197 protein-coding genes and 9 pseudogenes (2 of these 206 running past the window's edge) are annotated in these 230686 nt (G+C 63.9%); 111 read left to right on the forward strand and 95 right to left on the reverse strand.

What is annotated here, in order from left to right; genetic code table 11:
- From ACVIIW_RS20195 to ACVIIW_RS20220, 6 genes are all read right to left on the reverse strand, one after another.
- Positions 1-450 carry the 5' end (the start) of an amidohydrolase gene (locus ACVIIW_RS20195; RefSeq protein WP_456702326.1) on the reverse strand. Its footprint begins 699 nt before the window's first position, so the window shows 450 of its 1149 coding nt (coding positions 1-450); it begins with the start codon at positions 448-450; the stop codon falls past the left edge of the window.
- A 186-nt stretch (positions 451-636) separates the two neighbouring features.
- Positions 637-1725 carry a mandelate racemase/muconate lactonizing enzyme family protein gene (locus tag ACVIIW_RS20200; RefSeq protein WP_456702327.1) on the reverse strand — a complete coding sequence of 363 codons (1089 nt, stop codon included), beginning with the start codon at positions 1723-1725 and terminating at the stop codon, positions 637-639.
- A gap of 121 nt (positions 1726-1846) precedes the next feature.
- The gene (locus ACVIIW_RS20205) at positions 1847-2023 is read right to left on the reverse strand and encodes a hypothetical protein (RefSeq protein WP_456702328.1); all 177 of its coding nucleotides are present in this window, start codon (positions 2021-2023) and stop codon (positions 1847-1849) included.
- Between the two features lie 393 nt (positions 2024-2416).
- Entirely contained in the window at positions 2417-3445 is a 1029-nt protein-coding gene (locus tag ACVIIW_RS20210) for an AraC family transcriptional regulator ligand-binding domain-containing protein (RefSeq protein ID WP_456702329.1), read from the reverse strand.
- Positions 3446-3463: 18 nt separating this feature from the next.
- A complete protein-coding gene (locus ACVIIW_RS20215; protein WP_456702330.1) occupies positions 3464-4657 on the reverse strand; it encodes a M20/M25/M40 family metallo-hydrolase in 1194 nt (397 codons plus the stop codon).
- A 65-nt stretch (positions 4658-4722) separates the two neighbouring features.
- Positions 4723-5967 carry an MFS transporter gene (locus tag ACVIIW_RS20220; RefSeq protein WP_456702331.1) on the reverse strand — a complete coding sequence of 415 codons (1245 nt, stop codon included), beginning with the start codon at positions 5965-5967 and terminating at the stop codon, positions 4723-4725.
- A 257-nt stretch (positions 5968-6224) separates the two neighbouring features.
- Between ACVIIW_RS20220 and ACVIIW_RS20225 the strand changes: the two genes are divergently transcribed.
- Positions 6225-7655: a TAXI family TRAP transporter solute-binding subunit gene (locus ACVIIW_RS20225; protein WP_456705206.1), complete on the forward strand. Its 1431-nt coding sequence runs from the start codon at positions 6225-6227 to the stop codon at positions 7653-7655.
- A gap of 109 nt (positions 7656-7764) precedes the next feature.
- Here ACVIIW_RS20225 and ACVIIW_RS20230 read toward each other — a convergent pair whose 3' ends face one another.
- The 7 genes from ACVIIW_RS20230 to ACVIIW_RS20260 all read right to left on the reverse strand — a co-directional run bounded on the left by ACVIIW_RS20230 (position 7765) and on the right by ACVIIW_RS20260 (position 13288).
- Positions 7765-8418: a hypothetical protein gene (locus tag ACVIIW_RS20230; protein WP_456702332.1), complete on the reverse strand. Its 654-nt coding sequence runs from the start codon at positions 8416-8418 to the stop codon at positions 7765-7767.
- A gap of 299 nt (positions 8419-8717) precedes the next feature.
- Positions 8718-9104, reverse strand: coding sequence for a hypothetical protein (locus tag ACVIIW_RS20235; protein ID WP_456702333.1), 387 nt, complete (start codon positions 9102-9104; stop codon positions 8718-8720).
- 45 nt (positions 9105-9149) lie between these two features.
- Complete coding sequence (locus tag ACVIIW_RS20240) at positions 9150-9971, reverse strand: FAD:protein FMN transferase (RefSeq protein WP_456702334.1); 822 nt, start codon at positions 9969-9971, stop codon at positions 9150-9152.
- A gap of 18 nt (positions 9972-9989) precedes the next feature.
- Positions 9990-10436 (reverse strand): FMN-binding protein, encoded by a 447-nt coding sequence (locus ACVIIW_RS20245; protein ID WP_456702335.1) that lies wholly within the window; start codon positions 10434-10436, stop codon positions 9990-9992.
- Between the two features lie 11 nt (positions 10437-10447).
- The gene (locus ACVIIW_RS20250; RefSeq protein ID WP_456702336.1) at positions 10448-11317 is read right to left on the reverse strand and encodes a hypothetical protein; all 870 of its coding nucleotides are present in this window, start codon (positions 11315-11317) and stop codon (positions 10448-10450) included.
- A gap of 287 nt (positions 11318-11604) precedes the next feature.
- Positions 11605-11784 carry a hemin uptake protein HemP gene (hemP, locus tag ACVIIW_RS20255; RefSeq protein ID WP_456702337.1) on the reverse strand — a complete coding sequence of 60 codons (180 nt, stop codon included), beginning with the start codon at positions 11782-11784 and terminating at the stop codon, positions 11605-11607.
- A gap of 799 nt (positions 11785-12583) precedes the next feature.
- On the reverse strand, positions 12584-13288 hold the full coding sequence (locus ACVIIW_RS20260; RefSeq protein WP_456702338.1) for a hypothetical protein: 705 nt from the start codon (positions 13286-13288) through the stop codon (positions 12584-12586).
- A 487-nt stretch (positions 13289-13775) separates the two neighbouring features.
- Here ACVIIW_RS20260 and ACVIIW_RS20265 point away from each other — a divergent pair, with 487 nt between their 5' ends.
- A complete protein-coding gene (locus ACVIIW_RS20265; protein ID WP_456702339.1) occupies positions 13776-14195 on the forward strand; it encodes a cupin domain-containing protein in 420 nt (139 codons plus the stop codon).
- Between the two features lie 128 nt (positions 14196-14323).
- On the opposite strand, the gene ACVIIW_RS20270 is transcribed toward ACVIIW_RS20265, so the two are convergent.
- Complete coding sequence (locus tag ACVIIW_RS20270; protein ID WP_456702340.1) at positions 14324-15841, reverse strand: CYTH and CHAD domain-containing protein; 1518 nt, start codon at positions 15839-15841, stop codon at positions 14324-14326.
- 74 nt (positions 15842-15915) lie between these two features.
- On the opposite strand from ACVIIW_RS20270, the pseudogene ACVIIW_RS20275 reads away from it, so the two are divergent.
- Positions 15916-16020: pseudogene (locus tag ACVIIW_RS20275) on the forward strand (metallophosphoesterase family protein); the annotation flags it as partial.
- A 173-nt stretch (positions 16021-16193) separates the two neighbouring features.
- On the opposite strand, the gene ACVIIW_RS20280 reads toward ACVIIW_RS20275, so the two are convergent.
- Positions 16194-16550 carry a response regulator gene (locus ACVIIW_RS20280; RefSeq protein ID WP_456702341.1) on the reverse strand — a complete coding sequence of 119 codons (357 nt, stop codon included), beginning with the start codon at positions 16548-16550 and terminating at the stop codon, positions 16194-16196.
- A 199-nt stretch (positions 16551-16749) separates the two neighbouring features.
- Here ACVIIW_RS20280 and cax point away from each other — a divergent pair, with 199 nt between their 5' ends.
- Positions 16750-17853 carry a calcium/proton exchanger gene (gene cax, locus ACVIIW_RS20285; protein ID WP_456702342.1) on the forward strand — a complete coding sequence of 368 codons (1104 nt, stop codon included), beginning with the start codon at positions 16750-16752 and terminating at the stop codon, positions 17851-17853.
- 15 nt (positions 17854-17868) lie between these two features.
- Here cax and ACVIIW_RS20290 read toward each other — a convergent pair whose 3' ends face one another.
- From ACVIIW_RS20290 to ACVIIW_RS20300, 3 genes are all read right to left on the reverse strand, one after another.
- Entirely contained in the window at positions 17869-18132 is a 264-nt protein-coding gene (locus tag ACVIIW_RS20290) for an HGGxSTG domain-containing protein (RefSeq protein ID WP_456702343.1), read from the reverse strand.
- On the reverse strand, positions 18129-18623 hold the full coding sequence (locus tag ACVIIW_RS20295) for a hypothetical protein (RefSeq protein WP_456702344.1): 495 nt from the start codon (positions 18621-18623) through the stop codon (positions 18129-18131). The genes ACVIIW_RS20290 and ACVIIW_RS20295 overlap by 4 nt, the downstream gene beginning before the upstream one ends.
- A gap of 415 nt (positions 18624-19038) precedes the next feature.
- On the reverse strand, positions 19039-19491 hold the full coding sequence (locus tag ACVIIW_RS20300; protein ID WP_456702345.1) for an NUDIX domain-containing protein: 453 nt from the start codon (positions 19489-19491) through the stop codon (positions 19039-19041).
- Positions 19492-19597: 106 nt separating this feature from the next.
- On the opposite strand from ACVIIW_RS20300, the gene ACVIIW_RS20305 reads away from it, so the two are divergent.
- Entirely contained in the window at positions 19598-20704 is a 1107-nt protein-coding gene (locus ACVIIW_RS20305; protein ID WP_456702346.1) for a DUF1236 domain-containing protein, read from the forward strand.
- 45 nt (positions 20705-20749) lie between these two features.
- On the opposite strand, the gene ACVIIW_RS20310 is transcribed toward ACVIIW_RS20305, so the two are convergent.
- The 4 genes from ACVIIW_RS20310 to ACVIIW_RS20325 form a co-directional block, all read right to left on the reverse strand.
- A complete protein-coding gene (locus tag ACVIIW_RS20310; protein ID WP_456702347.1) occupies positions 20750-21706 on the reverse strand; it encodes a lytic transglycosylase domain-containing protein in 957 nt (318 codons plus the stop codon).
- Positions 21707-21906: 200 nt separating this feature from the next.
- Positions 21907-22182 (reverse strand): hypothetical protein, encoded by a 276-nt coding sequence (locus ACVIIW_RS20315; protein ID WP_456702348.1) that lies wholly within the window; start codon positions 22180-22182, stop codon positions 21907-21909.
- An 81-nt stretch (positions 22183-22263) separates the two neighbouring features.
- Complete coding sequence (locus tag ACVIIW_RS20320) at positions 22264-23118, reverse strand: VOC family protein (protein ID WP_456702349.1); 855 nt, start codon at positions 23116-23118, stop codon at positions 22264-22266.
- Positions 23119-23263: 145 nt separating this feature from the next.
- The gene (locus tag ACVIIW_RS20325) at positions 23264-24457 is read right to left on the reverse strand and encodes a urate hydroxylase PuuD (protein ID WP_456702350.1); all 1194 of its coding nucleotides are present in this window, start codon (positions 24455-24457) and stop codon (positions 23264-23266) included.
- Between the two features lie 204 nt (positions 24458-24661).
- Here ACVIIW_RS20325 and ACVIIW_RS20330 point away from each other — a divergent pair, with 204 nt between their 5' ends.
- Positions 24662-25963, forward strand: a complete 1302-nt coding sequence (locus tag ACVIIW_RS20330) for a PQQ-dependent sugar dehydrogenase (protein ID WP_456705207.1) — start codon at positions 24662-24664, stop codon at positions 25961-25963.
- A gap of 24 nt (positions 25964-25987) precedes the next feature.
- Here ACVIIW_RS20330 and ACVIIW_RS20335 read toward each other — a convergent pair whose 3' ends face one another.
- Entirely contained in the window at positions 25988-26788 is an 801-nt protein-coding gene (locus ACVIIW_RS20335) for an SDR family NAD(P)-dependent oxidoreductase (RefSeq protein WP_456702351.1), read from the reverse strand.
- A gap of 252 nt (positions 26789-27040) precedes the next feature.
- Here ACVIIW_RS20335 and ACVIIW_RS20340 point away from each other — a divergent pair, with 252 nt between their 5' ends.
- The 6 genes from ACVIIW_RS20340 (at position 27041) to ACVIIW_RS20365 (ending at position 32297) form a co-directional block, all read left to right on the forward strand.
- On the forward strand, positions 27041-27874 hold the full coding sequence (locus ACVIIW_RS20340; protein ID WP_456702352.1) for a cytochrome ubiquinol oxidase subunit II: 834 nt from the start codon (positions 27041-27043) through the stop codon (positions 27872-27874).
- Positions 27864-29867, forward strand: coding sequence for a cytochrome o ubiquinol oxidase subunit I (gene cyoB / locus ACVIIW_RS20345; RefSeq protein WP_456702353.1), 2004 nt, complete (start codon positions 27864-27866; stop codon positions 29865-29867). Before ACVIIW_RS20340 ends, cyoB begins: the two co-directional genes overlap by 11 nt.
- Entirely contained in the window at positions 29867-30508 is a 642-nt protein-coding gene (locus tag ACVIIW_RS20350; RefSeq protein WP_456702354.1) for a cytochrome (ubi)quinol oxidase subunit III, read from the forward strand. The genes cyoB and ACVIIW_RS20350 overlap by 1 nt, the downstream gene beginning before the upstream one ends.
- Entirely contained in the window at positions 30505-30894 is a 390-nt protein-coding gene (gene cyoD, locus ACVIIW_RS20355; protein WP_456702355.1) for a cytochrome o ubiquinol oxidase subunit IV, read from the forward strand. The genes ACVIIW_RS20350 and cyoD overlap by 4 nt, the downstream gene beginning before the upstream one ends.
- A 204-nt stretch (positions 30895-31098) precedes the next feature.
- Complete coding sequence (locus ACVIIW_RS20360; protein WP_456705208.1) at positions 31099-31689, forward strand: class I SAM-dependent methyltransferase; 591 nt, start codon at positions 31099-31101, stop codon at positions 31687-31689.
- A complete protein-coding gene (locus ACVIIW_RS20365; protein ID WP_456702356.1) occupies positions 31686-32297 on the forward strand; it encodes a DedA family protein in 612 nt (203 codons plus the stop codon). Before ACVIIW_RS20360 ends, ACVIIW_RS20365 begins: the two co-directional genes overlap by 4 nt.
- A 255-nt stretch (positions 32298-32552) precedes the next feature.
- On the opposite strand, the gene ACVIIW_RS20370 is transcribed toward ACVIIW_RS20365, so the two are convergent.
- The gene (locus tag ACVIIW_RS20370; protein ID WP_456702357.1) at positions 32553-33341 is read right to left on the reverse strand and encodes a thermonuclease family protein; all 789 of its coding nucleotides are present in this window, start codon (positions 33339-33341) and stop codon (positions 32553-32555) included.
- A 200-nt stretch (positions 33342-33541) separates the two neighbouring features.
- On the opposite strand from ACVIIW_RS20370, the gene ACVIIW_RS20375 reads away from it, so the two are divergent.
- The 4 genes from ACVIIW_RS20375 (at position 33542) to ACVIIW_RS20390 (ending at position 38525) form a co-directional block, all read left to right on the forward strand.
- Positions 33542-35140 carry a GMC family oxidoreductase gene (locus ACVIIW_RS20375; protein ID WP_456702358.1) on the forward strand — a complete coding sequence of 533 codons (1599 nt, stop codon included), beginning with the start codon at positions 33542-33544 and terminating at the stop codon, positions 35138-35140.
- A 7-nt stretch (positions 35141-35147) separates the two neighbouring features.
- The gene (locus tag ACVIIW_RS20380) at positions 35148-35597 is read left to right on the forward strand and encodes a hypothetical protein (protein WP_456702359.1); all 450 of its coding nucleotides are present in this window, start codon (positions 35148-35150) and stop codon (positions 35595-35597) included.
- Between the two features lie 91 nt (positions 35598-35688).
- A complete protein-coding gene (locus ACVIIW_RS20385) occupies positions 35689-36708 on the forward strand; it encodes a S1C family serine protease (protein WP_456702360.1) in 1020 nt (339 codons plus the stop codon).
- A gap of 59 nt (positions 36709-36767) precedes the next feature.
- A complete protein-coding gene (locus ACVIIW_RS20390) occupies positions 36768-38525 on the forward strand; it encodes an FAD-dependent oxidoreductase (RefSeq protein WP_456702361.1) in 1758 nt (585 codons plus the stop codon).
- 3 nt (positions 38526-38528) lie between these two features.
- On the opposite strand, the gene ACVIIW_RS20395 is transcribed toward ACVIIW_RS20390, so the two are convergent.
- Complete coding sequence (locus tag ACVIIW_RS20395; RefSeq protein WP_456702362.1) at positions 38529-42005, reverse strand: indolepyruvate ferredoxin oxidoreductase family protein; 3477 nt, start codon at positions 42003-42005, stop codon at positions 38529-38531.
- A gap of 164 nt (positions 42006-42169) precedes the next feature.
- Here ACVIIW_RS20395 and ACVIIW_RS20400 point away from each other — a divergent pair, with 164 nt between their 5' ends.
- The 3 genes and pseudogenes from ACVIIW_RS20400 to ACVIIW_RS20410 all read left to right on the forward strand — a co-directional run bounded on the left by ACVIIW_RS20400 (position 42170) and on the right by ACVIIW_RS20410 (position 45707).
- Positions 42170-43126: a hypothetical protein gene (locus tag ACVIIW_RS20400; protein WP_456702363.1), complete on the forward strand. Its 957-nt coding sequence runs from the start codon at positions 42170-42172 to the stop codon at positions 43124-43126.
- 203 nt (positions 43127-43329) lie between these two features.
- Positions 43330-44029, forward strand: a pseudogene (locus ACVIIW_RS20405) (cysteine hydrolase family protein).
- Positions 44030-44039: 10 nt separating this feature from the next.
- Complete coding sequence (locus ACVIIW_RS20410; RefSeq protein ID WP_456702364.1) at positions 44040-45707, forward strand: regulator; 1668 nt, start codon at positions 44040-44042, stop codon at positions 45705-45707.
- 58 nt (positions 45708-45765) lie between these two features.
- Here the strand turns inward: ACVIIW_RS20410 and ACVIIW_RS20415 are convergent, their stop codons facing one another.
- From ACVIIW_RS20415 to ACVIIW_RS20465, 11 genes and pseudogenes are all read right to left on the reverse strand, one after another.
- Positions 45766-46590: a carbohydrate ABC transporter permease gene (locus ACVIIW_RS20415; RefSeq protein ID WP_177243057.1), complete on the reverse strand. Its 825-nt coding sequence runs from the start codon at positions 46588-46590 to the stop codon at positions 45766-45768.
- On the reverse strand, positions 46587-47525 hold the full coding sequence (locus ACVIIW_RS20420) for a carbohydrate ABC transporter permease (protein WP_456702365.1): 939 nt from the start codon (positions 47523-47525) through the stop codon (positions 46587-46589). Before ACVIIW_RS20420 ends, ACVIIW_RS20415 begins: the two co-directional genes overlap by 4 nt.
- Positions 47522-48847: an ABC transporter substrate-binding protein gene (locus tag ACVIIW_RS20425; RefSeq protein WP_456702366.1), complete on the reverse strand. Its 1326-nt coding sequence runs from the start codon at positions 48845-48847 to the stop codon at positions 47522-47524. Before ACVIIW_RS20425 ends, ACVIIW_RS20420 begins: the two co-directional genes overlap by 4 nt.
- A gap of 75 nt (positions 48848-48922) precedes the next feature.
- Positions 48923-49012, reverse strand: a pseudogene (locus tag ACVIIW_RS20430) (sulfur oxidation c-type cytochrome SoxA); the annotation flags it as partial.
- A gap of 16 nt (positions 49013-49028) precedes the next feature.
- Positions 49029-49289 (reverse strand): annotated as a pseudogene (gene soxX, locus ACVIIW_RS20435) (sulfur oxidation c-type cytochrome SoxX); the annotation flags it as partial.
- Between the two features lie 126 nt (positions 49290-49415).
- A pseudogene (locus tag ACVIIW_RS20440) lies at positions 49416-49721 on the reverse strand (molybdopterin cofactor-binding domain-containing protein); the annotation flags it as partial.
- 126 nt (positions 49722-49847) lie between these two features.
- Entirely contained in the window at positions 49848-51236 is a 1389-nt protein-coding gene (locus ACVIIW_RS20445; RefSeq protein ID WP_456702367.1) for an MFS transporter, read from the reverse strand.
- Between the two features lie 319 nt (positions 51237-51555).
- A complete protein-coding gene (arr, locus tag ACVIIW_RS20450; RefSeq protein ID WP_456702368.1) occupies positions 51556-51972 on the reverse strand; it encodes an NAD(+)--rifampin ADP-ribosyltransferase in 417 nt (138 codons plus the stop codon).
- A 110-nt stretch (positions 51973-52082) separates the two neighbouring features.
- Positions 52083-54221 (reverse strand): glucans biosynthesis glucosyltransferase MdoH, encoded by a 2139-nt coding sequence (gene mdoH / locus ACVIIW_RS20455; RefSeq protein ID WP_456702369.1) that lies wholly within the window; start codon positions 54219-54221, stop codon positions 52083-52085.
- Entirely contained in the window at positions 54209-55654 is a 1446-nt protein-coding gene (locus ACVIIW_RS20460) for a glucan biosynthesis protein G (protein WP_456705209.1), read from the reverse strand. Before ACVIIW_RS20460 ends, mdoH begins: the two co-directional genes overlap by 13 nt.
- A gap of 296 nt (positions 55655-55950) precedes the next feature.
- The gene (locus ACVIIW_RS20465) at positions 55951-56694 is read right to left on the reverse strand and encodes an SDR family NAD(P)-dependent oxidoreductase (RefSeq protein ID WP_456705210.1); all 744 of its coding nucleotides are present in this window, start codon (positions 56692-56694) and stop codon (positions 55951-55953) included.
- A 144-nt stretch (positions 56695-56838) separates the two neighbouring features.
- On the opposite strand from ACVIIW_RS20465, the gene ACVIIW_RS20470 reads away from it, so the two are divergent.
- From ACVIIW_RS20470 to ACVIIW_RS20490, 5 genes and pseudogenes are all read left to right on the forward strand, one after another.
- Positions 56839-57609, forward strand: a complete 771-nt coding sequence (locus ACVIIW_RS20470) for a methyltransferase domain-containing protein (RefSeq protein WP_456702370.1) — start codon at positions 56839-56841, stop codon at positions 57607-57609.
- Between the two features lie 215 nt (positions 57610-57824).
- Positions 57825-58826 carry a DctP family TRAP transporter solute-binding subunit gene (locus ACVIIW_RS20475; RefSeq protein ID WP_456702371.1) on the forward strand — a complete coding sequence of 334 codons (1002 nt, stop codon included), beginning with the start codon at positions 57825-57827 and terminating at the stop codon, positions 58824-58826.
- 276 nt (positions 58827-59102) lie between these two features.
- Positions 59103-59444: pseudogene (locus ACVIIW_RS20480) on the forward strand (TRAP transporter small permease); the annotation flags it as partial.
- Positions 59445-59669: 225 nt separating this feature from the next.
- Positions 59670-60953, forward strand: a complete 1284-nt coding sequence (locus tag ACVIIW_RS20485; RefSeq protein ID WP_456705211.1) for a TRAP transporter large permease — start codon at positions 59670-59672, stop codon at positions 60951-60953.
- A gap of 96 nt (positions 60954-61049) precedes the next feature.
- Positions 61050-62981, forward strand: a complete 1932-nt coding sequence (locus tag ACVIIW_RS20490; RefSeq protein ID WP_456702372.1) for an alkyl/aryl-sulfatase — start codon at positions 61050-61052, stop codon at positions 62979-62981.
- A gap of 160 nt (positions 62982-63141) precedes the next feature.
- Here ACVIIW_RS20490 and ACVIIW_RS20495 read toward each other — a convergent pair whose 3' ends face one another.
- Positions 63142-64212, reverse strand: coding sequence for a glycosyltransferase family 4 protein (locus ACVIIW_RS20495; RefSeq protein ID WP_456702373.1), 1071 nt, complete (start codon positions 64210-64212; stop codon positions 63142-63144).
- A gap of 268 nt (positions 64213-64480) precedes the next feature.
- Between ACVIIW_RS20495 and ACVIIW_RS20500 the strand changes: the two genes are divergently transcribed.
- The 6 genes from ACVIIW_RS20500 (at position 64481) to ACVIIW_RS20525 (ending at position 72742) form a co-directional block, all read left to right on the forward strand.
- Positions 64481-66244, forward strand: a complete 1764-nt coding sequence (locus ACVIIW_RS20500) for an ABC transporter ATP-binding protein (protein WP_456702374.1) — start codon at positions 64481-64483, stop codon at positions 66242-66244.
- A gap of 59 nt (positions 66245-66303) precedes the next feature.
- Positions 66304-68508, forward strand: a complete 2205-nt coding sequence (locus ACVIIW_RS20505) for an amylo-alpha-1,6-glucosidase (protein WP_456702375.1) — start codon at positions 66304-66306, stop codon at positions 68506-68508.
- Between the two features lie 23 nt (positions 68509-68531).
- Positions 68532-69053 carry a PRC-barrel domain-containing protein gene (locus tag ACVIIW_RS20510; RefSeq protein WP_456702376.1) on the forward strand — a complete coding sequence of 174 codons (522 nt, stop codon included), beginning with the start codon at positions 68532-68534 and terminating at the stop codon, positions 69051-69053.
- A 23-nt stretch (positions 69054-69076) separates the two neighbouring features.
- Positions 69077-70387 carry an MFS transporter gene (locus tag ACVIIW_RS20515; RefSeq protein WP_456702377.1) on the forward strand — a complete coding sequence of 437 codons (1311 nt, stop codon included), beginning with the start codon at positions 69077-69079 and terminating at the stop codon, positions 70385-70387.
- Positions 70388-70577: 190 nt separating this feature from the next.
- Complete coding sequence (locus ACVIIW_RS20520; RefSeq protein WP_456702378.1) at positions 70578-71720, forward strand: patatin-like phospholipase family protein; 1143 nt, start codon at positions 70578-70580, stop codon at positions 71718-71720.
- A gap of 71 nt (positions 71721-71791) precedes the next feature.
- On the forward strand, positions 71792-72742 hold the full coding sequence (locus ACVIIW_RS20525; protein ID WP_456702379.1) for an oxygenase MpaB family protein: 951 nt from the start codon (positions 71792-71794) through the stop codon (positions 72740-72742).
- Positions 72743-72937: 195 nt separating this feature from the next.
- Here the strand turns inward: ACVIIW_RS20525 and glgA are convergent, their stop codons facing one another.
- Entirely contained in the window at positions 72938-74353 is a 1416-nt protein-coding gene (glgA, locus tag ACVIIW_RS20530) for a glycogen synthase GlgA (protein WP_456702380.1), read from the reverse strand.
- A gap of 186 nt (positions 74354-74539) precedes the next feature.
- On the opposite strand from glgA, the gene ACVIIW_RS20535 reads away from it, so the two are divergent.
- The 3 genes from ACVIIW_RS20535 (at position 74540) to ACVIIW_RS20545 (ending at position 78105) form a co-directional block, all read left to right on the forward strand.
- Positions 74540-75709, forward strand: coding sequence for a CaiB/BaiF CoA transferase family protein (locus ACVIIW_RS20535; protein ID WP_456702381.1), 1170 nt, complete (start codon positions 74540-74542; stop codon positions 75707-75709).
- A gap of 83 nt (positions 75710-75792) precedes the next feature.
- Positions 75793-76860: an alcohol dehydrogenase gene (locus ACVIIW_RS20540; protein WP_456702382.1), complete on the forward strand. Its 1068-nt coding sequence runs from the start codon at positions 75793-75795 to the stop codon at positions 76858-76860.
- Positions 76861-77025: 165 nt separating this feature from the next.
- Positions 77026-78105 carry an isocitrate/isopropylmalate dehydrogenase family protein gene (locus ACVIIW_RS20545; RefSeq protein WP_456702383.1) on the forward strand — a complete coding sequence of 360 codons (1080 nt, stop codon included), beginning with the start codon at positions 77026-77028 and terminating at the stop codon, positions 78103-78105.
- Positions 78106-78146: 41 nt separating this feature from the next.
- On the opposite strand, the gene ACVIIW_RS20550 is transcribed toward ACVIIW_RS20545, so the two are convergent.
- The 5 genes and pseudogenes from ACVIIW_RS20550 to ACVIIW_RS20570 all read right to left on the reverse strand — a co-directional run bounded on the left by ACVIIW_RS20550 (position 78147) and on the right by ACVIIW_RS20570 (position 82738).
- On the reverse strand, positions 78147-78425 hold the full coding sequence (locus ACVIIW_RS20550) for a hypothetical protein (protein WP_456702384.1): 279 nt from the start codon (positions 78423-78425) through the stop codon (positions 78147-78149).
- Positions 78426-78538: 113 nt separating this feature from the next.
- A pseudogene (locus tag ACVIIW_RS20555) lies at positions 78539-79355 on the reverse strand (enoyl-CoA hydratase).
- Positions 79356-79476: 121 nt separating this feature from the next.
- On the reverse strand, positions 79477-80844 hold the full coding sequence (locus ACVIIW_RS20560) for a L,D-transpeptidase family protein (RefSeq protein ID WP_456702385.1): 1368 nt from the start codon (positions 80842-80844) through the stop codon (positions 79477-79479).
- Positions 80845-81287: 443 nt separating this feature from the next.
- The gene (locus ACVIIW_RS20565; protein WP_020608151.1) at positions 81288-81659 is read right to left on the reverse strand and encodes a helix-turn-helix domain-containing protein; all 372 of its coding nucleotides are present in this window, start codon (positions 81657-81659) and stop codon (positions 81288-81290) included.
- 29 nt (positions 81660-81688) lie between these two features.
- Positions 81689-82738 carry a LysR family transcriptional regulator gene (locus ACVIIW_RS20570; RefSeq protein WP_456702386.1) on the reverse strand — a complete coding sequence of 350 codons (1050 nt, stop codon included), beginning with the start codon at positions 82736-82738 and terminating at the stop codon, positions 81689-81691.
- A gap of 479 nt (positions 82739-83217) precedes the next feature.
- Between ACVIIW_RS20570 and ACVIIW_RS20575 the strand changes: the two genes are divergently transcribed.
- Both ACVIIW_RS20575 and ACVIIW_RS20580 read left to right on the forward strand, forming a co-directional pair.
- The gene (locus ACVIIW_RS20575) at positions 83218-83484 is read left to right on the forward strand and encodes a hypothetical protein (RefSeq protein WP_456702387.1); all 267 of its coding nucleotides are present in this window, start codon (positions 83218-83220) and stop codon (positions 83482-83484) included.
- A gap of 208 nt (positions 83485-83692) precedes the next feature.
- Entirely contained in the window at positions 83693-84424 is a 732-nt protein-coding gene (locus ACVIIW_RS20580; RefSeq protein ID WP_456702388.1) for a cytochrome c biogenesis CcdA family protein, read from the forward strand.
- Positions 84425-84787: 363 nt separating this feature from the next.
- On the opposite strand, the pseudogene ACVIIW_RS20585 reads toward ACVIIW_RS20580, so the two are convergent.
- The 3 genes and pseudogenes from ACVIIW_RS20585 to ACVIIW_RS20595 form a co-directional block, all read right to left on the reverse strand.
- Positions 84788-85932, reverse strand: a pseudogene (locus ACVIIW_RS20585) (mandelate racemase/muconate lactonizing enzyme family protein).
- A gap of 16 nt (positions 85933-85948) precedes the next feature.
- On the reverse strand, positions 85949-87406 hold the full coding sequence (locus tag ACVIIW_RS20590) for a sensor histidine kinase (protein WP_456705212.1): 1458 nt from the start codon (positions 87404-87406) through the stop codon (positions 85949-85951).
- A 338-nt stretch (positions 87407-87744) separates the two neighbouring features.
- Entirely contained in the window at positions 87745-88089 is a 345-nt protein-coding gene (locus ACVIIW_RS20595; RefSeq protein ID WP_456702389.1) for a DUF1236 domain-containing protein, read from the reverse strand.
- Positions 88090-88226: 137 nt separating this feature from the next.
- On the opposite strand from ACVIIW_RS20595, the gene ACVIIW_RS20600 reads away from it, so the two are divergent.
- Entirely contained in the window at positions 88227-88460 is a 234-nt protein-coding gene (locus tag ACVIIW_RS20600) for a hypothetical protein (protein WP_456702390.1), read from the forward strand.
- Between the two features lie 256 nt (positions 88461-88716).
- On the opposite strand, the gene ACVIIW_RS20605 is transcribed toward ACVIIW_RS20600, so the two are convergent.
- Entirely contained in the window at positions 88717-89991 is a 1275-nt protein-coding gene (locus ACVIIW_RS20605; RefSeq protein ID WP_456702391.1) for a serine hydrolase domain-containing protein, read from the reverse strand.
- A 157-nt stretch (positions 89992-90148) separates the two neighbouring features.
- Here ACVIIW_RS20605 and ACVIIW_RS20610 point away from each other — a divergent pair, with 157 nt between their 5' ends.
- From ACVIIW_RS20610 to ACVIIW_RS20645, 8 genes are all read left to right on the forward strand, one after another.
- Positions 90149-91066 carry an intradiol ring-cleavage dioxygenase gene (locus tag ACVIIW_RS20610; protein WP_456702392.1) on the forward strand — a complete coding sequence of 306 codons (918 nt, stop codon included), beginning with the start codon at positions 90149-90151 and terminating at the stop codon, positions 91064-91066.
- 334 nt (positions 91067-91400) lie between these two features.
- Positions 91401-92792: an MFS transporter gene (locus ACVIIW_RS20615; protein WP_456702393.1), complete on the forward strand. Its 1392-nt coding sequence runs from the start codon at positions 91401-91403 to the stop codon at positions 92790-92792.
- A gap of 122 nt (positions 92793-92914) precedes the next feature.
- Positions 92915-93343 (forward strand): globin family protein, encoded by a 429-nt coding sequence (locus ACVIIW_RS20620; RefSeq protein WP_456702394.1) that lies wholly within the window; start codon positions 92915-92917, stop codon positions 93341-93343.
- Positions 93344-93353: 10 nt separating this feature from the next.
- Positions 93354-94571, forward strand: coding sequence for an NAD(P)/FAD-dependent oxidoreductase (locus ACVIIW_RS20625; RefSeq protein ID WP_456702395.1), 1218 nt, complete (start codon positions 93354-93356; stop codon positions 94569-94571).
- Position 94572: 1 nt separating this feature from the next.
- Positions 94573-97278, forward strand: coding sequence for a nitrate reductase (locus ACVIIW_RS20630; RefSeq protein WP_456702396.1), 2706 nt, complete (start codon positions 94573-94575; stop codon positions 97276-97278).
- Positions 97279-97511: 233 nt separating this feature from the next.
- A complete protein-coding gene (locus ACVIIW_RS20635; protein WP_456702397.1) occupies positions 97512-98351 on the forward strand; it encodes an aldo/keto reductase in 840 nt (279 codons plus the stop codon).
- 185 nt (positions 98352-98536) lie between these two features.
- Positions 98537-99481, forward strand: a complete 945-nt coding sequence (locus tag ACVIIW_RS20640; RefSeq protein ID WP_456705213.1) for a DMT family transporter — start codon at positions 98537-98539, stop codon at positions 99479-99481.
- Positions 99482-99586: 105 nt separating this feature from the next.
- Positions 99587-100621, forward strand: a complete 1035-nt coding sequence (locus ACVIIW_RS20645) for a zinc-binding dehydrogenase (RefSeq protein WP_456702398.1) — start codon at positions 99587-99589, stop codon at positions 100619-100621.
- A gap of 136 nt (positions 100622-100757) precedes the next feature.
- Here ACVIIW_RS20645 and ACVIIW_RS20650 read toward each other — a convergent pair whose 3' ends face one another.
- Complete coding sequence (locus tag ACVIIW_RS20650) at positions 100758-101219, reverse strand: Lrp/AsnC family transcriptional regulator (RefSeq protein WP_456702399.1); 462 nt, start codon at positions 101217-101219, stop codon at positions 100758-100760.
- Between the two features lie 135 nt (positions 101220-101354).
- Here ACVIIW_RS20650 and ACVIIW_RS20655 point away from each other — a divergent pair, with 135 nt between their 5' ends.
- Together ACVIIW_RS20655 and ACVIIW_RS20660 are read left to right on the forward strand one after the other, a co-directional pair.
- Positions 101355-103718 carry a transketolase gene (locus ACVIIW_RS20655; RefSeq protein ID WP_456702400.1) on the forward strand — a complete coding sequence of 788 codons (2364 nt, stop codon included), beginning with the start codon at positions 101355-101357 and terminating at the stop codon, positions 103716-103718.
- A gap of 189 nt (positions 103719-103907) precedes the next feature.
- Complete coding sequence (locus ACVIIW_RS20660; protein ID WP_456702401.1) at positions 103908-105338, forward strand: aldehyde dehydrogenase family protein; 1431 nt, start codon at positions 103908-103910, stop codon at positions 105336-105338.
- Between the two features lie 187 nt (positions 105339-105525).
- Here the strand turns inward: ACVIIW_RS20660 and ACVIIW_RS20665 are convergent, their stop codons facing one another.
- Positions 105526-106503 (reverse strand): SMP-30/gluconolactonase/LRE family protein, encoded by a 978-nt coding sequence (locus tag ACVIIW_RS20665; RefSeq protein WP_456702402.1) that lies wholly within the window; start codon positions 106501-106503, stop codon positions 105526-105528.
- An 89-nt stretch (positions 106504-106592) separates the two neighbouring features.
- Here ACVIIW_RS20665 and ACVIIW_RS20670 point away from each other — a divergent pair, with 89 nt between their 5' ends.
- The gene (locus tag ACVIIW_RS20670) at positions 106593-107417 is read left to right on the forward strand and encodes an NAD-dependent epimerase/dehydratase family protein (RefSeq protein ID WP_456702403.1); all 825 of its coding nucleotides are present in this window, start codon (positions 106593-106595) and stop codon (positions 107415-107417) included.
- Between the two features lie 93 nt (positions 107418-107510).
- On the opposite strand, the gene ACVIIW_RS20675 is transcribed toward ACVIIW_RS20670, so the two are convergent.
- A complete protein-coding gene (locus tag ACVIIW_RS20675) occupies positions 107511-108455 on the reverse strand; it encodes a hypothetical protein (protein ID WP_456702404.1) in 945 nt (314 codons plus the stop codon).
- A 259-nt stretch (positions 108456-108714) separates the two neighbouring features.
- Here ACVIIW_RS20675 and ACVIIW_RS20680 point away from each other — a divergent pair, with 259 nt between their 5' ends.
- The gene (locus ACVIIW_RS20680) at positions 108715-109128 is read left to right on the forward strand and encodes a hypothetical protein (protein WP_456702405.1); all 414 of its coding nucleotides are present in this window, start codon (positions 108715-108717) and stop codon (positions 109126-109128) included.
- A gap of 60 nt (positions 109129-109188) precedes the next feature.
- Here ACVIIW_RS20680 and ACVIIW_RS20685 read toward each other — a convergent pair whose 3' ends face one another.
- From ACVIIW_RS20685 to ACVIIW_RS20695, 3 genes are all read right to left on the reverse strand, one after another.
- Positions 109189-109752, reverse strand: coding sequence for a hypothetical protein (locus tag ACVIIW_RS20685; protein WP_456702406.1), 564 nt, complete (start codon positions 109750-109752; stop codon positions 109189-109191).
- Positions 109753-109799: 47 nt separating this feature from the next.
- A complete protein-coding gene (locus ACVIIW_RS20690; protein ID WP_456702407.1) occupies positions 109800-110759 on the reverse strand; it encodes a TAXI family TRAP transporter solute-binding subunit in 960 nt (319 codons plus the stop codon).
- Between the two features lie 476 nt (positions 110760-111235).
- Positions 111236-111916 carry a GntR family transcriptional regulator gene (locus ACVIIW_RS20695; RefSeq protein ID WP_456702408.1) on the reverse strand — a complete coding sequence of 227 codons (681 nt, stop codon included), beginning with the start codon at positions 111914-111916 and terminating at the stop codon, positions 111236-111238.
- A 174-nt stretch (positions 111917-112090) separates the two neighbouring features.
- On the opposite strand from ACVIIW_RS20695, the gene ACVIIW_RS20700 reads away from it, so the two are divergent.
- The 4 genes from ACVIIW_RS20700 to ACVIIW_RS20715 all read left to right on the forward strand — a co-directional run bounded on the left by ACVIIW_RS20700 (position 112091) and on the right by ACVIIW_RS20715 (position 116972).
- Positions 112091-113821 (forward strand): IlvD/Edd family dehydratase, encoded by a 1731-nt coding sequence (locus tag ACVIIW_RS20700; protein WP_456702409.1) that lies wholly within the window; start codon positions 112091-112093, stop codon positions 113819-113821.
- Positions 113822-113882: 61 nt separating this feature from the next.
- Positions 113883-114878, forward strand: coding sequence for a TRAP transporter substrate-binding protein (locus ACVIIW_RS20705; RefSeq protein WP_456702410.1), 996 nt, complete (start codon positions 113883-113885; stop codon positions 114876-114878).
- 178 nt (positions 114879-115056) lie between these two features.
- On the forward strand, positions 115057-115635 hold the full coding sequence (locus ACVIIW_RS20710; RefSeq protein WP_456702411.1) for a TRAP transporter small permease: 579 nt from the start codon (positions 115057-115059) through the stop codon (positions 115633-115635).
- On the forward strand, positions 115632-116972 hold the full coding sequence (locus ACVIIW_RS20715) for a TRAP transporter large permease (protein WP_456702412.1): 1341 nt from the start codon (positions 115632-115634) through the stop codon (positions 116970-116972). The genes ACVIIW_RS20710 and ACVIIW_RS20715 overlap by 4 nt, the downstream gene beginning before the upstream one ends.
- A 3-nt stretch (positions 116973-116975) precedes the next feature.
- On the opposite strand, the gene ACVIIW_RS20720 is transcribed toward ACVIIW_RS20715, so the two are convergent.
- Positions 116976-117770 carry an enoyl-CoA hydratase/isomerase family protein gene (locus ACVIIW_RS20720; protein ID WP_456702413.1) on the reverse strand — a complete coding sequence of 265 codons (795 nt, stop codon included), beginning with the start codon at positions 117768-117770 and terminating at the stop codon, positions 116976-116978.
- Between the two features lie 218 nt (positions 117771-117988).
- Here ACVIIW_RS20720 and ACVIIW_RS20725 point away from each other — a divergent pair, with 218 nt between their 5' ends.
- Complete coding sequence (locus ACVIIW_RS20725; RefSeq protein WP_456702414.1) at positions 117989-119209, forward strand: NAD(P)/FAD-dependent oxidoreductase; 1221 nt, start codon at positions 117989-117991, stop codon at positions 119207-119209.
- Between the two features lie 102 nt (positions 119210-119311).
- Here ACVIIW_RS20725 and rbsK read toward each other — a convergent pair whose 3' ends face one another.
- Positions 119312-120217, reverse strand: a complete 906-nt coding sequence (gene rbsK / locus ACVIIW_RS20730; protein ID WP_456702415.1) for a ribokinase — start codon at positions 120215-120217, stop codon at positions 119312-119314.
- Between the two features lie 20 nt (positions 120218-120237).
- On the reverse strand, positions 120238-121131 hold the full coding sequence (locus tag ACVIIW_RS20735) for a sugar kinase (protein ID WP_092227688.1): 894 nt from the start codon (positions 121129-121131) through the stop codon (positions 120238-120240).
- Between the two features lie 208 nt (positions 121132-121339).
- Between ACVIIW_RS20735 and ACVIIW_RS20740 the strand changes: the two genes are divergently transcribed.
- The 10 genes from ACVIIW_RS20740 (at position 121340) to ACVIIW_RS20785 (ending at position 131703) form a co-directional block, all read left to right on the forward strand.
- On the forward strand, positions 121340-122188 hold the full coding sequence (locus tag ACVIIW_RS20740) for a VOC family protein (protein WP_456702416.1): 849 nt from the start codon (positions 121340-121342) through the stop codon (positions 122186-122188).
- A 206-nt stretch (positions 122189-122394) separates the two neighbouring features.
- Positions 122395-123054, forward strand: coding sequence for a TetR/AcrR family transcriptional regulator (locus ACVIIW_RS20745; RefSeq protein ID WP_456705214.1), 660 nt, complete (start codon positions 122395-122397; stop codon positions 123052-123054).
- Between the two features lie 205 nt (positions 123055-123259).
- Positions 123260-124069: an ABC transporter permease gene (locus ACVIIW_RS20750; RefSeq protein WP_456702417.1), complete on the forward strand. Its 810-nt coding sequence runs from the start codon at positions 123260-123262 to the stop codon at positions 124067-124069.
- 45 nt (positions 124070-124114) lie between these two features.
- Positions 124115-125107, forward strand: coding sequence for an ABC transporter substrate-binding protein (locus ACVIIW_RS20755; RefSeq protein WP_456702418.1), 993 nt, complete (start codon positions 124115-124117; stop codon positions 125105-125107).
- Positions 125104-125949, forward strand: coding sequence for an ABC transporter ATP-binding protein (locus ACVIIW_RS20760; protein ID WP_456702419.1), 846 nt, complete (start codon positions 125104-125106; stop codon positions 125947-125949). Before ACVIIW_RS20755 ends, ACVIIW_RS20760 begins: the two co-directional genes overlap by 4 nt.
- A 217-nt stretch (positions 125950-126166) precedes the next feature.
- The gene (locus ACVIIW_RS20765) at positions 126167-127564 is read left to right on the forward strand and encodes a hypothetical protein (protein ID WP_456702420.1); all 1398 of its coding nucleotides are present in this window, start codon (positions 126167-126169) and stop codon (positions 127562-127564) included.
- Positions 127561-128712, forward strand: a complete 1152-nt coding sequence (locus tag ACVIIW_RS20770; protein ID WP_456702421.1) for a Gfo/Idh/MocA family protein — start codon at positions 127561-127563, stop codon at positions 128710-128712. Before ACVIIW_RS20765 ends, ACVIIW_RS20770 begins: the two co-directional genes overlap by 4 nt.
- Before the next feature lie 119 nt (positions 128713-128831).
- Positions 128832-130022 (forward strand): dihydrodipicolinate synthase family protein, encoded by a 1191-nt coding sequence (locus ACVIIW_RS20775; protein WP_456702422.1) that lies wholly within the window; start codon positions 128832-128834, stop codon positions 130020-130022.
- Positions 130022-130885, forward strand: a complete 864-nt coding sequence (locus tag ACVIIW_RS20780; RefSeq protein ID WP_456702423.1) for a sugar phosphate isomerase/epimerase family protein — start codon at positions 130022-130024, stop codon at positions 130883-130885. Before ACVIIW_RS20775 ends, ACVIIW_RS20780 begins: the two co-directional genes overlap by 1 nt.
- Positions 130886-131466: 581 nt before the next feature.
- A complete protein-coding gene (locus ACVIIW_RS20785; RefSeq protein ID WP_456702424.1) occupies positions 131467-131703 on the forward strand; it encodes a hypothetical protein in 237 nt (78 codons plus the stop codon).
- Positions 131704-131740: 37 nt separating this feature from the next.
- Here ACVIIW_RS20785 and ACVIIW_RS20790 read toward each other — a convergent pair whose 3' ends face one another.
- Together ACVIIW_RS20790 and ACVIIW_RS20795 are read right to left on the reverse strand one after the other, a co-directional pair.
- Positions 131741-133186 carry a Spy/CpxP family protein refolding chaperone gene (locus tag ACVIIW_RS20790; RefSeq protein ID WP_456702425.1) on the reverse strand — a complete coding sequence of 482 codons (1446 nt, stop codon included), beginning with the start codon at positions 133184-133186 and terminating at the stop codon, positions 131741-131743.
- Between the two features lie 644 nt (positions 133187-133830).
- Positions 133831-135240: a GGDEF domain-containing protein gene (locus ACVIIW_RS20795; protein ID WP_456702426.1), complete on the reverse strand. Its 1410-nt coding sequence runs from the start codon at positions 135238-135240 to the stop codon at positions 133831-133833.
- Between the two features lie 493 nt (positions 135241-135733).
- Here ACVIIW_RS20795 and ACVIIW_RS20800 point away from each other — a divergent pair, with 493 nt between their 5' ends.
- Positions 135734-137287: a putative bifunctional diguanylate cyclase/phosphodiesterase gene (locus ACVIIW_RS20800; protein WP_456702427.1), complete on the forward strand. Its 1554-nt coding sequence runs from the start codon at positions 135734-135736 to the stop codon at positions 137285-137287.
- 135 nt (positions 137288-137422) lie between these two features.
- Here the strand turns inward: ACVIIW_RS20800 and rocD are convergent, their stop codons facing one another.
- A complete protein-coding gene (rocD, locus tag ACVIIW_RS20805) occupies positions 137423-138637 on the reverse strand; it encodes an ornithine--oxo-acid transaminase (RefSeq protein WP_456702428.1) in 1215 nt (404 codons plus the stop codon).
- Between rocD and ACVIIW_RS20810 the strand changes: the two genes are divergently transcribed.
- On the forward strand, positions 138621-138803 hold the full coding sequence (locus ACVIIW_RS20810) for a hypothetical protein (protein WP_456702429.1): 183 nt from the start codon (positions 138621-138623) through the stop codon (positions 138801-138803). The genes rocD and ACVIIW_RS20810 overlap by 17 nt on opposite strands.
- Before the next feature lie 4 nt (positions 138804-138807).
- Here ACVIIW_RS20810 and ACVIIW_RS20815 read toward each other — a convergent pair whose 3' ends face one another.
- Positions 138808-140028 (reverse strand): cytochrome P450, encoded by a 1221-nt coding sequence (locus ACVIIW_RS20815; RefSeq protein WP_456702430.1) that lies wholly within the window; start codon positions 140026-140028, stop codon positions 138808-138810.
- A 326-nt stretch (positions 140029-140354) separates the two neighbouring features.
- Between ACVIIW_RS20815 and ACVIIW_RS20820 the strand changes: the two genes are divergently transcribed.
- From ACVIIW_RS20820 to cnbZ, 7 genes and pseudogenes are all read left to right on the forward strand, one after another.
- Positions 140355-141041, forward strand: a complete 687-nt coding sequence (locus tag ACVIIW_RS20820) for a TetR/AcrR family transcriptional regulator (RefSeq protein WP_456702431.1) — start codon at positions 140355-140357, stop codon at positions 141039-141041.
- Between the two features lie 2 nt (positions 141042-141043).
- Complete coding sequence (locus ACVIIW_RS20825) at positions 141044-142237, forward strand: efflux RND transporter periplasmic adaptor subunit (RefSeq protein ID WP_456705215.1); 1194 nt, start codon at positions 141044-141046, stop codon at positions 142235-142237.
- A 68-nt stretch (positions 142238-142305) separates the two neighbouring features.
- Positions 142306-145402: pseudogene (locus ACVIIW_RS20830) on the forward strand (MexW/MexI family multidrug efflux RND transporter permease subunit).
- Between the two features lie 323 nt (positions 145403-145725).
- Positions 145726-148332: an ATP-binding protein gene (locus tag ACVIIW_RS20835; RefSeq protein ID WP_456702432.1), complete on the forward strand. Its 2607-nt coding sequence runs from the start codon at positions 145726-145728 to the stop codon at positions 148330-148332.
- Positions 148329-148718: a response regulator gene (locus ACVIIW_RS20840; protein ID WP_092227706.1), complete on the forward strand. Its 390-nt coding sequence runs from the start codon at positions 148329-148331 to the stop codon at positions 148716-148718. Before ACVIIW_RS20835 ends, ACVIIW_RS20840 begins: the two co-directional genes overlap by 4 nt.
- Positions 148715-149965, forward strand: coding sequence for an adenylate/guanylate cyclase domain-containing protein (locus ACVIIW_RS20845; protein ID WP_456702433.1), 1251 nt, complete (start codon positions 148715-148717; stop codon positions 149963-149965). The genes ACVIIW_RS20840 and ACVIIW_RS20845 overlap by 4 nt, the downstream gene beginning before the upstream one ends.
- Positions 149966-149972: 7 nt before the next feature.
- Positions 149973-150719, forward strand: coding sequence for a 2-amino-5-chloromuconate deaminase CnbZ (cnbZ, locus tag ACVIIW_RS20850; protein WP_456702434.1), 747 nt, complete (start codon positions 149973-149975; stop codon positions 150717-150719).
- On the opposite strand, the gene ACVIIW_RS20855 is transcribed toward cnbZ, so the two are convergent.
- From ACVIIW_RS20855 to ACVIIW_RS20910, 12 genes are all read right to left on the reverse strand, one after another.
- Positions 150716-151603: an ABC transporter permease gene (locus ACVIIW_RS20855; protein WP_456702435.1), complete on the reverse strand. Its 888-nt coding sequence runs from the start codon at positions 151601-151603 to the stop codon at positions 150716-150718. The two genes, cnbZ and ACVIIW_RS20855, sit on opposite strands and share 4 nt — an antisense overlap.
- Before the next feature lie 3 nt (positions 151604-151606).
- Positions 151607-152548, reverse strand: coding sequence for an ABC transporter permease (locus tag ACVIIW_RS20860; protein ID WP_456702436.1), 942 nt, complete (start codon positions 152546-152548; stop codon positions 151607-151609).
- A 10-nt stretch (positions 152549-152558) separates the two neighbouring features.
- On the reverse strand, positions 152559-154067 hold the full coding sequence (locus tag ACVIIW_RS20865) for an ABC transporter substrate-binding protein (protein WP_456702437.1): 1509 nt from the start codon (positions 154065-154067) through the stop codon (positions 152559-152561).
- Positions 154068-154089: 22 nt separating this feature from the next.
- The gene (locus ACVIIW_RS20870) at positions 154090-155196 is read right to left on the reverse strand and encodes an ABC transporter ATP-binding protein (RefSeq protein ID WP_456702438.1); all 1107 of its coding nucleotides are present in this window, start codon (positions 155194-155196) and stop codon (positions 154090-154092) included.
- Positions 155196-156185, reverse strand: coding sequence for an ABC transporter ATP-binding protein (locus ACVIIW_RS20875; protein ID WP_456702439.1), 990 nt, complete (start codon positions 156183-156185; stop codon positions 155196-155198). Before ACVIIW_RS20875 ends, ACVIIW_RS20870 begins: the two co-directional genes overlap by 1 nt.
- Positions 156182-156892 carry a DUF1028 domain-containing protein gene (locus ACVIIW_RS20880; RefSeq protein ID WP_456702440.1) on the reverse strand — a complete coding sequence of 237 codons (711 nt, stop codon included), beginning with the start codon at positions 156890-156892 and terminating at the stop codon, positions 156182-156184. Before ACVIIW_RS20880 ends, ACVIIW_RS20875 begins: the two co-directional genes overlap by 4 nt.
- A gap of 9 nt (positions 156893-156901) precedes the next feature.
- Complete coding sequence (locus tag ACVIIW_RS20885) at positions 156902-158707, reverse strand: gamma-glutamyltransferase family protein (RefSeq protein ID WP_456702441.1); 1806 nt, start codon at positions 158705-158707, stop codon at positions 156902-156904.
- A gap of 79 nt (positions 158708-158786) precedes the next feature.
- A complete protein-coding gene (locus ACVIIW_RS20890; protein ID WP_456702442.1) occupies positions 158787-159776 on the reverse strand; it encodes an ABC transporter ATP-binding protein in 990 nt (329 codons plus the stop codon).
- Positions 159773-160759: an ABC transporter ATP-binding protein gene (locus ACVIIW_RS20895; protein ID WP_456702443.1), complete on the reverse strand. Its 987-nt coding sequence runs from the start codon at positions 160757-160759 to the stop codon at positions 159773-159775. Before ACVIIW_RS20895 ends, ACVIIW_RS20890 begins: the two co-directional genes overlap by 4 nt.
- Before the next feature lie 13 nt (positions 160760-160772).
- Entirely contained in the window at positions 160773-161732 is a 960-nt protein-coding gene (locus ACVIIW_RS20900; protein WP_456702444.1) for an ABC transporter permease, read from the reverse strand.
- Between the two features lies 1 nt (position 161733).
- The gene (locus tag ACVIIW_RS20905; RefSeq protein WP_456702445.1) at positions 161734-162714 is read right to left on the reverse strand and encodes an ABC transporter permease; all 981 of its coding nucleotides are present in this window, start codon (positions 162712-162714) and stop codon (positions 161734-161736) included.
- 114 nt (positions 162715-162828) lie between these two features.
- Positions 162829-164430: an ABC transporter substrate-binding protein gene (locus tag ACVIIW_RS20910; protein ID WP_456702446.1), complete on the reverse strand. Its 1602-nt coding sequence runs from the start codon at positions 164428-164430 to the stop codon at positions 162829-162831.
- A gap of 386 nt (positions 164431-164816) precedes the next feature.
- On the opposite strand from ACVIIW_RS20910, the gene ACVIIW_RS20915 reads away from it, so the two are divergent.
- From ACVIIW_RS20915 to ACVIIW_RS20940, 6 genes are all read left to right on the forward strand, one after another.
- Positions 164817-165077 carry a DUF6489 family protein gene (locus ACVIIW_RS20915; protein WP_456702447.1) on the forward strand — a complete coding sequence of 87 codons (261 nt, stop codon included), beginning with the start codon at positions 164817-164819 and terminating at the stop codon, positions 165075-165077.
- Entirely contained in the window at positions 165074-165874 is an 801-nt protein-coding gene (locus ACVIIW_RS20920) for a lipase family alpha/beta hydrolase (RefSeq protein WP_456705216.1), read from the forward strand. The genes ACVIIW_RS20915 and ACVIIW_RS20920 overlap by 4 nt, the downstream gene beginning before the upstream one ends.
- Positions 165875-165921: 47 nt before the next feature.
- Positions 165922-167472 carry a WS/DGAT/MGAT family O-acyltransferase gene (locus ACVIIW_RS20925; protein ID WP_456702448.1) on the forward strand — a complete coding sequence of 517 codons (1551 nt, stop codon included), beginning with the start codon at positions 165922-165924 and terminating at the stop codon, positions 167470-167472.
- Positions 167473-167494: 22 nt separating this feature from the next.
- A complete protein-coding gene (locus tag ACVIIW_RS20930) occupies positions 167495-168490 on the forward strand; it encodes an alpha/beta fold hydrolase (protein WP_456702449.1) in 996 nt (331 codons plus the stop codon).
- A 112-nt stretch (positions 168491-168602) separates the two neighbouring features.
- Positions 168603-171839: a bifunctional cytochrome P450/NADPH--P450 reductase gene (locus ACVIIW_RS20935; protein ID WP_456702450.1), complete on the forward strand. Its 3237-nt coding sequence runs from the start codon at positions 168603-168605 to the stop codon at positions 171837-171839.
- Positions 171840-171869: 30 nt separating this feature from the next.
- The gene (locus tag ACVIIW_RS20940; RefSeq protein WP_456702451.1) at positions 171870-172544 is read left to right on the forward strand and encodes a spermidine synthase; all 675 of its coding nucleotides are present in this window, start codon (positions 171870-171872) and stop codon (positions 172542-172544) included.
- Here ACVIIW_RS20940 and ACVIIW_RS20945 read toward each other — a convergent pair.
- The gene (locus tag ACVIIW_RS20945) at positions 172541-173005 is read right to left on the reverse strand and encodes a nuclear transport factor 2 family protein (RefSeq protein WP_456702452.1); all 465 of its coding nucleotides are present in this window, start codon (positions 173003-173005) and stop codon (positions 172541-172543) included. The genes ACVIIW_RS20940 and ACVIIW_RS20945 overlap by 4 nt on opposite strands.
- A 116-nt stretch (positions 173006-173121) precedes the next feature.
- Positions 173122-174042, reverse strand: coding sequence for an alpha/beta fold hydrolase (locus tag ACVIIW_RS20950; RefSeq protein ID WP_456702453.1), 921 nt, complete (start codon positions 174040-174042; stop codon positions 173122-173124).
- A 171-nt stretch (positions 174043-174213) separates the two neighbouring features.
- Here ACVIIW_RS20950 and ACVIIW_RS20955 point away from each other — a divergent pair, with 171 nt between their 5' ends.
- The 16 genes from ACVIIW_RS20955 to ACVIIW_RS21030 all read left to right on the forward strand — a co-directional run bounded on the left by ACVIIW_RS20955 (position 174214) and on the right by ACVIIW_RS21030 (position 188283).
- On the forward strand, positions 174214-174594 hold the full coding sequence (locus ACVIIW_RS20955; protein WP_456702454.1) for a hypothetical protein: 381 nt from the start codon (positions 174214-174216) through the stop codon (positions 174592-174594).
- Positions 174591-175673 (forward strand): PHA/PHB synthase family protein, encoded by a 1083-nt coding sequence (locus ACVIIW_RS20960; protein WP_456702455.1) that lies wholly within the window; start codon positions 174591-174593, stop codon positions 175671-175673. The genes ACVIIW_RS20955 and ACVIIW_RS20960 overlap by 4 nt, the downstream gene beginning before the upstream one ends.
- Positions 175670-176263 (forward strand): N-acetyltransferase family protein, encoded by a 594-nt coding sequence (locus ACVIIW_RS20965; protein ID WP_456702456.1) that lies wholly within the window; start codon positions 175670-175672, stop codon positions 176261-176263. Before ACVIIW_RS20960 ends, ACVIIW_RS20965 begins: the two co-directional genes overlap by 4 nt.
- Before the next feature lie 214 nt (positions 176264-176477).
- Entirely contained in the window at positions 176478-176930 is a 453-nt protein-coding gene (locus ACVIIW_RS20970; RefSeq protein WP_456702457.1) for a phasin, read from the forward strand.
- 165 nt (positions 176931-177095) lie between these two features.
- A complete protein-coding gene (locus ACVIIW_RS20975; RefSeq protein ID WP_456702458.1) occupies positions 177096-178382 on the forward strand; it encodes a DUF445 domain-containing protein in 1287 nt (428 codons plus the stop codon).
- A gap of 187 nt (positions 178383-178569) precedes the next feature.
- Entirely contained in the window at positions 178570-179340 is a 771-nt protein-coding gene (locus ACVIIW_RS20980) for an esterase/lipase family protein (protein WP_456702459.1), read from the forward strand.
- Positions 179341-179560: 220 nt separating this feature from the next.
- Positions 179561-180427 (forward strand): phenylacetic acid degradation operon negative regulatory protein PaaX, encoded by an 867-nt coding sequence (paaX, locus tag ACVIIW_RS20985; protein WP_456702460.1) that lies wholly within the window; start codon positions 179561-179563, stop codon positions 180425-180427.
- Between the two features lie 77 nt (positions 180428-180504).
- A complete protein-coding gene (gene paaA, locus ACVIIW_RS20990) occupies positions 180505-181497 on the forward strand; it encodes a 1,2-phenylacetyl-CoA epoxidase subunit PaaA (RefSeq protein ID WP_456705217.1) in 993 nt (330 codons plus the stop codon).
- A gap of 10 nt (positions 181498-181507) precedes the next feature.
- Positions 181508-181795 carry a 1,2-phenylacetyl-CoA epoxidase subunit PaaB gene (gene paaB, locus ACVIIW_RS20995; RefSeq protein WP_008136594.1) on the forward strand — a complete coding sequence of 96 codons (288 nt, stop codon included), beginning with the start codon at positions 181508-181510 and terminating at the stop codon, positions 181793-181795.
- Positions 181795-182571, forward strand: coding sequence for a 1,2-phenylacetyl-CoA epoxidase subunit PaaC (paaC, locus tag ACVIIW_RS21000; protein ID WP_456702461.1), 777 nt, complete (start codon positions 181795-181797; stop codon positions 182569-182571). Before paaB ends, paaC begins: the two co-directional genes overlap by 1 nt.
- Positions 182565-183068 carry a 1,2-phenylacetyl-CoA epoxidase subunit PaaD gene (gene paaD, locus ACVIIW_RS21005; RefSeq protein WP_456702462.1) on the forward strand — a complete coding sequence of 168 codons (504 nt, stop codon included), beginning with the start codon at positions 182565-182567 and terminating at the stop codon, positions 183066-183068. The genes paaC and paaD overlap by 7 nt, the downstream gene beginning before the upstream one ends.
- 59 nt (positions 183069-183127) lie before the next feature.
- Positions 183128-184210 carry a 1,2-phenylacetyl-CoA epoxidase subunit PaaE gene (paaE, locus tag ACVIIW_RS21010; RefSeq protein WP_456702463.1) on the forward strand — a complete coding sequence of 361 codons (1083 nt, stop codon included), beginning with the start codon at positions 183128-183130 and terminating at the stop codon, positions 184208-184210.
- Positions 184211-184265: 55 nt separating this feature from the next.
- A complete protein-coding gene (gene paaI / locus ACVIIW_RS21015) occupies positions 184266-184715 on the forward strand; it encodes a hydroxyphenylacetyl-CoA thioesterase PaaI (protein ID WP_456702464.1) in 450 nt (149 codons plus the stop codon).
- A gap of 28 nt (positions 184716-184743) precedes the next feature.
- Positions 184744-186075, forward strand: a complete 1332-nt coding sequence (gene paaK / locus ACVIIW_RS21020) for a phenylacetate--CoA ligase PaaK (RefSeq protein WP_456702465.1) — start codon at positions 184744-184746, stop codon at positions 186073-186075.
- A 91-nt stretch (positions 186076-186166) separates the two neighbouring features.
- On the forward strand, positions 186167-187171 hold the full coding sequence (locus ACVIIW_RS21025; protein ID WP_456702466.1) for a quinone oxidoreductase family protein: 1005 nt from the start codon (positions 186167-186169) through the stop codon (positions 187169-187171).
- A 56-nt stretch (positions 187172-187227) separates the two neighbouring features.
- Complete coding sequence (locus ACVIIW_RS21030; protein ID WP_456702467.1) at positions 187228-188283, forward strand: YeeE/YedE family protein; 1056 nt, start codon at positions 187228-187230, stop codon at positions 188281-188283.
- Here the strand turns inward: ACVIIW_RS21030 and ACVIIW_RS21035 are convergent.
- A complete protein-coding gene (locus ACVIIW_RS21035) occupies positions 188262-189218 on the reverse strand; it encodes a DMT family transporter (RefSeq protein ID WP_456705218.1) in 957 nt (318 codons plus the stop codon). The two genes, ACVIIW_RS21030 and ACVIIW_RS21035, sit on opposite strands and share 22 nt — an antisense overlap.
- Before the next feature lie 37 nt (positions 189219-189255).
- Between ACVIIW_RS21035 and pdxR the strand changes: the two genes are divergently transcribed.
- Positions 189256-190710 (forward strand): MocR-like pyridoxine biosynthesis transcription factor PdxR, encoded by a 1455-nt coding sequence (gene pdxR / locus ACVIIW_RS21040; RefSeq protein WP_456702468.1) that lies wholly within the window; start codon positions 189256-189258, stop codon positions 190708-190710.
- 4 nt (positions 190711-190714) lie between these two features.
- Here pdxR and ACVIIW_RS21045 read toward each other — a convergent pair whose 3' ends face one another.
- The 5 genes from ACVIIW_RS21045 to ACVIIW_RS21065 all read right to left on the reverse strand — a co-directional run bounded on the left by ACVIIW_RS21045 (position 190715) and on the right by ACVIIW_RS21065 (position 195512).
- On the reverse strand, positions 190715-191938 hold the full coding sequence (locus ACVIIW_RS21045; RefSeq protein WP_456702469.1) for a bifunctional alpha/beta hydrolase/OsmC family protein: 1224 nt from the start codon (positions 191936-191938) through the stop codon (positions 190715-190717).
- Positions 191939-191963: 25 nt separating this feature from the next.
- Positions 191964-192623: a sulfite oxidase-like oxidoreductase gene (locus tag ACVIIW_RS21050; RefSeq protein WP_456702470.1), complete on the reverse strand. Its 660-nt coding sequence runs from the start codon at positions 192621-192623 to the stop codon at positions 191964-191966.
- A 33-nt stretch (positions 192624-192656) separates the two neighbouring features.
- The gene (locus tag ACVIIW_RS21055; RefSeq protein ID WP_456702471.1) at positions 192657-193979 is read right to left on the reverse strand and encodes an MFS transporter; all 1323 of its coding nucleotides are present in this window, start codon (positions 193977-193979) and stop codon (positions 192657-192659) included.
- Positions 193980-194012: 33 nt separating this feature from the next.
- Entirely contained in the window at positions 194013-195233 is a 1221-nt protein-coding gene (locus ACVIIW_RS21060; protein ID WP_456702472.1) for a cytochrome P450, read from the reverse strand.
- A 69-nt stretch (positions 195234-195302) separates the two neighbouring features.
- Positions 195303-195512 (reverse strand): ferredoxin, encoded by a 210-nt coding sequence (locus ACVIIW_RS21065; protein ID WP_260375419.1) that lies wholly within the window; start codon positions 195510-195512, stop codon positions 195303-195305.
- 146 nt (positions 195513-195658) lie between these two features.
- Between ACVIIW_RS21065 and ACVIIW_RS21070 the strand changes: the two genes are divergently transcribed.
- Positions 195659-196306 (forward strand): TetR/AcrR family transcriptional regulator, encoded by a 648-nt coding sequence (locus ACVIIW_RS21070; protein WP_456702473.1) that lies wholly within the window; start codon positions 195659-195661, stop codon positions 196304-196306.
- Here ACVIIW_RS21070 and ACVIIW_RS21075 read toward each other — a convergent pair.
- The 4 genes from ACVIIW_RS21075 to ACVIIW_RS21090 form a co-directional block, all read right to left on the reverse strand.
- Positions 196303-196953, reverse strand: a complete 651-nt coding sequence (locus tag ACVIIW_RS21075) for an aspartate/glutamate racemase family protein (protein WP_456702474.1) — start codon at positions 196951-196953, stop codon at positions 196303-196305. The genes ACVIIW_RS21070 and ACVIIW_RS21075 overlap by 4 nt on opposite strands.
- Positions 196954-197079: 126 nt before the next feature.
- Positions 197080-198093 (reverse strand): amino acid ABC transporter substrate-binding protein, encoded by a 1014-nt coding sequence (locus ACVIIW_RS21080; RefSeq protein WP_456702475.1) that lies wholly within the window; start codon positions 198091-198093, stop codon positions 197080-197082.
- Positions 198094-198105: 12 nt separating this feature from the next.
- A complete protein-coding gene (locus ACVIIW_RS21085) occupies positions 198106-199455 on the reverse strand; it encodes an aspartate aminotransferase family protein (protein ID WP_456702476.1) in 1350 nt (449 codons plus the stop codon).
- Between the two features lie 3 nt (positions 199456-199458).
- Positions 199459-200331, reverse strand: coding sequence for a MurR/RpiR family transcriptional regulator (locus ACVIIW_RS21090; protein WP_456702477.1), 873 nt, complete (start codon positions 200329-200331; stop codon positions 199459-199461).
- 85 nt (positions 200332-200416) lie between these two features.
- Between ACVIIW_RS21090 and ACVIIW_RS21095 the strand changes: the two genes are divergently transcribed.
- Both ACVIIW_RS21095 and ACVIIW_RS21100 read left to right on the forward strand, forming a co-directional pair.
- Positions 200417-201604, forward strand: a complete 1188-nt coding sequence (locus ACVIIW_RS21095) for an amino acid ABC transporter permease (RefSeq protein WP_456702478.1) — start codon at positions 200417-200419, stop codon at positions 201602-201604.
- A 2-nt stretch (positions 201605-201606) separates the two neighbouring features.
- Positions 201607-202713: an amino acid ABC transporter permease gene (locus tag ACVIIW_RS21100; protein ID WP_456702479.1), complete on the forward strand. Its 1107-nt coding sequence runs from the start codon at positions 201607-201609 to the stop codon at positions 202711-202713.
- A gap of 26 nt (positions 202714-202739) precedes the next feature.
- Here the strand turns inward: ACVIIW_RS21100 and ACVIIW_RS21105 are convergent, their stop codons facing one another.
- Both ACVIIW_RS21105 and ACVIIW_RS21110 read right to left on the reverse strand, forming a co-directional pair.
- Positions 202740-204158 carry an amidase gene (locus tag ACVIIW_RS21105; protein ID WP_456702480.1) on the reverse strand — a complete coding sequence of 473 codons (1419 nt, stop codon included), beginning with the start codon at positions 204156-204158 and terminating at the stop codon, positions 202740-202742.
- A gap of 42 nt (positions 204159-204200) precedes the next feature.
- The gene (locus ACVIIW_RS21110) at positions 204201-204977 is read right to left on the reverse strand and encodes an SDR family oxidoreductase (RefSeq protein WP_456702481.1); all 777 of its coding nucleotides are present in this window, start codon (positions 204975-204977) and stop codon (positions 204201-204203) included.
- A 152-nt stretch (positions 204978-205129) separates the two neighbouring features.
- On the opposite strand from ACVIIW_RS21110, the gene ACVIIW_RS21115 reads away from it, so the two are divergent.
- The gene (locus ACVIIW_RS21115; RefSeq protein WP_456702482.1) at positions 205130-206203 is read left to right on the forward strand and encodes a tartrate dehydrogenase; all 1074 of its coding nucleotides are present in this window, start codon (positions 205130-205132) and stop codon (positions 206201-206203) included.
- Positions 206204-206401: 198 nt separating this feature from the next.
- Here ACVIIW_RS21115 and ACVIIW_RS21120 read toward each other — a convergent pair whose 3' ends face one another.
- The 4 genes from ACVIIW_RS21120 to ACVIIW_RS21135 form a co-directional block, all read right to left on the reverse strand.
- Complete coding sequence (locus ACVIIW_RS21120) at positions 206402-207475, reverse strand: malate/lactate/ureidoglycolate dehydrogenase (RefSeq protein WP_456702483.1); 1074 nt, start codon at positions 207473-207475, stop codon at positions 206402-206404.
- Positions 207476-207586: 111 nt separating this feature from the next.
- Complete coding sequence (locus ACVIIW_RS21125) at positions 207587-208498, reverse strand: NAD(P)-dependent oxidoreductase (RefSeq protein WP_456702484.1); 912 nt, start codon at positions 208496-208498, stop codon at positions 207587-207589.
- A 12-nt stretch (positions 208499-208510) separates the two neighbouring features.
- Positions 208511-209761 carry an allantoate amidohydrolase gene (locus tag ACVIIW_RS21130; protein ID WP_456702485.1) on the reverse strand — a complete coding sequence of 417 codons (1251 nt, stop codon included), beginning with the start codon at positions 209759-209761 and terminating at the stop codon, positions 208511-208513.
- A gap of 32 nt (positions 209762-209793) precedes the next feature.
- Positions 209794-210711, reverse strand: coding sequence for a LysR family transcriptional regulator (locus ACVIIW_RS21135; RefSeq protein WP_456702486.1), 918 nt, complete (start codon positions 210709-210711; stop codon positions 209794-209796).
- A 119-nt stretch (positions 210712-210830) separates the two neighbouring features.
- Here ACVIIW_RS21135 and ACVIIW_RS21140 point away from each other — a divergent pair, with 119 nt between their 5' ends.
- From ACVIIW_RS21140 to ACVIIW_RS21165, 6 genes are all read left to right on the forward strand, one after another.
- A complete protein-coding gene (locus tag ACVIIW_RS21140) occupies positions 210831-211646 on the forward strand; it encodes a putative hydro-lyase (protein WP_456702487.1) in 816 nt (271 codons plus the stop codon).
- Between the two features lie 89 nt (positions 211647-211735).
- Positions 211736-212980 carry an ABC transporter substrate-binding protein gene (locus tag ACVIIW_RS21145; protein ID WP_456702488.1) on the forward strand — a complete coding sequence of 415 codons (1245 nt, stop codon included), beginning with the start codon at positions 211736-211738 and terminating at the stop codon, positions 212978-212980.
- Positions 212981-213164: 184 nt separating this feature from the next.
- Complete coding sequence (locus ACVIIW_RS21150; protein ID WP_456702489.1) at positions 213165-214043, forward strand: branched-chain amino acid ABC transporter permease; 879 nt, start codon at positions 213165-213167, stop codon at positions 214041-214043.
- Positions 214043-215026 (forward strand): branched-chain amino acid ABC transporter permease, encoded by a 984-nt coding sequence (locus ACVIIW_RS21155; protein WP_456702490.1) that lies wholly within the window; start codon positions 214043-214045, stop codon positions 215024-215026. The genes ACVIIW_RS21150 and ACVIIW_RS21155 overlap by 1 nt, the downstream gene beginning before the upstream one ends.
- Positions 215023-215754, forward strand: a complete 732-nt coding sequence (locus tag ACVIIW_RS21160) for an ABC transporter ATP-binding protein (RefSeq protein ID WP_092229688.1) — start codon at positions 215023-215025, stop codon at positions 215752-215754. The genes ACVIIW_RS21155 and ACVIIW_RS21160 overlap by 4 nt, the downstream gene beginning before the upstream one ends.
- The gene (locus tag ACVIIW_RS21165) at positions 215738-216442 is read left to right on the forward strand and encodes an ABC transporter ATP-binding protein (RefSeq protein ID WP_456702491.1); all 705 of its coding nucleotides are present in this window, start codon (positions 215738-215740) and stop codon (positions 216440-216442) included. The genes ACVIIW_RS21160 and ACVIIW_RS21165 overlap by 17 nt, the downstream gene beginning before the upstream one ends.
- A 59-nt stretch (positions 216443-216501) precedes the next feature.
- On the opposite strand, the gene otnC is transcribed toward ACVIIW_RS21165, so the two are convergent.
- Entirely contained in the window at positions 216502-217188 is a 687-nt protein-coding gene (gene otnC, locus ACVIIW_RS21170) for a 3-oxo-tetronate 4-phosphate decarboxylase (RefSeq protein ID WP_456702492.1), read from the reverse strand.
- Positions 217189-217293: 105 nt separating this feature from the next.
- Between otnC and ltnD the strand changes: the two genes are divergently transcribed.
- From ltnD to ACVIIW_RS21195, 5 genes are all read left to right on the forward strand, one after another.
- Positions 217294-218211, forward strand: coding sequence for an L-threonate dehydrogenase (ltnD, locus tag ACVIIW_RS21175; protein ID WP_456702493.1), 918 nt, complete (start codon positions 217294-217296; stop codon positions 218209-218211).
- 12 nt (positions 218212-218223) lie between these two features.
- Complete coding sequence (gene otnI / locus ACVIIW_RS21180; RefSeq protein ID WP_456702494.1) at positions 218224-219006, forward strand: 2-oxo-tetronate isomerase; 783 nt, start codon at positions 218224-218226, stop codon at positions 219004-219006.
- Positions 219003-220280: a 3-oxo-tetronate kinase gene (gene otnK / locus ACVIIW_RS21185; protein ID WP_456702495.1), complete on the forward strand. Its 1278-nt coding sequence runs from the start codon at positions 219003-219005 to the stop codon at positions 220278-220280. Before otnI ends, otnK begins: the two co-directional genes overlap by 4 nt.
- Before the next feature lie 223 nt (positions 220281-220503).
- Positions 220504-223683: an efflux RND transporter permease subunit gene (locus ACVIIW_RS21190; RefSeq protein ID WP_456702496.1), complete on the forward strand. Its 3180-nt coding sequence runs from the start codon at positions 220504-220506 to the stop codon at positions 223681-223683.
- Complete coding sequence (locus ACVIIW_RS21195) at positions 223670-224866, forward strand: efflux RND transporter periplasmic adaptor subunit (protein ID WP_456702497.1); 1197 nt, start codon at positions 223670-223672, stop codon at positions 224864-224866. Before ACVIIW_RS21190 ends, ACVIIW_RS21195 begins: the two co-directional genes overlap by 14 nt.
- Before the next feature lie 146 nt (positions 224867-225012).
- Here the strand turns inward: ACVIIW_RS21195 and ACVIIW_RS21200 are convergent, their stop codons facing one another.
- Complete coding sequence (locus tag ACVIIW_RS21200; RefSeq protein WP_456702498.1) at positions 225013-226530, reverse strand: acetyl-CoA acetyltransferase; 1518 nt, start codon at positions 226528-226530, stop codon at positions 225013-225015.
- Between the two features lie 107 nt (positions 226531-226637).
- A complete protein-coding gene (locus tag ACVIIW_RS21205) occupies positions 226638-227771 on the reverse strand; it encodes a nitronate monooxygenase (RefSeq protein ID WP_456702499.1) in 1134 nt (377 codons plus the stop codon).
- 292 nt (positions 227772-228063) lie between these two features.
- On the opposite strand from ACVIIW_RS21205, the gene yghU reads away from it, so the two are divergent.
- Entirely contained in the window at positions 228064-228936 is an 873-nt protein-coding gene (gene yghU / locus ACVIIW_RS21210; protein WP_456702500.1) for a glutathione-dependent disulfide-bond oxidoreductase, read from the forward strand.
- Positions 228937-229001: 65 nt separating this feature from the next.
- Here yghU and ACVIIW_RS21215 read toward each other — a convergent pair whose 3' ends face one another.
- Positions 229002-230279 carry an acyl-CoA dehydrogenase family protein gene (locus ACVIIW_RS21215; RefSeq protein ID WP_456702501.1) on the reverse strand — a complete coding sequence of 426 codons (1278 nt, stop codon included), beginning with the start codon at positions 230277-230279 and terminating at the stop codon, positions 229002-229004.
- 293 nt (positions 230280-230572) lie between these two features.
- Positions 230573-230686 carry the final stretch of a VOC family protein gene (locus ACVIIW_RS21220; RefSeq protein WP_456702502.1) on the reverse strand. The gene runs 267 nt beyond the window's last position, so the window shows 114 of its 381 coding nt (coding positions 268-381); its start codon lies off the right edge, out of view; it ends in the stop codon at positions 230573-230575.

Consider the following 230686-nt stretch of genomic DNA (forward strand, 5'->3'; position numbering starts at 1 on the left):
CATCGGGAAGCGCTCGAACAGCCCGGCAGCGACCAGCGCGCGCGAGCCGCCAAAACCTTCCTCGGCCGGCTGGAAGATGAAATCGACGGTTCCGCTCCAGTCCGTGTCCGCCGCCAGCAGCGCGGCCGCACCCAGCAGCGAGGCGGTGTGCCCGTCATGTCCGCAGGCATGCATCACGCCCGGATTTTTCGAGGCGTAGGCCAGCCCAGTATGCTCCGTGATGGGCAGTGCATCCATGTCGGCACGCAAGCCGACGCGCCCTTGCGCCGATCCGCGCGTCAGCGTCGCGACCACGCCGTGGCCGCCGATATTGGCCTCGAAGGGAATGCCGAACTCGGTGAGCCGCTCCTGCACGAAGGCGGCGGTCGCTTTTTCCTGCAAGGACAGTTCGGGGCAGGCATGCAGATGCCGGCGCCACGTGGTCAGTGTCTGGTGCAGCTCTGGGGTCAAGGCAGGAATCTCTCGCATGATGACGGCCGTCACCACTCTAGCCGATTATCCGCGTGCCGCATCAAGTGCCTCGGAATGCCTCGCGTGCATCGGCAGGTTCGATGATTGCTGGGCAGACGACCGCGCCGCGTCCTCCACTTCACCTCTCCCGCAAGCGGGGGGCGCACCTCCGGCCGCGGAGCCGCCCTACGCCGCCAACTTAGCTAGCCCCTTCCAGTCAAAGCTGATGCCGTGTCCCGCGCGGTCCGGCGCCAGCGCCTTGCCGTCTTCGAGCAGCAGCGGATGCTCGATGTACCTGTCGAGCCCAAACCCGTGCGCCTCGAGATAAGAGCGGTTCGGGCAGGCGGCGAGCAGATGCACGGTGATGTCGTGCGCGCCGTGGCTGGTGACCGGCAGGTTGAAGGCCTCCGCCAGCCGCGCGATCTTCATGAAGGCGCTGACCCCGCCGCAATTGGTGACGTCGGGCTCGGGATAGGACACCGCGCCTGATGCGATGTAGTTCTTGAACTCCCACAGCGAGCGCAGATTCTCACCCGCCGCGATCGGCACACCGCCGGCCTGCACGATGCGCGCGTGGCCGGCGACATCATCAGGGATGATGGGTTCTTCCAGCCAGGTCAAATCGTGGGCTGCGAAGGCGCGGGCGGCGCGGATCGCTTCCTCCACCGTCCATTTCATGTTCGCGTCCGCCATCAGCGGAAAGCCGTCGCCGAGATGTTGGCGCATCGCCGCGACGCGTGCGAGGTCGGATTTGAGGTCGGGCCGGCCCACCTTCATCTTGATGGCGCGAAAGCCCTTTGCGAGATTGCCGTCGGTCTGCTTCAACAGCGCCTCGACCGGCAGATCGAGGTCGATGCCGCCGGCGTAGCACGGCACGCGCGCATCGAAACCGCCGAGCAGCCGGAACAGCGGCAGCTTCGCCCGCCGCGCCTTCAAATCCCACAGCGCGATGTCGAGCGCGGACAGCGCGAGCACGGAGGGCCCGCCGCGCCCGCCATAATGCAGGCCCCACCAGACGTGATGCCAGAGGGCTTCCGTGTCCTCAGCCTCGCGCCCCTCGAGTAGCGGCGGAATCTCGCGCTTGAGAATGTCTGCGACGGCGCCGCCGTTGCGCCCGACCGTGTAGGTGTAGCCAGTGCCTTCCGCGCCATCGGCATCGCGCACGCGGCAGGTGATCAGCTCGAAAGCCGACATGTCGCCATGGGTGGAATCCGACAGCGTAACGGGGAGGGGGATCCGGTAGAGCCCGGATTCGATATCAGCGATGCGCGGCATGTTTGCTCCCTGCATTTTCGTTGCAGGCTAGGCTGACGTGGAGCCTCGGGCAACTGCGTTCGCGGCAATGCTGCTGCGTCCTCATGCGCGCGGGAACCGCGCGGCCGCCCGGATCGATCCGTTACGGCCGGCGCGCCTGCTTCATCGCCCGCTCGACCTCGTCGGCCAGCCGGCTGAAGTGCCGATGCAACCGGTCGAACAGGTCTCGCTTGGAGGTCTGGGTGGCGAGGTCGCGGATCAAGGCCGCCTCAGCCGCGTCCTTGCGCAGCTTCTCCAGCGAACTGACAAAATCCTTCATGACCGGTCTCGATGCGAACGTTCCGTTCGTCAGACTGCCGCTGCGATCCAGATGACCATGGCGAGCAGAAGCAAGACCCACACGAGCGAGGCCGTGAACCAGGCGTCCCAGGACCTCATGTCGAAGCCCCTTCGTCTCGAACTTCGTTGCCGCACCGGCACTTGAACAGGCGCACGATGTGGTCCGTCCGCGGATCGCTGTACCGTACGATCAGGCGGAGCGTTTCGGAGCCGCAGCGCGAACATCGCGGCGGCGTTCTTTCGAGAGATTGGTGCATGAACCCGCGCCGCCGCCGTTGACCTCAGAACACGGCCAACTCAATAGAGCCTTCACCCCGGGCTTTCTTGTCGGTTTCTGCCCATATTTTGGGATTTCGCGCCAAGCGGCGCGACATCAGGAGCCCGCAGTCCGGAATTGCCGCGGCGTCACTCCCGTCCAGCCGGTGAAGGCGTGGCTGAAGGAGCTGACTTCCCGATAGCCCAGCAGCCAGGCGATTTCCGAGATCGGCAGGTCTTGATCGCGCAGATAGCGCTTGGCGAGGGCTTGTCTCAACTCGGAAAGCACGGCGGAAAACGTCGTGCCCTCGTCCGAGAGAGCGCGGGCAAGCGTGCGACCACTCATTCCTGTGCGGCGCGCCACCTCCAACACGTTGGCCTTGCCATTGGGGAGCAGCTGGATCAGCTCGTCCTCGACGCGCGAGCGCAAGCTGCTGCGCTGCGCCTTGCGTCGGCCCAAGGCCTCATCGGCATACTCAAGCAGTATCCGGTTCAGATGGGTATCAGCGCCCGCGACCCGCAGTGCGGCACTCTGTTCGGGAAACGCGATCTCGTCCCGATTGGCGCCATAGTCGATGGCGCAGCCAAGGTCGATGCCGGGGCGGAGCTGTGGCCTGCCGTATCTCAATGTGATCTGTTTTGGTGAGACCCTGCCGCCGGTCAACGCACGCGCGATGCGCACCAGGGTCACCACCCAGAATTCAGCATGATGACGACCGAAGCGACGATCGAGGTTGAGGTATTCCAGCCCGATCGAAAGCGTGCGGCCGGCGGACACCTCCAATCGCACGCCCTCATTGTTGATCGCGCAATACCGCGCAGCGTTCGCAAGCGCGTCCGCCAGATGTTCGGACGACGCCATGACGTAATAAACCAGACCGATCTCGCCGAGCTCGAAGTCGCGCGCGAGGTGCAAGCCGAAATGCGTGTCTTCCAGCTCCGCGGCTGCCAGCTCGAGCAACCTGACCTGCGCTGCGGCGGCGACGCGGCACTTGGGATCCGCGATGTCCTGGAGCGTGAGGCCCGCTTGCTCGAGCACCGGCGCCGGATCCCTGCCTTTGCGGCGCAGATAGGCGCAGGCGAGGCGGGCGATACCGCCGGTCGCGCTGAGGATTGAGCTCAAGCCGTTCGCCGATCGGCTGCGCATGACGGCCTCTCAGCCAGCTCACCGCATCGTCGCGAGCTGCACGGCCAGCGCGCACGCCCGGTCATATTCGTCGAGATTGATCCACTCGTCGATGGTGTGCGCCTCGTTCTGCCCCGCGCCGAAGGTCACGGTCGGAATGCCGTGACGAACCATCCAGTTGGCATCGAGGCCACCATTGGCGGTGCGGACGTTCGGCGTACCGCCGACGGCAGATACCGCCTCGACCGCCCGCTTGATGACGGGCTGACTGTCCTTCATGCGGAACGGATAATAATCGGTCTCGGCCTTGAACTTGACCCTGCCGGACTTGCCCTGGGCGTTCGTCACCTTCTTCGCCGCCTTCTCGAAGGCGGCCTTGTAGGCCTTGGTGATCTCCTTGAAGAATTTTCCGTCATGGCTGCGGCTTTCGCCGCGCACATGCACGTAGTCGGTGACGACGTTGGTGGCATCGCCCGCGGGACGGCCTGCGCCGCCGGTGACGGGGCCGACATTGCTGGTGCCTTGTCTTTTGCCCTTCACCACCTTGCCGAACCAGCCGCCGGCCTTCACGTCGGCAAGCGCGAGCGCCATGATCATGGTGGCGGAAATGCCGCGCTCCGGCGCGACGCCGGCATGCGAGGCGCGGCCCATGATCTCGACCGTCCAGCGGTCCGCGCCCACGGCGCCGATCACGACGTTGGAGGCCGAGCCGCCATCATAGTTGAACGCCATCACCGGTGACCCCAGCTCGTCCAGCTTGACGTGGCGCGCGCCATAGAGCCCGCTTTCCTCGCGCACGCAGAACAACAGCGTGATCGGTGGATGATCGAGCTTCTGCTTTTCCAGCTCCGCCGCTAACGTCACCAGCACGCCACAGCCGCAGCGGTTGTCGCCGCCGAGCGCGGTCTTGGCGGAGTTGACGATTCTGCGGCCGGATTTCTTCGGCTTGGCGCCGGCGCAGAGCGGCACGGTGTCCATGTGGGTCATGAACATGATGCGCGGCTGGTTGTGCAGCGCGCCGCGGCCGGGCAGGTCGACGATCAGATTGCCTGTTTCGGTCGGCACGGGAATGCGGGTGTTGGCGTCGTCGAGCCGGATCGCCTTTGCCGGCACGCCGCTGTCCTTCAGTGCGGCCGTGAGCTCCCGCCCGATCGCCGCCTCCTGTCCGGTGATGCCTTCCACGGAGAGGAAGCGCATGAGGCGGTCGGTCGCGGCTTTGGTGTCGACAGGCATGAAAATCATTCCCTTGCTGGACGGTTGCGCCAGCATCTCCCGCGTCGATGCGTTGTGCAAGGGCCTCAGACGCTGCGCGTAGAGGCGAGGAAGATCGTTGCACCCAGCAGCAGCGCCGCGGCCATGAACAGCAGCACCGCCGGCAGCCCCGCGAATGCCGCCACCGCACCGGTGACCGATTGCATCAAGGCGGCACCGAGGAAGAAGGCGAGATTGATCGCCGCGAGCGCCTTCCCCGCGGTCTGCGCGTCGACCAGCTGCCGCGACATGCCGAACAGCAATGGCTGCGCCGAGGTCGCGATGCCAATGAGCACGAACAGTACGAGATCATAGAGCGGCGGCATTACAGCCACGCCGAACAGCATCGAGACCGCATCATGCGGCGCGCCGAGCGCCATCAGGGCCAGCAGCAAACCTCCGATCATATGCGTGCTTGCCACCAGCTCGCGGCGACGACTGAGCTTGCGGTCGATCATGCCGACGAGAAGCGGACCGGCGATCATCGCCAGCGTGAACGCGCCCAGCTGATTGCCGGCCTCGACCCGCGACAATCCCTTGATGTCCATCAGCCACGGGCCGCCCCACAGGCCGCGCAGCACCAGCGAGCTCGACAGCGACACCAGCGCCAGCGCGATCAGGCCGCGCAAGGGCCGCGACAAGCCGAGCCTGAGCACCGCGATCATCTGCGACAGGGCTGAGGAATCGTCCTTGTGCTCGGCCGGCTGGCTCGGCACCAGCGTGAAGACGGCGAGCGCGACGAGGACGCCGCCGAGGCCTGCGATCCAGAACCCGGCGCGCCAGCCGTAATGATCGACCACGAAGGCCAGCGGGCTCGACGACAACAGCATGCCGATATTGCCGATCGAGAGGATCGCGCCCGACCACAGCCCGAACCGCGCCGCCGACAATTGCTTGGCTGCCAGCGTCATCGGGCACGTCAGCATGCCTGAGGTGGCGATGCCGAGCAGCACTTGCCCCATCGCGAAGCTCGAAGGCCCCGTGGCAAAGCCCGAGGCGATCGCACCGATCACGGTTCCCGCAAGCAGGCTCAGCGACACCGGCCGCACGCCGAAGCGGTCCATCGCAGCGCCAACCGGAATCTGCGCGGCGGCAAAGGCGAAGGGATAGACCGAGGTCAGGCTCGCCAGTGCCTGCGGCTCCATCCGGAAATCCGCGGCCATCAGGTCGAGGCTGACCGCCGGAATGGTGCGCAGCAAGGTCGAGAGCATGTGCCCGCAGGCCAGCGCCAGCAGCGCAAGGATCAGTGCGCGGGTGCCGTTTCCCACTTCTTCAGTCGCAACCGCACTCATCAGCGTCCCGTCCCAACGCGCTTTTTCGTGCCGTTACACGATCGGACGGCCCATGCCAACAGCTGGGGGCGAGGCGCTGGCGCAGGGCCGACCAGACCTGGGGACAGATCACGAGGGGCTTGAGAGCCGTCCACCACGTGCCGCCATCCCGGGTGGCGGCCATTCCAGGCCTCGGGCCGATGAACCGCGGCGGCCGTCAGGACGTTGTACTCGGGAGAAGGTGGCGTGACGGGAAGCATCTGCGATTGGCAGCGGTGATGTCTGTGTCCGAGAGTGCAAGCCAGACAACCAGTGACGCGGCCCGCCGAGTGCGGAGAAGACGCAATTCCTTATTGTTGGTTCTCGGGGTTGGATTTCTTGTTTTTGCCGTGGCATCGGGTGCACTTTATTTCGTGTTGCGGCCGGACACGCTCCGGATCGCCGTTGGACCGGCTGGCAGCGACGACGACAAGGTCATTCAGGCGATGGCCGATGCCTTCAGCACCGAGAGCCGGACCGTCAGGCTGTCGCCGATCAAAACCGCGGGAGCGGTGGAGTCCCTTGCCCTGCTTGGAGCTGGCAAGGCCGATCTGGCCGTTGGCCGCGGCGACCTGGACATGCCCGCCGAAGCACAGACCGTCGCGGTCTTGCGCAAGAACTTCGCCGTTCTGTGGACACCGTCCGGACGTGGAACCAGGACCTCGAAAAGAAAGCAGACGCCGAAAATCAAGGAGGTTGCCGATCTCGCGGGGCGTCATATCGGTATCATCGGGAAAACCGCGGCGAATGCCGCGTTGCTGCGAGTCATCCTGAGCGCCTCCGGGATCGAGGCGGACAAGGTCACCGTGACGCATTTTGGCACGGACCACCTCGACGAACTGGCGCGCGACCTCCAGCTCGATGCATTCATGGCGGTCGGGCCGCTCGACAGCAAAATCACTTCTGATGCCATCGCCGCAACGGCGCGGATACGAGGCGAGCCGAAGTTTCTCGCCATCGAGACATCGGAAGCGATCGCCTTGAAGCATCCCCGGTATGAATCCGAGGAAATTCCGCCGAGCGTCTTCAATGCGGACCCGGCTTGGCCGGATGACAAGGTCGAGACGGTCAGCGTGAGCCACCTCATCGTGGCGAGAAAGACCCTGTCCGAAACGACGGTCGCCGCTTTCTTCCGGCAGCTCTTTGCCGTTCGTCAGGCGATCGCGAAGCAGGTTCCTGGCGCCTCTCACATCACCAAGCCCGACCTCGAGAAGGACACCGAGTTGCCGGTGCATCGGGGAGCGGCGGCCGTGATCGACGGCAATGAACGCAGCTTTCTCGACCGCTACGGCGATTACTTCTGGTTCGGGCTCCTGCTTCTCTCCGGCATCGGCTCGGCGGCCGCCTGGCTGCGCCGCTATTTGAACCGCGACGAAAGGGAGGAAAACACCAGCCATCGCAAGAAAATCCTGGCGATGGTTTCCACTGCGCGGACCGCGGAGTCCAACCAGCAGCTCCTGACTCTGCAGCATGAGGCCGACGAGATCATCCGTGAAACACTCGCGTGCTACGACGACGGCGCAATCGAGGAAGAGGAACTCGCGGCATTCGGGCTGGTTCTCGATCTGTTGCGCAACGCCATCGCCGAGAGGCGGGCGACGTTGCCACGTGCCAATGTCGAGACGGTGCGAGCGGCAACGACAATGGCGCGAGGATCAGGCGGCACGTAATCTGCTTTTCCGATCCTCTCGGTCGGCTCGACAAGCCGGACCGGCCGGATGCCCGGGTGCTCAGCCTCAGGCGTTGGCACGAGTGATGTGCGGATCGCGATCCAGCCGCTCAGTTGGTGGCGAAGCAGTAAAACAATCCCGCGCCGCCGACGCGCTGCAAGTTCGCCTGGGAACAACCCGGCGTCTTGTGCGAATAGTTCCACAAATTGGGACCCTGAGTGTTGCCGATCAGGTCATGGTGTCCGACGATCGCGCTGCCCTGTCCGTCAGTGCTGCTGGTCCAGTTACTGCAAGTCGCGTCGGCACCCGGAATGGCCGTGCCATCCTGTTGTGTGCCGGTGAGCATGTCATGTTGATTGGGATTGTCGACGCGTCCCTTGACCACCATGCCCTTCTCGTCGAGTCCGGTCTCTTTGTTGATCTTGTTGTTGTCGCTGTGCAGGTCGGCCACGTTTGCCGCGATCTGGATGCCCTTGGCGTTGGACCAAGGACCGCTACCTATCCGGTCCTTGGCGTTGATCGCGCCCGGCCCCTGCGTCGAAAGATAGGCATGCCATGTCTTGCCGCCCGCGCCCGCGGCCTGGGCGAGGGTCTGGCAATGTCGATCCGCCCCGTCGAGCCCACCGAGGTCGCCGCCCTTTCCAAGACCGACACTGGTTATGAAGAAACCCATGCTGCTTTGCTGGGCTTCCGCCGGTCCCCGCATGCTCGACGTCAACAATACCATGGACGAGAGTAGAGCCAAATTCACTATCTTGGTCATGCAGTTGGTCCTTACCAGTGAGGACTCTCGTCCCACATCACGCGCCGATGCAACCCTGCTCCAACCGGGTGTCCGGCATTCGCTTGAATCAACTATACGATCAGATGATCCATATTACACTTCCTCCTTCATCCTAAACTGAAGGCGGGGGTCCCGGCGGCACTGGTTGGGTCAGATCACGGCGTCGTTGTCGACATTTCTAACCAACGCTTGCTCAGGGAGCCTTTGTCTCTGCCGCCTGATGCTGTACGACTGTTCGTCCACACATCGCCCTTCGCGACCGAGTCCGGCGATCGCCCTCAGGTCGGCTCAGTCCGCAACTCGGCTTCCCTTGCTTTTGCTTTCAGAAAGGCATGCGCAGGAAAAAGGACCAAACAACCAAAGCCGAACACCAGGTGGACCCATTTCGCCACTCCTTGCGTCTCTTCCTCACCATAGTACAGCATCAGCGCGGTCACGCACAAAACCGTCATGGTTGCGGTCACCAAGGTGCCGGTGACAATGTTGCGCCGGCTCCGCCATCCCGCCCGGACGTGCAGCGGCAGCAGCGAGCCGACGCCGACCAGCACGGCGTAGGACGAAATGCCGTGCAACGTCAGCAGGAGGTGCGCGGCACCGCTGAAATCACCGGTAGCGATATCATGCAGGAAGAACCAGGCCAGGCCGGACAGGCTGACAGCTGTCATGCTCGCGAACACCGCCGTTCTCTGCCAGAATCCAAGACGCATCCGTCAAGCCGCCGTTTCGACGACCGCACCGCCCGACGTGATGAAGGCCAGTGCGCCGAACCTGGCGAAGTAATTCGCATCCGTGCGTCCGATCTGGACTAGAACCTTCGTGAGCGCGTCGGCCAGCAGGCATGTTCGCGCTACCACCGAATAGGCTGCGTCCGGGGGCGACAGCTCCGAAGTTGGCAGGGGGCCTTTGCGCACGGTCCCGTCGGCCGCGGATGTCGCGATCGCGGCGTTGCGCAGCAAGCCTGCCTGCATGACATGACCATCATCGCGTCCGCAGCGGATGTAGACGGGCTGCGCCGTTTCGCCGATGACGCGCATGTCGCCGCCGGCATTGACCAACGCGCCGCGCACGCCGTGGGCACGCAACATCCCGATGGCGCGATCGACCGCGAATCCCTTCGCGATGCCTCCGAGATCGAGGCCGACCCTCGTCGAGAATCTGATCCTGTTGTCGGACAGGAATGAGACCGCCGAGAACGTTCCACCCTCGATGTCATCGAGGCCTTGCGACGGTAGCAGCCCGCGTCGCATCGCCTCGTAGCCGACAGCGCAGTCGAACAAGCCTTCCGTCGCATCGAACAGAATGCGCGCCCGATGCAGGACTTTCATCGTCCAGGGATCGACAGCCACCGGCCCCGATACGCCATGGCGGTTGAGACGCGACAGGTCGCTGTCCGGATCGTGGAAGCTCATCAGGCGATGAACCCGCTCGATCGCCGCGAATGCGGCGTCGACCGCACGCTCCAGAACCGGCTCGGCCAGGCCAGTGGCCTCGATCTCGACGAACGTTCCCAGCAGCGGACGCGCGCGTCTCATCGGATGCTCATTCCCTGCTCATCCTTTGGCCTTCAAATTCTGCAGGACTCGCTTGACGCTATCGGTGATGTGCTTGGATGACAGCGTCGCGCCGCTGATGTTCTTGATGTCGGCGCCGAGTTGCAGCGGTGAGCTTGCGCTCTTGCCGACGAATTGCGCGCGCCATGAGGCGTCGCGCACCTCGTAGCCGTAGGACTCCCGGTAGTCCATGATCTCGATCTGCTTGACCGTTCCGTTCGGATTGATGCCGATTGCGACGGTGATGTATTCGTGCTTGCCCACCACGCGCTCGACGACGAAATAGCCGCCGCCGGACGTGCGCCACGTGTTCGGCTGCCCGGTGGTAGAGAACGTCGCCCCCGGGAAAATCGCATGCTGCGCCTGCTCGACGGAGAAATAGGTCGCCGCATAGGCAGGCGTGGAGATCGCTGCGACCGGAAGCCAAACCCAATGACTCGCTTTCATAACTCAGCCCCTCAGAACGTATAGCCGGCCTTCATCCGGAAGCGGAATCTTTCGAAATCGTTGTCCCCGATGTAACCGTTTACCAGAGCGCCCGGAACTGTGTCCGTATGATTGGTTGCCCAGGGCATCTGCCAGAGCGCGGTTGCCGTCAGGAAGAAGCGTTCGCCGCCATAGTGCAAGGTGGGGCCGAGATAGTAGCCGTTGTTCGACTCGTGATTGAACCAAAAGCTATTGACCTCGTGTTCGTTCATGAATTCGAAGCCCGCCGACCAGTTCGGCATAAATCGGTAGGAGGCCGCGAAACCGAAATTGATGTCGGTCTCCATGCCCCAGCTTCTGGCAGAAGTAGGGTCAGTTGGATCAGCCAACGTGTTGCGGAACTCTGGCGCCCAGGTGAAGTTGAACGCCACGGTCAGGAGATCGTCCATGAAGTTCTTCTGGACGATGATCTTGTTTTCCACCTCGAAGAAATTCGGACCCACCGTCGGCTCGGTGTACAGCGCAAGCCCGATGCCGTCGGTGTAGGGACTGAGGATCCGGTAAATCAACTCGCCCGAGACGCCGGTGAAGCGCTTTGCATTGAAGAAATCGTCCGGCCCGGCCGCGTAATCCGAGAACTGTTCCGGTGGTGTCGTCGCGCCGAACGGACCGTTGTGATAGGCCTGCGTCCAGGCATAGTTGAGATAGATCGCGGCTTGCAAGTTACTGGCGAGACCATATTCGAATTCAGTTCGCCCCTCGATCTGGTCATAGGTGCCACTGTTCTTCTGATGCCGCCACGTCACCCATTGCTCGACCTCCTTGCCACCCTGCGGCAGGAGATCGGTGGTGTAGACGAAGGCGAAAGCGGATTCTTCGGCGAACGCGGCTGAACCGGCCAACCACAGTGTCGTCGCGAGCAATGCGCAGCGTACGTAGCGGCGAGCCGGAACGCTCCTGCGTCTCGCCGGCTTCGACCGACACCCACGTCGCGCCTCCCTGCCGGATTGCGCCGTCGACTTTCGAAATGAATCCAGGTGCAGTCTTCCAATCATCGCCACCCCCTTTTGGGCTCTTGCCAAGATTTGTTCTGTGGCTGGCTTCCTCTGCGCGCAGAGGTGGCTGGCTGGGAACGTGAATTGCCTTATCCGCGGCGGCTCGGAATCTCCCGATTCACGGCCGGCGGCCTCTACTTCGTCAGAATGAGCTTGCCCGCCGCCGTCAACTGCAGGCGATAGTTCTCCTCGTCATGCCTAATGATCAGTAGCCTCTCGCCTTGCAGGAGGTCGCGGCTACTGATCGTGCGCGGCGCGGGTGGTGAAAATTGCACAGCGAGCAATCCCCCGCCGTGAGGTGACTTGTCGGTCATTGGCGTCCCGCGCACATTCGTCACCCAACAGACATCTCGGCCACCGACGCGATCGCGAAAACCCGTCGGCCGGACGTGTCCGTCCAATCTCAGATTCTTCAGTCTCGCCACTGGTTGCCCGGTGGAGTTCGCAACTCGACTCCGCGAGCAATCAGTTCGACTTCTGATGGAGATAAACTGTAGAGGCTGCCTGAGACAATATAGCTCACCTGGAATCAATCTAATTGTCGAGACTTCCGCTGAAGCGCGTTTCCAAATATCGCGCTCGCTAAAGCCAGCGCGATCAACGATCTAGGGAAGCTCAGCACAACGCAGCTGCGCTCTGCACTCGCATTCAGGATTTGGAAGAACTCTAGATCTGCCTGCGAGCCTCGAGGAGGCGAGATCAACTGCCAAGCGTGCCGTGCCTCGATCCGACTGCCAGTTTCGTCAGTCACTGTACGGAAAAATCCCGCCGTTTTCGATACGACGGCGTAGGCTTGGGCCCAACTCGCCGCTCGGCGCTCTCTGCGCCTGTCCGTTCTGCGACTTCCGTCGGCCCGTCGCTCAATCAGTACACACCCAGTTCGCTGACCACGCTTCAAGCTTTGGCTCGAGTTCTGAAATGCGGCCATCGCCAAGGGCTAGTCGCACACGTCTGTAGCGGCGTTAACGGATGTGCTGGAATGCTCCCGCTGCTCGACATGACACCCAGGCTTGACAGGCCGGCAACCGGCATTCGAGCAGATCATCTGGCCGCTTGATCTCGCCTGCGGTTTTGAAGGCGCTGACTCGACCTGCTTTGCTCGTCGCAATGTCATCAAGATTGTGCCGGGTCCCGCGTCACGGCTCCGACCGTCGCTCGAGCGGAGCGTAGCTGGACGCCCCAAGCCGCCAGCTGCAGCAAGGCGGCAGCGGTGGCCATCACGTCGAAGGGCAAATACAGGATGATTCCTCGATTCAACGGATCTTGGAAGTCGACGAGGAACACGTAGAGAATGTAATTCATTCCGATGATTCGCAGTAATTTCCAGCTCTTTGGGGCGAGCAGCGCGTGCAGGTTTCCAAAGGAGAGAACTGCAAGAAGAATGGTCAAAGCCGCGGCGGCTCCGAAACGGATGAACACGGCCAGGGTCGGGACTGCGCCAATCCAGCAACGCCAGCTGACAAGGGCGAGATGAACAATGAGTGCGGCTGCGAAGGCAAGGCCAAGCTCGCGCCCACGCTGCTTCAGCGGCAGAAACGTCGCGCCAAACAGCGTCGTCAATGGCCCTCCAGCATATGCCGCCAAGAACCAGAGGAACTGGAGGCGTCCTGTCGCGAAAAGTGCGGCATTGGTGCCGTGAACGTCGGCGCCGCGGACCACGAGTATGATAGCCGCCAAAAGCAGGTTGGCTGCAAAGGCCAAGCCGATCCACGATTTTGCCGGTCTGGATCGCATGTTCTGCACCTGGGCACCCGATGTCGCTTCAGTTCGCGCGCAGCCAGAACGCCCGCCACGACGGGCCGCCGCACTCAGGTCCACCTCCAGTCCTCAAAGAGTCTACTGCAAAGTCGCGAGGGAATGACCAGTCAGAAGGAGTACCCCCCATCGAGAGGTCCACGACAGACGACCGACTTCGCCGTTCTTCGAGTTCCGCACGGGACTAAATCCACGGTTGTGATCCACTCGGACATATCCAAAGCGGACATGAAGGAGCAGGGAACTCTGGCAGACGCGCGTTCCAAGGTGATGATCCGCCAGAGCAGGCAGCGGCTCCTCTTCTGCCTCGGCTTTGCGAAACGGATTTGTAGTTTGGTTCCTATTTTTTTGAGCGGAGAATGACTACCCCTTCAGAGCGACGATGAAAGGCTCTCTTGCGACAACTTGGCTCTTCACGCCTTTCGCCTAAAATCCAATGATGCAGGCGCCCGGGAAAAGTCGGCAGCCAGCGCTACGGGCATGTTTGAAGTCATGTGAATTCGGAGGTGTTGGACCAATGCCTGTGCCAATTGAAATTTGGAATTGGAGAATGGATGATCTGGCGCCGTCGCCGATCGAGCCATCCTGGATCATTGAAGGCAATCCGGAAGCCCGCTTGCGCCTGCTGTCGGCGAACGCATGCAACACTGCCAAAACCGTGATCTGGTCGTGCACCGAGGGCAAATTCAACTGGTACTACGATCGTGACGAGACGAGCGTGATCCTCGAAGGATGGATAATGCTTGAGAGCGAGGGGATGCCGCCGAAGCGCTATGGGGTTGGCGATGTGCTCATTTTTCGCAGAGGCGCGCACGCCAAATGGCACGTTCAGGGCTATGTGAGGAAGATCGCCTTCCTGCGCCATTCCCCGATCGGTATCGCCATCCATGTGTTCAACAAGATCAAGTCCGTAATCGCGCGGAACGCGCCGAAGATCGCTGCGGCGTCATCCGTCGCCATTTCGGAGTAAGATTGCACTTCGGCTGCTGGCCCGAGGCTGGCGCCGCCGGATGTCCTTTCTTGCGACGGTGGGGAGTGGCAAGCGGGATCAAACTTGCCACGGAGAGGACCCCACGGTTGCCATCCGGTTCTCCAAGATCATCCGGCCGGCGCGATGCGCAGCCGGTGCAACCGATGCAGCTCCTTTGCGGCATCTTTCATCAGGCCACGTGCTGCCTCACGTTCCTCGCCGGCGATGAAGCCTGACACGAAAGCCTGCGCGCGCCGGTTCGCCGGCGGCGCGGTCAAGGCGGCCTGCGTCGCCAGCTCGCGGTGTGCCATGAAGTCGTTGAGCGATCCCAGCGCGGATTGGATCCGCTTCAACACACCCGAGAGGGACGCGAGCTCGTTCTGGTCGCGACCGCGATAGAGGCTCTCGAAGAAATCGACGGCATAGCGGATTTTCTTGATCCGGATGCGCAGCTTGTGGCGTTGTCGCGGGTCAAGCTCGGCCAATTGCCTGCCCTGCTTCCGCGCCTTCCGGATCCGCCGGTCAAGCACGTCGGCGGCATAGGCGGCGATCGATCGATCGTCGCCGGTGTGAGGACGTCCGGCCTCGATCCATTGCAGCACGTCGATCAGCATGCGGCGGTACCGGGCGGATGCGACCGCGTTGCGGGCGCGGTCGAAGGCTTCCGCTCTCCGCCCGGCGAACCTCCGCTGGATCGCTTGAAGGCCGCGCTTCGGGACGCCCTGCTCGGCGACCGGCTGGATGCTCTCCTTCAGGAATACGTCGATCTCGCGCGCCGGCGCCAGCTCGTTCGTGAGCCATTTCAGCTCGGCCTTGATGCGCGCGGTGCTCGCGCGCGGCAGCACGTCCTTGAACAGGGAGATGGCGGCTCGCAGCCGCCGCAAGCCGACACGCATCTGGTGGACCCCTTCGGACTGCATCGTGCGCACCGGATCGGCGTTCGCCGTGATCTGCCGCATCGTCGAATGTGCGATCACGGAAAACGCCTCGCGAGGGGACAGCGCCCCCTTCAACGTGATCGGCTCGGCGCGCTGCGCACCCAAACCGGTTCCGGTCGCGAGCTGGAAGCCGCGATCAGCCTTCGAGCGCAGATCGAGCTCGGCACCCGTTCTGCGTTCGAGAGTCCGCGCCAGACGGAACAAATCGGCGAGCTGTCCGGACTTCAATTCCAGCTCCAGCTCGGAAACGGGACGCGAGCGGCGCCCAACCTCGATGCGGCCGCGATCGATTGCAAGCTCGATCCGGCTGCTTCGGACCCGCCTTGCCTGGGTCGTACGATGAACATCGGTCCGAAACACCGGCTTCAGCTTGCGAGCAAGTTGCTTGCTGCGGGCGAGGTCACCGAGCGGTGAATTCTTCGTCTTGGCGAGGTCCGGCTTCATGCCGGCAATTGCGTCCTCCCATTCGCCGCGCGTCATGCCGCCGGAGCCCCCCGCTTTCACGGTCTGGACAAACTGGCCGTCGACCTCGCGGACCCGCAGCGTCAGGCCATGTCGTCTGAGCTTGCGCTTGGGGGTGTCGAAATAGGTCGACACGAGCGTGTGCCGCGACGTGTCGCGGCGCCGCTGACGCGAAGCGTCGTCGGGCAGCACGGACGACAATTTCCCCGGTGAAAGCTGGAATTTCAGTTCCGTTTCTGCGTTCATCGGACGACTTCCCGTTGCCGAGGAGAAGTGGCGCAGTCGCGGGAAGTTCCGCCCGGGGCCGTCATTTCCATGGGCGCCGCTCGCGCATGATCGTCAATCCCGGCAGCGTCGGACTGCCTGGTTACGATGGGCGGGCGCCCGTTCCTTATGTGGTCGAGGTCGCCACGCCGCACGCGCGTTAGGCGATTCTTTCCTCCGAGGTTCGGTTGATTGCTCCTCATCGCGCGCCTCACATGATCATCAGCGTTGCCGTCACCGCCGGGTCCTCGCGGCGGAGTGACGGCTCAGCAGCGGCGCGATGTTGCGCGCGCCGCGGACCACAACGCGGGAAGGGTTTCGGCGGATGCCTCTTCTACGGCGCCGCTTCCGTCAGAAGGGCTGCCGGATAGACCGGCTTGGTGAGGAATTTCGCACCGGGCGGCAAGGGGCGGGGCAGCGGACGGCCGGAGATCACGATGATCCGCACGTCGGCATGATGCTGCTTGGCGAAGTGCGCCAGATCCACCCCGTCCATCTTTCCGACCAGATTGATATCCGTGACCATCAGGCTGGGATGCCGCACTTTCAACGCCAGAGCGGCGGTCTCTGCGTCCTCGCACTGGAGCACGTCGAAGTTGTTGTCCTCGAGCAGCATCGCCAGCATTTCGCGCTGGATGTCGTCATCCTCGACGACGATTGCGGTCGGGCGGATCGGCTTCGATTGGCCCATGGTTGCACCTCGCTTCGTAACAAATGTTAAGTGCAAGGCGGCGAATATGTTCCGCAGCACCCGGCTCGAGTTGCTCGAACCGCGATCCTGCAAATGTTTCGGGTCTCGAGAGTCCGGTCCGAACCTCCCGGAACGGCCGGTTGAGATAGATCAACGTCCGGCAGGTCACAGTCGCCAGGATAGGGCAGGAGGGCGGTCCATGAACCTGCTGCTCAAGGAAATCCGGCACAGTCCGCTGCTGTGGCTGCTGGTCTTCGTTCCCGTGGTCATCGTGTTGGCCCACCTCATGCCGAACGCGCACACGCTGCTGTTCGTCCTGGCGGTGATCGCCGTCGTTCCGCTCGCAAGCCTGTTGAGCCACGCGACCGAGGCCGTTGCCGAGAAGACCGGTGACGCCATCGGCGGGCTGTTGAACGCGACGCTTGGGAACTTGACGGAGCTCATCATTGCGGTGACTGCCTTGCGTGCCGGTGAGTACATGCTGGTCAAGGCGTCCATCGCCGGCGCCATCGTCACCAATTCGCTGTTCATGCTGGGAGCATCATTGCTTCTGGGCGGACTGAGGCATCACGTGCAGGACTATAACCGCGCAGGGGGACGGCTGCACTCCGCGCTGCTCCTGATGGCCACGATTGCCCTGCTTTCGCCCTCCGCGGTCGCTGACCTCAACTTTCAAGGAAGCGAGGCCGCCGTTCATCGTCTGAGCGCAGCGCTGGCTGTTCTCCTGATTGTTGCCTACGGTCTCAGCCTGTTGTTCTCGCTGCGCACGCACAAGGAGCTGTTTGCGAGCGGCGAGCACGCCGAAGCGGCTGGCCTCGTGCTGCCGATCTCGATAGCTGTTCCGACGCTTTTGGTCGTGACCGTTCTGGTCGCGCTCGTGAGCGAGATATTCGTCGAGTCGGTCCAGAAGGCGGCCGAGACACTGGGTATGACACCGGCGTTCGTCGGCTTCATCGTCGTCGCCCTTGTCGGCGCGGCAGCCGAGATGGCCGTGGCATTCTCGGCCGCTCGGCGGAACCGGCTCGACATGAGCGTGAGCATTGCGTTGGGGAGTGCCTCCCAGATCGCCTTGTTCGTTGCGCCCCTCCTTGTGCTCCTCAGCTATCTCGTCGGACCGAAGCCGATGGATCTGCAATTCTGGCCGGGCGCCGTGACCATGGTGATGATCGCCAGCGTCGTCGCATGCTTCGTCACCAACGGTGGACGGTCGGCCTGGTTTGTCGGTGCGCTGCTATTGTGTATCTATGCCATCTTCGCGATGACACTTTACATGGTTCCACCGGGCTCCCATGGTCCTGTCTGAAACATCGGACGCCGCTCACTTCAGCTCCCGAAGAAGTTTTTGCGTTTCGCGCAACAAGTCGCGGATTTGCCTGCGCTCGTTCATGGCCTCACCGGTATAGTAGCCGTGCTTGACCGCATTGCCGTTTCCATCAGGCGCTCCCGATCCCCATGCCCCGCCATGCATGCGGCAGCGCGCCTTGCCGCGCAATGCCGGCGCGCGACAGGTCTGACCGTCGCGTGTTTGCGCGCCGCAGCGCCGGCTCGCTTGCATCGCGGCGGTGTTGCGGGCGTGGCTCATGCGCCGACGGCGTCCACAAGGCCCGGCTGCGCGGCGATCAGGTTCGCGTGTTGTGCGAAATGACCGACGACGGCCTTGCCGCCATCCTGCACCGACAGATTCTGCACCGTGATCGCGCACGCGCCGCTGCTGCGATGGCGGTTCAGGGCCTCCATCTGGTTCGCGAAGGTGCGCGACAGCCGGGTCAGGGCGCGCGTCAGACTTTCCTGTTGCGTCACCTCGGTGGTGCAGGCGAGGCGGCAGGCGCAGCGCATTGTCGCGACCTGAATGCTCACCATCTGCGCCGCCAGCATCGCCTCGAGCGAATCCTTTGGCGCGATGCTCTTCAGCATCGAAACCATGAAGGAGAGATTGCCCTGGTCGGGCTTGAGCGCGACGGCGCTGGCTTTCACGAGCTGGCTCAGCAGGCCGTGCAGCGCGTCGCGGTCGGGGGCGCCGAGCGCCTCGGCCAGCAGCTTCTCGCCGGTGTGCGGATCGGCGTGGTCGATCACGACGCGCCTGCGACGGAGCTTGACCTGTGGGACTGCGGTGATCGGGGCGCGATCGTTGGCCCCGATGGGCATGGCTTCGGTGGTCGTCAGGGATGTCGTCATGCGATGGGTCCTTTGCCGGCGCAAAGCGCGAAGGCTCGCCGGGAGCGAAGCCGATCGCGCGCTTGCTGACGCGGCGGTTTTGATTTTCAGATCTCGGCGAGGAATTTTCGTGCAAGCCAGGGCGAGGGACGCCCGGGAGGCGTGCGGTGACCACAGGCTGATCGCGCGATGATGCCACCATGCACCTGTTTTGCCCGACGGGTCAAACGAAATTTCTGATATTCAGCATCTTCACCCGTGCGAAGCCTCGGTTCCCCTGGCGCCGGCTACTGTGCATGGGGTTGTTTTCGTCGTTTGGCCCGATCGGCCGCGCTCACTTGCTCCGGGGCAGGCGCGCGAGCAGCGGGCGCTGGCCTTCGTTGATCTTCGCGTACGCCTCTTCGAGGGTGAACCATTCGGCGCGATCCACCTCGGGAAAGCGTTGCCGCTTGCCACTGCGCGGCGGCCATTCGATTTCGAAACTGTTGCTGCGGATTTCGGCCGCCTCGACGTCGAGCTCGGCCGCGAAGGCGGTGACGATCTTGCCGCCGCGCTGCTTGACCTCGCCGAGCGCGATCAGCGGCACGGACACCTCAACTCCGAGCTCTTCGGCAAACTCCCGTCGGGCCGCAAGCTCTGCGTCCTCGTCGTCGGCATATTCGCCCTTGGGAATCGACCACGCCCCGAGATCCTTGTTGCGCCAGAAGGGGCCGCCGGGATGGACGAGGAGCACCTCGCATATGCGACGTTTTCGATAGGCAAGGATTCCGGCGCTTCTCGAAGGCATCACAAGGTTCCGTGCAGGCGAGGCGTCAAGCGATCGCGAAAAATGGAACCGCGCCTCTTAGCGCAGGTTAGTAGCCAACGCTTGATCGGACAAAAGGGAGTGAACCATGATCCGCCTGCTGGCAACCACCGCATTGGGACTTGTGCTGGCGAGCGCCGCCTTCGCGCAATCGTCGCCGAGCGCGAACACGACGTCTCAGCAATCCTCGCCATCCCAGGACAAATCGGCAACGCCGTCGACCACCGCGCCATCGGGTGCGGCGCAGTCGCAGCAGACCCCGTCGCAGCCGCAGCAATCCTCGACGTCGGGGTCATCGGCGCAGAATACGCAGAGCACCGCACCATCGTCGGGAGCCGGCGGTTCCAGCACCAATGCTGCCAACAGTGCGGACAATCAGTCACGGCCGCAGAACGGTACGGCAAGCTCGAGCACGACCAATCCGCCCGCGACCCAGCAGAGCGCCAATCCGCCGGCGACCGGCACGAACCAGGCGCAGGATCGCTCCAGTCAATCCCCCGCCACCAGCAATCAGGCGCAGCAGGCGCCGAGCGCGACCGGAGCCAATCAGGCGCAGCAGGCGCCGGCCGGCAACCAGGCGCAGGGCGAGCGGACAGGGACCAATTCGCAAATGGCTGCCCGACCCGACGCCAAGCTCGATCGGCAGCAGGAGACCAAGATCAGTGCGTCGATCTCGCACCTGAACGTACGGCCGCTGACAAACGTGAATTTCTCGCTGAGCGTCGGCACGGTGGTGCCGCGCGACGTGCAGCTGTCGACGCTGCCGCCCGATGTCGTCGAGATCGCGCCGCAATATCGCGGCTACAGCTTTGCGCTGGTCAAGGACGAGATCGTCGTGGTCGATCCCTCGACCTACAAGATCGTAACGGTGCTTCCATATTCGGGGCAGTCCACCGCGACGACGACGACTCGCGAGCGCAGCGCCAGCAAGTTCTCCGATCGCGATCGCGAGGTGATCCGCAAGCATGCCAAGGCCCGCATAGAGGAGCGGCGCGAACCGCGGACCACCGGCAGCTCCGCGCGCACCGAGATCCATGTCGGTGATCGCGTTCCTGAGAGCGTCGAAGTCGAGGAACTGCCGAGCACCGTCTACCGGGATGCGCCGGACCTGCGGGAGTACCGCTACATCCATCGCGACACCAGGACTTATGTCATCGAGCCGCACGAGCGTCGCGTGATCGAGGAAATCGATTAGCCGCCGCAGGAAGCCGCTCCATCGAGCGGCTTCCTGGTCTCTCCATTAGCCCGAAGAGCGCTCGCGCGCCGCGACGCGGATCGCGTGGGCCTTCGCACCCTTTGCGCGCGCGGCGATCATGCTGCGCGCCTTGCCGTGGGCTGTGCCGTTCTTGTGGAGCAGGGCAACGAGGCGCTTGCGGGCGCGGTTGGCCGACAGCCGCGCCGCCAGCTGTTCGGCCTTCCGGATGGTGGTCGCAGTCGACGGCGTGAGGTTCACCGGGACCCAAGCGACGTCCTTGGTCTTGGACAGGCTGCCGACACCCTCGCACGGCGCTTCGCGCGGCAGGTCGATCCGGATCGCCAGCGCCTGCGAGCGCTCGGTCCAGTCTTCGGCCTTGGTGCCGGTGATGATGCGGACATAGTCGCGCGTCTCGCGCGGCAGCTCACTCTCCTTGGCGAGCCATTTCTGGATGCGCCCGGGACCCGCGTTGTAGGCGGCTGCGGCGAGGCCGAGATTGCCGAAATCGTCGCGGAGCTTGCGCAGGAATTTTGCCGACGCCGGCAGCGCCTTCATGGGATCGAAGGGATCGTCGAGCCCGACCTCGGCGGCGGTCTCCGGCATGAATTGCGCGACGCCTTGCGCGCCGGCCTGGCTGACCTCGTTGGACTTGAACCGGCTCTCTTGCCAGAGCAGGCGGGCAAAGAACGGCACCGGAATGCCGCTCTCCTCGGCCGCCTGCTTCAGCGCGAGGCAGAATTGCTCCGAAGGCGACACCGGCGCCTGCTCGGCGGTTTCAGTTGCGAGCGGCGGCTCGATCGTCTCCTCGTACGAGGCGCGCGCATTGGCAAGCTCGATGGCCTGCACGCTTGCGAGGAACAGTTCGACGAGGGGAACCAGCGAGGGCGCGCGATCGGACTTTGCTGTCGCATTGTCGAAATAGGAGGTTTGCGGGGACGGAGGTGCGCTGACGTCGCACATCAGAATCAGGAACGCAGCGCAAGCCGCGACGAGAAATCGCATCTCGGTGAAAGTCCTCGAACTGTGGGGAACGACCGGCGGAGTGCCGGGGACAAGGACTTCTTAACCGTAATTGCGGCGAAGCTGCGATTGCTGGCGGCCGCCGGTGTTAGTACGGTGTTCCCGGCGCTGCCATGCGGTGTCGGTCCCGCGCTTCTGCGGGAACCGAAGGGAAGCTCGGGATCGCCGGAGGCCGACGGCGCTTACGCCTTGGGAAAATCCTTGCGCATCGCGATCTCGGCGGCGTCGCCCGGCGAGAGCACGGTCTGGTCGAAGGCTGCTTGCGGCGTCGTCATGATGTCGTAGAGCGAGATGCCTTTGATGGGCTTGCCCATGAGCTCGCGGACGCAGTCGGCAAGCGTGCCGTTGTAGACGAGATAGGGCGGACCGCGATCCTTCTGCCGCTCGCCTTTCAGCGACGGCCACTTCTTCAGCTCCGCCGGCGCGTCGTAAGCGATCGGCGATCCCTCTTTGAACATGCGCGTGCCCCAGGCGGCGTGGACTTCAGGGCCATCCTAGGGTCGCCGGGTAAACGCGCGTTGAAGAATTGGTTCAAATCGTCAGGTAATGAAAGCGAGCAGGGTGCCGTTGGCCCTGGCCGGGGGCACGACGATCGCGGCTCCGCTGCGGACACCCGCCGGACCCAGCGCTTTCTCGGTTGCGGCGAGATCGCCGCTGACGAGCACCAGCGCCGCGCCGCCGCGTTCGGACAGGCCTGCGAGCGGCACGCCGGGATAGCGTTTGCCGAGCTGGTCCAGCGTCAGATAGACGAAGGCGGCGCGGTCGCTGCCCGACGGCACCGTCACCGCGCCGTCGGCCTCTGCCTTCGGCTCCCGATCGATCAGCCGCGCCAGATGCGCTGCGTCCTTCGCGGGCTCGGGTGTTGCGATCAGCACCTCGCTGATCCGCTTCGCCGCATTGGCGTGCCTCATCAGCTCGGGGATCCACACCGTCTCGCGCGTCTTGTGCTGGCAGGCGAAGATGCGCACGCCGCCGGGCGCCTCCGCGGTCGGCCACATGAAGGTGCGGAATTTCGCGGCCGAGACCGTGCCATCGGGCAGCGTTACCGGCCGCTCGAAATCCGTCGGACCGATCGGGGGGAAGCCGCGCGCGCGGATCTCTTCGGCGCCGGCGGCGCTATCGATCGCGGTGAAAGCGATGCGCTCGATGCCTTCGCCGTGCCGCTCGACAAAGGCGCGTGCAGGTGCGTTGTGTTCGGTTGGCACCAGCACGCCGAGCAGCTCCATGTAGTCAGGGTCGAACATGATGGTGTAGTTGCCGGTGCCCATATGTGCACTGTGGGTGCCGCGCGGCGACAGGGTGAAACCGAGCTGCCTGTAGTTTTCGGCGGCCTTGTCGAGGTCCCGCACCATGACCACGGCGTGGTCGATACCGATGACGTTCTTGAGCGCCACTGTGATTTCCCCGAATGCAAATGACGTTGGACGGCCTGAGCGACCGCTGGCCCTGTCTACGCCGGATAGGCGATCAAGTCATTTTCAATTCGGCGGGAGATCAGGGAATTTCATTCCGCGAAACGCCGCGTGACGCGTTGTGGCGTCAGCGATCCTGCTCGCCGATATAGGCGCCGAGGACGGCGCGCTCCTCGCCGGTCATCTCGGTGACGTTCCCCGGCGGCATCGCGTTGGACCATGCGGCGACACGGCCGATCAGGCGGATGTTGCGATGGATGTGCTCGGGCGCGTCGAGCAAGATGCCTTTCGGCGCGGTCACGATGCCCGCCCATACCGGTTCGGCCGCGTGACACATGCTGCAACGGGACATCACGATCTCCTCGACGTTGGCCGCCGTCGGCTGTCCCGACAGCGCGCCTGTCGTGACCTCGCGCGGCCCGGCCGCGGACAGAAAGAGGATCGCGATCGCGCCCGCTGCTGCCACGCCCCACACCCACCATGGCGATTTGCGGCCGGCATGGCCCTCGTTGAAGAAATGGCGGATCACGGGACCCAATGCCAGCACGATCGCAACGATGACCCAGTTGAAGCGGGTGGCGTAGAGCAGGGGATAATGGTTGCTGATCATCAGCACGACGACCGGCAAGGTCAGATAGTTGTTGTGGACCGAGCGCTCCTTGCTGGCTTTTCCGAGTTTGGGATCAGGCGCCTGTCCCGCGATCAGGCTGGCGGCGATCTTCTTCTGGTTCGGGATGATCAGCGCAAAGACATTGGCGACCATGATGGTGCCGATGATCGCCGCGATCTGGTTAAAGGCGCCGCGCCCGCTCAGCACATGGGTGAAGGCGTAGGTCAGCGCTACCAGGAACAGATAGCCGCCGATGGCGAAGGGAAGCTCGCGCTGCGCCAAGCCGGTGCGGCACGCGGCCTCATAGAGCAGCCAGGCCAGCGCGAGGCTCGAAAAGCTGAACAGACCGGCCTGGAATGGCGTGAGGTCGAGGGTCGACTTGTCGATCAGGAACAGATCGGCGTCGAGATAATAAACCACCACCATCAGAGCGAAGCCGGACAGCCAGGTGGTGTAGGCCTCCCATTTGAACCAGGTCAGTTCGTCCGGCATCTGGCTTGGTGCCACCAGATATTTCATGATCCGGTAGAAGCCGCCGCCGTGGACCTGCCAGGCCTCGCCCTGTACGCCATCAGGCAGGTCGCTCTTTTGCTTGAGGCTGAGGTCGAGCGCGATGAAATAGAACGAGCTGCCGATCCAGGCGATCGCAGCGATCACGTGCAGCCAGCGCAGCAGCAGGCTCGCCCATTCGGATACGATCGATCCCCACATGATCACCCCATCAAATCGTGGTATCGATGCGCCAGCTTGATGATGCAGCCGGCGACCGTGCCCTCACAATGTGTTGCACCGATCCGCGCCATTTTCCAGTACGATGGGCCATCCCCAATGCACATCGTGCGGGCACGAGCTGACGTGGGATTTGGCAGGGAAGTCGGGGGGGAAGGCGACGTGATATCTCGTGTTTCGCAGATGATGGTGCCGGCATGGCTCTTGGTCGCCAGCGCCGGCGCGCAAGCCGAACCCGTTCTGCTGGGCAGGGACGCCTATGGCAGCTGGCAGGCCGACAAGCCCGGCACGGTCAGGCTGATCCGCCCGCAGGATCTGGCCAAACCCGGCGCCTCGCGGTCGGTCTCAAACCCCGCGCGCGTGACCGCACGCGGACGTATGACGCCGCTCGTGCCGGAGGGATTCAAGATCGGGCTGTTGGCTGAGGGCCTCTCCGACGCACGCGTGCTGCGCGTCGCGCCGAATGGCGATATCTTCGTTGCCGAGACCGGACCCGGGCGCATTCGCGTGCTGCGTCTCGGGGAGGGCGGCGAGGTTGCGACCAACGATGTCTTTGCCAGCGGGCTCACCCGTCCTTTCGGCATCGCCTTCTTCCCGAACGGCGACAATCCGCAATGGATCTATGTCGCCAATGCCAGCAATGTCGTTCGCTTTCCGTATCGCACCGGTGACTTGAAGGCGTCGGCCAAGCCTGACCTCGTCGTCGCGAACCTTGCGCCGGGATCGGGCCATTCGACCCGCGACATCGTGTTCACGCCTGAAAGTAAACGCATGCTGGTGTCGGTTGGCTCCGCCAGCAATGTTGGCGAAGGCATGGGCAGCCCGCCAGGCGGCTTAGAGGCTTGGTCGCGCACGCAGGCGCTCGGTGCGTCCTGGGGATACGAGGGCGGGCGCGCGGCGGTGCTATCGTTCGACCCCAACGGCAAGGATCGCAAGCTTTACGCCACCGGCATCCGCAACTGCGTCGGCCTTGCGATCCAGCCGCAGACGGGATTGCCCTGGTGCTCGACCAACGAGCGCGATGGTCTCGGCGACGATCTCGTGCCCGACTATGTCACCAGCGTGAAGGAGGGCGCCTTCTACGGCTGGCCCTGGTTCTACATCGGCAACAACGAAGACCCGCGCCTTTCAGGCGCGCGGCCGGACCTCAAGGACAAGGTGACCATACCTGATGTGCTGGTGCAGCCGCATTCGGCCTCGCTCGGCTTGACCTTCTACCAGGGCACGCAGTTTCCATCGGAATATCAGGGCGACGCCTTCGCCGCCGAGCACGGCTCCTGGAACCGCTCGAAGCGCACCGGCTACAAGGTGATCCGTATCAGGATGAAGGATGGTAAGCCGACCGGCGAGTATGAGGACTTTGTGACGGGCTTCGTCGTGAACGAGATCCAGGTCTGGGGACGCCCGGTCGGCATCGCGGTCGCGAAGGATGGCGCCCTGCTGATCTCGGAAGATACCAGCGGCACGATCTGGCGCGTGACTCATTAGCGAGGGCGAGGGAATAGATGAGCCTTACCCCCGCCTGACGCTCGCTCCGCCATCGACGGGCAGCGTCACGCCGGTGATGAAATTGGCCTCATCCGACGCCAGGAACAGCGCCGCATTCGCCACGTCCCACGCGGTGCCCATCTTCTTGCGCAGCGGCACCTTGCTGTCGCGCTCGGCTTCGACTTCGGCGCGGGTTTTGGACCATTCGCGGGCGCGGGTGTCCACGGCCATCGGCGTGTTCATCAGTCCGGGCAGGATGACGTTGGCGCGGATGCCGTATTCGGCGTTCTGATAGGCGAGCTGTTCAGTGAAGGCGATCATCGCTGATTTCGTCGCCTTGTAGGCGACGTAAGGATAGGTCGTGATCGCAGCCATCGAGGAAATGTTGATGATGGCCCCGCTCTTCTGCGCGCGCATGATCGGAATGACTTCCTTCGCCGCGAAGATGCAGCTCTTCAGATTGATGGCGACGACGCGATCGAACGCCTCCTCGGTGATTTGAAGCAGCTCGGCATCACCGCCCGACAGGCTGACGCCGACATTGTTGTGCAGCACGTCGATGCGGCGCCAACGCGATGTGGCATCGGCGACCATCGCCTTGATGTCGGCCGAGCTCGTCACGTCGGCCTTGAAGGCCGCGGCGGTGCCTCGATTTGCAGCGATCAGATCGACGGTTTCCCGGGCCGACTCCAGATGATGGTCGACACACAGCACCTTGGCGCCCTCGCGCGCGAAGGTGAGCGCGGTGGCGCGGCCATTGCCCATGCCTTCGCCCGGACTCTGGCCGGCACCGACGACGATCGCAACCTTGTCTTTCAGACGCATTACGTTTTCTCCCTGCTTTTTCATCACGATAGCACGGGCCGATCGCAGCGGAAGACGGATCATGCGGCGGGATGGCCGGCAGGCGCACGCCGTCCCACTGACCATGCATGGCTGTGTCACGGCGTTGAAAGCACATGCGGGCCAACGACTTGCTGCCGCGCAGGAACCGACTTCACGCGACCGCGTTTGCTGCCGGAGCCTGTCCTGGGCTAGGCTCCATCCCGGGGATCCCCAACCACCAGTGGCTTGCCGATGAATCTGCTTGATCCACAAGGCCCCGTGGCTGCGGCCAACAGCACCATATTGGTTGATTCCGTCTTCATCATGCTCGCGATCGTGGTGCCGACCATCTTCGCGATCCTGGCTTTTGCGTTCTGGTTTCGGGCGTCGAACACGAAAGCGCGCTACCGGCCTGATTTCGTCTATTCCGGCCGCGTCGAGATGGTGGTGTGGGCGATCCCCGCGCTTACCGTAATCCTGCTCGGTGGCGTGGCCTGGATCGGCTCGCACCAGCTCGATCCCGCAGCGCCCGTTCCCGGCACAGGCAGCCCCGTGCGCATCCAGGCCGTCTCGCTCGACTGGAAATGGCTCTTCATCTATCCGGACCAGCGCATCGCCACGGTCAACTCGCTGACGGTGCCGGCCGGCGCCGAACTGAACATCCAGCTGACGTCGTCGAGCGTAATGAACGTGTTCTTCATCCCGCAGCTCGGCAGCATGATCTACACCATGAACGGCATGGTGACGAAGCTGAACCTGCGCGCCGACAATCAGGGCAAGCTGCAGGGCCTGTCGGCGCATTTCTCCGGCGACGGCTTTCCGGACATGATGTTCGACGTCAACGTCGTCTCGCCGCTGGCCTTTCCAGACTGGGTCACGACCACGGCCAGGACCGACGCCGTGCTGAACGAAGATAGCTACAAGAAGCTGATGCAGCAGGGAATCGAGAAGGGCAGACCGACCTATCGCCTGGAAGACCCGCGCCTGTTCGACCTGATCGCCACCCAGCACATTCCGCCAGGACCGGGACCGGAGCTCGTCTCCGATGCCGGCCGTCCCCACACCGGAGGCCACGATGCTCGGTAAGCTCGATTGGTCGGCCATCCCATTCGATCAACCCATTCCGCTTGCGGCGGGCGGCGTGGTGCTCCTTGTGATCCTGGGCGTGTTGGCCTGGGTCGTGGTGAAGGGGCATCTGCCCTATCTCTGGCACGAATGGATCACGAGCGTCGACCACAAGCGCATCGGCGTCATGTACATCCTGTTGGCCTCGGTGATGCTGCTGCGCGGCGGCAGCGACGCCATCATGATGCGGATCCAGCAGGCGATCGCCTACCAGTCACAGGGGTATCTCCCGCCGGAGCACTACAACCAGATCTTCTCGGCGCACGGCACCATCATGATCTTCTTCGTGGCGATGCCGTTCGTGATCGGGCTGATGAACCTGGTGGTGCCGCTCCAGCTCGGCGTACGCGACGTCGCGTTCCCGACATTGAATTCCGTCGGCTTCTGGCTGACTGCGACCGGTGCGCTGCTGGTCAATCTGTCGCTCGTGATCGGTGAGTTTGCCCGGACCGGCTGGCTCGCCTTTCCGCCGCTTTCGGAGCTGTCCTACTCGCCGGGCGTCGGCGTCGACTATTACGCCTGGTCGCTGCAGATTTCCGGCGTGGGCACGCTGGTCGCCGGCATCAATCTCGTCACCACCGTGCTGAAGCTGCGCACCAAGGGCATGAACTATCTGCGCATGCCGATGTTCTGCTGGACTACGCTGGCTTCGAACCTCCTGATCGTTGCGGCCTTCCCGATCCTCACCGCGACGCTGGCGATGCTGCTGCTCGATCGCTATCTCGGCTTCCACTTCTTCACCAACGAAGCTGGCGGTAACGTCATGATGTTCATGAACCTGATCTGGGCCTGGGGGCATCCCGAGGTCTATATTCTGGTGCTGCCGGCGTTCGGGGTCTATTCGGAGGTGGTATCGACCTTCTCCAGCAAGCCACTGTTCGGCTATCGCTCGATGGTGCTCGCCACCATGGCGATCTGCATCATCTCCTTCATGGTCTGGCTGCATCACTTCTTCACGATGGGGGCTGGGCCTGACGTCAACGCCATATTCGGCATCGCCAGCATGATCATCGCGGTGCCCACGGGCGTGAAAATCTACAATTGGCTGTTCACCATGTATGGCGGTCGAATCCGCTTCGCGACGCCGATGCTGTGGTCTGTCGGCTTCATGGTGACCTTCATCATCGGCGGACTCACGGGTGTTCTGGTCGCGGTACCCCCAGCCGATTTCATGCTTCACAACAGCATGTTTCTGGTTGCTCATTTCCACAACGTTATCATCGGCGGCGTCCTCTTCGCCGCTTTCGCGGGATTCGAATACTGGTTCCCGAAGGCGTTTGGATTCCGGCTCGACGAGCGCTGGGGCAAGGTGGGATTCTGGTTCACCTTTATCGGCTTCTGGGTCACGTTCATGCCGCTTTATATCGCCGGCATGTTGGGCATGACCCGGCGCATGCAGCATTACGACGTGGCGGAGTGGCGGCCCTGGATGCTGGTGGCCGCGTTCGGCATGTTGTTGCTGACGATCGGCGTGCTGGCGCAGGTCACTCAGATCGTCGTCAGTATCCGGAACCGGGAAGCGTTGCGGGATCGCACCGGGGATCCCTGGGATGGCCGTTCACTCGAATGGGCGACGTCGTCCCCGCCGCCGGTCTTTAACTTCGCCTTCTATCCCGATGTTCGTGGCGAGGATGCCTATTGGGCGTTGAAGCACCACGCCAAGGAGCAGCAGCTCGAGGATCATTCCGGGCCGGAATACCAGGACATCGAGATGCCCAAGAATTCGCCGACCGGCTTTGTCTGCGCATTCTTTGCCACCGTGATGGGCTTTGCGTTGATCTGGCACATCTGGTGGATGGTCGTTCTTGGCGGTGTTGGTGCGTTCGCGACCTTTGTCGTGTTCGCGTGGCGCGATCACGACGAATACGTCATACCGGCAGCCGAGGTCGAACGAATTGATCGCGTCAACATCGAGGAGCGTCGCAACCTCGTAAGCCTGGCGGGGACGCTCTGATGACGATGACCGCGACTCTCGGGCACGCTCACGCCGACCCGCATCATATTGGCCGCGCCACCGAGCATCCGGGGCCGGCGCCGAAGCGCATCGTCACCGCCTACGGTTTCTGGGTGTTCCTGCTCTCGGACATCGTGATGTTCTCCTGCTTCTTTGCGGCCTATGCCGTGCTGGTCAACCAGACCGCCGGCGGCCCCAAGGGCTCGGAGATCTTCGAGCAGCGCAACGTCGCGATCGAGACCGTCTGCCTGCTACTGTCGAGCTTCACCTGCGGCATGGCCAGCATCGCGGCCGACGTTCGCAACCGGCTCTGGTTCTATCTCGGTATGGCTGTCACCTGTGTGCTTGGCCTCATCTTCCTGGCCATCGAGTTCAAGGAATTCGCCGATCTCGTCGCCCGCGGCTATGGCCCCTCGCGTAGCGCCTTCTTGACTGCATTCTTCTCGCTGGTCGGGTGCCACGGATTGCACGTGTCCGCTGGCGTGCTCTGGCTGCTCACCATGATGGCCCAGGTATTCGCAAAGGGCTTTCGCGCCGACGTCCTGCGCCGGATGATGTGCTTTGCGCTGTTCTGGCATGCGCTCGACATCATCTGGGTCGGGGTATTTTCCGTCGTCTACCTGCTTGGAGGTGGGGCATGAGCGATCAGGCGCACATGCACGTCGAACGCGACATCGCGCCTGGCGATGAAGAGCAACACAGTGTCCGCGAGCGCATTCTCGGCTATGTCGTCGGTCTCGGCCTGGCGCTGCTGCTCACCGCGACCTCGTTCTTCATTGCCGGCACCGATCTGGTCTGGCAGCCTTCGATTCCCGTCGCGTTGATCGTGCTGGCCATCGCGCAAATGGGCGTGCACCTCGTCTTCTTCCTGCACATCACCACGGGGCCCGACAACACCAACAACGTGTTGGCGCTGGCCTTCGGCCTTCTGGTCGTCTTCCTGGTGGTCGGGGGGACTGTCTGGATCATGGCGCATCTCAACCAGAACATGCCGCCGATGGACCAGATCATGCAGATGCCGCGCTGAAGTTTAAGCCATGGCGATCCGGAATGTCGTCTCTCCCGACCACGACAAGAGGCGAGAGCGCGGACCGGCTCAACAGTTCAGACCCGGGCGCTGGGGACGCCGGCTGGCGAAGTGGCGCAGAAGCGCAATGTTCTCACAATCCGCTCACCTTAACCCTCATTGGCTGAGGCTGCCGAATCGATCGGCGTGCGCGGATGGAGTTCCATGTCCAATACGTTTCTTTTCTTCAAGGCGCTCGCGTCCAATCCGTTGATGGTCGGTGCCATCGCTCCCTCGGGGCCGGTGCTTGCAGATCTCATCACGAGGGAGGTCGATCCGTCGGATGGACCAGTCCTCGAACTCGGGCCCGGCACCGGAATCTTTACCGAGGCCCTGCTCGCGCGCGGCGTCCGTCAGACCGATTTGACACTGATCGAATCCGGCTCCGATTTTGCCCGTGTCCTCCGATTGCGCTTCCCCGAAGCCCGCGTGCTCCGGATGGATGCAGCGCGGCTAGGCGTCAGCCGCCTGCTCGGCAACGCGCCTTTGGGTTGCGCCATCAGCGGGCTGCCGTTGCTGAACATGTCGGCCAGAAAGGTCACTGCCATCCTGATCGGCGTGTTTTCTCTGCTGCGCAACGGCGGCGCACTTTACCAGTTCACCTATGGGGTTCGTTGCCCGGTGCCGCGGCGTTTGCTCGACCGTCTCGGCCTCAAGGCGAGTCTCCATGGCCGGGTGCTGCGGAATTTTCCGCCCGCCCAGGTCTACAAGATCGTCCGGCGCAAACGGCTGCCATCGCGCGAGGGCCGAATATGACCGGCCTGTCCGATTTGCCGGTCTTCGTCTCCGATCTGGCCGGTTGGGGGCTGACTGGCTTGACGTTGTGTGCGGCCATGGAAAAGCTTGTCCCGATCGTACCGTCCTATGGCGTGCTGATCGTGCTCGGCATGTTCGTCGTTCCGGATTTGGCCGGTTTGCCCTGGGCCCTTGCGGCAACGACAGCCGGCTCTACGCTCGGCTCGCTGATCTGGTACGCGGCGGGGCGGTGGCTCGGCCCTCGGCGCGGTGAGGCATTCGTGCAAAGCGCCGGACGCTATCTGAGCCTTCGGGTTGAAAAATATCGCCAGCTGACGGGCTCATACCACCGCAACCAGTTCCGGATCACCGCGAGCTCCCAGGTCATTCCCCTGGTCCGTGTCTACATGGCTTTCCCTGCCGGGGTGGTGGCCATTCCACTGACGTGCTTCACGACGGCGACCTTCGTCGGGGCTCTTGCCTGGAACGCGCCTTTTCTGATGTTGGGCTATGGTTTGCGCGAAAGTCATGTCGATCCGTCGGCGGCGGCCTCCACCGCCATCATCGGCATTGTCGTCGTCGAGGTCATGCTTGCTCTCGCATTCCGCTTCATCCGCGGTCGGGCTTGAGCCGCTAGAGCCGAATGGCTGGGATCGATCGCGATGCGCCGGGCCATAAAGAAAGGCCGCTTGTTTCTGACAAGCGGCCCAAGTCTAGGGAGGAAACGCCTGAGCAAAACAATCGGACCGAAGCCCGGATCGTCGCCAAGGAAACGCTCGCGCAAAGCGCTTGCGTACACATATAGGTGCAGCAACTCCCGTTTGGGTTCAATTCCGGATCAATACGGTCTCGGACTACCACTCAAGAGTGCGTGAGCCAAATGTTCACTTTGGCCGACGGCAATTGTAGGCCTTGCGGAAGCCCGAGGCCTGCGCGTCATCCTCCGAGCAGAACCAGCGGTCCGGCTTGGTGGTCGCGGCATAGCTCGGACAACCCCGCAAATGATAGATGCCGATATTGCCGGTGACCCGCGCCCGCACTGCGAGCTTGCCCTTGATGGCGCAGCTCGGCGGGGCCGTCAGGTCCTCCGGAAACAGGACTGCGCGGATTTCCTTGTCGCGATCGGAGCGGCAGGCGCTGCCGAGCAGCTGGCCGTCCTTCTTGCCAGTGCGGAATTCTTGCGGTGCAATAAAGCAGCCTTTCCAGATGCCGGCTGACGCGGCTTTCGCCTCAGCGGCCGCCGGCTTGACGTTGGCCTTGATCGGCTCGCGCGCGATGGCAAAGCCGAGTTTGAGCAGCTGCTCGTTCAACGAGACCTTGTCACCCTCCACCGTGCAGATCGCGCGATGGCGTTTGCCAAAGTTCTTCTCGGGCCCGACATCGTCGCAGTGCACGGGCTTGCCACCGATCAGCTTGGTGAGCTGCTCGCGGGCCTCGATGCCGCATGTCCAGGGATCGGCGTGGTCGTCGATGCAGACCTGGTCCAGCTCGGGCGCGTCGACGCCGTCGAGCCGGTAGGTGACATCGCCGAGCTGGATCGAATTGGCATCCCGAACCGTCGCAGCCGCAGTCAGCGCGGCGGCGGGGCTGGAAGTCTCCAGGAATCCGGACAGAGCAAGAAACGAGACAAGGGCGAACGCGCGGGCGGTGGCAAATGAATTCCTCGAGGACATAATTTCTCGCTATGATTGCTCTTACCCCCTTGTTCCTAGCATCCGGTCGTCGCGAGACCAATGGTCTGCGCTGTGCGAAGTGCGACATTCGCGCGCCAGCCTTTACTCGCCGCCCGATCTGCACCTATCGTTTGGCCAGCTTGTGAGCCGTGATGGCCGAATCGCCCGGGAAGCGGCGAGGGCGGGAGGAAAGCGTTTCGATGAAAGACCCCGTGGACGTCCTCATCATTGGCGCCGGCGCTTCGGGCGCTGCGGCGGCGTGGTCGCTGGCCGATACCAAGATGCACATCCTCTGCCTGGAGCAGGGCGGCTGGATGAACCCGGCGGAATACCCCAGCACGGGCCGGGACTGGGAGGCCAAGTTCTACGGCGAATGGTCGTCGAGCCCCAACGTCCGCGGCCGGCCCGAGGACTATCCTGTTAACGACGACAATTCGCCGATCAAGGTCGTCAATTACAACGCGGTCGGCGGCTCGACGGTGATGTACACCGCGCACTGGCCGCGGCTGCATCCCTCTGACTTCAAGGTGAAGACGCTCGACGGCGTCGCCGACGACTGGCCGATCGACTATGACACGCTGACGCCGTTCTTCGAAGAGAACGACCGCATGATGGGCACATCAGGCCTGTCAGGCGATCCTCGATCGCCCCTGACGCATCCGCCGATGCCGCAGCAGCCGCTGGGACTGTCCGGCGCCATCATCGCCAAGGCCATGAACAAGCTCGGCTGGCACTGGTGGCCGTCGGACACGACGGTGGCGACGATGGACTATGAGGGCCGCGCGCGCTGCATCAATCTCGGTCATTGCACACCAGCCTGCGCGCAAGGCGCAAAGTCCTCGACCGACATCACGTATTGGCCGCATGCGATCCGGGCCGGCGTCGAGCTGCGCACGCATTGCCGGGTGCGCGAGATCACCACCGACGAGAACGGCATGGCCACCGGCGTGGTCTATTACGACAAGGACGGCGTCGAGCAGTTCCAGCCGGCGCATGTCGTGATCATCGCCTGCAACGGCGTCGGCACGCCGCGGCTGCTGCTCAACTCGAAGTCCGACCGCTTTCCGAACGGTCTTGCCAATTCGTCGGGCCTCGTCGGCAAGAATCTGATGTTCCATCCCTACGCGCAGATCTACGGCTACGTGAAGGAGCCGACCGACTCCAACCGTGCACCGCCGACCTGCCTGTGGAGCAAGGAGTGGTACGACACGGACCTGTCGCGCGGCTTCGTGCGCGGCTATGGCGTCCAGTTCGTGCGCGGGGCTGGGCCGGTGTTCGAGGCTGTCGTCAGCGAGCAGAAGGGTATTCTGCCGTGGGGCGAGGACCATCACCGCGTTTTCCGCAAGCTCAACGGCCATCGGCTGGGCTTCTCCGCGATCTGCGAGGATCTGCCGGAGGAGCACAACCAGGTCACGCTCGATCCCGTGCTGAAGGACAGCCACGGCATCCCTGCGCCGAAGATCAACTACACCATCAGCGAGAACAGCCGGAGGATGATGGACCATGCGCTCGCCCGCGGACGCGAGATCCTCGAGACGGCGGGGGCAACCGACATCTGCGTCAACTCGCCGATCCCCTGGGGTGGCTGGCATCTGCTCGGTACCGCGCGGATGGGCACCGATCCCAAGCGCTCAGTGGTCAACGAGTGGGGCCGCACGCACGACGTCAAAAACCTGTTCATCGTCGACGGCAGCATCTTCGTCACCTCGGGCGGCGTGAACCCGACGTCCACCATCCAGGCCCTCGCGCTCTACATCGCCGACCAGATGAAGCAGCGTCTCGCCAATTTGTTCGACTGAGGCCGTCATGTCTGAAAGTCTTCAGCTCACGCGCGCGCAGCGCGACGACCTCCGCACCGTCGCCGGGATGATCGTTCCCGCCAGCGACGAGTACAAGGTGCCCGGCGCCGACGACGCCGCGATCCAGGCCGATATCCTTGCGACGCTCGGCCGCGACACCAAATTGGTCGCGACGGCGCTGGACCATCTGGCGCGGCTCGCAGGTCAGCCGCTCGCGGATCTCGATAGCGCGGGGCGCGATGCAGTGGCGCAGGAGTTTCGCAACCACGGCGGCGCGGCCGCGGCAACGCTCGTTCGCGTCGTTCTGCAATGCTACTATCGCGACGACCGCGTGCTGCGCTCGCTCGGCCTCGAGCTGCGTGCACCGTTCCCGAGGGGCCATGTGCTCCCGGACGGCGACTGGTCGCTGCTCGATCCCGTCAAGGCGAGGGGCGGCACGCTGCGGCGACCGCCCTAGCCATCTGGGCAGTCCAGCCCGGCGTCCGGGGCAGGCACCTTGCGCAGGCGGGAACAGGCCACCATCTGTGTGAGCCTCAAGGGCTTCTACCATGCTGGATTTCACTTCAGATATCGTCGATGACGCGCCGTCATCGCGAACGACAGCGTCTGCTCCGGTCGATGACCGGACCCTGCTGGACGCCTATTCCAATGCCGTGATCGACGTGACCGACCGCGTCGGCCCCGCCGTCGTGCGTGTCGAGACCGGGCCAAAGACGCCGAACGGCCGCGGGCGCGGCGGGCTCGGCTCCGGCATCGTGATCTCGCCGGACGGGTTGGTGCTCACCAACAGCCATGTGGTTGGCGCCTCCAAGGAGATCAGGCTGCGCGACGTCGAGGGTAACGTGGGCGACGCCCGGGTGCTCGGCGTCGATCCTGATACGGACCTCGCGTTGTTGCGCGCCAACGGCGTACGCGACCTGCCTTATGCCGCGCTTGGCAATTCCAAGACGCTGCGGCGCGGCCAGCTCGTGATCGCAATCGGTAATCCGCTCGGTTTTGAATCGACCGTCACCGCCGGCGTGGTGTCGGCGCTCGGGCGCTCGATCCGCTCGGTCAGCGGCCGCACCATCGAGGACGTGATCCAGACCGACGCCGCGCTCAATCCCGGCAATTCCGGCGGACCGCTGGTGTCGTCAAATGCCGAGGTGATCGGCATCAACACGGCCATCATCAATGGTGCGCAAGGCATCTGCTTCGCCGTCGCCAGCAACACCGCGCAATTCGTGCTGTCGGAAATCATCCGCCACGGCTACGTCCGCCGCGCCTTTATCGGCGTCGCCGGACAGACCGCGCCGGTCCCGCGCCGGCACGCGGTGCTGGCCGGCGTCGAGAACAAGATGGGCGCACTCTTGATGCAGATCGAGCCGGATGGACCTGCGGCGAAAGCGGGTCTGCTGCCCGGTGACGTCGTGATCAAGCTCGATGGCGTCGACATCAACGGCGTCGACGATCTGATCCGCGTGCTCGACCGCGACCGCATCGGCTGCCGCCTCGCCATGGACGTGCTGCGGCTCGGCCGCCTCCGGGCGATCGATATCGATCCGATCGAGCGCAAGCCGGCCCGCTAGCGTGGGTGCCCTCGGGCGAGGTATGACGGTGCCATGCCTTGTCCTCGGAAACCCGCCGCATGATGCCGGCGCATGAGACCTACGACGTCATTGTCATCGGCGCTGGCGCCGGTGGCATGACGGCTGCGGCGGTCGCCGCCACCGAAGGTCTGCGCGTGCTCATGATCGAGAAGACCGCCTTTGTCGGCGGCACCACGGCGTGGTCCGACGGCATGGTGTGGATTCCCGCCAATCCAAAGATGAAAGAGGCAGGGCTGTCTGACAGCATTACGGATGCCGTTCGCTATCTGTCGAGCACGGTGCCGGAGCCGGCCAATGCCGGCTTGCGCGCTGCCTTCCTCGCCCGCGGGCCGGAGGCGGTCGCCTGGCTCGAGGCCAACACCGAAGTGCGCCTTCAACCGTTAAAGGCCTGTCCGGATCATTATCCGGAGCGGCTGGGCGCGACGTCGGCCGGGCGTGTGCTCGAGCCGGTCGTCTTCGACGGCACGCGGCTGGGCGCGCATTTCGCGCGACTGCGCGCGCCGATGCCGGAGTCGACGATATTCGGCGGGATGATGGTCGATCGACGTGACATCCTGCATCTGCGCCGGGCCGGAAAATCGCTGCGCTCGACCTTGCGCGCGGCGCGGCTCGTTTCCGGATACGCGCTGCAGCGGCTGCGCAACCCGCGGGGAACGACGCTGCATCTCGGCAATGCGCTCGCGGCGCGGCTCTATGCCTCGCTGCTGACGCGGCGGGTCGAGATCCTCTTCAGCGCCGACGTCGAGGATCTGTCGGTGCAGGGCGATGGCGTCAGCGGTGTGGTGATCCGCCATGGCTCACGTGACCGGTGGATTGCGGCGCGCCGCGGCGTGGTGGTCGCAACTGGCGGCTTCTCGCACGATGCAACCCTGCGCAAGCGCTGCTTCCCGCCTGCTGCTGGATTTGTCTCGGCAACGAACACGTCAGCCACGGGGGATGGTCTTCGCCTCGCGACGGCAGTGGGCGCTGCGCTGAACGTCGACGCGACGAGCCCGGCCTACTGGGTGCCCGTCTCGCTGTTCCGTCGCGCCGACGGTAGCCGCGGCGTGTTTCCGCACACGGTCACCGATCGCGCCAAGCCCGGCGTGATCGCTGTCAACGCTGCCGGCCGCCGCTTCGTCAACGAGGCGCTGACCTACCATGAGTTCGTGCTCGCGATGCTACGCGATGGCGGTGACGAACCGGACCGTCCGTTCTATCTGGTCTGCGATCGCCAGTTCCTGTGGACCTACGGCCTTGGTCGCATCGAGCCGTTCATGCGCAATTTCCGGCGCCATGTGGCGAACGGCGAGTTGATCGAGGCGCCCGACATCGCACAGCTCGCGGCGAAGACCGGCATCAAGCCGACCGTGCTCGCAGCGACGATTGCGAGCTACAATTCCGATGCGAAGGAGGGGCGCGATCCCGAGTTCGGTCGCGGCAGCACCATCTATCAGCGGCATCTCGGTGATACCAGCCACAAGCCCAATCCATGCGTCGCGCCGATCCTTGAGGCACCCTTCTTCGCGCTGCGAATTTACCCCGCCGATCTCGGCACGGCGATCGGCATGAAGGTCGATGCGCAGGCGCGCGTGCTGCGCCAGGACGGCACGCCGATTGCGGGGCTTTACGCCTGCGGCAATGACATGGGCTCGATCATGAACGGGAACTGTCCGGCGCCGGGGATCATGCTCGGGCCGGCGTTGACGTTCGGGTATATCGCGGGACGGCATTTGGCCGAGGGGGTGGCGACCGTGCCAAGTGCCGCGAAGGCAAGGGGTTCTCGCAATGATGCGCGGAGGGCGGGCGAGCCCTAACTATTACTCCGCGGCCGCCGCAAACCGGCTGTTCTCCAGCTCTGCTTCCAGCCGCGCCTTCTCCGCCGCAGCCAGCTTGATGTTGGCTTCCTTGACGTGGCCGAAGCCGCGGATCGTCTCTGGCACGCGGGCGAGCCGCGCCAGCAGCGGAATCTGCTCGGGCTTCAGCCCAACGATCCGCCGATCGATCATCTCAAGGTAATCCGCGACCAATTTCCGCTCGCTGCGGCGCTCCTCGGTGCGGCCGAACGGGTCGAACGCCCCGCCGCGCAAGAACTTCAGCTTTGCTAGAATGCGGAAGGCGTGGATCATCCAGCCGCCGAACTCCTGCTTCTGAAGCCGGCCATTCGTCTTGTCGCGCCTCGCAAAAATCGGCGGAGCGAGATGGTACTTCAACGTGAAATCGCCGTCGAATTTCTCCGACACCTTTTTGGCGAAGCTGCCGTCGGTATAGAGCCGCGCGACCTCGTATTCATCCTTGTAAGACATCAGCTTGAACAGGTTCTTCGCCACCGCCTCGGTCAGCTCCGTGGACGCAGGCGAGGCCGCGCTCTCCGCCTTCCGGACCTTGGCAACGGCCGCGAGATAGCGGTCCGCGTAGGCCTTGTCCTGATAGCCGGTCAGAAATTCCGCGCGCGTCGCGATGATGTCGTCGAGCGACGGGGTCGAAACGGAGGCGCGGCTCTTGAACTGGAGCACGCTGCGCACGCGCGACATGTCGTGGGCGGCGAGGCGGCCCCAGGTGAAGGCGAGCTTGTTCATCTCGATCGCGGCGCCGTTGACCTCGATGGCGCGGAGCAGGGCCTCCAGCGAGAGCGGGATCGCGCCCTTCTGGAAGGCGAAGCCGAGCATGAATGGATTGGTCGCGATGCTGTCGCCCATCAGCGCCGCGGCAATGCCTGTCGCGTCGATGATGTCGAGGTTCTTGTCGCCGACGGCGTCGCGCAGCACGGCCTGCATCGCGCCCATCTCGAAATCGATGTCTGGATTTTGCACGAAGCTCGCCGTCGGCTGGAGGTCGGCGTTGACATAGGCCCTGGTCACGCCACGCTCGGCGCGGCTCAGCGCCGTCGGGCCGGCCGAGACGATCATGTCGCAGCCGAGGATGACGTCGGCGCCGCCGGTGGTGATGCGGACCGCCGAAATATCCTCCGGCTTCGGCGCGATGCGGACATGGCTCATCACCGCGCCGTTCTTCTGCGACAGACCAGTGAAGTCCAGCGCCGAACAGCCGAGGCCGTCGACATGGGCGGCCATGCCGAGCAGGGCGCCGATGGTGATGACGCCGGTGCCGCCGATACCGGTGACCAGGATGTTGTAGGGTTCGTCAAGCTCACGCGCCGGCGGCAGCGGCAGGTCCGCGAAGAGCTGCCCGGAATCGACCGCCGAACTCTTCATGCGCTTGAGCGAGCCGCCATGCACGGTGACAAAGCTCGGGCAAAAGCCTTCGACACAGGAAAAGTCCTTGTTGCAGTTCGACTGGTCGATCTGCCGCTTGCGGCCGAACTGAGTCTCCAGCGGTTGCACAGAGACGCAGTTGGACGCCTGCGAGCAATCGCCGCAGCCCTCGCAAACGAGCTCGTTGATGAAGGCGCGCTTGGCGGGATCGGGATAGAGCCCGCGCTTGCGGCGCCGGCGCTTTTCGGCGGCGCAGGTCTGGTCGTAGATCACGACCGTCAGGCCCTTGATATCGCGCAGCTCGCGCTGCAGGGCATCGAGCTCGCGGCGATGATGGATGGTCGCGCCTTGCGGGAAGTAGTTGCCCTCAGGGTATTTGGTCGGGTCGTCCGAGACGATCGCGAGCCGCTTGACGCCCTCCGCCCAGACCTGATGCGCGATCTGCGCAACGTTGAAGGCGCCCTCGGCCGGCTGGCCCCCGGTCATCGCGACCGCGTCGTTGTACAGAATCTTGTAGGTGATGTTGATGCCGGCGGCCGATGCCGCGCGCAGCGCCAGCAGGCCGGAATGAGTGTAGGTGCCGTCGCCGAGGTTTTGAAAGATATGCTTCTCGGTCGTGAAGGGCGACTGGCCGATCCAGTTCACGCCCTCGGCGCCCATATGCGAGATCAGATCGGTGCGGCGGGTCGGCATGCTCAGGGCCATGGCGTGGCAGCCGATGCCGGCCATGGCGCGACTTCCCTCGGGCACGCGGGTCGAGGAATTGTGCGGGCAGCCGGAGCAGAAGAAGGGCGTACGCGCGAGCTTGATCTGCGTGCCGGTGGTGACGGGATTGTCGAACGCTTCGAGCCGGGCGAGGCGCTGCTCCAGCACCGGGCTGTGATGCCCGAGCTTGCGCAGACGCGCGACCAGCGCACCGGCGACAATCGTCGGCGTCAGTTCGCCTTCGCCCGGGAGCAGCGGCGCACCACTTTCGTCGCGCTTGCCTGTGACCGTCGGACGCTTTGAGGCATCGATATTGTAGAGGATGCGCATCAGCTGGTCTTCGATGAAGCCGCGCTTCTCCTCGACCACGAGCACGTCCTGGAGCCCTTCGGCAAAACGCTTGGCACCGCTTTCCTCCAGCGGCCAGGTCAGCGCGACCTTGTAGATGCGCAAGCCCAGATCCCGCGCATCCTTGTCGGTAATGCCTAACTCAGCGAGTGCCTGGCGCAGATCGAGATAGGCCTTGCCGGTCGCGATAATGCCGAGCCGCGCCGGCTTGGAATCGAGCACGATGCGGTCGAGCTGGTTGGCGCGGGCAAAGGCCTGCACCGCCGCCATCTTCGGGCCGAACAGGCGCTTCTCCGCCTCCAGCGGCGGATCGGGCCAGCGGATGTTGAGGCCGCCCGGCGGCATCTCGAAATCGTCCGGGAGCACGATCTTGATACGTTCAGGGTCGCTGTCAATCGATGCGGAGCTCTCGACGGTCTCGCTGATCGCCTTGAAGCCGACCCAGCAACCGGAGAAGCGCGATAGCGCAAAGCCGTAGAGGCCGAGATCGAGGTAATCCTGCAGCGTGGCCGGATTGATCACGGGGATCATTGCCGCCGCGAACACCTGCTCGCTCTGATGCGCCAGCGTCGAGGACTGGCAGCCATGGTCGTCCCCGGCGAGCGCCAGTACGCCGCCATTGAGCGAGGTTCCGGCTGCGTTGGCATGCTTGAGCGCATCGACGGACCGGTCCACGCCGGGGCCCTTGCCGTACCAGATGCCGAACACGCCATCGACCTTGGCGCCCGGAAACAGCCCGACCTGCTGGCTGCCCCAGACGGCGGTCGCAGCCAGGTCCTCGTTCAGGCCGGGGACGAAAGCGATGTCGTGCTGCTCGAGGTGCGACTTGGCGCGCCACAGCGCGTGGTCGTACATGCCGAGCGGGGAACCGCGATAACCCGAGATGAAGCCGCCGGTGTTGAGCCCCTGGAGCCGGTCCCGTTCGCGCTGCAACATGGGCAAGCGGACCAAGGCCTGGGTGCCGGACAGGAAGATCCGTTTCGATTCGAGCCGGTATTTGTCGTCCAGCTCGACCTGCAACAGCGTCATTTCAGGCGTCCTTGTCGTCGTGTCCGGGAGGAATTTTGCGCCGCGGAAAGAGGGGGCGACTTGCGAAGCGGGTGCTGGCACTCAAAAGCATGGCGCACCGAAGTCAATATCGCTGGCCGCATCGGTGGCGGGCCTGCTAGTCATGGCTGCCCGTGGAGGAGCCCATGACTGCAAGTGCGTTCAAGACTGAGATCACGGAGACCGCCGAGGCCCTGATCGGGCCGTGGCGCCAGCCGCGCCAGATGCTGCACGAGCAAGTCTACGATGCGCATGCCTCCATCCACGACGATGCCACCGCGCAGAAGCTCGGCTTCAAGGGTGGCACCATCGAAGGGCCGACGCATTTCAGCCAGTTTGCGCCGCTCGGTGCGCGTCTCTGGGGCCAGGCGTGGTTTGAGAGCGGCTGTCTCTCCGCGCATTATCGCAGCGTCTGCTATGAGGGCGAGGAGGTGCAGGCGATCCTGTCAAAGCCTTTGTCCGGAACGAGCCAGTGCCAGATCCAGATGGTGAAGCGCGACGGCACCGAGGTGCTGCGGGGCACGGCGTCGGTCGGCGATCCCGGCATTGCCACAGCGCTCGAGGCGCGCCTGACCGAACTCAAGCCGCTCGTCGATCCCGTGATCCTGCGCGACGTCAAGGTGGCGCAGACCAGCACGCGACAGACGGTGCGGATGGCGTTCGATCAGAACATGGGCGACCTCTATCCGTTTTCGCTGCGGCAGAAGCTCGCTGTCATCACCGAGAGCTCGGCCTATTATTCGGGCGCCGAAAATCCGTGGGGGCAGGCCATCATTCCGATGGAGATGCTGAGCGTGCTGTTCCAGTACCGCTCCAAGGACGATCCGTTGCCGGCGAAGGGGCCGGCCGTCGGCTTGTTCGCCGACCAGGAGATCCGGCTCCTGGGGGGACCGCTTTTCGTCGGCGAGGAGTACGAGGTGGAGCGCGAGGTGGTCGCGCTGTCCGGCAGCCGCCGCACCGAGAGCGCGTGGGTCAAGACACGCGTGTTCGACAAGGCAGGCACAATGGTCGCGACGATGCTGCTCAACATGGCGACACTGAAGGACTCCTATGCGCGGTATGAGGAGGAGTATCGACAGCTGTATGGAGATACTGGCCGCTAAGAAGTGCGCCTCACGGCCGCTCATCGTTTGAGCAAATGCACGTCGCAAAAGCCGACGCACAGGGAATAAGCAGACGTCGATCTCTGGCGTAACCTTCTGAGTGCGCAGCGATTTCCCTTGTCTCCCTGACGCTCCCGCGATTGTACACAATGGCACGGCGCTTGCAGAACTCCTGAGACAGAGAGTTCTCGCGGGGCCTCGTCATGTTGAACTCAACCAAGCCGACACTGGGCGTCATCAGCGCCGAGCCCGAGCCGATCAAGCTCGATTGGTTGTCGACGGCGCTTGTGATCATCGACATGCAGCGCGACTTCATGGAGCCCGGGGGCTTTGGCGAGACGCTTGGCAACGACGTCAGCCAGCTTGCGCGCGCGGTAAAGCCGATCGGTGCGGTGCTGAAGGCCGCGCGCGACACCGGCATGCTGGTGATCCACACGCGCGAGGGCCATTTGCCTGACCTCTCCGACGCGCCTCCTGCAAAGGTCGAGCGCGGCGCGCCGTCGTTGCGCATCGGCGATCCCGGTCCGATGGGCCGCATTCTCATTCGCGGTGAAGCCGGTCACGACATCATCCCCGAGCTTTATCCGCTCGACAGTGAGGGTCGTGATCGACAAGCCCGGCAAGGGCGCGTTCTACGCCACCGAGCTGACAGACGTGCTCGAGAAATACGGCATCGAGAACTTGCTGGTGTGCGGTGTCACCACAGAGGTATGCGTCAACACCACCGTGCGCGAGGCCAATGATCGCGGCTATCGCTGCGTCGTCATTTCGGACGGCTGCGCGTCCTACTTCCCCGAATTCCACGAGATGGGCCTGAAGATGATCAAGGCCCAGGGCGGCATCTTCGGCTGGGTCGCAGACTCGGCCGCAGTTCTGGAGGCGATGAAGACTTCGACCACATAGGGGTATGACCATGAGCACGTTTACGGGGACGGCCGCCAAATCTGAGATCAACAAGTCCGAGTTCAAGCCGGCACTTTGGACATCGGGTGACTGGAACGCGTTTTTCGGCTTCGGCACCAACATCCTCGTCAACATGCTGGTGCTCACGGGCCTGCTCCGCTTCGTCCTGAAAATGCCTGATAGTCTCGTGTTCGGCCGTATCCTGCCCGCGCTGGGGCTGATGATGTGCCTCTCCACCTTCTACTACGCATACCTCGCCTACCGGCTCGCGCAGAAGACCGGCCGCAGCGATGTCTGCGCGCTGCCGTCCGGCGTCAGCGTGCCGCACATGTTCATTGTCACCTTCGTGATCATGCTGCCTGTTACCCTGAAGACCGGCGACCCGCTCAAGGGCTGGTCGGCGGGTCTGGTCTGGGTGTTCTTCCAGAGCTTCATCCTGATGATCGGCGGCTTTATCGCACCGTTCATACGCAAGATCACGCCACGCGCGGCGCTGCTCGGCACGCTTGCAGGCGTCTCGCTCACCTTCATTGCGATGCGCCCGGCGCTCGAGATGTACATGACTCCGCAGATCGGTCTGGTCTGCTTCGCCATCATTCTGGTGAGCTGGTTCGGCGGCGTGAAATATCTGAAGAGCGTTCCGGCCGGTCTGATCGCGATCGTGGTCGGCATGATCATCGCATGGGGCTCGAACCTGTTCGGTCTCGGCCTCGGGGGATTGAGCGTCAAGGGCGTCGGTGATGCCTTCGCCAATTTCGGCTTCTCGGTGCCGATCCCTGCGGTGAACCATGTCTTCTCCGGCTTCGAATATCTCGGCGTCATCTTGGTGACCGCGATTCCCTTCGGCATCTATGATCTCGTCGAGGCCATGGACAACGTCGAGAGCGCGGAAGCCGCGGGGGACGAATATCCGACCACGCGTGTGCTGACCGCCGACGGCGTCGTCAGCCTGATCGGCTGCCTGATGGGCAATCCCTTCATCAACGCGGTCTATATCGGCCATCCCGGCTGGAAGGCGATGGGCGGCCGGATCGGCTATTCGGCCGCAACCGGCATCATGGTTGTGGTGCTGTCCTGGTTCGGTGTCATCTCGGTGCTGCTGGCCCTGGTGCCTGTCGTCGCGATCTCGCCGATCCTGCTCTATATCGGCATGTTGATGACCGCCCAGGCTTTCCAGACCACGCCGTCGAAGCACGCGCCCGCCGTGGCGCTGGCCTTCACGCCGCATCTCGCCGCATGGGCCAAGCTCCAGCTCGACACCATGCTCGGCTCGACCGTGAATGCTGCGGCTACCGTCGGCGGCATGGCCGCCGACAAGGCCGCCGCAGTGAAGAGTGCAGCGATTGCCGCCCTGCCGCAGCAGGGCGTGTTCTATCACGGGCTCGAGGTCATGGGCGGCGGCTCCATCCTCGGCGGGCTCATTCTGGGTGCGATCGGCGTCTTCATCATCGAGCGTGACTTCGAAAAGGCGTCAGCCTTCGCGCTCGTCGGCGCGGTGCTGACCTATTTCGGCTTCATGCATGGTGAAGCTGTTGGCGTCGGTGGCGGCTTCGGCGTGACGCCCGCGGTGGCGTTCGCCTATGCCGTCATGGCAGCGGGCCTGTTCGCAGCCAGCAAGCTCGGCGCCACCGAACGCTATGCCGCGCCCCCGGAGATGCAGGCCGCACCGGCGGAGTAGGGTAGGCAAAACATAAAAAGCGGCCGGGCCATGTTTGATGGCCCGGCTGGTTTCATTTCTAACCGCCCTTGACGGCGCCGGCCGTAAGCCCGGCCACGATCTGCCGCTGGGCGAACACCGTGAGCAACAGCACCGGGAGGGTGACGATCAGCGCGGCGGCGGCAAGCGGGCCCCAGCTCAGCTGGTCGAACGAGATCATGTTGTAGACGGCGACGGGCAGGGTGCGGGTCTCACGTCCGGCCAGCACGATGCCGAACACAAAATTGTTCCAGGAGAAGATCACCGCGAGAATGAAAGCGACCGCGATGCCGGGCTTGGCGATCGGCAGAGCGACATGCCGGAACACCTGCCAGCGCGTGGCGCCGTCGATCAGCGCGGCTTCTTCCAGCTCCAATGGGGTCGTCTCGAAATAGCCGATCATGATCCAGATCACGATCGGCACCGTCACCACGAGATGGATGATGATCTGCGGCACCAGCGTGCCGAGCAGTCCCAGCCATTGAAACAGCAGGAATAGCGGGATCAAATAGGACAGCCCGGGCGTGATGCGGGCGATCAGGATCACGATCGCGGATTTGTGGGCGGCCATGCGCGCGATACCATAGCCGGCGGGGACGCCGACCATCAGCGCGAGCGCGGTCGCGCTGCCGGTAACGATCAGGCTGTTGAAGAAATAGGTGACGAAGCGGTTGGAGGCGAGCACGTCGGCATAGTTCTTCCAGGCGAAATGCTCGGGGATGAACACCGGTGGGTAGGCCGCATTGTCGACCTCGAATTTCAGCGAGAGCGACACCATCCAGAGAAAGAACAGGATCGCCGGCGACACGATGACGAGTACCGCGAACCACAGGCTGATCTTGCCGATGATTTGACGTGGCGTCATGCGTCGCTCGCGATTTCGGTCCACAACATGCGTTGCCGGGCGTAGAGCATTACCGCAGCAAGCAGGACAATCAGCAGGAAGAATATGACCGCGATCGCCGAGCCATACCCGAGATCGTAGTAGGTGAAGGCGACGCTATAGAGATAAATGTTGATCGTCTCCGACGCCGTGCCCGGTCCGCCCTGCGTGATCGCGAAGATGACGTCGAAACTTTTCACCGCGTCGATCATGCGGATCATGCCGGCGATGAACAGGAACGGCATGATCAGCGGCAACGTGATGAAGCGGAACACCTGCCAGAGATTGGCGCCATCGATCTGGGCGCTCTCATAGGGTTCGGTCGGGATCGCGGCCAGACCGCCGAGCACGATCAGCATTACGAGCGGCGTCCATTGCCAGGTTTCGACCAGCACCAGCGACGGAATGACGGTTGCCGGATGAAATACCCACAGCTGCGGGGGGAGTCCGACCAGCGACAGCAGGTAATTCAGTATGCCGAGCTGCGGGTGGAACATCATGGTCCAGACCAGGGCGATCGCCACCGGCGTCGCCATCATCGGCATGATGAAGATACCGCGCAGAAAACCGCGTCCGGCGAATTTCTGGTGAAACACCACGGCTGCGAATGTGCCGAACACGAGCGGCAACAGTACGGACAGCAGCGTGTAGACCAGCGTGTGTCCGATCGCCTCGATGAAGCGGGGATCGCTGGTCAATCGCAGATAGTTGGAGAATCCGACGAAGGTCGTCGGCGAGCCGACCTTCCATTCGTTCAGGCTCATCCAGATGGTGAACACCCACGGGAAGATGATGATCGCGAGCACGACGAGCAACGCCGGCACCACGAACGGCCAATAGGACGGCGGCCGCAGCTCCTTCTCCGGCCCGGCATCAGACCGTGCCGCGGCCGGAGTCGATTGTGTCAACGCACTCACGCCTTTTCGCTACGCTCCAGGATCGGACGAAATTGATCGTTCGCTTTCTTCAGCTCGGCGGCGGGATCGGCACCGGACAAGGTTGCGGTGAGCGCTGCGCCGACGATGTCGCGGAATTCGGCGACCGGGATCACGACGGGAAGACCAAGCTTGCTGATCTTGCTGGAATCGATCACCGACTGCAGCCAATCCTTGGGCATCTTCACACCCTGCTGCACCTCGGAATCACCGAGGATCGAGTTGCGGAACGGCACGCCGCCGCCGGCCTGCAACAACCGCGCACCCTGTTTCTTCGAGACGATCCATTGGCAGAGCAGATAGGCCGCTTCCTTGTTCTTGCTCCCAGCGGCAATGCCGACGCCGTCACCATAGGTGGCCGAATAGTGCCCCTTCGGGCCTGCAGGCACGACGGTGTAGCCGACTTTGCCGACCACGCGCGACGCAGCGGGATCCTCAAGCGGTGGGGCCCAGCCGACACCGTCGATCCACATCGCCGAACGCCCCTGCGTGAAAGAGGCCATCGACTCCATCCAGTTGAAGCCGGCGACACCGGGTGGAGCAAATTTGGTTAGCAGGGTCTGGTACAGTTTCGTCGCCTCGACGGCTTCCGGCCCGTCGGTGAGGATGTTGCCCTTGCTGTCCAGGAATTCCCCACCGTAGTCCAGGAAGAAATTGCCCCACAACGCCATGTTGGCGTTGCGCAAGCCTCGCCCGACGAATCCGTAGATTCCCTCCTTGGGGTCGGTGAGTTTTTCGGCGGCCGCGACCATCTCGTCGAGGGTCTTGGGGACGGCCACACCCTTCTTCTGGAAGAGCTCCTTGTTGTAGTAGAGGATGAAATAATCGACCGACCAGGGCAGCGACAGCATCTGGCCCTTGTCATTCTTGGCGTATTGCAGGCCGGCGGCCGAGAAATCGCTCTCGACGAGGTCGGGCGCCGTCAGCGTGGGGTCCTTCATCAAGGGCGTCATGTCGGCGAGCCAGCCGGCCTTCTCGAACTGCCGCTTCTGCACGTGATAGCTGAGATGGACGACGTCGAAGCTTGGTCGGCCGGAGGTGAGCTCGATGACGCATTTCTGGCGCTGCTGCTGCTCCGGGATCTGCTCGGATTCGACCTCGATACCGGTGAGCTCGGTGAATTCCTTGACGTATTTTTGCAGATTATCGCCGCGTGGGCCCTTGGCGAGGATCACCTCGAGCTTGGTCCCGGCATATTTCTTCCAGTTGACCTCGGCGCGTGCCGGCCATCCCGTCAGGCTGAGCGCGCCAGCTGCCGCGGTGCCGGTCAAAAGCGTACGGCGCGAGATTTTGTGGTCAGTCACCTTAATTCCTCCCTGTGACTCAATTTGGGGGGATACTAGCGACCGTTCGACGCCTGCCTAGCCCTAATTTGGGCGTTACGGTCGCACCGCCGGCGTTTCCATCGGCATTCCGCGGGCCCGCGACATCAGATGGAGTTCGAGCGCGACCAGCTCGGGCGCGCCGTAACGCCTCCGGCAAAGCTCAGTCTCGGAGCGTTGCAAGAAAGGCCACGATGTCCTCGACCTCTGCGGCCGACAATATCGGTTTGCCCATGAAACCGCGTCCGACGCGGACGAGGCCGTCCGCACGGCAATAGGACGGCATGATGGTGTCCGGCTTGAAGCGCGAGGCGTCAACCATTCGAAGCCGCAACTGGCTGACCGTCCAGCGGTTCCCGGCGCCACTGAGATCCGGCGCGAGGTCGCCCTGGAAACGCGTTTCCGGGAACGGGCCGGAATGGCAGCTGCGCAGCTGTGGTTCGATGGCGGACACCGCCTGGCCGATCACGGTGACGCCCTCGGCGGCGAGCCTGTCATATTCAAATTGCTGCGCTTCGATGTCACGCAGGCCCGCGATTACCTCGTTGCGCGCTTCCACTTTCGGCATCTCGTTGATGCGCATCGACTTGAAGGTGTCGAAGTTGGTTTGCTCGATGCGGCCGTCCTTCACGGTGCAGCCACCATGGAACAGCGCCGAGAGGCCATAGACGAAGGAGCCTGCGATCTGCCGCTCCACCTGGGCCGGATTGACGACGTAGCCGGGGTCGGTGGAGGCGACGATGCGAAGCACCTTGATCTTGTTGCCGTCCGCCACCGAGATTTCGGCGGCGCCGGCAACGTAGCTGCCATAACTCATGACCTGCGCGATGCCGCGATAGACGCCTTGCGGCGCCGGCACAGCGGCGCAATGTGTCCGCCAAACCGGAACCGTTCAGATCAAGAGTCTGAGGGGCAGCTAGCGAAGATTCTCGCATCTCCAGGAACGTTATGAAGCGGGCGGTGTCGTGTGCGCCCCGCCGTCCTACTTCACCGCCAGCCGCAGGAAGCTCATGACACTGCCGAGTGCGGCAAAGCCTGCGCCCAACGTCAGCGCCACGGTGGCGCCGTTGTGGCCCGCCATGGCAAAGCAGGCCGCGGCCAGCGCAGCACCGGTCGTCTGCCCCGTCAGTCGCGCAGTTGCGACGATGCCCGAGGCGCTGCCTCCGCGATGCGGTGGCGCGCTCGACATGATCGCCTTCATGTTCGGTGCCTGGAAGAAACCGAACCCCATGCCGCAGATCATGATCCGCCAGACGATGTCAGGGATGCTCGGGCTCGCGGGAAGCCATGCGAGCAGCGCCATGCCGAGGCCTAGCAGAATGAGACCGATGCCACCCAGCAGGCCAACCGGATGGCGATCAGAGAGGCGGCCCGCGATTGGCGCCATGATGCCAACCACCAGCGGCCACGGAGTCATGAAGAAGCCGGTCTCGACCTGCGAGCGTCCGAGCACGTCCTCGAAATAGAACGGCAGCGAGACGAAAGCGAGACCCTGCACCGCGAAGGAGCAGACCGCGGTCGCCGCCGACAGAGCAAACATCGGCCTGGCGAACAAGTCGATCGGCAGCATCGGCGCGGGATGATCGGCCTGACGCCGCGTCAGGATGAAGGCGAGTGCGAATGCCGTGACGAGCTCGACGGCCACGATGACCGGCGACATATCGTGCGCGGCGCTGCCGATGCCTGTAATGAACAGGCCGAGGCAGGCAGAAGCGAGCAGCGCGCCGAGGAAATCGAAGCCGTGATCGGCGCGCGGCGTGTTCGGCAGCATCGTGAAGCCGATGCCTGTTGCGACGAGGCCGAACGGGATATTGACCGCGAACAACCACGGCCATGGGCCGACCGCAAGGATCGCAGACGCAATCGAGGGACCGAAGGTGAAGGCGGTTGCGACCACCAGCGCATTGTGGCCGAAGCCGCGGCCCTGCATCCGGCCGGGATAGACGAAACGCACCAGCGCCGTGTTGACGCTCATGATGCCGCTGGCACCCAGGCCTTGCAGCGTCCGTGCGACCAGCAAACTGTCCAGCGACCAGGCCACTGCGCAGAACAGCGAGGCGATGGTGAACAGCATGAGACCGCCGAGATAGATGCGCTGGTGCCCGACGATCTCGCCGAGCGCCCCGAGCGGCAGCAGCGTGGCCACCAGCGCGATCTGGTAGACGTTGACCACCCAGACCGACTGCTCCGGGCTGACATGCAGATTCGCGGCAATGGCGGGCAGCGCGATGTTGGCGATCGCGGTATCGAGCGAGGCCATCGCCAACGCCGTGAAGATCGCCGCGATCGCCCAGCGGCGCTGTTCGGCCGGCAGGCCATCGGCTTTGGGATGATCGGGCTCGCGCGCAGCGGCAGGTAACGTGATGGTCATGCCTTGCGCTTTGCTCCGGCGATCGGCGTCGATGATCTCTGGCGTGTACTACGCTTGCGGCGCCTTCCACAGGCATATGCTTGCATGCATTGTATGCGCAAAGGGCGCTGCGATCGCCGGGATATTGCAGGCCGCGTGAGCCGCGCGCTCGAAAACAACCCCATGCACCGTAGAAGGCCCCTTGATGGAGAAGGGGTTTTTCAGCCGGCTCGGTTGCGACCTCAGCGGCGCCGGACAAGTTGACACGTCGGGCAAAACACCGGCACGATGTCATCATGGCGGCAAAGCCAGCTCGTGCTGAGCGGCCACCCTCGCGACGCTAGTCGACGATGTTGTCGATATCCTCCGCCTTCAGGCGGGCGAGATTGTCCGTCATCTGCTGCAGCCGCTCGGGCGCGTGGCCTTGCCACTGCGTCACCTCGGCAATCACCCGCAGCGGATCGCGGGAGCGATAGGACTGCGTGGGATTGCCGGGAAACTTCTTGTCCGTCACGTTCGGATCGTCGACGATCGGCCCGGTCGGCTCCACGACGTAGATCCGCCCCGGTCCGCTGCCTGCGGCGAGCTCCGCGCCCCAGATCGCCGCGTCCAGCGTGGCCGTGAAATAAACCCAGGACAGCGGCTTGATGTCGGTGAAGTTGGAGGGATGGCCGACGACGATGAGGTCGCCGGGCTTCAAATCGGCGCGTGTGCCGTGGAAGAACGATTGCGCGAACATGGTTGGTGCGGATGACATGAATCGATCCTGAGCGGCTGTTGTTAGTTGCGGCGGATCTGCGCGCTCACGATGCGGCCGGGCGGGATGCAGTTGATGGTGATGCCGTGCTCGCCGATCTCGCCATCGCCCTATCCCTGCCTGCCACGAGGCATCTCCAGGACTCTCCGGAGCAGCGTGGGATGGCTGAGAACCGCGTGCAATTCAGATTTGTCGAGCCACGCGGCCGCATCCTCGAAGCTTTCGCATTCTTCGACCTTGGCGCGCGCCGTCGCCAGAGGCACATGGACAGGGCCGAACTTGCGGGGGCTCGCAAGCGAGAGCGAACCCAGATGCTCGCCCAGCAACTCCGGATCCCGGCTGAGCTGGTGCAGGGCTTTGGTCGTTTCGATGGGCTCCGATGCGGCCAATTCATTCGCGCGGAGCACCACAGCGGGCGGATTGTTGGTTTCCGGCGTTGCAAAGACTCCGGGCGCCTTCAACCGCGACGACGTTATTATTCCCAGCGGAATTGCAAGCAGGAGACCCAGCACCACAGGCGACATCCAAAGCAGCAGCGGCAAGGAGACCGCATAGGCGCTGAGCGCAAGGACCAGGCCGCACACGGTGGGCCCGGCGAACTTGCGATAGATCTCGCCGAGCGCAAGCTCTCCATCGCTTCGGCGCTGCACCTGCCATCCCGCGTCCCGCCCGACGAGAATTTCCATGACCGCCTTGCTCTGGAAGATCATCATGCACGGCGCGATCAGTGCCGCGAGAACAGTTTCGCAAAACACCCCCAGCAGCAGGCGAACGCTTCCGGCGAAACCCATGCGTCCCTCGCGATGGCCAATCACCAAGACATAGGCCAGCAGCTTGGGCAAGATCAGAAGTCCCATCGTCGCGGCAAAGAGCCGGGCCGCGAGCACCGGGTCCTGTTGCGGCCAGGTGGGAAACAGACTGAATCCCTTCGGAAAGTATTCGGGGCGGATGAAGTGCGCCTGCAATGAGATGAGCAGGCCGAGCACCAGGAACAGAAGCCACAGCGGCGCGGTGAGATAAGAGCCGATGCCCGTCAGCAGATGCAGCCGCGACACCCAGTATAGCCCGCGCGCCGGCAGGACCGCGAGGTGCTGCAGGTTACCCTGGCACCAGCGACGGTCTCTCCCCGCGAAGTCCAGCACCGACGGAGGGACCTCTTCGAAGCTGCCCCCAATGTTCGGTGCCATATAGATCCTCCAGCCGGCGCGGCGCATCAACGCAGCCTCGACAAAATCATGGCTGAGGATGTGGCCTCCGAAAGGCTTGCGGCCGCGCAACTCCGGCAAGCCGGCCTCCGCAGCGAAGGCCCGCACGCGGATGATGGCGTTGTGGCCCCAGTAGTTGCTGTCGCCACCGTGCCACCAGGCGTTACCGGCTGCGACGATCGGGCCGTATACGCGCCCGGAGAACTGCTGCAGCCTGCTGAACAGCGTCCGCGCGTTGACGATGACCGGCTGCGTCTGGATCAGCGCGGCAACGGGATCGGTTTCCATCGCGTGGACCAGGCGCACGATGGTATTGCCTTCCATCAGGCTGTCTGCGTCGAGAACGATCATGTGATCGTAGGCTGCGCCGAACCTGCTGACCCAGTCGGCGATGTTGCCGGATTTTCGTGCGGTATTGTCGGAGCGATGGCGGTAGTACAACCGATCCAGGCCGCAGGCGCGGCGCAGCTGGATGAAGGTCATCTCCTCGCAGATCCAGATGTCCGGGTCAGTCGTGTCGCTCAGCACGAACCAGTCGAACTTTTCTCCATATCCCGTCTCGTCGACCGATTCATACATCGCGCGCAGTCGCGCCATCACATGATGCGGATCCTCATTATAGGTCGGGATCAGCATGGCCGTGCGCGACGTCACCGCTGACAGGGAGCCGGTGGTGTCGAGCGGCAATCCGGCAGGCCGACGCGTCAGCAGCGCGAAAAATCCGGCAAGCGCGGACATGAAGGAGAACGCGACCCAGGCGAGCAGCACGAGAAAAAGGCCGAGCAGCACCGCTTCGAGAAAGGTCACGCCACCCACTTCGACCACGTCGTACATGCCGTAGCCGCCGGCAGCCGTCAGCAAGGCCGTGCCGACGAAGATGAAGAGGCGTCGAACGATCAGGGCGGCCCCGGGACGAACCGGATCCCGGCCGGAGTCTGCCGCGCGGCCCAGCCGGCACGGCAACATCGGGAGCGGACTTTCGGGCGGCAGGAACGGGCTGCCGAGGGCGCTCCGCGGTGGCGGGAACTGCTTCACGGCGTCCATCGATAGATCCACACCTCGGAGACCGGCGCATCGCCCTGCGCCAGGAAGGCTCGCAGTTCGATCGCCGTCTGCCCCTTGACCGCACATTGAAAGCTCAGACGCCATCCGCCTGTCATGGGATTCGGTTGGGTGACGATGTTGCTGATCTCGGCCTTTTCAGCGGTCACCACGCCCTTGATGGTCTTGGGATCCACGCCTTTGAGTTGTTCGCCCATGAGTTCAAGGACGAACAGTTTGCTGTCGTCGCCCCGGCTGCCGATCCCGGTTCGCGTGAACCGCGCCAGCGCTTCGGGTTTCGGCGCGTCGGGCCCCCAGTGGAGCCGGTAGGTGAAGATGTGCTCGCTCTTGGCCATCAACGGCTGCTTGGGTTGCCAAAGCGCGGCGATGTTGTCGTGAACCTCCTCCTTGGTCGGAATTTCGAACAGTTTCACGGCACCTTCGCCCCAATCGCCGATCGGCTCGAACCAGAGGCTTGGGCGCTTTTCGAAGCTGGATTCCAGATCCTGATAGGCGGCGAAATTCCTCTCCCGCTGCATCAGGCCGAAGCCACTTGGATTGCGATCGGCAAAGGTGCTGACCTGCAGATCGTGCGGATTGTTGAGCGGGCGCCAGAGCTGCTCACCCCTGCCGTTGAAGATCGCAAGTCCATCCGAATCGTGAACCGCCGGGCGGAAATCGTCAAAATCCTTGCGCTCGTTTGGCCCGAAGAAGAACATGCTGGTCATCGGCGCGAGTCCGGGATGCTCGACGTCGACCCGCGGATAGAGGGCCATCTCGACGTCAAAGACCGTGGTCTGGCCGGGTCGAATGGTGAACCGGTAGCCTGCCGCCGCGCTCTTGCTGTCCAACAGCGCATGCACCACGAGGGAAGAGGCATTGGGCGCGGGCTTTTCCAGCCAGAACGCCTTGAACACCGGAAACTCTTCGCCCTTGCTTTCGCCGGTATTGATCGCCAGCCCGCGCGCCGACAGGCCGTATGTCTGGCCCTTCGCGACGGCCCGAAAGTAGCTTGCGCCCAGGAATACGCAAACTTCGTCGTAATAATCCGGCCGGTTGATGGGAGCGTGGACACGGAATCCGGAAAAGCCGATGTCGAGATCCGGCCATTGCCCCAGGCCGTCCCCGAAAGAAAAGTCATCGCGCCGATAGGGAATCGGCATGACGCTTTTGTCCGCGACCTGGAAGATCTCGACCCTGTTCTTGTAGAAGAAGCCGCGAGGAAAAAACTGCACCTCGAACGGCAGTTTCTCATCACGCCATAGCGCCTTCTCCGGCGCGAAACGAATGGACCGGTATTGGTCATAGTTGAGATTCGTCAGCGCATCCGGCAGCTTCTCGTCGGCAGGGGCGAACGGCTTGGCCGCAAGCGCGCGGGCAAGCTCGCGTACGTAGGAAGGACTGAAGGACGGGGCGGAGCCCGTCTCGGCCGCCATTGCACGCGGCAGTATAGTGACAGCTGAAACAGCAGCCGACGCGCGAAGAAGTTGACGGCGGTTCACGCTTGGATCTCCCCGGTTCGAACCAGGGGAGGAAACGACCCATGTTCCCCGGAGTTCCGCTTGGGCAACGTGGCGTGACAGCGATAATTTCGGCGGATGTTTGGGCGAATTCAGGGGCCGTCTTTGGATCCGATGCAGCCGCCCGTCTGCTCCATCAACAGATCAGGTTGAGCCAGCGATGTCGGGTGATGGCATGTCGAGCCGCAGGGCTGCATCGGAATCAGCAGCTCCTAGAACTGATACCGTCTCAACCCGCCATCCACCGGGATCACCGTTCCCGTGATGTAGCGCGCCACCGGTGACGCCAGAAACACGGCGAGCGCGGCGAGGTCTTCCGGCTCGCCCCAATAGCCGACCGGAATCTCTTCCTCGGCAAAACGCTCGCGATAATCAGGCGCGTAGTTGCGGCGGATCTGCTCGCTCATGATTCGGCCGGGCGGGATGCAGTTGATGGTGATGCCGTGCTCGCCGATCTCGCGCGACAGGCCCTTGGCCCAGGCGTGCACCGCGGCCTTCGCGGCGAACGCGGCGTTGAGGCCTTCCGGCTCGGACTTGCCGGTGATGTTGACGATGCGGCCCCATTTGCGTTCGATCATCTGCGGCAGCAGCGCATGCGCGATCCGGCGGTAGCTGGTGAAATTCAGCGCGATCGCCTCGTCCCATTTGCTGTCGGGCGCATCGATGGGGAGGGGACGGCTGCCGCCGGCATTGTTGATGAGGATGTCGACATGGCCGAGCTCCTTCAGCGCGAAAGCGGAAATCTTCTCCGCCGCGTCTGTCGCCATCACATCCTGCTCGAACGGCGTGATCAGCCCACCGCCGACCTCCTTCACCAGCTCGGCGAGCAGGTCGGTGCGGCGCGCCACGCCCACCACGCGGACGCCTTCGGCAGCGAGGCCCTTGGCGATGGCGCGGCCGATGCCGATGCTGGCGCCGGTGACAACAGCGGTTTTCGATTTCAGCCCGAGATCCATGGTCACACGCTCTCTTGATTGGTTCTTGCTTGTTGCTTTCGCTTCCCGCCCGTCCTGCAGCTCTAGCGAATTGCCTGAGCGGGACGAGCAGTGGTAACCAAGTCGCCTCGCGAAGGAAACACCAAAAAGAAAAAGGCTCGACCAATGGTCTGGGATCCGCAGCAATATCTGAAATTCTCCGGTCACCGGCTCCGGCCCGCGGTCGACCTGCTGATGCGCATTCCCGACATCGGCCCGCGCACGGTCGCCGATCTCGGCGCCGGCGCCGGCAACGTCACAAAACTGATCAAGGAGCGCTGGCCGTCCGCTGCGGTCACGGCTGTCGAGGGCTCGGCCGAGATGGTCGCTGCCGGGCGCAAAGCCGCGCCTGATGTGGAATGGTCACATAAAGACCTCGGCCATTGGCATCCCGCGAAGCGATATGACGTCGTCTATTCCAATGCCGCACTGCACTGGCTGCCCCATCACGCGGCGCTCTTCCCTACGGTGATGGAGAAGGTCGCGCCCGGCGGCATGCTGGCAGTGCAGATGCCACGCAACTTCCTGGCGCCATCGCACGTGCTGATCGGCGAGACGGCCCTGAACGGGCCATGGCGGTCCAAGGTCGAGCACCTCGTCACGCCGCCGCCGGTGGAGGGGCCTGCCTTCTATCACGATGTACTCGCACCGCTGTCTGCGAATATCGACATCTGGGAGACCGAATATCTCCAGGTGCTCGAAGGCGACAATCCCGTGAAGGAATGGACCAAGGGCACCTGGCTGACGCGTTATCTCGACGTGCTCGAGGGCGCCGAGAAGATCGAGTTTGAAGCGGCCTACGGGATGCGGGTCGCGAAGGCCTATCCGAAGAACGAGGCGGGGCAGACGCTATTTCCGTTCCGGCGCCTGTTCATGGTCGCCCAGCGCAAGGGTTAACGCGCTTCGGCGATGCGACATAAGCGCTCGCTTCACCAACCGGAAGCCGGCCCCGGGTTGCGCATGCGATTGCCGCCGAGATAGCCTCGGTGCGGCATGGCACCGCCGCGGCAAATTGGGCTTAGGTCTAGTTGTTCGGGGTGCCGATTGCTGCCACTACTGACCTGCAAAACAAAAAAAGAACCTGGTTTCCAGGGTTGTTGGGGAGGTCCTTCATGCGCAAATTGCTCTTTGCGGTCGCTGCGGCCGCGTTCGCTTTGGCTCCGGCTGTTGCCCAGGCCCAGAGCCCGATCATCATCAAGTTCAGCCACGTCGTCGCCAATGATACGCCGAAAGGCAAGGGCGCACTGAAGTTCAAGGAGCTCGCCGAGAAGTATACGGACGGCAAGGTCAAGGTCGAAGTTTATCCGAACTCCTCGCTCTACAAGGACAAGGAGGAGATCGAGGCGCTCCAGCTCGGCTCGGTGCAGATGCTCGCGCCTTCGACTGCGAAATTCGCCCCGCTCGGCATCAAGGAGTTCGAGGCACTCGACCTGCCCTGGCTGTTCAAGGACGAAGCGACCTACTCCGCCGCGATGAAGGGCACGGTCGGCAAGTGGTTGTTCCAGAAGCTGGAGACCAAGGGCATCACCGGGCTCGCCTATTGGGACAATGGCTTCCACATGGTGTCGTCGAACCGACCGCTGATCAAGCCGGAGGATTTCAAGGGCCTGAAATTCCGGATATCCGGATCCAAGATCGCGGACCAGTATTTCCGCATCCTCGGCGCGATCCCGCAGATCATGGCATTCTCCGAAGTCTACCAGGCGCTGCAGACCGGCGTGGTCGACGGCTGCGAGAACACCGCGTCGAACTATCTGACGCAGAAATTCTACGAGGTGCAGAAGGACATCACCGTGTCCTATCACGCGCATCTGCAATACGCTGTCATCGTCAATTCGAAATTCTGGTCCGGATTGCCGCCTGATATCCGCACCCAGCTCGAGAAGGCCATGGCGGACGCCACCGACTACACCAACCAGATCGCGCACCAGGAGAACGATGATGCGCTGGCCGAGATCAAGAAAACCGGCAAGACGCAGCTGCATTATCTGAGCGACGCGGACCGCAAGGCATGGCAGGAAGCGATGCAGCCGACTTATAAATGGGCAAAAGGCCGCGTCGGGCAGGAAGTGCTCGATGTCATTGCCAAGGAACTCGACGTCAAGATGAACTGACGCGCCTTCGTGGAGAACAGTACCAACGGTCGGGAGTGAAGGCTCCCGACCGTTTCGTATCGATAGGGGGATTCTGATTTGCTGCGCGTGCTCAACCAGCTGCTCAACCATCTCGAAGAATGGTTGATCGCGACGCTCATTGCGGCTGCAACCGGACTGATCTTCATTGCGGTCGTGCACCGTTACGGTGCGGGCGAATCGATCAATCTGTCGCGATGGGCCGCCGCTCACGGGCTGACCTGGCTGGCATCGGCGTCGATGGCCGTGTTCACCTTCATGTCCGAGCTGGATCTGTCCTGGGCGCAGGAACTCTGCATCTACATGTTCATCTGGATGGCGAAGTTCGGCGCGGCCTATGGCGTGCGAACCGGCATCCACGTCGGCGTCGATCTGCTCGTCAACCGATTGCCCGAACATTCGCGCAAGCATGTCATCCTGTTCTCGCTGCTGTGCGGCGCGCTCTTCACCGGCATGATCGCCGCCTTCGGCGCCTCCTTCGTGCGAGAGATGTTCCATACCGGGCAGCAGTCCAACGATCTGGAAGCACCGATGTGGTTCGTCTATCTGGCGATCCCGCTCGGCTCCGGATTGATGTGCTTCCGTTTCCTCCAGGTCTCATGGTCCTACTTCCGGACCGGCGAGCTGCCGCATCACGACGAGACCCACGTCGAGGGCGTGGAGGCCGATGTCTCTCCGGCGCTGCATCCGCAGCCCGCCGGCGCCGCAACCAGAGCGGCTTCGCGAAAAGTCTCGCCGCTCGGCGTGATCCTGATCCTGGCGCCGGTCCTGATTTTCGCGATGTGCTTGGCCGAGAAGTTCGGCGTGTTCGCACTGCCGCAATGGATGCGCGCTGCAACGGTGTTCGGGCTCCTGATCTCGCTGATGCTGACCGGCATCCCGGTCTCGATCGCGCTCGGTCTCACCGTCATGACGTTCCTGTTCACGCTGACCGCGGTTCCGATCGAAGCCGTCTCGATGAAGCTGTTCACGGGCATCGAAGGCTTCGAGATCATGGCCATCCCGTTCTTCATCCTCGCCGGCAACTTCCTCACCCATGGCGGCGTGGCCCGGCGCATGATCAATTTCGCGACCTCGCTGATCGGTCATTGGCACGGCGGCCTTGGGCTCGCCGGCATCGTCGCCTGCGCGATGTTCGCCCTGGTCTGCGGCTCGAGCGTGGCCACCGTCGCTGCGATCGGCGCCATCGTGCTGCCCGAGATGGTCCGCCACGGCTATCCCATGCGCTTCGGCGCCGGCATCATCACCGTCGCCGGCTCGCTCGGCATCCTGATGCTGCCGTCGATCCCGAAGATCGTCTACGCGGTGTCCACCAACACCTCGATCGGCGCGCTGTTCGTCGCAGGCCTGTTGCCCGGCATTCTGCTGACGGCGATGCTGTGCATCGTCACCTGGTGGCTCGCGCGAACGCGCGACTATCCGCGATTGAAGAAGGCGACCTGGGGCGAGACCATCCGTGCCTTCCGCGAGAGCGTCTGGGGATTGATGCTGGTCGTCATCATCATCGGCGGCATCTACAGCGGCCTGTTCACCGCAACCGAGGCCGCCGCGATGGCCGCGGTCTATTCCTTCATCATCGCGGTGTTCGTCTACAAGGCGATCGGCATGAAGGACGTGCCGCGGGTGCTGCTGCGCGCCGCCAACACCAGCGCGATGCTGCTCTACATCGTCACCAACGCGGTGCTGTTCTCCTTCGTGCTCGCCAACGAGAACCTCCCGACGATCCTTGCGGACTGGATCGCGGCGCAAAATCTCGGCTGGGTCGGCTTCCTGCTGGTCGTCAACGTGCTGCTGCTGCTCGCCGGCAACTTCATGGAGCCGAACTCGATCATCCTGATCATGGCGCCGATCCTGGCGCCGGCGGCCAAGAAGCTCGGCATCGACCTCGTCCATTTCGGCATCGTCATGGACGTCAACATGGAGGTCGGCCTCTGCCATCCGCCTGTCGGCCTGAACCTCTACGTCGCCTCGATGATCGCACGCATGCGCATCACGGATCTCGCAGGCGCGGTGATGCCGTGGCTGCTCACCATGCTCGGCTTCCTCGTCATCGTGACCTACTGGCCCGATCTGACGCTGTGGCTGCCGCGGGTGCTGGGGATGCATTGAGGCTTCAAGCGACCGGCGGAGCCGGCCGTTGGCTGTTGGAACCGATGCACGAATGGGTTTAGATGGCTGCAACCTGAGCAGGGGAGGAGCCAGCCGATGACCGAGATCTCCAGCAGCGAGCCGAAGGGCGCAACGCCGTCCGTCATTGCGCAGCATCAGGCGGTGCTGAATGCGCTGCCGTTTTCCGATACGCGGGATTTCGACGACGCTGCGCGCGGCTTTCTCGGCACGATCGAGCATGCGAAGATCGTGAACAGGCAGGGACGGACGGTCTGGAGCCTCGAGCCTTATGGCTTTTTGTCTACGGATCAGGCGCCGCCGACCGTCAATCCCAGCCTGTGGCGGCAGTCACGGCTCAACATGCAGCACGGGTTGTTCGAGGTGGTACCGGGCGTCTACCAGGTGCGCGGGCTCGACATTGCCAACATGACGCTGATCGAGGGCGACAGCGGCGTCATCGTCGTGGACACCCTGACCTCGATCGAAGGCGCGCGCGCCGCGCTCGATCTCTATTACAAGCACCGCGGCATGAGGCCGGTCGCAGCCGTGATCTTCACCCACACCCACACCGATCACTGGGGCGGCGCGCGCGGCGTGCTGGAAGCGGATGCGCTCGCCAGTGCCAGCGTGCCCATCATCGCCCCTGATCTGTTCATGGAGCACGCCGTCTCCGAGAACATCATCGCGGGTCCCGCGATGCTGCGCCGGGCGCAATACCAGTTCGGACCGTTCCTCGCCAAAGGCGTGCGCGGCCATGTCGATTGCGGCCTCGGCAAGACCATGGCCGCGGGCACGGTCGCGCTGCTGCGCCCGACCGATCTGATCATGGCGACCGGCGACAAGCGCGTGATCGACGGTGTCGCGTTCGAATTCCAGATGGCGCCCAACAGCGAAGCGCCTGCGGAGATGCACTTCTTCCTGCCGCGATACAAGCTGTTGAACCTCGCCGAGAACTGCACGCATAATTTCCACAATCTGCTGCCGTTCCGCGGCGCCGATGTGCGCGATGCGCTGGCGTGGTCGAAGTACCTCAACGAAGCCCTGCATCTCTGGGGCGGCAAGGCCGAGGCGATGTGCGGCCAGCATCACTGGCCGGTGTGGGGGCGCGAGCGCATCGACACCATGATCCGCGAGCAGCGCGACCTCTACAAATTCACGCATGACCAGACCATTCGCCTGATGAATCACGGCCTGAATGCCGCCGAGATCGCCGAGGCGATCCGGTTGCCTGGCAGCCTCGACGGTGCCTGGCACGGCCGCGGCTATTACGGTCACGTCAGGCACAATGTGAAAGCGATCTACCAGAAATATCTCGGCTGGTACGACGCCAATCCGGTCAACCTCGATCCGCTGCCGCCGGTCGAGTCCGGCAAGAAATATGTCGAGTATATGGGCGGCGCGGATGCGATCCTCTCGCGTGCGCGCGCGGATTTCGACAAGGGCGAATTCCGCTTCGTGGCGCAGGCGCTCGGCCATCTCGTCTTCGCTGAGCCGGACAATGCGGCGGCGCGCGCACTGCTCGCCGATACGCTGGAGCAGCTCGGCTATGCCGCCGAGAGCTCGACCTGGCGCAACGCCTATCTGTTCGGCGCCCAGGAGCTCCGCCAAGGCATGCCCCGGACGCCGCCCCGCGCACCGATGCCGCGGGAGACGCTGGCCGCTCTTCGCACCTCACAGCTCTGGGACGTGCTCGGCATCCGCCTCAACGGACCGAAGGCGGAAGGCAAGCACATCGTGCTGAACTGGCGCTTTTCGGATACCGGCGAGACGTTCGTGCTCAACCTCGAAAACAGCGCGCTGACTTACACCGAAGGTGTGCAGGCCGGAAACGCCGATGCCAGCTTCACGCTCGCGCGGGCGACGCTGGACGAGGTGATCGCAAAGCTGACGAGCTTTCCGGAAGCGGTCGCCGACGGCAAGGTCAAGCTGTCGGGCAATCCGATGAAGCTCGCCGAGCTCATGGGACTGATGGACGAATTTCCGCGGATGTTCGAGATCGTGGAGCCGAAGCGGTCGGTGGTGGTGTAGGTCGACGCGACTCGCCGCATCCTCCGTCGTTGCGAGGATCCCGCGACAAAATTGCGGAGCAATTTGCGCCGGTGCGATGAAGCCGGTCGCTGGAGCAGGCCCAAAATGTCGATGACCGGGACGAGCCCGGCCACGACGCAAATCGCCTTCGAAAGGCCTGCTACTCCGCGCTGCTCACCAGCTTGATCCGCGGCGCCTGGGCCTCGGTCAGGCTACGATAGGCCGCGAGATAGTCCAGCGCCATGCGCCGCGCCGTGAAGCGCCGCTCGAACTGCTTGCGGATGGCAGAGCGGTCCAATTGCGCGAGACGGCCGACGACGCCGGCGGCGCTGAGGATGTCCTCGACGACGAAACCGGTGAGGCCTTCGTCGATGATCTCGGGCACCGAACCGCGGTTGAAGGCGACCACCGGCGTGCCGCAGGCCATGGCTTCGATCATCACGAGACCAAACGGCTCCGGCCAGTCGATCGGCAGCAGCAGGCCGAGCGCACCGCTCAAGAAGTCCGACTTCTCATGGTCGCCGATCTCGCCGATGAAATCCACCAGCGGATTGCCTGCGATCATCGGCTTGATCAGCTCGTCATAATAGTCCTGGTCGGCGCGGTCGACCTTGGCCGCGATCTTGAGCGGAATGCCGCAATGCATCGCGATCTTGATGGCGCGGTCGACGCCCTTCTCCGGCGCGATGCGGCCGAGCACGGCGAGATATTCCTGTTTCGCCGGCTTCGGCGTCAGCAAACGCTCCGGCAGCCCATGATGAATCGTCGACACCCAATTGGCCTGTGGCACCGGCCGCCGCTGTGCGTTCGAGATCGAGATCACCGGCATCTTGGAGAAGGTGTTGAAAACAGGCTGATGCTCCGGCAGATCGAGCCTTCCGTGCAGCGTGGTCAGGAACGGTGTCGGCTGCCGGTAGAACAGCGACCACGGATAATAATCGAGATGGAAATGGACGAAGTCGAACTCCTCGTCGTCACATTTCTGCCGCACGTGCTCCAGCAGCACCATGTGCAGCGCATTGGGATCGCGCACGGAACCGTCGAGGCGTAACGCCCGCGGCCATAATGCATCGAGTTTTGCCGAGGTCTGCGAGTCGCCGCTGGCGAACAGGGTGACGTCGTGTCCGAGGGCAACCAACTCTTCCGTCAACCAATGCACCACCCGCTCGGTGCCGCCATACAGCTTGGGTGGAACAGCCTCCGTCAACGGAGCTACCTGCGCGATGCGCATCTCACCATCTCCTCTGCGATCATGAACGTTGAAACCCCCGCCGTGTCTCGGCACCGGCATGCCGACAAGGGAACGTTCCCGCAGTTGCGAAGTTCCTTTTCTCAAACGTTACTTATTCGATCGCGCGTGTCTCGATGCTGCCATCTGATCTTCTCAGATCGTCCGCATCCGCATGTCGTGATGAGCTTGCCCGGGAACCGAGGCGAACTGGTCGATGTTTCAGTCGATCAGCAGAACAGTTGAATCATCACGACGGGGTCGGTGTCACATGGATCATCTTTCTGGATATGCGCGCAGGCCGTTTGCCTTTGTGTTGCGCTACCTGCGACGTCGATGGGCGTCGCATCTGGTGATCCTCGGCGCCGTCGTCGCGGCCGTTGCCTGTTCCGTGGGCACGCAGTACGGCGTCAAATCTCTCGTCGACAGCTTGTCTGCGGGCACTTCGCATGGCGGCAGCGTATGGCTGGCATTCATTTTGCTCATGTCGCTGATCGCCGCCGACAATTTTCTGTGGCGGATCGCGAGCTGGACCGCGAGCTTCACGTTCGTCCGTGTCACGGGCGATTTACGCCGTGACATATTCCGTCATCTGACCGGTCACGCACCGAGTTATTTCTCTGACCGCATGCCGGGGATGCTGACGAGCCGCATTACGGCCACTTCCAACGCCGTGTTCACCGTCGAGAACATGTTCGTCTGGAATGTGTTGCCGCCTTGCATCGCAACGGTGGCGGCCATTGCGCTGATTGGAACCGTGAGTCCCTATATGGCGCTTGGCCTGATCGTGATCGCCGGTGGCATGGTATTCGCGATGTTCCGTCTGGCCGCAGCCGGCAAACCGCTCCATGACGATTTCGCCGACAAGGCCGCCGTCGTCGACGGCGAGATGATCGACGTCATCAGCAACATGCCCCTGGTCCGCGCATTCTGCGGCATCGGCCACGAGCATGAGCGGTTCGACGCTACCGTCAACCGGGAACTCACCGCACGCAGCCGCAGTCTGCGCTATCTCGAGAAGCTGCGATTGACGCATGCAGCCATCACCGTCGTGCTGACGGTGGCGCTGATGGCCTGGGCCATCGTGCTCTGGCAGGACGGCGAGGCGACGACCGGCGACGTCGTGCTGGTCTGCACGCTCGGCCTCTCGATTCTGAATGCCACGCGCGACCTCGCCGTGGCGCTGGTCGACGTCACCCAGCATGTCGCCCGACTGACCGAGGCGATCGCGACGTTGCTCGTTCCGCACGAGTTGCGCGATCATCCCGCGGCCGGCCCCCTCGTCAAGACCGGCGCGGCGATCGCGTTCAACAATGTCACGTTCGGTTACCCCGGGGCGGAGAAGATCTTCGAGCGGTTCAGCCTGCGGCTGCAGCCCGGCCAGCGCGTCGGACTGGTCGGCCAGTCCGGCGGCGGCAAGTCGACCCTGTTCACGCTGCTGCAGCGGTTCTACGACGTGGACGAGGGCAGCGTGACGATCGACGGCCAGGACATCTCCATGGTGACGCAGCAGAGCCTGCGCGAAGCGATCTCCGTGGTGCCGCAGGATATTTCCCTGTTCCATCGCTCCATCAGAGAGAACATCCGCTACGGCCGGCCCAATGCGACCGACGACGAGGTGCTGCGGGCGGCAATTGCAGCGCGCTGCGATTTCATCGACAGCCTGCCGGAAGGTCTCGACACCATGGTCGGCGACCGCGGTGTCAAGATGTCCGGCGGCCAGCGCCAGCGCATCGCGATCGCGCGCGCCTTCGTGAAGGACGCCCCGATCCTGCTGCTTGACGAGGCGACGGCTGCGCTCGACAGTGAGTCCGAGGAAGCCATCCGCGAGGCGCTGACGCGGCTGATGCGGGGGCGCACCGTGATCGCGATTGCGCACCGCCTGGCGACCTTGCGCAATTTCGACCGGGTGATCGTGCTCAAGCACGGCAAGATCATCGAGGACGGGGCGCCTGACCGTCTGATGCAGGCTCATGGTCCGTACCGTGAACTGGTGACGCAGGAAATGAGCCGGCTCGCGAAGTTCGCCGCATAAACCCAACAGTCGCGTTTGCGTTGGTCGCGTTCGAAAAACAAGCCGCAGGGGAGCAGCTCATGGCAGCCGAAGCCGCAACCAAGATCAAATCCGTGCCGCAGGCGATGGAGCCCGTCGCGGAACAGCCGTTCTACATTCCGATGACCGGTCCCGCCGCGCGACCGCGGCGGTCGCTCAAGCACGACGACACCTTCATCGTGCTGGACAGCCACGGAGACATCGGCGCTTCCGCCGGCGGCCCGGATGGCCTGTTCAACCACGACACGCGCTATCTGGCGCGGCTGGAGCTCGTGCTCGACGATCTCCAGCCGTTGCTGCTCGGGTCGAACCTGCGCGACGACAATTCGGGATTGACCGTCGATCTCACCAACCCCGATATCTATCGCGAGGGCCGGATCGTCCTGCAAAAAGATCTGCTGCACATCGTGCGCACGATCTTTCTGTGGCGCGGCACGGCCTATCAACGCATCGGGCTGCAGAACCACGGCGAGCAGGCGGCAGCCTTCGAGCTCACGCTGCTGTTCGACAACGACTTTGCCGATCTGTTCGAAGTGCGCGGCGAGCGGCGGCCGCGGCGCGGCACCGGCACCAGCAAGCTGCTCGGGCCGACCGACGTGCTGTTCGAGTATCGTGGTCTCGACGATGCCGAGCGCACCACCGGCTTGCATTTCGATCCGCGTCCGACGCGGCTTTCGGTCAATGCCGCGACCTGGCAGCTCGAGCTGGAGCCGCATGAGTCGAAATCGCTGTTCGTGGCGGCGTCCTGCAACCGTCCCGTCGGGGAGAAGCCGGCGCGCTTCTTCAGGGGACTGCTGGCGCATCGCCGCGAGATGCGGCAGTCCACGATCGGGACGGCCAGCATCGAGACCTCCAACAACATCTTCAACGAGGTGCTGTGCCAGGCCATGGCCGACCTCAACATGCTGATGACCGCGACGCCGCAGGGGCGTTATCCCTATGCCGGCATTCCCTGGTACTCGACGACCTTCGGCCGCGATGGCCTGATCACCGCGCTGCAGATGCTGTGGGTCGATCCCCGCGTCGCCAAGGGTGTGCTGCGGCGGCTCGCGCATTTCCAGGCCAAGGCCGTCGATCCGTCAGCGGATGCTGCGCCAGGAAAGATCCTGCACGAGATGCGCGGCGGCGAAATGGCCGCGCTGGGCGAAGTGCCGTTCTCGCAATATTACGGCAGCGTGGATTCGACCGCCTTGTTCGTCATGCTTGCCGGACGTTACTTCGAGCGCACCGGCGACGAGAAGACATTGGTCGAGCTATGGCCCGCGATCGAGGCGGGGCTCGCCTGGATCGATGGACCAGGCGACCCCGATCATGACGGCTTCGTCGAATACCAGCGCGCCACCGAAAAGGGCCTCGCCAACCAGGGCTGGAAGGATTCCTACGACGCGATCTTCCATGCCGACGGCAAGCTGGCCGAAGGCAATATCGCGCTCGCCGAAGTCCAGGGCTACGTCTACGCGGCCAAGCAACTCGCCGCGCGATGCGCACTGCGGCTCGGCAAGCCTGACGTCGCCAGGAAGCTCGAGACGGAGGCCAAGGCGCTGGCAGAGCGGTTCGAGAAGGCGTTCTGGTGCGAGGAACTCGGCACCTATGCGCTCGCGCTCGACGGCCAGAAGCAGCGGTGCGAGGTCCGGACCTCGAATGCCGGTCAGGTGCTGTTCAGCGGGATGATCCGCGAGGACCGCGCCCGTCGCGTTGCCGCCGATCTGATGCAGCCGCACTTCTTCTCGGGCTGGGGCATTCGCACGGTCGCGCGCGGCGAGGTGCGCTACAACCCGATGTCGTACCATGACGGATCGGTCTGGCCGCACGACAACGCGCTGATCGCGCTCGGGCTTGCCCATTACGGTCTCAAGCACTCGGTCGCGCACGTCTTCAAGGGCCTGTTCGACGCCGCGACCTACATGGATCTGCGCCGCCTGCCCGAATTGTTCTGCGGCTTCCGCCGCGAGAAACGGCGCGGGCCGACACTCTACCCGGTGGCCTGCGCGCCGCAGGCCTGGGCCAGTGCGACGCCGTTCACGCTTCTGGAGGCCGCGCTCGGCATCGAGTTCGACGTCGCACGCTGCGAGATACGCCTCCGCAATCCGCATCTGCCGGCATTCTTGAACGAGGTCATCTTGCGCGATCTGCGGCTGGGCGAGTCCAGCGTCGATTTGCGCGTCAGCCGCCATGGCCATGACGTGGCGCTGGAGGTGCTGCGTACGCGCGGCCAGATCCAGGTGTCGATCGTGCTGGCGCGCTAGCGGCGCGTCGCAAGGAGGAGTTCATGCGCACCGCCGGGTGGTTGGCTTTGAGCGCGGCGCTGGTCGCGGGATTGACGGTTACGGTATCGCGGGCCGCCGAGGAGCCGCCTGCGGCCACAAGCGAGGCGAAGGCGCCGACGCCGGTGCAGCCGCCGGCCTCGGTCGTGCCGGTGACGCCGAAGGATGCCGCGCCGCCGCCGTCTGTGACCATTATCGGCGCCAGCGATGCCCACGGCGTGCTTGGCCGCGACGTGCGCAGCGCCGCGGACGAGGATATGGGACGCATCGTCGACGTCATCGTCGATCGCGAGGGTCATGTCCGCGCCGCCGTGATCGATTTCGGCGGCTTCCTCGGCGTCGGCAGTCGCAAGATCGTGGTCGACTGGAATGCGCTTCGTTTCGGCAAGATAGCCAACAAGAAGGACAGCATCACGCTGGAATTGACCAAGGCCCAGGTCGCGGCCGCGCCGGAGTACAAGGAAGACACGCCGATGGTCGTGCTGGGAGCGTCCGGCAGTCTTCAACCGCTGCAAGCCATCCAGTGAGGAGGGGGGAGGGCTGACCGCCTGTGCTCGTGTCGAGAAAGCCTGATCATGAAAAGCACCGGGGACGCGTTGAACAGGACAACGTCGCCGCGGCCGTGCTTGCGGGCATTCCGGCGCCGTCCCGCCGGAGTCTCCGGGGCCTTGACTGGTTCATCTTCTTTCTCGCCGATGTGCAGACCGGCTTCGGCCCCTTCATTGCGGTCTATCTGACCACGCAGAAATGGACCCAGGTCGAGATCGGACTCGTGCTCTCGATCGGCGGCATCGTCGGGCTGATCGGGCAGATGCCAGGCGGGGCCATCATCGATGCTGCGAAATCCGAGCGGCTGGTCGCAGGCCTTGCGATCGCGACCATCGGCTGCTGCGCGCTCGCTTATGCGGCGATGCCGATCTTCCCCGTCGTGGTGACCGCAGCCGCGCTGCATGCGGCGGCGAGTTGCGTGCTGGGGCCGGCGATTGCGGCCATCAGCCTGGGCCTGGTCGGCCCGCTCGCGATCGGTGAGCGGCTCGGCCGCAATGCGCGCTTCGCCTCGCTCGGAAACGGCGTCGCGGCCGCGGTCATGGGCACCGCCGGCTATCTGCTCTCGAGCCGTTCGGTGTTCCTGGTCACCTTCGTGCTCGCGATTCCGACCTTGATCGCGCTGTCGCGCATCCGCGAGGAGGAGGTCGACATCGCCCGGTGTCACGGCGAGATGCCGCGCGAGGCGCCTGTTCCCGGCGACACCAATGTCTGGCATCTGGTCCGACAGCGGCCGCTCATCGTGTTTGCGCTCAGCGTCCTGCTGCTGCAGCTTGCCAACGCCTCGATGATGCCACTGATGGCAAGCGCGGTGACGGCGCGTTCGAGCCAGTGGGCGACGGTGCTGGTTGCTTTCTGCATCGTCGTGCCCCAGGCGATCGTGGCGCTGCTGTCACCTTCGGTCGGGCGCAAGGCGCAGCTCTGGGGTCGGCGGCCGCTGCTGTTGATCGGGCTCGGCGCGCTGACGATTCGCGGCCTGCTGTTCGCGACGGTGCGCGATCCGTATCTGCTGGTGCTGGTGCAGGTGTTCGACGGGTTCACGGCCGCGGTGTTCGCGGTGATGATACCGCTTGTTGTGGCTGATATCGCCTTTGGCAGCGGGCACTTCAATCTGGCGCAGGGCATCGTGGGCACGGCGACCGGCATCGGTGCGTCATTGAGCACCGCGCTCGGCGGCTATGTCAGCGACAAGTTCGGCAATGCCACCGCCTTCTTGGGGCTCGCGGGCATCGCGGCGGCCGGGCTTTTGCTGATCCTTTTCGTCATGCCGGAGACGCGGCGCATGGGGATCGCGACAAAAGAAATGGCCGGCTGAGCCAGGTCAGCCGGCGCTGGTCTCGCGGGTTCGGTGAAATATCAGGTCTCCAAGACCGGTCACGTCGCCGGAAGCGCTCACATTTCCGCACCCCCTCCCGGACCATGTTTGCTGGACGGCCGATGGTCCTCGGGCGTAACAATGCCTGAGGATCTTGCGTAAGGCTCTCAGGAGCGGGAGTGCGACAGGCATGCAGGCAAATGCCGGGGTGTGCAGGCCCAACAACCTGCCGGGCCAGATCGTCCTGGTGCTGCAAGGGGGCGGCGCACTCGGCGCCTATCAGGCGGGCGTCTACCAGGCCCTGCACGAGGCGGGGATCGAGCCCGACTGGGTGATCGGCACCTCGATCGGCGCCATCAATGCGAGCCTGATCGCAGGCAATACGCCTGGAAATCGGCTCGCGCGCCTGAGAGAATTCTGGAAACGGATGGAGCAGAGGCCGGCCTGGCCTCTACCGACGGGCATTCCCGGCCTCGACGACATGCTTGCATGTTGGTCGACCATCGCCCGCGGCATTGCCGGCTTCTTCCAGCCGAATCCGCTGGCGCATGCCGGCTGGTCCTTCCCGCTCGGGGCCGATCGCGCAGGCTATTATTCGACGGCGCCGCTGGAGAGCACGCTGCGCGAACTCGTCGATTTCGGCCTCGCCAATCGCGGCGCGCCGCGCCTGACGGTTGGTGCTGCGCATGTCGGCTCCAGCCGGATGCGTTATTTCGACAGCCGAGATGACGAGCTGACGGTGAAGCACGTGATGGCCTCGGGCGCGCTGCCGCCGGCGTTTCCGGCGGTGCGTATCGATGGCGAGCTCTATTGGGATGGTGGCATCCTGTCGAACTCACCGACGGAAGCCGTGTTCGACGACAATCCGCGCAGGGATTCGCTGATCTTCTCGGTGCATTTGTGGAATCCCGCCGGCGCCGAGCCGACCACGATGGGAGAGGTGCTGACCCGCCACAAGGACGTGCAATATTCCAGCCGGATTGCGAGCCAGATCGAGCGCCAGCAGCAGGCTCATCGGCTGCGCCACGTCATCAACCAGCTTGCGGCGCGATTGCCCGAGGGCGAGCGCAATGATCCCGCGGTGAGGGAGTTGATCGGCTATGGCTGTTCGACGCGCATGCATGTGGTCCGAATGCTGGCCCCGCAGCTCGACCGCGAGACCCACACCAAGGACATCGACTTCAGCCCGTCCGGCATCATGCAGCGCTGGGACGCCGGCTATGCGCATACGAGGTCGGTGCTGGCGCGCGCGCCGTGGATCGGCGAATTCGATCCGCTGTCGGGCGTGGTGCTGCACGAGTACATCGACGAGATGAAGCTGGCCGCGGAATAGCGTCCGCTTCATCGAATTGCCACAGGCCGTGCGGATTGTCGTGGCCGATCCGCCGTCGCGAGGCTCTGCAAGTGGTATCCGCGAACGATCTGGAAGCGGCTCTCGATCGGGTCTGCGCTCACGCGGCAGGGCCGGTGCCGGGCGTGTTCGGTCCTGACACGATGACCTGGCGGATCGATCGGGAGGCCGTGATCTTCCTCGGCGCCGGTCGTGCGCTGCTGCTGCAACTCTCGCATCCCTGGGTCGCCGCTGCCATCGCCGAGCATTCCAACACCTTTGCCGATCCGATCGGCCGCTTCCATCGCACCTTCGACATCGTCTTCGCCATGGTGTTCGGGTCGCTCGATCGGGCCATGCTGTCGTCGCGGCAGTTGCACCGGCGCCACGCCATGATAGTCGGCGAGATTCCGGAGACCGTTGGCCCATTCGCGGCCGGCTCGCGTTACTGCGCCAACGACATCCCGTCGCTGCGCTGGGTTTACGCGACGCTGGTCGAGACCGCGCTGATGGCGCACGATCTGGTCCTGCCGCCGTTCTCGGCCGAGGAGCGCGAGCGCTATTGGGTCGAGAGCCGGACGTTTGGCGCCTTGTTCGGATTGACGCCGAATGATCTACCCGCCGACTGGTCCGGCTTCGCAGCGTACACCGCAGCGATGACGCAGTCGGACACGCTGACCGTCAGCCCGGCCGCGCGGGAGATCGCCGCGCAGATTTTTCGCGGCGCGCGACCGTGGCTGCGGCCGCCGCGATGGTACGGCGCGCTGACGGCAAGCCTCTTGCCGGAACGCCTGCGAGCAGGTTTTGGACTTGAGCTCGACCCGCGCGACAAGAGGGCAGCCGACAACGCGCTGCGGTGGATCAAGGGTGTCTATCCGAAATTGCCGGATCGGCTGCGTTACGTCGGCCCGTATCAGGAAGCGCAGGCGCGCCTGCGAGGCGAGGCTCAGCCCGACTGGATGACACGTTGCCTGAACCGTGCCTGGATCGGCCGGCCGCAAATGGATGTGCGCGGGAAGGAGTGAGGGTTTTCGCGCTCAGCTCCGTCATCCCGAGGTGCGAGTGCAAAGCATCGCGCCGGGAGCCTCGAAGGATGTACGGCGCCGCTGTTGTAGCCGGGCCGTCGCCCTTCGAGGGTCGCCGAAGAGGCGAGCACCTTCAGGGTGACGGTGAGAGATAAGCGCTCGCAACGGAGCGTGCGGAGGCGCCTCGGGCCGGCCTCACACCGTCGCCAGTTTCCGATACAGTTTGCTATAGCTTCCTGCCGAGATGCTCCACGAGAACGAGCGGCCCATGGCGCTGCGGCGCATGGTGTCGAGCTGATCTTGCGTCATGAAAGCCTCGAAGGCGCGACGGACGCCGCCCAGGAAGGATTCGTGTGAGGGTTTTTTGAACAGGAAGCCGGTCTCGCCGTCGGTGATGGTTTCGGCCAGGCCACCGGTCTGGTGGCCGATCGGCAGCGAGCCGAAGCGTTGCGCATACATCTGGCTGAGGCCGCATGGCTCGAAGCGCGACGGCATCAGCGTAAAATCGCTGCCGGCAAAAATGCGGCGCGCGTGGGCGTCGTTGAAGCCGATAGTGACGCCGATCGCGTCGGGGCGGCGGCGATGGGCCTCAACCAGCGCCTGCTCGAGAGCGGGCTCGCCGGAGCCGGTGACGACGATCTGCCCGCCGGCATCGACAATCTCGTCTGCGGCCGACAGCACGAGGTCGATCCCCTTCTGGTGGACGAGACGCGCGACGATCGCGAACATCGGCCCGCGCGAGACCGCGAGCCCGAACTGCTTGCGCACATAATCCGCATTGGCTTGCTTGCCGACCCAGTCGCCGGCGCCGAATTGCTGTGCGAGTTGGGCGCAGGAGCGCGGGTCCCAGCTCTCGTCGATGCCGTTGAGGATGCCGGTCAGTTCGGCCGCATCGGAACGGACGCGCAGCAGGCCTTCGAGGCCGCAGCCGAATTCCGCCGTGGTGATCTCACGGGCGTAGGTGCCGCTGACGGTAGTGAGGTGGGAGGCATAGACCAGCCCTGCCTTGAGGAAGGAGAGCTGGTCGTAGAACTCGACGCCGTCGATGTGGAATGAGCTTTCGGGGACACCGATCCGGCGCAGCGACTCCTTCGGGAAGAGACCCTGATAGGCGAGATTATGGATGGTCAGGACCGACGGCAGATTGCTGCCGCGCCAGGCGAGATAGGCCGGCACGAGCGAAGCCTGCCAGTCATTGGCATGGATCAGGTCTGCTGCCCAATTCTTGTCCAGTTTGCCCATGGCAAGCTCGGCGGCAGCCGAGGCAAAACGCGCGAAACGGATATCGTTATCAGGCCAGTCGCGTCCGGACTCGTCGCCGTAGGGGTTGCCGGGCCGGTCGTAGAGCTGTGAGCACAACAGCACATAGACCGGCATTCCGTCCTTGGTCGCGGCCCGGCCGAGCGAGCAGGCCGGCATCTCCGCAAACGCCGGACAGCGGCCAACGACCTGAATATGCGTGAGTTGTTCGATGATGTCGCGATAGCCGGGCAGCATGATCCGGATATCGGCGAAGGGGCGTAGCGCTCGGGGAAGGGCAGCAGAGACGGCACCGAGTCCGCCGACGCGGACGAAGTCGTCCATCTCTGTCGTGACGAATAAGACCCTCAAGAACGAATGCCCCCTGCTGATCCCGATTGCTGCTATGCAAGATCGGGTCCAGTTGTCCCAAGCCCCCCACGAGACGCATCGGTTCGGTAAAGACTTTCCTACTCAGCCGCCGCCCTTTAGGGTCGGGCGACAACGACGGGGAACATCGATGGTTCCTACGGGGACACAAGGGGAGACGTGGCCGGCATGCAGCCAGCAGATAGGCATGAGGGGACGACGACAAAGCCCTTTGCGGGCCTCAGGGTCCTGGATTTTTCGACCACCATCGCCGGCCCCCACTGCGCCCGGATGCTGGCAGACATGGGCGCCGAGGTCATCAAGATCGAGACCGATGGCGGAGAGACGATGCGGACCCGGCCCCCGCTGCGCAACGGCTGCAGCACCGTGTTCGGCCAGCTGAATGTCGGCAAGAAGAGCGTGGTGCTCGATCTCAAGTCCGAGGACGGACGAGAGGCGGCGCGCCGGCTGGCGGCGACTTCAGACATCCTGGTCGAGAATTTTCGCCCGGGCGTGATGCGCCGCCTGCGGCTCGATTACGACAGCCTGCGTTCGGCCAACGAGAGGCTGATCTACTGCTCGATCTCCGGCTACGGCCAGAGCGGTCCGTCCGCCGAGCTGCCGGCCTATGCGCCGGTGATTCATGCCGCCTCGGGCTACGACATGGCGCATCTCGCCTACCAGCCCGGCCGTAACAGGCCGGACTATTGCGGCATCTACCATGCCGACGTCGTCACCGGCACCTACGGCTTTGGCGCGATCGCCTCCGCGCTCTACCAGCGCACGGCGACCGGGCTCGGCCAGCACATCGACGTCTCCATGCTGGAATCGATGCTGACGCTGACGGTGATCGAATTGCAGAGCTCGCAATTCGCGGTGAAGCCGCCGCCGCGCCCGATGTTCGGCCCGACCGAGACCGCCAGCGGTTTTGTCATGATCACGGTCGCCAGCGAGAAGACGTTCCGGGCCCTGATGGGCGTAATCGGCCGGCCCGAATGGATCTCCGATCCACGCTTCTCTTGCTATGCCTCGCGGCGCGAGAACTGGGCCGACATGATGGACGGCGTCGAAGCGTGGTCGCGACAACTGTCGACCGACGCATGTCTTGTCGCGCTGAGCGCAGCCGGCGTGCCGGCCTCGGCCTATCGCACCATCAAGGAAGCCCTTGATGATCCGCAGCTCGCGCACCGGCAGGCACTCTCATCGGTGGAGGATGGAGGCGGCGCGTTCAGGGTGATCAATCTGCCATTCCGAATGACCGGAGCCGACACCACGCCAGGCAAGACCATGGCCGAGCTCGGTGAGCATACGCGCGCACTGCGCGAGGAGATCGGCCTCGGCGAGGCCCCGTCAGTTTAAGCGGCGCGGCTAACGGGTTTGTCTCGTTCCACCAGCCATGGCATGGTGGTAGCGATAACGAGAAGCATGCCGGGAGGATTCCGATGAAGAGTTTCAAGGTCGCCGATTTCAAGGCGCCGCTGCAGGAGTTCGACGAGGCGACGCCGCAACCTTCGGGCACGCAGGTCCTGATCAAGGTGAAGGCCGCCGGCGTCTGCCACAGCGATCTCCACATCTGGGAAGGCGGCTACGATCTCGGCCATGGCCGCAAGCCGCTGTCGCTGAAGGAACGCGGCATCAATTTGCCGCTGACCATGGGGCATGAAACCGTCGGCGAGGTGCTGGCGTTCGGTCCGGACGTGAAGCCGACCGATCAAGGCGAGCTCAGGCTCGGCGATACCGGCCTGGTCTATCCCTGGATCGGCTGCGGCAAATGCACGACGTGCCTGGCCGGTGACGAGAACATGTGCCTGACACCGCGCTCGCTCGGCGTCTATTGCGACGGCGGCTATTCCGATCACATGCTGGTGCCGCATCCGCGCTATCTGCTCAATCTCAAAGGGCTCGATCCGGCGTCGGCCGCGCCCTACGCCTGCTCGGGCGTCACCACCTACAGCGCGCTGAAGAAGGTCGAGCAGTACTTTGACACGCCCATCGTGATGTTCGGCGCCGGCGGCCTCGGCCTGATGGCGCTGTCGCTGCTGAAGGCAATGGGCAGCAAGGGCGCGATCGTGGTCGACATCGACGCCAAAAAGCGAGAAGCCGCCGAGAAGGCCGGCGCGCTTGCGACCGTCGATCCCAAGGCGGGCGATGCGCTGGAGCAACTGGCCAAGAAAGCGGGCGGGCCCATCCGCGCGGTGATCGACCTCGTCGGCAATGCCGCAACGACGCAGCTCGGCTTCGACTGCCTGACCAAAGGCGGCAAGCTCGTCATCGTCGGCCTGTTCGGCGGCGGCGCGACCTGGGCGCTGCCGCTGATCCCGATCAAGGCCGTGACGATCCAGGGCAGCTATGTCGGCAACCTGCGCGAGACCCAGGAGCTGCTCGACCTCGTCCGCGCCAAGAACGTCGCGCCGATCCCGGTGACGACGGCGCCGCTGAGCAAAGCCAACGATGCGCTATTGCAGCTGCAGCAGGGCGCAGTGGTCGGGCGCACCGTGCTGACGCCGTAATTGCGCACTCTCTCCTCCGTCATTGCGAGGAGCGAAGCGAAGAAGCAATCCAGAAATCCCTCCGCGGAGACAGTCTGGATTGCTTCGTCGCCAGCGCAAAATTGCTTCGCAATCTTGTCGCGGGCTCCTCGCAATGATGCTCGCTCCTTCCTCGAGGCCTCTTAAATGTCCGCAAACAACGCCTTCCACATTGCCGTGCTCGCCGGTGACGGCATCGGTCCCGAAGTCATGGCGCCCGCGCTCGAAGTCCTGCGCAAGATCGGGGCGAAGTCGGATTTGCGCTTCCGCTTCACCGAGGCGCCCGCCGGCGCCAACAATTATCTGGCGACCGGCAAGTCGATGCCTGACTCGACCATCAAGCTCTGCGAGGAGGCGGATGCTATCCTGCTCGGAGCCTGCGGCCTGCCGTCGGTGCGTTACCCCGACAATACCGAGATCGCGCCGCAGATCGAGCTGCGCTTCATCTTCGATCTCTATGCCGGCGTGCGGCCGGCGCGGCTGATACCCGGCGTGCCGAGCCCGATCGTCGGTGCCGACAAGCGCGGTATCGATCTCGTCGTGATCCGCGAATCCACCGAGGGCCTGTTCGCCTCGATGGGCAAAGGCGTCGTCACTCATGACGATGCGCGCGAGACCATGGTGATCACGCGCAAGACCTCGGAGCGCCTGTTCGACTTCTCGTTCCGCCTGGCCGAGCGGCGCAAGGCGCGCGGCAAGCAGGGCTCGCTTGCCTGCGTCGACAAGGCGAACGTGTTCAAGGCGTTCGCGTTCTTCCGCGGCATCTTCGACGAGATCGCGAAGAAACATCCTGGTGTGAAGACCGATCGGCTCTATGTCGACGCGTGCTCGGCGATGCTGGTCAAGCGCCCCTGGGATTTCGACGTAATGGTGATGGAGAACATGTTCGGCGACATCGTGTCCGACATCACCGCGAGCCTGATCGGTGGCCTCGGCATGGCACCCTCAGCCGACATCGGTGACACCTACGCCGTGTTCCAGCCGTGCCACGGCACCGCGCCCGACATCATGGGACAGGGCAAGGCCAATCCCACGGGGATGATCCTGTCGGCGGCGATGATGCTGGACTGGCTTGCCGACAAGCACGGCGTCGAGAGCGCGATGGAGGCGGGCGAAAGAATCGAGCGCGCGGTGGATCAGGTCTATGCCGACGGGCTCAAGCCGATGGAGTTTGGTGGCAGCAACGGCACGGCCGACATCACGAAGGCAGTGCTCGCGGCCCTGTAGCCGCCCCCGCGAGAGAAAGGGGCCTCGCGGCCCCTTCGTCGTTACCAGCGGCGCCAGTGGCGATGGCCCCAGCCCCACGGACGCGGGCCGTAGAAACGCCGAGGGGCGTAGAAGCCGTAGGCGCCGTAATAGTTCGGGCGCCACCAGCAGCGGCCCCATGGATTACAAACCCAGCGCACCTGATCGACATGGGCGGCCGGACCGCTTGCGACCTTGTCGGCCTGCGGGATGCCGTTCGGCATCGCCGCGAGCGCTTGTCCCGACGCCAGCGCCACGCTGCCGAGGGCAGCCAGACCAAGAACAGCCAATTTGAGTTTCATCGCGATCTCCCTCGTTGGTGCCGGGAGAACTTGCGGCAAATCAGTTGGTTGCAATCGCGGCGCTGTGCGGCGAGGAATTTAATCTTCGTGAATGAAGGTTCAGCTTCTCGGCGTCACTTCCCCGAAAACTGCGGCTTCCGCTTCTCCATGAAGGCCTGCCGGCCCTCGCGGAAATCGGTGCTGTCCATACATGCCGTGCCGATCGCCTTGATGGCGTCCATGTCGCGCGCGCTCTCGTCCTTCAGCACCTCGGCGATGGTGATCTTGGCCGCCTTGATCGCGAGCGGCGCGTTCTGCGAGATCGTGATAGCGATCGCCATGGTCTCGCCCCAGAGCTGGTCGTCCGGGATCACGCGTTCCACGAGACCGATGCGCAGCGCTTCCGTGGAATCGATGCGCATGCCCGTGTACATCAGGAGCCGTGCCCAGGACGGACCGACCAGCGACACCAGGTGCTTCAAGCCGTCATAGCCATAGGCGATGCCGAGCTTCGCCGCGGGAATGCCGAATTGGCTGTCGTGCGCCGATATCCTGATGTCGGCGAGCATCGCGAGCTGCATGCCGCCGCCGAGGCAAAAGCCCTGGATGCATGCGATCGTCGGCTTCGGGTAATCGGCGAGCAGCGCGCGCTGGGCGGCGCTGCGCTTGCCATACTCTTCGGAGGCCGCCGCGTTGTGCCTGACCTTCTCGAACTGGCTGATGTCGGCGCCAGACACGAACGCCTTCCCGCCGGCGCCACGCAGGATCACGACGCGCACCGCGTCGTCGTCGCGCAAGGCCGTCAGCGCTTCGCCAAATCCCCTCCCACATCTCCAGCGACATCGCGTTGCGCTTGTCGGGATTGTTGAAGGTGATGATGCCGACGCCGTCGGTCACCTGCTTGAGGATCTTGCCGTCGGCGTAGGGAGTTTCTTGGGACAGATCAGGCATCGCGCGCTCGCTCGTCGGTTGGCGAGGCGTAATGTGCTGTCAGGCCGAGGCCCGGGTCAATCGTGGCGGGGATGCGGGCTTGCATCCGGCCGTGCCGCCATTGCATGCCTATTGCGGCATCCTATTGGGCCATGTGCGCGGTCAGCGGATGGTTGCCGGCATTGCTGAAGAACGCCGCTTCTTCGGCCGTCGCCTCCAGCAACTGCTCGTCCTGGTTATAGACGTCGTTGCGGAACTGGATGGTCTGGTCCTTGGTCATCCAGGCCGTCAGATAAATCCAGGCCACCGGCACCCTCCTGGCCATGGCGACCTCCTGATGCTGACCGGTCGCGATCTCGGCGTCGATCGCTGCGCGCGTCCATTTCGGCTGGTCCTTGAGCAGCCAGGCGGCGAGATCGCGCACATTGTCGACACGGGAGCAGCCGTGGGAATCGAAGCGGTAATCGTCGCTGAACAGGCTGCGCTGGTTGGTGTCGTGCATATAGACCGAGTACGAGTTCGGCATGTCGATCTTCACGGCGCCTAGCGCGTTGAAGCTGCCGTTCTGTTGGCGCACGGTGAAATTAGGCGTGTGCGTGCCCGACCAGTCGACCGAATGCGGATCGATCGGATTGTCGTGGCCGTCGAGCACCTCCATGTGCATGCGCGACAGATAGGTGGGGTCCTTGCGCATGTGCGCGGAGATCTCGGTCTGGGCGATCGAGGACGGCACCGTCCAGGTCGGGTTGAGGACGACGCCGGTGATCTCCGCCGTCAGCGTGGGGGAGGGCTTTTCGGTCTTGCCGACGATGACACGATAGCGCCGCACCACGACGTCGTTCTCGACCGCCTCGGCAAAGGCCGCGGGGATGTTGACCACGACATAGCGCCGGCCGAAGCTGAAATTGGTGTTCTCGAGCCGCTCCAGCGAAGCCTCGAGCTGGCGAATGCGCTTCTGCACCGGGACATTCATCGCGGCGAAGGTGCGCGGCGTCATCAGGCCGGTCGGCGCAAGACCGTGGCGGGCCTGGAAGCGCTTCACGCCGTCGGCGAGATCCTGGTCGAAAGCACCGCTCGCCTTCTCGGCCGCGAGATCGCCGGTGAGGATCAGGCGCTTGCGCAGCAGATCGTCATTGGCGCCCTGGACGCCGAGTGCGAACTTGGCGTCCGCGGGGATCGTCGGCCAGCCGCCGCGCACCGCGAGATCGGAATAGCTCAGCGCCGCGTCCTTGATCCGCTGGGCGGTGCCCTCGTCGAAGGTCGGCTCATGGGTCAGCGCCAGCGCTGCGGCCGAGCGACTCTCGGGCGTCGACGCCGATGCCGCAGCCGCGGTCTTCGGGACGGCAGCGTGGGCCGGGTTGGCGGCGGCCGGGACAGTGCCGGACGGGGCGGCCGTCTTGGGCCCGGCCTGACCGGTGGTCTCGGACTGCGCGAATGCGGACGCGCCGGCGAGGAGGCCCACGGCAATGATCAAGGCATGGCATTTCGGCATCTGTCTGGTCTTTCCCATGAGGTCGAGGCCCCGACGGGCGCTCGCATCGGCAATGTTCGGCAGCCCATGCCGCCAACGCCGATTCGCTGAAATCGGCGGGACGCTAGGGCATCGAGGTTACGGTCCCACTAAGCAAGTCGTCTCGAAGCGCCCGGGCGTGCTCGCCGGGGCTCTCTCGACTGGGTCGCAGCAAGGCTGGGGCGGGTTCGCGAAATCAGCGATCGATGGCCGTCAAAAGCGAATGAAGGCAATAAAAAAAAGGCGGCCACGCCGCCCCAACAACCAAAGCTCGCGCACACGTGGCGCGGACCAAATCTGATCTCCTCATGTTCCGGACATCATGCTCCCAGACATCATGCTCCCAGACATCATGTCTCAGGCATCAGGTCTCGCCAATCCAGCCGCGCCCCCGCGACGCGGCGGATTGAACATCGGCCATGAAGGCCGGACCTTCGACCGGCTCAGCTCTCGTTGGCCGCGATCGATTCCATCAGCGAGACGAGCTGACGCTGCACCGTCTGATCCTTGATCTTGCTGTAGGCGCGCAGCAGGCGGAGGCTGAAAGCCGAGTCCAGGAACAGGAGGCTTTCGACTTCGCGGGCCTTGTTGTCGCCGTCATAGAAGAAGGTCACCGGCACGTCGAGGGCGGAGGCGATCTGCTGAAGCCGAGCCGCGCCGACGCGATTGACGCCCTTCTCGTACTTCTGCACCTGCTGGAAGCTCACGCCGAGCTTTTCGCCGAGCTCGGCCTGCGAGATCTTCATCTCGACGCGCCGCAGACGGATGCGCTTGCCAAGCTCGATGTCCGGCTTGCCGGCGCTGCGCTGCTTCATTCTCTTCGCCGCTGCTTTCATTTTCGTTTTCACCTTTGTTCTTCGGTTGAAAATCCCCCGAAGAGCTGGGTCAGGGGTTCGCCCATATAAGAGTCCTTGAATTCATGCGGATGCACGAATTCTTCCTTAAACCACGGGAAGCGAGCCGGATTGAAAGCTTCGATCAGCCAGTCAATCATGTGCCGCACACGGGGAATCCGGCCGCTACCAGGATGGTACGACAACCAGATATCCAGCGGTCGGTTCAACTCGACCTCCAGTGGAATCAACTTCCCGCCAAGCGCAATGGCGTAACTCGGGAATACGCCGATTCCGGCGCCATTGGCGACAGCCCAATAGTTGGCGCTCGAGACGTTGGTCTTCATGACCAGAAGGTCACGTTCCGGAACGCCCGGGAAGAAGCTCTCAAAGGTTTCCTTGGCGGCGATCTGATCGGCGAATTGCAGCACCAGGCGATGCTTGATCAATTCCAGAGCCGAGCGCGGCGCGCCATATTTCTCGACGTAACCCTTGGAGGCCCAGAACATCAAATGCATGCGGCCGAGCCGCACCAGCTTGACGTCGAGCGCCGAGGGACGCGACAGATGGATAGCGACGTCGGCCTCGTGGCGGGAAACGTCGGCCGAGCGCATCGCGCAGTGCAGGTCGACCAGGACATTCGGATAGGCCTGCTGGAATTCGACCAGCCGCGGGGCGAGCCAGAACGTGCCCAACCCTTCCGTGACGGCGACGCGGACCTCGCCGGTGAGCGCGTTGGCCGTCGAATCGCTGGTGCGCAGCACGTCGAAGGCCGCCGCCTCCATGCGCTCGACGGCGGAGACGACCAGTGCGCCTTCATCGGTGAGGTGAGTGCCGTGGACGTCGCGGGTGAAAAGGGTTGTGCCGGTCTGGCGTTCGAAATCATCGATTCGCCGGCGTACAGCATTGATCGACAGGGACAGGCGTTCGGCCGCCGAGCGAAAACTTCCGCGTCGAACGACTTCCAGGAAAATGCGGGCCGCGTCCCAATCGGAGAGGCCGCTGATGTTTGTCTTTAGGCGTTCTTCCTGTGGAACGCCCCTTTCCGCTAAGGAGTGCATACAAGTCCCTTCGGGTTGCTAAACTGGCAGAATCCAGCGCAAACCACAACCACGGCGGGTTGCGGGGTGGCGAGTTTTGAACGCCATACTTACCGCGCCCGAGACGGTATTGGGGTGTGTCTGGCGCTGGGAATCGGGCTAATTCTTGCCCGGAAGAGGGGTAGACGTGCATTCCGTTGCGAGCCCAGGAATGGCTGCGGGAATTGCGTGGTCCATGCGGACCGCAGGGCGGCGTGCGGGATTTGGGCGTGTCCCGGGAATCGATCAATCGCATCCGGCCGAATGTTTTGTCATTGACCGTTGCGACGTTCGCCGCGTCAACCGCAGAGCGATGCTGTCTGGAACCGCAGTTTCCACGCGAACACGCATTGAAATCGTCTTCGAGAGCACGGACTCTCCGTGCTATCCTCGGTTCGCTTTGGGGCCGAGGGGATCGCTTCAAGCACGTCTCGTAGCTCGAATTAACTGAAAGAACTCCGGTGTCGCATTCAGACCAACAATTGCAGTCAGTGCTCGAGACGCTCGAGGAGTGCCGCAAGGTTCTCAAGGAGAGCAACAGCCGTGAATCGGCTGAGTTGCTTTCGATCGTCATCCTCGACGTGAGGATGAAGCTCAAAGGAATTGACAGTGCCGACCTCAAGGCGCTGTGCGACGAAATGCTGCGGAGCGCTGCCAGCGAGCCGCTATCCCCCTCCAAGCAGACGCAGGACCAGCCCCGGCGTCCGCTGCTCCGCGTGGTGAAATAGCCGCGCCGCCTGATCTCGCTTTTTGGCGAGATTTGTGCGCGTCCCGATGCCGTATCTGTGATCGCAGACGGCATCGGGAGGAGCCCTGGTTTGATTGCGCCTCTGTTGCGCATTCCCCGGCATCGGCTACACCAGAGCCGGTTCGGCTCCGGTCCCGCGCGCATTCCCCGCGCCCGGCCCGAGGGCCCGGGATGGCTCCGACTGCATCATGCAACATGTTTCGATTACGGCCGCGCTGATTGCCGGTCTCGTCAGCTTCCTCTCACCCTGCGTCTTGCCCCTGGTTCCGCCCTATCTGATCTATCTCACCGGCGCCACGATCGAGCATGTCGAGAGCAATGAGCCGGAGACGGCCTCGAAGCGCGCGATCATGATGGCGGCGCTGCTGTTCGTGCTCGGCTTCTCCACGGTGTTCGTGGCGCTCGGCGCCAGCGCCTCTCTGATCGGCTCGATGATCCGCGCCTGGTCGGCGGAACTGTCGATCCTCGCCGGCATCGTCATCATCATCATGGGCCTGCACTTCCTCGGGCTGACGCGGATCGGCCTGTTGATGCGCGAGGGCCGCTTGAGCGCGCCAAAACCCGTCGGCCTCTGGGGCGCCTATGTGATGGGACTCGCCTTCGCATTCGGGTGGACGCCCTGCATCGGCCCGATCCTCGCCGCGATCCTCTCGATCGCCGCGGCTGAAGCGACGGTGACGAAGGGCGCAGGGCTGCTCGCGGTCTATTCCGCAGGTCTCGGCGTTCCCTTCCTGATCGCAGCGCTGATGATCGAGCAGTTCTCGAAACTATTCGCCCGCATGAAGGGCCAACTCGTCAATGTGGAGCGCGCCATGGGCGTGCTGATGGTGATCACCGGCATCGGCTTCCTCACCGGCGCGGTCTCCAATGTGAGCATCTGGCTGCTGGAGACGTTTCCGGCGCTGCAGACGATCGGGTAGGCGCGCGGCTCTCCCCGTGGCGGCTTCCGGAAGTTGCTTCGGGCGATTGTCCTTCTGGTCCAAGGGAAACGCCTCGATCGCGCCTGATCAGCCGAGCTGCGCGGTGAGCAGAAATGCGTGTGCAATGACGGCATCGTGGGAGGCGAGGAGCAGGCTCAAGCACCATGGCAGGAGTGAGGCCAGCGCTATCAGTTCGAACTCGGACGCCAGCGGGGATCGGGTTCTGCCTCTGGCTCAGTGGGCAAGGGGACGCCTCCCAGGACGTGGCAGGTTTCACTGACGGTTGATTGGCGAGAGGTCCGGAAAGTTCCAAAAAGGTTCCAGTCCCTTCGTTGTGGCGCACCCGTCGAATCGCAATGAGCGTTAACTGCAGTCCCAGCTCACCCCAAATCGCGCCAGCGCCTTGCGGTCGATCTCGACGCCGAGCCCGGGAGCGTCGGGCACACGAACGAGGCCCTTCACATGCTCGATCGGCTGTTTCAGAATTTCCTGCCGGATCGGATGTTCGGTACGGTCGAATTCGAGCAGCGGCTCGAGCGGCGCCAACGAGGTCGGGGTGTGCGAGGGCAGCACGGCGAGGAGCTGAAGCGAGGCCGCGATCGCGATGCCGGTGCCCCAGACATGCGGATTGTAGCGGATGCCGAAGGCCTCGCTCATGTCGGCGATCTTCTTGCATTCCGTGAGGCCGCCGGCCGCGCAGGTGTCGGGCTGGGCGATATCGAGCGCGTGCGAGGCGAACAGATCGCGGAAGCCGAAGCGCGTGAACTCGCACTCGCCGCCGGCGATCGGGATCGTCAGCGCGGATTTCACCGTGCGATAGCCCGCAACGTCCTCCGGCGGCACCGGCTCCTCGAACCATCCGATGTCGTGGGCCTCGATCAGCCGTCCGAGCCGGATCGCGGCGACGGCGTCATAGGCGTGGTTGGCATCGACCATCAGCGCGACATCAGGACCGATCGCCTCGCGCACGGCGCGCGTAACCGCGGCGTCCTCAGCGATGCCAAAGCCGACCTTCAGCTTCACGGCGCGAAAGCCTTCCCCGGCATAGGAGGCCGCTTCATCCGGCAGGTATTCGAGCGGATCGCCCGATTTGCGCCGGTAAAGTCCGGTGGCATAGGCCTGCACCTCGTTACGCGCCGCGCCGCCGAGCAGCTGATGCGCGGGCACGCCAAAATGCTTGCCCTTGATGTCCCACAGCGCGAGTCGATGCCGCTGAGGCCCTGGATCACGACGCCCTTCTGGCCGTGGTCGCGTAAACGCGCGTAGATCGTCTGCCACAACACATCCGTGCGTAGCGGATCTTTGCCGATCAGCCAGGATGCGACGTTGTTCACCACGGCCGCCGTCATCCGCGCCGGGCCGTAGCATTCGCCCCAGCCGGTCAGGCCCGTATCGGTCTCGATCTCGACCAGCATCGCGGTGCGGCTGTCGTACCAGGCCCGCGAATAGGCAAAAGCTTGCGAGAGCTTTGCCTCGAGGAAGTGGCCGCGAATCCCCGTGATCTTCATCGCCGACATCCTCCGTTCACCGCTCCCCATCGAGCGCGCAAATGACCGTGCAGATCACGCCGCGCGGCAAGAAGTCCACCGTTGCCTCGCCGCCGAGCTGATCGCGTGCGCTGCGCTCGATCAGGCGCGAGCCGAAGCCGCGCTGCACGGGCGCCGTCACCAACGGGCCGCCGAGCTCGGTCCAGATCAGCCGCAACCGCGGCTTCGGCGCGTCGGCGATGACCTCCCATTGCAGCGTCACTCGGCCGGTCTGGTTGGACAGCGCGCCGTATTTCGCGGCATTGGTGGCGATCTCGTGCACGATCATCGACAGCACCACGGCAAGCCGTGGAGACAGTGGCACCGCGGGGCCGGCGATCCGGATTCGATCGGGATTTGCGAGCAGGAACGGCTGGAGCGCGCGCGCGATCACGTCCCGCAGCTCCGAGCCGGCCCACTTCTCCTGGCTGAGGAGATTGTGCGCTTCGGCAAGCGCGCCAAGGCGGCCCTCGAACTTTGTTCGCTCGTCGCGGCTTGCGCTGCGAAACGTCTGCACCGCGATGGCCTGCATCAAGGCGAGCGTATTCTTGACGCGGTGGTTGAGCTCCTCGATCAAGAGACTGTGCAGCATCTCCCCGCGCGCGATCGTTGTCGCCATCCGGACCGCAAAGGTCAGACCGACAAGCAGCAGCACGCCGCCGATCAGGCTGGTGATTGCGATGTTGCGCCACAATGGCGCGATCAGCGAACTCTCGGTGACGCCGGCAACGACCGTCCAGCCCGTCAGCCGCGACCGCGTATAGGCGGAGGACAGTGCGACACCATCCAGCGAAACAGTCGAGAGGGTGGCTTCCGGGGTGCGAAACATGGTGTCGTAGAGCGCGCCCGACGCCCTCTTGCCGAACGTCTCGGCCGGGTTGGGAGCCCGAGCAAATACCAGACCTTTTGCGTCCAGAAGCGACACGGTCCATCGATCATTCGGCCGCTGCCGCTCGACAAGCTTCTGGAATATCGCAATGGGTGGACTGAAGGACAGCGCATAGGCGACTTCGCCATCGCGCAGCACGGGGACTTCGACCGTCACAATGGGCCGTTTCTTCGTCGCCCCGACGAACAGGTCGGAATATTGCGGCGCCTTGCTCGCGAACACCCGCTCGACGATCTCGTGGTTGTTGCGTGGCGGCAGGTTCATCGTTTCGGTCGTCGCCGTCGAGAACAGCTGGTGCCCGGACCGGTCGGCCAGCAGCAGGACGCTGTCCTCGCCATACTGACTGATGAAGCCGACGGCCAATCGGCGGAAGCCCTCGAAGTCTCCGTTGCGCAAGGACTCGCTGAGCGCGAGCACCTGCAGTCCGCCCGTCATCCGCTGGACCTCGGAATCGAGCACGAGGCGCATGCTTCGCACCGTCTCGAGCACCCGGCGTGTCGCATCGCTGCGGTCCTGACGGTAGTTGGAATAAGCGAGGCCGACGGCGAAGGCGATCAGCGGCAACATCGTTCCCGTGACCAGGAGAGCGAGCCGGACCGGCAGGGAGAGCTTTGACAAAAGCGGGCGTCCCGGTTCCGGCGCTGTGGCGCCGGATTATGATCTTGTCAAACCATACGGTCAGTGTGTGAGCTGCGCCACGAATTTTCGTCTCCGGGTAGCGGATCGGGGACATTTTGCAGCGCAGTCGCCCGCGCTTCAGCTCATACTTACGGCGGTGAGCAGCAGGCACACGGCATACACCGCTGCCAGGCTCAGCCCGGCGATGCGGGCTTCTCGATGCGATGTCATGTGATGAACTCCGCAGGAGCGACCGCCCTCGCGGGCGGCCGCCCCTGCATCAGGCCTTAATCAATTTCCTGCACGACGGCTCGCGTGCCGGGATCCACCAGCATCACGCGATCGCCGGAATAGACGTAGCGATACCTTGTCAGAGCCGGACCCCAATCCTCCGGAACCGCCTCGAGCGTGACGTCGCTCGGAACCGTGGCGCCGACGACGATCTTCTCCTTGGTCGTCACCGGCCGCAGATGATGTTCGGTGACGTAGGATTTGATCCGCGTCCGGTATTGCGGCTCGATTTGAACCGCCGCGGCATGACTGGTTCCAGTCGTCGTCACCACGGTCGATTGCGCGAACGCGCCGGTCGAGATCATCATCACTGCTGCGGATAGCAGGAACAGCTTCTTCATTTTGTCCTCCTCACGAATAAGCCCCGCACCAACAGCTCACAGCAGATGACGTTCCCGGCCGATAGGAACAAATTGCTAGTTTTTCCCGTTTGTAGATCGACCGGGCGCAGAATGTCCGGCAATTGGAGGAGGAGAGAATGAAGTTGAGGATCGCAACCGCAGCCGTGATGATTGCTGCATTCACCGTGCCGGCGTTCGCGGCCGACGAATTCTACGTCGTGCAGGACGTCAAGACCAAGAAGTGCACGGTCGTCGACAAGAAGCCGACCGACACCAGCATGACCGTCGTCAGCCCCTCGGGCACGGTCTACAAGTCGCGCTCGGAGGCTGAGAGCAGCATGAAGACCGTCAAGGTCTGCACGTCAAACTGAGGAGGACGACAAAAATGCCGGTTTTGATTTTGTGGGCCGTCCCCGCCGTGCTGGTGATCGGCGGCGGCATCTATTTGATTGGCCATTTCCACTAGAGCATGATCCGGAAAAGTGTGAAGCGGTTTTCCGAAAAGATCGTGCTCAAACAAGGAGCTGAAGCGCGATGACGATTCGACCCGATCTCATCGCGCTTTAGGAAAATAGCAACAGGCTTCGCGATCGCTCGCAAAGCCTGTTGCAACAAATGTCGGGATTCTCAGAGATTGCTGTCGGTGATGGCGGCGTAGACCATGCTGCGCAGCTCGCGGCGGAGCGGGTAGGCGCTCGACGGCAGCACCTGCGTCATGAAAATGGTGATCAGCTCCTCGGCCGGATCGATCCAGAACGAGGTCGTCGCCGCGCCGCCCCAATTGTATTCGCCGGGGCTGCCGGCGATCAGGGTCTCGGCGGGACGCATCGTCACCGCAAAACCGAGGCCGAAGCCGATGCCGTTGTAGGTCGCCTCCGAGAACAGTGAGCGCGACACATCAGGCAGAGCCTGTCCGCCGGGAATGTGATTGCTGGTCATCAGCGCCAGGGTCTTCGGTCCGATCAAGCGAACGCCGCCAAGCTCGCCGCCGTTGAGCAGTGCGCGGCAGAAGGTGAGATAGTCAGCCATCGTGGAGCACAGCCCGCCGCCACCGGAGATGAAGGATGGCGGGGACAGGAACGAGCTCTTGGTCGGGTCGTCCTGGAGCGTCAGCCCTTCCCGGCGCTGGCCGGCATGCATGGTGAAGCCACCGCCGGGATCGGCGTTGTAGCAGGCGGCGAAGCGATGCGCCTTCGAGGCCGGCACATGAAAATCGGTATCGGTCATGCCGAGCGGATCGAGGATGCGTGTTTTCAGGAATTGCTCGAACGGCATTCCCGAGATCTTGCCGACGAGATAGCCGATCACGTCGGTCGAGACCGAGTAGTTCCAGGACTCGCCCGGCGAGAACTCCAGCGGAATTTTTGCGAGGCTCTCGATCATGCCATCGAGCGTGCCCGATTTCTCGACCTCGCCGATCTTCTCGGCGCGATAGGCGGCATCGACATTGGAGCGCTGCTGGAAGCCGTATGTCAGCCCGGAGGTGTGGCGCAGCAGGTCGACGATCAGCATCGGCCGGGACGGCGGCCGGGTCAGGAAGTTGGGGTGGGTGCCAGCGACGAACACGCCCAGATTCTTCCATTCCGGAATGTACTTGGCGACGGGCTCGTCGATCGCGACCAGGCCTTCCTCGACCAGCATCATGAAAGCGACGCTGGTGAGCGGCTTGGTCATGGAATAGATGCGATAGATGGTGTCGTCCTTGACGGGTACCTTGCGCTCGACATCGGCAAGGCCCTGCACCGAGTTGTGGGCGATCTTGCCGCGGCGGTAGACCAGGAGATGCGTGCCCGGGAAGCGGCCGGCATCGATGTACCTGAGCTTCAGATGCGCATCGATACGGTCGAACGCGGCCTTGGACATGCCCACGGATTCGGGCGAGGCAGGGGTCGGGGCGAGCATTGGTTCCTCCAGGCTGTTTTTCTCGCACGTTGATAGCCGAAATGATGGCCCTATTCCAAGCGGTCGCGCTTAACGCTGGGCTGCCCGAGGTGTAGATTTCAGCCGGGAACGCCAAGGAGCCCGACCGGGCCAACGAGAAAATCAGGGCAAACGCACCATGACCCAGTTCAACGAGACAGAACTCACCGAAGCGGTCGTCAAGAGCTTCGACAACACGCCAGATCCGCGTGCGAAATTCCTTCTCCAGGAATTGGTGAAGTCGCTGCACGATTACGTCAGCAAGACCGGTCTCACCTTCGCGGAATGGGAATACGCCATCGATTTCCTGACCCGCACCGGCCAGAAATGCACCGACACCCGCCAGGAGTTCATCCTGCTCTCCGACGTGCTCGGCGTCTCCATGCTGGTCGACGCGGTCAACCATCGCGACCGCGATGGCGCCACCCAGACCACCGTGCTCGGCCCGTTCTATGTCGGCGAGCACAAGGTGACCGCGCACGGCACCGACATCTCGCCGAACAATCTCACGGGCGAGCGGATGTTCGTGCAGAGCCGCGTTACCGATCTCCAGGGCAAGCCGCTTGCGAACGTTCCGGTCGATGTCTGGCATGCCGACGATGACGGCTTCTACGATTCGCAGAAGGCGAACTATGCCGAGGTCGGTGCCTCGGCACGGGCGCGCTTCATCACCGACGGCGACGGCCGCTTCTTCTTCCGCACCATCCTGCCGTGCAGCTACCCGATCCCGACCGACGGGCCGGTCGGCGAGATGATCGTGCAGACCAGGCGCCACCCGATGCGCCCGGCGCATGTGCACTTCCTGGTCAATGCAAACGGTTATGAGCCGCTGATCACGCACGTCTTCATGGACGGCGACAAATATCTCGATTCCGACGTCGTGTTCGGGGTCAAGGACGATCTCATCGCCAAGGTCGAGCCGCGCAATGACCCTGAGATGCCCGACGGTGCCAAGGCGAACGGGCAATGGCATCTGATGACCTACGAGTTCCATCTCAAGCCGGGCGGCGGCATCGCGCCCAAGCCGCTCGGAACCAGGGCCGCCGAGCCCGCCTGACGACACTTTTTAGGCAATCGCTCATTTGTTGTGCGCCGCACAGGGAGTGAGCGAATCGTCATTCAAGAATTGGGCGCGTCGCGACTTTTTGATGCAATTATAGGCGCGCCTAGGATTTCATCAGGCGATCCAAGTGATTGTATTTCTTGTGTTTCTTAAGAGTGAGAGAGCTGGCACAGAGCTTGAATAGCAGGCTCTGACGCCACCGACGCCGTCACTCGACATCATCAATCAGCATCGTGAACTCGCCGCCGGGGTGAAGCCTCGGAGCATGCTTCCGCGCGTGTAGGCCAAGACTGCAACGACGCAGCGGTGCGACCAAAAGGGATTATCAATGACGAAGGATCCGTCTCTGAGTCAGACGTGGATTTCCGACTGGCGCCCCGAAGATGAGGCGTTCTGGAACGCGGGCGGCAAAGCCGTGGCCCGGCGTAACCTGATCTGGTCAATCGTTGCCGAGCATATCGGCTTCTCGGTGTGGCTGATCTGGAGCATCGTCGCGACCAAGCTGCCGCAGGCAGGCTTCCACTACTCGACCGACGAACTGTTCCAGCTTGTCGCCGTCCCCGGCCTGATCGGGGCGCTGATGCGCTTTCCCTATACCTTCGCGGTCACGACCTTCGGCGGTCGCAACTGGACCATCTTCAGCGCGGCGATCCTGTTCATTCCGACCTTGTCGCTTGCTTACTTCGTGAGCCAGCCCGACACGCCGTTCTGGCTGATGTTGCTCATTGCTTCGACTGCCGGTCTCGGCGGCGGCAATTTCGCTTCCAGCATGACCAACATCTCCTTCTTCTTCCCGGATCGCATGAAGGGCTGGGCGCTCGGCCTCAACGCGGCCGGCGGCAATATCGGCGTCTCCAGCGTGCAGCTTCTGACGCCGATCCTGATGACGCTCGCCGTCATCAACCTGTTCCAGGCAACGCCGGTCGGCGGCGTCTATCTCCAGAACGCAGGCCTGATGTGGGTGCTGCCGATCGCGATCGCGGTGTTCGGCGCCGTGTTCTTCATGAACAACCTGACCTCGGCCAAGTCGTCGATCAAGAACCAGCTTGCCATCGTCAAGCGCAAGCACACCTGGATCATGGCCTTCATCTACATCGGAACATTCGGCTCCTTCATCGGCTACTCCGCCGCGTTTCCGCTGCTGATCAAGACCCAGTTTCCCACGGTCACGATCTCGATCGCGTTCCTCGGTCCGCTGGTTGGCTCGCTGTCGCGTCCGTTCGGCGGCTGGCTCGCCGACAAGGTTGGCGGCTCCATCATCACCTTCTGGAATTTCATCGCGATGGCGGCCGCTACGATCGGGGTGCTCTACTTCGTCGGGCAGAAGGACTTCACCGGATTCATCGCGATGTTCCTGATCCTGTTCCTGACGACGGGAATCGGCAACGGTTCGACCTACCGCATGATCCCCTCGATCTTCCGCGAACAAAACCTGTTCAAGGTACGCGGCAAGGGCGATGCAGCGCGCGCGATGGCGCTGAAGACCGCGAGCATCGAGAGCGGTGCCGCTGTCGGCTTCATCGGCGCGGTCGGTGCTGTCGGCGGCTATCTGATCCCGAGCAGCTTCGGCAAGTCGATCGCGATGACGGGCGGACCGCAGGTCGCGCTCGCCGTCTTCCTCGCCTTCTACGCCGTCTGCCTTGGATTGACCTGGTGGTTCTATCTGCGTCGCAGCGCACAGGCTGCAGGCGCGCCAAGCCTCGCCGAGGCTCGGGTCTGACACTCGGCACGAAAATCGCTTCTCTCCGTACGCGGGGAGAAGCCGCTCTGATGACGTTTGAACAACGAACTTTTTCCGCAGCGGCGCGGACGAAGGCAGACCGAAACAGACAGGACAACATCATGACTCCTCAGCAGATCGCCCTCGTGCAGCAAAGCTTTTCCAAAGTCGCGCCGATTTCAGAAACTGCCTCGCAGCTGTTCTACGATCGGTTGTTCGAAGTTGCCCCTTCGGTGCGAGCGATGTTTCCAGAGGACATGACCGAGCAGCGCAAGAAGCTGATGGGCATGCTCGCCGCCGTCGTCGGCGGCCTGTCGAATCTCGAAACGATTCTTCCGGCGGCGTCGGCGCTCGCCAAGCGTCACGTCGCCTACGGCGCCAAGGCCGAGCACTATCCCGTGGTCGGCGCGACCTTGCTGTGGACCCTGGAGAAGGGCCTTGGCGAGGCCTGGACGCCCGAGCTCGCCACCGCCTGGACCGACGCTTACGGCGTGCTGTCCGGCTTCATGATATCCGAGGCCTACGGCTCACAGGCGCAGGCCGCCGAATAGGAGATGCCTCGTGAGTGAACCGCTGGTCATCGTCGGTAACGGTATGGCGGCAGCGCGTCTGGTCGACGAACTCGCCAAGACCGCGCTCGGCCGCTACGCGGTTGCCGTTATCGGCGATGAGCCGCGGCTCGCCTACAACCGCGTGCTGCTCTCATCCGTGCTGGCCGGCGAGACCGGCTCGCACGAGATCGAGCTGAGACCTGCGGACTGGTGGCGCCATCGCGGCGTCACCGTGCGCTATGGCTATCGCGTCACCGAGATCGACACCGGCCGCCGCGAGCTCAAGATCGCTGGCGAAGAGAGCATGGAATACTCCAAGCTCGTTCTCGCCACGGGATCGACGCCGCTGCGGCTGAACGTGCCCGGAGCCGATCTCGCCGGCGTACACACCTTTCGCGACACCCGCGATGTCGATCTGCTGTTGACGCTTGCAGCGGCCAAGAAGCGCGTCGTCGTGGTCGGCGGCGGCCTGCTTGGCCTTGAAGCGGCTTATGGTCTCGCCAAGGCCGGCGCGCCCGTGACGCTGCTGCATCTGATGGACCGGCTGATGGAGCGCCAGCTCGATGCGGCGGCTGCCGGCCTGCTCAAGACGCTGGTCGAGCGCAAGGGCATCCGCATCATGCTCAATGCCCCGACTGCCCGCATTCACGGCGAGCGCCATGTCGAGGCCGTCGAGCTTGCCGACGGCAGCCGGATCGAGGCGGACGCCGTGATCTTCGCTGCCGGCATCAGGCCCAACATCGCGCTCGCCAGGGAAGCCGGCATCGCGGTCAACCGGGGCATCGTCGTCAACGACGAGATGCAGACCGCGTCACCGGGCATCTACGCGCTCGGCGAATGCGCCGAACATCGCGGCACCTGCTATGGCCTGGTCGAACCGGCCTACGAGCAGGCGCGCGTACTGGCCCGGCATCTCGGTGGCCGACCCGCCGCCTATCCGGGCAGCGTGGTCTCGACCAATCTGAAAGTGTCCGGTGTCAGCGTGTTCTCCGCCGGCGACTTCATGGGCGCCGACGGCAGCGAGAGCCTCGTGCTGTCGGACCGCAGGCGCGGGACCTACAAGAAGCTCGTGATCGCCGACGGATGCCTGACCGGCGCCGTGCTGATCGGCGATACTGCGGAAGCGCTCTGGTATCTCGAGTTGATCCGCACCCGCGAGAAGATCGCGACGTTCCGCGCCGACATGATGTTCGGCCGCGCGCTCGCGCTTCCTTCGAAAGCTGCCTGATATGACGGCGATCGATCCGGCGCTCCGCACCGCCAAGACGACGTGTCCCTATTGCGGCGTCGGCTGCGGCGTGCTCGCAACGCCCGACGGCGCCGGCGGTGCGGCGATCGCCGGCGATCCTGACCATCCCGCCAATTTCGGCCGGCTGTGCTCGAAGGGCTCCGCGCTCGGCGAGACCGTCGGACTCGAGAGCCGGCTGCTCTATCCGATGATCCGTTGCAAGGGTGTGCTGGAACGCGTTGCCTGGAGCGATGCGCTCGATCACGTCGCCCATCGCATGCAGCACATCGTCGCGCGCGACGGCGCCGATGCGGTCGCGTTCTATCTCTCCGGCCAGCTCCTCACGGAGGATTATTACGTCGCCAACAAGCTGATGAAGGGCTTTGTCGGCACCGCGAATGTCGACACCAATTCGCGGCTCTGCATGTCGTCCTCGGTCGCCGGCCACCGCCGAGCCTTCGGGGCAGACACCGTGCCGGGCTGCTATGAGGATCTCGACCAGGCCGATCTGCTGGTCTTGGTCGGCTCGAATGCGGCCTGGTGCCATCCCGTGTTGTTCCAGCGCATGTTGAAGAACCGACAGGAGCGCGGCGCGCGGATGATCGTGGTCGATCCGCGGCGCACCGATACTGCGAGCGACGTCGATCTGTTCCTCGGGCTCAAGCCCGGAACCGATGCCGCGCTGTTCTCGGGCCTGTTCGTCCACCTCGCCGACAGCGGCGCGCTGGATCAGCGTTATATCGCGCAGAACACGTCGGGCTTCGACGACGCACTCGCATGCGCGCGCAACATCGCGGGCAGCGTTGCGGCGACTGCGCTGGCGACAGGCCTCTCCGAGCAGGACGTCGCGACCTTCTTCAGGATGTTCCGCGACACCGAGCGCGTCGTCACGCTCTACTCGCAGGGCGTCAACCAGTCGGCGCAGGGCACCGACAAGGTCAACGCGATCCTGAACTGCCATCTCGCGACGGGACGCATCGGCAAGCCGGGCGCTTCGCCGTTCTCGCTCACGGGTCAGCCCAATGCGATGGGTGGGCGCGAGGTCGGCGGCCTCGCCAATATGCTGGCCGCGCATATGGGCTTCACGCCGCCGGATATCGACCGCGTCAGGCGGTTCTGGAAGGCGCCCCGCATTGCCACCCATGAGGGGTTGAAGGCGGTGCAGCTGTTCGAGGCGATCAACCGCGGCGAGGTCAAGGCACTATGGGTGATGGGCACGAACCCGGCGGTGTCACTGCCCGACGCGGACTTCGTGCGCGAGGCGCTGAAGAAGCTCGAGCTGTTCGTCGTCTCCGAGAACGTGCTCTCCAACGACACGGTCGAAGCCGGCCCGCATGTGCTGCTGCCGGCGCTCGCCTGGGGCGAGAAGTCGGGCACGGTGACCAATTCCGAACGCCGCATCTCGCGCCAGCGCTCGTTCCTGCCTGCACCGGGTGAGGCGCGCCCCGATTGGTGGATCCTCAGTGAGACCGCCAAGCGGCTCGGCTTCGGCGACAGTTTCGATTACAAATCCGCCGCCGAGATTTTCCGCGAGCACGCCGCGCTCTCGGCGTTCGAGAACAATGGCAGCCGCGATTTCGACATTGGCGCGCTGACGTCGCTGTCCGATGAAGCCTTCGATGCCCTGACGCCGGTGCAGTGGCCCGCGCGCGAGGGCGAGGCTCCGGGCGAACGCTTCTTTGCGACCGGGGGCTTTTTCACGAACGACGGCAAGGGCCGCTTCGTCGCGCCTGAAGTGCCGGCGCTGCGCAGCGAGACCGGGCCGTCGCGTCCCCTCAGGCTCAACACCGGGCGCATCCGCGACCAGTGGCACACCATGACGCGCACGGGGCTGAGCCAGCGGCTTGGCGCGCACCTGCCCGAGCCGTTCGTCGAGATTCATCCTAACGATGCCGCAAAATACGGCATTGCCCATGACGGCTATGCCCGCATCACCACCGATTGCGGCCAGTGCATCTTGAAAGCCGTCGTCAGTGAGGGGCAGCAGCGCGGCGCGTTGTTCGTGCCGATCCACTGGAGCGCGATGAACGCCTCGCACGGCCGCGTCGGTGCGCTGGTCGCATCGTTCACGGATCCATTTTCCGGTCAGCCGGAATCGAAGGCGACACCTGCGGCGATCGCGCCGTATGAATTCGTGTTCCGCGGCTTTGCGCTCTCGCGGAAGCAGCTCGAACTGCCGCCGAACCTGCTGTGGACCCGCGCAACCGTCGCGGGCGGGTTCGGCTATCTCTTCGCGGACAACGCCGACCTGTCGCGCTGGCCGGCCTGGCTCGACGGCCTCGCTGGCGAGGACGTGGCCGACTATCGCGATTTCGGTGGCGGCGTTTATCGTGCGGCGTCATTCGCGGGAGATCGCATCGAGACCTGCCTGTTCGTCGGCCCGGCGCACGATGCCGGCGACTGGGAGGTGGTCAAGAGCCTGTTCGCGGCCGATCGCGTCACCGATGATCAGCGCCGCATGCTGCTGTCAGGCAAGTCCGGCGAGGGCGCCGCGGCGACCGGCCCGATCGTCTGCGCCTGCTTCGGCGTCGGCCGCGGCACCATCTGCGATACCATCGCATCAGGCGCGCGCACCGCCGCCGAGATCGGAGCCAAGCTCAAGGCCGGCACCAATTGCGGCTCCTGCATTCCCGAATTGAAGCGCCTGATCGCGGCCACGGAGGCAATGCCGGTGAAAGAGGCCAAGCTCGCTGGCGCGGCAGGGTAGGCCCGGCCCACCTCGGAAAGATTCCGGATCGCTTCGCTGCGCTCGCAATGACGGTGCCGAGGCAGTCGAATGCGGTATCTGCCGATCGTCGTCCTGGCGTAAGTTGGGACCCATGACCTCGATCCGCGTTGTCGAAGCGCAGTGTGGCCACTATCTACTGCAACAACATTTTCCTGTGTTGTGGATCCTGGCTTATGCCAGGAGGACGTGGGCAGCTGGGATCGGAGACAAACATGAACACGCACCCGTTCGGCAAAACCGGCGCCAACGTCTCCGTCATCGGGCAGGGGACCTGGTATCTCGATCACGGTGACCGCAAGCGCGCGATCGCGGCGCTTCGGCGCGGGCTCGATCTCGGCATGACCCATATCGACACTGCCGAGATGTATGGCGATGCTGAGCTTGTCATTGCCGATGCGATTGCCGGCCGCCGCGACGAGGTGTTCCTGGTTTCGAAGGTGCTGCCGAGCAACGCCTCGCGCCGCGGCACCATCACGGCCTGCGAGCGCTCGCTGAAGCGGCTGAACACCGATCGGCTCGACTGCTATCTGCTGCACTGGCGCGGTTCGTATGATTTTGAAGATACCGTCGCCGCATTCGAGGAACTGGTGACATCAGGCAAGATCAAATCCTGGGGTGTCTCCAATTTCGACGCCGAAGACCTCGACGAAATCTTGGAGGTTTCGGGCGAAGGCAAGATCGCCTGCAATCAGGTGCTCTATCATCTGAGGGAGCGCGCGATCGAGCATGCGGTGATCCCGTGGTGCGAGCGGAACGGTGTCGCTGTCGTCGCCTATTCACCGTTCGGGCATGATGATTTTCCCGATGAGCGCAGCAAGGGCGGTGCCGTGCTGGCGCACATTGCGGAGGCGCGTCGCGCTACCCCGCGTCAGGTCGCGCTGAGTTTCCTCACCCGTAGCAGTACGGTGTTTGCGATCCCGAAGGCGTCGTCGGCGGAACATGCCGGCGAAAATGCGGCCGCCGGCGATCTCGTGCTGACGAAAGAAGAGATTTCGGCGCTGGAGGCGGCGTTTCCGCGCGGTCCGAAGCCGCGCAGCCTGCCCATGCTGTAGTGCACAATCCTGCATTATTAATGGAGTATTGACGCGCGCGGACGTGAGCGCATATCGGCATCCTGTTTTCGGAAGTTGTGAAGGCGGCCTATTTGTCGTTTTTTACAGTCGTTCCCGAATCGAAGTTCCCAGGTTTAGCCGTGACACCGCCGCCCGCCGCAGCCGCAAGGCTCGACAGTATTGCCATGCCTGCCGTGCAGGAGAAGAAGCAGAAGGCTCGCCGTGCGCCTGCGCGCGTCGATCATCCCTTCAAAGGTATCGCGCTGGTGCTGCTGTCGACCGTGTTCCTCGGTTGCTCCGACGTCACAGCCAAATATCTTTCGTCGAGCCTGCCGTCGATCGAGATCACCTGGATCCGCTTCCTGACTTTCGCGCTGATGTTCGCGCCGGTGATGGTGCCGGGCTCGCCGCTGCATGCGATGCGCACCGAACGCCCAGGGCTGCAATTGATGCGCGGCGTCGCATTGCTCGGCTCCTCGCTGTTCTTCATCACTGGTCTGCGTTTCCTTCCCATCGCGGAAGCGTCTGCCACCGGCTTCGTCTCGCCGCTGTTCGTCACCGCGCTGTCGATCATCTTCCTCAGCGAGAAGGTCGGCATGCGGCGTTGGATCGCAACAGCGATCGGCCTCGTGGGCGTTATGATCATCCTGCGGCCGGGCTCGAGCGCGTTCCACGTCGCCGCCTTCTTTCCGATCGTCTCTGCCTTCTGCTGGGCTGCCGCGTTGATCATGACGCGCATGATGAGCGGGCGCGAAGCGGTTCTCACTACGATGGCATACTCGGCGCTCACGGGCGTTGCGATCCTCAGCGTGATGGTGCCGTTCGTCTGGGTGACGCCGACCTGGACCGGCATTGGCCTGGGCATCGTGATCGGTGTTGCCTCCACGGTCGGCCAGTGGATCATCGTGCTGGCCTATCGCTACGGCGATGCCTCGGTGCTGGCGCCGTTCTCCTATACGCAATTGCTCTGGGTCAGCATTCTGGGCTTCTTCCTGTTCGGTGAAGTGCCTGATGTCTGGACCGTCACGGGCGCCGCCTTCATCGTCGCCAGCGGTCTCTACATCGCCCATCGCGAGCGCATCCGCCGTGCCCAGCTGCTGGTGCAGGCCGCGCGTTCTCCAAATCCCTGACGCAAGATTGCGCGTCCCGACACGTGGTATCAACGGTACCAACGTAACGGGAGGAGCCGGATGCGGGCTGCGATTTTCAGGAACGGTGAGATTGTGGTTGGCCAAATGGCCGAGCCGAAGCCCGGCCCCGGCCAGGTGCTGGTCAAGACGCTCGCTTGCGGCATTTGCGGCTCCGACCTGCACGCGCGCCGGCATGCGCCGCGGATGGTGGAGATGGCCAGGAAGACCGGACGTACGCCGATGGATCTGTCGCGCGACGTCGTGTTCGGCCACGAGTTCTGCTGCGAGATCGTCGACTACGGCCCGGGTACAGCGCGAAAACTCAAGCCGGGCACGCATGTGTGCTCGCTCCCGGCGCTGCTGACGCCGGATGGCATCAAAGGCATCGGCTATTCCAACGACTTTGTTGGCGGCTATGCGGAAGCGATGCTGCTCAGCGAGCCGTTGCTGCTGGAAGTGCCCAACGGCCTCGCGCCGGAACATGCTGCATTGACCGAACCGCTCGCGGTCGGCGTTCACGCGGTGGCGAAGGCAAATATCCAAGGCGGTGAGGTGCCGCTGGTCATCGGCTGCGGCCCGGTCGGGCTCGCGGTGATTGCGGCGCTGAAGATCAAGGGTCTGCACCCGATCGTCGCCGCCGATTATTCGCCGACGCGGCGTGCGCTTGCCGCAAAGCTCGGTGCCGACATCGTCGTCGATCCCCTGCTATCGCAGCCCTATGCGACCTGGGCCGAGCACGCGCAGATGTCGGAGGCGGAGAAAGCGGCGCGGCCGCCGTTCCAGGCCATGCTGCCGGCGCTGAAGCCTGCGCTGATCTTCGAATGTGTCGGCATACCCGGCCTGCTGCAACAAGTGTTCGAGGGCGCGCCCCGCGATGCCAAAATCGTCGTGGTCGGCGTCTGCATGGAGAACGACAGAAACGAGCCCATGCTCGGCATCATGAAGGAGCTCAACGTCCAGTACGTGCTCGGCTACACGCCGGAGGAGTTTGCGGCATCGCTGCGCCTGATCGCGGAAGGGCAGGTCGACGCTGCCGCCATGGTGACTGCGGAAGTGGGCATCGACGGCGTCGCAAAGGCCTTCGCCGATCTCGCCAATCCCGAGGCGCACACCAAGATCATCGTGCAGCCGTGGCGATAGTGCACCGCCATTGCGAGGAGCCCGCGACAAAATTGCGTAGCAATTTTGCGCTGGTGCGTCGAAGCAATCCGGAATTGTTCCACCGACAGTCTGGATTGCTTCGCTGCGCTCGCAATGACGAGGAAGGAGCGTCGCCTCATACCGGAAGCGCGATCGAATATTTGACCTGGCTGAGCGCAAAGCTCGATTCGATCGAGGCGATGCCGTCGAGCCGGGTCAGTTTTGTCTTCAGGAAGGTCTCGTAGGAGGCGAGGTCGGCCGCGACGACGCGCAGGAGATAGTCGCGGTTGCCGGTCATCAGATAGCACTCCAGCACCTCGTCCCATTTCGAGATGGCGCGCGCGAAGCGATTGAGATCCTCCTCCTTCTGCCGCGCCAGCTTGATCGAGATGAAGACGCTGACATGCAGACCCAGCGCCTTCTGATCCACCGTCGCGATGTACCGCGAGATCACGCCGTGCTCCTCCAGCAGCTTGACCCGGCGATGGCAGGGCGAGACCGAGAGCCCGACCTTGTCTGCGAGTTCCTGCATGGTCAGCCGGCTGTCGGTCTGCAGCAAAGCGAGGATCTTGCGGTCGATGGCGTCGAGCTCGGTCATTAGAACAAAACCCATAGTTTGGCGAAGTTCTTGGTAAGGTATCCCAATATCGGGGCGTACGGCGCGAAAAATTGAAAAAACTGGTGCCGCCCACAGGGGTATCATCGCCGGACCTGTTTTCCGGGAGCATTTGCCATGCCCGTTGATTCCGCCCGTCTCGATACCTTGACCGCGCTGGCCCGCAAGGCGCTGTGGCTGTCGTCCTGGACCATCCACCACGCCAACCACATCAGGCCCAACACGGACGGGCTGAAGGTCGGCGGCCATCAGGCCTCCTCAGCCTCGCTCGCGACGATCATGTCGGCCCTGTATTTCCATGTGCTGCGCCCGGAAGATCGCGTCGCGGTGAAGCCGCATGCGAGCCCGGTGTTCCACGCCATTCAATATCTGTTCGGCCGGCAGAGCCGCGAGAAGCTGGAGAATTTCCGCGGCTTCAAGGGCGCGCAGTCCTATCCGTCGCGCACCAAGGACGTCGACGACGTCGATTTCTCCACTGGCTCGGTCGGTCTCGGCGTCGCGCAGACGCTGTTTGCTTCGCTGGTGCAGGACTACGTCAAGGCCCATGGCTGGATGAGGGATCGCGGCGAGGGGCGGATGATCGCGCTCGTCGGCGACGCCGAGATGGACGAGGGCAACATCTTCGAGGCGCTTGCGGAGGGGTGGAAGCACGGCCTGCGCAACACCTGGTGGGTGGTCGACTACAACAGGCAGTCGCTGGACGCGGTCGTGCGCGAAGGTCTCTGGGAAAAGTTCGAGACCATGTTCCGAAATTTCGGCTGGGACGTCGTCATCGTGAAATACGGCCGGCTGATGCGCGAGGCGTTTGCCGAACCCGGGGGCGAGGCGCTGAAGGGCTGGATCGACAATTGCCCGAACGCGCTCTACGCCGCGCTGTGCTTCCAGGGCGGCGCCGCTTTCCGCAAGCATCTGCACGACGAGATCGGCGACCAGGGCCCGATCACCGCGCTGATCGACAAGCGCAGCGACGAGGAACTGCTGGCGCTGATGTCGAATCTCGGCGGCCATGACATGGCGAGCATGGTCGAGGCGTTCGAGTCCATCGACCACGATCGCCCGGTCTGCTTCATCGCCTACACCATCAAGGGCGTCGGCCTGCCGTTCCAGGGGCACAAGGACAACCACGCCGGCCTGATGACGGTCGCGCAAATGGAGAAATATCGCGACAGCCAGAACATCCGCCCCGGCCACGAATGGGACAAGTATGAAGGCCTGACGCACGACGCCGCTGAGCTCGACGCCTTCCTCGCGCGCGTACCGTTCAATAGGGACGGCCGCAGGCTCACCGCGCCCGTTGTCGACGTCCCACAGCAGCTCGCGTTCAAGCCGTCGCCGCAGATGTCGACGCAACAGGGCTTCGGCTTGGTGCTGAACGAGATCGCGCGCGGCGACAGCGAGCTGGCGCAACGCATCGTCACGACCTCGCCCGACGTCACGGTCTCGACCAATCTCGGTCCCTGGGTGAACAGGCGCGGCCTGTTCGCGCGCGGCGAGAAGGCGGATTTATTCCGCAGCGAGAAAATTCCGTCTACCTTCAATTGGGAGTTCTCGCCGAAGGGCCAGCACCTCGAGCTCGGCATCGCCGAGATGAACCTGTTCATCATGCTCTCGGCGCTCGGCCTGTCGCACCAGATCAATGGCGCGCGGCTGCTGCCGGTCGGCACGCTCTATGATCCCTTCATCGAACGCGGGCTCGATGCGCTCAACTACGCCTGCTACCAGGATGCGCGCTTCATGGTGGCGGCGACGCCGTCAGGCATCACGCTGGCGCCCGAGGGCGGCGCCCACCAGTCGATCGCGACACCGCTGATCGGCATGGCGCAGGACGGGCTCGCCTCGTTCGAGCCGGCTTTCGTCGACGAGCTCGCGGTGATCATGGGTTGGGGTTTCGAGCACATGCAGCGTGATCCGGGCGAGGGCGGCTCGGTCTATCTCCGCCTGTCGACGCGCTCGATCGAGCAGGCGCAGCGGATCATGACGCCGGAACTGCAACAAGGCATCACCGACGGCGCCTATTGGTTGCGCAAGCCCGGCCCAAATGCCGAAGTCGTGATCGCCTATACCGGCGCAGTGGCGCCCGAAGCGATCGAGGCGACCGGGTTCATCGGCGAGGACAGGCGCGACGTCGGCCTGCTGGCGATCACCTCTGCGGATCGCCTTCACTCGGGCTGGACTGCCGCGCGGAAATTGCGGCGCGACCGCCGCGGCGTGCAGCATCTCAGCCACATCGAAAAGCTCCTGGCGCCGCTACCGCGCGACTGCGGCATCGTGACCGTGATCGACGGCCATCCTTCCGCGCTCGGCTGGCTCGGCAGCGTCCGGGGCAACCGCGTCGAGGCGCTCGGCGTCGAGCAGTTCGGCCAGACCGGCACCATCGCCGACCTCTACCGCCACTACGGCATCGACGCGAATGCGATCATCGATGCGGCCGAAAGCCTCACCACCGGCGCACCGGTGCTCCATCGCAAGATGGCGGTGTAGTCGAGGTAACCGGAGCGATAATGCGCGCCCCGGGAATGACGGCAGGGTCACCTTGCCGCGTTCCCGCCATCGGCTGACATAGCCTTCCTCCGCCGCAACGCTGGCCCTGCATATGGCGGGTTCAATTGCTGGCGCTTTCGTGCAAGGATGCCTGCCGAAACGCCCCAAGCCCCCAAAAAGAGGTTAACGATGGTCAATCGCATGCAATTCTATATCGACGGCGCCTGGGTCGATCCCGCCGTCAAGAAGTCGACTCCGGTCGTCAATCCGGCGACCGAAGAGGCAATGTACGACGTTGCGCTCGGCTCCAAGGCCGACGTGGACAAGGCGGTTGCTGCGGCCAAGCGCGCCTTTGCGACCTTCTCCCAGACCAGCCGTGAGGAGCGCGTCGCGCTGCTCTCAAAGATCATCGAAGTCTACAAGGGCCGCCTCAAGGAGATCGGCGCCGCCGTCTCCGACGAGATGGGCGCGCCGCTGCCGATGGCGGAGAAGCTCCAGGCCGGCGCTGGTTTGGGCCATCTCATGACCACGCTCGACGTGCTCAAGAACTATCATTTCGAGGAACCCATCGGTACCGCCATGGTGCTGCGCGAGCCGATCGGCGTCGTCGGCATGATCACGCCATGGAACTGGCCGCTGAACCAGATCGCCTGCAAGGTCGCGCCCGCGCTCGCCGCCGGCTGCACCATGATCCTGAAGCCCAGCGAGTTCACGCCGACCTCGGCTTTGATTTTTGCGGAAATCCTCCATGAAGCCGGCGTGCCGAAGGGCGTGTTCAACCTCGTCAACGGCCTCGGCCCCGAGGTCGGCGCCGCCATGAGCGAGCACCCCGACATCGACATGATTTCCTTCACCGGCTCGACCCGCGCGGGCATCGATGTTGCGAAGCGCGCGGCGCCCACCGTGAAGCGTGTCAGCCAGGAGCTCGGCGGCAAGTCGCCGAACATCATCCTCGAAGGCGCCGACCTCACGAAGGCGGTGACCGGCGGCGTGATGCACATGTTCAACAACTCCGGTCAGTCCTGCAACGCGCCCTCGCGCATGATCGTGCCGCTGTCGAAGATGAAGGAAGTCGCCGCGATCGCGAAGGCTGTCGCCGACAAGACCAAGGCGGGCGATCCGCGCGCCGAAGGCACCACCATCGGCCCTGTCGTCAACCGCGGCCAGTGGGACAAGATCCAGGCGCTGATCAAGAAGGGCATCGACGAGGGCGCAACGCTCGTCGCCGGCGGCCCGGGCCTGCCCGAAGGCGTCAACAAGGGCTTCTATGTCCGCCCGACCATCTTCGCCGACGTCACCTCCGAGATGACGATTGCGCGCGAAGAGATCTTCGGACCGGTGCTGACCATCCTCGGTGCCAAGGACGAAGCCGAGGCCGTGCACATCGCCAACGACACGCCGTATGGTCTCGCCGGCTATGTCTCCGGTGCTTCGGTCGAGGACGCCAAGCGCGTCGGCCGCCAGATCCGCGCCGGCAACGTCAACCTCCAGGGCGTGCCGAACGATCGCACCGCGCCGTTCGGCGGCTACAAGCAGTCGGGCAACGGCCGCGAGTGGGGCAAGTACGGCCTCGAGGACTTCCTCGAAGTAAAGGCCGTCGCCGGCTTCAACGCGGCGTAAGTTTTCGCGGCTGAACGACGCGACGCCGGAGCGGGAGACTGCTCCGGCGTTTTTTATTGCAGTCCTTCGTAGTTCGTAGGGTGGATCAGCCGAAGGCGTAATCGACCGCTTCTCTCGCCGGCGATGCAGGCGTTGATGGGTTACGCCTTCGGCTAACCCACCCTCCAGAGCATCGCCTGCGGCGCGCCTATCCCCCCACGGCGCCCTGCGTATTCACATACAACGCGTAGATCGACTGGCTCGCCGCCATGAATAGGCGGTTGCGCTTAACGCCGCCGAAGCAGAGATTGGCGCAGCGCTCGGGCAGCGCGATGCGGCCGATCATGACGCCATCGGGCGCGAACACGACGACGCCGTCGAGCTCGGGATCGCCCATGCCCCAGCCGCACCAGAGATTGCCGTCGACGTCGCAGCGCATGCCGTCCGGCGTGCCCGGCCCTGCATCGATGTGAACGCGCTTGTTGGAGATCGTGGTCCCATCAGCCGCGACGTCATAAGCGAGGATTTTTCGGTTCGGCACGCCGCGCGATTCGACGACGTAAAGAATCGTCTCGTCGGGCGAGAAGCACAGCCCGTTCGGTCCGAGCACGCCCTCCGCGACGATGCTCGCCTTGCGGGTCACGGGATCGAGCCGGTAGACGTTCGGCTCGATCTCGCTCTCCGCCTTGTAGCCCTCGTAATTGCCGAGCAGGCCGAAGGTGGGATCGGTGAACCAGATCGAGCCGTCCGATTTAACAACGACATCGTTCGGCGAGTTCAGACGCTTGCCGTTGAATTGATCCATCAGCACGGTGATCTCGCCGTCATATTCGGTGCGGGTGACGCGACGGCCGCCGTGCTCGCAAGTGACCAGCCGGCCCTGGCGATCCCTGGTGTTGCCATTGGCGAAATTGGAAGGCTTTCGAAAGTTCGAGACCGCGCCGGTCTCTTCTTCCCATTTGATGATGCGCTGGTTCGGAATGTCGCTGCAGAGCAGATATCGTCCGTCGCCGAACCAGACCGGGCCCTCGGCCCAGCGCAGGCCGCTCGCCAGCCGCTCCACCGCCGAAAGCTTCAACCAGTATTTTTCGAAGCGGGGGTCGAGCGCTTTTATGGCGGGATCAGGGTAATAGGTCGCCGGCTGCCAGACTGGCCGCTCCTGGGTGTGGGACGATGTCCCATTCATGTCGGTTCTCTCGTTTCGTTCCCTCTGGACAATCCTGCTATCATTAGGGACACGTGACCGCAAATCGGTCGCCAAAGACGAGGAAAAACATGTCGCGCATCTTGATGACGGGAGCTTCGGGCGGGATCGGAACGCGCCTGCGCAAATTGCTGCCGCCGATCTATCCGGACCTCCTGCTTAGCGACATCCGTCCGCCCAAGGATCTCGGGCCGAACGAGCAGTTCAAGGCGGCGGACCTGGCAGACCTCGCGCAGTGCGAAGCGATCTGCGAAGGCATCGACGGCATCCTCCATTTCGGCGGCTATTCGGTCGAAGGCCCATGGAAGGACATTCTCCAGGCCAACATCATCGGCGGCTACAATCTGTTCGAGGCCGCGTATCGCAAGGGCGTCAAGCGCGTGGTATTCGCCTCGTCCAACCACACGGTCGGCTTCTATCCGCGTCACCGCAGGATCGACACCGACGTCACCGTGCGCCCCGACGGCCGCTACGGCGTCAGCAAGGTGTTCGGCGAAGCCGTCGGCTCGCTCTATGCCGACAAGCACGGGCTGAAGGTCACCTGCATCCGCATCGGCAATTGCGACGAGCGGCCGCTCGACCACCGCCGCATCTCGATGTGGCTGATGCCGGAAGATCTGGTGCAGCTCTGCCGGATCGGCCTCGAACATCCCGACATTCATTTCGAGATATTCTATGGCGTGTCGCTGAACGAGCGCGCCTGGTGGGACAACCACCGCGCCTACGAATTCGGCTATCGCCCCATCGGCCGCTCCGAGGATCACGTGGCGCACGCCATGGCCGAGCAGGCCAAGCTGGAGCCCGATCTGGTCGGCGACCATTTCCAGGGCGGCGCGTTCTGCAGCAACGAGTTCGACGGCGATGTGGGCCGGATCATCGATTGGAACAAGCGGTAGCGTTCGACGTGTTGAGGGAGCGCCTGCTCGCCAGCAGGCGTGGGGCTCGCGGGGACTCCCGCTCACCCGGAATGCCCGCGAGCGCTATCGACATCAACCGGCGGCGACATCGCGACTCATCTTCTGCAATCGCGTGAAAGCTGCCCACGCCTCGGGATAGTCGCCGTCCTTTGGATCGATCATGAGCAGCGCGCGGCAGGCCTCGTTGACGTCTTCCGCCGAAGGACGCATCGAGACGTCGGTCGACGCCTCCGCCTGCTTCCAGCGGTCCTCCACGTCTCTCGCGAGCTTCAGCGCTTCGGACGGAGTTCGTTTCCGGGTTGGCTTTGCAAGCGGGTGATCCGCACGGAATTTGGGCCACGCGGTGGGAGGCTGCTCGGCCTGCCATTCACTCTCGTTGGGAATCTCATGCGTGTTGGCAACCTCACGCGTGGCACGCGGATTTGGTTGCTGCCTGTTGGCCGCATCGGGCGGAACCGTCCGGCCGGCCAATTCGCGAACCTGCTGTTCCATCGTCCCCCCGGACGACGATCCGCCCGTCGAAGGCGCGGACGTCGTCAGCGCGGGCGCAACCGAGGTCAGCGCTTCAGGGGCGACTTTCTGGACGGCCGTTGCGACCGACGTCAGGCCGGGCGATACGGCCGGTCGCTGCTTGGCCTTGTCCTCTCCGGCGGGGCAGGGCCTGTATCCCGATTGATACTGCGTGATCCGTCCGTCGTCATCGATGCGCGCAAAATCGGCGGCCACGGTGTAGACGAAAGCGGCGCTGACCGAGTGTCCGGACTTGTTCTTCGCGCTGACGGTGCCGCAGACATACCGCGCCGCGTCGGCGTCGACTGAACGCAATGTGCCGAATTGAGCCGAGTCCGGATTGATCAGCGCATGTCGGACCGCCGCTCGGGCCCGCTTATGTTCCGTGGAGAACCTGCTGATCAGAACGTCTGCGTTGATGAAGTCGGGCTGGTAGTACAACCCGTATTCGACGGCGAAAAATGCTCCGCCGAAGGCGGCTGCGATCAGGAAACCGGGTACATTCATGTCAATGTTCCGGGTAATGGAACCCGGCATGGTTGTTATTTGTGACCGAAACGATTTACGGTGGCGGGTTCTAACGAGCGGTTAAGCGGCGGGCGACTGCGACAAATCGCCCGACCGCTCGCGTTGAGAGGATTGGTGAAAGTTGGAGGCGCGACTGCTCGCCAGCGAGCCTGTGGTTCGCCGTCATTGATCCAGATCAACTCACGCTCGACGTCGTCTGGCTCTCGATTCGAGCGGCTCGGAATTGAGAATCACGCCAATGAAAATCAAATTGTCAGTCGTCATAACGCTCGCGGCGCTCGTATCAGGATCGTCGCAGGCCGCAACACTCAGCGACGCAGAGGCGACGTTCCTCGACCAGCTCGTCACCGCATCCGCCGTGCTCGAGCAGCGATGCGTCGGCTACGAGGCCGATGGCGCGGGCGGTGTTCAACTCGGCGCGCGGCTGCTCGGCACCCCCAATGCGGCGATGGCGATGATCGACGCCTATTCGGCGGCCATCACAGCCCGCAATGGCGAGAGCTATGATCCCGGCAAGTTTCGCCCCGAGGTTTCCGACGCGGCCGGAAAAACATTCAGCCGCGTCCGCACGGACTTGATCAGGAATCCGGAAAGGGCCTGCGCCGATTATGGCAGTGCCAGTGTCGATCGTGGTCTGCTGAGGCGGTACTGATGCGCCTCGCAGGATCGGTGAAGCGAAGGGAAGCCATCGCGCTTCGTTCTTGACCAGTCGTCATTGCGCAACGCGCGCTTCCTGCTTCTTGGTCACATGCCAGAGCACCACATGATAATGTGGCACATCCACACCGGGGTGACCCGGGTTGAAGTAGAAGCTGACGTGGTCGACGGGCCACGCGGACCCCGCCGCCTCCAACGACTTGTGATCGTCGATGTCCTTGATCGGAACCATGTACACGGTCGCGACCGGTCGATCCCTCCGGTCGAAGCACAGGAACGGACCCAGCGGCAAAGTGTCGGGCTTGACGAAGATGATGCCCAGACCCGGAAAGAACTTCGGGAAGTTCACGAGATCGCTGACCCGCTTGTATCCGTTTTTCTCCGCGACCGCCCGCTGATTTGGCGGCGGACGAACGACTTCATGCTTTCTGTGCGCCTTGCGGCCTCGATGAGGAGCTGTCCTGGTCTGCTCGACATTGTCGGCCGGTGCCGCGGTGGCCGGTGGGAGCTGCTGCGGCGCCGATGGCCAGAAGGGAGCAAACTGGGCGGCGGGACGCCTCACGTCGGCGATCAAGGCGAGTAATGCGATAAGGGTCGCGCTCACGATCGATTTGCGCATCGACATCTCCCGAGCTTTGTCTGCCCAAGTTTGCTCAAGAAGTTTGCTCACTTGGCCGGATTGCGTTCTCTCCAGCGCAGGAAGTCCCGGAACAATTCTTCGCGGTCGGGCGGATTGGCAGTTGGCTTTTCCTCGAGGAACCGGCCGAACGCCTTGCGAAGCGCGGCCTCGCCTCCCGATTGTTGCCGGAGCCAGCGCTCCGCCGCTCGAAATCGTTGCCATCCGGGGAGCTGCGCGGCCAGGTTCACCTCGCGCCATTTGGGATGATGCGCTCCGCCGAGAAATTCGGGAAAGCGCGTGAAGAATGTCTGGACGAACAAATCCAGCAACCGATATCGCTCGCTGCCGATCGGCCAGTTGTAGGCGAAGAGAGCGGATTTAACCGCGATCGTGTCGACGCTGGCTTCGGCCGCGACGATATTCGGGTAATCCTGATGGCGAAGCGTCGATGGCAGGTATTCTTGTTGCAGCAGCTCTTTGGAGTAGGGGATGGGCAGGAGGCGAATACCATCGAGCTGCGAGACCTGCGTCAGCAAGCTCACGGGCTTTCCCGAGACCAACAGAGCGGCGGCGAGATCTCCCTTCCTCAGACCATCCAGCGCGGCCTCCGGCCCCAGGTTCGACTCGCTGATCTTGACGCCCAGACGGTTGAACACGTCGCGGCCGAGAATGGCGCTGGCACTGCCGTCCTCCCCGAGATTGACCCTCTTGCCCGCCAGCTCTGTCAGGCTTCCAATCTCCGGCCGCGCGAGAAGATGGAACTCTTCGATATGGAGCGGGGCAATGTAGGTCAGCCTTTCGGAGATATCTCCGAAGGTCCTTGCCTCCCGGAGCCGGTCAACGAGGGCGACGGGCGCGATCGCCACGTCTGCACCAGGGAGCGTGAGCACATCAAGGACGTTGCGAATACCGCCGTTTCCCACGATGGGCAGAACCCGCAGGGCGACCTCGCCATGAGGGCCTGTCTCTTGGCCGGCGGCGAGCGTGGTTGCAATGTCCTGGGCCATCGCGAATTCGGTGCATTGCGGAGAGCCGGTTACGAATCCCACCGTGAATGGGTCCGCAGATCGTCTCGTTTCCTTCCTGAGGAGGGCTTCCTTTCTCGGAGACACCTTCGTGGATTCGCTCCGAGCAGCGGAGGGCCGATTTTGCGCGAGGGAATCCTGGACCTGTCCGCCGAGCCAGGCCGCTGCAACCAGTGCGATGAACAAACCGGCCCGCATCGCTCCGCAGACCCTCATTGTTCAAGCTGCTCGGTCGGACTCCCCAGGACGTGACATGGTCGGCGAAACGGCCACCTGCCGCGTCCGAAGCAAGACCGAGGGCTAAGGTTTCGCCTTCCAACGCGCCCGGAGCAGCGGCGTTCCGTGAGGACGGCTACCGCAGGAGGTTTGCCGACAAGCCCGATCGTCAGGTCGCGCTCGCGCCGCAGGTGCGCGCTTCCTGTCCCCTGCAAACGAGGATAGGCGAAGGGAGGGCCGCGCTAGCTCTCGTCGCCCGCAATCCGCGCCAGGTAATCCTTCTTGCTGAACTGCATGTGGTCCACGCTCAGCTGCGCCAATGCCCAGCTATCGCGGCCTTTCAACAGCTCGATCATCAACTCGTGCTGGCGGCGCGACTGCGCGAGCCCGTCGCGATCGGCGAGGTTTTTGGCGCGCATCGGCAGCGTCAGGTTCATGTAGTCCTGCAGCGAGCGCACCAGATAAGGATTGCCGCAGGCGGAAAACAGCGCGAGGTGGAAGGCGTCGTTGGCTTCGTGGATGCCGCGCAAGTCCCTCACGTCAGCCTTGGCGCAATACTCGCGCTGCAAGGAGGTCAGTTCGTCGATCAGGCTTTGCGGCGCGGGCAGGGGAATCATGAGCGCGGCCTGCCGCGTCAGCATCTCCCTGACTTCGTAGATCTGCCGGACCTCTTCGGCGGAATAGAACCGCACGGTGGCGCCCACATTCTTTCCGCGGCGGACGATGCCGCGCCGCTCCGCATCCACCAGCGCCTGGCGCACGAAGTGGCGCGAGGTGCCGTAGCGCGACATCAACGCGTCTTCGGTCAGGCGCGCGCCCGGCGGCATGCGGCCGAAGATGATGTCGTCCTCCAGCCGCGCGACGACGTCATCAGGATCGTCGCGCCTGACAGGCATGGCGTCTGCGCTGCGAATGTCGGACATGCCCTCGGCCTCCGGCGTCTGCCGGTCCGCGATGTGGAGCAGGGAAGGGACAGATTGTCAATAATCCGACTGTTTAGCGGTGCGACAGTCCAGAAAGAAGCAGGATAGACGCCTGTCTTATTGACAATCAGGGGGCAGGCTGTAGCACAATGGCAAGCGAGAAGGAGTGGCATGATGACGGGTGGCTTGCGCAAGGGTCTGACGAGCTATGGCGATGCCGGCTTCTCGCTGTTCCTGCGCAAGGCGTTCATCAAGGCGATGGGCTATTCCGACGACGCGCTGGAGCGGCCGATCGTCGGCATCACCAACACCTATAGCGACTACAATCCCTGCCACGGCAACGTCCCCCAGATCATCGAGGCCGCCAAGCGCGGCGTGATGCTCTCCGGTGCGATGCCATTCGTATTCCCCACCATTTCCATCGCCGAGAGCTTTGCGCATCCGACTTCGATGTATCTGCGCAATCTGATGGCGATGGACACCGAGGAGATGATCCGGGCCCAGCCGATGGATGCGGTGATCGTGATCGGCGGCTGCGACAAGACGCTGCCGGCGCAGGTGATGGCCGCGATCAGCGCCGATTTGCCGACGGTGGTCATTCCCGTCGGGCCCATGGTGGTCGGCCATCACAAGGGGGAGGTGCTCGGCGCCTGCACCGATTGCCGCCGTCTCTGGGCCAAATATCGCGCCGGTGAAATGGACGATGCCGAGATCGAGGCGGTCAACGGCCGTCTCGCGCCGTCGGTCGGCACCTGCATGGTGATGGGCACGGCGTCCACCATGGCCTGCATGATCGAAGCCATGGGCCTGTCGCTGCCGATGAGTGCGACCATTCCGGCGCCGCATGCGGAACGTTTCCGTCTGGCGGAAGCCAGCGGCAAGGTCGCGGCGGAGATGGCCAAGGCGAAGGGGCCGAAGCCGAGTGAGGTGCTGACGCCGGCGTCGTTCAGGAATGCGCAGGTCGTGCTGCAGGCGATCGGCGGCTCGACCAACGGCCTGATCCATCTGACCGCGATGGCGCATCGCTCGCCGCACCGGCTCGATCTCGAAGTCTTCGACCAGATCGGCCGTGAAGTGCCTGTTCTGGTCGATCTCAAGCCGTCGGGCGAACATTACATGGAGCATTTCCACCACGCCGGCGGCGTGCCGAAATTGCTGGCACAGCTCGGCGATCTCGTCGATCTCGATGCGAAGACCATCAGCGGCCAGACGCTGCGCGACGTCGTCGCAAATGCAGAAGACGTGCCCGGCCAGGACGCGATCCGCTCGCGCGACAATCCGATCAAGAAGGAGGGCGGCCTTGCCGTCCTGCACGGCAACCTCGCGCCGCGTGGCGCTGTCATCAAGCAATCGGCTGCGAGCCCTAAACTGTTGCAGCACACGGGACGCGCGGTGGTGTTCGAATCCGTCGAGGACATGACCTTGCGGGTCGACGATCCCGATCTCGACGTCACCCCCGACGATGTGCTGGTGCTGCGCAATGCTGGCCCCAAGGGCGCGCCTGGCATGCCCGAGGCGGGCTATCTGCCGATTCCGAAGAAGCTCGCGCGCGGCGGCACCAAGGACATGGTGCGCATTTCGGATGCGCGCATGAGCGGCACCGCGTTCGGCACCATCGTGCTGCACATCACCCCGGAAGCCGCCGTCGGCGGGCCGCTGGCGCTGGTGCAGAACGGCGACCGGATCAGCCTCGATGTGGCCAAGCGCAGGATCGAGCTTTTGGTCGATGCGGCCGAGCTGGAGCGGCGGCGTGTCGCCTTGAAGCCGACTGCCGTGCCCGATGAAGCGCGGCGAGGCTATGCCTGGCTGTTCAACGAGACCATCATGCAGGCCGATGAGGGCTGCGACTTCGACTTCATGCAGAGGACTGGGAAGAAGACCGAGCAGAGAACTGAAAAGGGCTGATCAACACCAACGAGCGCCGAGACCGCTGAACGCGGCTGGCGATAAAACATAGGGGGAGACGATGATTGCACGATCCATGCGTGCATTGGTGGCAGGCGCCGCCATGCTGTTCGTCACGGGCGCGGGGGCGCAGGAGGTGAAGCATTATCGCTTCGCCTATGACCAGCCCCGCAACACCGGCTATTCCATCGCCGGCGACCTCTTTGCCGACAAGCTCAAGGAATTGAGCAAAGGCACCATGATCATCGACCAGTATCCCGGCGCGCAGCTCGGGCAGGAGCCGCAGGTGCTCCAGCTCGTCAAGTCCGGCGACGTCGAATTCTCCATCGTCTCCTCGGCGAACACCGCGACGATCTCGCCGCAGGCGGGCGTCATGTCGCTGCATTATCTGTTCCGCGACGAGAACCATGTGATCAAGGGCCTCGCCGATCCAAAAGTGTTCGAAGCGCTCAGGGCCATGATCGAGGAGACCACGCAGGGCCTGCATCTCATCGGCACGGGCTCCCAGGGCGTCCGCCACATGTACTCCAAGAAGGAGATTCACAATGTCGCAGACATCAAGGGTCTGAAGGTCCGCGTACAGGCAACCGCCACCGAAGACACCATGTTCCCGGCCTATGGCGCCCAGACCGTGCACATGCCGTTCGGCAGCGTCTATACGAGCTTGCAGACCGGCGTGGTCGATGTCGCCGAGAACAGCATCAACGTCTACCTCGTCAACAAGCACTACGAGGTCGCGCCGGTGCTTAATATCACCGAGCACGAGGCCAACAACGCACTGGTGTTCGTCTCCGACAAGCTCTGGCAGAGCCTCTCGGCCGAGCAGAAGGGCTGGGTGCTCGCGGCCGCGAACGAGATCAGCACCAAGGAGCCCGGGAAGGCATTCGATCTCGAGCGCGCCGCGGCGGAGAAGCTGAAGAAGATGGGCGTCAAGATCGTCGACAACGTCGACAAGAAGAGCTTTGCGGCGATCGCCGATCCCTATCTCGACAAGCTCGCCAAGGACCTCGGCCCGCACGCCGAGAAGATCAAGGATCTGATCCGGTCGATTAACTAGAGCGATTCCGAAAGACGGTGCGCTCCCTCTCCCGCTTGCGGGAGAGGGTAGGGGAGAGGGTTTCTCCGCAGAGGGATTTCCAGCGAGGAGAAAGCCCCTCGCCCGGATCGCATTCGATGCGATCCGACCTCTCCCGAAAGCGGGAGAGGTGCAGCCAACCCTAACCGGGACGACAACAATGCCCATCGCCGACAAGCTCGTCCTGCAACGCCAACGTCATCTCAAATGGCGCTGGCTCGACTGGCTCGAGCTCGCGCTGATGATCCTCTGCGGCGTGCTGTGCTTCGGCTTCTCGCTCTCGGTCACGGCCGACATCGTCACCCGCACCATCGGTCATCCCTGGCTGTGGCTGCAGGAGGTCACCTCGACGCTGTTCATCTATGCGATCTTCCTCGGCATGGCGGCTGCGACCCGGCGCAACGATCATCTCTATCTCACCGCGATCTCCGAGGCGATGCACGGCACGCCCAGGATCATCGTCGAAATCATCATCCGCCTCATCGTGCTCGGCGTCGCCGTCTGCCTCGTCTGGTACGGCTACCAGAACTATCTTCGCGGCTTCGGCAGTTTCCGCCTGCCGTCGGGCACGCCGATCGCCTCGCTCTACGCCATCATTCCGCTGTCCGGCATCCTGGTCGGCCTCTTCACCATCGAGCAGCTCGTCAACGGTCTGCGCAACGGCTTCGACCATCCCGAGCCGCCGGACCAGGATGCGCCGCCGGACGTGACCGAGGCGCAGGCGAGGACGCAGCCGTGAGCGCACCTGTTGTCCTCGCGATCATGTCGATCTGCTTCCTGTCATTCGGCTATCTCGGCGTGCCCGTGCCGTTCTCGCTGATGGCCGGCGTGTTCGTCGGTGCGTTCCTGTCCGACGTTTCGCTCGCCGCCATCATCCAGAAGATATTCGATGGCGTCGATTCCGAGGCGCTGCTGGCGATCCCGTTCTTCCTGCTGGTCGGCGAGCTCATGAGCTCGGCCAATGTGGTGGTGCGAATAGCCAATCTCTCGGTGTCGCTGGTCGGCCATATCAGGGGCGGGCTGTCGCAGGTCGTGGTCGTCTTCAGTATGTTTTTCTCGGAGATGTCGGGCTCGACCACGGCCGATGTCGCCGTGATGAGCCGCGCGCTCGGCGGGCCGATGAAGCGCGAGGGCTACGAGCCGGCGTTCATTGCCGCGATCATCGCGTCGGCCTCGACCATCGCCGCGCTGGTGCCGCCGAGCATCACCGCTGTCGTCTACGGCGCCGTCGGCAACGTCTCGATCGCCGGCCTGTTCATGGCCGGCGTCGTGCCGGGCCTGATGATCGGCTTCGGATTGATGATCTATTGCTATTTCTTCGGCCCCTCGGGCCTGCGCAAGCCGCGTGCGCCGCTGCGGCAGGTGGTGTTCGCCGCGGGCGATGCGGCGCTGCCGCTGATGATCCCCGTCATCCTGCTGGGGGGCATCCTGACCGGCTGGTTCACGCCGACCGAAGCCGGCGTCGTCGCGGTGGTCTGGATCATCCTGGTCGTGATCCCCGCGCTCAACCGCGGGCATTTCAGGAAGATCCCCTACGATTTCTGCCTCGCCGGGCTGATTTTCTCGCTACCGCTGATCACGATCGGTGCCGCCAACGCCTTCGGCTGGATGCTCGCCTATTTGCGCGGCGCCAGCTACATCGCAGACATGATCACCTCGATCGCAGGGCACGATCCGCATCTGATCATGCTGCTGATGGTGCTGCTGTTCACCGTGGTCGGCGATTTCATCGAGCCGGTGCCGACCATCATCATCTTCATGCCGCTGGTCAACACGCTGACGGAAGCGGGCGACATCAATGGCGTGCACATGGGCGTTGTGCTGATCGCCACGCTCGCCTTCGGCCTGATCACGCCGCCTTACGGCCTGGTGCTGTTGATGGCGTCGAAATTCGTCGGCATCAGCTTTGCCAAGGCGCTCCGCGCGGCGCTGCCGATCTATGTCGTGTTCTTCGCCACCATCGCGTTCGTGATCTACTTCCCGAGCGTGGTGCTGTGGCTGCCGCAGAAGGTTCTCCCCGAATCGGTCGGCTGCTTCAAGTCGCCGGCGGGGACCGGCTACATCTGTCCGCAATAGACGTCACTTGCTCTTGCTCGTGAACTTCTTCACGGCGACGCGGAACTCTTCCGTGTTCATCGCCATGATGATCTTGTGCTCCTCGGCATCGAGCTGCTGCCTGACTGGCGTCGTCGCTGCCGCATAGACCAGCGACTTGGTGCCGGATATGGCCGCGGGCGGGTTCTGTGCCAGCCGTTCGGCGAGTTTTCGCGTGGCCTCCTTCAACTCGGTCGCGGGAACGGTCTGGGCGACGAGGCCCCATTCATAGGCCTGCTGCGCTGTAAAATTGTCCTCGGCGAGGAAGATCTGTAGCGCGCGGCGCGAACCGACCGTGCCGACGATTCCGACCGTCGAGCCGCCATCGGGCGATACGCCGATCTTGGCGTAAGCCGGCGTGAACTTGGCGTCATCGGCGGCAATGCAGAGATCGGTGACGAAGGCGAGGCCCATGCCGGCGCCGGCGGCCGAGCCGTGCACGCTCGACAGCGAGATCTTGGGCATACGCTTGATGATCTCGATGAACGAATGATAATGCTTGAGCAACTCGCCGACGACAGCCGTCACATTGTTGGCCTCGGCCGCTGCGCCGATCGTCTGCAGATCGCCGCCGGCCGAAAAGGCGCGGCCTTCGCCTTCGAGCACCACGACGCGGACAGCATCATCGCCCTCGATATAAGCCGCGAGCTGTTCGAGCTTCTGCGCAATTGCAAGATTGACCGAGTTGAACGCGGCGGGACGGTTGAGCGTGATGGTCGCGATCGGGCCGTCGATCCGTAGCAGCGCGGGATCGTCGGGCTTTGAGACGGGAGCTGGCATGTGAATATCCCCGGCATGAGGTTCGTTTTGCGACTAAATCTCAGAAGGCGAGGGGTGACAATCCCCGCGTGCCACCCTTGCGCGGAGCGGAATCATAGGCTCAAATGGGGCGCCTTCGTTGGACGGACACGAGCGCCGGCTCCTCCTGGGCTAGCCAAGCCAGTATGAGAGAGGAGACGACATGGGTACGCTCGTGTCTTGCAGAAAAGGCCTGTCCGATGACTGATGGTCCGGTGGTCATTGTCGGTGCCGGCCATGGTGGCTACCAGGTCGCGGCATCCCTGCGGCAGGCGGGCTTTTCGGAGCCCATCCGCCTGGTCAACGACGAGGCGCATCTGCCCTATCAGCGGCCGCCGTTGTCGAAGGCCTACATCAAGGGCTCGGCCGGGCCTGATAGCCTGATGTTCCGCCCCGAGAAATTCTATCACGACCAGAAGATTGACCTGATCGCCGGCCGCGCCGTCTCGATCGATCGCGCAGCGCGAAAAGTGCTGCTCGCCTCGGGCGAAACGCTGTCCTACGGTCACCTGATCTTGGCGACCGGCGCGCGGAACCGGCTGCTCGATCTGCCCAACGCCAATCTGCCCGACGTGAAATATCTGCGCATCCTCGATGAGAGCGAGGCGTTGCGCAGCATTATCCCATCGAAGACGCGGGTCGTGGTGATCGGCGCCGGCTTCATCGGCCTCGAATTCGCAGCGACCGCGCGGATCAAAGGCCTCGAGGTCGACGTGCTCGAATTGGCGCCGCGCGTGATGGCGCGCGCGGTGACGGCGGAAGTGTCCGACTATTTCCAGGCGCGGCACCGCGAGGCCGGCATCCGCATTCATCTGGGTGTGCAGGCAACCTCGATCGAAGCCGAGAACGGCAAAGTGACCGGCGTCTCCTTGAGCGATGGACGGCATCTGCCTGCCGACCTCGTCGTAGTCGGCGTCGGCGTGCTGCCGAACATCGAGCTGGCGGCCGAGGCCGGGCTGCCGGTCGCGGCCGGCATCATCGTCGACGAACATCTTGCGACGGCTGATCCCGGCATCTCCGCGATCGGCGATTGCGCCCTGTTTGCCAGCCCGCGCTTCGGCGGATCATTGCGGCTGGAATCGGTGCAGAACGCCACCGATCACGCCCGCTGCCTCGCCGCGCGGCTGACCGGCGACAAGAAACCCTATGACGGGCATCCCTGGTTCTGGAGCGATCAGGGCGACGACAAGCTCCAGATATCAGGCCTCACCACCGGCTACGACCGTGTCGTCCTGCGCGGCGATTCCGCGAAGAAGGCGTTTTCCGTGTTCTGCTATCATGGCGACAGACTGCTCGGCATCGAATCGATCAACCGCGCCGGCGATCACATGTTCGGCCGCCGCTTGCAGGCGATGGATCGCTCCATCACGCCGGAGCAGGCCGCGGACGAAGGCTTCGACCTGAAGAGCGCGCTGGCCTGAGTCTCTTCTGCCTCGCCCAGCTTGCGGGGAGAGGGGCGGGGTGAGGGGGACTCTCCACGGCGACGGTGACGGTTAGACTCGCGGAGACTAGCCCGCTCTGTCTTATAGAACGGCCTTAACTTCCGCGGCCGTCGGCATCGACGGCCCGGCGCCCATGCGCTGCACACTGATCGAGGCGGCGGCATTGGCGAATGCGAGGGCGGCGCGCAAGGCGGCACCCTCGGCCAGCTGTGAGGCGAGCGCCCCGACGAAACAATCGCCGGCGCCTGTGGTGTCGACCGCCTTCACGGCGCGCCCGGGCACGGCAAATCCCTCGCTTCCGGCGAGCGCGAGCACGCCGCGTTTTCCCAGCGTGACGCAGATGGTCTGGTCCGCGCGCGCCTGAAGCTGTCGGGCGACGTCGACGATCCTTGCGGCTTCGTCCTCGTCGGTGAGTTCGCGACCTGCGAGAAAGCCAAGCTCGGTCTCGTTCAGCACGAGGATGTCGACCAGCGCGAGCAGCTCGCCGGACATCTTTTGCGCCGGTGCCGGATTGAGCAGCGTCGTGGCCCCGGCGGCACGCGCCCGCTGGAAGAACGCGGCAATCGTCGGCAGCGGAATCTCGAACTGGCTGACCGCGACATCACCCTTTGCCAGCGGCGCATCCGCGACGTCATCCACACTGACCAGGGCATTGCTGCCGGGAATGACGACGATGGTGTTGTCGGAGGACGCAACCGTGATGATGGCCGTGCCGCTGTGCGTGTCCGCCTCGCGCACACCGCCGAGATCGATGCCCTGGTCGCCCAGGAACGCCCGCAGTTCCGCCCCGAACGCATCCTTGCCCAGCCGCCCGATCAGCGTGGTCTTCACGCCGAGACGCGCCGATGCGACCGCCTGGTTCGCGCCCTTGCCGCCCGGAAAATACAGCACTTGCCGGCCGGCGACGGTCTCGCCCACCTTCGGATGGCGATCGGCGGTCGCCACCACATCCATGTTGATGCTGCCGGCGACGAAGACACGCCCCATGATCCGCCCTTATGAAATCCCTAGACCCTGACTTCGAACTCGTGCCTGACTTTGGCGATGTCGACAAGGGTCGGCAGGCCGGCCTCGTTGCCGAGGCGCTGGATCTTGAACGTCGAGGCTGCCCGGGCAAAGTCGAAATGCTCGCGCCAGCTTTTGCCCGGATGGGCGAGATAGGAATAGACGTAAGCGCCGTGGAAGACGTCGCCGGCCCCGTTGGTATCGATCACGCGCTCCCGCGGAATCGGCATCGCCGGCATCACCTGGACCGTCCCTGTCTCGTCGTACCAGAGCAGGCCCTTCTCACCCATGGTGACGCCGCCGATCTTGCAGCCGCGGCCCTTGAGGTAGTCGAGCATCTTCTCCGGGGTCAGGTCCATCTGCTCGCAGAGACGCTCGGCGACGATGGCGACGTCGATGAATTCCAGGAGCTCATGCGTGTTGGTGCGCAGGCCGCCGCCGTCGAGCGACGTCAGGATACCGGCCTCACGGCAGACTTTTGCGTAGTGGATCGCCGCATCCGGCTGGTGGCCGTCGACATGCAATGCGCGGCAGCCGCCGAGATTGAGCATCGGGAAGGGATGGATGTGCTCGTCGTCGCGGCAGCGCACGATGGCCCGCTTGCCATCCTTGGGCATGATGAAGGATAGCGACGACTGGTTGACCTTCCGCCCGTGCAGCGAGATCGCGTACTTCGCGCACATGTCCTGGAACATGCGCCCCAGCCAGTCATTCGCCGCGGTGGCGATCAGGTCGGGCACGATGCCGAGCTTGGCGCAGCAGAACGCCGCCGTAACAGCGTTGCCGCCGAAAGAGACCGCGTAGTCGGTCGCCACGTGCTTTTCGTCGCCGGTCGGCATGTGGTCGGTGATGAAGACGACGTCGATATAGGTCTGTCCGATAAAGAGAGCCTGCATTGCTTGTCCGTGATGCGCGTGGTGGTCCGGCCGACCAGCTTACTCTAACACCGGTTCCGCTTCTCTGACGCTGAAATTATTCGCAAAACCGCCCCGCAGCGCTTGAGGCCGGCCTATGGCGGGAATACGACCATGGCGGGTCCATGCCAAGCCCGGACAAATGCCGCTTTTCGATCCATGGTTCCAAGTCGATCAAAAAGGGAAAAACATGATCACCGGCCTCGATCACATCGTTGCTCTGGTCAAGGATATCGGTGCGGCCAAGGCGGCCTATCAGACGCTGCTGGGGCGCGCGCCCGCCTGGCAGAACTCCGGCGAGGGCGCCGATCGCGTCCTGTTCACCCTCGAGAACACGACCCTCGAATTGATGGCGCCGAGCGGCTTTACCGCAACCGCTGACCGCATGCGCGCGTTGCTCGCCGACCAGGAAGGCCTGCTCGCCAGCCTGTGCTTTCGCGTCGCCGATATCAACAAGATGCACCGCCGGCTGGACCGGGTGGCGCTGAAGCCGGATGCCGTCGCCGCAGTCGAGAGCCGCGACGATGTATCAGGTGCGGCCCTGCACTGGCAGCGCACGCGGGCCGCAACCGAGCTGACGCGCGGCGTGCGCATGTTCTTCCTCGAGTTGGCCGAGGAGCGTCCGAAGTCGCTCGCTTCGGACGTCGCGCCGATCGAGGGGCTCGATCACGTCGTGATCACCACAGAGGATTCCGATCGTGCCGCCGCGCTCTACGGCGCGCGGCTCGGGCTCGATCTGGCGCTCGACCGCTCCCACCATGACTGGGGCCAGCTGATGTTCTTCCGCTGCGGCGATCTCATCGTCGAGGTGGTGCGCCGCCCGGTCGCGGGCGGGGATGTCGGGCACGATCGTCTCTGGGGCTTGAGCTGGCGCGTCGCCGACATCGACGCCACGCGCGCGCGCCTCCTCGAAGCCGGCCTCGACCTCAGCGATGTGCGCAACGGCCGCAAGCCGGGCACGCGGATCATGACCGTGCGCAATGGCACCTGCGGCATCCAGACCGTGCTGCTGGAGCGCTCGCCGAAACCGGTGGAGTAGGACGCCGCTCTCCGCTCCTCATTGCGAGCGTAGCGAAGCAATCCAGGCTGGCTCCCGGAAAGACTCTGGATCGCTTCGTCGCAAGGGCTTCTCGCAATGACGGCGGGGGCGTGGTACATGCCCTAGCGAAACCACAAAGCGAGCACCGGGTTTTGGCGAAAGCAACGGCAAAGCGAACTCAGAAATGGCAGCGCGACCCCGAGGGGATGCGGCTGCGCATTCTCGAGGCTGCCAAGCAGGAGTTTTCCGCGCACGGGCTCGCCGGTGCCCGCGTCGACCGCATTGCGGCGAATGCCGGCGCCAACAAGCGGATGCTGTACTACCATGTCGGCAACAAGGACGACCTCTACCTCGCGGTGCTGGAAGGCGCCTATGACAAGATCCGCAGCGAGGAGCGGGGACTCGACCTCGAACATCTCGATCCGCCCGAGGCAATCAAGCGGCTGATCGAATTCACCTGGAATTACTTCCTGCGCAATCCCGAATTCCTGTCGCTGCTGCAGACCGAGAACCTCGCGCGCGCAAAGCACCTGAAGCGCTCGACCAGGGTCAAGTCGATGCACTCCCCGTTCGTCGAGATGATCCGCACCGTGGTGAGGCGCGGCGTCGACAGCGGCGATTTCCAGGTCGCGGTCGATCCGGTGCAGCTCTACATCTCGATCGCGGGTCTCTGCTTCTTCTATCTCTCGAACTCGGCGACCTTAAGCGTGATCTTCGGCCGTGACCTGCTCGCCAAGGACGCCAAGGACGAACGTCTCGCGCACATGGTCGGCCTCGTGCTGGCTGCGCTGACCGGGCAGTCGGCCGCGCTGTTCGAGATCGCCAAGGCATCGAAGTCGCGCGCCGCGGTGGTGCAGACGGCGTAGTTTCCCGGCCCGCTTTTCCTCCCTCACTGCGAGTCAGCACCGGCCGAAGGCCGACCCGCGCCAATCCAGTTCCGGGAGACGTCTGTCTCGCCACTTACCGCCCCTCCCGGGAACCGGCACAAAACGTCACAGGGAAAGCTCTGGACAGTATTTATCCAACGGGTTAATTTCTCCCCCGAACAAAGAAGACTTCCGGGAGAGAGGCGTGGCCGAGCTGAAGCCCCAAGGTGCAGTGTCCAAGATGCTGAATGCGGCCTGGGTACGGCCGTTGTTGTTCCTGGTGTTCATCGTCATCGCCTGGGATCTCTCGATCCGGCTGTTCAAGATCCCCGCCTATCAGATCCCGGCGCCGGCCGATGTCCTCGCCGTGCTGCGCGATGATTGGCCGGAATTGCTGCGCCAGTCCTGGCCGACGACTTACGCGACCATCTGGGGCTTCGCGCTTTCCGCGCTGTTCGGCATTCCCGTGGCGATGCTGATCGCGGGCTCGAAGACGGTGGAGAGCTATATCTATCCGCTGCTGGTGTTCTCCCAGTCCGTGCCGAAGATCGCGATCGCGCCGCTGTTCGTGGTCTGGTTCGGCTTTGGCATCCTGCCGAAGGTCATCTCGGCCTTTCTGCTCGGCTTCTTTCCCGTCGTGGTCTCCGCCGTGCAGGGTTTCAAGTCGGTCGATCCTGACATGGTCGATCTCGCCCGCGCCATGCAGGGCAGCCGCTTCCAGGTGTTTTGCGCGGTGAACCTGCCGCATGCGCTCCCGGCGATCTTCTCCGGGCTCAAGGTCTCGGTGACGCTCGCCGTGGTCGGCGCCGTGGTCGGCGAGTTCGTCGGCTCCAATTCCGGCATCGGCTATGTGATGCAGCGCTCGATCGGCACGTTCGACCTGCCGACGATGTTCGCAGCGCTCGTCATCCTCGCGCTGCTCGGCGTCATCCTGTTCTGGGTCGTCGACAGCGTCGAGAAGCTGGTGATTCCCTGGCATGTCAGCCAGCGCGAGGACGTGATTTTCGCATCGTAAGGAGAACGGCCACCAATGGCCGAAACAACGACAGGGAGAGTGACGATGAAGCGGTGGATTGGGGCTGCATCCGTGGCGCTGATGGCGTTTGCAGTTTCGCCGGCCCAGGCGGGCGACAAGGTCGTGCTGATGCTCAACTGGTACGTCTATGGCGAGCACGCGCCGTTCTATTACGGCAAGGCCAAGGGCATTTATGCCGCCGAAGGCATCGACCTCGATATCCAGGAGGGCCGTGGCTCGGCCGCGACCACGCAGGCCGTCGCCGCCAAGACCGCCGATTTCGGCTATGTCGACGTTCCCACCATGATGCGTGCCGCGATCAAGGGCGCGCCGGTGATTGCGACCGGCGTGCTGCTCCAGACCTCGCCGATGTCCGTCATGGGATTCGTCGACAAGAACATCCGAAAGCCCGAAGACATCAAGGGCAAGGCGGTCGCGATCACGCCGGCCGATTCCATGACGCAGATCTGGCCGCTGTTCCTGAAGAAGACCGGCCTCAAGGAAAGCGATTTCAAGACCGTTGCCGGCGACGGCCAGACCAAGCTCAACGCCGTGATCAACGGCCAGGCCGATCTCTTGCTCGGCTACGTCATGGACCAGTCGATGAAGATCAAAGACGCCACCGGCAAGGACGTCTATCCGATCAAGTTCGCCGACTACGGCATCAACATGGTCTCCTCGGGCATCATCGCCAACACCGACTACGTGAAGGCCCATGCCGATCTCGTCCGCCGTTTCATGTCGGCGACGACAAAGGCGGTCGAAGCTGCCGAGAAGGAGCCGAAGGCGGCCGCGCAGTCGATCCTCGATGCCAACCCCAAGGGCGGCAAGATCGACACGCTGACCCAAGGCTTTGAGCTGACCATTCCGCTGTACCGGACGCCTGAGACCAAGGACAAGCGGCCGTTCCAGGTCACCGACCAGAACATGACGGACTCGGTCAACCTGATGGTCGAATATGGCGGGCTCGACGCCAAGGCCAAGGAGAACCCGAAGGCCTTCTACACCAACGATTTCCTGCCGAAGAGTGGCACGTGAAACCTGCGACTGTATCGCGTGACGACGTGCAGCCCGCCGCGCATCTGAGACTGGTGAGCGATCGGGCCGGCGATGCGTCGGGCATAACACTGTCTGGCGTGTCGAAAACCTACCGGACGCGCGACGGCGACGTGCCGTCGCTGCGGCCGCTCGACTTCCACATCAATGACGGCGAGTTCTTCGTCGTGGTCGGTCCATCAGGCTGCGGCAAGTCCACGCTGCTCAAGCTGATCTCCGGACTGCTGCCGCCGACATCAGGCGAGGTGCTGGTCGAGGGCGAGAACGTAACGAAGCCGCACGGCAATGTCGGTATCGTCTTCCAGAACGCGCTGCTGCTGCCCTGGCGCAACATCCTGTCCAACGTGATGCTGCCGATCGACATGAAGCGCCTCGCCCGCGACGAATATCTGCCGCGCGCCAAGGCGCTGTTGAAGATGGTCGGGCTGGAAGGGTTCGAGAGGAAGCTGCCCTGGCAGCTTTCCGGCGGCATGCAGCAGCGGGCCTCGATCTGCCGTGCGCTGGTGCACGATCCCAGGATCATGCTGATGGACGAGCCGTTCGGCGCGCTCGACGCACTGACGCGCGAGCGCATGAATGTCGAGCTGATGCGGATCCAGCGCGAGACCGGGAAGACCGTGCTCTTGATCACGCATTCGATTCCCGAAGCCGTGTTCCTCGCCGACCGTGTGCTTGTCATGACCGAGCGGCCCGGTGCAATCGCCGCGATCTACGACGTGCCGCTGCCGCGTCCGCGCTCGCTCGACGTGATGGCCGACCCTGTGTTTACGGAACTCGTGCAACGCATCCGCAAGCACTTCTTCTCGCAAGGTGCATTGGATTAGGCCTGGTGAGACTTCCGATCTTAACCGCGCGAAAGGTGCGCTCCCTCCCCCGCCTGCGGGGGAGGGCTGGGGAGAGGCTGCCTCTGCAACGGGATAATCCCCAAGAGGAGAGTACCCCCACCCGGCGCTGCGCGCCGACCTCTCCTGCGAGCAGGAGAGGCAAGTCGCCCCCGGCTACACCGATCTTGTCGAAATTACCTCGCGTTGCTGTAACACCATGTCCCCGCGCCTGAAGCTGCGTGACATCACCTTCTTCGAACGTGCCGTGCAGTTCGCGCGGCCGTTCCGCTTCGGCGCGATCACGATGAACGCGACGCCGCAGTTGTTCGTGCGGGTCGAGATCGAGGTCGACGGCAGAGGAGCCTCGGCCGGCGCCAGCGCAGAACTGCTGGTGCCGAAATGGTTCGACAAGCGGCCGGAACTGTCGCCGGCGCAGACCGTCGACGGCTTGCGCCGATCGCTGGAGATCGCGCGTGGGCTTTACCTGGCGCAGACGGGATTCCTGACGGCGTTCGATCTGCACGCCGAATGCATTGGCGCGCAGGTCGCGGCCTGTGCCAAGAACAACATCCCGCCCCTCGCGGCGGCCTTTGGTCCTGCGGAAATCGACAAGGCGATCCTTGATGCGCTGCTTCGGGCTGCGGAGACCAATTTCTTCGACGGAATGGCCGGCAATATCGCCGGCATCGATGTGCGGCTCTCGCCCGACCTGAAGGACGCGGATCTCACGACATTTCTCTCCGGCCGCAAGCCGCTGCCGCGCGTTGCGATCAGGCATACCGTCGGTCTCGATGATGCCATCGAAGGCGAGGGCGGCGTCGCCGACGCAGACGTGAACGCCGGTGCGAATTACTTCAAGCTGAAGCTGTCGGGCAATCCCGCCGGCGATGCGGCGCGGCTGGCGCGGATCGGCAAAGAGCTCGATAGGCTTGGTCGCCACTGCAAGGTGTCGCTCGATGCCAATGAGCAATATGCGGACCTTGCCGCACTGAAGGCGCTGATCAACCAGCTCGATCGCGAACCCGCATTGCGGTCGATCGCGTCGCGATTGCTCTATGTCGAGCAACCGATGCCGCGAGACACCACCAGGCAAGCGCCGCTCGGCTCGCTCGCCGCGCGCCGATTCATCATCGACGAGGCCGACGATTCCTACGATGCCTTTCCCGCGGCGCGCGCGCTTGGCTATCGCGGCATCTCCTCGAAATCCTGCAAGGGGCTCTACAAGTCCATCGTCAACGCGACGCGTGCAGCGAAATGGAGCGCGAGCGGAGAGAAATTCTTCGTCACCGGCGAGGACCTGACCTGCCAGGCCGGCCTTGCCGTGCAGCAAGATCTCGCGCTCGGCACCTTTATCGGCATCACCCATGCCGAGCGCAATGGTCATCACTATGTCGACGGCTTCGGCGAGGCGCCGGCCGCCGAAGCCGCGGCCTTCGCAGCCGCGCATCCCGATCTCTACGCCGATGCCGGGCAGGGCATCCGCCTCAGCATTCACAACGGCGATCTCCTGACGGGGTCGCTTCACTGCGTGGGCTTTGCGACCTCGGTCCATCCGGACTGGTCGGCGCTCCGCCCGCTCGAACGGCCAAGATCACTTCAGGAGTATCCGGCATGACCACCCAACGCCTCGGCCTCATCATGAACGGCGTCACCGGACGCATGGGGCTCAACCAGCATCTGGTCCGCTCGATCGTTGCGATCCGCGACCAGGGCGGCGTCCGCCTGAAGAACGGCGATCGCATTATGCCCGATCCGATCCTGGTCGGCCGCAGCGCGGAGAAGCTCGAGGCGCTCGCCAGGCGCTACAACATCACGCGCTGGACCACGGACCTCGACGCGGCGCTTGCCGACAAGAACGACACCATGTTCTTCGACGCCGCGACCACCCAGGCGCGGCCCGGCCTGCTGACCCAGGCCATCAATGCCGGCAAGCACGTCTATTGCGAGAAGCCGATCGCGACGAACTTCGAGGAAGCTCTGGAAGTCGTCAAGCTCGCCAATGCCAAGGGCGTCAGGCACGGCACCGTGCAGGACAAGCTGTTCCTGCCTGGTCTGAAGAAGATCGCCTTCCTGCGCGACAGCGGCTTCTTCGGCCGCATTCTCTCGGTGCGGGGCGAGTTCGGCTATTGGGTGTTCGAAGGGGGCTGGCAGGAGGCGCAGCGGCCGTCCTGGAACTACCGCAGCGAGGACGGTGGCGGCATCATTCTGGACATGGTCTGCCACTGGCGCTACGTGCTCGACAATCTCTTCGGCAACGTCCAGAGCGTGGTCTGCATCGGCAACACCGACATTCCCGAGCGCTTCGACGAGCAGGCCAAGGCGTACAAGGCGACCGCAGATGATTCCGCCTACGCGACGTTCCAGCTCGAGGGCGGTGTCATCGCTCACATCAACATGTCCTGGGTCACGCGCGTCTATCGCGACGACCTCGTCACCTTCCAGGTTGACGGCACTCACGGCTCGGCCGTCGCGGGCCTTACCGACTGCATGATCCAGGCGCGGCAGGCGACCCCGAGGCCGGTCTGGAATCCCGACGAGAAGCGGCTGCACGATTTCTACGGCGACTGGCAGAAGCTGCCTGATAACGTCATCTACGACAACGGCTTCAAAGAGCAGTGGGAAATGTTCATCCGCCACGTCTACGAGGATGCGCCCTACAAGTTCACGCTGCTCGAAGGAGCCAAGGGCGTGCAACTCGCCGAATGCGCGCTGAAGAGCTGGAAGGAGCGGCGCTGGATCGACGTCGCCCCGATCAAGGCCTGATATTCCGATGCCAGTAATTTCGTCATTGCGAGCGAAGCGAAGCAATTCAGGGTCTTTCCGCAGAGGCAGTCGCTGGATTGCTTCGCTTCACTCCCAATGACGGGGAGAGGTTCGAAACCATGAATAAGCCCGTCCAGCCGATATCGTCATTGTCGCTCAAGCTGCCGAAACCCGACCGCTCGATCGAGACCTACCGGTTAGCTGCCTCGCGCACTTTTCCCGCAAAGCTCGAGGGCCCGCTGAACCGCATCGCTTTCTCGGCCGTGCATACGGTGGCCGATCCCTTCGCCGACAACGATCCCTGGCTGTCGGTCGCCGTCGACTGGGACAAGACCATTGCCTTCCGCGAGCATATCTGGGACCTCGGCCTCGGCGTTGCCGAAGCCATGGATACCGCGCAGCGCGGCATGGGACTGGACTGGCCGACCTCGCTGGAGCTGATCACGCGTTCGGTCAGCGCCGCGAAACGCCGCAACGCGCTGGTGTTCTCCGGTGCCGGTACGGATCATCTCGCAGTCGAGGACGCCAGGAGCCTCGACGATGTGATCCGCGCCTATGAGGAGCAGATTTCGGCAGTCGAGAAGGTCGGCGGCCGCATCATCCTGATGGCGTCGCGTGCGCTGGCAAAGCTCGGCCGCAACGCTGACGACTACGCAAGGGTCTATGACCGTGTGCTGTCGCAGGTTCGCGAACCCGTGATCATCCACTGGCTTGGCGATATGTTCGATCCCGCGCTGACCGGTTATTGGGGCGCCAAGGATCTCGACAAGGCGATGGACACGGCTGTGGCCATCATCAATGGCAATGCGGCCAAGGTCGATGGCGTAAAAGTCTCGCTGCTCGACAAGCAGCGCGAGATCGACATGCGCCGTCGCCTCGACAAGCGCATCAAGATGTATACGGGCGACGACTTCAATTATGCGGAGCTGATCGCCGGCGACGGCGAAGGCTTTTCGCACGCGCTGCTCGGCATCTTCGATGCGATCGCGCCGGCGGCGTCCTACGCAATGTCGCGGCTGGCGGCCGGCGACGAGCCAGGTTTCCACGACGTGCTGGGGCCGACGGTGCCGCTGTCGCGTCACATCTTCAAGGCGCCGACGCGCTTCTACAAGACCGGCATCGTCTTCATGGCGTATCTCAACGGTCACCAGGATCACTTCACCATGGTCGGCGGCCAGGAGAGCACGCGCTCCACGCTGCATCTGGCGGAGCTGTTCCGGCTGGCCGACAAGGCCGGCCTGCTCGCCAATCCTGACCTCGCGACGCAGCGGATGAAGACGGTGCTCGCCAGCCATGGTGTCGAATCCTGATGCGCGATTTTTCGTCCGACCATCGCTGGCTTTCACTGAATACGGCGACAGTGCGCAAGCAGGGCGATCTCGTCGAGATCATCGATGCCTGCGCACGTCACGGCATCCGCGCCATCGATCCCTGGCGCGACCAGGTTGCCGCCGTCGGTCTGGAGCGTGCCGCGCGCGCGGTGCGCGATGCGGGCCTCGATCTTTCGGGCTATTGCCGCGGCGGCATGCTCACCTCGGACGCCTCGCGCCGCACGGAAGTGCGCGACGACAACAGGCGCTGCGTCGATGAAGCCAAGGCGCTGGGCGCGCCCTGCATTGTGGTCGTGGTCGGCGGCCTGCCGCAATATTCACGCCCGGGCAGCGAGGCGTCGAAGGATATTGTGGCCGCACGTGGGCAGGTCGAGGAAGCTCTCGCCGAGCTGCTCGACTATGCCAAGCAGGCAAATCTTCCGCTGGCGATCGAGCCGCTGCATCCGGCTTACGCCGCCGACCGCGCTTGCGTGAACACCACGAAGCAGGCGCTCGACATCTGCGACCGGCTCGACCCCGATCGCACCGGTATGCTCGGCGTCGCGCTCGACGTCTATCATATCTGGTGGGATCCGGAGCTGATGGGCCAGATCGCCCGCGTCGGCAAGGACCGCTTGCTCGCGTTCCATGTCTGCGACTGGCTGGTGCCGACCAAGGACATCCTCAACGACCGCGGCATGATGGGCGACGGCGTCATCGACATCAAATCCGCGCGCGCCGCCGTGGAGGCGCAGGGCTTTGCCGGCTATTCGGAGATCGAAATCTTTTCGAATGACTGGTGGGGAAAGCCGATGGATGAGGTGCTGCGCACCTGTATCGAACGTCACAAGACCGTGGTCTAAATTCCGCGCGCTGCCCTCGCGGGCCTGCGACCCAGTTGCGGCGAGTTGAAGCGACCCTTCGGCTTGCCGGCGGCCGGACGCGAGGATTGTCATGTCTCGGCGGACGGGAGGCTATCTCGTATACGGCGCCGAAGCGGTTAGCTCGTGCGGTGCACCGAACTGGTGGGAGTACCACCAATGATGAGGTGGACAGCCATCAGCTTTCGGGCGGAATATCGTCGTCCCGATGCCGCACCTCGCCACACTCTGTGCCGGATCGGATGCGGTAATCACGGCACGCGCGCCCGGCGCGCGCGCCTTGGCATCAACGATCAGCAGGCGCGGCGGATGTACCCGGGCCTGTTGATCTTGAATGGCCCCGACGTGCAATCGTCGGGGCCATTGTTGTGATCGGCTTGTCGGCCCGGTCCGGTGCAGCGTCCATCCAAGGCCGTTTCGGGCCGGCCATTCTCTGAAAAGTCAGACGATTGCGCTATCATCGATCACCGGCAAACATCGGACTATCAGTCGTCGATCCGACCTGCGAAACTGCGAGAACACAAATGCGCCTGTTAACGAGCAAGCGCAAAGGGAGGTTCGCAGTGGAAAGAGTGAAACGGTTGCGTGCAATGGGCTCACTGTGCCGCCAACAGGCCGCGTACAACAGCATGAACAAATGGAAGCTGCTCGCAGAAGCAGAATATTGGGATCATCTGGCTGAGCTTGAGTTGTCTGCTCACTTCCAACAATGCAACGCCTCTGGTTCGAATGAGATAGAACGGCCTCAAGCGATCGCAAACGCGAATGACGCTCGAGGGGAAACGAACTCCGCCGCGTGAGATTCGGCATGAGCCGCGAAACAATGTGCCGCTGCCCTCACGGGCCTGCAACCTGCTGCAGCGTGTTGAAGCGCGCCTTCTGTTCGCTGCTCAGCGTGGCATAGAACTCGTCCAGCGCGGGCTCGACCAGGTTGGCGGCCGTCAGCATGGCCTCGAGCCGGTGCTGCATCGCTTCGAGCCGCCCGACCGGCGTCAGCGGTCTATCGTTCGGGCAGGCCGCCTGCAGGGCCTCAACGCCCTTGGCTGTCGCTTCACTGAGGCGATCGAGCGCGTCCTTCTGCTTTCCGGCGGGATGGAGCACAGCCTCGATCCTTTGGATCGGCAATTGGGTCAGGCCGGATTTCGGATCACCACAGTTCTCGGCGTTGGCTTGCTGCTGCTGCGCGCCGTCGCCGACATTGGGGCCGAGCGCGTTGAAGCGCGCCTGCTGCTCGTCGCTGAGCGAGTTGTAGAAATTCTCCAGTGCCGGTCGCACGATCTTGACCGCTTCCAGCGTCGCGCTGATGCGGTTCATCATGGCCCGCAACCGGCCAGGCGGCGTCAACGCATAGGTCTCTGAACAGGAGTTTTTGAATACGTCGGCAGCCTTGGCCGCCGCCGCCTTCAATTCGTCGAGCAGCGCGCGTTGCTCCGGCGTCGGCTGCACAGCCCTCTCGATATCGCCAAGCGGCCAGGCGGTGACGCCCTTGTCCGGGGTGCCACACATCTGCTGTAGGGTTTGCGGGTTCACGCTGGCGCGCGCATGCGCGCGGCGACTGCCGCCGGATTGCGGATAGTCATAAGAGTTGGTGCTGGCATAGGCGGAATAGGGGCTGTCGCCACCCCAGAACACGGTATCGACGAAGTCGTCATACGCGTACGCCCAGTAGTCAGGCTCGTAAGCATAGGACCAGAATGTGTAATCGAAAATGTCGGAATAGGCGTAAGGCCAGAACACGGGCCCGAGCCACGCCACGAACACCGCGGGATGGCGGTGTCGCCAGGCTTGCCGGGGAGCCCAGCCGTTCTCGCGGGTGGTGAGCGCAGCCTGGGTTTGTGCATTCGCCTGCTGACCGAGGTGCTCGGCAAATCGCCCGCGCTCAGCCGCCTGCCCGGCCGCGGAAGCGGCGGCTCGCCCGACTGTGGCCGGCTCAGGGCCCAGCCGCTGCAACCGCGCCTGATCGCGCTGTTGCATGCTCTGCTCGCGTTGGAGCAGGCGGTTCTGCGTCTGCAGCATCCGCCCCTGTGCACGTTGCGCCCGCGCGCCTTCCGGCTTTTGCGATTGCAATTGCTGCACGCGCTGTTGCAGCCGGTCGATACGGCTCTGCCGTTCCGCGCTTTGGCGTGTGAGCATCTCGCGCTGCCGCTGCTGCGCGACTTGCTGTCGCTGCTCGGTCTGCTGCTGATGCTGTTGCGCGCGCTGTTCCGTCTGCTCCTGCCGCGACGGCCGTGCGCTCACCGCGGGTGCCGCGTTCGGGTGTGAGGGGGCGGCGATATGCGGCATCGGTCGCGAGGCCGTGGCCGGACGTTGCGGCGCTGCCGGCGCCCGGTGGAATTCGGGCCGCGGCGCCGCTAAGTGCGGGGCAGCCCGCGGCGGCGGGGCAGCGAAGTGTGGGGCCGGACGGGGCGGCGGTGCAGCAAAGTGTGGGGTCGGACGCGGTGGCGGTGCGGCAAAGTGCGGCGCCGGATGCGGCGCCATCGCCGGTGGATGGAACGCGGGCGCGGCGGGACGGGCCATGGCCGGCGGCGCCGCCGGACGAGCCATCGCAGGTGGCGCGGCTGGACGCGCAGCCGGTGCCGGTGGTCCCCCCCTTCCATGGTGGTCTTGGGCGGACGCGCTGACGCTTGCCGCGATCATAGCACCAACCAAAAACGCCGAAAGGCACACGCCACGCGGAAGCATGATTGTCGCTCCCAGCTCGTAATCGCCCACAACTTTCAACGCGCAGATGGCGGATTGGTTCGTTGTTGATTGTCGCCCTGCGATCTTCCGACGCAGGCAGTCTCACGCGAAATCCTGCGTCAGGTCGTTGCGAAATGCTCCAGGGCCCAGTCGACCTGGTCAGTGGTGATCACCATCGGCGGTGCGATGTAGATGCCGTCGCTGGCCGGCTCAAACCGGAATGGTGCGCCCTCCATAGATGGCCCCTACGCGACGATCACACGATTGCGACCTTCATGTTTTGCGCGATAGAGCCGCTGATCGGCGACGCTCAGGATTCCGTCAACCGTGTCTCCATCGCGCCCGAACTCCGACACTCCAACACTGATGGTGACGCCGACCGACGGCTGGGCGCCGACGTCGAATGCAGTGCCTTCAATGGCCGATCGCAGGCGCTCCGCGACAACGCAAGCCGCGTCGAGGGTCGCCCCCGGCAGCAACACCATGAACTCTTCACCGCCGACGCGCGCGACGGAGTCGTAGGGGCGGATCGCCTCCAGACACTTGCGCACGAATACGCGGAGGACCTCATCGCCGACGCTGTGACCACGCGAGTCATTGATATCCTTGAAATGGTCGAGGTCGAGCGACAGCAGGGATAGTGGAGCACCGCTTCGCCTGGCCCGCGCGATCTCGGCGCCGATATGTTCGATGAAGTGGCGCCGATTTCCGGCACCGGTCAGCGGGTCGGTGGCAGCCAGGCGTTCCAGCCTTTGATTGCTCAGCTGCACCTGCTGTAGGGCCCTTTGAGTGTCTGCCATCGACGCGGCCAGGCGGGCCGCCATTTCTTCCTGGCTATAGATAGTCGAGAATGATTGCGTCGTTCGGAAAGCCTGGACAACGCCATAGCTGAGCAGGAAGAAGCCGCCAGCAAAGATCGCGTGGGCGAGCCACCACATATGATTCCACGGCGCCGCCAGAATGAACGCGAGCGACGATAGCGCAAACCACGCGACCGAAATGCCGAAAATGAGCATGAGCGGCGAGTGAATCCGTCGCATGAGCAGGACCGCGACGTTCAGTGCGTTGAACACCAGTGCGCCGCCCTCCATGGACAAGCGGACCACCGGGTGTCCGGCAAAGGGGGAGTAGGCGATCAGAGCGACGGCTATGTCCATCGTCAGGAACAGGCCAATCCAAATCAGCCATGCGCGCGCGTCCGAACGCTTCTCGACCTTGTCCGACGGCTGGTTGTAGCTGAGCAGCCCAACGAAAAGCAGAATCGACATCGCGAGACGCGACGCCGGTCCATAGAGCAGAAACAGCCATATATTTCGGTGTGCCATCCCGGTGAAGGCGCCGTGCGGCGCATAGATCAGCACGAAGCCGAGAAAACCCAGGGTCATCCAACGCAACAGAGGTTCGCCTGAAGACCGGTAGCAACGCCATGTCACGTAGGTGACGAACAGCCCTTCGAGGGTGGCGACGGCAATCGCGAATTCGTGGAACAGATGATTTTCGAATTTTAGCGTGGGATCCTGCTGGAAATAGAGGTAGGCGATGAACAGGGCAGGCATCAGGGCGAAGGCGATGAGGAGAAGGCTCGTATACGCCTGTGTGGCCAGCCGGAGCGCGTTGGGCGGCTCGGATACCGCAAGATCGGTGCTCATATGCATCTACCGTCTCCCATGGTGATACCTGCAGTCGTTTGATGGACTGTCGGTGGCTCGCCGGCCGCGAGAGCGCGGTCAAACCGGGACGATGTTCGGGAGTCGCACAGCCGGCCGAGGAAGATCTATAGCGTCAACGTTAACACGCCTTGACCGTTAGTTCCAGAACTTACAACCTTCGCGGGAGTCCGGTAGCGATCACCGATAGCACGGCTCCTGGTTGAGGCGTGCCGATGGAGGCGGCAACGCTTTTGCCAGAACGACCATGCAATCCGGCCAAGCCTTTACCGTCGCGGCTTTGCGAAGCGTCAATCGAGTTCCGACGATCGGCGCACGAGCGCACAACATGTGGTATTAAGCTGAGATCTATGCTACCTTTAAGAACATCACTGGAACAGCCGGCGTCGGCAAAGGTTCGACTGTGATGAAGTCAACGCCACGATCGCGCGTACTGCACGCCGTTTGGTTCGATTGGCGTAGCTCCGCCGCAAGGGATTTCATGGCTCTCTTTGGCGGCGTCGTTCTCGCTTCGATCTTGGCGCATGTCTATGAGCTTGGTCCTCGTCTGTTTCAGCTAGGCCTGGGCTATGCGGATTCGGCACCCGACGACATCGTTTTCATCATTTTCGTCGCGTTCTTCCTGTGCCTTGCGCTGACAATCTTCAGTGTTCGCCGCTATCGGGAGCTCGTCTGCGAAACCAAAGCACGAGCCACTGCTGAAGGAGAGGCGCGCGATCTGGCGCGACACGATCCGTTGACCGGGCTGCCTAACCGCCGCCTGTTCGATGAAAAACTCGACGCGTGCCTCAGCCGCGCCAGCGACACGCACCGGGTGGCCGTTCTGATGCTTGGCCTTGATGGCTTCAAGAGGATCAAGGACACGCATGGCCACGCAGGAGGGGACAAGGCATTGTGCGAATTTGCCAACAGGGTCGCCGACATCTTGCGCAAGGATGGCGTGCTGGCGAGGATCGGGGAGGACGAATTCGGGATTGTCCTGCCAGACATCAGCTCCCTCGACGTTCCCACCAATCTGGCGCGCCGTATTGTGGCGTCCGCCGCCGACACTTTCGCGATCGAGACCGGGGCAGCCGAGCTTGGCGTTGGAATTGGCATCGCCATCGCTCCGACTAACGGGGTCAATCTCCGCGAATTGGTCCGGCGCGCAGATCGTGCACTTTATCGCGCACAAGGCGGTGGCAGGCCGTGTGTTCGCTTTTTCGAACCAGAGATGGACATGCATGTCGAGCGGCGCATCCAGATCGAGCGAGAGCTTCGCAGCGCCATCACGGCGGATATTATCGAACCGCACTACCAGCCGCTGGTTTCGCTCAAAGGTAATTGCATCATCGGGTTCGAGGCCCTGGCGCGCTGGGAAAACAGGACGTTGGGGCGTATTCCACCAGACGTGTTCATTCCGATTGCAGAGGAAACGGGCCTCATCAACGCGCTTGGAGATCAGCTTTTTCGCCGCGCCTGTTTCGATGCCAATGCGTGGCCGGAGGCGTTTATGCTTGCCTTCAATATCTCGCCCATTCAATTGCGTGATCCCGCGCTTGGACAGCGCATTTTATCGATCCTTGGGCAAACCGGGCTCAGTCCGCGCCGCCTGGAAATTGAAATTACCGAGAGCGCGTTCGTGGAAAAAACCGGGGTTGCGAAGGCTGTGATTGATGAACTCCGTCAAGCCGGTGTCCGCATCGCGCTCGATGACTTCGGAACAGGTTATGCGACGCTTAGCCAGCTGCTTTCGTTTCGCCTCGACAAGATCAAGATAGATCGCAGTTTCGTGTCGCATCTCGACGACAGTACCGACAGCCGGGTGATCGTTCGTGCTATCCTTGGCCTTGCAAAAGGATTTGGCTTGACGACCACGGCCGAGGGCGTCGAAGACGCAGGCCAACTGGCCTATCTGTTGGCCAATGGCTGCACAGAAGGACAAGGCTACCTGTTCAGTGATGCCGTCCCGGCCGCCGGTGTCCCCGCGCTGCTTGATCGCGAATTCGGCCGCACGGCGGTTGCTGAAGATGGCCCAAGAAGTCTGCATGCGTGAGCCGATGTGCTGACGCGGTTCGTCATGGCGCGCAGGCGGCCGCGTGGCGTCAGCCCATAGGAAGCAAACGCGCAGGTGGCGAAGTCGTTGGTTTGTTGATTGCCGCCGCCTTGCGGTGTTCCGACGCAAGCAGCCTCACGAGAAATCCTGCGTCAGGGTGGAGGCGAACCGCTCCAGGGCCCAGTCGACCTGGTCGCTGGTGATCACCAGCGGCGGCGCGATGCGGATCGTATGCCCATGGGTATCCTTGGCGAGGATGCCCTTGGCCTGGAGCGCCTCGCAGTAGCGCCGTGCGCGCCCGGCCTCGGGATGCAGCTCGACCGCCAGCATCAAGCCGCGCCCGCGGACCTCGCGGATCGTGTTGGCGCGGATGTCTTTCAGGCCTTCCAGAAAGCGTGCGCCCTGCGTCGCCGCGTTCTCGATCATGCCTTCCTCGACCAGCACGCGCATGGCGGCGCGCGCCACCGCGCAGGCAAGTGGGTTGCCGCCGAAGGTTGAGCCGTGCTGCCCGGGCCTCAGCGTGCCGAGCACTTCGTTGTTCGAGAGCACGGCCGAGACGGGATAGAAGCCGCCGGACAGCGCCTTGCCGAGCAGCGTTACGTCCGCCTCGATTCCCTCGTGCTGCTCGGCCAGCAGCTTGCCGGTACGGCCAAGCCCGGTCTGGATCTCGTCGAGCACAAGCATCACGTTGTTGGTGCTGCAGAGCTGGCGCACATTCGGAAAGTAGCCGGCCGGGGGAATGATGACACCGGCCTCGCCCTGGATCGGCTCGACCAGAAAGGCGACGGTGTTGGGCGTGATCGCCGCCGCGAGGGCAGCGGCGTCGCCGAACGGGATGATCTTGAAGCCCGGCGCGAACGGCCCGAAGTGCTTGCGGGTCTCAGGGTCGGTCGAAAAGCCGACGATGCCCAGCGTACGTCCGTGGAAGTTGTCGGCACAGACGATGATCTCGGCCTGGCCGTCCGGCACGCCCTTCACCTCATAGCCCCATTTGCGGACCGACTTGATCGCGCTTTCGACCGCCTCGGCGCCGCTGTTCATCGGCAGCACCTTGTGGGAGCCGGTGAGCGCCGCGATCTCTTCGTAGAAGGGGGCGAGCTGGTCGTTGTGGAACGCGCGCGAGGTGAGCGTCAGCCGCTGTGCCTGCTCCACCATCGCCGCCAAGATCCTGGGGTGGCAGTGGCCCTGGCTGACTGCGGAATAGGCGGAGAGGCAATCGAGATAACGGTTGCCTTCGCTGTCCCAGACCCAGACACCTTCGCCACGCGAGAGGACGACCCCGATCGGTTCGTAATTGTGGGTGCCGAGGCGCCGTTCCGTTGCGAGGACATCAATGACCGACGCGCTCATCTTCGTCACTCCATTGCTGGGCGCCGGCGTTGACCGACTGCGCCGGCCGCACTCAATCGATGTGGGTATCGGCCTGCCCGCCCGGAAGTCTTCGGACCGGCGATATTCGTCGACCTTCGATCTGATCCGCAGGATCGTCGTCAGCGCAATTGATCGATGCTCATGACGCCTCAGCCGATCGAGCAGGGGACGCTCAGGAAGCCGCGAAACCGCACCCGGCCGCCGCGCACCGGCTGCCCGCTCACGGCGTAGTCGGGGAAACGCGCCAGGAAACGCGAGATCGCGATCGCGCCTTCGAGCCGCGCCAACGCCATGCCGGCGCATTGATGCGCGCCGGTGGCGAACGCAAGATGCCGGTTCGGCGTGCGCGCGACGTCAAAGCGTTCAGGGTCGGGAAATTGCGCCGGGTCGCGGTTGGCAGCTCCAATGCACAGTGTCACCGACGTGCCCGCTTCGAGCATGACGCCGCCGAGCTCGACAGGTTCGGTCGTCATGCGGTTGCCGAGCTGGTTCGAGCTTTCGTAGCGCAGGATCTCCTCGACAGCAGTTTTGATCAGATCCGGATTGTCGATCAACCGTACCCTCTGGTCAGGATTCCGATGCAGCGCGACGAGGCCGTTGCCGATCAGATTGGTCGTGGTCTCGTGGCCGGCATTGAGCAGGAAGATGCAATTGTGGAGCAGCTCCTTCTCGGTCAGCCGCTCGCCGTTCTCCTCGCCCTGGATCAGGCGGGTCAGCACGTCGCGATCAGGGTTGCCCGGCTTCTGCCGCCGGCGCGCGACCAGTGTTTCGAGATAAGCCAGGAAATCCGTCACAGCCCTGTTGCCGCGCGTGGCGGCCTCGATCGATACGACAGGCTCGAGTGCGCCAAGGATCGCCAGCGACCAATCGCGCAGCGGCGCACGCTCGTCGTGGGGAACGTCGAGCAAATTGCCGATGACCTCGATCGGAATCGAGGCGGCAAAATCCTCGATCAGCTCGCAAGCCCCCTTGGCGGCGATGGCGTCGAGCAGGCCGTCGACCAGCTTGACGATATCGCCCTCCATCCCTGCGATCGCGCGCGGCGACAGCGCGCCCATGATCAGGCGCCGCACGCGGGTGTGCGCCGGCGGGTCGTTGAAAACGAGGCTCGTAGTGTGGTGCTCGTACAGCGGGGTGTGGCCATATTTCGGCGCGAACTCGCGCTTCTTGTCCGAGCTGAACGACTTTGTGTTCTTGTAGGTGGTGACGAGGTCGTCGTAGCGCGTCAGGAATACGGTGCCGCTCGCGAGCCGCTTGACCGGCTCGTTCTCCCGCAGTGCACGATAGGTCGGATAGGGATCGTCGTAGAATTCGCTCGTCAGCTTCGCCAGATCGAAATTGGCCGCCAATTCGTTCGCATCTGCGTTCATGCGCCATACTCACCTGATGACACCGATATGCTGTTTTCGCTTTTTCGAGCTCTGCTGACCACCGTCTACGGTCATGTGGTGATTAGCAAGTCGACCGGCGGCGGCAATCGCATGGCACTCTGTCGCTGATTCCGATCCTGCGGTTGTGGCGACCTCGGCTCCAAGCCAATCCGAGGCCGACCGTCGATTTGGCTAACTGGGGGCGCCCCGCCGCGGTAACCTGTGACCGATTTCCGATGGATTCTCACGCACTTAGGTTGCGACGCAGCAATTTGCTTGACTTTGGCGTGGGTGAGTGATTACTCACTAGCATGAGCTCATTGCGTATGACGAGCGACCTGAGGCGTCAATTGATCCTCGGAGCCGCGAAACGCTGCTTTGCACGACACGGCTATAACGGCACCACGACGAAGAGCGTGGCGGCCGCTGCTGCCATTTCCGAGGCGTTGCTGTTCAAGCATTTTCCGTCCAAGGCGGCGCTCTATGCCGAAATCCTCAGCGACGAGTGCGAGGCGGACCCGGCGTTGACCGAACTGCTCGAGCGCGAGCCGTCGACGGCCACCTTGGTCGAGCTGATCCGCGGCATGGTCGAGCACTTCGTGCAGATCGCCGACGGTCCCGACCAGGAAGAGGCCCAGCGCCTGCGACTGATGGCCACTAGTCATCTGGATGATGGCGAATTCGCGCGTTTGCTATATGCCAAGATCGAGACGCTGATCGGAGCGGTCTTCGTCGCCTCGCTCGAACGCGCGGTCGAGGCCGGCGATGCGCGGGCTTGTGGGAGCAAGCCGCTCAACCTGTTCTGGTTTGCGCATCATACGGTGATGACCGCTGCGCTAACCAGGCTGCCCTCCGTGCCCTGCCTCGCTTATGGCCGGGCGAACGATCTGGAGCGGCAGCTTTGTGAGTTTCTCTTGAGGGGCATCGGAATTAACGACGCCGCAATTGCTTTGCATCTCGGCCACGATCAGGCCGCGGATGCCGGCAAGAGGGCGATTGCAGAAAGCGCATGACAATGAACATCGTGGCCGAACACAAGATTTCGGGCGAACCGATCGACAGCAAGGCTCCCAAGCGTCCGGTCCGGCCGGTGCTCTGGTTCATCATCGTCGGCACGCTCCTCGGCGCGCTGGTCGGCGGTCTCGTCTGGTTCAACTATTTCCGGGGCCAGATGATCAAGCAGTTCTTCGCCAACAACAAGCCGCCCCCGACCTTGGTTAGCGCGGCCGACGCGAAGTCCGAAGTGGTACCGAACCTGCTCACCGCAGTCGGCAGCCTCGTTGCCGTGCACCAGGTCGACGTCAGCGCCGACGTCAACGGACGTGTCACCGAGATCAAGTTCGAGCCGGGCACCCATGTCGAGGCCGGGACGCCGCTGGTTCAACTGTTCGATGGACCGGACCAGGGCGACCTCGCCAACTACAAGGCGCAGGCAACGGTCGCGCAGCTTTCGCTCGATCGCGCCAAGCAGCTGGCATCGCGCCAGTTCGGTCCGCAGGCGACCGTCGACTCCGCGCAAGCCGCCTATGACCAGGCGCTGGCCGGCATCGCCAAGACCGAAGCGCTGATCTCGCAGAAGCTGGTGCGCGCGCCGTTCTCCGGCGATCTCGGCGTCCGCAAGGTCGAGGTTGGACAATATCTCACAGCCGGCACCGCGATCGTCTCGCTGACCGATCTCTCGGAGCTGTGGGCGAATTTCACCGTGACGGAAAAGGACTCGGCCAATTTGAAGGTCGGACAAGTGGTCCGGCTGAAGGTGGACGCCTATCCGGGCCGCACCTTCGACGGCAAGATCACCACGATCGAGCCGCAGATCGCGACCGACACCCGCAATATCCGTGTGCAGGCGACCATCGCCAACCCGGAGAAGATCCTGAAGCCGGGCATGTTCGTGAGCACCACGGTGGTAATGCCGGACAAGCCGGCCGTGACCACCGTGCCGGAGACGGCGGTCGACTACACGCTGTACGGCGACTCGGTGTTCGTAATCGCCGAGAAGAAGGGTGACGATGGCAAAACCAGCCTGAGCGCGGTGCGAACTTTCGTGCAGACCGGCAACCGGGTCGACGGCCGCGTCGAGATCATCAAGGGCCTGAAGCCGGGCGACAAGGTCGTCGCCGTCGGTCAGCTCAAGCTGCAGTCGGGCGCCGCTGTTGCGATTTCGACCGACCCGGCTCCTCCGATCCCCGCGCAGCCGCCGCGTTACTGACAAGACACGCACGTGATCGGGCCTGGCCGGATCACGTCTCTTGAGACATAGAAATCGAGATCGCCGCGATGGCCTTTACTGATATTTTCATCAAGCGCCCGGTTCTGTCGGTCGTTGTCAGCCTGCTGATCCTGCTGATCGGCCTGCGCGCGGCGATGGTGCTGCCGATCCGGCAATATCCGAAGCTGTCGAACACGGTCATCAACATCACGACCGTTTATCCCGGCGCGTCCGCGGACCTGATCCAGGGCTTCATCACGACACCGATCGAGCAGGCGGTCGCCTCGGCCGAAGGCGTGGATTACATCACCTCGTCCTCGGTGCTCGGCACCTCGACGATCCAGGTCTACATCAAGCTGAACTTCGATCCGAACCAGGCGCTCACCGAGGTGCTGGCGAAGACGAACTCGGTCAAATACCTGATCCCGAAGGAATCCAACGACCCGATCGTCACCAAGACGACGGGGCAGACCACGGCCGTGATGTATCTGGGCTTCTCGTCCGACGAGTTGTCGGGCTCGGCAATCTCCGACTATCTGACGCGCGTGGTGCAGCCCGTGTTGTCCACCGTCGACGGTGTTGCGTCGGCCGACATCCTGGGCGGCCAGACCTTTGCGATGCGGCTTTGGCTTGATCCGGTGAAGATGGCCGGCCGCAACGTGTCGCCGGCAGACGTTGCCTCCGCGATCACCGCCAACAACTTCCAGTCCGCCGCGGGGCAGACCAAGGGCTATCTCATCGTCTCGAATGTCTCGACGAACACGGGCCTGACCGACGTCAACCAGTTCAAGAAGATGATCGTCAAAGCCAAGGACGGCGGGTTCGTGCGGATGGAGGACATCGCCACCGTCGAGCTTGCGGCTCAGAGCACGGACGCGAGCGTCGCCTTCAACGGCGAGCACGCGATCTTCATCGGCGTGCAGGCAACGCCGCAGGGTAACCCGCTGACGCTGGTCAAGGGCGTCCGGGCGCTGTTCCCGGAACTCGAGCGCAATCTGCCCCCGTCGATGAAGATGAAGGTCGCCTATGACTCGACCAAGTTCATCCAATCCTCGATCGACGAGGTGGAGAAGACGCTGGGTGAAGCCGTCATCATCGTGATCGTGGTGATCTTCCTGTTCCTGGCCTCGCTGCGATCGGTCATTATCCCTGTCGTCACAATCCCGCTGTCGATGATCGGCGTCTGTACCCTGATGCTGGCGTTGGGCTTCAGCTTCAACCTGCTGACCTTGCTGGCGATGGTGCTCGCGATCGGTCTCGTGGTCGACGATGCCATCGTGGTGGTGGAGAACATCCACCGCCATCTGGAGGAGGGGAAGACACCGGTTCAGGCTTCGCTGCAAGGCGCACGCGAGATCGTCGGCCCCGTCATCTCGATGACCATCACGCTCGCGGCGGTGTATGCCCCGATCGGCTTCCTCGGCGGCCTCACCGGTTCGCTGTTCCGCGAATTCGCCTTCACGCTCGCGGGCTCGGTGATCGTGTCGGGGCGTGATCGCGCTGACGCTGTCCCCGATGATGTGCTCGGTGCTGCTGAAGAACACGGAAGAAAGCCGGTTCGCCAAACTGGTGAACAGGGTATTTGGCGCCGTGACGCGATGGTACGGGCGGAGGCTCGACCGCTCGCTCGACTACAAGGCCATCACCGGCCTGTTCGCGATCACGATCCTCGGGCTCGTCGGCTTCCTCTATATGCACACCTCGAAAGAGCTTGCGCCGGAGGAAGACCAGGGCATCGTGTTCGCGGTGACCAAGGCGCCGAAATACGCCAACATCGACTATGTCGATTTCTACGGCGACAAGCTCGACAAGGAGTTCCAGAAATTCCCCGAAACCGACCTGCGCTTCGTGCTGAACGGCATCAACGGTCCGCAGGGCGGCATCGCGGGCATGCTGCTCAAGCCGTGGGACGAGCGCAAGCGCTCGTCGATCGCGCTGAAGCCGCTGGTCCAGGCCGAACTTTCCAAGATTGAAGGCGTGCAGGCGTTCGCATTCAACCTGCCGCCGCTGCCGGGCGGACCGGGCGGTCTGCCGGTACAGATGGTCATCAGCTCCACCGCGGGCTTCCAGACCGTCTACGAGCAGATGGAGAAGCTGAAGGACGCCGCGCGCAAGAGCGGCATGTTCATCGTCTCCGACAGTGACCTTGCCTACAACCAGCCGAACGTCGACGTCACGATCGACCGCACCAAGGCGCAGGACCTCGGCATCAACATGCAGAATCTCGGCTCCACGCTCGCGGTTCTGCTCGGCGGCAACTACATCAACCGATTCAATCTCCAGGGCCGTTCGTACCAGGTGATTCCGCAGGTGCCGCGCAGCGAGCGCCTGTCGCCTGAATCGCTCGGCGACTACTATGTGACGACCAACACCGGGCAGCAGCTCCCGCTGTCGACCGTGGTTTCGATCAAGACCAAGACCGACCCGAACTCGCTGACGCACTACAATCAGCTCAATTCGGCGACCTTCTCGGCCGTGCCGATGCCCGGCGTGACGGTTGGTGCTGCGGTGGATTTCCTCGAAGGTGAGGCCAAGAAGCTGCCGCAGGGATTCAGCCACGACTATCTCGCGGATTCCAGGCAGTATGTGCAGGAAGGCAACCAGCTCGCGATCACGTTCGGTTTCGCGCTGATCATCATCTTCCTGGTGCTGGCGGCGCAATTCGAGAGCCTGCGTGACCCGTTCGTGATCATGATCTCGGTGCCGATGGCGATTGTCGGCGCGCTGATCCCGCTGTTCTTCGGCGTGGCCACCATGAACATCTACACCCAGGTCGGTCTGCTCACGCTGGTCGGCCTGATCACCAAGCACGGCATTCTGATGGTGGAGTTCGCCAACGAGCTCCAGGTCAACGAACGGCTCGACCGCCGCTCGGCCATCGAGATGTCGGCCCGCATCCGTCTGCGGCCGATCCTGATGACGACGGCGGCGATGGTCACCGGCCTGATCCCGCTGCTGACCGCATCGGGCGCAGGAGCGGCCAGCCGCTTCTCGATCGGCCTCGTGGTCGTGGCCGGCATGTCGATCGGCACGCTGTTCACCCTGTTCGTGCTGCCCGCCGTTTATGTCGTGCTGGCGACCGACCATCGTGCGGCGGCAGATTCCGAGCGCAACAAGCAGGTCAACGAGCTCGACCTCGACGCCAAGGCGCTGCGCCCGACCTGACCCAAGGCTTTGAGCGAAGCTGCCGGCGATCGATGAATTCGACGAGTTCGCCCGCGGCGGCGGGCTCATCTCGTTCGGCGCCGACTTCTCGGAATCCTTCGAGCGGACCGGCGCGCTGGCGGGCCGCATATTCAATGGGGCAGACCCCAGGATGTGCCGTTCGAGCTGCCGACCCGCTATGCCCTGGCGATCGATCTCAAGACGGCGAAGGCGACCGGCTTGAAATTCCGCCCACCTTGCTGGCAATTGCCGACTGGGTCATTGAATAGCCTTGTGCGCTGCACCGAGAGACAAGCTCCGGCCTTCTTGCTAGGCTTGGGGGAATGAGCATTTCCGTCCATCCCGATACCCCGCAAACCAGGACCTTGCCGAGTGCGGCCGAGGGCGGCGTCGCGTCCGGCGAGGCGGGGCCTGGGATCAAGACCCGGCTGTTCACCAAATATGTCGCGCTGTTCGTGGCCGTGGTCGCCATTGCCCTGCTGGCGAACGGGCTGTTCGAGGTCTTGTTCTACTACCGGGAGCACAAGGCCGCGCTGATCCGGGTCCAGCACGAGCAGGCCGAGGCGGCCGCCGCGAAGATCAGCCAGTTCGTCAAAGAGATCGAGAGCCAGCTGGGCTGGACCACGCAACTGCCGTGGTCGGTGAGCCACCAGCCGGACAAAAGCGACCAAGCCTCGATCGAGCCGCGCCGGTTCGACGCGCTGCGGTTGCTGCGTCAGGTGCCTGCGATCACCGAACTCGCCCAGGTCGACTCGACCGGCCGAGAGCGCCTTCGTGTCTCGCGGCTGGCGATGGATGCGATCGACAGCGGCATCGACCTGTCGGACGATCCCAAATTTACGCAGGCGATTGCGCACAAGGTCTATTACGGGCCGGTGTATTTCCGCCGCGAGTCGGAACCTTACATGACACTGGCGCTGGCCGGCGCGAGAAAGGACGCCGGCGTCAGTATCGCGGAGGTCAACCTGAAGCTCATCTGGGATGTCGTCTCCCAGATCAAGGTCGGCCAGCACGGGCACGCCTATGTGGTCGGCCCAGAGGGCCGCCTGATCGCGCATCCCGATATCAGCCTTGTCTTGCGCAATACCGACCTGTCAGGCCTGGCGCAGGTGCGTGCGGCGCTCGCCGGCGGCGGTGCCATGCCGGACTCCTTGCAGGAAGCGACCAACATCCAGGGACAGAAGGTTCTGACGGCGTCCGCGCCGATTGCCCCGCTCGGCTGGACCATGTTCGTCGAGCTGCCGGTCGAGGAAGCCTACGCGACCCTCTATGCCTCGCTGGAACGGCTTGCGATCGTGCTGCTCGCAGCTTCGATCTTCGCGGTGCTCGCCGGAGTATTCCTCGCGCGCCGCATGGTCGGTCCGATCCAGGCACTGCGCAGCGGCGCGGTGCGCATCGGCAGCGGCGATTTCGCCCAACGCATCGCGATCAAGACCGGCGACGAGCTGGAGGAGCTCGCGGACCAGTTCAACCACATGGGCGAGCGCCTGCAGGAATCCTACGCCGGCCTCGAAAGCAAGGTCGAGCAGCGGACTGCCGAATTGCGGGAAGCACTACAGCAGCAAACCGCCACCGCCGATGTGCTGAAGGTAATCAGCCGCTCGACGTTCGATCTGCAGACCGTGCTCGACACCCTGGTCGGGTCGGCGGCCCGCCTGTGCGACGCGGACGAAGGTACGATCTTTCGGCCCCGCGATGGCGTCTTTTATCTGGCAGCAAGCTGCGGCCTTGATGCCGAGCAGGAGACCAAGCTTCGGACATTTGCTTCGGTACCGGAGCGCGGAAGTGTCGTCGGACGCACCTTGCTCGAGTGCAAGACGGTTCATGTTCCGGATGTGCAGGCCGATCCGGAATATGCACCTTCGTCTGCACGAAGACGCTCCAATGTGCGTACGATGCTAGGTGTTCCTCTGCTTCGAGAGGGGACGCCCATCGGGGTGTTCGTGTTGACTCGGCATGTCGTGCATCCCTTCAGCGAGAAACAGATCGAGCTTGCGACAACCTTTGCGGATCAGGCCCTGATCGCGATCGAGAATGTGCGGTTGTTCGACGAAGTTCAGGAACGCACGAGAGAACTGTCGCAGTCGCTCGACGATCTGCGCGCGGCTCAGGGCCGCCTGATCCAGACCGAGAAACTGGCATCGCTCGGCCAGCTCACGGCAGGCATCGCCCACGAGATCAAGAACCCGCTCAACTTCGTCAATAATTTCTCCTCGGTCTCGACCGAGCTGATCGACGAGCTCAACGAGGTCCTGCAAACAGCTTCGCTCGACGACAAGACGAAGGAAGAGGTCGACGAGCTCACCGGCATGCTCAAGGGCAATCTCGACAAGGTGGTGCAGCATGGCAAGCGTGCCGATTCGATCGTCAGGAACATGCTGCTGCATTCGCGCGAAGGCTCCGGCGAGCATCGCCCCACCGACATCAACGCGATCGTGGAGGAGAGCCTCAATCTGGCCTATCATGGCGCGCGCGCGGAAAGGCCGTCGTTCAACGTGACGCTCGCGCGCGACTTCGATCCGGCCGCCGGTATGGCCGATGTCTATCCACAGGAAATCACCCGCGTCTTCCTCAATCTGATTTCGAACGGCTTCTATGCGGCGGCCAAGCACAAGGAGAGCGCTGCTGCCGACTTCGAGCCGACCCTGAGCGCATCGACGAAGAATATCGGCGCCAGCGTCGAGATCCGGATTCGGGACAACGGCACGGGCATTCCGCAGGAGGTGAAGGAGAAGATGTTCAACCCCTTCTTCACCACCAAGCCGGCGGGCGAGGGGACCGGGCTTGGTTTGTCCATGAGCCATGACATCGTCGTGAAGCAGCACGGCGGCACGATCGACGTGAATACCACGCCCGGTGCATTCACCGAATTCATCATCACGCTGCCGCGCACGATGGCGGCTGGCGGCACATCCGGAGGCAGGACTTGAACGTTTACATCCTGGTCGTCGATGACGAGCCCGACGTCGAGGCGCTGTTCCGGCAGCAGTTCCGGCGCGACTTGCGCGCCGGCCGATTCCAGATGGAGTTCGCGCCGTCGGCGCCCGATGCGATCAGACGCGCGGCCGAAGTTCGCGACCCTTCCTTGATCCTGATCCTGTCCGACATCAACATGCCCGGCATGAGCGGGCTCGACATGCTCCCCAAGGTACGCGCCGATCATCCCCATGTTCCGGTCATCATGATCACGGCCTATGGCGATGCCGAGACGCGCAGGACCGCGATCGAGCGCGGCGCCGCGAAGCTTCTCACCAAGCCGATCGACTTTGCGCAATTGCGCCAGGAGATCGATACCAGGCTCGAGCAGGCGGCATGACCCCGACCATCCTCTTCGTCGATGACGAGCCCGACCTCGAGGCGCTGATCCTGCAAAAATTCCGCAGGCAGATACGCGACGGGGTCGTCGCCATCATGTTCGCGCGGGACGGCCTGGAGGCGCTGGAGTCGCTCGAGCAGAATCCGCAGGTGGACATGGTGGTCTCCGACATCAACATGCCGCGGATGGACGGATTGTCGCTGCTGCAGAAGCTGCAGGAAGCCGAGGACAAGAAGTCGACCATTATCGTCTCGGCCTATGGCGACATGAGCAATATCCGCACCGCCATGAACCGCGGCGCGTTCGATTTTCTGACCAAGCCGATCGATTTCGCCGATCTCGAAGCTACGATCGAGAAGACCCTTCGCCACATCGAGATGCTGCGCGAGGTGCGGCGCCGCCAGGCAGAGGCCGAGCGGGCCCACGCCGCGTTGTCGCGCCACTTCTCGCCGGAGCTTGCCAAACGCCTGGCGGCAAGCAGGGAGGGTGAGGGTATCGAGGTCCAGTGGCGCGATGTCGCGGCCATCTTCACCGACATCACCAGCTTCACTTCGCTGGTCGAAAGCGCGCCGCCCGAGACGCTGGGGGCGCTCCTCAACGAATATGTTGGCGGCATGACGGAGGTCGTCTTCGCGCATGAGGGGACGGTCGCGAAGATCATCGGCGATGCGCTCCATGTGCTGTTCAATGCGCCCGGCGATCAGCCTGATTATGCGACACGTGCGGTGGCGTGCGCCCATGACCTCGATCGCTGGGCGCAGGATTTTTGCGTGCGTCAGAAGGCCAGGGGCGTGAATTTCGGTGCCACCCGCATCGGTATTCACGCAGGCTCCGCGCTGGTCGGGAATTTTGGCGGCAACCGCTTCTTCGACTACACCGCGTATGGGGATACGATCAACATCGCGGCGCGGCTGGAGGCTGCCAACAAGCAGCTGGGGACCCGCATCTGCGTCAGCTCCAGTGTCGCCGAGGCCGCCGAGAATTTTCAGGGACGTCCGGTGGGTGAGCTGATGCTGCGCGGGCGCAGCGAGCCGCTCCGCGCATTCGAGCCGCTGCCGCAGGAAAAATTCGAGGCGCCCGCGACAGCGCAATATTCCGAGGCCTTTGCCAGGATGGAAGCGGGCGATGCCGCCGCCATGCCGGCCTTTGCTGCGTTGGTCGGTATGCACGCCGACGATCCTCTCGCCGGCTTTCACCTGAAGCGCCTGCTCAACGGCGGCAAGGGCGCCCGCATTCAACTGGATTAGAGGCCACATGACGCGCGAATTCTCGACCGGCAACTACCGGTTCATTCCCTCCGTCTTCCAGTATTCCGCTGGCGCTGCCGCCGATGACGGCTACGAGATCGAGCGCGTCCGGTTCGATCGTCTGGTGCCGCTGGCCGAAGGGTTTGCGCTGGCTGCAAAGTACATCCAGGACGTCGGACGTCCGCTGACCGCCTTCTGTGCCTGCGAGTTGCGCTCGCCGGCGGCGTTCAGCGAAAAGGGCTTTCGCGCCTTCAATCTGCACTACGTCAAGACGCTGTCGGAATGGGGCATCTTCGACGGCTCGACCAATCCGGTGGCGCGCAGCAACGTCTGTCCCGAGGTCGATCCGCCCCCCGAGCCGTCATTCTACGCGTTCTCCTTCACGCGGCCGACGAGCTCCAGCGCGCCGTCCTTTGTCATTGCGGGCGGTGCAGAGGCGCGCGAGGGCGGCGGCACCTACGTCGAGCGCACGGTACGGTACCGCGATCTCAGCCCCGAGGGTTTGCGCGAGAAAGTGCGGTTCACCACCACGTCGCAGATGGAGAGCCGGATGACGGCTTTTGGCTTCGGTTGGAAGGACACGACCGGCGTGCAGGCCTATTCCGTGCACGATTTTCATCACGCGCTGGTCGACGAGCTGGTCAGGCGCGGCGCATTGCGCTCGGGGCTCACCTGGCACTTTGCACGACCGCCGGTGGTCGATCTCGAATACGAAATGGATTGCCGCCGCGTCTTGCGCGAGACCGTCATCTAGCGCTGGCGCGGGTCGAGCGCATCGCGCAGGCCATCGCCAAGCAAGTTCAGCGACAGCACGACGAGGAAGATCGCAAGCCCCGGCCAGATCGCCATCCAGGGCGCCTGGGTCAGGAAGCGTTGCGCCGCATTGAGCATGCTGCCCCAGGACGGTGCCGGCGGTTGCTGGCCGAGCCCCAGGAACGATAGGGCGGCCTCCGCAATGATGGCAGCTGCGATCGACAGCGTGGCCTGCACCAGCAATGCAGGCAGGATGTTCGGCAGAATGTGCGAGACCGCAATCCGCCAGGGCGGATTGCCGAGGGCGCGGGCGGCCTCGACATAGTCCTCCGCCTTGACGCTCAGCACCTGTCCGCGCGTGAGACGGATGAAGACGGGGGTGGCCGAGATACCGATCGCAATCATGGCATTGCCGAGACTGGGGCCGAGGAACGCCGCCAGTGCAATCGCCAGGATCAGGAACGGACAGGCCAGCATCGCATCGGTGATCCGGCTGATCAGCGCATCGACAAATCCGCCGCGATAGCCGGCGACGAGGCCAAGCGGCACGCCGATCCCGAGCGCGATCGCAACCGAGATCAAACCGGCCAGCAACGAGGCGCGCGCCCCGTAGATGACGCGGCTGAGGATATCGCGGCCGAGCTCGTCGGTGCCGAACCAGTGCGCTGCGGTAGGGGGCTTGCGCACCAGGCCCCAGCTCGTCGCGATGGGATCGTACGGCACGAGAAGCGGCGCGGACAGCGCGAGCAGGATGAAGATGGCCAGGACCACGAGGCCCCCAACCGCCGCCTTGCGCTTGAACAGGCGGCGCCGCGCCCGGCGCGCCGGGCTGTCCAGTTCGCCTGGATCCGTGACTGGATCGGCCGTGAGCACGGCGTCGGTCATGGCCTAGCCCCTCAGCCGCGGGTTGACGAGGATATAGGCGACGTCGGCAACCAGGTTCAGGGCGATGTAGATGGTGGCGGTCACCAGCACGACACCCTGCACGACGGCGTAGTCGCGGTTGAACACAGCGTCCACGATCAGCTTGCCGAAACCTGGAATGGAGAAGATCTGCTCCGTCAGCACCGCCCCGGACAACAGCGTGCCGAGTTCGAGCGCGCCGAGCGTGATGACCGGCGTCAGCGCGTTGCGCATGGCGTGCTTGAGGATGACCGAGCGCTCGGAGAGTCCCTTGGCGCGCGCGGTGCGAACATAATCGCTCTCCAGCACCTGCAGCATGGCGCTGCGGGTATGCCGCATCAGGACCGCGGCAATGGCATTGCCGAGCACGAAGGCGGGCATGATGGTGGCAGCCAGGCTCGCGCGCCAGTTCTCCGTGAGCGGCACGTAGCCCGAGGCCGGCAGCCAACCGAGCTCGATCGAAAACACGAAGATCAGCATGATGCCGAGCCAGAAGTTTGGCGTCGAGATGCCCCATAGCGCGAAGAAATTGGCGCCGTAGTCCCAGGCCGTTCCTCTCTTCACCGCCGCGACGATCCCGGCAGGAATGCCGATCAGGAAGGCAATGATGATGGCCATCGCGCCGAGCTGCAGCGTCACCGGCAGCTTTTGTGCGATCAGCTCGCGCACCGGCATCTTGTTGCGCAAGGACTCGCCGAAGTCGCCGACAAGGACGCCCTTGATCCAGTAGGCGTATTGCACGGGAACGGGCTGGTCGAGCCGGTATTGGTGCCGGATCTGCTCGATCACATCGGGATCGCGCTCTTCGCCCGCCATCACCAGTGCCGGATCGCCCGGCAGCAATTGCTGCAGCGAGAAGATCAGCACCGAGACGAAGAACAAGGTCGGTACGATCTGCGCAACTCGCCGGGTGAGAAAGTTCAGCATTCCCGCCGTGTCACTTCAGCTTGAGGCCGACGACGCGCACGAGGCCGTCAGGCATCTGCTTGTAGCCTTCGAGCTTGGTGGTATGCGCGATGATGATGCGGCGATGGTAGAGGTAGAGGATCGGCTCCTCGTCCTGGACCAGCTTTGCAAGGGTTTCGTAGGTGGCTTTGCGCTTGGCGGGGTCGGTGACGAGACGCGCGTCTTCCAGTGCCTTGTCGGCCTGTTGATTATTCCAGTCGCTGTAGTTCTGTGGTGCGCCGCTATGCAGGAAGACGAAGGTGTTGCCGTCGGGATCGATACGGCCGCTCCAGGCAAGCCAGAAGGCCTGATAATCGCCGGCTTCGGCCTGCTTGAGCCCGGTCGCAAACTCGGTGACACGGATCTTCATGTCGAACCCGGCTTCTGCGGCCATTGACTGGATCACCTGCGCGGGTGTCTCGTTTTCCGCGCCCTTCGGCACCAGGAAATCGATGCTGACCGGCAGAGTCACGCCGGCCTCCTTCAGCAGCGCCTTGGCCTTCTCCACGTTCCGGGCGCGGACCGGAAAGGCCTTTTGATAGTAGGGATGATCGGGATTGACCCATTGATTGCCGACCTGGAACTCGCCGTTGAACACGACCTGGTCGATTGCTTCACGGTCGATGGCAAGGTCGAGCGCCTGCCGAACCTTTGCGGACTGGCTGAGCGGTCCCTTGGCTTTGTCCTTGCCGATATTGAGCGTGACGCCCTGATAGCCGAGTTCGATCGCGGTCGCGACCTTCAGACGAGAGTCTGCGCGGACCTCCTTGAGGTCGGTGGCGAGCACGCGCTCGATCAGATCGAGGCCGCCGGATTTCAGGTTCGCCAGCCGCACGGTGGCATCGACGATGGGCTGGAACACGACCTTGTCGATGAAGACGTTGTCCTTGTTCCAGTAGTCGGCGAACTTTTCGAATACGATGCGGTCCTGCTGCACGCGTTCGACGAATTTGTAGGGGCCGGCGCAGACAGGGTGCAGGCCGAACTTATCACCGGCTGCCTTCGCCGCCTTCGGCGAGACCATCATGCCGGCGCGGTCGGTAAGCTGGGCGAGCAGCGGCGAGAATGGCGACTTCAACACCAGCTTGATGGTGAGGGGATCGACGACGTCGATGTGGTCGACCGAGGCAAGCTCCGGCTTGCGGAACGAGCCGGGGAAGGTCAGGTGGCGTTCCAGCGAGAACTTGGCCGCTTCCGCGTCGAACGGCTCCCCGTCGTGGAATTTCACGCCGGGCCGAAGCTTGATGACGAGGCCCTTGCCGTCGTCGACCGTTTCGCTGGACAGCGCGAGTTGCGGCACGACGTTGAGCTTCTCGTCGATGTCGAACAGCTTGTCGCAAAAGGCGGCGAACACGATGCGGCCGACATAGGTGCGCGCCATGGATGGGTCGAGGATATCAGGGTCCTCAGCAAGGCCGATGCGCAGCGTGGTCTGGGCCTGGACGGCACCAAGCGACAGGAGGAACGCGGCCACCGCTGCGGCCAGGCGAAACTTCTTCATCAGACAGTCCCCATTGCTCCGGCTACGTCGTCGTAGGCCTTGCACTCTGTATACCAACACCCGAGGGGGCCGCGCCTTCCGTCTTTCGGCTGAAAGCTGCGACCAATTTCGCCAGCGCCGGCGTAAATCCGGCCGCAGCCGGCAGGATGGCGTCGGCTGGGGGCAACTCATCGACGCGATGGCAGGCGGTGGCGTGGCCCGCGCCGTCGGCCGCCAATGGGGGCGCCTCGGTGCAGCAACGCGCGATCACGAACGGGCAGCGGGTATGGAAACGACAGCCCGCCGGCGGATTGAGCGCGCTCGGGATCTCGCCTTGCAGCACGGCCTTCGCGCGCCTGGCGCGAGGTTGCGGCAGGGGGATCGCGGACAACAGGGCACGGCTGTAGGGATGGCGTGGCTCGGCGAACAACTCGTCCGCATCGGCCTCTTCCACGATACAGCCGAGATTCATCACTGCGACGCGGTCGGCGATGTGCTTGACCACGGCGAGGTCGTGCGAGACGAAGATGTAGGCGAGGCCGAGCCGGTCCTGTAGTTCGCGCAGGAGATTCAATATCTGCGAACGGATCGAGACGTCGAGTGCCGAGACCGGCTCGTCGCAGATGATCAGTTTTGGCTCGACCGCCAGCGCGCGCGCGATGGCGATACGCTGGCGCTGGCCGCCGGAGAACTCGTGCGGATAGCGCCGCGCCAGCCGCGGCTCCAGCCCGACGAGCCGCAATAGCTGCGCGACGCGCTCGCGCCGCTGTGCCGGCGGCACGAGTTCGTGGAGCGCGAGCGGTTCGGTCAGGACCTGGCCGACGGTCATGCGTGGATTGAGCGAGGCGTAGGGATCCTGGAAGATGATCTGGGCCTCGCGGCGGAATTTTCGGAGCGCATCGGCGTCGAGCGAGAGCAGGTCGCGGCCGTCGAACCGCACGCTGCCTGCATCCGGCTCGATCAACCGCAGCACCAGGCGGCTGACGGTCGATTTGCCGCAACCGGACTCACCGACCAAGGCAAGCGTCTTGCCGGCTTCGAGCGAGAACGACACGCCATCGACGGCTTTGACATGCGCCCGGGCCCGGCCGAACAACGAGCGCCCGGCGACGAAATGCTTGACCAGGCCGTCGACATCGAGCAGCGCCATCACGTCACCAGCAGTTCGAGCGGTGCGCGGATGCAGCGCGAGACGTGGCCGGGGCTGACGGCCATCAGTGGCGGCGGCGCCTTTGTGCAGGCCTCCAGCACGAAGGGACAGCGCGCGGCGAAGCGGCAGCCGGCGGGCGGCTGTGCCATGTTCGGCACCATGCCTTCAATGGTCGCCAGTTGCTCGGCGCGATGGTCGAGCCGCGGGATCGAGCCAAGCAGGCCCACGGTATAGGGATGCTGCGGCGCCGAGAACAATTCGTCGACAGGGGCGCGCTCGACGATCTCGCCGGCATACATCACCGCGACCTCGTCGCAGACTTCGGCGACGACGCCGAGATCGTGGGTGATAAGGATGATGGCGGCGCCGCTCGCTGCCTTCAACTCGCGCATCAACTCCAGGATCTGGGCCTGCAACGTGACGTCGAGCGCGGTGGTTGGCTCATCCGCGATCAGCAGTTGCGGGTCGCAGGCCAGCGCCATTGCGATCATGACGCGCTGGCGCATGCCGCCTGAGAGCTTGTGGGGATATTCGTCGATGCGCCGTTCGGGCGAGGGGATATGGACCCGCCGCAGCAGCTCGATTGCCCGCTCGCGCGCACCCTTTCGGGCGCCGCCACGGTGGCGCAAGATCGTCTCGATGATCTGGTCGCCGATCGTAAAACTCGGATTGAGAGAGGTCATCGGCTCCTGAAAGATCATCGCGAGCCGGTTGCCGCGCAAGCCGCGCAGCGTCTGGTCCGGTGTCTTCAGCAGGTCAAAACCGTCGAAGCGGATCGCGCCCGATATCTCGGCGCTGTGCTTCGGCAGCAGGCCCATGATTGCCAGCGAAGTCACGCTCTTGCCGCAGCCGGATTCGCCGACAAGGCCGAGCGTCGCACCGTTGGCCACGCTGAGATCGAGGCTGTCGACCGCATGGGTGATGCGGCCGTCGTCGCCGTGAAAGCGGATGCGCAGATCCTTGATCTCGAGGAGGGGGCTCGCGCTCATGCTTGCCTTGCCTGCGCCGCTTTGATGCTGGCCTCGATGACGCTGCGGTCGGTATTGCCGGCCGGGTTCTGCCGCGTCGGCATGGACGAGCGGAAGTGAACCCAGAGCTCGTGACTGACGCGTTCGAGGCGGTCGAGTTCGCCGAGCGGGTCGGGATGGTCGTCGGCGCGGATGTCCAGCGCCGGCCATTCCTCCTCGCCATGGATCAGCAGCGCCGCGGACTGCTTGCCACGCTTGTCGCCGCCGGCAGCTTCGCCCGCGCGCATCGCCGCCAGCAGCCGGCGCGGAAAGGGCAGGCTGTCATTGGCGATATAAGTCTTCGCTGTTTCGGCTGGGACGTCGGGGCCCGCGAGCATATTGCCGGCGATCGAAAAGCCGCTGCCTCGTATGTGCCCGCACCAATCGACGCAGTCGCGCCCGGTATGCGCGGCGATCGCGCCGCTCGCATCCATGATGTGGATCTGCCGGCTTTCGCGGCCGTCGTCGGACGCGAGCAGTGTGGCGAGGACATCGTGAGCGTTCAGGCCCTCGCGCAGCAACTTGACGCCGTCGATGCCGTAATAGGGGTTGACGAAGGCCTGGGTCGCGATCGCGCCGAAGCCCGCCGCGATATAGGGCACGCGCGCGCCGACGGCGAAGAAGCGGGTCGCAACGGCGATGCCGAACTGGCCGGTGGCAGGGTCTCGCGCGATGATCGACCAGGTCATGTGTTGCCTTCAGCGTCCCGCGGCGTAACCCTGCATGCCCCGCGGATTGGCGGCGGCGCGGCGGCGCACGCCGACGCGCGAGGCCGCGGTGAGGCGGCCCTCTGACCAGTCGGGGCCGACCTCGACGATATGTCCGCGCTCGCGAAGGTTCTCGACCGTCGCTTTGGGCACGCGGTTCTCGACCACGAGCACACCCGGACGTGCGGTGCGCGGCCAGAACGAGATCGGGAAGTGCTCGGAGTGCCAGGCCGGGGCGTCGATCGCCTCCTGGAGATTGAGGTTGCAATGGACATGGCGCAGGAAGAACTGCGTGATCCATTGATCCTGCTGGTCGCCGCCGGGCGACCCCCAGGCGAGATACGGCTCGCCGTCACGCAATGCCATGGTCGGCGACAGCGTGGTGCGTGGCCGCTTGCCCGGGGCGAGCGAGCCGGGATGGTCTTCCTCGAGCCAGAACATCTGCGCACGGCTGCCGAGGCAGAAGCCGAGCTCGGGAATGATTGGCGAGGATTGCAGCCAACCGCCCGAAGGCGTCGAGGACACCATGTTGCCAGCCTTGTCGACGATGTCGAAATGCACGGTGTCACCGCGCACCTCGCCGAAGCGTCCGACGGTCGGCTCGCCGGCGCCGAGCGCGCCGACCGCTTCGCGCTGGCCGTCGGCGCGGCGCAGCTTGACCACGCCGCCGAAGCCTTCGACGGTGCCGGGGACGAAATCGAGCGAGGCCTTCTCGGTCACGAGCTTGCGGCGCTGGTCGTTGTAGCCATCCGATAGTAGTGTCTCTATCGGGATGTCCGAGAACTTCGGATCGCCGTAGAATTTTTCGCGGTCGGCGAAGGCAAGCTTGGCGCATTCGATCTGGAGATGGATGAATTCCGGCCCGGTCGGGTCGAGCCCGTCCAGCGCGAATCCCTTGAGCAGCGCGAGCTGCTGCAGCGTCACCGGCCCCTGGCTCCAGACGCCGGCCTTGCAGACGGTGTAACGGCCATAGTTGTAGGTGAGGGGCGCCTCGATCGTTGGCTGCCAGCGCGCCATGTCGTCGGCCGAGAGCACGCCGCGATGCGGCGAGCCGCTGACGTCCATCACCTCCTGCGTCCGGCAGAATTTGTCGATGGCTTCCGCGACAAAACCCTGCGACCATGATTTCCGCGCGCGCTCGATCTCGGTCTCGCGGCCACCGCCGCCGCTCTCGGCCTCGTTGAGAATGCGGGTGTAGGTCGCAGCCAGCGTCTTGTTGGTGAAGATCGTGCCGGGCTTCGGGACCTCGCCGTTCGGCAGGTAGACGGCGGCGGAGGTCGGCCAGTGCTTGCGGAACAATTGCTCGACGGTCCGGATCGTGGCGCAAGCGCGCTCGACCAGCGGATAGCCGTCGCGTGCGTAGGAGATCGCTGGCTCCAGCACGTCGCGCACACGCATCGTGCCGTAGTCCCGCAGCAGCATCATCCAGGATTCGAAAGTGCCGGGGACGCAGGCCGCAAGCAGGCCGGTGCCGGGCACCATGTCGAGGCCTTCGCTCTTGTAATGGGCAATGGTGGCGCGCGCCGGCGCCGGGCCCTGGCCGCAGATCACCTCGGTGCAGCCGCGCCTCGCGTCATGCACGATAACAGGCACATCGCCGCCGGGGCCATTCAGATGCGGCTCGACCACCTGAAGCGTGAACGCGGTGGCGACCCCGGCGTCGAACGCGTTGCCGCCCTTTTCCAGGATGGACATGCCTATGGCGGTCGCGATCCAGTGGGTCGTGGCAACGACGCCGAACGTGCCCTCGATCTCGGGCCGCGTTGTGAAGGGATCCGGATTGACGTTGCTGGCCATGGGCTACCTCATCTGCGGCGCGCAATTGATCACAGGCCATGCCGTGCCGCCAATGCGTGCGCCGCATGGCACGGGCGCGTTATGCCGGGACCGGCGCGGTGTTCACCGCATGGCAGGCGACGCCGTCGATCAATTCCGGAGTCTCCTTGCGGCAGAGGTCGAACGCCAGCGGACAGCGCGGGTTGAAGGCGCAGCCAGGCGGCGGATTGATCGGGTTCGGGATCTCGCCCTTCACCGGAATGCGCTGGCGGCCGCTCATGGCAAGATCAGGCACGGCGCCGAGCAGCATCTTGGTGTACGGCATGCGCGGACGGGTGAACAGCTCGCGCCCTTCCGCGATCTCGACGATGCGGCCGAGATACATCACACCCACCCGGCTCGCCATGTGGCGGACCACGGCGAGGTTGTGGCTGATGAACAAATAGGTCAGGCCGAACTTGTCCTGGAGATCGCGCATCAGGTTCAGGATCTGCGCCTGCACGGAGACGTCGAGCGCCGAAGTCGGTTCGTCGCAGACGATGAATTCGGCGTCGGAGGCAAGAGCGCGCGCGATCGCGATGCGCTGGCGCTGGCCGCCCGAGAACTCGTGCGGGAATTTCAACCGGTCGTCGGGATGCAAGCCGACGAGAGTCAGGAGCTCGCCGACGCGCGCCTGGACGTCGCGCTCACCCTGGATCAGGTCGAAGGCGCGGATCGGCTCCGAGATGATGGCGTCGACCCGGAAGCGCGGGTTCAGGCTGGCATAGGGATCCTGGAAGATCATCTGGATGCGGCGGCGCAGCCTTCGGCGCGCCTGGCCTTGCCGCGGATCGGTCATCGAGACGCCGTCGATCAGGACGTCGCCGGAGCTTGGTGGCAGCAGCCCGACGACCATGCGCGCCACGGTGGTTTTCCCCGAGCCGGACTCACCGACCAGTGCAAAGGTTTCGCCTTTTTTGATGTCGAAGGTGACGTGATCGACGGCCTTGAGATACTCAAGATGCCCACCTTCGAGGACGCGGTTGAGCCAGGGTTTAGAGACGTCGAAGACGCGGCGCAGATTTGTGGCCTGGACGAAAGGCGTGCTCATGCTGCGGTCTCCGCCGGCTCGCTGTCATAAAGATGACAGGCAACCGATTGCGTCCCGTGCGACAGCGGCTCCGGCCGTTCCACCCGGCAACGATCGAAGGCGGAGTCGCAGCGCGGATTGAACGCGCAGCCACGCGGGATCGCCGACAGGCGCGGCATCGAGCCCGGGATCTGCACCAGGCGCTTGTCGTCGCCGGCCAGTGTCGGGATCGCGCCCATCAGGCCCTTGGCATAGGGATGCAGCGGGTTCCTGACGACGTCCTGCACGGGGCCAATCTCGGCGACCCGGCCGGCGTACATCACCGCGACGCGGTCGGAGGTCTCGGCGATCACGCCCATGTCGTGGGTCACCAGCATCACGGCGGTGCCGTGGTCGCGCCCGAGCCGCTTGATCAGCGAGATGATCTGCGCCTGCACGGAGACATCGAGTGCGGTGGTGGGCTCATCCGCAATGATCAGCTCCGGCTCGGCGCAGATCGCGAGTGCAATCACCACGCGCTGGCGCATGCCGCCGGAGAATTCGTGGGGATAGCCGTCGATGCGCTTTTCCGGGGCGGGGATGCCGACTTCGGCGAGCAGATCGATGGCCCGGCGGCGGGCGGCCTGTTCGGAGAGATTGAGATGGGTCCGGATCGTCTCCACGATCTGGTCGCCGACCTTGTACAGCGGATTGAGCGAGGTCAGCGGATCCTGGAAGATCATGCCGATGCGCTTTCCACGAACGCGGCGCATCTCCTCCGGAGGCAGATTGTCGATGCGCAGGCCCGCGAGGCGAATCTCGCCGCCGGCGATGCGGCCGGGCGGATCGATCAGGCCGATCACCGAAAGACCGGTGACGGATTTGCCGGCGCCGGATTCGCCGACGACGCCCAGCACTTCGCCCTTGGCGATGTCGAACGAGACGCCATTGATGGCGCGCAGCGTGCCGCGTCGTGAGGCGAACTCGACCTGGAGATTGCGGACGGAGAGAACGGGTTCGGTCATGAACGCTGCATGCTCATCGGAGTTTGGGGTTGAGCGCATCGCGCAGCCAATCGCCGAGCAGGTTGATCGACAGGATCAGCGCCGCGAGCGCAATTCCGGGGAAGGCGACGATCCACCATTCGCCGGCAAACAGATAGCCGTTGCCGATGCGGATCAGCGTGCCGAGCGACGGCATTGTCTCGGGCATGCCCGAGCCGAGGAACGACAGCGTCGCCTCGGTGATGATGGCAAGCGCGAGGTTGATGGTGGCGATCACGAGGATCGGCCCCGTGGTGTTCGGCAGCACGTGGCGCAGCATGATCACGGGGGCGGGCAGGCCGATCAACTGCGCGGCTGCGACATAATCCTTGTTCTTCTCGACCAGGACCGAGCCACGCACCGTGCGCGCGTATTGCACCCAAAAGCTCAGCCCGATCGCGAAGACCAGGACCGCCAACATGCTCATCTCGTCGAGCTTGTTGCCCAAGACCGATTTGGCGATGCCATTGATCAACAGCGCGATCAGGATAGCCGGAAACGAAAGCTGTACGTCGGCGATGCGCATGATCAGTCCGTCGACGGCCCCGCCGAAATAGCCGGCCGTCAACCCGAGCAGGATGCCGATCGCGCCGGACAGGACCACGCCGAGCACGCCGACGAGCAGCGAGATGCGCAGTCCATAGAGAATTGCGGACAGCACGTCGCGGCCCTGCTCGTCGGTGCCGAGCAGGAATGGGCTCTGGCCGTCGGAGGTCCAGAGCGGCGAGATGCGCGAATTCATCAGCTGGAGTTGTGCCGGATCGAACGGATTTTGTACCGACAGCACCGAGGCGAAGATCGCGACCAGGAAGAACAGCAGCGTCACGGCCGCCGCGATCATGGTGACCTTGGACCGGCGGAACGAATAGAACAGGTCGCTGTCGAGCGCGCGCCTGAACCAGCCGGGTGGGGCCGCAGGGCGCTCGGTTGTGTGCGGAACGACGGCTTCGCTCATGTTAGTGCGCCCGGCTGACCGTCGAGCGCAGCCGCGGATCGACGATGGTGTAGAGAATATCAACCACGAGATTGATGGTGACGAAGATCAGGGACACCATCATCAAATAGGCCGCCATGATCGGGATGTCGACGTTCTGAACGGCCTGCACGAACAGCAGCCCCATGCCCGGCCACTGGAACACGGTCTCGGTGATGATGGCGAAAGCAATGACCGAGCCAAATTGCAGGCCGGCCACGGTGATCACGGGAACCAGCGTGTTGCGCAGCGCGTGCCCGAAATGGATCGCCCGCGTGGTGAGGCCGCGTGCGCGGGCGAAGCGAATGTAGTCGGTGCGCATCACCTCGAGCATCTCGGCGCGGACGAGGCGCATGATCAGCGTCATCTGGAACAGGCCAAGTGTGATCGCGGGCATGATCAGCGCTTTCAAGCCGGACAAGGTCAGAAGGCCAGTCGTCCACCAGCCGATATGCACGACGTCTCCCCGCCCGAAGGACGGCAGCCAGCCGAGGGTCACCGAGAACAGGTAAATCATGAGGACGCCGATCAGGAAGGTCGGCAGCGAGATGCCGATCAGCGAGACGGCCTGGAAGACATGCGCGAGCCAGCTGTCGCGGCGAAGCGCCGAATAGACCCCCATCAGGATGCCGCTGACCATGGCGAAGATGGTGGCAACGATGGCCAGCTCGAGCGTCGCCGGCATCCGCTCCATCAGCAGGTTGGTGACCGGCAGGCGAAATTGGTAGGATACGCCGAACTTGAATTGCGCGGCGTTGCCGATATATCGGCCGAACTGCACGATCACGGGATCGTCGAGGCCGAGCGATTGACGGATCGCGGCGCGTTCGGCGCCCGACGTATCCATCCCGACCATCTGGTTCACGGGATCGCCGGCGAAGCGGAACATCGAGAACGCGATGATTCCGACGGCGATCATGACGCCGATGGCCTGGATGGCCCGGCGCAGTGTGAAAGCGAGCATCTGTTCCTTTCACATCTCTTCAGCAGCACGCGTCATTGCGTTAGCTCGAAATAGCAAGTCCCGGAAGCCGGATCTTGAAGCGATGGCTTCCGGGACTTCACAACATGTCGACACCTACTCGTCCTGCTTGGTCGCCCAGTAGAGCATGACCATGTTGTCCGCACGCTGGGTCAGCTTCACCTTCTTCGACACGCCCCAGGCGAGCGCCTGCTGGTGCAGCGGGATGTAGGCCCAGTCCTTCATGGAGAGCTCGAAGGCCTGCTTGATCAAGAGATCGCGCTTGGTCGGATCGGATTCCACGAGCACCTTGTCGGCGAGCTCGTCGAACTGCTTGTTGCAATAGCCGCCGAGATTGGCTTCGCCACGGTTAGGATCCTTGGGATCGTCGCGGCAGCCCATGATGTCGTGCAACACGTTATGGGAATCGAGCGTATCCGGAGTCCAGCCCAGCATGTACAGCGAGGTCTTGTAGCCACCGGGCTTCAGCACCTTGGCGAAATACTGGGCCTTGGGCTGCGCCAGCAGATCTACCTTGATGTTGATGCGGGCAAGCATGCCGACGATGGCCTGGCAGATCGCGGCGTCATTGACGTAGCGATCGTTCGGGCAGTCCATCGTCACCTCGAAACCATCCGGATACCCAGCGTCCGCCAGAAGCTTCTTGGCGGCGTCGGGATCGAGCTTCGGTCGCGTGAAGTCCTTCGACATCGCAAAGATCTCGGGTGCGACCATCAACGCGGACGGCGTGGACAGCCCGCGCATGACGCGATTCTTGATCAGGTCGACGTCGATCGCACGGTAGACGGCTTCGCGAACGCGAACGTCCTTGAATGGGTTCTTGCCCTTGACGTTGGAGTACAGCAGTTCGTCGCGCGCCTGGTCCATGCCAACGAAGATGGTGCGGAGTTCAGGCCCCGTCAGCACGGTGGCGTTGGGGCTTGCTTTGACGCGCTCGATGTCCTGGACAGGAACCGGCTCGATCACGTCGACCTCGCCGGACAACAGCGCCGCAACGCGCGTGGCGGGGTTTGCGATCGGCGTAAAGACGATTTCCTTCAGATTATGTTCCGGCTTGCCCCACCAGTTCGGGTTGGCCTTGAAGACGGTCTTCACACCCGGCTGATGGCTCTCGATCGTGAAGGGACCGGTGCCGTTTTCATGCAGCGAGGCATAGCTCGGGGTTGTCGCGGCTGCGGGCGTCGGTGCCACCGCATCGTTCGCCTCTGCCCATTTCTTGTCCATGATATACCAGGTCGCCCACAGCGCGGTCAGGATGGGGTTGGGCGAGGTCAGGACGAAATCGACGGTGTAATCGTCGACCTTGATGACCTTGGCATCGGCGGGAACGCGGCTTTGGAAGTTCGAGCCTTTTGCTCGGACGCGCTCGGCCGAGAACACCACGTCATCGGCGGTGAAGGGGTCACCGTTGTGGAATTTGACGCCCTTGCGGAGGTGAAAGCGCCAACGCGTCGGCTCCGGCGTCTCCCAGCTTTCGGCCAGCGCCGGGATGACCTTCAGGTCTTTGCCGCGGGCGACCAGGCCCTCATAGACGTGGCCCAGATGCGCGCTGGTGGTCGACTCGTTGAGTGTGTAGGGGTCGAGCGACTTCAGCTCGCCCTGGTTGGCGTAGCGCAGCGTCTGGCTCGACGCCGGCGAAACTGCCAACGCAAGCACAGCGGCGAGCGTCGCCGCAAAAAGACTTCGTCCGACTGACATTCTTGACCCTCTCCACTCACCCGCGCCGTCATTTTTGATTGTTCGGCGGGGCTGATCGATCCATGTTGCCCAGAGTTCTCGACCCGTGCAAGCGCCATTCCAGCAAGGAACGCGCCAAGTTGCACCGCTGTGCAGCAATGCTGACAGGCATTTTGGCGCGAGAGGCGCGCGGGCGACATTCGACTTTCGACCGCGAGGTCTCGAAAATGGGGCGGGAATAGCCTCTGCGGCGGCCCGGCGGCGCGCGATCGGGGCGGAGCGATTTGATTGACCATATGCCCTGATTGCGGAAGACGGCGCCCAGCCCCGCGTCTCAGGTCGCTTGCGTCGCAGACCATGTCGCGGCGATACTGTGTAAGGCCACTCGAATCTCATCCGGAGGGGACATGAAAGTTAACATCGAAATCGACTGCACTCCCCTCGAGGCCCGCCAGTTCTTCGGATTGCCCGATGTATCGCCGATGCAGATGGCGGTCATGGACAAGCTGCAGCAGCAGGTCCTGAGCAACATCGACAAGGTCTCGCCGGAATCGCTGATCCAGAGCTGGTTTACCTTTGATCCCAAGCTCGCGGAACGATTTCAGGACATGTTCGTGACCATGGCCGGTCTCGGTGGCCCGCGCAGCGGCGACAAGAAGAAGTACTGACATCAGGGCCGGACGGGCCGCAGCCGCCGGGCCGGCTTCGTCCGCCGAGCCTTGGCCTGTTGCTTGCCGAGGCCCGAGGGCTGTTTGAACTCAACGCCAGCCTCCTGCTGTCGCCGCTGCTGATGCGCGCGCCCAGGGGCGACGGCCATCCGGTGCTGGCGCTGCCGGGCTTTCTTGCCAGCGATCTCTCGATGGCGCCGATGCGGCGCTATCTCGGCGAACTCGGCTATGAGCCCCACGCCTGGCGGATGGGCCGCAATCTCGGCGGATTGGCGCGGATGCGGGACGTCCTTCGCGCCCGCCTCGTCGAAATCCACGCGGCCAGTGGAAGGAAAGTCAGCCTGGTCGGATGGAGTCTCGGCGGCGTCTATGCCCGTGACCTCGCGCTCCATGCGCCGGACATGGTCCGGTCCGTGATCACGCTTGGCAGCCCCTTCGCCAATGACGTGCGGGCGACCAACGCGACCGCGCTCTACGAGGCATTGTCAGGCGAGCGGGTCGAGGATTTCGCCGAGCAGCGCGCAGCGATTGCCGGCGATCTCAACGTGCCCGCGACCTCGATCTATTCGCGCACGGACGGCGTCGTGAATTGGCGTACCTGCCTTCTGCACGCCTCCGATCGGGCCGAGAACATCGAGGTGCATTTGGCGAGCCATGTCGGGCTCGGGGTGAACCCGGCTGCGTTGTGGGCCGTTGCAGATCGCCTGGCTCAACCGGAGGGAGAGTTCTGGCCATTCGACCGGGCAGGGCCGTTTGCCATTGCATATGCCCCGCCAGAGCGGGCAGTATCGGCCTGACGAGAAGCGCCAGCAAAGGCGCCAGTCACACACAAGCGGAGGGAACTATGGCTGACGGTAAGAAGCTTTCGTCGCTGGATGCGTCGTTTCTCTATCTGGAAACGCCAGAGATGCCGATGCATGTCGGTAGCATGGCGATCTTTCGTCTGCCTGACGACTACAAGGGCGACTTCTTCGAAGACTTCAAGGCGATGATCGTCTCGCGGCTGCACATCGCGCCGATCCTGAAAGCGCGCCTCGAGAAGGCGCCGCTGGATATCGATCATCCGACCTGGGTCGAGGACGACCAGTTCGACATCGACCGTCACATCTTCCGCGCCAGCCTGCCGGCGCCGCGTGACCGCGCCACGCTCGAGCGCATCGTCGGCTGGATGCATGCCAAGCTCCTGAACCGCGCCCGCCCGCTCTGGGAGTTCTACGTGTTCGAGGGCATGAAGGACAATGAGGTCGGGCTCTATTCCAAGATGCATCATGCGGCCATCGATGGTGGCGCCGGTGCGGCCCTGACCAACATGATTTACGACATCTCGCCGATTCCGCGGAAGGTCGAGCCGCCGACCGGCGGATCGAAGCCGGGGCAGGAGCCGCGCGACATCGCCGCCAATCTGCTCGATTCCTATGCGCAGCTGTTCAACCAGCCACTCGATGCCGGCAAGGCCGCCCAGAACCTGCGACTGCCGCGCACCGGCAAGAGCGACATCGGTTCGATCCTGTTCGACAACGCGATGTATCAGATCGAAAGCGCGGTGCGCTTCGCCGGCAACATTCCGACCGTGGTCAAGAGCGTCTCCGACGTGCTCGGCAAGATCTCCGACCCGAAGTCGCGCGAGAGCCTAGCCAGCATGGTGTCGCCGCCGACCATGCTCAACAAGGCGATTTCGTCGGAGCGCAGCTTTGCCGGCGTGTCGATCTCGCTGTCGCGATCCAAGGCGCTGGCCAAGGCGGCGGGCGGCAAGCTCAATGACGTCGTGCTGGCGCTCGCCTCCGGCGTGGTCCGGCGCTATCTCCTGCAATACGGCACGCTGCCGGCGAAGTCGCTGACCGCCGCTGTGCCGATCTCGCTGCGCGAGGAGGGCAACACCGAAGCCAACAACCAGGTGTTCGGCATGATCTGTTCGATCGCGACCAATATCGAGGATCCCAAGGCGCGGCTCGAGGCCATCATCGCGCAGTCAACCAAGTCCAAGGAGATGTCGCATCCGCTGCGAGCCTTGATGCCGCAGGTCTCCAACATCTCGATGCTGGGCGCGCCGATCATCGTCCAGATCCTGGCACTGCTCTACAGCCGTTCGGACCTGTCGGACGTGCTGCCGCCTGCGGCCAACATCACCGTGTCCAACGTGCCGGGGCCAAGGCAGACGCTCTACGCGGCTGGCGCCGAGCTGCTGCACATTTTCCCGGTTTCGATCTCGACGCACGGACAGGCGCTCAACATCACCGTGCAGAGCTACCGCGACCAGCTCGATTTCGGCTTCATCGTAGGTGCCAACATCATTCCGCATGTGCAGGTGATGTGCGACATGCTGCCGGAGGAGTTTGCCGCGCTCGAAGCGGCCTACGCGCCGCCTGCGGCCGACATCAAGGGCGCAGCCGAATAAGTCGTTTGTCAGGAAGTTCGCAATGATTGAAATGCCGCCGCTGAGGTTCGCGCAGACGAACGGAATCCGCATGGGCTATTACGAGGCGGGTCCCGTCACCGACAAGCCGCCGGTGGTGCTGTGCCATGGCTGGCCGGAGCTCGCCTTCTCCTGGCGCCACCAGATCAAGGCGCTGAGCGAGGCCGGCATCCGTGTGATCGCGCCGGACCAGCGCGGCTACGGGGCGACCGATCGGCCCGAGCCGGTCGAGGCCTATGACATGGAGCACCTGACCGGCGATCTGGTCGGCCTGCTGGATCATCTCAGCATCGACAAGGCGATCTTCGTTGGCCACGATTGGGGTGGCTTCGTCGTCTGGCAGATGCCGCTGCGGCACCCCAACCGCGCGGCCGGCGTCGTCGGTGTCAACACGCCGCATTGGGACCGTTCGCCGATGGATCCGATCGCGCTGTTCCGCCAGCGCTTCGGCGACCAGATGTACATCGTCCAGTTCCAGGATCCCGCGCGCGAACCGGACAGGATTTTCGGCAGCCGTGTCGAGCAGACGTTCGACGCCTTCATGCGCAAGCCGCTGCCGCGGCCGGCAGAGAAATCAGGAGAGCCGCCGATCGCAGGCGTCGGCGCCTCGTCAAGGACCAATCTGGCGTTTCCCCAGATGATCGCGGCCTACGATGCCAAGGTCGATCCGCGGACGCCGATCCTGACGGCGGAGGAGAAGCAGGTGTTCGTCGACACGTTCACGAAAACCGGCTTCACCGGCGGCATCAATTGGTACCGCAATTTCACCCGCAACTGGGAGCGCTCGCAAGGGCTCGACCACCACATCACCGTGCCGTCGCTGATGATCATGGCCGAGAACGACGCGGTGCTGCCGCCGTCGGCGGCCGACGGCATGGAGGGGCTGGTGGCGGACCTCGAAAGATACCTGGTGAAGGATAGCGGCCATTGGACGCAGCAGGAGAAGCCGGAAGAAGTCAGCGCCGTCTTGATCGAATGGCGTAGAAGGCGGTTTGGCTAGTTGCGAGGAGCGAAGCGACGGATCAATCCAGGAAAGTGTCCACGGACGGATTTCTGGATTGCTTCGCTTCCCTCGCAAGGCGTTGAAGACCGAGGCAGGGGAAGCACTTTTAATGTCATCCAAGAACCGTCTGGATCCGATTCCGCAGCCGCCGACCAAGCCGGTGATCGGAAACATGCTGTCGCTGGATTCGGCCGCGCCTGTCCAGCATCTGACGAGGCTGGCCAAGGAGCTCGGGCCGATCTTCTGGCTCGACATGATGGGCTCACCGATCGTGGTCGTGTCCGGCCACGATCTCGTCGACGAGCTCTCCGACGAAAAGCGCTTCGACAAGACGGTGCGCGGGGCGCTGCGGCGTGTGCGTGCGGTCGGCGGCGATGGCCTGTTCACGGCGGACACCAAGGAGCCGAACTGGAGCAAGGCGCATAACATCCTGCTGCAGCCGTTCGGCAACCGCGCCATGCAGTCCTACCATCCGAGCATGGTCGACATCGCCGAGCAGCTCGTCCACAAATGGGAGCGGCTGAACGCCGACGACGAGATCGACGTCGTCCACGACATGACCGCGCTGACGCTGGACACGATCGGCCTCTGCGGCTTCGACTACCGCTTCAACTCGTTCTACCGGCGCGACTACCACCCCTTCGTCGAGTCACTGGTGCGTTCGCTCGAAACCATCATGATGACGCGCGGCCTGCCGTTCGAGCAGCTCTGGATGCAGAAGCGGCGTAAGACACTGGGCGAGGACGTCAACTTCATGAACAGGATGGTCGACGAGATCATCGCCGAGCGCCGCAAGAGCGCCGAAGCCATCGATCACAAGAAGGACATGCTGGCCGCGATGATGACCGGCGTCGACCGCTCGACCGGCGAGCAGCTGGACGATGTCAACATCCGTTACCAGATCAACACGTTCCTGATCGCGGGCCACGAGACCACCAGCGGCCTCCTATCCTGCACGCTCTATGCGTTGCTGAAGCACCCGGACATTCTCAAAAAGGCCTATGACGAGGTCGATCGCGTCTTGGGCCCCGACGTCAATGCGAAGCCGACCTACCAGCAGGTGACCGAGCTCACCTATGTCACGCAGATCCTGAAAGAGGCGCTGCGGCTGTGGCCACCTGCGCCGGCCTACGGCATCTCGCCGTTGAATGACGAAACCATCGGTGGCGGCAAGTACAGGCTCAGGAAGGGCACGTTCACCACGATCCTGGTAACCGCGCTGCATCGCGACCCCACCGTCTGGGGACCCAATCCCGATGCTTTCGATCCCGAGAACTTCAGCAAGGAAGCGGAGGCCAAGCGGCCGATCAACGCGTGGAAGCCATTCGGCAACGGCCAGCGCGCCTGCATCGGCCGCGGTTTCGCCATGCACGAAGCGGCGCTTGCACTCGGCATGATCCTCCAGCGCTTCAAGCTGATCGACCATCGGCGCTATCAGATGCACCTGAAGGAAACGCTGACGATGAAGCCGGAAGGCTTCAAGATCAAGGTGCGGCCGCGGGCGGATCGCGAGCGCGGCGCCTATGGCGGGCCTGTCGCGGCCGTGGCTGTTGCGCCGCGGGCGCCGCGTCGGCCGACCACGCGTCCCGGCCATAACACGCCGATGCTCGTCCTTTACGGCTCCAATCTGGGCACGGCCGAGGAACTCGCGACGCGCATGGCTGATCTTGCCGAGATCAACGGCTTTGCCGTGCATCTCGGACCGCTCGACGATTTCGTCGGCAAGCTGCCGCAGCAGGGCGGCGTGTTGATCATCTGCGCCTCCTACAATGGCGCGCCGCCTGACAATGCGACGCAATTCGTCAAGTGGCTCGGTGAAGATCTGCCGCAAGATGCCTTTGTCAATGTGCGCTACGCCGTGTTCGGCTGCGGCAACAGTGACTGGGCCGCGACCTATCAATCGGTGCCGCGCTTCATCGACGAGCAACTATCGAAGCACGGCGCACGCGCGGTCTATCCGCGCGGTGAGGGCGATGCGCGCAGCGATCTCGACGGCCAGTTCCAGAAGTGGTTCCCGGCGGCGGCCCAGGTCGCGACCAGGGAATTCGGCATCGACTGGAACTTCACCCGCACCGCCGAAGACGATCCGCTCTACGCGATCGAGCCTGTCGCGGTCACTGCCGTCAATACCATCGTGGCCCAGGGCGGCGCTGTCGCGATGAAAGTGCTGGTCAATGACGAGCTTCAGAACAAGTCAGGCCCCAATCCATCGGAGCGCTCCACACGCCATATCGAGGTGCGGCTGCCGCTCAATATCAGCTACCGCGTCGGTGATCACTTGAGCGTCGTCCCGCGCAACGATCCGACACTGGTGGATTCCGTCGCCCGCCGCTTCGGCTTCCTGCCGGCCGATCAGATCAAGCTTCAGGTCGCCGAGGGCCGCCGCGCGCAATTGCCGGTCGGCGAAGCCGTGTCGGTCGGCAGGCTGCTCAGCGAGTTCGTCGAGCTGCAGCAGGTGGCGACGCGGAAGCAGATCCAGATCATGGCTGAGCACACCCGCTGCCCGGTCACCAAGCCGAAGCTGCTGGCTTTCGTTGGCGAAGAGCCTGAAATGCTCGAACGATACCGTAGTGAGATCCTGGGCAAACGCAAATCGGTGTTCGACTTGCTGCTCGAGTATCCGGCCTGCGAATTGCCGTTCCACATCTATCTGGAAATGCTCTCGCTGCTGGCACCGCGCTACTATTCGATATCGTCTTCGCCTTCGGTCGACCCGGCACGTTGCAGCGTTACGGTTGGCGTGGTCGAGGGACCAGCCGCTTCGGGGTGCGGCGTCTATAAAGGCATCTGCTCGAATTACATTGCCAGCCGGCGCCCCGGCGATACGATGTACGCCACGGTGCGCGAGACCAAGGCCGGTTTCCGGCTGCCCGACGATTTATCAGTACCGATCATCATGATCGGCCCGGGCACGGGACTTGCGCCGTTCCGCGGCTTCCTCCAGGAGCGCGCCGCGCGCAAGGCGATGGGTGCCGGCCTTGGGCCGGCCATGCTGTTCTTCGGCTGCCGCCATCCCGACCAGGATTTTCTCTACGCGGACGAATTGAAGGCGCTCGCCGCAAGCGGCATCGCCGAGCTCTTCACCGCGTTCTCCCGCGCCGATGGGCCGAAGACCTATGTCCAGCACGTCCTCGCGGCCCAGAAGGACAAGGTCTGGCTGCTGATCGAGCAGGGCGCGATCATCTATGTCTGCGGCGACGGCGGCAAGATGGAGCCCGATGTGAAGGCGGCGCTGGTTGCGATCCATCGCGAAAAGAACGGCAGCGATGCGGCCGCAGCCACGCGCTGGATCGAGGAGATGGGCGCGAACAACCGCTATGTGCTGGACGTCTGGGCGGGAGGGTGACTGTTCTTCCGATCGTGCTAAAGCACTCCCATGATTCCCTGGGAAAAGATCGACACCGCCAAAATCCCCGGCTCCGACGAAGAGCTCCGCTTGATGCGGCGCGGCAAGGAGTTTTCGATCAAGCTCGGCACCAACGAGCTGATGAACAACCGTCTGTCGGGCTCCGAGGCCGCGCTTGCAACGCTGGCCGCGAAACAGATCGAGAAGGTCGCAAAACCGGCTGTCCTCATCGGCGGTCTCGGCATGGGTTTTACGCTGCGCGCGGCGCTTGCCGTGCTCGGAAGCAAAGCGAAGATCGTAGTCTCCGAGCTGGTGCCCGCGGTCGTCACCTGGGCGCGAGGCCCGATGGCGGAAGTTTTCGGCGACAGTCTCGATGACGCCAGGGTGAGCATCCGCGAGACCGACGTCGGCGAAGTGATCCGGGCCAAGAGCTCGGCGTTTGACGCCATCCTGCTCGATGTCGACAACGGGCCGGAAGGGCTGACCCGCAAGGGAAATGATGCGCTCTACAGTGCGAGCGGTTTGACGGCCGCGAAGGCGGCGCTGCGAGCCGGCGGCGTTCTTGCTGTCTGGTCGTCGGGACCCAACTCCGCCTTCACCAAGCGTCTTGGCCGTGCCGGCTTCGACGTCAACGAGGTCAATGTGCGCGCCACCGGCAGAGGCGGCGGCGCTCGCCACGTGATCTGGATCGCGAAGAAAAGCTAGAACATCGTGTTGTTGTTCGCCGGATTGTCCGGGATCGGCTGAACCACGTCCCAGTGCTCGACGATCTTGCCGTTCTCCAGCTTGAAGATGTCGACGATCGCATTGCCCTTGGTGCCGGGCTCGCGAACCGCGTTGACGTGCAGGATGACGTAGTCGCCGTCGACGAAAGAGCGCTTGATCTCGCTGTGCGAGTTCGGAAACTTTTCGCGCAGGAAGCCGATGAATTTTCGGAAACCCTCCGGTCCATCGGCCGCGTTCGGATTGTGCTGGACGTAACGGTCGCCGACATAGGCGAGGGCTGCGTCGACGTCTTTCTGATTGAGACCCTTCTCGTAGAAGGCCAGCACGGCGTTGCGATTGGCTTCTTCTTGCGCGCTACCCGCAAAAGCGGTGCCGCCGGCGAGGCAAAGCGTGAGGACCGAAACGGCGGCCATTGCGGCCGACCGAGCGATGAGATGCATGGGAACTCCGAGAGGCATCGTAATCGAGGGAAGCCTCTATAGCTCCTGCATCGGCTCGCGTTAAGAGAGTCACCGGCAGTTCACATGGTCACCGTGAGGAGACCGGCTGCGCCGATCTAGGCCGCCTTTGCAGCCGCTCCATGCGCGTGCTTGTCGATGGCGCCGATGATCTCGGGCCAGAACCGCATCGGCAGCGCGTGGCCCATGCCCTCGATCATCAGCAGCTTTGCGCCCGGAATCGACTCCGCTGTGTCCTTGCCGCCTTCGGGACGCACCAGCGGGTCGACAGTGCCGTGAATGACCAGTGTCGGCGTCGTCACGTGGTGCAGCCTTTCCTTGCGGCTGCCCGAGGCGAGCACGGCGCGGAGCTGGCGGCCGACGCCGGCCGGATTGAGCCCACGGGCGAAGACGCGTTCGGCACGATCAGGATCGAGCGCCTCTTCCTCCGGAAAGGAGCCGCCGCGCAGGATTTTCCAGGTTTGGCCGAAGCGGGTGATGAATTCTTCCTTGCTGCGCGGCGGCGGCGCCATCAGCATGGCGGCAGCCTCGCGCGTCGGTGGCGGCACGCGCGGATTGCCCGTGGTCGACATGATGGAGGTCAGCGAGCGCACGCGCTCGGGAAATGACAGCGTCACCTCCTGCGCGATCATGCCGCCCATGGACGCCCCGACGAGATGCGCCGACTTGATGCCGAGCGCATCCATCAGGCCGACCGTGTCCCTGGCCATGTCGATCAGCTTGTAGGGCGCGGCGACGGGAATCCTGAGCAAGCGCAGCTTCAGCAGCTCGAGCGGCGTCAGCCGCCTGCCGCCCGTGAGATGGCTCGACTTGCCGATATCGCGGTTGTCGAAACGGATCACGCGAAAGCCGTGCGTTGCAAGCTGCTCGCAGAACCCATCGTCCCAGTGGATCATCTGCGCCCCGAGCCCCATGATCAGCAGCAGCGGCTCGGCATTGTCGTTGCCGAAAATCTCATAGCAGATGTCGATGCCGTTGGCGCGGACGGTCTGTGGCGGCTGATGGGCGGAGGCGTTCACCGGCGTGCTCCCTTGGCTTCCAGGCGGGAATTGTATTGCATGGTTTGCCGCCGCAAAGAAGCCATGCGTGCGACATCGACCTGTCGCTTAGCCGTTGACCGGCCCGTCGCAACGGTGTGGTATGGAGACAAAAGAGGGGCGCAAGAAGCCCTCGTGACCTGGAGGACGCCGATGACCGACAAGATCACCGACCCCGTCGCCTTGTGGCAGAAGATGGTCGGCGAGATGGAGAAGGGGTTCAACTCGTTTGCCACCAAGGCGATGGAGACGCCCGAATTCTCGCAGGCCATGAATCGGGCTGGCGGCGCGGCTGCAGGTGCGCAGAAGCAATTCGGCGATCTCATGGAGAAGTATTTGCTCTCGATGAATCTGCCGAGCCGCGAGCAAATGACCGGCATCGCCGAGCGGCTTCAGTCGATCGAGGCGCAGCTCGGCGAGATCAGCTCGATGCTGAGCAAGATGTCGGCCAATTCCACGGGGTCGCCGATCGATGCCGTGCCGCGGCCGCCGCGCACAAAGCGCCCGCCGTCCGAAAGCGGAGGGCCAAAATGAACGCGCCGACGGGAGTTGATTTCGCAGCAATCCCGGAGCGCATCCAGGCCGAGGTGCAGCGCGCCATCCAGCGCAGCATCAAGGGCGTCGAATATTTCTCGACCTCCGGCCCGACGCTCGGATCGACCCCAAAGGACGTGCTGCATTCGCGCGGCACGATGAGCCTCTATCACTACCGGCCAATGACGGACGAGATCTACCGGGTGCCCGTGCTGGTCGTGATGGCGACTACCAATCGCGGCTACATTCTCGATCTCGTGCCCGGCCAGAGCTTCATCGAGTTCCTCTTGAAGCGCGGCTACGACGTCTACATGCTGGACTGGAGCGCACCGCGGCCGGAGGAGAAGAGCCTGCGTATGGAGGACTACGTCCTCGACTTCATCCCGGATTGCGTCCGCCGCGTGCAGGCCGATTCCGGCGAGCAGGACGTCTCCCTCATCGGCTATTGCTTTGGCGGGGTGCTGTCGCTGCTCTACGGCTCGATCTTCCCGGAGGGGCCGATGAAAAATTTGATCTGCTTCACCACGCCGATCGACTTCCGCGAGATGAAGCTGTTCTCGAATTTCTCCGACCGCCGCTATTTCGACGTCGACCGCCTCGTCGACAGCGTCGGCAACGTGCCGCCGGAGATGATCCTGTCCTCGTTCGAGATGCTGCGTCCGGCGTCGCGCACGGTCAGCCAGATCCAGCTCTGGGAAAACATCTGGAACGACGAGTTCGTGAAGTCGTACCGGATGTTCGACCGCTGGGCGACCGACACGCTGCCGCTGGCGGGCGAGTATTTCCGCACCATCACCAAGGACCTGATGTGGGACAACAAGCTCTACAACGACACCATGTCGGTCGGTGGCCGTCCGGCGAAGCTTGAGAACATCAAGGTGCCGATCCTGCATGCGGTCGCCGAGCACGATCACATCGTGCCCTATGACGCGGCAAAGCATCTGATCGCGAAGATCGGCTCCGCGGACAAGGAAGAGGTGATGCTGAAAGGCGGTCACGTCTCGCTGGTCGCAGGCGCCAACGCGGTCAAGCGGCTGTGGCCGAAACTGGATTCCTGGCTGGGGACAAGATCGACATGAGTGAGCAGCGTTCCTATCCACGCCACGTCAGAACCGACGCGGGCGACGTCGAGATCCGCCTGATGTCGCCTATGGACGAAACTGCGGTGCTCGCCTTCGGCAAGGGCCTGCCGACCCATGATCTGTTGTTCCTGCCGCGCAACATCAGCGAGCCGAAGGTGCTGTCCGCCTGGGTCAAGGAGATCGAGCGCGGTGCGATTCAGAGTCTGCTTGCGGTGAAAGATGGCAGGGTGGTCGGCTGCGGCACCCTGGTGCGCGATCCTCACTCCTGGTCGCCCCATGTCGGCGAGATCCGCATGGTGGTCTCGCAGGACGTGCGCGGGAAGGGGGTGGGGAAGGCGCTGTCGCAGGAAACCTTTGCGCTCGCCCTCCGGGCGGGGCTGGAGAAGCTTTCGGTCCAGATGACGGTCGACCAGCAGGCGGCGATCGCACTGTTCGAGAGCCTCGGCTTCAAGGCCGAGGCCCTGTTGCGGGACCATGTCCGGGATGTCGGCGGCAAGACCCACGACATCGTCGTGCTCGGCCACAACATCGCGCAGGTCCAGGCCCAGATGGAGGCCTATGGGCTGCCGGACGCCGTCCAGCGCTAGGGGCCGATCGAAACCGGAAATCAACCCCATGCACAGAAGGCGGCGGGCCAGGACGTCGGCAGATTGCCCCCAAATAAGGCTTTCACGATTTCGTGATATCGCGGTGCAGCATGAATATTGCATCGCACAATCAACTGTGCCATATAAGTTGTGCCCCGGGCCATTGAGGACGGGGTGAGCCCATAGCTCAACCCCTGAGGATGGAGAGAACCCCATGACCACCGAGACCAACTCCGCTTTCGACGGCTTCAAAGACGCTTTCAAGAACATCCAGAACCTGGAAGTTCCCGAGGCTGCCCGCGAATTCGTCAAGAAGACCGCCAACACCGCCAAGGACCGCGCCGCTGAAGTGTTCGCTGGCTCCGAGCGCGTGACCGCCGCCGTCGAGAACGCGGTGACGGAGTCCGTCACTGAAGCCGGCAAGATCAGCCGCAACATCCAGCAGGCGATCTACGAAGACGCCGAGGCCTTCTTCTCGGGCATCGACAAGCTCGCCTCCGCCAAGTCGGTCAGCGAAGCCGTCGAGATCCAGTCGAGCCTGCTCCGCACCCGCGGCGAAGTGTTCGTCTCGCGCGCCAAGGCGACCGCCGACTATCTCGGCAAGCTTGCTGCCAACGGTGCGAAGTCCGCTCAGGACAATTTTGCCAAGGTCTACAAGACCGCCTGATCTGGCAATCCGAGAGCAAACTGAAATTCGAGGCCCGCTTCGGCGGGCCTTTTGTTTTGCGCCGCCGCCCTCATTGCGAGCGAAGCGAACCAATCCAGTCTGTCTCCTTGGAGAGACTCTGGATTGCTTCGCTTCGCTCGCAATGACGAGTACTGTGATCGCGTGATGACCCCACCGGCCACCTTCTCCTTCGACACCCCTGGCGATGCCGAACGGGCGGCTGAGCTGCGCCGCGTGAAAGCGCTGGCGACGCTGGTGCTGGCCTCGACCTTGACGCTGTTCGTCGCCGCGAAATGGCTGCTGCCGGTGCATCCCGTGTTCGGCTTCATCGCGGCCTTCGCAGAGGCCGCCACGATCGGCGGCCTCGCCGACTGGTATGCCGTGGTCGCGCTGTTCAGGCGGCCGCTCGGCCTGCCGATCCCGCATACCGCGATCATCCAGAGCAACCAGGCCCGGATCGCCGACAAGCTCGGCGAATTCATCCAGGTCCATTTCCTCGAGGCAGGGCCGGTGGAGGCCAAGCTGAAGGAGATCGATTTCGGCTCTTTCGTCGCCGACTGGCTGCGCGACCGCAAGCGCAGCGACGACCTCGCGCGCTTTGTGCTGCGCCTGCTGCCGGAAGCGGTGTCCGCGACCGAAAGCTCCGGCCTGATGACCTTCATCATCCGCCGCATGTCCTCGCAGCTTCAGGCGATCGACCTCGCGCCGCTCGCCGCCGGCACGCTGCGCGGGTTTGTTGCCGAGGGGAGGCACCAGATCCTGTTCGACGATCTCCTGCGCGTGATGCACGAGACGTTGAATCAGAAAGAGACGATGGCGATGATCCGCGAGAAGGTGCGCGCGGAGTTGCCGACCCTGCTCAATCTCTACCGCGCCGACAAGTTTCTGGTGAACAAGATCGTCTCGTCCGCCACCGCCTTCTTCAATGAGGTGCGCAGCGATCCCAAGCATCCATTCCGCGCCGAGTTCGACCGCATGGTGTTGACCTTCGTCGACCGGCTCGGCACCGACCAGGCCTACATCGACCGCATCGACGGCTTGAAGCGCGACCTGCTGGCGCGGCCCGAGCTTGCCGATCTCGCCCGGACCGTCTGGGCCAATACGCGCTCTTTCATCGAGCGCAGCGCGAGCGGCGAGACGCAGGTGCTGCAGCATCACCTCGCCGGCATGTTCGTTTCGGCGGGCGATGCGCTCGCCGGCGATGCCGAGCTGCGCGGCGAGATCAACATGGGCCTGGTGACGGTGCTGCGCAGGTTCGTGGCCGACCAGAAGAGCGGCGTCTCGACCTTCATCTCCGACCAGGTGAAGGCGTGGGACATGGCGCAGCTGATTTCGCTGATCGAGATCAACATCGGGCGCGACCTGCAATACATCCGCTTCAACGGTTCGCTGATCGGCGGGCTGGTTGGTCTTGCGCTCTACTCCATCGAATTCCTGCTCCGATTGTTGTGACTTTTGCGTCACGGCCGTTAGCATTAACGCGCGGGCCTATTGTCGCTTCGCCTCTCGCCCGCTTGAATGTGTGGAACCGGCCGCCTAGCTGATTCATGTTGCGCTGCGGAACGATCAAGACGCCGGCGTGTTGGAGTTCATGCCCATTGCCGGCATCGCGGCCGGCGCCTGTTCAGGGGAACCATTGATGACCGCTACAGCCCAGACGCTGCGTCCGCCGTCCCGGACTCTGATGCTTCTCGAAGGACGTGCGATCCACGAGTTCGGCGCATTCCTCGGCGCGCTACCGCTGCTGAGCCTGGCGCCGCGTGGCGACGGGCATCCGGTGCTGGTGCTGCCTGGCCTCGTCGCCTCCGACGGATCCACGCGCGCGCTGCGAACCTTTCTGACCAGCAAGGGCTATGCGGTCAGCGGCTGGCGCCAGGGACGCAACTACGGCCTCCGCGAGGGCGTGCAGCATGCCATGGTCGATCTTGTCGAGGAGCTCAACGACAAGCATGGCCGCAAGATCAGCCTGGTCGGCTGGAGCCTCGGTGGCCTCTATGCGCGCCAGCTCGCCAAGATGATGCCCGAGCGCGTCCGCCAGGTGATCACGCTCGGCAGCCCCTTCGCAGGCAATCCCCATTCGACCAATGCCTGGCGCGTCTATGAATGGGTGAGCGGGCGGAAGTCCGACGAGGTCGATCCGCGCTTCGGCGGCGAGCTCGCCGCCCCGCCGCCGGTGCCGACCACGGCCATCTTCAGCCGCACCGACGGCGTCTGCGCCTGGCAGGGCTGCATGGAGAAGACCGGCGCACAGACCGAGAGCATCGAGGTCGAGAGCAGCCATTGCGGCATGGGTCATCACCCCGCCGTCGTCTACGCCGTAGCCGACCGCCTCGCGCAGAAGGAAGGCCAGTGGCGCCCGTTCGATCGCAGCGGCTGGCGCAGCCTGGTGTATCCCGATCCGCATCGGTGATCTCTCTTTCTTCGCCTCTCCCGCTTGCGGGAGAGGCCGACACGCTCCCAGAGCGTGGCGGGTGAGGGTTGTTTCCTGTTGGGGATTGTCCCGTTGCGGAGACACCCTCTCCCCAACCCTCTCCCGCAAGAGGGAGCCCAGTGCCGATGCCGCCGCATCGTGAGAGGCACCCGCCGCTCCCTCATTGTGGCGCCCGCACCAAACGCGCTATGCCTCGCCCATGGCGCATCCGCTCTCTCGCATCATCGATCAGCTCAAGCGTGAGCCGTCACGCACCGGCTCCATCGTCATCACCATGTTCGGCGATGCCATCGTGCCGCGCGGCGGGTCGGTGTGGCTCGGCACGTTGCTGGCGTTTTTCGAGGGCATCGATATCGATGGCAGCGTGGTGCGAACGGCGATGTCGCGCCTGGCTGCCGATGGCTGGCTGACGCGCGAAAAGGTCGGCCGCAACAGCTTTTACCGCCTCGCCGAGAAGGGCCGCGAGACATTCGAAGCGGCGACACGGCACATCTACGATCCGCCGCCGTCGAACTGGACCGGTCGCTTCGAGTTGCTGCTGATCGGCAATGGTGAAGACCGTGATGTCTCACGCGAGGCGCTGCGAAATGCCGGTTTCGGCAGCCCGCTGCCGGGCGTGTGGGTGGCACCATCAGGCGTGCCGGTGCCGGAGCAGGCCGCAGGGGCCATCCGTCTCGAGGTCTCGGCCGAGGATGACAATGGGCGTCGACTGCTCGGCGCGAGCTGGCCGCTGGGGCGCACCGCCGATGCTTATCTGAAATTCATGAAGACGTTCGAGCCGTTACGCGCCGCGATCGCGCGCGGCACGGATTTGTCCGAGGCCGATGCGTTCACCGCGCGCATTCTGCTGATCCACTATTACCGCCGCGTCGTGCTGCGCGATCCGCTGCTTCCCGAGAGCCTGCTGCCGGCGGATTGGCCGGGCAAGGCTGCCCGCGAACTCTGCGGCGAGATCTATCGGGCGCTGCTTGTCCCGTCCGAACAATGGCTTGATAGCCATGGAACCAATGAGAAGGGCGCGTTGCCGGCGGCGCGAAAGCTCCTGGAACGGAGATTCGGCGCCTGATTTTTATGTTACAGAAATATGTTGCATGACTTAAATTCTGTTATATATTGCTTCCCAACGAGACGGGAGGAATGCGCATGTATACCCAGGCGCTGAACATGGCCGAGAGCGATGATCGCGGTCTCGAGGATGCGGCCAAGGCTGCGCAGTTCCAGGCCCGTATCGATGCCGAAGAGCGCATCGAGCCGAACGACTGGATGCCGGCGGCCTATCGCAAGACGCTCACCCGCCAGATCTCCCAGCACGCCCATTCCGAAATCGTCGGCATGCTGCCCGAAGGCAACTGGATCACGCGCGCGCCGACCCTGCGCCGCAAGGCCGCGCTGCTCGCCAAGGTGCAGGATGAGTGCGGCCACGGGCTCTATCTCTACGCCGCGGCCGAGACGCTCGGCACCTCGCGCGAGGAGCTCGTGGACGCCATGCTTGCGGGCAAGGCCAAATACTCCTCCATCTTCAACTATCCGACGCTGACCTGGGCCGACATCGGCACCATCGGCTGGCTGGTCGACGGCGCCGCGATCATGAACCAGATCCCGCTGTGCCGTTGCTCCTACGGCCCCTATGCGCGCGCGATGATCCGCGTCTGCAAGGAGGAATCGTTCCATCAGCGCCAGGGTTACGAGATCATGCTGACGCTGTGCCGCGGCTCGGACGAGCAGAAGGCGATGGCGCAGGATGCGCTGAACAGGTGGTGGTGGCCGGTTCTGATGATGTTCGGTCCGCCGGACGCCACGAGCCAGCACAGCGACACATCGACGAAGTGGAAGATCAAGCGTTTCTCCAATGACGAACTCCGGCAGAAGTTCGTCGATGCCACGGTGCCGCAGGCGCAATATCTCGGCCTCACCATTCCCGATCCAGGCATGACCCAGGATGCCGAGGGCCACTGGCGCTACAGCGGGATCGACTGGACCGAGTTCAAGCAGGTGCTCGCCGGCAACGGCCCTTGCAATCGCGATCGCATGGCGGCGCGCCGCAAGGCGCACGATGAGGGCGCCTGGGTGCGCGAAGCCGCTGCCGCCTACGCCAGCAAGCGCGCACAGCGTCAGACCGCACAAGCCGCGGAATAAGGAGATCGATATGGCCACCCCGAATACGCCGCTGTGGGAAGTCTTCATTCGCAGCCGCAACGGGCTCGCGCACAAGCATGTCGGCTCGCTGCATGCGAGCGACGCCACCATGGCGCTGCAGGCTGCCCGCGACATTTACACCCGCCGCGGCGAGGGCCTGTCGATCTGGGTCGTGCCGTCAACCGCGATCACCGCCAGCGACCCCGCCGAGAAGGGCATGATGTTCGAGCCGGCGGAATCGAAGATCTACCGGCATCCGACGTTCTACGAGGTGCCGGAAGAAGTGGGGCATATGTGATGCCGGTTGCCAACATCGACGTCTCCGAAACACCGCTGGTGCTCTACGCGCTGCGCCGTGCCGATGACGCGCTGATCCTCGGTCACCGCCTGTCGGAATGGTGCGGGCATGCGCCGATGATGGAAGAGGACATGGCGCTCTCCAACATCGCCCTCGACCTGATCGGCCAGGCGCGCGAACTGTACACCTACGCCGCCAAGGCCGAAGGCGGGGACAACGACGAGGACAAGCTCGCGTATTTGCGCGATGTCAGGCAGTACCGCAATCTGCTGCTGGTCGAGCAGCCCAATGGCGACTTCGCCCAGACCCTGGTGCGGCAGTTCTTTTACTCCGCCTTCGCCGATCTTTACTGGCGCGCGATGATGAATTCGCGCGACGCGACGCTCGCGGCCATTGCTGCGAAGTCGGAGAAGGAGAGCGCCTATCATCTGCGTCATGCCTCGGAATGGATCATCCGCCTTGGCGATGGCACGGATGAGAGCCACGCGCGCGCTCAAGGCGCGATCGATCATCTCTGGGCCTTCACCGGCGAGATGTTTGCCGTCGACGACGGCGAGCGCGCCCTGATCGAGGCCGGCATTGCCGTCGATCCAGGCACGCTGCGCGGCCGTTGGATGACGACGCTGTCCGATGTCGTGAGCGAGGCAACCCTGACGCTGCCGCAGAACGACTGGATGCAGCAGGGCGGCCGTTCCGGCCGGCACAGCGAACATCTCGGCCATCTGCTGTCGGAGTTGCAATCGATGCAGCGCACGTTTCCGGGGCAGACATGGTGACGGTGCTCGATCGCGACAGCGAGCTGCGCCGGCGAGCCTGGGATGCTGCGGCGGGCGTGGTCGATCCTGAGATCCCCGTGCTGACCATCGCCGATCTGGGCGTGCTCCGCGATGTCATTGTTGACGGCGACCATGCCGAGGTCGTGATCACGCCGACCTATTCGGGCTGCCCGGCGATGAACATGATCGCGCTCGAAATCGAGATCGCGCTGGAGCGCGCCGGCTTCCGTCGCCCGAAAGTACGCGCCGTGCTGTCGCCGGCCTGGACCACCGATTGGATGAGCGAGGAGGGCCGTCGGAAGCTGCGCGCCTACGGCATCGCACCGCCGCAGGCTTCAGGTTCGCGCCGCGCACTGTTTGGTGAGCAAGCCGTCGCGTGTCCGCAATGCGGCTCCGAGAAGACCGAGCTGTTGTCGGAATTCGGCTCGACCTCCTGCAAGGCGCTGTGGCGGTGCAAGTCCTGCCGCGAACCGTTCGACTACTTCAAGTGCCATTGAGGCGCACGATGCCAACCCGACCGCAATGACGGCTGTGGCTCAAATCTAGGGTATTCGAGATGTCTGCAGCCGCACCGCGCTTCCATCGCCTGGCCGTCAACGATCTCCGCCGCGAGGCGTCTGATGCCGTCTCGATGACCTTCGCCATCCCCGGCGAACTCGCGGGCGACTACGCCTTCACGCCCGGCCAGTATCTCACGCTCCGCACCATGCTCGATGGCGAAGAGGTGCGTCGCTCCTATTCGATCTGCTCCGGCCCCGATGATGGCGAAATCCGTATCGCGGTGAAGAAGGTCGACGGTGGCGCGTTCTCGAGCTGGGCGGCGGACGAGCTCAAACGCGGCGACGAACTCGATGTGATGACGCCGACCGGCCGCTTCGGCGTGCTCCCGCCTGATGATGCCGGACGCATCCATGTCGGCTTCGCCGCGGGCTCGGGCATCACGCCGATCCTGTCGATCGTCAAGGGCGTCTTGACGCGCGAGCCCGACAGCCGGTTCTTCCTGTTCTACGGCAACCGTACCACGGACAACATCATGTTCCTCGAGGCGCTCGAGGAGCTCAAGGACCGCTTCATCGACCGCCTCTCGATCTTCCACGTCATCTCCGGTGAGGAGCAGGACATTCCGATCCTGCATGGCCGGCTCGATGGCGACAAGGTGAGGGTGCTGCTGCGCTCGCTGGTACCGGCCGCAAGCGTCGACCACGTCTTCGTCTGTGGTCCCTCGGGCATGAGCGAAGACATCGAGGCGACCTGTCGCGATCTCGGCATCGCCGACGACCGCATTCACGTCGAACGCTTCGTCTCGGAGTTTGGCGGCAAGCCGCGACCGAAGAAGGCCGTTGCGCCCGACGCGCCCCCGAAGTCGATCGCCTCCCTGATCATCGACGGCAAGCGCCGCGATGTTCCGGTCGCCGAGGACGAGGCGATCCTCGATGCCGCGCTGCGCGCCGGCGTCGATTTGCCCTTCGCCTGCAAAGGCGGCATGTGCTCGACCTGTCGCGCCAAGCTGGTCGAGGGCGAGGCGCCGATGGACCTCAACTATTCGCTGGAACCCTGGGAGCTGAAGGCCGGATTCGTCCTCACCTGCCAGGCCAAGCCATCGTCCCAGCGCGTCGTGGTCGACTACGACCACGTTTGACAGTGTTGACCATCAGGCAGAACATCATGTGCAAGCAATTCGCCGGGAGAAGCGCGTGAACGTCAAAGCCGCCCTGTCGCCTGAGGATGTTGCCCGCGCCTGCGCTGAGGCGATGTGGGCGGAGGACGATGCCTCCAAGGGACTTGGAATGGAGATCGTCGAGATCGGTCCGGGCTTTGCGACGCTCGCCATGACGGTGCGGCCCGACATGGTCAACGGCCAACGCATCGCCCATGGCGGCTTCATCTTCACGCTCGCCGACTCCGCTTTCGCCTTTGCCTGCAACTCGCACAACGATCGCGTTGTTGCGGCGCAGGGCCAGATCAGCTTCATCAAACCTGGCAAGCTCGGCGACCGCCTGGTGGCGAAGGCGCGCGAGGTCACGCGCGGCGGTCGGTCCGGCATCTATGACGTGCGCGTCACGGCCGGCGATACCGTCGTTGCTGAATTCCGCGGGCATTCGCGTGTCGTTCCCGGCACATGGCTGCCGCAGCAAGACAAATGACAGAACGAACCGATGTGGGGAAACGAGAATGGCTCTGACCAGGCGCAAGGAAGGTGGTAACACCTATCGTGCCGAGATGGATGCGCAGGAGCGCGCGTCGCGCGACGAGATCATGGCGCTGCAGAAGCAGCGGCTGGCTTGGTCGCTCCAGCACGCCTACGACAACGTCGCGCATTATCGCACGGCCTTCGACAAGGCGGGCGTGCATCCAGCCGATTTTCACGAGCTCTCCGATCTCGCGAAGTTTCCGTTCACGGTGAAGACGGATCTGCGCGATAACTATCCCTTCAACATGTTCGCGGTACCGCGCGAAAAGCTGGTGCGCGTGCACGCCTCTTCGGGAACGACGGGAAAGCCGATCGTGGTCGGCTATACGCAACGCGACATCGACACCTGGTCGGAGGTGATGGCGCGCTCCATCCGTGCTGCCGGCGGCCGCACCGGCATGATCATCCACAATGCCTACGGCTACGGTCTCTTCACCGGCGGGCTCGGCGTCCATTACGGCGCCGAAAAGCTCGGCTGCACGGTGGTGCCAATCTCCGGCGGTATGACCGAGCGGCAGGTGCAGCTCATCAACGACTTCAGGCCTGATATCATCACGGTGACGCCGAGCTACATGCTGGCGATCCTCGACGAGTTCAAGCGCCAGAAGCTCGATCCGCGCCAATGCTCGCTCAAGGTCGGCATCTTCGGGGCCGAGCCCTGGACCAATGCGATGCGCAGCGAGATCGAGGACGCCTTCGACATGGATGCCACCGACATCTACGGCCTCTCCGAGGTGATCGGGCCGGGCGTCGCGCAGGAATGCATCGAGACCAAGGATGGGCTGCACATCTGGGAGGACCATTTCTATCCTGAAGTGATCGACCCGGTAACGGGTGCGGTGCTGCCGGATGGCGAACAAGGCGAACTGGTCTTCACCTCGCTGACCAAGGAAGCGTTCCCGGTGATTCGTTACCGCACCCGTGACCTGACGCGGCTGCTGCCGGGCACGGCGCGCCCCGGCATGCGGCGCATGGAGAAGGTGACGGGCCGCTCGGACGACATGATCATCTTGCGCGGCGTCAACTTGTTTCCGACCCAGATCGAAGAGGTGCTGCTCGCGACCGACTGGTGTGGTGGACACTTCATCCTCGAACTGACCCGCGAAGGCCGCATGGACGAGCTGACCATCATCGCCGAGGCGCGACCCGAAAGCTGGGACGGCCGTGGTCTGATCGACCATGCCGACCGGATCTCGACCCATATCAAGAACACGATCGGCATCAGCTCGAGGGTGCAGGTGGTTGCGCCCGCCACGCTGGAACGCTCGCTCGGCAAGGCCAAGCGCCTCTATGACAAGCGGCCCAAGGACTGACTTGACGGACTGACTTGACGGACTGACTTGACCGATTGACTCGACCGCCTCCAGAGGCGACAAGGCCCGCGAGAAATCGCGGGTCTTTTTCATGTCGCCATCCGATAGCAAAACCGTCGAAGCGCGTTGCGTGCGCCTCAATGCCAAGGCAGAGAGCGCCGCGGCGGTTACGCCCGTGGTCGAGCAACATAGGCTGAGCCGTGGCCCGAACGACCTGCTGATCGAGGTGAAGGCGGCCGCGGTCAATCCGTCCGACGTCAAGGCCGCTACCGGCCTGATGCCCTATGCGGTGTTCCCGCGCACACCTGGCCGTGACTATGCCGGCATGGTGATCGATGGCCCGGCCGGCACGATGGGCCGCGAGGTGTTCGGCTCTTCCGGCGATCTCGGCATCCGCCGCGATGGCAGCCATGCCAGCCATCTCGTGGTCGAGGCGGATGCGGCGGTGGAGAAGCCGAAGGCGCTGTCGTGGGAAGAAGCTGCCGGCATCGGCGTGCCCTTCGTCACCGCGATGGAGGGCTTTCGCCGTGCCGGCGTGCCGAAGAGTGGCGAGACGGTTCTCGTGTTCGGGGTCAATGGCAAGGTCGGTCAGGCCGCGGTGCAGATCGCAACCTGGCACGGCGCACGCGTCATCGGCGTGGTGCGCAAGTCCGAAGCCTATGAAGGCCACGGCAATGCGCCGATCGAGGTGATCGACGCCTCTGCGGTCGACGTCGCCGCGCGCGTGCGCGAATTGACCGGCGGCAAGGGCGCCGACATCGTCTTCAATACCGTCGGCGATCCCTACTTCCAGGCTGCGCACAAGTCGCTCGCGTTGCGCGGCCGTCAGATCCTGATCGCCGCGATCGACCGCATCGTGCAGTTCAACATCCTCGAATTCTATCGCGGGCAACACACCTATGTCGGCATCGACACGCTTGGACTGTCCTCGGCTGCGACCGGCGCGGTGCTGCGTGAGCTCGGCCCCGGCTTTGCGAGCGGTCACCTGAAGCCGTTCCCGATCAGGGCGAATGCGATCTACCCATTGCAGCGGGCGAAGGAGGCTTATGCCGCCGTTGCCGGGTCGTCGCGCGATAGGGTAATCATGCGGCCATGAAGCTCGTCATTGCGCTCGCAATGACGGGAGAATGGCGAGAGGTCTGAGAACGATCAATGGAATCCACCCATCCCGTCATCCTCGCCGGCTTCGTTATCGGCCTCGTCTATGGCTCCGTCGGCCTGCTCAGCGGCTTCTGCCTGATGAGCAGCATGCGCGCCTGGTTGGCAGAGGGAGACGGGCGGCTGGTCCGGTCTTATGCGTTGGCGATTGCGGTGGCGATTGCGGCGAGCCAGTTCCTCGCCGGCGCCGGCATGGTCGATCTCGGCAAGTCGATCTACCTGCAACAGACCTTTTCGCTGCCTGTGCTGTTCCTCGGTGGCCTGCTGTTTGGTTATGGCATGGTGCTGTCGAACGGTTGCGGCTCGCGGGCGCTGGTGCTGCTGGGCCGCGGCAATCTCCGCTCGTTCGTCGTCGTGACCGTGCTTGCCATTGCCGCGCAGATGACGCTCAAGGGCCTGATCGCGCCGGCTCGCATTGCGCTGGTTCAGGCTTCGCAAACAACTGTGAACGTCAATTCGTTGCCCTCAGTGCTGGCGACGCTCGGTCTCGCTGAGGGGGCTTCGCGAGCTTTGGCCGCAGCCGTGATCGCCTTCGCGCTGATCCTGTTTGCCTTCGCGCATACGGCGTTCCGCCGCTCTCCGGGCCAGATCGCGGCCGGGGTCATTGTCGGTCTGCTCGTCGCCGGCGGATGGTACGTGACCGGCTATGTCGGCGCCGACGATTTCAATCCCGTCCCGGTCACCTCGCTCACCTTCATCGCGCCGATCGCCGATAGCCTGCAATACGCCATGCTCTCGACCGGCCTGACGCTGAACTTTGGCATCGCGACGGTTGGTGGCGTTCTTGCCGGCAGCCTCGTCACTGCGCTCGTCACTGGCCGCTTCAGGCTCGAAGGCTATTCGTCGCCGCGCCACATGCTGCGCTCGGCCGGCGGCGCCGCGCTCATGGGCATCGGCGGCGTGATGGCGTTTGGCTGCTCGATCGGGCAGGGACTCACCGGCGTCTCGACGCTCGCGCTGGGCTCCTTCGTTGCGGTCGCCGGCATCGTGCTCGGCACCGCGGCAGGTCTGCGCGGCAGCTTGCGCGTTCAACCGCTCGCGGTCGCCTGACGGCGCAGCAGCCGGTCGCCCAGCGTCGCCAGGCCGATGCCGGTGACGATCAGTGCCGCGGCGGTGACGAGGCTCCTGTCGATCGGCTCGCCCAGCAGGATCGCCGCGCTGGCAATACCGACGAGCGGCGTCGCGGTGGTGCCAAGCGCCGTGGTCAGCGCCGAGATGCTCTTGTTGACCATCGACATCGCCCAATAAGCGAGCGCAGTCCCGATCAGGCCGGAATACAGGAACAGCAGGACAAGCTTCCACGACCATGCCGCATGCGGCAGGCCATCCACGACCATAGCTGACACTGTCAGCACGATCGTCGCCACGAGCACCTGCCAGATCAGGAGCTGGAGCGGGGATGCGATCCAGCGGTGCGCGCGGATATAGATGATGTTCGCAGCCCAGGAGATCGCGGCCAGAATGACCATGCCGGCACCGAGCACGACGTTGCTGTTGGTCCAGTCGATCGACGCCGGGTTGAGGATCACGGCAAGCCCGATCAATCCCAACAGGGCGCCGGCAAGCTTCGCCAGGGTCAGCGTATCCTTTCCGAGCAGAGGCGTCGCGATCGCGACCCAGAGCGGCGTGGTGTAGCCGAGCACGACGGCCTTGCTCGCGGGCAGGAAGCGCACACCGGCCGCAACCAGCACGGAGAATATCGTCATGTGCAGCAACGCGACGCTGAGCACCACCGGAATATCGCGCCGCTCCGGGATCACCAGATTGTTGCTCAATCCGAGGATCACGAACAGTCCAGCCAGCGCGATCCAGCTGCGGATCGCCGACGTCCACAGCGGCGGAAGGAATTGAACGATCTGCTTCGTCATCGACCAGTTCACGCCCCAGGCCAGCACGACGATGAGAAACAGGCCGATCGCCGCACGGGGTGACAGGGAAGAGTTCATCGCAAAATCCTTGAAGCAGTCCGGTCCGGTGGATAGCATCTCGCCTGGCACCCGAAAAAGTGCCAGATCGGAGAAGATGAAGGTGCCAGTTTCGGAGAGCATGATCGCCGGCCTGGTCGAACTCGACCGGGCTGATGAAGAGGGGTTGGTGGCGCAATTGACCGGCCAGCTCCGAAGGCTGATTGCGGCCGGGCGCCTCGCCAAAGGCAGCGCGCTGCCGTCGAGCCGCCGGTTTGCGAGCGAGCTTGGCGTCTCCCGCAACACCGTGACTTATGCATTCGAGCAGCTTGCCGCTGAAGGGTATCTCGAGGCGTCGCACGGACGTCGTCCCGTGGTGACAGTCGATGGCGGTGAGCGCTTTGCGGCGGCGCGCGGGGGCGGCTCGAGCCTCCGTCCCGGCAAAGTGCCGCTGTCACCCTGGGCATCGAAGCTCACGCAGACCGACTGGCCGATGTCCTACCAGGCGCCGCTCAAGCCGCTACGTCCGGGGCATGGCGATGCGCGCGAGTTTCCGAACGAGGTCTGGGCGCGCTGCCTGCGCCGCAGCGCCGTGCGCGCTGCCAGACGAGAGCTTGGCCCGGTCAACCGAATGCGCCTGCGTGAAGCGCTGGCGCATTATCTGGCGGCCAGCAGAGGCGTTCGCGCCACAGTGGACCAGATCATGATCCTGCCGAGTGCGCAGGCCGCACTGACGCTGATCGCGGCCGTGCTCATCACGCCAGGCGATGAGGTCTGGGTCGAGGATCCCGGCTATCCCGGCGCCGCAGCCGCCTTCCGTGCGTCGGGCGCGCGGGTGACCGGCATCGGGCTCGACGAGCAGGGCATGCAGCGAATGCCGGGAATGACGGCGCCCAAGCTCATCTTCGTGACGCCCTCGCACCAGCATCCGACCGGGCGGTTGATGTCGCTGGCGCGCCGGAGCGAGTTCCTGAGGTCGAGCAGGCCCGGCAAGACATGGATCATCGAGGACGACTACGATGGCGAATTCCATTATGACAGCCGTCCGGTGCCGGCCCTGCAGGGACTCGATGTCCACGGCCGCGTGTTCTACGTCGGCACGTTCTCGAAGGCGATGACGTCGGATATCCGGCTTGGTTATCTCGTCGCGCCGCCGGCGCTGGTCAGTGCCCTGGAGATCGCGCAGCGGCACATCGGGTTGATCGCGTCCAGCCACATTCAGGAGGCGCTCGCCGAGTTCATTGCCGACGGGCATTTCCTCGCGCATCTGCGCCGGATGCGCCGGCTCTATCACCTCAGGCGCGATCATCTCGTCGCGGGGCTGGAGCGCCATCTCGGCGAGGTGCTCTCGATCGAGGTGCCCTCGGGCGGTATCCAGCTCGTCGCGCGTCTCAGGCGTGGTCGCGCCGATCAAGCGGTGGTCAGGCGGTTGGTCGATGCAGGCGTCGAAACCCGGGCACTATCCAGTCTGGCGCTGGGACGGCCGCGTGATCGTGGCCTGCTGCTCGGCTTTGCGGCCTGGCGCGAAAGCGAGATCAGCGCAGCGCTGCGGACGATGGCGTCGTGCTTGTAGCGCGCTAGTCCACGGCCCTGGTCACGATGCGGATCTCCGAGGTCAGGGTCCGGTGCACCGGACACTTGTCGGCGATCTCCATCAGCTTGTTGCGTTGATCGGCATCGAGCGCGCCGTCGATCGCGATATCGCGCTCGATCTGGTCGAGCATGCCGTCCCGCGTCTCGCACTCCGCGCAGTCCTTGGCGTAGATTTTCGAATGCTTCAGCGTGACGGTGACGCGATCGAGCGGCAGCGATTTGCGGTCCGCATAAAGGCGCATGGTCATGGAGGTGCAGGCGCCGAGGCCGGCAAGCAGGAAATCATAGGGCCCTGGACCCGCATCCTCGCCGCCGGCAGCCACCGGCTCGTCCGCCACGAGATGATGAGGCCCGACCGTGATGATCTGGTTGAACTTGCTTTTGCGGGTCTCCCGCACCACCACCTTGCGAGGTTCTTCCGGAAGATCCACCGCTTTGACCGGATTTGCGATGTCGATGTAGCGGCTCGCCCAGGCAACGATCACGTCCGCGGCGTAGAGCGCATCGGCGGGTTTCGTCAGGAGATGATCGGCGTGATCGAGCGAGACGAAGCTCTTGGGGTGCTTCGCCGCAACGAAGATCCTGGTGGCATTATCGATGCCCACGGTATCGTCGACTGGAGATTGCATGATCAGCAGTGCTTTATGGAGGCCGGTGACGTCCTTCATCAGCGCTTGCTCGACGATGTCGTCGAGGAATTCGCGCTTGATCCGGAACGGGCGACCTGCGAGCGAGACGTCGACCTCGCCCCGTGTGCGGATGTCGTCGAGATGCTCGCTGAACAGGCCGGTGACGTGCGCGGGATCGGACGGTGCGGCGATCGTCACGACTGCCCTCGCCTCCGGAATCTTTCCCGCGGCTGCCAGGATCGCGGCGCCGCCAAGGCTGTGACCGATCAGGATCGACGGCGCGTTGCGGGTCGCACGTAGATGATCGGCGGCGCGCACGAGGTCGGCGACATTCGAGGAGAATGTCGAATTGGCAAAATCACCTTCACTCGAGCCTAAACCCGTGAAGTCGAAACGCAGCACCGCGATGCCCCTGGCGGCAAGCGCGACCGAGATGCGCTTGGCTGCCAGCGTGTCCTTGCCGCAGGTGAAACAGTGCGCGAACAGCGCATAGGCCGCGGGCTCGCCGTCCGGCAGCTCCAGCGCGGCCGCGAGCTGATGGCCCGCTTCGCCGGTGAATTGAAAGCGTTCCGTCGGCATGGGCCTTCCCCGTGTTTGCTTGAACCTAATCGCTCGAGTAGCGCTGTTCGGCCCAGGGATCGCCGCGGTTATGGTAGCCGCGGACTTCCCAGAAGCCCGGTGCGTCGTCGGTCACGAATTCGATCGCCTGGAGCCACTTCGCGCTCTTCCAGAAATAGAGATGCGGCACGACGAGCCTGACAGGGCCGCCATGCTCGTCCGACAGCTTCTGGCCGGACCAGCTATGGGCAAGCAGCGCGTCCTCGGCAGCGAAATCCTCCAGCGCGAGGTTGGTGGTGTAGCCGTCATAGCAATGCAGCACGACGAAGCGCGCATCGTCGCGCGGCCGACAGGTCGCCAGCAGCTCGCGCGTGGCGAGCCCCTCCCATTCATTGTCGTAGCGCGACCATGTCGTGACGCAATGGATGTCGGAGGTGAATTGATCCTGCTTCTGCTCGGCAAACTCGGCAAAAGTCCAGAACAAAGGCTGCTCGATCGCGCCGTAGACGTCGAGCCGCCAGCGCTCGCGAGAGACCGGCGGCAGGACACCGAGATCGAGCACCGGCCAGTCTTTTGTCAGATGCTGGCCGGGCGGTAGCCGCTGGTCCTCGGGTCGGGTGATCCTGCCGGTGAGGAAGCGGCCCTCGCGCGCCCATTTCTCCTTGGTGCGCGTCAGCTTGCTGTCGGATGGCGTCTCGTCGGCCATATTCAACTCGTGAATGGGCTACTCGTGAACGGGCTATTCGTGGCGGTGCATCGCGGAGGCGTGCTTGGTGTCCCGCATGGTGGAATAGATGATCAGCGACAGGAAGATGATTCCGGCGAGATAGTAGTAGAACCACTGCTCGTGTCCCATGGTCTTGAAATAGAGCGCGATCGCAGGCGCCGTGCCGCCGAAGAGCGAGACGGTGATCGCATAGGGCAAACCGACGCCGAGAGCGCGGACATTGGTCGGGAACAGCTCTGCCTTCACCACCGCGTTGATGGAGGTGTAGCCGGCAACGAACAGCCAGGCGCAGCAGATCAGGATGAACGCCGTGAATGGCGACTTGGTCTCTTTCAGCGTCATCAGCAGCGGTACGGTTGCTAGCGTGCCGGCGACGCCGAAGAAGATCAAGAGCGGCTTGCGGCCGATCTTGTCGGAGATCGCGCCGTAGACAGGTTGCAGGATGGTCGCGAAGATCAGCGTGCCGAAGATCACGAAGGTGGTCTGGTCCTCGGTCAGGCCGACCGAGAGCTTGACGAAGGTCTGCATGTAGGTGGTGAAGGTGTAGAACGCCGCGGTGCCGCCGGCGGTCAGGCCGACCACGAGCAACAGCTCGCGCGGATAACGCAACAGATTGGTGAGGGAGCCCGTCGGCTTCACGACCTTCTTGGCTTCCTCGAACGCCTCGGTCTCATGCAGGCCGCGCCGCATCACGGCTGCGAATATCGCGAGCGCCGCGCCGATCGCGAACGGGATGCGCCACCCCCAGGCCTTCAGCTCCTCGGGCGTGAGGAAGACCTTTTGCAGGAGCAGCAGCACGATGATCGCGGTGAGCTGGCCGCCGATCAGCGTGACGTACTGGAAGCTCGAATAAAAGCCGCGATGCCTGGGATCGGCGACCTCGCTGAGATACGTGGCGCTGGCGCCGTATTCGCCGCCGAGGCTGAGGCCCTCGATGACGCGGGCGAGCGCCAGGATCACCGGCGCGGCAAAGCCGATCGTTGCATAGGTCGGCGTCAGCGCGATGATCAGCGAGCCGAAGCACATGAACACCACTGACAATGTCAGCGAGATGCGTCGGCCGAAATGGTCGGCGAGGTAGCCGAAGAACCAGCCGCCGAGCGGTCGCATCAGGAAGGTTGCGGCGAAGACCACGGCGGCGTTCAATTGCTGTACCACGGGATCGTTGCCGGGGAAGAAGGCCGGGGCGAAATACAGCGCGAACGCCGTATAGGCGTAGAAGTCGTACCACTCGACGAGATTGCCGATCGAGCCGATGAAGATCGCCTTGATCCGCCGCTTGGCGTCGGCAATGTCGATATGGTCGGAGGCCGGTTGGGTCGCTAGCTCTGTCACGTCCGGCCTCTCTGCGTTGGTCCCGGGAAAGGCCTACATCGCCTTTCCCAGCAGAAATGGCAACTGGCGGGGGCCTCGCACGGTACCCTGCGACCAGGTCACCGTGCCTGCCGGATCAAGCCGGAAATCCGGGATCCGCTTCAGCCATTCCTCCAACGCGACCTGCATCTCCATCCGCGCGAGGTTGGAACCGACGCAGCGGTGGATGCCGAGGCCGAAGGCGGCATGGCGGTTCTCGCGGCGATCGATCACGACCTTGTCGGCATCCGGAAACATTTTTGGGTCCCGGTTGGCGGCCGGGAAGGACAGCAGCACCATGTTGCCTGCCTTGACCGGACAGCCTGACACCGTGGTGTCCTTGACCACTTCGCGGGCCATCGTCACCGGCGAATAGGCGCGCAGCAGCTCCTCCACGGCGGTGGGAATCAGTTCCGGCTCGGCGATCAGCCGCTCGCGGTCTACAGGCGTGCGGGCGAGATGCCACAGCGAGGAGCCGATCGCGCTCCAGGTGGTGTCGATGCCGGCGATCAGGAGCAGCCGTAGCGAGCCCAGCACATGCGACTCTTCCAGCGGCTGGCCATCCCGGTCCTTGGCATTCATCAGATAAGAGATGAGATCGTCGGTCGGCTTCGATCTGCGCTCCTCGATATGGGCCCTGAAATAATCGCTCATCTCCTGCACGGCCTGCAGCAGCATGTTCTCGTCCTTGATGCCGAGCTCCAGGATCATGTGGATCCAGTTGATGAAGAGGTCGCTGTCGCTCTCGGGAATGCCGAGCATGTGCGCGATGGCCTGAACCGGGATGTATTTGCTATAGCGCGCGGCGGCGTCGACCTTGCCGTCGGCGATGAACCCGTCGATCAGCTCGTTGCAGATCGCGCGCATCCGCGGTTCCAGTTTCTTCATCGCGTCCGGCGTGAAAGGCGGCAGCAGCAATTGCTTGGCCGGTTTGTGCACGGGCGGATCGGAAGTGATCGGCGGCGCCGCGTTTCGCGCGATTTCGGGCCGGACGTTGCGGACGATGATGCGGCGCGACGAAAAATGCTCGGTGTCGTTGGCGATTTCGCGCACCGCTTCATACGTCGTCGGCATATAGCAGCCGAGAAAGCGCTCGGTATGCACGACCGGGCTCGCGGCGCGCAGCTCCTCCCAGATCGGGAAGGGATCGTCGGTCCATTGCGGGTCGGTGTGGTCGAAATCGTTGACCCAGTCGGTCACGGGCGGATGGGCGGCAGGCTGGCTGACGTCGGACATCTCTAGAATCCCTCCGAATTCCTTGGGGCTGGTGTTCGGTGAAGGCACGCGAGGACACGGGCAGCCGCGTTACTCCTCGATCACATCGATCGCGATTTCCGGGCAGTTGGATTTGGCAAGCCAGGCCTTGTCTTCGAGCCCTGGCGGAACCGTGCCGTCTCCGGCCTCGTGGGCATTGCCGTATTCATCGAGCTCGAACAATTCAGGCGCCAGCGCCTTGCAGCGGGCGTGGCCTTGGCATTTGTCGGGATCGACGCGAACTTTCAGTCGCTCTGCCATTGGGGCTTCCTCGGTCGTATGCGCGTGGCCCGAAGGGCGGCGCATTCCTCTTCTCTGCGGCATTTGCCGTCTGTTTTAAGTTATATGCTATTACATTATCGACAGGCTTTCCCTGTCAAGTGCAAACTTATAGGCTCCGCCGTAACATGCGGTCACATCTCGCTCGTAAGCCCGAGAACACCTACCACCACGGCGATCTCCGCGACGCCCTGATCAAGGCCGCATTGCGCGAGGCGGAGCAGGGCGGGGCGGAAGCGATCAGCATCAAAGCGCTGGCAAAGCAGCTCGGAGTCTCGCAGCCGGCGCCGTACCGTCATTTCGCCGATCGCGAGGCACTGCTTGCCGCGGTGACCGCGGAGGCGTTCCGGCAGTTCACCGCGATGCTGCGCGACGCAATGGCGAAGCCGTCGAAGCAATCGAAACTGTCGCGATTGGCGCAGGCAACGCTCGACTTCGGTCTGCGTCGCAACGGCGTCTACCGCTTGATGTTTGCGTCCCGCACCGTGTCCTGCGCGGCCAAGGGCAGCGAGCTGCATGAGGCGACGCGCGAGACGTTCGCGCTCGTGATTGAAGCTCTGGAAGCGCCGGCGGTCGCCTATTTGCGCGAACGGCAGGCACTCAAGATCTGGGCGGCGCTGCACGGCGTGGTGATGCTGGCCGAGCAGGGCCTGTTCACCGGCGAGGCGGCGCATGCCTCGCGCGAGGAATTGGTCGAGGATTTTGTGAACGAGACGAAGGCTGCTCTCGCAGTCGCGATCAAGCACGCGCGGCGTCAGAAAAAGGCCGGCGCCTAGGCCTTCGCTTTCAGCAGCTTCATCAGCTTCTCGACCGCGCTGTCCGGCGTCGTCACGACCGGGCGGCCGGTGGCCTCCGCGACCAGCGGCGCTGATGATGCGATGCTGAACTGGGCCAGCGCAATGACGTCGCAATCGCGCAGGTCTTTTGACGCCTCGACAATCAGCCGGTCATGCGTGGCGCGGTCGCCGCGGTCGAGCGCCGCCAGCGCGCCCTCGGCAAGCTTCGGCACGATCTGGACGGAGGCCGGAAACTCAGGCGGCATCGACGCCAGCGTCGGCGGGAAGGTCGAGAGCAGGCCGATCCTTTTGCCCATCGTCACGGCACGTTCGATCATCGCCTCGTTCGGTTTCAGCACCGGCATCGGCGCATGCGCCCGCGCAACGGCCTCGATGCAGGGGCCGAAGGCCGAGCATGTGAAGAGGATGCCATTCGCTCCGGTCGCTGCGGCATAGTCACCGAGCGCGAGGAAGCGATCGGTCATGGCATCGTCGAGCTTGCCGTCGCGGGCCAGATCGGCCGAGAGGCTGTCGTCAAGCAGGTTCATCAGCCGCGCCTCCGGCCACGCCCGTGCGAACGCCGCCTCGATCGGGGCGATGGAATGCTTGAGGGCGTGGATCAGGGCGATGCGAGGGGACGTCGTCATTGAAGGTGATTACCTGACAGGTCTCGTGCCCCGGACGCAGCGCAATGCGAAGTCTTGCGCTGCAGAGGGGCACCTTGTGGCCGCTGGTCCGGGCTTTGCGCATCCGCGCGTCGGACACGGAGACGTTTACTTGAACGGAATGGCGTACATCAAGCCGCCCTTGCTCCAGAGGCCATTGAGGCCGCGCTCGAGCTTGAGCGGGCTCGCCTTGCCGACATTGCGCTCATAGATCTCGCCGTAATTGCCGGTCGCCTTGATTGCCGTGACCAGCCATTTGTTGTCGAGGCCAAGCCGGGAGCCGAGATCGCCGGAAGCGCCGAGCAGACGCTGGATCGCGGGTGTCTGCGACTTCGCCATCTCGTCGACATTGGCCTGGGTGACGCCGAGCTCTTCGGCCTCGATCAGGCCGTAATGCAGCCAGGTGATGATATCGCTCCAGACCTCGTCGCCGTTGCGGGTGAAGGGGCCGAGCGGCTCCTTGCTGATGGTCTGCGGCAGCACGACGTAATCGGCCGGGTTCGGCGCCGCGGTGGTGACGGCACCGGCGAGCGCGGACGCGTCCTGCGTCATGGCATCGCAGCGGCCGCCGAAGAAGGTCTGGTACATGGTATCGACGCGGTCGAACACCAGCGGCTTCCAGTCGATGCCGTTGGCGCGGCCGTAATCGCCGAGCGTGACTTCGTGCGTGGTGCCCTGCGCGACGCAGACGGTCGCGCCCTTGAGGTCCTTCAGCTCCTTCACGCCGAGGTCCTTCTTCACGACAAAGCCCTGGCCATCATAGAAGTTGATCGGACCCTGGCGCAGGCCCAGCGTCACGCCGCGCAGGTATGTCTGCGTGGAGTTGCGGTAGAGCACGTCGATCTCGCCCGATTGCAGCGCCGTGAAGCGGTTCTGCGCGGTCAGCGAGACGTAGCGCACCTTGTCCGGATCCCCCAACACGCCGGCCGCGAGGGCGCGGCAGTAATCGACGTCGAGGCCCTTGTAGTTGCCTTGTGAATCCGGCGCCGAGAAACCGGCAAAGCCGGCGCTGACGCCGCATACCAGCGTGCCGCGGCTCTTGACCTGATCGAGCGTCGCCGCTGACGCGATCACGGTCGATGCCGCGAGCGCGCCGGCTGCAATAACCAGTTTCCTCATCATGCTACTCTCCCCTCAGTGATTGACACGACCCAACACGATGTCGACGGCCGTGCCGAGCTTGTCGACGATCCGATCGATCTCGTCTGCCGACGCGATATAGGGCGGTGCCAGCAGCACATGGTCGCCGCGGACGCCGTCCGCGGTGCCCCCGCCGGGATAGCAGCCGAGCCCAATGGCAAAGGCCTCCGCCTTGATCTTCTGGTTCAACTTGAGCGCCGGATCGAACGAAGCACGGGTGGCGCGGTCGGCGACCAGCTCGATCGCCCAGAACAGGCCGCGGCCCCTGATGTCTCCGACATGGCGGTGATTGCCGAAGCGCTCGGTGAGCCGTCGCTCGAGCAACTTGCCGTGCTTCTTCACTTGCTCAAGCAGCTTGTCCTCCCGGATCACGTCCTGCACGGCGAGCGCAGCTGCGCAGGCCAGGGGATGTGCGAGGTAAGTGTGGCCGTGCTGGAAGGCGCCGGAGCCAGAGCGGATGGTATCGATGATCTCTCTGCTCGCGAGCATCGCGCCGATCGGTTGATAGCCGCCGCCGAGCCCCTTGGCGATCGCCTGGATATCGGGCGCGACGCCCTCCTGCTCCCAGGCATGCATCGTGCCGGTGCGGCCCATGCCGCACATGACCTCGTCGAGGATGAGCAGCGCACCATGCCGGTCGCAGATCTCGCGCACCGCCTTGAAGTAACCATCGGGCGCGGTCACGGCGCCGGCCGTGGCGCCAACGACTGGCTCGGCGAGGAACGCCGCAACGGTGTCTGGGCCGAGACGCTGGAACTCGGCCTCCAGCTCCGCGGCCAGCCGCGCCGCGAACTGCGTATCGGATTCACCGTCGTGCTTCTCGTGATAGGCAAAGGCGGGCATTACATGGCTGAAGGCGGCCGAGAGCAGCGGCGCATAGGGCGCGCGGCGCCAGGCGTTGCCGCCGGCGGCGAGCGCGCCGAGCGTGTTGCCGTGATAGCTCTGCCGCCGCGCGATGAAATGCTGCCGTTGCGGCTCTCCGCGCTCGAGGAAATATTGCCGCGCCAGCTTGATGCTGGCTTCGATCGCTTCCGATCCGCCGCTGACGAAATAGGCGTAGGCGAGCCCGCCGGGCTCATGACCGACCAGCGTCTCGGCCAGCGCCTCGGCCGGCTCCGAGGAGAAGAAGGCGGTGTGCGCATAAGCGAGCGTCGAGGCCTGCTTCGCCATGGCCGCGATCACGCGGGGATGCTGATGGCCGAGACAGGAGACCGCCGCGCCACCGGAAGCGTCGATCACGCGGCGTCCGTCCTCGGCAAAGAGATAGATTCCTTCGCCGCCGATAGCCCTGGGGGGCGTCTCACGCAACGAGCGATGCAGCACGCGGCTGGTGCGGGTGCTCATGGATCAACCTTTCTCTGAGACGTAGGTGGAGGCTGCGGCGAGCCGTGCCTCGGTGTCCTCCAAGCGCTTCTTGGCGGCTGCGCCGCCGAGCGAGAACGCGACCGCGGCAAGCGACTGCGCGATCGCGAGCGCGCCGGTGAGGCTGGGAAAGAAGCCGGGCGAGGAGGCCGCCTCGAACAGCAGCACGTGCTCGGCGCCTTCGGCCATGGGCGCGGCAACGCTGTCAGCGATCGCGATCAGCCTCGCGCCGGCACGATAGGCGGCCTGTGCGACCCGGACGCTCGCATTGGTATAGGGGGTAAAGCCGATGACGATCACGGCCTCGCCGGGACGGAACGAGCCGAGATCGAGATCGTCAGGGCCCGAGGCGCCGACGATCTGCACCTGTTCGGGGCGAAACAGCCGGAGCTCGTAATTGAGCAATTCCGCGACGCTGCGACAGCTCCGATAGCCGGTGATCCAGATCCGTTTTGCATGATGCAGCGCACGAGCCGCGTCCGCAATCGCGTGGGCGGAGATGCGCGGCAGGCCCGCGGCTTCGGCCTCGAGCTTGTCGGTGACGAGCGCGACATCGGAATTCGGACCGTGACGACGATCCTTGGCGCGGAGCGAGAAGGGTGAGATCTGCGACGGCCGTCGTGCCTCGGTCAGCGCGGCCCGCAATTCGTCCCAGCCGGAATAGCCGATCGCCTTGGCCAAGCGCGTGAACGCGGCCGGATCGGCGCCGGCTTCCGCCGCGAGATCCCGCATCGACCGCGTGGTGGCGTCGTAATCGTTGGCCGCGACGAAGCGCCCGACCTCCCGCAAGCGCAGGGGCAGCGATGGCAACGCAATGCGCAGTTCGCTCAAAGGCGAGGATTTCGCTGACACGGCCATGAAACATTTGTTGCACGATTTAAGGATTGGTGCAACAGTTGACGTGCGCCGCCAAAATCGCTGTTTCAGGAAGGATTTTTGTGCCGTGACATCAGACGATCCGAGGCCGCCGCCGCGCCGCAGCTTTTTCGGCGCGCTCGGGCCGAATGAATTGAAGGGCCTGTTCTGGCAGGTGCTGGTGGTCGGCATCGCCGTCGCGGTCATCGTTTTCCTGTGGTCCAACACCGTCACCAATCTCTCGGCCCGTCGCATCACCACCGGCTTCGCCTTCCTTGGCCGCGAGGCGGGGATGCCGATTGCCGACAGCCTGCTCGCGTACAATCCCAGAGACAGCTACCTCTGGGCCTTCGTCGTCGGCGTCGCCAACACGCTGCGTGTCGCCGTGATCGGTATCGTGCTTGCGACCATTCTGGGCACGCTGATCGGAATTTCCCGGCTCTCGGCCAACTGGCTGCTGTCGCGGCTCGCCGCCGTCTACGTGGAAGTGCTGCGCGACATCCCGCTGCTGCTGCAGCTGCTGTTCTGGTACGTGCTGATGCAGGCGCTGCCGGCGGCGCGTGCGGCGTGGCGGCCTGTCGAGGGGGTGTTTCTCTCCAATCGCGGCTTGATCCTGCCGGCGATCCCGGTTGGCTCGCCGCAACTCCGGGTCCTCGGCGCGGCCGTGCTGGGCTCCGTCGCGTTTTATGTCGTTCGGCGCCGGCTGCTTGCGCAGCAGATGCGCGATGGCAGGCCCCGGCCGGCCTGGCCCTTTGCGCTCGGCTTCATTGTCGCGCTGCCGGCGGCGGTGTCGCTGCTGCTCGGCGTGTCCTGGACAATCGAATGGCCGCAGCTGCGCGGCTTCAACTTCGTCGGCGGGCTTACGCTCGCGCCGGAATACTTCGCACTGCTGATCGCGCTCGTGACCTACACCTCGGCGTTCATCGCCGAGATCGTGCGCAGCGGCATTCAATCCGTACCGCGCGGGCAGTGGGATGCCGCCAGCGCGCTCGGCCTGCGCCGCAGCTTCATGCTGCGGCAGATCATCCTGCCGCAGGCTTTGCGGGTGATCGTGCCGCCGATGACGAGCCAGTATCTCAATCTGACCAAGAACTCCTCGCTCGCGGTCGCGATCGGCTACCAGGACGTGGTGTCGATCGCCAACACCACGCTGAACCAGACCGGGCAGGCGATCGAGGCGATCACGCTGATCATGGCTGTCTTCCTCACCATCAGCCTTGGCATCAGCTTCTTCATGAACTGGTACAATGCGCGCATCGCGCTGGCGGAGCGCTGAGCATGAGCGCGATCGCTGACATCCCCGACGTGCCGCGTGCCGCCCGACGCCCGCAGATCGGCAATCCGGTGCTGCGCTGGTTGCGCGCCAATCTGTTCTCGTCGATTCCGAACGGCATCCTCACGGTCGTTCTGCTGGCGGTGCTGGCCAAAGGCGTGATCAGCTTCGTGCAGTGGGGCATTGCCAACGCGGTCTGGCTCACGCCCGGCAATGATTCCAGCGCCTGCAAGGCCGTGCGCGGTCTCGGCGCCTGCTGGGCCATCATCCCGGAGAAATACCGCTTCATCCTGTTCGGGACCTATCCGTTCGACGAGCAATGGCGGCCCGGGCTGTCGGTGCTGCTGTTCATCGCGTTGTACTTTCTCTCAACCCGCCGCGCGCTATGGCGGCGCGAGCTCGCTTACGTCTGGGTCGGTGCGCTCGCTCTGATCAGCGTGCTGATGTGGGGCGGCGTGTTCGGGCTCTCCTTTGTCTCTCAGGACCGCTGGGGCGGCTTGCCCGTGACCCTGATCCTGGCGACATCAGGGCTGGCATTTGGTTTCCCCCTCGGCATCCTGGTTGCACTCGGCCGGCGCTCAAAGCTGCCGGCGATCCGCTCGCTCTCGGTGCTGTATGTCGAGCTGATCCGCGGCGTGCCCCTGGTCAGCCTGCTGTTCATGGCGAGCGTGATGTTCCCGTTGTTCATGCCGGCCGGATTCAACATCGACAAGCTGCTGCGCGCGCAGATCGCGATCATCCTGTTCGCCGGCGCTTATCTGGCGGAAGTGATCCGCGGCGGACTCCAGGCCGTGCCGCGTGGGCAATATGAGGCCGCCGATGCGCTGGGGCTGTCTTATTGGCGCAAGCACCGGCTGGTCGTGCTCCCGCAGGCGATCCGCCACGTCATCCCACCGCTGGTCAACACCTTCATTGCCTTCTTCAAGGACACCAGCCTCGTGTTGATCATCGGCATCTTCGACCTTCTGACGACAGCCAAGACCGCGATCATCGATCCGGCCTGGCAGCAGTTTTCGGTCGAAGTCTATATCTTCGTGGCCGCCATCTATTTCGTCTTCTGCTTCGCGATGTCGCGCTACAGCCGGAGCCTGGAGGCGACGCTCGCGAGGTGAGCGCGCGCGTCCGGACCCGAGAGCAGTTACGTCTTCACCCGCGGATCGATCGGCGTCGTGCCGCGCAGACCCAAAATGTCCTCCAGCACTTTCGCGCCGGCGATCACCTGCGCGTCCGCGCGTGGCGCGCCGACGACCTGCACGCCGACCGGCAGGCCGGAAGCCGTGAAGCCGCAGGGCAGCGAAAGCGACGGGCAACAGGCCAGCGTGATGGCGTAGACGATTCCGAGCCATTCGACGTAGTTCTCGAACCTCTTGCCGGCACATTCCGCGACATAGCGGTTCTCGATCGGGAACGGCGGCACGATCGTCGTTGGCGTCAACAGCAGATCATACGTCTTGAAGAACTCGATCGCGCGCGCGGTCATGCCGACGCGCTGGGCTTCGGCGCGTGCGAGCTGCTCGACCGTGAGCTTGAGGCCTTCCTCGATATTCCAGATCACCTCGGGCTTGAGCAGGTCGCGCCTGGTGCGCAGCAGATTGGCCTTGGTGATCGCGAAATCGAAGGCCCGCAGCACGTGGAAGCATTCATGCGCCTCGCGCCAGTCCGGATGTGCCTCCTCGACGATCGCGCCGGCCTCTGCGAAACGTTCGGCCGCCTTGCGGGTGATCGCTTTGACCTCAGGATCGACGGGGGTGATGCCGAGATCGGGTGAATAGGCGATGCGCTTCGGCTTCCTGCCCGACTGCGCCGCGGACAGGAACGAGGTGGTCGGCGCCGGCAGCGACAGCGGATCGTCCGCATAGTCGCCGCTCATGGCATCGAGCAGCAGCGCAAGGTCCTCGACGTTGCGTGCCATCGGGCCGACGACGCCGAGATTGCGGTCGATGCCCGATTTGGGCGTATGGGCGACCCGGCCGATGCTCGGCCGCATGCCGACGATGCCGCAGAAGGCGGCGGGACTGCGCAGGGAGCCGCCCATGTCGGAGCCCTGTGCGAGCCAGGCCATGCCGGTCGCAAGCGCCACCGCCGCGCCACCGGAGGAGCCGGCCGCCGACTTCGAAATATCCCAAGGATTGAGCGTCGCGCCGAACACTTCGTTGAAGGTGTTGGCGCCGGCGCCGAATTCCGGCGTGTTGGATTTGGCGTAGACGACCGCGCCATTGGCTTCGAGGTTCTCGACCATGAGGTCGGATGTCGCGGAAACGTTGTCTTTGAAGATCGGCGAGCCCTGCGTATTCAGCACGCCGGCGACATCGGTCAGGTCCTTGATCGGCACCGGCAGGCCGGCGAGCAACCCCCGGGCACCTGCCGGCTTCCGCATCAGCGCCTTGGCGCTGTCGCGCGCGCGATCGAAGCACAGCGTCGGCAGTGCGTTGACCTTGCCATCGACCTCCGTGACACGCTTCTCCACCACATCCAATAGCTCGAGTGGTGAGACGTCGCCGGAGCGCAAGATGTCGACGACCGTGCAGGCGGTTTCGCGGATCAGGTCCTGAGACAACTATTTTACTCCTAAGCGGCGCTTGGTTCGCAGCAACACAATCTAACTCCAGCCGGCACTGATGCCGCCGTCCACCGTGTAGATCACGCCCGACGTGTAACCAGCACGATCCGACGCGAGGAAGGCCATGAGGTCGCCGATCTCGCGCGCATGCGCGGGGCGGCCGAGCGGCAGGCCTTTCTGGAATTCCTTGTAGCGGTTCTCGTCGCCGAACTGGTGCTTGGCCCGCGTCTTCAGCAGCGTGACGTGACGGTCGGTGCCGACGGGACCGGGGTTGATGCCGACCACGCGGATGTTGTCGGCGAGGCTCTTGCCGCCGAGCGCGCGGGTGAAAGCCATCAACGCGGCGTTGCCGGTGCTGCCGCAGATGTAATTCGCGTCGAACTTTTCGCCGGCGGCACCAATGTCGTTGACGATGACGCCGCCGCCCTTCGCTTTCATCTGGGCGTAAATCTGCCGCGTGAGGTTGATGTAGCCGAACACTTTCAATTCCCACGCGTGCCGCCAGGTCGTCTCGTCGATCTTGTCGATCGAGCCGCCGGGGATGTCGCCGGCATTGTTGACGAGCACGTCGATGTCGGAGGCTTCCCTGGCGAGCCGCGCGAGGTCATCGACCTCGCGCAAATCAACGACGGTGGTCGTCGCGTCGATCTGGTGCGCCGAGCGCAGACGGTCGGCCAGCGCCTCGAGCTGGTCGCCGCTGCGGGCGGCGAGCAGGAGGTTTGCGCCTTCCTCGGCAAACGCCTCGGCGGCGGCAGCGCCAATGCCCTTGGACGCGCCTGTGATCAGGACGCGCTTGCCACGCAGATGCAGATCCATGAGGGCTACTCGCAGGATGGGACCAGAATGAAATCAGTAGGCGCTCGGTTACGCCATGGTCAACATTGCAGTGCAGCGTTGCACTGCTGCGGACTTTGGTCCATTGCAGTGCAATCAAACGGCGACGGCCGGACCAACCAAGGACGTTCTCGATGAGCAAGAAACAGTACCGGATCGCGGTCATTCCCGGTGACGGCATCGGCAAGGAAGTGGTGCCGGAAGGCATGCGCGTTTTGGAGGCGGCGGCGAAGAAGCACGGGGTGTCCCTGCATTTCGATCATTTCGACTTCTCGTCCTGGGACTATTACGAGAAGCACGGCCAGATGATGCCGGACGATTGGAAGGAGAGAATCGGCAAGCACGATGCGATCTATTTCGGCGCGGTCGGCTGGCCCGCGAAAATTCCGGACCACGTCTCGCTGTGGGGCTCGCTGATCAAGTTCCGCCGCGAGTTCGACCAGTATGTGAATTTGCGCCCGGTGCGCCTGATGCCCGGCGTGCCGTCGCCGCTGGCGAACCGCAAGCCCGGCGACATCGATTTCTGGGTGGTGCGCGAGAACACCGAAGGTGAATATTCCTCGGTCGGCGGCCGCATGTTCCCCGACACCGACCGCGAATTCGTCACGCAGCAGACGGTGATGACCCGCACCGGTGTCGACCGCATCCTGAAATTCGCGTTCGAGCTCGCCCAGTCGCGGCCGAAGAAGCATCTGACCTCGGCGACGAAGTCGAACGGCATCTCCATCACCATGCCCTATTGGGACGAGCGCGTGGAGGCGATGGCGAAGACGTTTCCGGGCGTGAAGTGGGACAAGTACCACATCGATATTCTCACCGCGAACTTCGTGTTGCATCCCGACTGGTTCGATGTCGTCGTCGGCTCCAATCTGTTCGGTGACATCCTCTCCGACCTCGGCCCGGCCTGCACCGGTACGATCGGCATTGCGCCGTCGGGCAATATCAATCCCGAAGGGAATTTCCCGTCGGTGTTCGAGCCGGTGCACGGCTCTGCCCCGGACATTGCAGGGCAGGGCATCGCCAACCCGATCGGCGCGATCTGGTCGGGCGCGATGATGCTCGATCATCTCGGCGAGAAGGAAGCCGGCAGGTCGATCGTCGAAGCGATCGAGCGCACGCTCGCTGAGCGCACGCTGCGCACCAGGGATCTCGGCGGCAACGCCGACACCACGGCTTGCGGCAGGGCGGTGGCGGATATGGTGGATTAAGTGCATCTTTCACCCTCTCCCCTTGTGGGAAAGGGTGGCTCGCCGCGATAGCGGCGAGACGGGTGAGGGGTCTCTCTCGGCGCAGACAGACCTCTCGATCGAGAAGCTATTCGTTGTCGAGAGAACCCCTCATCCGGCGCTTCGCGCCACCTTCTCCCTCACGGGGAGAAGGGAAGAGGAGCGCCGCTGGCTTTCCGTTCACCCCGCGATCTCTTCGATCGTCGCCTGGTCCAGCCCGAACTTCTTTCCAGCTTCCAGAATTTCCTGCCAGGTCGTCGGGTCCACCGGAATGCCTTCGGCAAGGCGCTTCGTCTTGGTCTCGCGCTCGGGCTCGCCGGCGATCTTCACCTTGTCGACGCCGGGGCCGGGCGGCGAGCCGGTGTGCCAGGCAACAAAACTCTCGACTTCGCGCGCGAGGTTCTCGCCCGTGCCGAGCTTGTCCGGATCGATGACGATCGAGAGCATGCCGTTGAGGACGTTGTACTTGCCGTCGGACGGGCCCTTGACCACCTGTCCGCCGGAGAGCGCTCCGCCGAGGATTTCGCACACCAGCGCAAGCCCGGAACCCTTGTGCTCGCCGAACGGCAGGATGGCACCGTGCGGCGGAATGACGGTGTAGCGTGGATTGACGGTGGGCTTGCCTTCATTGTCGATGATGGTGCCGGGCTCGAGCTCGACGCCCTTGTTGTGGGCGACTCGGGTCTTGCCCTGCGCGATCCTGCTGGTGGCGAAGTCGAGCACGATCGGCTCCTTGCCCCGGCGCGGGATGCCGACGCAGAACGGGTTGGTGCCGTGGCGCGCATCGCTGCCGCCCCAGGGCGCCACGATCGGGCGCGAGATCACGTTGACGAAGTGGATCGAGACGAGGCCATGGTCGATGCATTGCTCGGCCCAATGGCCGATGCGGCCGATATGGTGCGCGTTCGAAAGGCCGACGAGGCACACGCCGTTGCGCTTGGCGCGCTCGGCCGCCAACACCATCGCTTCGTGGCCGATCACCTGGCCATAGCCGGTGAGGCCATCGAGGGTGAGAAGCGGGCCGGTGTCGAGCACGATCCTGACGTGCTGGTTCACCGCGAGGCCGCCATTGACGACGCTCTGGACATAGCGCGGGATCATGCCGACGCCATGGGAGTCATGTCCTTTGAGATTGGCCTCGACGAGATTGGTAGACACGAGCTCGGCCTCGCGGTCCGTCGAACCGCCCGCTTTGACGATGGCGCGGACAACGTCGGTGAGCGGCTCTGCCTTGATGGTGCGATAGTCGGCCATTGTTGTTGCTCTTCTTGTCCTCTTACGATGGCGGGGAGCGTAGGGTGGGTTAGGCGAAGCCGTAACCCACCTCTTCTGTCTCCGCCGAAACAGACAGTGGTGGGTTACGCCCTACGAATTCACGATCCGGCGACAATGAACCCATGCCGCCTCAATCAGGTTTTCGCTGGCTTCCGGCGTGCGGAAGGCGGAATGCGCCGACAGCGTCACGTTCGGAATCCTGGTCAGCGGATGGTCTGCCGGCAGCGGCTCGATGTTGAAGACGTCAAGGCCGGCATGGCGGATGTGGCCTGATTTCAGCGCGTCGATCATGGCCTGCTCGTCGACGATGGCGCCGCGTGCAGTGTTGATGAAAACGACGCCCGGCTTCATTTTCGCGATTGTTTCGCGGGTGATCATGCCGCGCGTCTCGTCGTTGAGCAGCAGATGCAACGAAACCACGTCGCTCTTCGCCAGCAATGTGTCGAGATCAGTGAATTCGACGCCCGGATGGCTCTTCGGCGAGCGGTTCCAGGCGATCACCTTCATGCCGCTGCCGGATGCGATGCGCGCGACCTCGGCGGCGATGCCGCCGAAGCCGATCAGGCCGAGCGTCTTGCCGGTGAGCTGCATGCCGTCCTCGCGCAGCCAGTTCCCGGTGCGCATCTCGCGGTCCATCATGGCGATGACGCGGGCCGAGGCCCACATCAGCGCAATCGCGGATTCGGCCACCGCCGTGTCGCCATAGCCCTTGATCAGATGCACGGAAATGCCGAGCTCTGCGAGCTCCTCCGGATTCATGTAGCTGCGCGCGCCGGTGCCGAGGAACACCACGTGCTTGAGGCCCGTGCACTTCCTGGCGACTTCGGTCGGCAGCGCGGTGTGGTCGACGATCGCGATCTCCGCACCGTCGAGAATCTCAGGATATTGCTCGGGCTTGATGTCAGGGTCCCTGTGGATCCGCACCTTGGGATCGCCTGGCTTCTCCAGCCTTTCCATGATCGCGGCGAGCGCTTCGTTGGCGTCGACGAAAACTCCGCGCATGTCTGTCTCCAATCAGGATACGACGCCGGCGATCGCCAGCACGGTGTGCATCAGCACGTTGGTTCCCGCGGCGCAGTCGCCCTGCGTCGCATCCTCCAGCTCGTTATGGCTGATGCCGTCCTTGCAGGGCACGAACACCATGGCGGCCGGCATGATGGTGTTGAGATTGCAGGCGTCGTGGCCGGCCCCGGAGGTGATGCGACGGGAGGAGTAGCCGAGCGTCTTCGCGGCGTTCTCGACGGCTGCGATCAGCTTGGGATCGAAATGCGTCGGCGGCTTGCGCCACACGAGATCGATGTTGACGTCGACCTTGCGGCGTGCGGCGATCTCGGCGATGGCCGCGCGCAGGTCGCGATCGAGTGCATCCATGATCGCGCCGTCCGCGCTGCGGCAATCCATCGTGAAGGCGATCTCGCCGGGAATGACATTGCGCGAGGGATTTGCGATCACGGCCTCGCCGATGGTGCCGACCGCGTTCGGCCCGTGCGTCCTGGCGATGGCTTCCATCGCCAGGACGATCTCGGACAGCGTCGCCAGCGCATCGCGCCGCAGCGGCATCGGGGTCGAGCCCGCATGGCTTTCGAAGCCGGAAATCTTTCCGTCGTACCACAGCACGCCCTGACCGGAATCGACAACGCCGATGGTCTTGCCCTCGGCCTCCAGGATCGGGCCTTGCTCAATGTGGAGTTCGACAAAACAGCCGAGCTTCTGGAAGCCGACCGGCTTGTCGCCGCGATAGCCGATGCTGTCCAGCGCCTGGCCGACGGAGGTGCCCTCGATGTCCTTGCGCGAGAGGATGTCGTCGGTGGTGAAATCGCCGACGTAAGCGGCGGAGGCCATCATCGCCGGCGCGAAGCGCGAGCCTTCCTCGTTGGTCCAGTTGACGATGCAGATCGGCGCTTCGGTCTCGATGCCGGCGTCGTTGAGTGTGCGGATCACTTCGAGCGCGCCGAGCGTTCCCAGAATGCCATCATACTTGCCGCCGGTCGGCTGGGTGTCGAGATGCGAGCCGATGCCGACGGGCAGCTTCGACATGTCCCGGCCCTTGCGCAGGGCGAATTGCGAGCCGAGCGCGTCGGTGTGCACTTCGAGGCCGGCGTCCTCGCAGGCCTTGCGGAACCAGTCGCGAACCTGCTTGTCTTCGCTGCTCAGCGTCAGCCGCCGCACGCCGCCTTTGGCCGTCGCGCCGAATTGCGCGGTCTCGTGGATGGATCCCCAGAGGCGGGCGGAATCGATTTGCAGGTTGCTCGCGGCTCGGCTCATGCGGTCGTTCTCTCTCTTGTCCGGCGCCTTTTTCAATGACGCGCCAGCGCGGGCGCGTCAACCGCGAGGCTGCTCTGCGCAATCTGACAGGCAAGCTCGGCGACGCGCTCCACCGCCACGACATCAGGCGAGGCCAGCCAGCTTGCGGTGAATGTCAGTGGCGCAATTTCCAGATCGGTGTCGAGCAATTGCAGCCGTCCGTCGGCGAGTTCTTTCTCGACGATGGCGTCGGGGATCACGGCGATGCCGAGTCCTTCCACCGCCATGTGGATCACGGTCGCAAGGGATGCGGAAGCGTGCAGCCGGATCGGCGGCAAGTCCGGCCGGTCGAATACCTCGCGCACGACCTCGTAAGGCCTGGTCTTGCGCGGAAAGGTGATGATCGGAAACCGCGCGAGATCCGCCGGCGTTACAGGACCGTGGCCGAGCCCGAGAGACGGGCTGGCGAGAAAGCCGATCGGATAATCGGCGAGCAGGCGGTTGTGCACGCCCGAGGCCGACAGCGGTCCGACCACGAAGGCCAACTCGATCTCCTGCGCGAGCAGGCGCGCGGTGAGGTTCGGTGTGATGTCGACCTCGATCTCCAGCGACAGGTTCGGATAGACCTCGTTCATGCCCTTCACCAGCTGCGGCAGCCAGGTGTGCACGATGGTCTCGGCGACGCCGAGGCGCATGACGCCGCGCATCGCCGAGCGATCGCCGATCTCGGCCATCATCTGAGCGCGCAGGCCGATCAGCTTCTCGGCATAGACCATCATCTGCCGGCCGCTCGGAGTGGGAGAGGCCACGCGATGATCGCGGTTCAGGAGCTTCACACCCATCTCGCGCTCGAGCTGGGCGATGCGCTGAGAGATCGCCGGTTGGGTCGTATTGAGCCGCGCGGCGGCGCCACGGAAGCTGCCGAGCTTCACCACCCAAAGGAATGTTTCGATCGATCTGAAGTCCAGCATTGGAAGGATTTTCCCGATCGATAAAACAACTTTATCGATATCGATTAAAAAGGACGATTAGACTTTATAGTATGCTTGATGTTGGCTAGGCTTGTCGAGTTCATAGGCAGGTCGATCGCATGACTGTTTTTGTGGCAGCGCAGCAAAGTGAAACGGCCGACACACTCCCGAGCCGCCGGGCGCGGCTCGCCTATCGCGGTGGCCAGGTTGGTTCCACCGCGGGGGTGGCTCCGGGCTTCGTCCAGGGCAATCTGGCGATCCTGCCGGCGGACTACGCCAGCGCCTTCCACCGCTTCTGCCAGCTCAATCCGAAGCCGTGCCCGATCATCGGCATGTCCGATGTCGGGAGCCCGCACATCCCTGCGCTCGGGGCCGATCTCGACATTCGCACCGATGTGCCACGCTACCGCGTCTGGCGCGACGGCGAAGTCGTCGATGAGCCGACCGACGTGAGGAAGCACTGGCGCGACGACCTCGTCACCTTCGTGCTCGGCTGCTCGTTCTCATTCGAGGAGGCGTTGCTGGAGGAGGGCATGCCGATCCGTCACATCGAGCAGAACGTGCGTGTGCCGATGTACCGCACCAACATCGCCTGCGGCGCTTCAGGACCATTTGCCGGCCCCATGGTCGTCTCGATGCGTCCGTTCAAGCCGGCCGATGCGATCCGCGCGGTGCAGATCACCTCGCGCTATCCCGCCGTTCACGGCGCGCCCGTGCATCTCGGCCACCCGCATCTGATCGGCATCAAGGACATCGCCAAGCCCGACTATGGTGATCCCGTGGCTGTCGGCGATGACGAGATCCCGGTATTCTGGGCCTGCGGCGTGACACCGCAATCAGTGATCAACGCCGCCAAGGTACCATTCGCAATCACGCATTCGCCGGGCCTCATGCTGGTGACGGATCTGAAGAACAGGAACATGGCCGTGATTTAGCAGGCAGTGTTTGCTGCTTCTTCGGGCTTTACGCTCTCGATCAATCGCTTCATTCGATACGCGCAAAATACGTAACAGGGGACTCTGCCATGACGATCTCTCGCCGCGACGTTCTGCTCGGTGCCACCGCCACTGCTGCGCTGGTGCCGTTTGCCGCAAGGGCCCAGACCTCTGAAGTCGTGATCGGCGTGATCTATCCTTTCTCCGGCGGCAGCGCGCAGCAGGGCGTCGATGCCCAGAAGGCCTACGAAACCGCGCTCGAGGTCATCAACAAGGACAGTGATTTCGATCTGCCGCTGGCGAAGGGCGAGGGCCTGCCGGGCCTCGGCGGCGCCAAGGTTCGTCTCGTGTTCGCCGATCACCAGGCCGATCCGCAGAAAGGCCGTGCGGAAGCCGAGCGCCTGATCACGCAGGAGAAGGTCTGCGCCATCATCGGCACCTATCAGAGCGCCGTCGCGGTCACCGTCAGCCAGATCTGCGAGCGCTACCAGATCCCGTTCGTCTCGGCCGATAATTCCTCGCCCAGCCTGCATCGCCGCGGTCTCAAATATTACTTCCGCGCCGCGCCGCATGACGAGATGTACTCGGCGGCGATGTTCGACTTCTTCGACGCCATGAAGAAGAAGGGGACCAAGATCGAGACGCTGTCGCTGTTCCACGAGGACACCATCTTCGGAACCGACTCCGGCAACGCCCAAGCCAAGATCGCCGGCGAGCGCGGCTACAAGATCGTCTCCGACATCAAGTACCGCGCCAACTCGCCGTCGCTATCGGCCGAGGTGCAGCAGCTCAAGACCGCCAACGCCGACGTGTTGATGCCCTCGAGCTACACCACGGACGGCATTCTTCTGGTCAAGACCATGGCCGAGCTCGGCTATAAGCCAAACGCGATCGTGGCGCAGGATGCCGGCTTCTCCGAGAAGGCGCTCTATGACGCCGTCGGCGACAAGCTCGAAGGCGTGATCTCGCGCGGCACGTTCTCGCTCGACCTCGCCCAGAAGCGCCCGATGGTCGGCAAGGTCAACGACATGTTCAAGGCGAAGTCGGGCAAGGATTTGAACGACCTCACCTCGCGTCAGTTCATGGGCCTGATCATCCTCGCTGATGCGATCAACCGCGCCAAGTCGACCGACGGCGAGAAGATCCGCGATGCACTGGCTGCGACCGACATTCCGGGCGAGCAGACCATCATGCCGTGGAAGCGCGTGAAGTTCGACGAGATGGGCCAGAACAACGACGCCGACCCGGTACTGCTGCAATATGTCGGCGGAAAGTTCGTCACCATCTTCCCGCCGCAGGCCGCGATCGCGGAGGCGATCTGGCCGATGAGGTAAGCGGAACAGTGACCGCGCACCTTGGCGGCCAGTCGAGCTGCCTCATTGCGCCGTCATTGCGAGCGAAGCGAAGCAATCCAGAAATATATCCGCGCGGACACTCTGGATTGCTTCGTCGCATCCGCGCAATGACGGAGGAGGTAGCTTCGGCTCTCATTCTGAGCGCATCTCGGGGGACGGACATTTGACAGCCCAAGCCATTATCCAGAGTCTCGCAAGCGGCCTGCTGATGGGCCTGCTCTACGGACTGATCGCGGTCGGTCTCGCGTTGATCTTCGGCCTGATGGACGTCGTCAACTTCGCCCATGGCGAGTTCCTGATGATCGCGATGTACGTGTCTTTCTTCCTGTTCACGTTCTTCGCCATTGATCCCTTGCTGTCGGCTCCGCTGGTTGCGGCTGCGCTCTTCGTGCTCGGCGCCGTGGTCTATCTGCTGGTCGTGCGCTTCGCGATGCGGGCCAAGGCCAATGCCGGCATGGTGCAGATCTTCTCCACCTTCGGCCTTGCGATCGTGATGCGCGGGCTGGCGCAGTTCTTCTTCACGCCGGATTACCGCAGCATTCCGCAGTCGTGGCTCGGCGGCAAGACGATCTCGGTCGCCGGCATCTTCCTGCCCGAGCCGCAGCTGATGGGCGCGCTGGTCTCGATTTTGGCCTTTGCCGGGCTCTACTTCTTCATCAATCGCACCGATTTCGGTCGCGCCCTTGAGGCGACGCGTGAAGATCCCGGCGCGGTGGCGCTCGTCGGCATCGACAAGAATCGCGTGTTCGCGCTCGGCTGGGGGCTCGGTGCCGCGCTGGTCGGCCTTGCCGGAGCGATCATGGCAAGCTTCTTCTATATCTACCCCGATGTCGGCGCGTCCTTTGCACTGATCGCCTATGTCACGGTGGCGTTGGGCGGATTCGGCAGCGTGTTCGGTGCTTTTGCCGGGGGCATCGTCGTGGGTCTCGTCGAAGCGACCACGGCGCTGGTGCTGCCGCCTTCGCTGAAATCGGTCGGCATCTATGCCGTGTACCTTCTCGTCGTATTCATCCGGCCGCGCGGCCTGTTCGGGCAGATGTGATGGACAAGCATTTTGCCGCGCGGCGCCGCCGCGACCTCCTCATCGCCGCGGTCCTGGCCGGGCTCGCAGCGCTCGCGCCGTTGTTCGTCAAGGACGTGTACATCCAGAACATCCTGATCCTGACCCTGATGTATGCGGCGTTGTCGCAGAGCTGGAATATCCTGTCCGGCTATTGCGGGCAGATCTCGCTGGGGCACGCGCTCTATTTCGGCATCGGCGCCTACGCCACCGAGTTGCTGTACACGAAGTTCGGCGTGCTGCCGTGGTTCGGCATGCTCGCCGGCGGCGTCATTGCGGCGGTTATCGCGATGGGGCTGGGCTATCCCTTTTTCCGCCTGCGCGGCCATTACTTCGTGATCGCGACCATCGTCATCGCCGAGATCGGGCTGCTGCTGTTCCAGAACTGGGAATGGGCGGGGGCTGCGATGGGCATCACCATTCCCGTGCGTGGCGACAGCTGGCTGAAATTCCAGTTCATGCGCAGCAAGTTGCCGTATTTCTATTTTGCACTGGCGCTGTGCTGCCTCGCCTGGTTCGTCACCTGGTGGCTGGAGGACTCCAAATGGGGCTTTTGGTGGCGCGCGGTGAAGGACAATCCGGAAGCGGCTGAGAGCCTGGGTGTCGTCGTCTTCAACTCCAAGATGGGCGCGGCTGCCGTGTCCGCGTTCCTCGTGGCCATCGGCGGAGCCTTCTACGCGCAGTTCCTCGCCTACATCGACCCTGAAAGCGTGATGGGCTTCCAGTTCTCGCTGCTGATGGCGCTGCCGGCCGTGCTCGGCGGCATCGGCACCCTCTGGGGGCCGGTGTTGGGGGCCGCCATCCTGATCCCGATGACGGAGCTGACGCGATCCTACATCGGCGGCTCCGGCCGCGGCGTCGATCTCATCGTCTATGGCGCGCTGATCGTGGCCATCTCGCTGGCTCTGCCGCAGGGGCTCGTGAGCCTGTTCTCCCGCTCGAAAGCGAAAGGGGCCACGCGATGACCGCGCTCCTCGAAACCCGCGGCGTCTGGCAGCGCTTTGGCGGCCTCGTTGCCAACAGCGACGTCTCGATCTCGGTCGGCCGCGGCGAGATCGTTGGCCTGATCGGCCCCAACGGCGCCGGAAAATCGACGCTGTTCAATCTCATCGCCGGTGTGTTGCCGCCGACGCAGGGATCAATCTGGTTCGACGGCGAAGACGTCACGAGACTGCCGGCAGCCGAGCGCTGCCAGCGTGGCGTCGGCCGCACGTTCCAGGTGGTCAAGAGCTTTGAGACGATGACAGTGATCGACAACGTCATCGTCGGTGCGCTCGTGCGCAACACCGTGATGCGCGAAGCCCGCCGCAAGGCGCATGAGGTGCTGGAGTTCACCGGCCTTGCCGCGCGCGCCGACGTGCTTGCGAGCGATCTCGTGCCCGCCGAGAAGCGTCGCCTCGAAGTGGCCCGTGCGCTCGCGACCGAACCGAAGCTGCTGCTGCTCGACGAAGTCCTCACCGGCCTGACGCCGACCGAGGCGCAGACCGGCGTGGCACTGGTGCGCAAGGTGCGCGATGCCGGCATCACGGTTCTGATGGTCGAGCATGTCATGGAGATCGTGATGCCGCTGGTCGATCGCGCCATCGTGCTCGACCTCGGCAAGGTGCTGGTCGAGGGAAAGCCCGCCGACGTCGTCCGCGATCCCAAGGTGATCAAGGCATATCTGGGAGATCGTCATGCTGTCGGTGCATGAAGTCACGACGGCCTATCAGGGCCTGGTCGCGATCTCCGCGGTCAGTATCGAGGTCACCAAGGGCGAGATCGTTTGTGTCGCCGGCGCCAACGGGGCCGGCAAGTCGACGCTGCTCAAATCGATCGCCGGCGCCGAGCGTCCGCGCTCGGGCACCGTGACCTTCGACGGCAAGCGGCTCAACGGCATGGCGCAGCACCACATCACCGCCAGCGGCATCGCCTATGTGCCGGAGAATCGCCGCCTGTTCCCGCGCCTGTCGGTGCGCGACAATCTTCGCCTCGGCAGCTATCTCTATCGCGCAGACGCGGACCGCGAGGGGCCGCTCGATCTCGTTTTCAGGCTGTTCCCGCGCCTGTCCGAACGTCTCGATCAGCGCGCCGAGACGCTCTCAGGCGGTGAGCAGCAGATGCTCGCGATCGGCCGCGCGCTGATGACGCGCCCGAGGCTGTTGATGCTGGATGAGCCCTCGCAGGGCATCATGCCGAAGCTCGTCGATGAGATTTTTCAGGCGGTGAAGCTGATCCGGGACTCCGGCATGACCGTGCTGATCGTCGAGCAGCGCATGGCCGAGTGTCTGGAGATCGCCGACCGCGCCTACATCCTGCAAACCGGTCGTGTGCTGATGCAGGGACCATCGGCAGAGATCAAGGGCAATCCCGAGGTGCGCAAGGCGTATCTGGGGCTGTAGCTAGACGCGAGCTGCCTCCGTCATGGCTTCGCTGCGCTCGCAACGAGGAGGGAGCCGGGCTAATGCTCGTGTCCATGCTCCGGCAGCGCCACTCCGAACACTTTCACCAGATCCGCCACCTGCTCCGGCGACAGATAACGTGGGTTCGTCCCGCGCAACAGCAGATACAGCTTCGCCGTCTCCTCGAGCTCCTCGGTCGCGAACACGGCCGCTTCCAGCGTGTCACCGGCGACGACCGGACCGTGATTGGCGAGCAGCACCGATGAATATCTGCCGGCGAGCCCCTTGATGGCATCGGCGACCGCAGGATCGCCGGGGCGGTAATACGGCACGAGTGCGGTGGCGCCGCACTTCATCAAATAATAGGCCGTCATCGGCGGCAGCGCGGCGCGCGGGTCGATCTCGGGCAGCATCGAGAGCGCGACCGAGTGTGTCGAATGCAGATGTACGATCGCCCGCGCGCTTGCGCGCGTGTCGTAGAGCGCGGTGTGGAGCGGAACTTCCTTGGTCGGCGCATCGCCCGAAACTAGCCGGCCCTGCTCATCCAGTCGTGACAGCTTGGCGGGATCGAGGAATCCGAGCGAGGCGTTGGTCGGCGTCACCAGCCAGCCGCCGCCATCCAGGCGGACGCTGATATTGCCTGAAGAGCCCGGGGTCAGCCCGCGCTCGAACAGGGACCGTCCGAACCGGCAGATGTCCTCGCGCAGCCTTGTCTCGTTGCTCGTTTCAGTTCTCATGGCCGTCATGCCTGTTTGTCTCACGCTTTGGCAGCGCGGCCAAGGCGTGTTATTCGAGGTCACGAGCCGCCGCAAAGGCCGGCTTGTCGGGAAACGTTCGCAAGGGTTAGTTGCATGTCTGCCTCCACGTCACAAAACCAGCGCATCGCGGTCATCGGGCTCGGCTCGATGGGATACGGCATGGCGACCTCGCTGAAGCGCGCCGGCCACGCCGTCACGGGCTGCGACGTTTCGGCCGATGCGGTCGCGCGTTTCGTGAAGGATGGCGGCGCCGGCGCGACAACGCCGGCCGAGGCGGCCAAGGGCGCCGACATCGTGGTCAGCGTCGTCGTCAATGCCGCCCAGACCGAAGCAATCCTGTTCGGCCGGGATGGTATCGCGGAGACCCTGCCGAAGGATGGCGTCTTCATCTCCTCCGCCACCATGGATCCCGACGTGGCGCGGCGCCTCGCCAAGCAGCTCGAGGCGACCGGCCGGCATTACCTGGATGCGCCGATCTCCGGCGGCGCGCAGCGCGCCGCGCAGGGTGAGCTGACAATTCTCGCCTCCGGCAGCGCTGCTGCCTTCGCCAAAGCGCGTCCGGCGCTCGATGCGATGGCCGCGAAACTTTACGAGCTCGGCGATGCCGCGGGCCAGGGCGCTGCGTTCAAGATGATCAACCAGCTGCTGGCCGGCGTGCACATCGCGGCTGCCAGTGAAGCGATGGCGTTCGCGGCCAAGCAGGGCCTCGATATCCGCAAGGTTTACGAGGTGATCACCGCGTCCGCCGGCAATTCCTGGATGTTCGAGAACCGCATGCCGCACGTACTCGAGGGCGATTACACGCCGCGCAGTGCGGTCGAAATTTTCGTGAAGGATCTCGGCATCATCCAGGACATGGCGCGCAGCGCCAGATTTCCGGTTCCCGTCTCGGCCGCAGCGCTGCAGATGTTCCTGATGACATCGGCCGCCGGCATGGGGCGCGACGACGACGCCTCGGTGGCGCGGATGTATGCGCAGGTCACCGGTGTGAAGCTTCCCGGCGACAGGTAAAGAGGATCTCCAATGCCCCGTTTCGCCGCCAATCTCTCGATGATGTTCACCGAGGTGCCGTTCCTCGATCGCTTCGATGCCGCCGCACAGGCCGGCTTCACCGCGGTCGAATATCTGTTTCCCTATGAGCATCCGGTCGAAGCTGTCGGCGAGCGGCTCAAGCGCAACGGCCTGACCCAGGCATTGTTCAATCTGCCGCCAGGCGACTGGGACGCCGGCGAGAAAGGCTTCGCTTCGTTGCCGGCGCGCTTCAACGATCTCAAGGCGAGCCTGGAGACGGCTCTGCCTTATGCCAAAGCCACCGGCGTGAAGCGGCTGCATTTGATGGCGGGCATCGCCAACCGTAACGAGCGCGTTGCGATCGAGGCCTTCTACAAATCGGTGGCCTGGGCCGCGGAGTTCTTTGCGCCGCATGGCATCGACATCGTGCTGGAGCCGATCAACGCGCGCAATGTGCCGGGTTACTTCCTCAACGATTTCGGCTTCGCGCGCGATTTGATCCAGGAGCTGCGGCTGCCGAACCTGAAGCTGCAGTTCGACATCTATCACTGCGGGATCATCCATGGCGACGTCACGATGCGGCTGCGCGAGATGATGCCGATCATCGGCCACATCCAGGTCGCCAGCATTCCCTCGCGCAACGAGCCTGATGGCGAGGAGCTGAACTATCCGTTCCTGTTCGCAGAGCTCGACCGGCTCGGCTATGCCGGCTTCGTCGGCTGCGAATACAATCCGCGCGGCAAGACCACCGATGGTCTCGCCTGGTTCAGGCCCTATGCGGGAGTGAAGCCATGACCCTTGCGTTGGGCTGCATCGCCGACGACTATACCGGCGCCTCCGATCTCGCCAACACGCTGACGCGCGCCGGCCTCCGCACGGTGCAGACCATCGGCGTGCCCGCCGACGATCTGAAGCTGCCCGAGGTCGATGCCGTCGTGGTGTCGCTGAAGAGCCGGTCGATCGAGCCGGCGCTCGCGGTGTCGCGCTCGCGTGCGGCAGAAAAATGGCTGCGCGGTCGCGGAGCGAGCCATGTGTTGTTCAAGATCTGCTCGACCTTCGATTCCACCGATGCGGGCAATATCGGGCCGGTGATGGACGCGCTGCGCGCAGATTGCGGCGAGGCCGTCGTGCTGGTGACGCCAGCTTTTCCCGAGACGGGCCGAACCGTCTATCAGGGTAATCTCTTCGTCGGCGCCGTGCCGCTGAACGAGAGCCCGCTGAAAGACCATCCGCTCAATCCGATGCACGATTCCAACCTGGTGCGCGTGCTGGCGCGCCAGAGCAAGACGCCGATCGGTCTCGTCGAGCTCGCGACCCTCACGCGTGGCGCGGAGGCCGTGCGGACCCGGCTTGCTGAATTGTCAGGCAAGGGCATCGGCGCTGCGATCATCGATGCCGTGTTCGACCGTGACCTCGAGACCATCGGCCTTGTCGCCGCCGAGCACCGGCTGTCGGTCGGCGCCTCCGGCATCGGCCTTGGGCTGGCGCGAGCGCTGGTGTCCAGCGGCAAGGTCAAGTCGGCCGCCACAGCCGGCGAGCAGGGGGCCGCCGCCGGCGGAGCCGTGGCATGTCTCGCCGGAAGCTGCTCGCAGGCCACCCTGCAGCAGATCGCCAACGCCGAACGCGTCATGCCGGTGCTCCGTCTCGAGCCTGACCGTATTCTTGCGGGCGCGCATGAGGCGCAGCGCGCGTTGGACTGGGCGAAGGAGCGCTTGGCTCAGGGCCCCGTGCTGATTGCATCGAGCACCACGCCTCAGGCCGTCGCGGCGGTCCAGGCGCGCCACGGCCGCGACGCAGCCGGTCACGCCATCGAGCAGGCGATGGCGGATCTTGCAGAAGGCCTTGTGAGGTCGGGCGTACGACGCTTGGTCGTCGCCGGCGGGGAGACATCTGGCGCCGTCGTCGACCGGTTGAGAATTCCTGGATTTCTCGTGGGGGTAGAAATCGCGGCGGGCGTACCGGTTTTGCGCGCAGTCGGCGCCGATGCAGGCAGCATGTTGCTTGCGTTAAAGTCCGGAAATTTCGGCGGTCCGGAGTTTTTCTCCGATGCGCTTAGGCTCATGCGTTGAGGGCGGGCCTTCTCAGGCGCCTGTTCATCACTTGGGTTCCATACCCACAATAGGTTGCGTGGCCGCATAGCTGTGATGTCGATTTCGCAGCGCGGTAGCACGGAAGTGAATGCAGGCAGGCTGGCCGAGATTGGCGTTTCCGGCGGCGCTCGGGTAAAGGGGAAAAAGGGATCCCCGTGGGGGCGGATCCCATATCCTTGCTCGACCCGGAATTGCCTGGCGCATGATTGCTCTGGTCCGTATTGCCCTGAGCCGGCCCTACACGTTTGTCGTGCTGGCGCTGCTGCTTCTGATCATCGGACCGCTGGCGGCGCTGCGCACGCCGACCGATATCTTTCCGGACATCCGGATTCCCGTGATCGGTGTGGTCTGGCAATACACCGGCCTGCCGCCCGATCAGATGTCCGGCCGCATCACCACGCCGTTCCAGCGCGCGCTGACCACGACCGTCAACGACATCGAGCACATCACCGCCAATTCCTATAACGGCTTTGGCATCATCAAGATCTTCTTCCAGCCCAATGTCGACATCCGCACCGCCAACGCGCAGGTCACGGCGATCTCGCAGACGCTGATCAAGCAGATGCCGCCGGGCGCGACTCCGCCGCTGATCCTGAATTACTCCGCCTCGACCGTGCCGATCATCCAGGTGGCGCTGTCGGGCGACGGACTCACCGAGCAGAACCTCGCCGATATCGGCATCAACAATCTGCGCACGCCACTGGTCACCGTGCCGGGCGCCGCGATCCCGTACCCGTTCGGCGGCAAGCAGCGCCAGATCCAGATCGATCTCGACCCGACCGCGCTGCAGGCCCGCGGGCTATCCGGCCAGGATGTCGCCAATGCGCTCGCAGCCCAGAACCTGATCACGCCGGTCGGTACCCAGAAGATCGGCAGCTTCGAGTACAACATCCAGCTCAACAACTCGCCGCTGAAGATCGACGAGCTCGGCAATCTGCCGATCAGAACCGTCAACGGTGCGATGGTCTATGTCCGTGACGTCGCCACGGTGCGCGACGGCAATCCGCCGCAGACCAACATCGTCCATGTCGACGGCAACCGCTCGGTGCTGATGATGGTGCTGAAGGCGGGCGCGACCTCGACGCTTGATATCATCGCCGGCATCAAGCAGAAGGTGATCGACGTCAAGGATCAGCTGCCGGACGCGCTGAAGATCGGCTTCATCGGCGACCAGTCGGTGTTCGTGCGCGGTGCGATCGAGGGCGTCGCCTTCGAAGGCGTGATTGCGGCGCTGCTCACCAGCGTCATGATCCTGCTTTTCCTCGGCAGCTGGCGCTCGACACTCATCATCGCGGTCTCGATCCCGCTGTCTGTGCTGGGTGCCATCGTCATGCTGTCGGCGATCGGCGAGACGCTGAACATCATGACGCTCGGCGGATTAGCGCTCGCGGTCGGCATCCTCGTCGACGACGCAACGGTGACCATCGAGAACATCAATTACCATCTCGAGCAGGGCAAGCCGGTCGAGCAGTCGATCCTGGACGGCGCCAACCAGATCGTGACGCCGGCCTTCGTCTCGCTGCTCTGTATCTGCATCGTGTTCGTGCCGATGTTCTTCCTTACCGGTGTCGCGCGCTTCCTGTTCGTGCCGATGGCGGAAGCCGTGATGTTCGCGATGATCTGGTCATTCATCCTGTCGCGCACGCTGGTGCCGACCATGGCGAACTATCTGCTGCAAGCGCACGTTCATCATGGGGGCGAACCGCCGAAGTCGCGCAATCCCCTGGTCTGGTTCCAGCGCGGTTTCGAGGCGCGGTTCGAGCGCATCCGCGGCGGTTACCGTGGCCTGCTGGGCATGGCGCTGGCCCATCGCGCGGTGTTCGTGATCGGATTCCTCTGCGTGGTCGGTGCGTCTTTCGCGCTGGTGCCGTTCCTTGGGCGCAATTTCTTCCCCGCCGTCGACGCCGGCAACATCCTGATGCATGTCCGGACCCAGGTCGGCACCCGAGTCGAGGAGACGGCCAATCAGCTCGCGGATGTGCAGAAGGCGATCCGCAAGCTGATTCCGGGCGAGATCGAGACGCTGACCGACAACATCGGCATGCCGATCTCCGGCATCAACATGACCTACAACAACACCGGCGTGATCGGTCCGCAGGACGGCGATATCCAGATCAAGCTCAGGGAAGGCCACAAGCCGACCGAAGAGCACGTGAAGGTGCTGCGCGAGCAGCTGCCACGGCTGTTCCCGGGCGTCAGCTTCGCCTTCCTGCCGGCTGACATCGTCAGCCAGATCCTGAATTTCGGCGCGCCGGCGCCGATCGACCTGCAGGTCCGCGGCGCCAATCTCGAAGGTAATTTTGCCTACGCCAACAAGCTGCTCGCCAAGGTTCGCCGGATCCCGGGCGTTGCCGATGCACGCATCCAGCAATCGCCGAATCTGCCGACCTTCAACATCGACGTCGATCGCACCCGCGCGCAATATGTCGGCCTGACCGAGCGCGACGTCACCAACAGTCTCGTCGTCAATCTCGCAGGCTCCTCGCAGGTCGCGCCGACCTACTACCTCAACCCTGATAACGGCGTGTCCTATTCGATCGTGATGCAGACGCCGCAATATCAGATCGATTCGCTCAGCGCGTTGCAGACGCTGCCGATCACCGCGGCCGGCGCGTCGCAGTCGCCGATCCTCGGCGGTATCGCCGACATCAAGCGTGCGACCTCGAGTGCGGTCGTCTCGCAATACGACATCCAATCGATGGTGCAGATCTTTGCGACCACCTCGGGGCGCGATCTCGGCGCGGTCGCCGCTGATATTCGCCGGGTGATCGCCGACACCGCCAAGGAGGTGCCGAAGGGCTCGTCCGTGGTGCTGCTCGGCCAGGTGCAGACCATGAACAGCGCTTTCACGGGCCTGTTGTTCGGCCTGCTTGGCGCCGTCGTGCTGATCTATTTCCTGATCGTCGTCAACTTCCAGTCCTGGTCCGATCCGTTCGTGATCATCACTGCGCTGCCCGCTGCGCTCGCCGGCATCGTCTGGATGCTGTTCACGACTCAGACAACGCTGTCGGTGCCCGCGTTGACAGGCGCCATCATGTGTATGGGCGTGGCCACCGCCAACAGTGTGCTGGTGATCTCGTTCGCCCGCGAGCGCTATGAGGAGCTCGGTGACCCGGTCGCGGCCGCGCTGGAAGCCGGCTTCGTCCGGTTCCGGCCCGTGCTGATGACCGCGCTCGCCATGATCATCGGCATGGCGCCGATGGCGTTGGGGCTGGGCGAGGGCGGCGAGCAGAATGCACCACTTGGCCGCGCGGTCATCGGCGGCCTGATCTTTGCGACTTTCGCCACGCTCATGTTTGTTCCCGTGGTGTTCAGTATGGTACACAAGAAGCAAGGCGCCAAAGCCGCCGCCCCATTGGAGACTCCGCATGTCGCCCACTGAAACTCGCTCCCCGGTGTCGCACCGGAAACTGGGCATTTTCAGCGTAGTGGCGCTGATTGCGGCAGGCCTCGTGGTCGGCACCGGTATCCGGGCCCGCGAGGACCAGGACTCCAAGCTGAAGGAATGGACCGACGACCAGGCCGTTCCCAGCGTTGCAGTGACCTTGCCCAATGCCAAGGCGCTCAATTCCACCATCGACCTGCCGGGCCGGCTCGAGGCCTATTCCCGTGCCCCGATCTTCGCCCGTGTCTCCGGCTATCTCAAAAGCTGGAGCGCCGACATCGGCGCCCGCGTCAAGGCCGGGCAGGTGATCGCCGAGATCGAGGCGCCCGACCTCGACCAGCAGCTCTTGCAGGCCCGCGCCGACCTCGCCAGCCTGCAGGCCAGCGCCAGGCTCTCGGAGGCCACGCTGAACCGGCGCAAGACCCTGGTCGCCTCCAACTTCGTCTCCGCGCAGGAGATCGACGAGCGCAGCGCCGATCTCTCCAACAAGAACGCCGCGGTCAAGTCCGGGCAGGCCAATGTCGAGCGGCTCGAAGCCTTGGCGGGCTACAAGAAGATCACGGTGCCGTTCGACGGTGTGGTGACCTCGCGTGACACCGATGTCGGCGCGCTGATCAATGCCGGCGGCGGCTCGGGACCGGCGATGTTCGTGGTGTCCGACATCACCAAGCTGCGCGTCTACGTCAACGTGCCCCAGAACTACGTGCCGGCGATCAAGATCGGCGCCAAGGCTACCATCTCGCTGCCGGAATATCCGAACCGGACATTCCTGGCGACGGTGGAGGCCTCCTCGCAGGCCGTGGACGTGGCGTCAGGCACCACGCGGATGCAGCTCGGCCTCGACAATTCGAGCGGAGAGCTGATGCCCGGCGGCTACGCCAGCGTGAAGCTGAGCCTCCAGCGCGATTCCGCGCCGCTCAGCATTCCCGCCAGCGCCCTGATCTTCAACGGCAGCGGCCTGCGTGTCGCAACCGTCGCTGCTGACGACAAGGTCAAGTTCAAGACGGTGACCATCGCCCGCGATCTCGGCAAGGAGATTGAGCTGGCCTCGGGCATAGCGCCGGATGACCGCGTCATCACGGCCCCGCCGGATGGTCTGTCCGACGGCGATCCGGTGCGTGTGGTCGGTGCGGGCGGCAAGCCAGCCACGGCGTCGGAGAAGCAGGCGCCGAAGGGCTGAGGTCTCGTGCTCCGGACGCTACGCAGCACGTAGTCGTGCGCTGCTGAGCCGGGGCCGATCTCCCTTTGCGGAAGCGTGTAGCCTTCTGGGTCCCGGCTCTGCGGAGCGGCATTGCATGCCGCACCACGTGCGTGACACGAGAGCGATCACGCCACCCGCCACCCCGGCACGCCGTCCGCTGCCATCGTAATCTCGCCGAGCGAGCCTACGGGCGTGCGATCCATGTTGAGCAGGTGGGCCAGCGCCGCGCTCTCGCCCGCCGGAATCCGCGCCAGCGTACGCCGGTCATCTTCGGTGCGCAGCATCACCACGCCGTGCTCGACATCGCCGCCACGGCCATAGAGCACCGTAAAGCTCTCGACCTTGCCCCGGCCTGAGGCCTCCGTGACGAACTCCGGCACGGCGCGCTTGTTGCGATCGGCCTCTGCCTGCACGCTCGTCTCTTGCGCCAGCACGTCGCGGGGCTGCAGCTTCGTCAGCACCAAAGCATGGTGCTTGGTAACAAAACCGCCCTGACCGTAGAGGAGGCCGAGCTTTGCGCCTCCGCGCACACGCCGCACCATCGCGCACGCTGCATGGGTCATGTAGGTGTTGAGCGGCGCGCCAAAGAACGTGAGGCCGCCGTTCACGGTCGGCTGCACATCGATGCCGAGGCCCAGCGTCCGGCGCGCCATCTTTGGTACGCAAGGGAAGCAGCTGTAGAGCTCGATCGCGTCGAATTTTTTGCCATCGCCGCCGGCGAGATCCATCACCGTCTTCAGCACGGCGTTCTGCGGATGGCTTTCGTAGAACTGGTCGCGCAACAGATAATCGCGCGGCTCCTCCGCCGAGGCGCCGCCGAGCGGATAGACCAGCTTGTCTTCGGCGATACCGAGTGCGCGCGCTTTGGCAAGGCTGGTGAGCAGCAGCGCGCCGCCCATGTTGACGCTGGGATTGGCGACCATCAGCTTGTTGTAGGGCCAGGCGATCAGCCGGTTGTCCGCGGTCGGTGTCGTGATCTCGTCCGGCGCATAGCGCCGCTTCAGCCAGGCGTTGGGATTTTGCGCGGCGACTTCGGAATAGCGCGACCACAGCGTTCCCGATTCCGCCATCGCCTCACGCGGCGTCTGGCCCCAATGCGCGGAGGAGGCCGCCTCGTAGAACGGATAGACCGTGACCGGGCGGAACACGCCGAGTCTCACGGCGAGCGGCTTCTGAAACGCCGCGCCGCGCTTGGGCTCCGGAACATCATGCGCGAACGGCGTCCATGGCAGCTTGACGCCGGCACGATCGGCTTTCGTCGCCGTTGATTGCGCCTCGGCGCCGCACACCGCCGCGACCGCGCATTCGCCGCGTGCGATGCGCTTTGCGGCTTCATGAATGAAGCGGATCGGGCTCTCGCCGCCGACCGGCCCGTAATGGCAATGTGCCGGCGAGACGCCGAGCCGCTGCGCCAAGAGCTTCTCCGGATCGCGATAGCGCCAGCTCAGAAAGTTGACGACGTCGAGCGATTGCACCTCGCTGAGCAGCTTTGCGCCGGCGTCAGCCTCGGCGCGCCGCAAGGCCTGTTCGAGCAGGTCAAGCGGCTCCAGGCCCTCCGTGATCTCCTTGGGGCGGTCGACGATCTCGCCGATGCCGACGATGACGGGAATGCGGTGTTCTGGAATGGTGGTCTTGTCGGTCATGGCCTCAATTCACGTCCTAGTTGTTTCGTCATTGCGAACGAAGCGAAGCAATCCAGAAATGTATCCGCGCAGCTAGTCCGGATTGCTTCGCTTCGCTCGCAACGGGACTATTCCGCCACCAGCGCATTCATGTGCTCGACGGCTTCGGCGAATTCTTCCTTGAACTCCTGCACCACGGCGCCGGCCGATTTCACGCTGTCGATCAGGCCGACCCCCTGGCCGACAAAATAGCTGACGAGGTCGCGCGCCTTGGCGTTGCCGGCCGCCGCGGCGCGGTCGATCGAGCTGAAGGCGTCACGGCTGATGATGCTCTGCAGCGGCATTGGCAGCGCGCCCGGACTTTCCGGCGCACGGTCCCAAGCATCAGTCCAGACTGAACGGAGCTGCCGTGCCGGCTTGCCGGTGCGGCCCTTCGAGCGGATCGCATCCCGCGAGGACGCTGCAATCATCTTCTCGCGAAAGATCTCGGAGGTCTCGGACTCGACGGTCGCCAGCCACACCGAGCCGGTCCAGGCGCCGGCGGCGCCCATCGCCATGCAGGCCGCCATCTGCCGGCCCGTCATGATGCCGCCGGCCGCCAGCACCGGCACATCGCGGATCGGCTTGATGGCCTTGATCACTTCCGGCACCAGCACCATCGTCGAGACCTCGCCGCAATGGCCGCCGGCCTCTGTACCCTGCACGACAAGGATATCGACACCGGCCGCGACCTGGCGCAGCGCATGCTCCTTGGCGCCGACGAGCGCTGCGACCGGCACGTTGTGCGTCTTGCCCATCTCGATCATGGCCTTGGGCGGCACGCCGAGCGCATTGGCGATCAGCCGGATCGGATGATTGAAGGAGATTTTGAGCAGCTCCAGCGCGGTCTCCGCGTCGAACGGTTGCGGCTGGTTGTCGTCCACATCGGTCCTGGTGAGCTCGATATCGTACTTCTTCAGGAGATCGCTGGTGTATTTGCGGTGCTCCGCCGGCACGCGCGCCTCGAGACTCTTCCAGGTGACGTTCTTCTGGCCTGATGTCGAGATGTTTTCCGGGATCAGCACGTCGATGCCATAGGGCTTGCCGTCGACATGGTCGTCGATCCATTTCAGTTCGCGCTCGAGCGTGTCAGGCGTGTGCGCGGTGGCACCGAGTACACCGAATCCGCCGGCGCGGCTGACGGCCGCAACGACATCGCGGCAATGGCTGAAGGCGAGAAGCGGGAACTCGATGCCCAGCATGTCGCAGATCGGCGATTTCATGGTTCTCTCCCCGCAGCCTTCGCGTTTCTCTTCTCGTTTTGCCTTCCGAGCGCCGTTCTGCGCCAGCCCTTCGTTACCCGTGATGCCACGCCGGATTTGGGCGAGCATCTTGCGCGCAGGCGTTGCGTCCTGGACAACCATGGGGCGGATCATCAGCAGCGCAGGCTGGTAACAGGCTGGACTGCATGACACGGGCCTGAGGCCCGCGCCGGACGCAGAGCCGCCAGGGCTTGCCATCCGCCATACGCAGGCTAATTAATGCACGCGCATCTTTCCGCCGGAGCCTCTTTGCATGACCGACGCCCCTTACGTGCCGCCCAAGGTCTGGACCTGGAACAAGGAGAATGGCGGTCAGTTCGCCAGCATCAACCGCCCGATCGCCGGCGCCACCCATGACAAGGAACTGCCGGTCGGCAAGCACCCCTTCCAGCTTTATTCGCTGGCGACGCCGAACGGGGTGAAAGTCACGGTGATGCTGGAGGAGCTGCTGGCGCTGGGCCACAAGGGCGCCGAATACGACGCCTGGCTGATCAAGATCGGCAACGGCGAGCAGTTCGGCAGCGGCTTTGTCGAGATCAACCCGAACTCGAAAATTCCGGCGCTGATGGACCGTTCCGGCCCCGAACCTGTCAGGATTTTCGAATCCGGCTCGATCCTGTTCTACCTTGCCGAAAAATTCGGTGCTTTCCTGCCGAAGGAGATCAAGGCCCGCACCGAGGCGATGTCCTGGCTGTTCTGGCAGATGGGGAGCGCCCCTTATCTCGGTGGCGGTTTCGGTCATTTCTACGCCTACGCGCCGTTCAAGATCGAATACGCCATCGATCGCTTCGCGATGGAGGTCAAGCGCCAGCTCGACGTGCTCGACCGGCGCCTCGCCGACAACGAATATCTCGCGGGCAAGGACTATACGATCGCCGACATGGCGGTGTGGCCATGGTACGGCGCCCTTGCCAAGGGGCTGGTCTATGGCGCCGGTGAATTCCTCTCCGTGCAGGACTACAAGAACGTGCAGCGCTGGACCGACCAGATCGCCAAGCGTCCAGCGGTGAAACGTGGCCGCATGGTCAACCGCGTCTCCGGCGATCCCGCCAGCCAGTTGCACGAGCGCCACGACGCCAGCGATTTCGAGACGAAGACACAGGACAAGATCGCGCCGGCGACGTAGCGCGGTGCTTTCTTTCGCGTCTCCCCGCGCGCCCTCCGCAGGCGGGGAGACGGGGAAGAAGGCGACTACGCCATGCTCAGCTCGTGGCGGCCGACGACCATCCAGTGCACCTCGTCCGGACCGTCGGCGAAGCGCAGGTGACGGACGTCCTGATACATTTCGGCCAGCGGGGTCCAGTGCGAGATGCCGGTGGCGCCGTGCATCTGGATCGACTGGTCGATGATCTTGCAGGCGCGCTCCGGCACCATGGCCTTGACCATGGAGACCCAGACGCGGGCTTCCTTGTTGCCGAGGACGTCCATCGCCTTGGCGGCCTTCAGCACCATCAGCCGCATCGCCTCGATCTCGCAGCGGGCTTGCGCGATGATCTGCATGTTGCCGCCGAGATGGGCGATCTTCTTGCCGAAGGCCTCGCGGGTGAGGCCTCGCTGCACCATCAAATCCAGCGCCTTCTCGGCCTTGCCGATGGTACGCATGCAATGGTGGATGCGACCTGGGCCGAGGCGGAGTTGCGAGATCTCGAAGCCGCGGCCTTCGCCGAGCAGCATATTCTCCTTCGGCACGCGCACATTGTTGAAGCGCATGTGCATGTGGCCGCGAGGGGCGTGGTCCTGGCCGAATACATACATGGGCCCGAGCACCTCGACGCCGGGCGTGTCGCGCGGCACCAGGATCTGCGACTGCTGCTTGCTCGGCGCCGCGTCCGGATTGGTCTTCACCATCACGATGAGGATCTTGCAGCGCGGATCGCCGACGCCCGAGATGTAATATTTCTCGCCGTTGATGACCCATTCGTCGCCGACGAGCTTCGCCGTCGTCGAAATGTTCTTGGCGTCGGAGGAGGCGACGTTCGGCTCGGTCATGACATAGGCCGAGCGGATCTCGCCGTTCATCAGCGGCTTCAGCCACTTCTCCTTCTGCTCCTTGGTGCCGACGCGCTCCAGCACCTCCATGTTGCCGGTGTCGGGCGCCGAGCAGTTCATGGTCTCGGATGCCAGCGGGCTCTTGCCGAGCTCGGCGGCGATATAGGCGTAGTCGAGGTTTTTCAGGCCCTGGCCGGTCTCGTCATCGGGCAGGAAGAAATTCCAGAGACCTTCCTTCTTGGCCTTGTTCTTGGCGACCTCGAGCACTTCGAGCTGCTTCGGCGTAAAGCTCCAGCGATCCTGCTTGCCTTCGCCGGCCTTGGCGAATTCGATCGACATCGGCTCGACGGTCTCGCGGATGAATTTCCTGACGTGGTCGTAGAGCGGGCGGACCTGATCCGACATGCGGAGGTCGTTGAGCTCGTCGCCGGGATTGAGCGTGTAGCTGGTCGTGCGGGGAATGTAGGTGTGCTTTGTCATTGTTCCTCCCGGGGGCGCTGAGATCGTGTTGGCCGGGAGAATAGTCGCCGCGCCGCGAAAGTGCGAGCGCGTATTTTTTTACGCGAGGCCATGCCACGCGATGGAATATCGCGAGGGCGTTTGAAATGTTGTTTGAATGGTGGTGGCAGGCGCACCCCGCACACTGCGCTGTCATCGCCCGGCGAAGACCGGGCGATCCAGTATTCCGGAGACAGTGGTAGTCGAATCGAGAAGCCGCGGCGTGCTGGATGCCCCGCCTTCGCGGGGCATGACAGCGGCGGATTTGGCGGAAATCAGTTCGGTATCCGATGCATTGCGCAGATCTTGTTGCCGTCGAGATCGCGCAAATATGCGAGATAGAGCTTGATCCCCGCACTCTCGCGGATGCCCGGCGGATTTTCGATCGG

The sequence above is a fragment of the Bradyrhizobium sp. USDA 4449 genome, from assembly GCF_054056275.1.

Excerpts from the sequence above, each read along its gene's own strand:
- ACVIIW_RS20930 (WP_456702449.1), top strand. The coding sequence starts at position 167,495 with ATGATTGAAATGCCGCCGCTGAGGTTCGCGCAGACGAACGGAATCCGC.
- ACVIIW_RS20445 (WP_456702367.1), bottom strand. The coding sequence starts at position 51,236 with ATGACCATCACGTTACCTGCCGCTGCGCGCGAGCCCGATCATCCCAAA.
- ACVIIW_RS20845 (WP_456702433.1), top strand. The coding sequence starts at position 148,715 with ATGACCCCGACCATCCTCTTCGTCGATGACGAGCCCGACCTCGAGGCG.
- ACVIIW_RS20315 (WP_456702348.1), bottom strand. The coding sequence starts at position 22,182 with ATGTTCAAAGAGGGATCGCCGATCGCTTACGACGCGCCGGCGGAGCTG.
- ACVIIW_RS20670 (WP_456702403.1), top strand. The coding sequence starts at position 106,593 with ATGTCGCGCATCTTGATGACGGGAGCTTCGGGCGGGATCGGAACGCGC.
- cyoD (WP_456702355.1), top strand. The coding sequence starts at position 30,505 with ATGAGCGATCAGGCGCACATGCACGTCGAACGCGACATCGCGCCTGGC.
- ACVIIW_RS21200 (WP_456702498.1), bottom strand. The coding sequence starts at position 226,530 with ATGACCGACAAGACCACCATTCCAGAACACCGCATTCCCGTCATCGTC.
- ACVIIW_RS20630 (WP_456702396.1), top strand. The coding sequence starts at position 94,573 with ATGACGGCGATCGATCCGGCGCTCCGCACCGCCAAGACGACGTGTCCC.
- otnC (WP_456702492.1), bottom strand. The coding sequence starts at position 217,188 with ATGACGGCCATGAGAACTGAAACGAGCAACGAGACAAGGCTGCGCGAG.
- rocD (WP_456702428.1), bottom strand. The coding sequence starts at position 138,637 with ATGAGCGCGTCGGTCATTGATGTCCTCGCAACGGAACGGCGCCTCGGC.
- ACVIIW_RS20605 (WP_456702391.1), bottom strand. The coding sequence starts at position 89,991 with ATGCTCGCCCCGACCCCTGCCTCGCCCGAATCCGTGGGCATGTCCAAG.
- ACVIIW_RS21155 (WP_456702490.1), top strand. The coding sequence starts at position 214,043 with ATGGACAAGCATTTTGCCGCGCGGCGCCGCCGCGACCTCCTCATCGCC.
- ACVIIW_RS20970 (WP_456702457.1), top strand. The coding sequence starts at position 176,478 with ATGACCACCGAGACCAACTCCGCTTTCGACGGCTTCAAAGACGCTTTC.
- ACVIIW_RS20710 (WP_456702411.1), top strand. The coding sequence starts at position 115,057 with ATGCCCATCGCCGACAAGCTCGTCCTGCAACGCCAACGTCATCTCAAA.
- ACVIIW_RS21045 (WP_456702469.1), bottom strand. The coding sequence starts at position 191,938 with ATGCCGACGGAACGCTTTCAATTCACCGGCGAAGCGGGCCATCAGCTC.
- ACVIIW_RS20645 (WP_456702398.1), top strand. The coding sequence starts at position 99,587 with ATGGCCGAGCCGAAGCCCGGCCCCGGCCAGGTGCTGGTCAAGACGCTC.
- ACVIIW_RS20865 (WP_456702437.1), bottom strand. The coding sequence starts at position 154,067 with ATGAAGAAGTTTCGCCTGGCCGCAGCGGTGGCCGCGTTCCTCCTGTCG.
- ACVIIW_RS20895 (WP_456702443.1), bottom strand. The coding sequence starts at position 160,759 with ATGACCGAACCCGTTCTCTCCGTCCGCAATCTCCAGGTCGAGTTCGCC.
- ACVIIW_RS20205 (WP_456702328.1), bottom strand. The coding sequence starts at position 2,023 with ATGAAGGATTTTGTCAGTTCGCTGGAGAAGCTGCGCAAGGACGCGGCT.
- ACVIIW_RS20755 (WP_456702418.1), top strand. The coding sequence starts at position 124,115 with ATGAAGCGGTGGATTGGGGCTGCATCCGTGGCGCTGATGGCGTTTGCA.
- ACVIIW_RS20935 (WP_456702450.1), top strand. The coding sequence starts at position 168,603 with ATGTCATCCAAGAACCGTCTGGATCCGATTCCGCAGCCGCCGACCAAG.
- ACVIIW_RS20745 (WP_456705214.1), top strand. The coding sequence starts at position 122,395 with ATGCGGCTGCGCATTCTCGAGGCTGCCAAGCAGGAGTTTTCCGCGCAC.
- ACVIIW_RS21065 (WP_260375419.1), bottom strand. The coding sequence starts at position 195,512 with ATGGCAGAGCGACTGAAAGTTCGCGTCGATCCCGACAAATGCCAAGGC.
- ACVIIW_RS21100 (WP_456702479.1), top strand. The coding sequence starts at position 201,607 with ATGAGCGCGATCGCTGACATCCCCGACGTGCCGCGTGCCGCCCGACGC.
- ACVIIW_RS20965 (WP_456702456.1), top strand. The coding sequence starts at position 175,670 with ATGAGTGAGCAGCGTTCCTATCCACGCCACGTCAGAACCGACGCGGGC.
- ACVIIW_RS20240 (WP_456702334.1), bottom strand. The coding sequence starts at position 9,971 with ATGAGACGCGCGCGTCCGCTGCTGGGAACGTTCGTCGAGATCGAGGCC.
- ACVIIW_RS21050 (WP_456702470.1), bottom strand. The coding sequence starts at position 192,623 with ATGGCCGACGAGACGCCATCCGACAGCAAGCTGACGCGCACCAAGGAG.
- ACVIIW_RS21160 (WP_092229688.1), top strand. The coding sequence starts at position 215,023 with ATGACCGCGCTCCTCGAAACCCGCGGCGTCTGGCAGCGCTTTGGCGGC.
- paaE (WP_456702463.1), top strand. The coding sequence starts at position 183,128 with ATGTCTGCAGCCGCACCGCGCTTCCATCGCCTGGCCGTCAACGATCTC.
- ACVIIW_RS20200 (WP_456702327.1), bottom strand. The coding sequence starts at position 1,725 with ATGCCGCGCATCGCTGATATCGAATCCGGGCTCTACCGGATCCCCCTC.
- ACVIIW_RS20870 (WP_456702438.1), bottom strand. The coding sequence starts at position 155,196 with ATGGCGCTGCTCGATGTCGACGGCCTGGTCAAGCATTTCGTCGCCGGG.
- ACVIIW_RS20600 (WP_456702390.1), top strand. The coding sequence starts at position 88,227 with ATGAAGTTGAGGATCGCAACCGCAGCCGTGATGATTGCTGCATTCACC.
- ACVIIW_RS20665 (WP_456702402.1), bottom strand. The coding sequence starts at position 106,503 with ATGAATGGGACATCGTCCCACACCCAGGAGCGGCCAGTCTGGCAGCCG.
- ACVIIW_RS20270 (WP_456702340.1), bottom strand. The coding sequence starts at position 15,841 with ATGAACGCAGAAACGGAACTGAAATTCCAGCTTTCACCGGGGAAATTG.
- ACVIIW_RS21195 (WP_456702497.1), top strand. The coding sequence starts at position 223,670 with ATGTCGCCCACTGAAACTCGCTCCCCGGTGTCGCACCGGAAACTGGGC.
- ACVIIW_RS20300 (WP_456702345.1), bottom strand. The coding sequence starts at position 19,491 with ATGCCTTCGAGAAGCGCCGGAATCCTTGCCTATCGAAAACGTCGCATA.
- paaD (WP_456702462.1), top strand. The coding sequence starts at position 182,565 with ATGGTGACGGTGCTCGATCGCGACAGCGAGCTGCGCCGGCGAGCCTGG.
- ACVIIW_RS20465 (WP_456705210.1), bottom strand. The coding sequence starts at position 56,694 with ATGGATCTCGGGCTGAAATCGAAAACCGCTGTTGTCACCGGCGCCAGC.
- ACVIIW_RS21190 (WP_456702496.1), top strand. The coding sequence starts at position 220,504 with ATGATTGCTCTGGTCCGTATTGCCCTGAGCCGGCCCTACACGTTTGTC.
- ACVIIW_RS20225 (WP_456705206.1), top strand. The coding sequence starts at position 6,225 with ATGTCTGTGTCCGAGAGTGCAAGCCAGACAACCAGTGACGCGGCCCGC.
- ACVIIW_RS21090 (WP_456702477.1), bottom strand. The coding sequence starts at position 200,331 with ATGGCCGTGTCAGCGAAATCCTCGCCTTTGAGCGAACTGCGCATTGCG.
- cnbZ (WP_456702434.1), top strand. The coding sequence starts at position 149,973 with ATGACGCGCGAATTCTCGACCGGCAACTACCGGTTCATTCCCTCCGTC.
- ACVIIW_RS20690 (WP_456702407.1), bottom strand. The coding sequence starts at position 110,759 with ATGGCCCAGGACATTGCAACCACGCTCGCCGCCGGCCAAGAGACAGGC.
- paaC (WP_456702461.1), top strand. The coding sequence starts at position 181,795 with ATGCCGGTTGCCAACATCGACGTCTCCGAAACACCGCTGGTGCTCTAC.
- ACVIIW_RS20490 (WP_456702372.1), top strand. The coding sequence starts at position 61,050 with ATGACCGAGATCTCCAGCAGCGAGCCGAAGGGCGCAACGCCGTCCGTC.
- ACVIIW_RS20580 (WP_456702388.1), top strand. The coding sequence starts at position 83,693 with ATGCAACATGTTTCGATTACGGCCGCGCTGATTGCCGGTCTCGTCAGC.
- pdxR (WP_456702468.1), top strand. The coding sequence starts at position 189,256 with ATGAAGGTGCCAGTTTCGGAGAGCATGATCGCCGGCCTGGTCGAACTC.
- ACVIIW_RS20835 (WP_456702432.1), top strand. The coding sequence starts at position 145,726 with ATGAGCATTTCCGTCCATCCCGATACCCCGCAAACCAGGACCTTGCCG.
- ACVIIW_RS20685 (WP_456702406.1), bottom strand. The coding sequence starts at position 109,752 with ATGCGCAAATCGATCGTGAGCGCGACCCTTATCGCATTACTCGCCTTG.
- ACVIIW_RS20220 (WP_456702331.1), bottom strand. The coding sequence starts at position 5,967 with ATGAGTGCGGTTGCGACTGAAGAAGTGGGAAACGGCACCCGCGCACTG.
- ltnD (WP_456702493.1), top strand. The coding sequence starts at position 217,294 with ATGTCTGCCTCCACGTCACAAAACCAGCGCATCGCGGTCATCGGGCTC.
- ACVIIW_RS20390 (WP_456702361.1), top strand. The coding sequence starts at position 36,768 with ATGATGCCGGCGCATGAGACCTACGACGTCATTGTCATCGGCGCTGGC.
- ACVIIW_RS20940 (WP_456702451.1), top strand. The coding sequence starts at position 171,870 with ATGATTCCCTGGGAAAAGATCGACACCGCCAAAATCCCCGGCTCCGAC.
- ACVIIW_RS20610 (WP_456702392.1), top strand. The coding sequence starts at position 90,149 with ATGACCCAGTTCAACGAGACAGAACTCACCGAAGCGGTCGTCAAGAGC.
- ACVIIW_RS20800 (WP_456702427.1), top strand. The coding sequence starts at position 135,734 with ATGGCTCTCTTTGGCGGCGTCGTTCTCGCTTCGATCTTGGCGCATGTC.
- ACVIIW_RS20570 (WP_456702386.1), bottom strand. The coding sequence starts at position 82,738 with ATGCACTCCTTAGCGGAAAGGGGCGTTCCACAGGAAGAACGCCTAAAG.
- ACVIIW_RS21145 (WP_456702488.1), top strand. The coding sequence starts at position 211,736 with ATGACGATCTCTCGCCGCGACGTTCTGCTCGGTGCCACCGCCACTGCT.
- ACVIIW_RS20375 (WP_456702358.1), top strand. The coding sequence starts at position 33,542 with ATGAAAGACCCCGTGGACGTCCTCATCATTGGCGCCGGCGCTTCGGGC.
- ACVIIW_RS20725 (WP_456702414.1), top strand. The coding sequence starts at position 117,989 with ATGACTGATGGTCCGGTGGTCATTGTCGGTGCCGGCCATGGTGGCTAC.
- ACVIIW_RS20795 (WP_456702426.1), bottom strand. The coding sequence starts at position 135,240 with ATGCATATGAGCACCGATCTTGCGGTATCCGAGCCGCCCAACGCGCTC.
- ACVIIW_RS20230 (WP_456702332.1), bottom strand. The coding sequence starts at position 8,418 with ATGACCAAGATAGTGAATTTGGCTCTACTCTCGTCCATGGTATTGTTG.
- ACVIIW_RS20945 (WP_456702452.1), bottom strand. The coding sequence starts at position 173,005 with ATGCATCTCATCGCTCGGTCGGCCGCAATGGCCGCCGTTTCGGTCCTC.
- ACVIIW_RS20360 (WP_456705208.1), top strand. The coding sequence starts at position 31,099 with ATGTCCAATACGTTTCTTTTCTTCAAGGCGCTCGCGTCCAATCCGTTG.
- ACVIIW_RS20980 (WP_456702459.1), top strand. The coding sequence starts at position 178,570 with ATGACCGCTACAGCCCAGACGCTGCGTCCGCCGTCCCGGACTCTGATG.
- ACVIIW_RS20775 (WP_456702422.1), top strand. The coding sequence starts at position 128,832 with ATGAATAAGCCCGTCCAGCCGATATCGTCATTGTCGCTCAAGCTGCCG.
- ACVIIW_RS20595 (WP_456702389.1), bottom strand. The coding sequence starts at position 88,089 with ATGAAGAAGCTGTTCCTGCTATCCGCAGCAGTGATGATGATCTCGACC.
- hemP (WP_456702337.1), bottom strand. The coding sequence starts at position 11,784 with ATGACCGACAAGTCACCTCACGGCGGGGGATTGCTCGCTGTGCAATTT.
- ACVIIW_RS21070 (WP_456702473.1), top strand. The coding sequence starts at position 195,659 with ATGCGGTCACATCTCGCTCGTAAGCCCGAGAACACCTACCACCACGGC.
- ACVIIW_RS20655 (WP_456702400.1), top strand. The coding sequence starts at position 101,355 with ATGCCCGTTGATTCCGCCCGTCTCGATACCTTGACCGCGCTGGCCCGC.
- paaB (WP_008136594.1), top strand. The coding sequence starts at position 181,508 with ATGGCCACCCCGAATACGCCGCTGTGGGAAGTCTTCATTCGCAGCCGC.
- otnK (WP_456702495.1), top strand. The coding sequence starts at position 219,003 with ATGACCCTTGCGTTGGGCTGCATCGCCGACGACTATACCGGCGCCTCC.
- cyoB (WP_456702353.1), top strand. The coding sequence starts at position 27,864 with ATGCTCGGTAAGCTCGATTGGTCGGCCATCCCATTCGATCAACCCATT.
- ACVIIW_RS20305 (WP_456702346.1), top strand. The coding sequence starts at position 19,598 with ATGATCCGCCTGCTGGCAACCACCGCATTGGGACTTGTGCTGGCGAGC.
- mdoH (WP_456702369.1), bottom strand. The coding sequence starts at position 54,221 with ATGGACGCCGTGAAGCAGTTCCCGCCACCGCGGAGCGCCCTCGGCAGC.
- ACVIIW_RS20235 (WP_456702333.1), bottom strand. The coding sequence starts at position 9,104 with ATGACAGCTGTCAGCCTGTCCGGCCTGGCCTGGTTCTTCCTGCATGAT.
- ACVIIW_RS21080 (WP_456702475.1), bottom strand. The coding sequence starts at position 198,093 with ATGATGAGGAAACTGGTTATTGCAGCCGGCGCGCTCGCGGCATCGACC.
- ACVIIW_RS20720 (WP_456702413.1), bottom strand. The coding sequence starts at position 117,770 with ATGCCAGCTCCCGTCTCAAAGCCCGACGATCCCGCGCTGCTACGGATC.
- ACVIIW_RS20535 (WP_456702381.1), top strand. The coding sequence starts at position 74,540 with ATGCAGCCAGCAGATAGGCATGAGGGGACGACGACAAAGCCCTTTGCG.
- ACVIIW_RS21035 (WP_456705218.1), bottom strand. The coding sequence starts at position 189,218 with ATGCTATCCACCGGACCGGACTGCTTCAAGGATTTTGCGATGAACTCT.
- ACVIIW_RS20565 (WP_020608151.1), bottom strand. The coding sequence starts at position 81,659 with ATGAAGCAGCGCAGCGCCGGCAAGCCGGACATCGAGCTTGGCAAGCGC.
- ACVIIW_RS20350 (WP_456702354.1), top strand. The coding sequence starts at position 29,867 with ATGACGATGACCGCGACTCTCGGGCACGCTCACGCCGACCCGCATCAT.
- ACVIIW_RS20245 (WP_456702335.1), bottom strand. The coding sequence starts at position 10,436 with ATGAAAGCGAGTCATTGGGTTTGGCTTCCGGTCGCAGCGATCTCCACG.
- ACVIIW_RS20330 (WP_456705207.1), top strand. The coding sequence starts at position 24,662 with ATGGTGCCGGCATGGCTCTTGGTCGCCAGCGCCGGCGCGCAAGCCGAA.
- ACVIIW_RS20290 (WP_456702343.1), bottom strand. The coding sequence starts at position 18,132 with ATGAGCCACGCCCGCAACACCGCCGCGATGCAAGCGAGCCGGCGCTGC.
- ACVIIW_RS20925 (WP_456702448.1), top strand. The coding sequence starts at position 165,922 with ATGGCTGACGGTAAGAAGCTTTCGTCGCTGGATGCGTCGTTTCTCTAT.
- ACVIIW_RS20415 (WP_177243057.1), bottom strand. The coding sequence starts at position 46,590 with ATGACGCCACGTCAAATCATCGGCAAGATCAGCCTGTGGTTCGCGGTA.
- ACVIIW_RS20460 (WP_456705209.1), bottom strand. The coding sequence starts at position 55,654 with ATGGCGGCCGAGACGGGCTCCGCCCCGTCCTTCAGTCCTTCCTACGTA.
- ACVIIW_RS20365 (WP_456702356.1), top strand. The coding sequence starts at position 31,686 with ATGACCGGCCTGTCCGATTTGCCGGTCTTCGTCTCCGATCTGGCCGGT.
- ACVIIW_RS20740 (WP_456702416.1), top strand. The coding sequence starts at position 121,340 with ATGATCACCGGCCTCGATCACATCGTTGCTCTGGTCAAGGATATCGGT.
- ACVIIW_RS20635 (WP_456702397.1), top strand. The coding sequence starts at position 97,512 with ATGAACACGCACCCGTTCGGCAAAACCGGCGCCAACGTCTCCGTCATC.
- ACVIIW_RS20900 (WP_456702444.1), bottom strand. The coding sequence starts at position 161,732 with ATGAGCGAAGCCGTCGTTCCGCACACAACCGAGCGCCCTGCGGCCCCA.
- ACVIIW_RS20325 (WP_456702350.1), bottom strand. The coding sequence starts at position 24,457 with ATGTGGGGATCGATCGTATCCGAATGGGCGAGCCTGCTGCTGCGCTGG.
- yghU (WP_456702500.1), top strand. The coding sequence starts at position 228,064 with ATGACCGACGCCCCTTACGTGCCGCCCAAGGTCTGGACCTGGAACAAG.
- ACVIIW_RS20905 (WP_456702445.1), bottom strand. The coding sequence starts at position 162,714 with ATGCTCGCTTTCACACTGCGCCGGGCCATCCAGGCCATCGGCGTCATG.
- ACVIIW_RS20890 (WP_456702442.1), bottom strand. The coding sequence starts at position 159,776 with ATGAGCACGCCTTTCGTCCAGGCCACAAATCTGCGCCGCGTCTTCGAC.
- ACVIIW_RS20620 (WP_456702394.1), top strand. The coding sequence starts at position 92,915 with ATGACTCCTCAGCAGATCGCCCTCGTGCAGCAAAGCTTTTCCAAAGTC.
- ACVIIW_RS20485 (WP_456705211.1), top strand. The coding sequence starts at position 59,670 with ATGCGCGCTGCAACGGTGTTCGGGCTCCTGATCTCGCTGATGCTGACC.
- ACVIIW_RS20825 (WP_456705215.1), top strand. The coding sequence starts at position 141,044 with ATGAACATCGTGGCCGAACACAAGATTTCGGGCGAACCGATCGACAGC.
- ACVIIW_RS20335 (WP_456702351.1), bottom strand. The coding sequence starts at position 26,788 with ATGCGTCTGAAAGACAAGGTTGCGATCGTCGTCGGTGCCGGCCAGAGT.
- paaX (WP_456702460.1), top strand. The coding sequence starts at position 179,561 with ATGGCGCATCCGCTCTCTCGCATCATCGATCAGCTCAAGCGTGAGCCG.
- ACVIIW_RS20395 (WP_456702362.1), bottom strand. The coding sequence starts at position 42,005 with ATGACGCTGTTGCAGGTCGAGCTGGACGACAAATACCGGCTCGAATCG.
- ACVIIW_RS21125 (WP_456702484.1), bottom strand. The coding sequence starts at position 208,498 with ATGCGCGGAGTTTTCGTCGACGCCAACGAAGCGCTCGCCGCGATCATG.
- ACVIIW_RS20675 (WP_456702404.1), bottom strand. The coding sequence starts at position 108,455 with ATGAATGTACCCGGTTTCCTGATCGCAGCCGCCTTCGGCGGAGCATTT.
- cax (WP_456702342.1), top strand. The coding sequence starts at position 16,750 with ATGAACCTGCTGCTCAAGGAAATCCGGCACAGTCCGCTGCTGTGGCTG.
- ACVIIW_RS20615 (WP_456702393.1), top strand. The coding sequence starts at position 91,401 with ATGACGAAGGATCCGTCTCTGAGTCAGACGTGGATTTCCGACTGGCGC.
- ACVIIW_RS20550 (WP_456702384.1), bottom strand. The coding sequence starts at position 78,425 with ATGAAACTCAAATTGGCTGTTCTTGGTCTGGCTGCCCTCGGCAGCGTG.
- ACVIIW_RS20880 (WP_456702440.1), bottom strand. The coding sequence starts at position 156,892 with ATGACCTGGTCGATCATCGCGCGAGACCCTGCCACCGGCCAGTTCGGC.
- ACVIIW_RS20955 (WP_456702454.1), top strand. The coding sequence starts at position 174,214 with ATGACCGACAAGATCACCGACCCCGTCGCCTTGTGGCAGAAGATGGTC.
- ACVIIW_RS20855 (WP_456702435.1), bottom strand. The coding sequence starts at position 151,603 with ATGACCGACGCCGTGCTCACGGCCGATCCAGTCACGGATCCAGGCGAA.
- ACVIIW_RS20505 (WP_456702375.1), top strand. The coding sequence starts at position 66,304 with ATGGCAGCCGAAGCCGCAACCAAGATCAAATCCGTGCCGCAGGCGATG.
- ACVIIW_RS20915 (WP_456702447.1), top strand. The coding sequence starts at position 164,817 with ATGAAAGTTAACATCGAAATCGACTGCACTCCCCTCGAGGCCCGCCAG.
- ACVIIW_RS20910 (WP_456702446.1), bottom strand. The coding sequence starts at position 164,430 with ATGTCAGTCGGACGAAGTCTTTTTGCGGCGACGCTCGCCGCTGTGCTT.
- ACVIIW_RS20265 (WP_456702339.1), top strand. The coding sequence starts at position 13,776 with ATGGATGATCTGGCGCCGTCGCCGATCGAGCCATCCTGGATCATTGAA.
- ACVIIW_RS21130 (WP_456702485.1), bottom strand. The coding sequence starts at position 209,761 with ATGAGCCGAGCCGCGAGCAACCTGCAAATCGATTCCGCCCGCCTCTGG.
- ACVIIW_RS20280 (WP_456702341.1), bottom strand. The coding sequence starts at position 16,550 with ATGGGCCAATCGAAGCCGATCCGCCCGACCGCAATCGTCGTCGAGGAT.
- ACVIIW_RS20735 (WP_092227688.1), bottom strand. The coding sequence starts at position 121,131 with ATGCAGGCTCTCTTTATCGGACAGACCTATATCGACGTCGTCTTCATC.
- ACVIIW_RS20975 (WP_456702458.1), top strand. The coding sequence starts at position 177,096 with ATGACCCCACCGGCCACCTTCTCCTTCGACACCCCTGGCGATGCCGAA.
- ACVIIW_RS20500 (WP_456702374.1), top strand. The coding sequence starts at position 64,481 with ATGGATCATCTTTCTGGATATGCGCGCAGGCCGTTTGCCTTTGTGTTG.
- ACVIIW_RS20370 (WP_456702357.1), bottom strand. The coding sequence starts at position 33,341 with ATGTCCTCGAGGAATTCATTTGCCACCGCCCGCGCGTTCGCCCTTGTC.
- ACVIIW_RS20495 (WP_456702373.1), bottom strand. The coding sequence starts at position 64,212 with ATGCGCATCGCGCAGGTAGCTCCGTTGACGGAGGCTGTTCCACCCAAG.
- ACVIIW_RS21205 (WP_456702499.1), bottom strand. The coding sequence starts at position 227,771 with ATGAAATCGCCGATCTGCGACATGCTGGGCATCGAGTTCCCGCTTCTC.
- ACVIIW_RS20560 (WP_456702385.1), bottom strand. The coding sequence starts at position 80,844 with ATGGGAAAGACCAGACAGATGCCGAAATGCCATGCCTTGATCATTGCC.
- paaA (WP_456705217.1), top strand. The coding sequence starts at position 180,505 with ATGTATACCCAGGCGCTGAACATGGCCGAGAGCGATGATCGCGGTCTC.
- ACVIIW_RS20680 (WP_456702405.1), top strand. The coding sequence starts at position 108,715 with ATGAAAATCAAATTGTCAGTCGTCATAACGCTCGCGGCGCTCGTATCA.
- ACVIIW_RS20815 (WP_456702430.1), bottom strand. The coding sequence starts at position 140,028 with ATGAACGCAGATGCGAACGAATTGGCGGCCAATTTCGATCTGGCGAAG.
- ACVIIW_RS20860 (WP_456702436.1), bottom strand. The coding sequence starts at position 152,548 with ATGCTGAACTTTCTCACCCGGCGAGTTGCGCAGATCGTACCGACCTTG.
- ACVIIW_RS21140 (WP_456702487.1), top strand. The coding sequence starts at position 210,831 with ATGACTGTTTTTGTGGCAGCGCAGCAAAGTGAAACGGCCGACACACTC.
- ACVIIW_RS20475 (WP_456702371.1), top strand. The coding sequence starts at position 57,825 with ATGCGCAAATTGCTCTTTGCGGTCGCTGCGGCCGCGTTCGCTTTGGCT.
- ACVIIW_RS21115 (WP_456702482.1), top strand. The coding sequence starts at position 205,130 with ATGAGCAAGAAACAGTACCGGATCGCGGTCATTCCCGGTGACGGCATC.
- ACVIIW_RS20780 (WP_456702423.1), top strand. The coding sequence starts at position 130,022 with ATGCGCGATTTTTCGTCCGACCATCGCTGGCTTTCACTGAATACGGCG.
- ACVIIW_RS20380 (WP_456702359.1), top strand. The coding sequence starts at position 35,148 with ATGTCTGAAAGTCTTCAGCTCACGCGCGCGCAGCGCGACGACCTCCGC.
- ACVIIW_RS20810 (WP_456702429.1), top strand. The coding sequence starts at position 138,621 with ATGACCGACGCGCTCATCTTCGTCACTCCATTGCTGGGCGCCGGCGTT.
- ACVIIW_RS20215 (WP_456702330.1), bottom strand. The coding sequence starts at position 4,657 with ATGCCTGTCGACACCAAAGCCGCGACCGACCGCCTCATGCGCTTCCTC.
- ACVIIW_RS20210 (WP_456702329.1), bottom strand. The coding sequence starts at position 3,445 with ATGCGCAGCCGATCGGCGAACGGCTTGAGCTCAATCCTCAGCGCGACC.
- ACVIIW_RS20700 (WP_456702409.1), top strand. The coding sequence starts at position 112,091 with ATGACGGGTGGCTTGCGCAAGGGTCTGACGAGCTATGGCGATGCCGGC.
- ACVIIW_RS20790 (WP_456702425.1), bottom strand. The coding sequence starts at position 133,186 with ATGCCGCATATCGCCGCCCCCTCACACCCGAACGCGGCACCCGCGGTG.
- ACVIIW_RS20590 (WP_456705212.1), bottom strand. The coding sequence starts at position 87,406 with ATGTTGCCGCTGATCGCCTTCGCCGTCGGCCTCGCTTATTCCAACTAC.
- ACVIIW_RS20770 (WP_456702421.1), top strand. The coding sequence starts at position 127,561 with ATGACCACCCAACGCCTCGGCCTCATCATGAACGGCGTCACCGGACGC.
- ACVIIW_RS20340 (WP_456702352.1), top strand. The coding sequence starts at position 27,041 with ATGAATCTGCTTGATCCACAAGGCCCCGTGGCTGCGGCCAACAGCACC.
- ACVIIW_RS20820 (WP_456702431.1), top strand. The coding sequence starts at position 140,355 with ATGACGAGCGACCTGAGGCGTCAATTGATCCTCGGAGCCGCGAAACGC.
- ACVIIW_RS20540 (WP_456702382.1), top strand. The coding sequence starts at position 75,793 with ATGAAGAGTTTCAAGGTCGCCGATTTCAAGGCGCCGCTGCAGGAGTTC.
- ACVIIW_RS20385 (WP_456702360.1), top strand. The coding sequence starts at position 35,689 with ATGCTGGATTTCACTTCAGATATCGTCGATGACGCGCCGTCATCGCGA.
- ACVIIW_RS21030 (WP_456702467.1), top strand. The coding sequence starts at position 187,228 with ATGGAATCCACCCATCCCGTCATCCTCGCCGGCTTCGTTATCGGCCTC.
- ACVIIW_RS20400 (WP_456702363.1), top strand. The coding sequence starts at position 42,170 with ATGACTGCAAGTGCGTTCAAGACTGAGATCACGGAGACCGCCGAGGCC.
- ACVIIW_RS20765 (WP_456702420.1), top strand. The coding sequence starts at position 126,167 with ATGTCCCCGCGCCTGAAGCTGCGTGACATCACCTTCTTCGAACGTGCC.
- ACVIIW_RS20310 (WP_456702347.1), bottom strand. The coding sequence starts at position 21,706 with ATGCGATTTCTCGTCGCGGCTTGCGCTGCGTTCCTGATTCTGATGTGC.
- ACVIIW_RS20470 (WP_456702370.1), top strand. The coding sequence starts at position 56,839 with ATGGTCTGGGATCCGCAGCAATATCTGAAATTCTCCGGTCACCGGCTC.
- ACVIIW_RS21060 (WP_456702472.1), bottom strand. The coding sequence starts at position 195,233 with ATGTCCGACGTCAGCCAGCCTGCCGCCCATCCGCCCGTGACCGACTGG.
- arr (WP_456702368.1), bottom strand. The coding sequence starts at position 51,972 with ATGTCATCCGCACCAACCATGTTCGCGCAATCGTTCTTCCACGGCACA.
- ACVIIW_RS21075 (WP_456702474.1), bottom strand. The coding sequence starts at position 196,953 with ATGACGACGTCCCCTCGCATCGCCCTGATCCACGCCCTCAAGCATTCC.
- ACVIIW_RS20520 (WP_456702378.1), top strand. The coding sequence starts at position 70,578 with ATGCAGGCAAATGCCGGGGTGTGCAGGCCCAACAACCTGCCGGGCCAG.
- paaK (WP_456702465.1), top strand. The coding sequence starts at position 184,744 with ATGGCTCTGACCAGGCGCAAGGAAGGTGGTAACACCTATCGTGCCGAG.
- otnI (WP_456702494.1), top strand. The coding sequence starts at position 218,224 with ATGCCCCGTTTCGCCGCCAATCTCTCGATGATGTTCACCGAGGTGCCG.
- ACVIIW_RS20695 (WP_456702408.1), bottom strand. The coding sequence starts at position 111,916 with ATGTCCGACATTCGCAGCGCAGACGCCATGCCTGTCAGGCGCGACGAT.
- ACVIIW_RS20410 (WP_456702364.1), top strand. The coding sequence starts at position 44,040 with ATGAGCACGTTTACGGGGACGGCCGCCAAATCTGAGATCAACAAGTCC.
- rbsK (WP_456702415.1), bottom strand. The coding sequence starts at position 120,217 with ATGGGGCGTGTCTTCGTCGCCGGCAGCATCAACATGGATGTGGTGGCG.
- ACVIIW_RS20510 (WP_456702376.1), top strand. The coding sequence starts at position 68,532 with ATGCGCACCGCCGGGTGGTTGGCTTTGAGCGCGGCGCTGGTCGCGGGA.
- ACVIIW_RS21215 (WP_456702501.1), bottom strand. The coding sequence starts at position 230,279 with ATGACAAAGCACACCTACATTCCCCGCACGACCAGCTACACGCTCAAT.
- ACVIIW_RS20650 (WP_456702399.1), bottom strand. The coding sequence starts at position 101,219 with ATGACCGAGCTCGACGCCATCGACCGCAAGATCCTCGCTTTGCTGCAG.
- ACVIIW_RS20705 (WP_456702410.1), top strand. The coding sequence starts at position 113,883 with ATGATTGCACGATCCATGCGTGCATTGGTGGCAGGCGCCGCCATGCTG.
- ACVIIW_RS21120 (WP_456702483.1), bottom strand. The coding sequence starts at position 207,475 with ATGGCCGACTATCGCACCATCAAGGCAGAGCCGCTCACCGACGTTGTC.
- ACVIIW_RS21110 (WP_456702481.1), bottom strand. The coding sequence starts at position 204,977 with ATGGATCTGCATCTGCGTGGCAAGCGCGTCCTGATCACAGGCGCGTCC.
- ACVIIW_RS20885 (WP_456702441.1), bottom strand. The coding sequence starts at position 158,707 with ATGGCCAGCAACGTCAATCCGGATCCCTTCACAACGCGGCCCGAGATC.
- ACVIIW_RS20875 (WP_456702439.1), bottom strand. The coding sequence starts at position 156,185 with ATGAGCGCGAGCCCCCTCCTCGAGATCAAGGATCTGCGCATCCGCTTT.
- ACVIIW_RS21085 (WP_456702476.1), bottom strand. The coding sequence starts at position 199,455 with ATGAGCACCCGCACCAGCCGCGTGCTGCATCGCTCGTTGCGTGAGACG.
- ACVIIW_RS20545 (WP_456702383.1), top strand. The coding sequence starts at position 77,026 with ATGTCCGCAAACAACGCCTTCCACATTGCCGTGCTCGCCGGTGACGGC.
- ACVIIW_RS20640 (WP_456705213.1), top strand. The coding sequence starts at position 98,537 with ATGCCTGCCGTGCAGGAGAAGAAGCAGAAGGCTCGCCGTGCGCCTGCG.
- ACVIIW_RS21025 (WP_456702466.1), top strand. The coding sequence starts at position 186,167 with ATGTCGCCATCCGATAGCAAAACCGTCGAAGCGCGTTGCGTGCGCCTC.
- ACVIIW_RS20960 (WP_456702455.1), top strand. The coding sequence starts at position 174,591 with ATGAACGCGCCGACGGGAGTTGATTTCGCAGCAATCCCGGAGCGCATC.
- ACVIIW_RS20660 (WP_456702401.1), top strand. The coding sequence starts at position 103,908 with ATGGTCAATCGCATGCAATTCTATATCGACGGCGCCTGGGTCGATCCC.
- ACVIIW_RS21135 (WP_456702486.1), bottom strand. The coding sequence starts at position 210,711 with ATGCTGGACTTCAGATCGATCGAAACATTCCTTTGGGTGGTGAAGCTC.
- ACVIIW_RS21165 (WP_456702491.1), top strand. The coding sequence starts at position 215,738 with ATGCTGTCGGTGCATGAAGTCACGACGGCCTATCAGGGCCTGGTCGCG.